Here is a 228,591-nt window from a genome sequence, read left to right as displayed (position 1 = left end):
GGCCTCTTGCCGAGCAGGTGGACGGCGTAGGTCGGGCGGGTCCCCCCGGGAAGCGGGCGGCGCAGGGCGCGGCCGCGCACCAGCCGTCCGGAGGGAAGTCTCAGGACGCCGGGGGCCGTCTCCTGCCAGGGTTCGGTCATCCCGTCACGGTAGTCGCGGCCGGGGCTCGGGGGACGACATCGGGAGCTCTGCGGGGTCAGCCGATCGGTTGACCCAGGTGCCGTCCGTCCCGCCGTCGGGCCGGGGCCGGCCGTCGGACCGTGCCCGGCCGTGCGCGGGCGGAGGATCGGGACAGGGTGCGGGCCCGTCCTCGGACGGGCCCGCCCGTGTCCGCCGTACCGAGGAGTCCGACATGACGAAGTACCGCCGAGCGTCCCGTACCGCCCGGGTGCTCCTGCCCGGAGCCGTGGCCGTGGTCCTGCTCGCCGGGTGCGCGCAGGGGTCCGGAGGGTCGGCCTCCGCGACGGGAGCGACATCGCCGGCCGGTGTGTCCCCCGCCAGGACGCCGTCCGCGTCCGGCTCTTCCGTCACCGTGACGCCCGCCCCGACCGGCAAGCCGGCGCCGGGCACGCTCCTGGTCAGCGACTTCGGCTCCGACACCGTGACCTTCGTCGACCCCGCGCGGGGCGCCACCGGCTCGGTCGAGGTGGGCACCGCTCCCTACGGTCTGGTGCTCGGCAAGGACGGGCGGGCCTGGGTGGCGACCGCCGAGGGCGTCGCGGTCGTGGACACGACGACCCGGCAGCGGCTCGCGCTCATCCCGTACGAGACGGACGCGGGTCCCGTGACCACGGGCGAGTACCGGGGCGGCGGCATGGGCATCGCGCTCGCGCCGGACGGGCGCCGGGTGTACGTGGGGGTCAATGTGCCCGGTGGGAACGGCGCCCTGGAGGTGATCGACACGACGGCCCTGCGGGTCACGGACACGGTGCCGGTCGGCCGGCGGCCCTTCGATGTGGACGTGTCACGTGACGGATCCGAGGTGTACGCGACGAACCACGACTCCTTCGACGTCACGATCGTCCCGGCCGGTTCGCTGGAGCCGCGCCGGGTGGAGGTCGCCCCGTACGGCACGGAGGGCGGGCTCGGTTCCTGGCTGAAGCCGCACTACACGGCCGTACGGCCTTCGGACGGAAAGCTGCTGCTGCCCTTCGAGGGCGAGCGGCTCGCGGTCGTCGACCCGCGGACGGGCCGGACGACGATCGAGCCGATGACCGCGAACACCCATCAGCACGGCGCCACGGTGACCGCCGACGGCACGCTCCTCGCGGTGGGCACGGGACCGATCGACCCGGACGAGGACGAGGGGCCCTCCCTGACGGTCCGGACCCCCGGCGGCGCCGAGCGGGTCTACCCCCTGGAGGGGCCGCACGAGGACGTGGCGGTCTCCGAGGACGGGCGCACCGCCTATGTGACCGGCGGGTTCACCCGCGACGGGTACTGGGACGGGCTGAGCGTCGTCGACCTCGACACGGGTGACACGCGCCGGCTCGAAGCGGGTTCACGGCCGCTGGGGGTCGTGGTCCTGTGACCCCGTTCAGCGCTGGGGCAGGACGGTGAGGACCCGTTCGATGAAGGTCTTGAAGTCGGCCATGAAATCGCTCAGGAACTGCTGGGTCGTCGGGTCGGTGACCTCGCCGTCCGGCGTGAAGAGCCCCGGGACGAACTGGATGTAGGCCTCGGGAGCGTTCATCTGCGGGGAGTTGCAGAAGCTCAGCACCGAGCGGAGGCTCTGCTGGGCGACGGCGGTGCCGATCTTGCCGGGCGAGGCGCCGATGACGGCCGACGGCTTGTGGGTGAAGGAGTTGGTGCCCCAGGGGCGGCTCGCCCAGTCGATGGCGTTCTTGAGGCCGCCGGGGATGGACCGGTTGTACTCGGGGGTGACGAAGAGGACGGCGTCGACGGACGCGATGGCGTCCTTGAGGGCGCGGCCCTCGGGCGGGTAGTCCGCGTCGAAGTCGTGGTTGTAGAGCGGGAGGTCCTTGATGGGGATCTCCTGGAACTCCAGGCCCGGCGGCGCCACCCGCAGGAGGGCCCGGGAGAGGATCCTGTTGATGGAGTCCTTCGACAGGCTGCCGACGAAGTAGCCGACCTTGTACGTGGTCATGCCTGGTGTTCCGCCTTCCGGGAGGGGTGCGGTTTCCGCGCGGGGCCTTCGGCAACGTAACCCGCCCGTGGCACCGCTGCGACCGGGCCGAAGCGCACCGGGCCGAAGCGGACCCCGCCGAGGAGCGATCCCGCCGAAGAGCGATCCCGCCGCAATGACGATAAAAAGGGTGAACCACGGACAGTCGGCGGAGAAGGGCGGACAGCGTGACGCGACCGAGGATCCTCGTGGTGGGCGCCGGCTTCGCCGGAGTGGCCTGCGTACGCCGGCTCGAACGGCGCCTCGCGGAGCGGGAGGCGCAGCTCGCACTCCTCTCACCGTTCTCGTACCAGCTGTATCTGCCCCTGCTCCCCCAGGTGGCGGCGGGGGTGCTGACCCCGCAGTCGGTCGCGCTCTCGCTGCGCCGCAGTGAACGGCACCGCACCCGGATCGTGCCCGGTGGTGTGGTCGGCGTGGACACGGCGGCGAAGGCCTGTGTCGTGCGGACGATCGCCGGGGAGTACGTGACCGAGCCGTACGACCATCTCGTGCTCGCGCCCGGCAGCGTGACCCGCAGTTTCGACATCCCCGGGCTCGCCGAGCACGCACGCGGGATGAAGACCCTCGCCGAGGCCGTGTACATCCGCGATCACGTCATCGCGCAGCTCGACCTGGCGGACGCGAGCAACGACGAGGAGGAGCGGGCCGCGCGGCTGCGGTTCGTGGTGGTCGGCGGCGGTTACGCGGGCACGGAGACGGCGGCCTGTCTGCAGCTGCTCACCCACAACGCGATCAAGCGGTATCCGCGCATCGACCCGAAGCTCATCAAGTGGCACCTGGTCGACATCGCGCCGAAGCTGATGCCCGAGCTGGGCGACAAGCTGGGCGCGGCCGCGATGGACATCCTGACGAAGCGCGGCATCGAGGTGTCGTTGGGGGTGTCGGTGGCGTCCGTGGACGAGGAGGCGGTGACGCTCACCGACGGGCGGGTGCTGCCGAGCCGGACGCTGATCTGGACGGCCGGGGTGGCGGCGAGCCCGCTGATCGGCACGCTCGGCGCGGAAACGTTTCGGGGACGGCTCGTGGTCACGGCCGAGATGGCCGTGCCGGGGCTCGACGGTGTGTGGGCCCTCGGAGACGCGGCGGCGGTGCCGGACCTCGCCAAGGGCGAGGAGGGCGCGATCTGTCCGCCGACCGCCCAGCACGCGATGCGGCAGGGCAAGGCGCTCGCCGACAACCTGGTCTCGACGCTGCGCGGCGAGCCGACCCGTCCGTACACCCACAAGGATCTGGGTCTGGTGGTGGACCTCGGCGGGATGGACGGGGTGTCGAAGCCGCTCGGCGTGGAGCTGCACGGGGCGCCCGCGCAGGCCGTGGCGCGTGCCTACCACTGGGCGGCGCTGCGGACCAATGTGGCGAAGACCCGCGTGATGACGAACTGGCTGCTGAACGCCGCGGCCGGGGACGACTTCGTACGGACCGGGTTCCTGGCGTCGAAGTCGGGCACGCTGCGGGACTTCGAGTACACCGACGCGTATCTGACCCCGGAGCAGGTCCGCCTCCACACGGGCGCGTTCCGCGGTGCGGTCGGCAGCGGCGGGGGCAACTGAGGGCACGCGCGCGTGGGGGCGCCTACGCCTGGAACGCGTACGGGGCCGGACACCCGTTCGGTGTCCGCCCCGCGCGTCGTTCAGCGGGCCAGTTCGGGTGCCGGGCCCATGACGATGACGGGCTCCTTGGCCGGGTCGAGGGCGCGGATGAGTTCACGCAGCGACTCGCGTTCGAGGGCCACGCAGGCCTGGGTGGGTCCGCCGTGGTCGACGTGGATCCAGACCCCGCCGCCCTTCCCGGCGCCGAGCGGGCGTTCCTTGTCGAGCGGGGTCCGGCCGGGGACGCGGTTGTAGTCGATGGCGACCACATGGTCGAAGGAGCCTTCGAGGGATTCGCCGGAGAAGCCGGTGCCGCTGATGGCGAACTCGTCGTCCTGGTCGTACGGGAGGCGGGAGCCCGGGTCGGGCAGCCGGCCGCCCGCGTCGCCGAGCCGGAAGACCCCGATGGGGGTGCGCAGGTCGCCGGCGGTGTGGTCGGTGGTCCAGCCGCGCAGCGCGTTGTGGGCGGGCCACGGGCCCGCCGCCTCCACCCAGCGGCCGCCGGGGGCCTTCTCGTAGAGGGTCGCCGTGGAGGTGTTGTCGTCGGCGGTGGCGCCGGTGACGACGAGGGCCTGGGTGGTGCCGTCGGGGACGAAGGCCTGGGTGGCGGGGCCGACGCCGGGGAGCCGGGGGGCGGGGACGGGCGCGGAGGCGATGCTGCTCGTCGGCTCCCCCGGCCCGCCGGCCTCGCGTGCCGCGCCGGGCGGCGCGCCCGCGGGGCGGGAGTCCCCGGCGGGCGGGGCCGAGGCGGCCGTCCCCGCGGGTGCGGCGGGGGCGGGGGGCGCGGTGTTCGCGCAGCCGCTGAGCAGCAGGGCCGCGCACAGTGTGCCGGCGCCGAGCAGCGCGGGGGCGCCCTTGTGGACGGACATGGACGGATCCTCCTGGCCGGGGGCAATGCGTGGATCCGTACCCGTTCGGTGGGCGGCCCTGCGGCGGTTCCGGCGCCCTCACCCGTACGGCCGCGTCCGGCGGAGTCTCCGTCGGGTGCTGCCGTCCCGCGGCCGCATGCGGTTGACCGGGCCGGACGGGGCACGCTTTCCTGTTCGGATGAACGATCTTCGTATCGAGCCGGCCCGGAGCGAGGACCGGCTCGCTGACTGGCGGGCCATTCACAACACGATCATCCCGACGGCCGTCCTCTCCCCCGACGAGGTGCGCGAGCGCGCGGGCCGCCACCGGCTGGAGGTCGCGTATCTCGGGGAGGTGGCGGTGGGGTGTTCGACGGTGCGTCCGCCGGACGAGGAGACCCCGGCGGCGACCGTCATCGCGCGGACGCTGCCCGGGTTCCGGCGGCGGGGAATCGGGACCGCGCTGTACGAGCGGGGGCTCGCGCACGCGCGGACGCTGAGCGACGAGGGCGTGGAGACGGTCGTGCTTGCCTCCAACGAGGAGGGGCTGCGGTTCGCACTCGCGCGCGGTTTCGTCGAGGTGGAGCGGTACGTCCTGCCCGGCGACACGGTGCCGTTCGTGACGCTGCGGCTGGCCGCACAGGACCAGATCTGACGATTCGTCAGATTGTCGCGTCACAGGTCTGGGAACCTTCGGGGCCCGGCGCTACCCTCCGCGCATGATTCGGACGGTGGTGTGGGGTACCGGAAATGTCGGGCGCGCGGCGATCCGCGCCGTGGACGCCCATCCAGGGCTCGAACTCGCGGCCGTGCTGGTCTCCGATCCGGCGAAGGTCGGACGGGACGCGGGCCGGCTCGCGGGGCTCGGCCACGACCTCGGGGTCGTGGCCGTCGACGATGTGGGCGCGGTGCTCGACGAGCGGCCGGGGGCGGTGGTGTACGCGGCTTCCGGCGACACCCGGCCCGACGGGGCGCTCGACGACGTGGCGCGCGCGGTGCGGACGGGCGCGGTGGTGGTGACCCCCGCGCTGTATCCGCTCTACGACCAGCGCAACGCACCGCCCGAGTTCCGGGATCCGGTGCTCGCGGCCGTCGCCGAGGGCGGCGGTTCGCTGTTCGTGTCCGGGGTGGACCCGGGCTGGGGCAACGACGTCCTGCCGTTGCTCGTGAGCGGGCTCGGCAGCACGGTGGACGTGATCCGCTGTCAGGAGATCTTCGACTACTCGACGTACGAGCAGGAGGAGTCGGTCCGGGACCTGATCGGGATGGGCCGGCCGCTGGACTACGAGCCGCCGATGCTGCTGCCGTCGGTGCCGACGATGGTGTGGGGCGGGCAGATACGCCTGATGGCCCGCGCGCTCGGCGCCGAGCTCGACGAGATCCGCGAGACGGTGGACCGGCGTCCGCTGGAGTCGACCGTGAAGACGCGGACGATGGGGGTCTTCGAGGCGGGTACGCAGGGCGCGATCCGCTTCGAGGTGCAGGGCATCGTCGGCGGGGAGCCCCGCCTCGTGATCGAGCACGTGACCCGGATCCATCCCTCGTGCGCGCCGGACTGGCCGGTGCCGCCGGACGGCGCGGGGGCGCACCGGGTGATCGTCGAGGGCAGCCCGCGGATCGAGGTGACGGTGGCGGCGACCGCCGAGGACGAGAACCGCTCTGCGGGCGGCAACGCGACGGCGGTGGGCCGGCTGGTCGGGGCGATCGACTGGCTGGTGGCGGCGGAACCGGGACTGTACGACGCGCTGGACGTGCCGTTGCGGCCGGCGGTCGGGAAGCTGGGAAGGAGACCGCGGTGATCATCGACATTCCCGAGGGCCAGGAGCCGATCGGATACGTGTGGGGCGACATGGTCCCGGAGATCGGGACGGCGGCGGCGAACTTCTCGCTGTCGGTGTACGCCCATACGACGCTGGGGCTGCGCGAGTTCGAGGCGGCGCGGCTGCGGATCGCGCAGATCAACGGCTGCGGCTTCTGTCTGGACTGGCGTACCGACCGGGACGGGGTGAAGGTCGAGGAGGGCTTCGACGAGGTCGTCGCGGCATGGCGGGAGACGGAGGTCTCGGAGAGCTTCGACGAGCGGACGCGGCTCGCGGCCGAGTACGCGGAGCGGTACGCGCTGGACCATCACGGTCTCGACGACGCGTTCTGGAAGCGGATGACGGCCCGGTACAGCCAGACGGAGATCGTGGAGCTGACGATGAGTCTGGGCTCGTGGCTGGCGTTCGGGCGGCTCAACCGGGTGCTCGGGCTCGACGAGGTGTGCGTGCTGCCGACGCACTGAACCGGGACGCAGGAGGGGCCGGCCGGGATTCCGGCCGGCCCCTCCTCGGCACGGTCGGTCAGAAGTCCTCGGCGACGATCCGTTCGATGTTGCGTTCGGCGAGGGCCGTGATGGTGACGAAGGGGTTGACGCTGGCGTTGCCGGGGATCAGGGATCCGTCGATGACGTACAGCCCGGAGTAGCCGTGGAGGCGTCCGTGGTTGTCGGTCGCCCTGCCCAGGACGGCACCGCCGAGCGGGTGGTACGTGAGGTGGTCGCCCCAGATCTTGTACGCGCCGAAGAGGTCGGTGCGGTAGATCGTGCCCTCCTTGGAGTTGATCTTGTCGAAGATGGTCTTGGCGGCGTCGATGGAGGTCTGCTTCCAGGCCCTGTCCCAGCTCAGGTCGACCTTGCCGGTGGCCGGGTTCCAGGTGAACTGGGCGCGGTGGGGGGTCTTGGTGATGGAGAGGTAGAAGGAGGCGTAGGTCTCGATGCCGGTGGGCAGCGGGGCGACCTCGGCGAAGGCGCCGCCCGCGTCCCAGTTGTCGATGCCCGCGGTGGGCATGGCGGACTGGAGCTTGCCGGTCGGGTCCCACATGTGGTTGGCGCGGCCGCACATGACGTTGCCGTTGTCGCCCCAGCCCTTGCCGATCTCGTTGTTGAGGGCGGGGAGGGCGCCGGTGGCCTTGAGACGGGTGAGGAGCTTGCTCGTGCCGATGCTTCCGGCGGCGAAGAAGACCGTGTCGGCGGTGACGGTCTTGCTCGCGAGGGTGGCGCCCGTGGTGTCGATCTGGTCGATGGCGACGGTGTAGCCGCCGCCGGCCGCCGGGGTGACGGAGGTGACCTTGTGCAGGGCGGAGACGGTGACACGGCCGGTGGCGGCGGCCTGGGCCAGATAGGTCTTCTGGAGGGTCTTCTTGCCGGCGTTGTTGCCGTAGATGACCTCGCCGTCGAGGGCGGACTTCGGGGCGGCCCCGGCGGCCTCCTGCTTCATGTAGTCCCAGTCGTAGACGTTCGGGACGAACACGAAGGGGAAGCCGGAGCGCTGGGCGTGCTTGCGGCCGACGCGGGCGTACTGGTAGCAGGCGGTGCTCTCCCACCAGGCCTGGTCGACCTCGGTGACGCCGAGTCCGGCGTTGGCGCGCGGGTAGTAGGTCGCGTACATCTCGGCCGCGTCCACGGTGGGCAGGATGGCCGCGAAGTTCTCGCGGCGCGGGGTGACGGCCATGCCGCCGTTGACGAGGGAGCCGCCGCCGACACCCCTGCCCTGGTAGACGGTGATGCCGGCGAAGTCCTCGGCGTCGAGGATGCCCGTGTGCCGCGGGACGTCCTTGTCGAGGGGGAAGCCGAGGAAGTTGCTCAGCGGCTGCTTGGTGCGGGTCCGCAGCCAGAAGGACCGGTAGTCGGGCCGGGTGGTGTTGGCGAAGATCTTGCCGTCGGGTCCGGGGGTGTCCCAGGCCATGCCCATCTCGACCATGTGGACGGCGACGCCCGCGCGGGCGAGCCGGAGGGCGGCGACGGAGCCGCCGTATCCGGTGCCGATGACGAGGGCGGGCACGTGGGCGCCGGTGGGGATGGGGGTGTCGGTGAGGCGGGCTTCGGCGTGGGCCGGGGTGCCGTGGCCGACGAGGGCGGCAGCACCGAGAACAGAACCTGTTCCCGCGAGGAATCTGCGGCGATTGACGCCGCCGATTCCCCTTGCGGGCAGGGGGTGTTCGCTCATGTGATGTTCCTCACTCAGAGGCGAATGGGAACATGTTCTACTGTCGGCCATCGGGGAAGTCACGAGAAACCGACGGGTAACTTCCGGCCACCGCCCCACGCGAACACGCCGCGCCGGATACCGGTTCAGGCGAGCGCGGGACCCGGGGCTCCGGTGAGGCGCTCCGGGGTGAGCAGCTCGGCGAGGCGATCGGCGGGCAGCAGGCCCTTCTCCAGGGTGAGTTCGACGACTCCGCGCCCGGTGGCGAGCGCCTCCTGCGCGATGGCGGTGGCCGCGGTGTAGCCGAGGTGCGGGTTGAGCGCGGTGGCGAGACCGATGGAGTTCTCGACGGCCGCCCGGAGCGCCTCGGTGTTGGCGGTGATGCCGCTGACGCAGCGGTCGGCGAGGGTCAGGCAGGCGGCGCGCAGGGAGAGGAGGCTCTTCGACAGGGCGTGGAAGATGACCGGTTCGAAGGCGTTGAGCTGGAGCTGCCCGGCCTCGGCGGCCATGGTGATGGTGATGTCGTTGCCGATCACCTCGAAGGCGACCTGGTTGACGACCTCGGGGATCACCGGGTTGACCTTGCCGGGCATGATGCTGGAACCGGCCTGGACCGGGGGCAGGTTGATCTCGTTGAGCCCGGCGCGCGGGCCCGAGGAGAGCAGCCGCAGGTCGTTGCAGGTCTTGGAGAGCTTGACCGCGATGCGCTTGAGCACCCCGGAGAGCTGGACGAAGGCGCCGCAGTCCTGGGTGGCCTCGATCAGGTTGGCGGAGGTGACGAGCGGCAGGCCGGTCAGCTCGGCGAGGTGGCGGCGGGCGGTCTCGGCGTAGCCGGGGGCGGCGTTGAGGCCGGTGCCGATGGCGGTGGCCCCGAGGTTGATCTCGTGGATGAGCTCGACGGCCTCGGCGAGCCGGCTGCGGTCCTCCTCCAGCATCACGGCGTACGTGGAGAACTCCTGGCCCAGCGTCATGGGCACCGCGTCCTGGAGCTGGGTGCGGCCCATCTTGACGACCTCGCGGAACTCCAGGGCCTTGGCGGCGAAGGCGTCCTGGAGCACGGCCATGGCGAGGAGGAGTTCACGGGCGGCGCCGATCGCCGCGATGCGGATGGCGGTCGGGTAGACGTCGTTGGTCGACTGGCCGAGGTTGACGTCCTCGTTGGGGTGGAGGCGGTCGTAGTCGCCCTTGGCGTGGCCGAGGAGTTCCAGGGCGCGGTTGGCGACGACCTCGTTGGCGTTCATGTTGGTGGAGGTGCCCGCGCCGCCCTGGACGACATCCACGACGAACTGGTCGTGGAGCGCTCCCGTACGGATCTCCCGGCAGGCACCGGCGATGGCGGCGGCCTTGTCGGCGGGCAGCAGCCCCAGCTCCTCGTTGGCTCGGGCCGCGGCCTCCTTGACGGCGGCGAGCGCGTCGATCAGGAGCGGGTAGACGGAGATGGGCATGCCGGTGACGGTGAAGTTCTCGGTGGCGCGCAGGGTGTGGACACCCCAGTAGGCGTCGGCGGGAACGTCCCGGTCGCCGAGCAGATCGTGCTCGCGACGGGCGGGAACGGGGTGCGGGGCCGGTGCGGGAACCATGGAGGAGGCCGTCCTTGAGGGGTGGGGAGGGTGGAGGCGCGCGTCGCGGATGGCGGCGCCGGAGTTGACGGGAAGGCGGTGGGTGGTGTCGGCGGGGCGTGCCGGAGGGCCCGCCCCGGTGCACGCGCACGCGTGGGGGCGGGGCCGTGTCAAGAGGTACGCGGGCCGTCCCTGCGCTGCCCGCGGTCGCGCGGGCGCGTGCGGGCGCCGGTGACGGGCGGGCGCGTACGGGCAACGGTGACGGACGGGCGGGCGGGCGGACGTGCGGGCGGGCGGGCGGGCGGTGAAGGCTGGCGGCCCCCGCCTCGGGGCCGTACGACCGCGGGCCCGGGAGCAGCCCTGCGAAGGTTGGCTCCGGCTCGCGGGCGGGCGGGGGGTGCGCCGCCCGCGAGCCGGGGTTCTGGGGTGCGCCGGGTCAGGCGCGGGCGGCGACCGCCGAGGCCGAGCGGGAGCCGCCGGTGGCGAGGGCCGGTTCCGCGCGGACGGGCCCGTCGAGGAGGCGTCGCAGCAGCGCGGTGCTGCGAGCGGGGTCGCCCGCGCCGCCGCCGTCGGCGAGGAGCGTCGCGAGGAGGGCGATCCGGGCCTGCGCGGCGCGGAGCGTGCCGGTGAGCAGGGCTCCGGCGGCGACGAGGTCGACGGCCCCGCCGCCGGTGTAGATCTCGGCGAGCGGCCCGGCCGGGACGCGAGTGGTCACGGCGACGAGGACGCCCTGGGCGACCGCGTCGGCCACGGCGGCGGCGATCTCGGGGGTGGCGTTGCCCGCGCCGGTGGCGACGAGGACGATGCCCCGGGCGCCGGCGCCGACGGCCGCGTTCAGCAGGAAGGGGTCGCCGTCGGAGTGGTGCGTGACGATGGCGACCCGGGGCAGCGGAACGGCGTCGGGGGCGTCGGGGTCCGCCTTGTACGCGGCGGCGGGCAGCGGCAGGGGCGTCGGGCGCTCCGGCTGCCGCTCGATGTCGACGCGGGAGAAGCCGACGCGGCCCAGGCGCTCGGCGGACGGGTCGGAGAAGGCGTCGGCGGCGAGCGTCTGCGTCTTGACGGTGCCGCGGGCGGCGTGGACGCGTCCGTCGAAGACGACGAGGACGCCGAGGTCGCTGACGGAGGAGGCGACCTGGAGCGCGTCGTAGAGGTTGCCGGGGCCGTCCCCGTCGCCGGTGCCGAAGGGACGCTGGGCGCCGGTGAGGACGACCGGGCGGACGTCGGTGTGGTGGAGGTCCAGGAAGAACGCGGTTTCTTCGAGGGTGTCGGTGCCGTGGGTGATCACGATGCCGTCGACGCCGGGGTCGGCGAGGGTCTCGTGGACGGTCCGCAGCAGGGCCAGCTGATGGGCCGCGGTGATACGGGAGCTGTTGACGTTGAAGAGGTCGACGACCTCGACGGTGACGCCCTCGGGAAGCGGAGCGGTGGCCAGGACGTCGTTGCCGGAGGCGTCTGCCGCGTAACCGGTGCCCTGCCAACGGCTGGCGATCGTTCCCCCGGTACTGATGACGACGATCCGGCGCGTTGCCCCGTCGTTCGTCCGCTTCATGCCTGCCGCCCTTACTCCGTACCGAAATCGCCCTGCTCCGCAACGATAGGACAGAAGGCGCGCAAGGCGATTGCGAAGTTGACCGCCGTACCGTTTCTCCGTGGTGGATAATTGCGCCATGGACCGAATTGATCTCCACATCTTGCGCGAGCTCCAGAACGACGGCCGGCTGAGCAACCAGGAGCTGGCCCAGCGGGTGGGGCTCAGCCCGTCCCCCTGTCTGCGCCGGGTGCGTCAGCTGGAGCAGGACGGGGTGATCCAGGGGTACCGGGCGATCATCGATCCCGAGGCGGTGGGGCGGGGCTTCGAGGTGCTCGTCTCGGTGGAGGTGCGGCGGGACCGGGAGACCGTGGAGGCCTTCGAGGAGGCGCTCCAGGACGTGCCGGACGTCATCGAGGCGTACCGGCTGTTCGGGAGCCCCGGCTGTCTGCTGCGGATCGCGGTCGCCGATCTCGCGGCGTACGAGCGGCTGTGGATCGAGCGGCTGACGACCCTGACCGGGGTGACCGAGGTCAACTCGCAGATCATCATGAAGCGCATCAAGGAGCCGAAGGGGATGCCGGTGGACAGCCGGGGCGACTGAGGCCGCCCCGAACGCCCACGACCCGGCGAGGACGAGCCCTGGAGGAACCTCGGGGCGAGCCTGACGGAACCCCTCGGTTCCGCCATATGCGAACTCGTCATGGAACAGCCTCCTCCCCGTTACATGACAGGTACCTGTCGTGTGCCACTCTCCCGATGACACGAAGTCAACACGCGTAGACAGCGGAATCGTTGAGCCGACGCCCGCCGTCCCACGCGTACCGTCCCCGGGAAAGGGCCCCCCATGTCCGTTGTGCGGATCGGCAGATGGAAGGTGTGGGCAGCGGCCGTCGCCGCCACCCTCGTCGGCGTCACGCTCCCCACGGTCGCCGCTACCCCCGCCGGCGCCACCACCCCCGCGTACGACAGCACGTACTACAAGAACGCGATCGGCAAGACCGGCACGAGCCTCAAGTCCTCGCTGCACACCATCATCAGCAGCCAGAGCAAGATCTCGTACGACGCGGTCTGGAACGCGCTGAAGGTCGCCGACCAGGACCCCAACAACACCAACAACGTCATCCTGCTCTACAGCGGGACCTCGCGGAGCAAGAGCCTCAACGGCGGCGACGTCGGCGACTGGAACCGCGAGCACACCTGGGCCCAGTCCCACGGCAACTTCGGCACCTCGGCCGGCCCGGGCACCGACCTGCACCACCTGCGGGCCTGCGACGTCCAGATCAACAGCATCCGGGGCAACAAGGACTGGGACAACGGCGGCAGCGCGGTCAGCGGCGCTCCCGGCAGCTACACGGACAGCGACTCGTTCGAGCCGCGCGACGCCGACAAGGGCGACGTGGCCCGGATGATCCTCTACATGGCCGTCCGCTACGAGGGCGACGACGCCTGGGCCGACCTGGAGCCCAACGAGTCGACCACCAACGGCAGCGTCCGCTTCCACGGCCGCCTCTCGATCCTGAAGCAGTGGAACGAACAGGACCCGCCGAGCGCCTTCGAGGAGCGTCGCAACGACGTCATCTTCACCACCTACCAGGGCAACCGGAACCCGTTCATCGACCACCCGGAGTGGGTCGAGGCGATCTGGTAGGCCGCGCGTCACAGCGGTGAACGGAGCCGGGCCGGGGTCGTCGTACCCGGCCCGGCTCCGGCATGTTCCGCGTCGGGTACGTCAGGCACCGCACGCGGACAGACCCCTACACCTGACCGCTGCGGCCTCCTTCAAACGTCAAATGGCGGATGTTCTCACGCTCTTGGCGCGAAAGACGGACACCCCCAAGAGACGTTACCAGTCCGTTATAAACGGTGGATACGCCCCGTTTTGATGGCCTTTTCCGTGCGACGTGGCACACATTCCCGCCACGGAGGGGGCCGACGCATCTATCACGGCCTCGTGTCCGTAACAAGCCCCTCGGACCAGGAAGTTCCGAGATCCACTGAGTAGCTTCGGCGCCCATGACCCCGTTGACCACTGGCCGTACGACCACGACTCCCCGCACGACTCCCCCGACGATCGCGGACGGCGCCGAGCTCTGGCGGATCGCCCGCGGCTCGGGCGAACTCGACCTCAACTCGCCCTACAGCTATCTGCTGTGGTGCCGCGACTTCGCCGACACGACCGCGATCGCCCGTGACGCCTCCGGACGCCCGATCGGTTTCGTGACCGGCTATCTGCGCCCCGACGAGCCGGACACCCTCTTCGTCTGGCAGATCGCCGTCGAGGGTTCGCACCGCGGAAGCGGGGTAGCCGGGACCCTGCTCGACGCTCTGTCCGCGCGGGTCGCGGCCGAGCACGGGACCAGCAGGATCGAGGCGACCGTCACCCCGGGGAACCTGGCCTCCGACCGGCTGTTCCGCTCGTTCGCACGTCGCCACGGCGCGGAGGTGACACAGGAGGTCCTGTTCCCGGCCGCCGCGTTCCCCGCGGCGGGACACGGGTCCGAGGTGCTGTACCGCATCGGCCCCCTCGGCCCGCCGGTCTCCTGAGCCGTCGATCGCGCACGCCAGACCCCCGTACCCCACTCTGGAGAAGAGACTTCGTGACCCTGACCGACATCGCCATGCCCTCCGTCTTCGAGACCGTCGAATCGGAGGTCCGCAGCTACTGCCGCGCCTGGCCCGTCGTCTTCGAGCGCGCCAGTGGCAGCAGGCTGTACGACGAGCACGGGCGTCCGTACCTCGACTTCTTCGCCGGCGCCGGCTCGCTGAACTACGGCCACAACAATCCCGTGCTCAAGCGGGCCCTCCTCGAATACCTCGGCAACGACGGCGTCACCCACGGCCTCGACATGTCGACCACCGCCAAACGCGACTTCCTGGAGACCTTCCACAGCACCGTCCTGGAGCCCCGCGCCCTGCCCTACAAGGTGATGTTCCCGGGCCCCACGGGCACCAACGCCGTGGAGGCGGCGCTGAAGCTCGCCCGCAAGGTCACCGGGCGGCAGACCGTCGTCTCCTTCACCAACGCCTTCCACGGCATGTCGCTCGGCTCGCTCGCCGTCACCGGGAACGCCGCCAAGCGGGCCGGCGCGGGCGTCCCGCTGAGCCATGCCATCCGCATGCCCTTCGACGACTACCTCGACGGGCAGCTCCCCGACTTCCTCTGGTTCGAGCGGCTCCTCAACGACGCCGGCTCCGGCCTCGACCACCCCGCCGCCGTGATCGTCGAGACCGTCCAGGGCGAGGGCGGCATCAACGTCGCACGGGCCGAGTGGCTGCGCGCGCTCGCGGAGCTCTGCCGCCGGCACGAGATGCTCCTCATCGTCGACGACATCCAGATGGGCTGCGGCCGCACCGGCGACTTCTTCTCCTTCGAGGAGGCGGGCATCACGCCCGACATCGTCACCCTGTCCAAGTCCATCAGCGGCTACGGCCTGCCCATGGCCCTCTGCCTGTTCCGGCCGGAGCTCGACGTCTGGCAGCCCGGCGAGCACAACGGGACCTTCCGCGGCAACAACCCCGCGTTCGTCACCGCCACGGCCGCCCTCGACGCCTACTGGCGCGACGGCGCCCTGCGCGCGCGCACCCTGGGCCGGGCGGACCGGGTGGAGCGCGCCCTCCTCGACCTGTGCGGGGGCGACGGGCGCACCGGCCTCTCCGTCCGCGGCCGCGGACTGGTGTGGGGCCTGGAGTTCGCCGACGGGGAGCGCGCCGACGCCGTGTGCCGACGCGCCTTCGAGACCGGCCTCCTGGTGGAGACCTCGGGTCCGCGCGGCGAGGTGGTCAAGCTGCTGCCGCCGCTGACCGCGACGGACGACGAACTCGACGAGGGCCTCGGGATCCTGGCCCGCTCCGTCCGCCACACCGCCTGACCCCTCTCCCGACCCGACGTTCCGACGGCCGGCCGACCGGTCGGCCCGATGACCCGAAAGGCAGTCGTACCCCATGATCGTCCGTACCTTCGACGAGCTGGAGAACACCGAGCGGCACGTGAGGGCCGCCTCCGGCACCTGGGAGAGCAAGCGCATCGTCCTGGCCCGTGAGCGGGTCGGGTTCTCCCTCCACGAGACGGTGCTGTACGCCGGCACCGAGACCGCCATGTGGTACGCGAACCACGTCGAGGCCGTCGTCTGCACGGCCGGCGAGGCCGAGCTCACCGACCACGAGACGGGCCGCACGTACACGATCGTGCCCGGAACGATGTACCTGCTCGACGGGCACGAGCGCCACACCCTCAAGGTCAAGGCCGACTTCCGCTGCCTGTGCGTCTTCAACCCGCCCGTGACGGGGCGCGAGGACCACGACGAGAACGGCGTCTACCCGCTGCTGACCGAGCCCGAGCCCGCATCCGACGACGTCTGAGCCCGGCGCGCCCCCCGGCCCGAAGCCGACACCCCCATGCGAAAGGAAGCACGCTCCCCCATGCCCTCCGCACCCACCCGCCCCGTCGACCTCTACCCCACCCGTGGCCCCAAGGAGGAACTGATCGGCCGCAAGGACCCCGTCGTGTGGTCCGAGCCCGGCACGGCGGGCCCCTTCTGGGCCCGTGAACTGGAGGAGTACGACCGAGACGGTTTCGTCACGGTCGACGAGATCGTCACCCCCGACGAGGTCGACGCGCTCCGTGCGGAGCTGGACCGGCTCGTCTCCGACCCGGCCGTCCGGGCGGACGAACGGGCCGTCGTCGAGCCCCGCTCGCAGGAGATACGTTCCGTCTTCGAGGTGCACCGGATGAGCGAGGTCTTCGGCCGGCTGGCCCAGGATCCGCGGATCCTCGGGCGCGCCCGCCAGATCCTCGGCTCCGACGTCTACGTCCACCAGTCGCGGGTCAACGTCAAGCCCGGCTTCGGGGCCAGCGGCTTCTACTGGCACTCGGACTTCGAGACCTGGCACGCGGAGGACGGCCTGCCGAGGATGCGGACCGTGTCGGTGTCCATCGCGCTCACGCCGAACCACACCACCAACGGCAGCCTGATGATCATGCCGGGTTCGCACCGCACGTTCCTCGGCTGCGCCGGTGCCACTCCGAAGGACAACTACAAGAGGTCGCTCCAGATGCAGGACGCCGGTACGCCGTCCCACGAGGCGCTGACCACGTTCGCCGACGCCTGCGGCATCCGTCACTTCACGGGCCCGGCCGGATCCGCCACCTGGTTCGACTGCAACGCCCTGCACGGGTCGGGCGACAACATCACCCCCTACCCCCGGAGCAATGTGTTCCTCGTCTTCAACAGCGTCGAGAACCAGCCGGAGGCGCCCTTCGCCGCCCCCGTCCGGCGGCCCTCGTTCATCGCCGCGCCCTCGTGGGACCACACGTGACCGGCGCGGCGCGCCTGGACCGACGCGGCTTCCTCGGCAGAACGGCGCTCCTCGGTGGCCTCGCCCTGACCCCCGGGCTGCTGTCGGCCTGCGCCCGAACCCAGGTCGGTTCGGGCGCGCCCGAGGACGACGGCGCACTCCTGGCGCGGCTGCGGAAGCAGGGCTTCGTGCGGGTCGGGTTCGCCGGTGAGGCGCCGTACGGCTTCCAGGACGGCGCCGAGCCGGCCGGTGAGGCCCCGACGCTGCACCGCGAGGTCTTCACGGCGCTCGGGGTGCGCGAACTGCGTCCGACGCTGACCGAGTTCGGGGCGCTGATCCCCGGGCTGCTCGCCGACCGCTTCGACGTGGTGAGCGCGGGCATGTCGATCACGCCCGAGCGCTGCGCCAAGGTGATCTTCTCCGAGCCGGAGTTCGTCTCCCCCACCGCGCTGATGGTCCGCAAGGGCAATCCGAAGGGGCTGAGCGACCTGGCGTCCTGCGCGGCGAAGGGTGTCACCGTCGGTGTGCTGACGGCCGCGGTGGAGGCGTCCTTCGCCAAGGCGGCGGGGGTCCCCGACGGGTCGGTGAAGACCCTCGCCAAGCAGCAGGACGGTCTCGACGCCCTCCTCGCCGGGCGGATCGACGCCTTCGCGCTGACCGCCATCTCGCTGCGCTGGCTCGCGCGGACGAACCGGGACGCCGCGGTGGAGGTGACCGAGGCGTTCGTGCCGGTGGTCGACGGCGAGCGGCAACTGGGCGCGGGCGGAGCCGTGTTCCGGCCGGGCGCGACCGGGCTCCGGGACGCGTTCAACAAGGAGCTCCTCAAGATCACCGGTTCCCCGGACCGGTTCGTGGACCTCCTGGGCCGCTACGGCTTCACCGCGCGCGAGATTCCGCCCCGTTCCCTGCGGACCGCCGACCTGTGCGCCGGGTGAGGGGCGGCCCCGAGGCGGGCGTGGTGTCGGGGGGCGGCCCGGTGGCGGGCGTGGTGTCGAGGGGCGGCCCGGTGACGGGCCTCGGATCGGCGGGCGGCCGGAATGGCTGAATTCCTCCCCGAGCTCCGCCGGGCGCTGCCCCGGCTCGGCGAGGGACTCCTGGTCACGGTGGAGGCCACGGTGCTCGGCGCCGCGCTCGCCCTGGTCCTCGCGTACACGCTCGGGCTGCTCTCCCGGTCGGCGCGGCTGCCGGTGCGCGGAGCGGTGCGGGTCGTCGTGGAGTTCTTCCGGGGCACCTCGCTGTACGTGCAGCTGTTCTGGCTGTTCTTCGCGCTGCCGATGGTCGGCTTCCGGCTGGAACCGCTGGCCTGTGGTGTGCTCGCGCTCGGTCTCAACTTCGGGGCGTACGGCTCCGAGGTCGTGCGAGGGGCGGTGACCGCGGTCCCCCGCGCCCAGACCGAGGCGGCGATCGCGCTCGGCATGGGCCCGGTGCTGCGGCTGCGGCGGGTCGTCCTGCCGCAGGCGCACGCACTGATGGTGGCGCCGTTCAAGAACCTGCTCGTCCAGCTGCTCAAGGCGACGCCGCTGCTCTCGCTGGTCACGGTCCCGGATCTCACCTTCCAGATCGACCAGTTGCGCTCGTCGACGGGCGCGACGGCCGCCTCGTACCTGCTGCTCCTGGGGCTCTACTTCGGCCTGGCCGTCGTCCTGAGCCTCCTCATGAACGCCCTGGAGCGGGCCGCGAAGGCCCGCCTCGGGCAGGAAGGAGGCGCCTGATGTGGGACGGAGAGGCGGCCCGGGCCGCTCTGCCGACCGTGCTGGAGGGCTTCGGCGTCACCCTGGTCGCGACGGTGCTCGCCTTCGGCGTCGCGATGGTCCTGGGACTCGCGCTCGCCCTCGCCCAGCGCGCGGGGCCCGCGTGGCTGGCCCTTCCGGTGCGCGGGGCGGCCGGGTTCGTCCGCTCGACCCCGCTCCTGGTGCAGTTGTTCGCGGCCTGGGTACTCGTGCCGGGGCTCGACGCGCCGACGCTGGGTGTCCTGGTGCTCGGCGTGCACTACGCCACGTACCTCTCCGAGGTGTACCGGACGGGCATCGACGCCGTGCCGAAGGGGCAGTGGGAGGCGTGCACGGCGCTGTCGCTGCCGCGCCGGCGGGTCTGGCGGGCGGTGGTGCTGCCGCAGGCGGTGCGCAACGTACTGCCGCCGCTGGGCAACTACGCGGTCTCCATGTTCAAGGAGACACCCCTGCTCTCGGTGATCACGGTGCACGAGATGGTCCACGAGGCGAACACCTTCGGCAGCACCCACTTCGCCTACCTGGAGAGCTTCACCCTGGCCGCCGCGGTGTTCCTGCTCGCGAGCTGGCCGACCTCGGTGCTGATACGACGACTGGAGGCACGCCTTGCCCATTGAGGAGCTGTCCGAGGACCTCACCAAGAACCCGGCCTCGCACCCTGCGGTCCGCTTCGACCGGGTCACGAAGCGGTACGGGGACCACACCGTGCTGGACGGCCTCGACCTGGAGGTCGCCCGCGGCGAACGTGTGACGCTGATCGGCCCGAGCGGCTCCGGGAAGACCACGATCCTCCGGCTCCTCATGACGCTGGAGCGGGTGACCGAGGGCGTCATCCACGTGGACGGGGAGCCGTTCTCCCACATGCCGGGCCGGGCGGCCGGGAAGCTGGTGCCGGCGAGCGAGCGTCATCTGGCCGCGCGACGGCGGCGGATCGGCATGGTCTTCCAGCAGTTCAACCTCTTCCCCCACATGAGCGTCCTGGAGAACGTCGTCGAGGCGCCCGTGCACGTGCTCGGCGAGAGCCGGGAGGAGGCCGGGAACCGCGCCAGGGACCTGCTCGACCTGGTCGGACTCTCCGACAAGGTCGACGCGCGTCCGACCCGGCTCTCCGGCGGCCAGCAGCAGCGGGTGGCCATCGCCCGCGCGCTCGCGATGCGGCCGAAGATCCTGCTCCTGGACGAGGTGACCTCGGCGCTCGACCCGGAGCTCGTGGCGGAGGTGCTGGACGTGCTGCGGGACGTCGCCCGGCGGACCGACATCACGCTGCTCTGTGTGACGCACGAGATGGGCTTCGCCCGGGACGTCTCGGACCGGATCCTGATGTTCGACGGCGGCCGGATCGTCGAGTCGGGACCGGCCGACGAGCTCCTGGACGCTCCCACGGAGGAGCGCACCCGCGCGTTCCTGAGCTCGGTCCGCTGACTCCGCCGACGCGCGGCCCGGGGAGGGCCGGGCCGCGCGTTCCTCTCGGACCTCTCAGCCCTCACCACCGTCATCGACCATGCCGTCCCGCAACCGGTCCAGGCTTCGGGCGAGCAGTCGTGAGACGTGCATCTGGGAGACGCCGAGCCGCTCGCCGATCTGCGTCTGGGTGAGCTCCTCCACGAAGCGGAAGTGCAGCAGCAGCCGGTCGCGCGGGGCGAGGGCCTCCAGGAGCGGGGCGAGGGTGTGGAACTCCTCGAAGAGGGCGAGCGCCGGGTCCTCCTGGCCGATGACATCGGCCAGCGCCCCGTCGTCGTCCTCGCTGTCGCCGGCGAAGGTGGCGTCCAGGGACGTGGAGTGGTAGCCGTTGGCGGCGACCTGGGCCTCGACCACCTCGTCCTCGGACAGGTCCATGGCCGGGGCCAGCTCCGCGATGCGCGGGGCCCGGCCCAGCTGCGAGCTCAGCTCGTCGGTCGCCTTGGCCAGCTCCACCCGTGCCTCCTGGAGGCGGCGCGGGACGTGCACCGCCCAGGTGGTGTCGCGGAAGAAGCGCTTGATCTCACCCACGATGTACGGCACGGCGAAGGTGGCGAACTCCACCTCGCGCGACAGGTCGAAGCGGTCGATCGCCTTGATGAGACCGACCATGCCGACCTGGAGGATGTCCTCCCTCTCGTCGCCGCGCGCCCGGAACCGCCCGGCCGCGTACACCACCAGTGACATGTTCATCTCGATGAGGGTGTTCCGGACGTACTGGTGGCCCTCGGTCCCCTCCTCCCGCGCCGCCAGTTCCCGGAGGAACACCTTCGACAGGGCGCGCGCGTCCCGGGGTGGAACCGCGTGGGGGACCTCGAGAAAGGGCAGCTCCTCGCCCGTCCCGTTCGTCGCGTACGTCGTCGTCGCCTCTGCCGGATCGGTCCGCACGGGGACAACCTCCTCTGGCTCGCGGTCCGTTCAGCGGTCCCGGTTCTCGTACCCCCGCTTCCTGAAGGCACTCCTGGTCCGCTCGCGGCCGATTCCGACCGGAAGGGACACATCACCCCGGTTCGAACGGGAAGACGAAACCCATCACCTGCTCAGAAACAGCCAGGAACAGGAAGAAAGGGATCCGCGATGAAGACCAGGAGCGCCACCCGGTCCCGGGCCCCCGGGTCGGACCCGCGGGGCGCCGGGAAAGCCGGTTCGCCTCCGGTCCGCAGCCCGGCGCAGGCGCGGCAGCTCGTACGCCACACCCTCGCGGCGCTCGACCCCCTGCCGCCCTCCCAGGTCGAGGACCTGCTGCTCGTCACCTCGGAACTGGTCACGAACGCGCACCGGCACGGGGGCGGCGTCACGGGCTTCGGGATCGGGATCGGACGCGACCGGGTGACGGTGTCCGTGTCCGACGCCAGCGGGGAGGCCCCGCTGTACGAGCGCGGCGAGGGGCTGCGTCCCGGCGGCTACGGCTGGCCGATCGTGCTCCGTCTGTGCCGTGAGGTGACCGTGGACGCGGGTCCCGACGGCAAGACCATCCACGCGGCGGTGACGGTCGACCGCTGACCGGACCGACGACCTGTGGAAAGGTGAGGCGATGACCTCCCGCTCGTACGACGTCCTCGCCGGCGCCCCGGACTCCCCCGTCCTCCTCCATGTACCGCACTCCTCCCGGGTGATACCCCCGGACGTGCGCGACGGCATCCTGCTCGGCGACGGGGAACTGGCCCGCGAGCTCGACCACATCACCGACGCCCACACCGCGGAGATCGCGGCGGTGGCCGCGGCGACCGCCGGCCCGACCCCCTGGCGGTTCGTCAACCGGCTGTCGCGGCTGGTCGTCGACCCCGAGCGCTTCCCCGACGAACGCGAGGAGATGCTGGCCGTCGGGATGGGCGCGGTGTACACGCGGACCACACACCGCGCCGCGCTCCGCCCCGCCGGGTTCGACCCGGCGCCGCTGATCGACCGGTACTTCACTCCGTACGCCGAGGGCATGGCCGCCGCGGTGGCGGAGCGGCTGGAGGCGACGGGGCGGGCCGTGATCATCGACGTCCACTCGTACCCGACCGGGCCGCTGCCGTACGAGCTGCACGGCGAGGGACCCCGCCCGCCGGTCTGCCTCGGCACCGACGCCTTCCACACGCCGCCGGCCCTGCTGGACGCGGCACGGGAGGCGTTCGGCGGGTTCGGGGGCCTGGCGACGGACACGCCCTTCGCCGGGACGTACGTACCGCTGGCGTACTACGGCAAGGATCCGCGGGTCTGCGCACTCATGATCGAGATTCGGCGCGATGTCTACATGAGCGAGCCGGGCGGCCCGGCGGGACCGGGGGCGCAGGCGCTCGGGGCGGCCCTGGCGGCGCTCGTCGACGCAGTCCCGCGGCACCCGTCGGCGTAGTGACTTCGTCAGCATGGGCGTGGCGTCCGGTGATTCCGTCCAACGAGGCGAGAGAGTGGACGCGATTCTCGGCCTGCCCCACCCGGAGCCCCATCGACGTCGGCAGCCGGGCGTGTTCGGCCGCCCGACCCGTCCACTCGTCCGCAGGGGAACGCATCCATGACCGACACCGGCACGTCCTACCGTGGTCTCCGCGCCCTGGTGATCAATTGCACGCTCAAGCGTTCGCCGGAGCGGAGCCACACTCAGGGGCTGATCGACATCAGCACCGGGATCATGGAGCGCCAGGGCGTCGCGGTCGAGGTGCTGCGAGCGGTGGATCTCGACATCGCGACCGGTGTGTGGCCTGACATGACGGAGCACGGCTGGGAGACCGACGAGTGGCCCGTCATCTACTCGAAGGTGATGGCCGCGGACATCCTCACCTTGGCTGGACCTGTATGGCTGGGAGACAACTCCTCGGTCATGAAGAAGGTGATCGAGCGCCTGTACGCCTGCTCGTCGATCCTCAACGAGCAGGGCCAGTACGCCTACTACGGTCGCGTGGGCGGCTGCCTGGTCACCGGCAACGAGGACGGCGCCAAGCACTGCGCGATGAACGTCCTCTACAGCCTCCAGCACCTCGGATACGTCATTCCGCCGCAGGCGGACGCCGGGTGGGTCGGCGAGGCCGGCCCGGGTCCGTCGTACCTCGACCCCGGCTCGGGCGGGCCGGACAACGACTTCACGAACCGCAACACGACCTTCATGACCTGGAACCAGCTCCACCTGGCGAGGATGCTCAAGGACACCGGTGGCATCCCCGCCCACGGAAACCAGCGCTCCGAGTGGGACGCCGGCTGCCGGTTCGACTTCGAGAACCCCGAGCACCGTTGAGGGCGGGCCGAAACGGTCGAAGGTCCGGCGGAAGCTCGTGCGCCGTCGCCGGAACGCGTCTACGTGGTCAGTGATCTGACGGTGTCGTGGCGCCAGGGCCACAGATGAGGTCGCGGTGGCGGCCCACCTTGGTGCAGAAGAGGTAGAGCGGGGGCAGGAGCGCGGCGGCGCAGACGGTCCAGAGCGCGGTGTGGGCGCCGACATGAGTGGCGAGGAGGCCGGCGGTGAGCGCGCCGAGCGGCAGCGCGCCCCAGGAGACGAAGCGGACCGTGGCCATCACGCGGGACAGCAGTTCCGGGGGCGACTGCGTCTGCCGGTAGGTGCGGGTGGCGATCGAGCCGATGACGGTGCCGAAGGCGAAGCCGGCGTTGCCCAGGGCGAACCAGTACGCGTCCCCCGCCGACGTGGTCAGCGGGGCGAGCAGGAGCAGCGCGCCGCCGGCCAGATCGGCCACGATGACGCCCCGCGCAGTGCCGAGGCGCGTGGTCACGCGGACCGCGACGGCGGCGCCGGCGAGCGCGCCGGCCCCGTCCATGGCGAGGACGAGACCGAGCTGTGCGGCGTCGAGGCCGGCCTCACGGACCAGGTAGAGGGGGGTGAGGGCGACGAGGGCCGCGTTGAGGAAGTTGGCGGCGGTCGCCCAGATCATGCAGGGGCGCATGACCGGGTGCTTGGTGACGTACCGCCATCCCTCGCGCATCAGCCGCAGCGCGCTCTCGCCGGTGCGGGGCGCGGGGCGGCTCTCGGGGAGGGTGCGCAGGAGCACGGCGGAAGCCAGGTAGCTGGCGGCGTCCACGACGAGCGCGCCGACCGGGCCTGTCGCGCCGATCAGGACGCCGCCGAGGGAGGGACCGCCGGTGTCGGTGACGGCGTGCGTGCCCGACATGACGCTGTTGCGGGCGGCCAGCTGCCGGGCCGGGACGACGGCGGGCAGGAAGGTCGAGTTGCCGATGTCGAACAGCACGGTCGCCGCGCCGGTGACGAGTGCCGCGAGCAGCAGGTGCGGATACGTGAGGGTGCCGAGCCACCAGGCGAGCGGCAGCGATCCGAGCGCCGCGAACCGTACGAGGTCGAGCGTGACCTGGAGCCGGCGCAGCGGCACGCGCTGCGCGAGGACGCCCGCCGGGAGGCTGAGCAGCAGCCACGAGACCTGCCCGGCGGCGGCGAGCAGGGCGACCTCGAAGGCGGTGGCGTCGAGGACGGTGAGGGCGACGAGCGGCAGGGCGAGGGCGGTGACGGCGGTGCCCGCGCCGCTGACGGTGGAGGCGCCCCAGAAACGCCAGAAGACGCCCGGCGATGAGGGCTCCCGTTCGTCGTCGCGTCGGTCGTGCTCCTGGATCGCTTGTGTTCCGCTCATACGGCGCCCACCCCCGGGTCTTGTTAGTCTCTTTTGGGAACTCACTCGTTCCAGGTCAGTTTCTATCCGGAACCGACCTCATGGCGCAAGATGGTCCCGACGAGCGGCCGCCGTGCGCGCAGAAGTGGAGACGCAGTGATGAGGTCGGTTCCCGAGCGGGACGCCGCCTGCGCGATCGCGCAGGCCGCGGCGGTGGTCGGCGACTGGTGGAGCCTGCTTCTGATCCGGGAGACCGCCCGAGGGCACCACAGGTTCGACGCGCTCCAGGAGGAGCTGGGCATCTCCCGGAAGGTGCTCACCGAACGCCTGGCGCACCTGGTGGAGACAGGGGTGCTGGAGAAGGTCCCGTACCAGGAGCGGCCGACTCGGCACGAGTACCGGCTGACCGAGAGCGGCCGGGGGCTGCTGCCGGTCCTGCTGTCGATGCAGGACTGGGCCGACCGCTGGCTCCTCGGCGACGGCTCGCTCAGCGGCACCGCCGACGAGACGAGCGCGGAGGCACGGCGCGTCGCGGACCTGACGGGCCGGCGACTGCCGCGCCTGCGACTGCCCGGCCACCGGGACGGCGCGCCGGTCGACCCGGTGGCCGACGGCGTGGCCACCGTCCTGTTCTGCTATCCGGCGACCGGGAGCCCCAGCCCCCTGCCGGAGGGCTGGTCCCACATCCCCGGCACCGTCGGCTGCACGCTGGAGAACCGGCTGTTCCGGGACGCCTACGAGGACTTCCGTGCCGCGGGCGCGGAGGTGCACGGCGTCAGCACCCAACGCCCGGACGAACAGCGCGTGTTCGCGAACCAGGAGGACATCCCCTTCACCCTCCTCTCCGACGTCGACCTCCGCCTCGCCGCCGCCCTGCGCCTGCCCACCTTCCGCGCCGGACAACTGCTGCGACTGAAACGGACCGTGCTGGTCATCGACCGTGACGGCACGGTGCGGCACGCGCGCTTCCCGGTGACGGACATCCCGGCAGCGGTGAGCGAGGCGCTGGCCGAGGTACGGCGCCTGGCAGCGGAGGACCGACCCGTAGGGGATGAGCGCATCCCGGCACACGGCAACCAGCGCTCGGCCTGGGACGCCGGCTGCGAGCCGGACTTCCCGAACCCCGAACACCGCTGACACGCGGGGGGCGGTCGCGGCGTATCGCACGCCCTCCCCCGTTCTGACCGGATCTCAGAGCCCGGCGTCCACCCCCGTTTTGGATTGTCGGAGGATCATCAATACGATCCGGCGATGATCACGAGAAAACGGCTGGCGACCGGGGCCTGCGCGCTGCTCGCCGCCCTGAGCGTCGCGCTCCTGCCGACGAGCGCGACCGCGGACGCGCCGGTGGCGAAGGAATCCCCCAAGGTCGAGCTGGTCCTCGACGTGAGCGGCTCCATGCGGGCCAAGGACATCGACGGCAAGTCCCGGATGGCCGCCGCCAAGCAGGCCTTCAACGAGGTCCTGGACGCGGTGCCCGCCGAGGTCCGGCTCGGCATCCGCACCCTGGGCGCCGACTACCCGGGCAACGACCGCAAGCGCGGCTGCAAGGACACCCGGCAGCTCTACCCGGTGGGCCCGCTCGACCGGACCGAGGCCAAGACCGCCGTGGCCACCCTGGCCCCGACGGGCTGGACCCCGATCGGTCCGGCGCTGCTCGGCGCGGCCGACGACCTCGGCGAGGACGGGGCGACCAAGCGGATCGTCCTCATCACGGACGGCGAGGACACCTGCGCCCCGCTCGACCCGTGCCAGGTGGCGCGCGAGATCGCGGCGAAGGGCATCCATCTCGTCATCGACACCCTGGGCCTCGTGCCGGACGCCAAGACCCGGCAGCAGCTCACCTGCATCGCGGAGGCGACCGGAGGCACGTACACCTCCGTCCACCGCACCGAGGACCTCTCCCGCCGGGTGCGGCAGCTGGTCGACCGGGCCGCCGACCCGGTCGTCACGCCCGTGGCCACCGAGGGCGCGCTGCGCTGCGCCGACGCGCCGCAGCTCAAGCCCGGCCTGTACACCGACCGCGAGACCTTCGGCCAGCACCGCTGGTACCGGGTGGACCTGCTGCCCGGTCAGGAACTCCGCGCCTCCGTCAGCGTGCCGGCCGACCGTGCCGTCAACAACGACTACGGCGTGCTGCTGCGCGCCGTGACCCGCCACGGGCGGGAGATCGTCCGCGGCTCCGAGGCCGGCGACGGACGCACCGACGTCGTCTCGACGGGCCTGCGCTATCCGAAGCCGGAGCTCGACGACGAGCCCGGGGACGCCAAGCCGGCCGCCGAGACGGTCTGTCTCCAGGTCAGCAACTCCTTCTCCGCTCCGCCGTCGGTCAAGACGACGCCGGGCATGCCCATCGAACTGACGGTGGACGTCGTCGACGGCCCCTCGACCGCCTCGGACGTGGCCTCCTTCGGTCTCGGCCGCGGCTGGTGGCTGCTCGGCGCGCTGGTGCTCGTCGGCTTCGTGGCCGGTCTGCTCTGGGGCTGGCTGTCCCGCTGGCGCGTCGCTGTCTGGAGGACCCACTGATGCGTACCGTACGCACGCTCGCCGCGGCCACCCTCGCGGGCGCCGCTCTCCTCGGACTCGCGGCCCCGGCCCTGGCCGACTCCCCCTCCCCCTCGACCGACCCTGGCGCGGACACCCGTTCCACGGCGGGGCCTACGGAAGCCGGCACCACCTTCCGTACCGCCGCGCGGTTCCTCCCCGGGCAGCAGGCCACCGCGCAGGCCGCCACGGGTGACTACCTGTACTGGGTGTTCCCCGCGGACACCGGGCAGCGGCCGACGGTGGACGCCACCGTCACCCTGCCCGACGCGGCCCTGCGGCACGGGCCCGCCACCTGGCGGGTCGACGTGTACGACGGGCTCCGCCGGCGCCAGCCCTGCATGTACGGGACCCAGTCCCGCGCCGCGGCGAAGGAGACCGCGACGGTGCGGCTCACCTGTGTGCTGCGGCCGGTCCGCGCCTCGGCCGACACCTGGTCGAACGACCCGCTGCCCGGCAGCTACTACGTACGGCTGACCGCCACCTCTCTGCCGGACGAGGACCTGGGCCAGCCGTTCACGGCCCGGCTCGGGGTGAGCACCGTCGACAAGGGCGGCGCCTACGCGACCGACGGTTCGCTCGCCGCGCCGCTCGTGCCCGGGGCGACGACGGCCGACGAGGCGGAGGCCGACGAGGACGCCGGACGTCCCTCCGCCGTCGAGGCCGCGGCCCCGGAGGACGGCTGGTCCTCCGGGTGGTGGTCCGACCGCTGGCTCTGGACCGCGGCGGGTGGCGTCCTCGCGGCCCTCGCGGGCATCGGCGGCTATGTGCTGACGCGCGGCTCGGGCCGCCCGGGCCGGGTCCCGCCGGCCGTCTGAGCCGCCCCGCTCGCACGGCAGAAGGCCCCCACCGCCCTGGCGCGGTGGGGGCCTTCGTGCACTCCGGCACCTCAGGGGCGCCGGTGGGCGGGGAAGCCGTGGGCGCGGGCTCCCGTGACGACGGCGACGACGGGGACGAGCAGGAGCAGGACGCTCCAGGGGAGGGCCCCCGCGCCGAGGTCGCCGAGGAGGAGGCCGCCCGCGAGACCGCCGGCCGCCATGGCCGCGTTCCAGAGGCTGACCAGCATCGTCTGGGCGGTGTCGGCGGCGTCCCCGCCCGCTTCGGCGACGGCCGTCTGGAGCAGCGTCGGCGCACCGCCCCAGCCCAGGCCCCACAGTCCGGCGGCCACCAGGACGAGCGCGGTGCTCCCGGCCGGTACGGCGAGGGCGGCGACGCCGACGGCGACGAGGACCGCCCCGGTCAGGGTCAGGGCCCGGAGCCTGCGGTCGATGTACCGCCCGGTGATCCAGATCCCGGCCAGCGAGGCCACTCCGAACACGAGCAGGACGAGCCCGGTGGAGCCGGGCAGGCCGAGGTGACCGAGGTAGGCGGCGACGTAGGTGTAGAGGACGGTGTGGGCGAGTACGAGGGCGAAGGTGACGGCGAGGACCGGCAGGACCCCGGGGACCTTCAGCGTCCGGGCGACCGGGGCCCGCCCGCCACGCTGTTCGCCCGGCAGGTCGGGGACGGCGAGGGCGATCCAGCCGAGGAGTCCGACGGCGATGACGGTCATGGCGGTGAAGGCGGTCCGCCAGCCGGCGGCGGCGCCGAGGAAGGTGCCCGCCGGGACGCCGAGCGACAGCGCGAGCGGGATGCCCGTCATGGCGACGGCGACGGCCCGGCCCTGGAGGTGCGGCGGGGCGAGGCGGCGGGCGTAACCGGCGAGCAGGGCCCACGCCACCCCCGCGGCGACCCCGGCGAGGAACCGGGCGCCCATGGTGAGGACGTACGAGGAGGAGACGGCGGTGACCGTGTTGGCGGCGGCGAATCCCGCGACCGAGGTGAGCAGCAGGCGCTTGCGGCGCCAGCCGGCGGTGCGGGCGGCGAGGGGGACGGCGGTGAGGGCGGTGCCGAGCGCGTAGACGGTGACCGACTGCCCGGCGGCGGCCTCGCCGACACCGAGGTCGGCGCTCATGCCGGGCAGGACACCGGCGGGGAGGGTCTCGGTGAGGCTGGTGACGAAGACGGCGGTGGCGAGGGCGAGCAGGGCGGCGAGGGGCAGTCGGCCGGTGGGCTTCGCGGGGGTTGGCGTCGCGGGGGTGGGCCTCTCGGAGACGGGCTTCGAAAGGGCGGGAGTGGTCGTGGCGGAACCGGCCGCCACTGTCGTGTGGTTGCTCATGGACCTATGCTCGAACCCTCACATTGATGTGAAGGTCAAGCGAGTCCCGGGAGGGGGCGTCCCATGCGGATCGGGGAGCTGTCGGAACGCACCGGCACACCGCGCAGGCTGCTGCGCTACTACGAGGAACAGGGCCTCATCGTCGCGGACCGGCAGCCGAACGGCTACCGGGTCTACGACGAGTCGAACCTGGACCGGGTCGCGCAGATCCGGGGGCTCCTCGACGCCGGGCTGCCGACCCGGCTCATCAAGCAGATCCTGCCGTGCCTGGACAAGCCGCGGATCATCCACTTCCCGGACGCCACGCCGGAGATGCTGGCGACGCTCGAGGAGGAGCGGGACCGGATGACCGAGCGGATCCGGTGCCTCACCCGGAACCGGGACGCGGTGGCGGAGTATCTGGGCGCCGTACGGGAGAAGTTGGCGGCCGGGTCGGCGTAGAGCCGCTCCGGCGGTGCGCACCGATGTCACTCCATGCGGCGGGACCCTTCCAGGACCGCCTGCCGGATGCGGTGGTAGGTGCCGCAGCGGCAGATGTTGCGGATCGTGTCCAGGTCCGCCTCGGTGATCTCGCGCCCGGCCTCCCGGGCGCGGCGGACCTCAGCGACGGCGGTCATGATCTGGCCCGGCTGGCAGTAGCCGCACTGGGCGACGTCGAGGTCGAGCCAGGCCTCCTGCATGGGGTGGAGGTCGCTTCCGACCGTGTCGGGGAGTCCCTCGATGGTGGTGACCTCGTCGGTCGGGGCGAGGTCCTCGACGGGAACGGCACAGGGTGTGAACGCCTTGCCGTTGAGGTGGCTCGTACAGGCCCGGCAGACGCCGACCCCGCAGCCGTACTTGGGTCCGGTGACGCCGAGGACGTCCCGGAGGACCCAGAGGAGCCGGACGTCGCCCTCGACGTCGGCGGTGACGGCCTTGCCGTTCAGGATGAAGGTGTGCTGCGGCACGGATGCTGCTCCAGGTCTCTACAGGGCGCGGTCGCGGCCGTCGGTCGGCGAGGCGGGGACGGGCGGGACGGTCGGCAGGGGGGTGAAGGGGAGCGGGTCGGCGTGGTTGACGGGGAAGACCGTCGGCATGGTGCCGGTGGCCCGGCCGTAGGCGCAGGCGACGGCGGCCATGGCGCCCGCGACCGCGAGTTCGCCCGCGCCGCCCGGCTTGTCACCGGTCGAGGGCATCACGATGATCTCCAGCTCGGGCGGGGTGTTCCACTGCCGGGTGTAGAAGTACTGGTCCCAGCTGCCTTCGAGGAAGTGCCCGTCTCGCAGGTGGAGCCCGGACGTCAGGGTGATGGCGATGCCGTCGGAGATGCCGCCCATCATCTGGGCCTCCAGGCCGCGCGGGTTGACGGCCAGACCGACGTCGACGGCGCAGACCACCTTGGTCACCCGTGGTCCGGTGACCGCGCCGGGGATCCTCCGTCCGGTGGTCTCGGGGCGGCAGTCGATCTCGACGAGCATGGCGACGGCGGAGTGGTACTCGGTGTGGACGGCGATGCCCTGGGCGGTTCCGGCGGGCATGGCGCGGCCCCACTCCCCCACCTCGGCGACCTTGTCGAGGACGGCGCGGGCCCGCGGGTCCTTCATGAGCCGGCGGCGCATCGCGTACGGGTCCTGGCCCATGCGCCTGGCCAGTTCGTCCATGACGAGTTCCTGGGCGCAGCGGACGTTGGGCGAGTAGATGTTGCGCATGGACCCGGTGTTGAAGCCCTTGTCGGTCTCGGAGAGCAGCTGGGTGGTGACGCCGAGGTGGTAGGGGCTGATCTGGGTGAGCTGGAACATCGTCTCGGAGAAGGCGAGGTCGCCGACGGGCAGCCGGGCCGCCTCCGCCGTCAGGAGCTCGCCGATGCCGTGCCCGAAGTCGGTGGCCACGGAGGTGTGCCGCTGCTCGTACGTGAGGACCTCGCCGAGCGTGTACGTGGCGCGGACCCGTGAGGTGGACATCGGATGCGTACGGCCCTGGCGGAAGTCGTCGGTGCGGTGCCACATCAGCTTGACGGGCTTGCCCATCGCCTGGGAGATCTCGGCGGCCTCGTGGGCGGCGTCGTGGAAGAGCTTGCGGCCGAAGGAGCCGCCGCCCTCGGTGACATGGACGCGGACGGCGGAGAGCGGCAGACCGAGCTTCAGGGCGATCTGTTCCTGGGCGACGATCGGGGCCTTGAGCGAACCCCAGATCTCGGCGGAGTCCTCCCGGACGTCGGCGATCGCGCAGTTGGTCTCCAGGGCGGCGTTGCTGGCGAAGTGGAAGGTGAAGCGGGCGTCGACGGCCTTGGTGAGCAGCGGCAGCGGCGGGACGACCAGGGGGAGTTCGGCCCGGCGGAGCTTCGCGAGGACGGTCGCGTCGGAGGCGCCCTCGGCGGTGCCGGGGCCCCAGTCGACCCGGAGGGCGCGCACGGCGTCGACGCACTGGCCGAAGGTGCGGCCGCGGACGGCGACGCCGGTGGAGACGGTGACGACGTCGGTGACGCCGGGCATGGCCCGGACCTCGGCGAGGTTGGCGACGGAGCGGACGGTGCCGTTGATGGTGGGCGGGCGGCAGACCATGGTCGGCAGGGCGTCCGGGACCTGGAGGTCCATCGCGAACTTCTTGCGACCGGTGACCGCTTCGAGGGCGTCGACACGGCGCTGCCCGGTGCCGATGAGCCGGAAGCGGTCGGGGTCCTTGAGGGTGACCTCGACGGCGGTGTCGGACACGGCGGCGGCCTTCACGGCGAGCTCGCCGTAGCCGAGCAGCGCGCCGGCCGGGGAGAGGACGGCGCCGGCCTTGGTGGTGAGGGTGCCGACGGCCTCGCCGAGGACGAGGGAGGCGGCGCGCAGCAGCCGGCCGCGGGCGACGGCGGCGGCGACGCGCAGGGGGTGGTAGGTGGAGTACGTGGTGTTGGAGCCGCCGGTCAGCTGGTTGAAGAGCAGCTCGGGCCGGGCGTCGGCGAGCGTCACCTTCACCTTGTCGAGGGGCAGGTCGAGTTCCTCGGCGACGATCATGGCGCTGGAGGTGGTGATGCCCTGGCCTACCTCGGCGCGGGGCAGCGCGAAGTGGGCGGTGCCGTCCTCGTCGAGGCGGATGGTGATGAGGTGGCTGGTGGGCAGGGCCGCGAGGGTGAGCAGCTCGTTGAGGTCGAGGAGTTCGGCGGGCCCGGGGAGCGACGGGATGAGCGCGGGGGCCGCGGCGGCGGCCTGCCGGGGCGCGAGGGCCTCGGCGCCGAGCTGGGCGGCGACGGTGAGGGTGGGGGCGGCGAGGACGTACCCGAGGAACCGGCGTCGGCTGGTTCCGCGCGGGGCGTCGCTCTCGTCCACCGCCTCGGAACGCGCGGTCCCGTCCCCCTCGTCGCTCGTGGGGTGGTCGTCCCGCACGGGGTGCCGCCTCGCCATTCGGTGTGCCCTTCGTCATGGTCCCGCAGCCGGCGCCCGGGTGCCTCCTCGGATGTGCCGATCATCGCTCATGTGGGAGACCTCCGAGGTGCCTTCGGTGGGACGACTGTCAGGTCACCGCCAAGTCGACCTCCAGCCGCCGCCCTCGCGGGCGCCGCGGGGCGGGCGGGCAACCCCTCGCGTCGCCCGGGAGCGGAGTCGCGTGCCCGAGCGGTGCAGGGCGCCCGAGCCGAGTCGCGTGCCCGAGCGGAGCCGGGCGGACGAGCGGAGCTGGGCGGACGAGATCCGGGCGCGCTGTCCGCCGCCCGCGATCAGGGCGTTGACGGATGCCATCGGGTCACCGCCCACCGACCGGGCGAGCAACGCACCGACGACGACCGGGCCGAGGGCGACGGCGAGGGCCGTGCCGGTGGCGGTGACGTGCTGGAGGGGGCGGGCGCGCCGGACGTCGAAGGTCATGGTCACAGTCCAGCAGGGCGCGGGGGTCGGCGTATCGGTCCAGGTACTCAGACCGGCGTACGCGGCTACTCAGCCGTGATCGTGCGAGTGCCCCCGAGGACTCCCGCACGAACGTCTCTTCCGCGATCCTCGGGGTCTGCGGACGCGACGAGGCGTTCCCGGGCGGACCACTGGAGGCGGAGCGACCGTGACGACGGAGACGACACGAGCGACGGAGACGACGGGTGCGACGGGGACGACGGGTGCGGCGCCCGCACCCGCGCCCCCACCCGCGCCCGCACCCGCCGCCGTACTCGTGGTGCAGCACGAGGAGGAGGCGGGCGCGGGGCTCGTCGGCGAGCACCTCGTACGGGTCGGCCTCCGGCTCGACGTGGTGCGCGCCTGGGAGGGCGAGGCGCTGCCGGCCGACCTGGGGGGTCACGCGGGCCTGTTGGTCCTCGGCGGGGCGGTGAACTGCGAGGACGACGAGGCCGCTCCCTGGCTGCCCGGCGTCCGGGCGCTCGTCCGCGAGTCCGTCGCCGAGGAGATACCGCTGCTCGGGATCTGTCTGGGCGGCCAGATCGTCGCCCACGCCCTGGGCGGTTCGGTGACGACACGCTCCCAGGGACCGGAGTTGGGTGCCGTGCAGATCCGGAGGCTGCCGGCCGTGGCAGAGGATCCCGTGCTCGGCGAGGTGCCGGACGGAGCCCTGGCGGCGCAGTGGCACTGGGACGACGTGGACCGACTGCCGCCCGGCGGGGTCCCGTTGCTGACGGGCGACGAGTGCCCGCACCAGGCGTTCCGGGTCGGGAGCGTCGGCTGGGCGGTGCAGTTCCATCCGGAGGTGGACGGGGACGCGGTCGCGAAGTGGGCGGCCGAGGACGGCGAGCGGGTACGAGAGGCGGGCACCGAACCGGGGTCCGCCGTGGCCTCGGTACGTCGCGCGGAGCCCGAACTCCGCACGGTCTGGGGCGCGGTGGCGCAGGCCTGGGGGACGGTCGTCCGGGCCCGCGCGGGCGCCCTGCCGTAGCGAGCCGGAGCGATGGCGTCGAGGCGATGGCGTGATCGCCCCGAGCCGCTCGCCGAGATGGTCGCCCGACCGTCAGCCGGACTGGGGCTCGGCATCCAGGACGAGTTGACCGATGTCACGCAGGCGCTGCCAGTAGTGGGGGTCGTCGGCCTCTTCGAGCGACGGCAGCATGTGGCTCAGATGAGCCACGCAGAGACGCAGGACCCTCCAGCCTCTGGCGTCGAGTGAGGTGCCGTCGCCGCGCCAGGTCATCACGCAACCGGCGGTGTCGGAGTCGAGCATCACCATGTCGACGGCCTTGCCGTCGACCCCTGCCCTGTCCGCACCGCGCAGCCCGGGGGGAAAGGGAGCGCTCATGTGCTCCTGCCACCGGCGGTCCACTTCCGCGAACCTGGTAGTTCTGTTCACGCCGCTCACCATCCCACGGCGCTCCGTGCGACACGAACGAGTTTCCGCTGGTCGGACACGGGCGGCCGTACCGTACGAGCACGCACCCCAGAACGAAGGAGACCGCCGCCATGGCCGACTACCGGATCGAGACCGTCCGCACCGGGTACCGGAACTGGACCGCCCGGAACGACCGGGGCGCGGAGGTCCGGATGGCCGCCGCCGACGACGCCGACGCGCAGCCCTCGTTCACCCCGGTCGAGTTGCTGCTCGCGGCGATGGGCGGCTGCGGCGGGCTCGTCGTGGACCGGACCGCGCGGGCCGTGGACCACGACGACCTGAAGATCGTGGTGGAGTCGGTCTCCGGACCCGAGGACGACGGCCGGGTGGGCCGGATCCGGGTCAGCTACGAGTTCGAGCTGCCGGACAACAACCCGAAGGCGGCCGAGGTGTTCGCCCGCGGGGTGCGCCTGACGCACGAGAAGTTCTGCACGGTGAGCCGGACGGTGGAGCACGGCGCGCGCGTGGAGGCGATCCTGCCGGACGGCACGGTCGGCTTCGAGGGCTGACACCCGAAGCGGGCCCCGCGCTCCCGGTCGGCCCCCACGGGCCCCGCGCTCCGCGGCCCACTCCCGGCTCACTCCTCGATCGCGCCACCCGTCCGGCGCAGATGCTGCCGGAAGGTGTACGTGGGGTCCTCGGCCCGGCCCGACAGATAGGCGTCGAACCGGGTCTGGGCGCGGAGCGTCTCGCCCGCCCTGATGCGGCGGGCCTGTTCCCGCTCCGTGCGGAACAGCGTGCGCGCCACGTCCAGGACGGCGTCCACCCCGGCGGCCGGCACGAAGAGCACACCGTCGTCGTCGGCGAAGACGACATCGGCCGCGGTCACCGCGTGCTCGCCGAACCGGGCCGTGGTCAGCGCGTCGGGGTCCCGGGGGTCGAGGCGGACGGGGCCGGGCGCGTACCGTCCGTACGAGAAGACGGGGAGCCCGATCTCGACGAGGTCGGGGGTGTCCCGGTGCAGTCCCCAGACGACGACCCCGGCGACACCCGCCGCTTCCGCCTCCAGGACGGCGAGGTCGCCGATGCACGCCTCGTCACGGCGGCCCGCGTTGTCGATGACGAGGACGTCACCGGGCCCGGCCCGGGTGAAGGCCTCCAGGAAGACGTCGACGCTGCCGTAGTGCCGTACGGGCAGCGCGCGCCCGGCGACCCGCTGCCCCGCGACGACGGGCAGAATCCCGGCGGGCGCGGCGCGCGGCGGTTCCCCGAGGCGCACGCAGGCGTCGGCGACGAGTGGGGTGGAGAGTTCCGTGAAGTCGAGCGGATCCTTCGGCATCAGGCGTTCCGTTCGGTGACGAGGGCGGTGACGAGGGCGGTACGGCGGGCTGCGCGATGCTACCGGGCGACGGCGTGCGGCCGGCCGACGTCGGCCGCGTGCGCCTGGCGTGCGGCCGGGCGGCGGCCGCTCATGCCTGGCGTGCAGCACGGGCCGGGCCTCCCTACCATGAAGGCATACCTCTCCAGAGCGAGGCACCATGGCCGCAGAGGACGCCGCGCCCGCCGGACGACCAGCGGGTTTGAAGGCCAATGCGATCGGGTTCGTCGACGCCCTCGTCATCGGACTCAACTCCACCTCCCCCGCGTACTCCCTCGCCGCCGTCATCGGCCCGATCGTCGCGCTCGCCGGGATCTACGCGCCCGGCGTGATGTTCGCGTCCTTCGTCCCGATGCTGCTCATCGCGTCGGCGTTCTACTACCTCAACAAGGTCGACCAGGACTGCGGCACGACGTTCTCCTGGGTCACGCGCGCGATGGGCCCGTGGGCCGGATGGCTCGGTGGCTGGGCCATCGCCATGACCGGCGTCCTGGTCGTCGGCTCGCTCGCGGACGTGGCCGTGAGCTTCGCGCTGCTCTCCTTCGGCCTCGACAGCTGGGTGGACAACGCCTTCGTACGGCAGTCCCTCACCGTGCTCCTGATCCTGGTGATGACGGCCGTCTGCGTCATCGGCACCGAGTTGTCGGCCCACGTGCAGAACGTCCTCATCCTGGCGCAGGTCGCCTTCCTGCTGATCTTCGTGGGCGTGGCGCTGTACAAGGTGTACGACGGCACGAGCGCCTACGACTCCGCCGAACCAGCCCTCAGCTGGCTGAACCCCTTCGGCGCCGGAGGCGCGGCGCTGACCGGCGGGCTGCTGCTCGGCGTGTTCATCTACTGGGGCTGGGAGTCGGCGGTCAATCTCACCGAGGAGGTCAGGGACTCCGCGACCGCCCCCGGCAAGGCGGGCCTCTGGTCGACCGTCATCCTGCTGGTCACGTACGTGTCGGTGGGGTTCGCGGTCGTCGCGTACGCCGGTCCGGCGTTCCTCGCGGAGAACGCGGGCGAGGAGGAGTTCATCTTCGCCCAGCTCGCCACCGATGTGCTCGGCGGCTGGGACTGGGTCCTCCTCCTGGCCGTCTCCACGTCCGCCATCGCCTCCACCCAGACGACGATCATCCCGGCCTCGCGGACCGCGCTCTCCATGGCCCGGCGGCGTGCGCTGCCCGCCCACTACGGCCACATCAGCCCCCGCTTCCGTACTCCCGACGTGAGTACGTGGTGGGTCGCCGGCATCGCCATCGCCTGGTACCTCGTGGTGAACCAGATCAGCACCAACGCCCTCTTCGACTCGCTGACCGCGCTGTCGCTCCTCATCGCCTTCTACTACGCGCTCACGGGTATCGCCTGCGCCGTCTACTACCGGCGCCATCTCCTCGAGAGCGTGCACAACTTCCTGCTGATCGGGCTCGGCCCGCTCGTCGGTGCCGGGCTCCTGGCCTGGCTCCTGGTGAGGTCGGTCTCCGACATGTCCGATCCCGCGAACTCGTACAGCGGCACCTCGTGGTTCGGCCTCGGGCCGCCGCTCGTCATCGGTATCGGCATCGCCCTCACCGGGGTGATCGTCATGGTCGTGTGGCGGCTGCGGTCGCCCGCCTTCTGGGAGGAGCGGCCGGGCGTGGCCGACCCCGACCTGGTGCACGGCGAGGAGCGCTGAGATGTCGGTCGTGCTCGGTTACGACGAATCCCCCGGCGCGGCCCGCGCGCTGCGCATCGCGGTCGAGGTGGCCGCCGCGTTCGACGAGCGGCTGGTGCTGGTCTTCGGCGCGGCGGCGCCCGGCCCGCTGGGCGAGGAGTACCGGTCCCACTACGAGGCCATCCGGCAGACCGGCCGCGCCGGCCTCGAACACGCGGTCACGGAGGCCGACCGGGCGGGTGTGCCGACCGTCGTCGAGGTGCTCGACGAGAATCCGGCCCAGGCCCTCATCGACGCGGCGACCCGCCACGCGGCCCGCGTCATCGTGGTGGGCAGCTGGGGCGAGAGCCCGATGCGGGGCGCGCTGCTGGGCTCCACACCCCACAAGCTGCTCCACATGTCGACGGTGCCGGTCCTGTGCGTGCCACCGGAGTCCCACGACTGACCGGACTGACGGGACTGGCGGGGCTGGCGGGACTGGCGGGGACTGACCGGGCTGACGGGCCGGGGCCGCCCCGCCGGCCCGCCGGCCGTCTCCCTCAGTCCAGCCAGAGCGCCCGGACCGGGCTCAGCGGGTCCTCCGCAACGCGGGGTTCCGCGTCCCAGATCATCGTGGCGCGCCCCTCGGCCGTGTAGCGGGGCCAGTCGGCGCCCGGGTCCTGGTCGGTCACGAAGGCGACCCAGGCCCGGTGCATGGCGTCGGCGAGCACGCGCGGCGGCGCGTCCCCGGCGACGGCCGGTACTCCCTCGGCGTCGAGGAGGTCGAACGCGAAGGGCAGGTCGACGCAGTGGAAGGCGAGGTCCGTGGCGGGTGAGCGCCAGGCGAACTCGTAGAGCCAGGTGGGCCGTTCGCGTGCGGCGCGGGCGTCGGCGACGGCGAGGTTCGGGGCGCGGAAGGTCGCGTCGGTCAGCGCCTGGCCGAAGAGCCGCTCAGGGCCGCCCTCCGCGTACGCCTCCGCGAGGGCGTCGGTCCGCGCGGGGTCGAGGCCGAGAGCGCCGAGGAATACGGGCAGCGGCGGGCCCTCCGGTCCGGGCGCGGGGAACATCGTGAACTCGTGCTCGGTGAAGCCGAGCATCAGCGGCACGTCCGCGCCCGCCTCGCCCGTCGTGAGCGCGTCCTGGACGGGCAGCGGGATGAGCTCGCCGTCGGCGAAGGGGGCGAAGGACAGCATCGGCGGCAGGCCCTCGCGGTCGGCGCCCGGCCCGCTCAGGCGGTCCTGGAGGGCGAGGATCTCGTCGTCGCCGAGGTCGCGGAGGGCGGCGGCGGTGGCCGGTACGCCGGTGCGGGCGGTGAGGAGCCGGGAGACGGCGCGGGCCACGTCCGGGCCGTCGGGGCGCGGGACGGCGCCCGAGACGGAGAGCGCGCCACGGAACAGGCCCCGGGCGGCAGGGACGGCGAGGAGGGTCTGGACGGCTCCGCCGCCCGCCGACTGTCCGGCGACGGTGACCTTGGCGGGGTCGCCCCCGAAGGCCGCGATGTTGTCCCGTACCCATGTGAGGGCGGCGATCCAGTCGCGTACGCCACGGTTGTCGGGGGCGTCCTCCAGGTGCAGGAAGCCCTCGATGCCGAGGCGGTAGCCGACCGAGACGAGGACGACACCGTCCCGGTTGAAGGCGGCTCCGTCGTACCAGGGGCTGGCCGCCGAGCCGGCGACGTAGCCGCCGCCGTGGATCCAGACGAGGACGGGCAGTGCGGCGGCGGGGTCGGCGCCGGGGGTGAAGACGTTGAGGTTGAGGATTCCGGGGCCCGGGACGGAGGGCTCGGGGATGGTGGTGACCTCGGCGAAGGGGCGGCGCTGTGCCGTCGGGCCGTACGCGGTGGCGTCCAGCGGCTCCGTCCACGGCTCCGGCGGCACGGGCGCGGCGAACCGCAGGTCGCCGACGGGCGGCTGCGCGTACGGGATGCCGAGGAAGCGCAGGCTGCCGTCGGCACGGCGCTCGCCCCGGACGGGCCCGCGGTCGGTGGCCACGATGGTGCTGCCGGTGGTGTTCATGAGTGCTGCTCCTTCTGCGCGGGGGCCACAAAGCCCGGGGCAGGAGCCTGTCACCGTCATTTACACGTGTCAACGCTCGCCCTCGTACGCACCTCCTCCCTGGGCAGCAGCAGCGGTGTCGCGAGCAGCAGGACACCCGCAAGGCCGATCGCCGCCCGAGGTCCGACGACGGCCGCGAGAAGTCCCCAGAGCGCGGTCAGGCCGGCGACGGACGCCTTCGCCGTGACGGACCAGGCGGTGAGGGTACGGGCGACCCGGTCGGTCGGCGTCAGGTCGAGGCGGTGGGTGGCGAGCACCGGGGTGAACACAGCGGCGCAGGTGATCAGGGCCAGCTCGACCGCCATGACGAGCACCAGTCCGGTGACACCGGGGTGGACGAAGGCGAGGCCGACGGGCCAGCACGCCCGGAGCACTCCCGAGGTCCACAGGACCCGGTGCCGGCCGTACCGCGCGACGAGCGGCCGGGAGAGCCGTGAGCCGACGAGGCCGCCGACGCAGGGCACCGCGAAGGCCAGCCCGTACTGCCAGGGAGCGAAGCCGAGCGGCCCGAGCATCAGGACGGCGAGGAGCGGAGCGGTCGCCATGATCAGGCCGTTGACCAGGACGGAGTTGAGGAACAGCGGGCGCAGGACGGGCTGGGCGAGGATGTGCCGCCACCCTTCGAGAAGGCCGCCGGCCCTCACCCCCGGCCCTTCCTCGCGTACAGGACGGGGCTCGCGCCCCTTGATCGCGCGGATGCCCGCCGCCGAGAGCAGATAGCTCAGGGCGTCGACCAGCACGGTCGCCACCGGGCCGAGGAGCGCGACCAGGGCGCCGCCGAGCGGCGGCCCGAGGACGGTCGCGGTCCATGTCGTGGATTCGAGCCGGGCCTGTGCGACGAGCCGGCCCTCCGCCGGTACGAGTGCCTTCAGGCAGGCGCCGGAGGCCGCGCCGAAAGTGATGTCGGCCGCGGCGACGACGACGGAGACGACGAGGAGCTGGGCGAAGCCGAGGCGGTCCAGCGCGTACGCGACGGCGACGCTCAGCACCGCAGCGCACCGCACGAGGTCCATGGCGATCATCACGGGACGCTTGCGGCGGAACTCCACCCAGGGGCCGAGGGGCAGTGCGACCGCCGCGCCGACGGCGGCCCCCACGGCGGCCAGCGCGGCCACCTCGGCGGAGCCCTTGTGGAGCACGGTGATCGCGAGCAGCGGGAACGCGTTGAAGGCGACCCAGGTGCCCAGGGTGCCGGCCGCGTACGCCGCCCACAGCCACCCGAAGTCCCGTCCGAGGGACGCCCCGCCCGCCATGCCCGTACCCCTCTCGACGACCGGGCCGCACAACCGCGCAGCCCCGCCGACATCAAAGCGAGCGGGGGACGCGCAGATCAAACAACCCGGGCGCGTCCCCGGCACAACCCGTGGTTGTCGGTCTAGGCTGCGCGGCGTGGATCTCGATGCCGTACGCACCTTCCTGGCCGTGGTGGACTCGGGCCGGTTCCGGGAGGCGGCCGCCGAGCTGGCGGTCACCCAGCAGGCCGTCTCCAAGCGGGTCGCCGCGCTGGAGAAGGAGCTCGGCGTGCGACTGCTCGCCCGCACCGCGCGCGGGGCCGAGGTGACGATCGACGGGCAGGCGTTCCTGCCGCACGCGCGCGCCCTGCTGCATGCCGAGGCGCGGGCACTGGCCTCCGTACGGCCGGAGATGCGGGCGCTGCGCGTGGACGTGATCGGCCGGCGGCTGGCGACCGCGGGGCTGCTGCGGGGGTTCCACCGGGCGCATCCGGAGATCGAGCTGGACGTCGTGACGCTCTTCGACGCGGACGCGGCCGTCGCCGCTCTCGGGGCCGGCACCATCGACGCGTCCTTCCGGGCGGTCACGATGCCCGGCAGGCGGCTGCCCAAGGGGATCGAGGCACTGCCGGTCCTGGACGAGCCGATGCAGCTCCTGACGGGTCCCGGGCACGCGCTCGCGGGCGCGCGTTCCGTCCCGCTCGCGCGGCTCGCCGGCCACCGGATCTGGATTCCCGGCATCGTCGGCGGGACCGAGTGGGCGGCCTACTACGCGGATCTGGCCGCCGCGTTCGGACTCACCATCGAGGTGACGGGCCCGGACTTCGGCCCCGAGGCGCTGTTCGACACCATCGCGGACTCCCCCGAGCTTGCGACGTTCGTCGGTGGGGGCACCCGACTCGTCTGGCCGGAGGGCCACGACCTGCGGCGCGTCGCCGTGCACGGTCCGACTCCGGTCTATCCGCACTCACTTCTGTGGGCCGTGGACAACCCCCACCCGGCGCTCCTCGCCCTCCGCGACCATCTCGCCTCCTCTCCCGACGCCCCCGGGTCCCCTGCGTCGGCGGGGCTGGAGGCCGACATCTGGACACCCGCATGGGCACGGCCACGGGATCACCGTCCCGAGCTCTAGACTCTGAACGGCCGGGCGACGCGCAGGTGCAGGGGAGGGCGGCCCATGATGCTGTGGACGCACGATGCCTTGGGGGGCGCGCTCGTCTTCCTGCTCGGTGCGGGGCTCATCACCGCCGGTGTGGTCTGGAAGGGGCGGGCGGTACGGCCGTTCGCGGCCTCACGCGCGCGTTCCGTGGCCCAGCGGGAGTACGCCCGCGATCTGCAGCGGGCGGCCGACCACGTGATCGCGCTGGCCCGCCAGTCCGCCGGTGAGGGCGAACCGGCCATCGTCACCGTCGAGGCCGTGGTGCGCACGACGCAGGAGCGTTACGGGTACGCCGGGGTGGAACGGCGGCACGCGGCGGCGGCGCTGCGCCGCCGGTTCGAGCACTGGCGCTGCGCGGTCGACTGCGTCACCGACGCCTACGGCTGAACGCCGGTCCCGGGTACGTGAGTTCCCTGACCCGCGGCACGCTCAGCCGGATGGTCCCGCCCGGGGTGTTCGCTCAGCCGGACGGCCGGGCGTAGTCGCCGAAGCCCGTCCAGTCCACGGCGACGCAGGCCTCGTCACCGAGGACCCAGGCGTCGTGGCCGGGCTTGACCTCCATGTAGTCCCCGGCGCCGTACTCCGCCGAATCGCCGTCGTCCATGACGACCTTCATCCGGCCGCTGACGACGTACCCGACGTGCGAGGCCTGGCAGCTGTCGGTGCCGGCGATCGGCTTGACGTGCTTGGACCACTGCCAGCCGGGCTCGAACACCGCGCGGCCGACCGGGCCGCGTTCTCCGTTGAGCAGATCCAGCCTGCCCTTGCCGTCCTCGAAGGGGCGGGTCTCGTCCGCTGCGTCGAAGTTCTTCTTGACGATGCCTGTCATCATCCACTCCCGGCGGTGGAGAGGTTTGGGCCCCGAGTCCACTTTTCAGCCTACGCCGGGATGCCGCGGGGCACCTTGCACAGGAATACGACTCCTTGATCGCTTTTGCCGAGACCTTTATCGAACAGTGATCGCCATTTGGAGGTTCCACTCATATCCGCAGCTCAAATCCTGTGCACATCCCTTACCGGGCAGACCTACACATAAAGGCCAGATAAGAGCACAATGAAGCAGCGGCAGCATTTGCCGCAAGTACGGTCAGACGTGCATGACGCCAGAAGGAGGCGAGTCGTATGGCCGACGTCTCTCACCGTCCTGGTGATATCGCAGGGCACCCCGATGCGCCGGAAATGCGGGACCGATATGCCCGTATGCTCCAGACCCGAGGTGTCGCGGCGGTCGAGGAACTCGTGATCCTCGCCGGTATCTACGCCGCGATCTCCGCGTGGACGGTTCACTTCTCCGCCACCCAGCCCGCACTCGCCACCGCCAACCTGGTCGTCGGTATCGCCCTCGCGGTCCTCGGCCTGTGCATGTCGATGGTTCCCGAGCGGTCGCAGGACCTCAACTTCGTCGTCCTGTTGATGGGCGCGTGGCTGATCATCGCCCCGTGGGTGGTCGGGTCGAGCCCCGACACCGGCACCATCCTCAGCAACGTCATCACCGGCGCGTGCGTCTGCCTGTTCTCCCTCACGGCCGGCGGACTGCTCATGACCAAGCGAAGGACGTGACGCTCCGACCCCCTCCCGAAACGGCGGCCCCTCCACTCCCGGAGGTGCCGCCGTTCACTGTTCTCCGCGCCGGAACGGCCACTGCCCGGTAACGAATTGACCCATGTGGTTTCAGCCACCTAAGTTCTGCGTAAAGCTTGCTCCACAGGGACAGGCTCTCCCGCTCGCATACCCAGTCCTTGGGGGGACAAAGTGAACTGGTACCTCGAAGTCATCAAGAAGTACGCGGTCTTCAGCGGCCGGGCGCGCCGCCAGGAATTCTGGATGTTCGAGCTTTTCAACATCATCATCGCGATCGTGCTCGGCGCCGTCGGCTTCGCGCTCGACTTCTCGCTGCTCAGCACGCTGTACTCGCTGGCCGTCTTCCTGCCGTCCCTCGGCGTGACCGTCCGCCGTCTGCACGACACCGGCCGCTCGGGCTGGTGGATCCTCATCGGCCTGGTGCCGATCGTCGGCTTCATCGTCCTCATCGTCTTCGCGGCCACCGAGGGCAACCAGCACGAGAACGCGCACGGCCCGAACCCGAAGCTGGCCCCGGCCTACTGACGGTCCCGGCCCTCGGCAGGTCACGACCTGCGATAGGCCACGCCTGCTGAAGGTCCCGGTCTGCTGAAGGCCTCGTACGCGCATGCGGCCCCCGGAGGACTCCTCCGGGGGCCTTCCGCATGCCGGACACCCCTTCCGCGTGCCGACCGCCGCACCGAGGCACCGCGCGGCGACGTGCCGCATAGAGCCGCCACGGCGCGTTCGCCCTCACCGCCTTGTGCAGGATGGCGCACGACCAAAACCGAAGGCCCCGCCTAGCCTCGCCGCAACGGCACCAACGAGGGGCGGTACCACCGGTGAACTGGCACATCCACGACTACCGCGAGAGCGATCTCGCCGCCGTCGTCCATCTGATCGACACGACCGCGGAGCTCGGCCAGGAGTCCGTCTTCTCGCTGGCCGAGTGCATCAGCGCCCTCACCACCCGCCAGCCTGCCGTGGTGGCCGTCCACCAGGGCGTGCCGATCGGCGCCGCGCTCGCCTCCGTCTCCGGCGAGCGGGCGTGGGTCATGCGGATCGCGATCTCCTCGGCCTGGCGCGGCCGCGGTCTCGCCAGCGCGCTCCTCGTGGAGCTGGAGCGTCGGCTGGTGGCGGCCCGGGCGGGGAGGATCGCGTACGTCCTGCCGGAGGAGGAGCTCCTCGGCGAGGGTCTCCTCAACGCCGGGTACACCCGCCAGCCGGCCGTCGCGTACTTCGAGAAGGTGGAGCCGCTGCACGGTCCCGCCGCCGGGCTCCTCGACGATCTGGGCGGGCGGCTCCTCCCCGGCGACCTGTGGGCCAAGGTCGCCGGCATGGAGCGGGAGAAGGACCTGATCGAACGCCGGGTGGTGCTGCCGCTCGCCGAGCCGGAGCGGGCCGGACGGCACGGGGTGCGCCCGCCGCGCGCGGTCTGTCTGTTCGGCCCGCCGGGCACGGGCAAGACGACGTTCGCCCGCGGGATCGCCTCCCGGCTCGGCTGGCCTTTCGTGGAGATCCTGCCGTCCCGTCTCGCCGACGAGGGGAACCTCGCCGCCGCCCTGCGGTCCGCGTTCGCGCGGATCGCGGAACTGGAGCGCGTGCTCGTCTTCATCGACGAGGTCGAGGAGATCGCGCCCGTGCGCTCGGAGCCCGCGCAGCCCGGCGGCATGCACGGAGTGACGAACGAACTCCTCAAGCTGATACCGGGGTTCAGGGAGCGGGACGAGCGGCTGCTCGTCTGTGCCACCAACTCGATCCGCTCCCTGGACCCGGCGTTCCTGCGGCCCGGCCGGTTCGACTACCTCATCCCGATCGGTACGCCGGACAAGGCCGCGCGGGCCGCGATCTGGGCCCGGTACACCGATGGCAGGACGGACGTCGACATCGACGAACTGGTCCTGGCGAGCGACCTGTTCACCCCGGCCGACATCGAGCACGCCGCCCGGATCGCCGCCCAGGCCTCCTTCGAGCGGGACCTGCTCGCCGTCGGTGGGCGGGGCGGCGACGCTCCGGCGCCCGGGGCGAGCACCGCGGACTATCTGGCGGCCATCGGGGAGTGCCGGCCGACGGTCACCCCGGAGATGGTCGAGCAGTTCGCCTCGGACATCACCACGCACGCCCGGACCTGAGGGCGAACCTCCGGAGGGCGGCGTCCAGTTCGGCCCGGTCCGGCGGCTGGGCGCCGGCCCGGGAGACGGTGACGGCCGCCGCCGCGCCCGCCCTCCGCAGAAGCCCCGCGAGGTCTTCGGCGCCGAGCGCGCCCAGGGCGTCCCGCCCCTGCCCGGCGAGCGCGTCGAGGACGGTGGACATGAAGGAGTCGCCCGCGCCGACCGTGTCGACGACGGTGACCGGCGGCGCCTCGGCGGCGACGGTGTGGTGGCGGGTGACGGCGAGCGAGCCGGCCGATCCCCGGGTGACGAGGACGACGGCCGGGCCGAGGGCGAGCCAACGGGCGGCGACCGTGCGCGGGTCCTCGCCCGGGTACAACCAGGCCAGGTCCTCGTCGCTCGCCTTGACCAGGTCGCTGAGCGCGACGCAGCGCTCGACGCGGGTCACGGCCGACCCGTGCTCCCCCATCAGTTCGGGCCGCACGTTGGGGTCGTAGCTGACGGTGGCACGCTCCCGCAGCCGCTCGGTCCCGCCGAGGACGGCCGCCGCGCCGGGCGCGGTGACGGCGGCGATCGAGCCGATGTGCACATGGCCGGGCGCCAGGTCGGCCGGGGGCCCGCCCTTCAGCGTCCAGGCGATGTCGAAGGTGTAGGAGGCCTGACCGCGCGCGTCGAGGCCGACGACCGCCGAAGGGGTGCGTTCGGGCATGTCGCCGATCTCCACCCGTACGCCCGCGCCCTTGAGATGGGCCTCGATGAGCCGGCCGGTGGTGTCGTCGGCGAGCTGGGTGAGCAGGGTGACGTCCCTGCCGAGCCGCCCGAGGCCGTAGGCGACGTTGGCGGGGCTGCCGCCCGGGTGGACGCGGTCGGCGGCGGCGGAGCCCGCCGGGGCGCGGACGATGTCGGCGACGCACTCGCCGATCACCAGGAAGGACATGGGTCAGAGCTCCTTGGCGTAGGTGTCCTGGTAGCCGGCCCGGCCCCCGAAGACGTTCAGCCCGACGTGGCCCGCGCTGTGGGTGGCCGCGGTGTCGGTGTGGTCGATGATGCGGTTCCCGTCGAGGAAGACCTCGATGCGGGTGCCCCGGTGGACGATCCGCAGATGGTACGTGGCCCCGTGCCGCACCAGGGCGGGGACCCGGGCGAGCGCGGCCGCGTCGTCGAAGGATCCGCCGCGCCGGACGACGAGCCGGACGGCCCGCAGATCCGGGTCGACGTTGAGGACGTAGCCGTCGGCGCCGTCGGCCGAGGCCCGCCACAGCAGGGACGCGGCGCCGCGGGTGCCGTCGGGGCCGCCGAGCGTGAGCAGGCCGGAGAGTTCCAGGTCGGCGAAGCGGCGGGCGGAGATCGCGTCGCTGTCCCGGTCGAAGGTGCCGGTGTGCCCGGCGCCGGTGGGCTCCCAGCGTCCGGCGGGGACGGTGGTGAGGGTGCCGAGGTCGGTGCGGAACTCCCCCGGTGGCGGGGGTGCGGCCGGGGCGGGGATCTCGTCGGTGAGCCGGCAGGTGGAGGCGAGCCGGTGGAAGGCCAGTTCGGCGATCCGGACCGTGCCGCCCTCGGCGGTGAAGGCCAGTCCACGGGCGTCGGGATCGGGCAGGACCAGGCTGGTGACGACGGCCTCGCCCGCGCCACCGAACACCTCGACGGACGAGGAGTCGACGAGGATCCGGAGCCGGACCGTGCGACTGCCGTCGGCCACTCGGGCGGCGGCCAGCGGGGCTTCGGTGCGGCCGGCGAAGTACCGGGTGAAGTCGGTGCGGCCGGAGTCGGTGCGGTCGACGAACAGGCGCTCGCGCACGGCGTCGTAGCCGACGAGGGTGGACTGCCCGTCCTTCCGGCGCAGGTGGAAGCCACACCAGGTGGCCGCCCCGGTGGCGGGCAGGACGAGTACCGTCTCGATCTCGTAGCTGATCCCGGTCAGGCCCGCGCACGGGTCGGGCAAGCCGGGTCCGGCCGTGAGGTCCCTCCGTACCGTGGTGTCCGTCCGGAGCGAGGCCAGTTCGGTGACGGGCAGTTGACGCAGGACCGGGCCGTCCTGGCCGTCGGCGAGGGTGAGTTCACGGGGAATGCTGTGCTGGCCGTTCCACGGACGGGTGGGCGCGCTGAACGGATAGTCCCAGTTGGTGGTCCAGCCGAGCCAGACCCGGCGTCCGTCGGGGACGTTGTCGAAGGAGACGGCCGCGTAGAAGTCACGGCCGTGGTCGCTGCGCGGGGCCGGGCCCGGGGGCTGGTCGGCGGTGAACGCGGTCCCGTCCCATGTTCCGGTGAGATACCGGGCGGTGGAACCGTCGGTGGCGCGGACGGCTCCCGTGCTCAGGGTGAGGACCCAGACCGTACGGGCCGGGTCGCCGTCGACGGGGAGCGGGAAGAGGTCGGGGCACTCCCAGACACCGCCGCCCGCCACCCACTCCCCGTATCCGAAGGAGCTGGCATGCGTCCAGTGGAGGAGGTCGCGGGAGGTGAAGAACCGCAGGTGGTCTCCGCCGGAGACCACCATGACCCACTGGTCGTGGGCTTCGTCCCTGAGGACTTTCGGGTCGCGGAAGTCCCAGCCGCCGTCCGGGCCGCCGGGGTTGCCGACGAGCGGCTCGGGGCCGCCGTACGGCAGCCAGGAGCGTCCCCGGTCGGTGCTGTAGGCGGCGCGGACCGACTGGTTCCCGCCGATCCTGTCGGGGTGGACGCTCGTGTAGTACGCGATGAGGCCGGGTGCGCCGCCGAAGAGGCCGGAGTCGTCGTGGGTGTCGACGACGGCGGAGCCGGACCAGCAGTGGCCGTAGGCGTTCCGGTCGAGGGCGTGCGGGAGGCTGTGCCAGTGCAGGAGGTCGGTGGAGACGGCGTGCGCCCAGCGGCCCTCGTCCTGGTGGAAGAGGTGGTACTCGCCGTCGAAGTGGACGAGCCCGTTGGGGTCGCTGCCCCGGCCGGTGCGGGGTGAGTGGTGGACGGCGGGCCGGTAGGGCTCGGTGAAGTGCTCGCGTACGTCGACGGCGTAGACGTCCTGGAAGTACGCGGTGCCCTCGGCCGCGACGAGCCCGACGGTGTCACCGGCGGCGGTCGCCGGTGCGCGCAGGGCCCGCATCCCGTCCACGTACACGGTGAACTCCCCGTCCACGAGATGCACTTCGATGCGGAAGGGGGTGCCGGTGCGCAGGGGACGGACGGGTGGGGGTGCGGTGACGAGGAGGGTGCGGCGGGCGTGGTCGACGAGACGGAGGTCGCCCGTGCCGGGTGCCAGGATGATCTCGTGACCGCGCACGAGGAGACCTGCGGCGCTCGCGCCCGCGAGCCGCACGTCGGCGGAGACGACGATCTCGGCCGCGTCCGGCGCGGGTGCGGTGCGCAGTCCCGCGCTGCCGCGCAGACCCAGCAGGTCGCGGGTCCAGGTGCCGGACTCCGTGGTGGCGCCCGGGAGTTCGGTGCGCGGGCCGGCTGCGGTGACGTTCTCGTAGGCGACCCGTCCGTTGTAGGCGAGGAGCCCGGGGCGGCCGGCGAGCCACGGGGCGGGGGCCGGGTCCTCCGTGGCGATGACGGGGTCGTAGCCGTCCGGGCGGAGGAAGTCGCTCTGCCAGTACACCCGGAGACGGCGCCCCTCGGCCTCGACGCGCAGACGGTGGACGGTGCCGGGGGCGATCGGGGTGGAGTGGGTGCCGAGGGTGATGTCGCCGTCGACGCGGTAGAGGCGGAGGCGGCCCTGGTTCGGGTCGACCTCGACGGCGTAGCCACGGCTGCCGGCGGCGTCGGCGCGGACCAGGAGAGCGGCGACGGCGTACGGGTCATGGACGAGGACGTCGGCCTGGAGGTAGGTGTCGTACGCCTCGTCGGCGGCGGTCGTACGGATGTTGGTGCCGGCGGGGGCGTCGGCGACGAGGCCCAGCGGAGTGGGCGTCCAGCTGCCGCCGCCGCTCGGGGTCCAGCCGCTGAGGTCGGTGGTGACGGACCACGTGCGGGGCGGTCCGAAGCTGACCGTGCCGTCGGTGGCCAGCAGGCCCACCTGTCCGGAGGCGTGGCGGTGGTCCTCGACGGCGAGGACCTGGCTGCCGTCGACGTGGACGGTGAGGGCCGGCCCGTCGAGGACGACGTCGAGGGTCGTGCCGGGGCGGCCCGCTCCGGTGGCGAGCGTCTCCCCGCTCGCCAGGTCGATCAGGACGACCCTTCCGGTGGCCGGTTCGAGGACGGCGCCGTATCCGGTGGTGCCGTCGGGCGCCGCCCGGAGGACGAGTCCTCCCCGGGCGTGCGGGGTGGCCGGGTCGGGGGTGATCCGTGCGGAGTATCCGGCGCGCACGCCGACGCGGTGCTCGGAGATCGCGAGCGACGCGGTGGCTCCGGCGTCGGTGGCGAGCTGACCGCCGTCCGGGGTGCGCTGCCAACTGCCCCGGTACGGAAGGGGGTCGGGGATCGGTGAGGTGACGGCCTCGGGGAGGGCTTGCGGGCGGCGGCGCGCGGCGGGCGCGGCTGCGGCGGTGCCGGTCACGGGCGTGGGCAGGAGAACGGGCAGGAGCGCGAGGCCGCCCGCCCGGAGCAGGGTGCGGCGGTGGAGGGGGACATGGGGAACGCGCATGGGGGCCTCCTCGGCAGTGGGGTGGCGCCGGTACGGGTGGGGGCCCGGTGCGGGGCGGGGCGGACGGCCCGGCACCGGGGTGGGAGCGTGACTCGACCAGGGTGTGCGGGGGCTGGAGCGTGATCCGGGACTCGGGCCCTACGGCCAGAGCGGGCGGGGGCCGGTGGTGATCGGCGCCATGTGCCAGGCGTCGAGACGGTCGACGGTCGCGTCGCCCGCGCCGGTGAGGGACACTCCGGTCGCCGCGTCGGGGCGGGTGGGGTAGACCCGGGCGGTCAGGGCGCACCCGTTGGCGAAGATCTCCAGGGCGGAGTGGTCCACGAGCACGCGGAGTTCGACGGTGCCGTCCTCCCCGAGCGGCAGGTGGCCGTGGCGGGGGGAGGTGTCGACGTCGGGGGCCAGGCTGCTCGCCTCACGGCGCAGGCGCAGGGTGCCCGAGGCACCGGTGGTGTCGCGGGTGATCTCGACGACGGTGCGTTCGGTGCCGTCGGGGGTCTCCCGTACCCCGAGCCGTACGGTGGCGCCCGGGGCGAGCCTGAGCGTGGCCTCCAGGTCGAGCTGGTCGCCCCGGATCGCGTCCAGGGGCGATGCGGTGCCCGCCGCGAAGGCTCCGACGGCCACGTGGTCGCGGCGCAGCCGCTCCAGTTCGGGGACGGGAGCCTGGGCGAGCGTGCCGTCGGCGCCCGGGGTGACGAGGCGCGGCAGGGACATGACCCCGGACCAGCCGGCGCGGGCGGTGGCCTCCTCGCCCCGGCCTTCCTGGAGCCAGCCGAACATGATGCGGCGGCCGTGCGCGTCGCGAGTCGACTGCGGGGCGTAGAAGTAGTTGCGGCCGTAGTCGAGCCGGTGCAGAGCGGTCGGTTCGAAGCGGTCCTCGCTGTAGCGGCCCGTCCAGTACAGCGGGTGGAGCGTCGCGCCCTCATCCCAGGCCGAGAAGGCGAGGATGTCGACGTCGCCGACGCGGAAGAGGTCGACGCACTCCCACATGGTGCCGGTCCAGTCGAGGTCGGTGGCGCCGCCCTCGCTCGCGTCGCCGACGAGGAGCGGGCCGACGTACCGCCAGTCGCGCAGGTCGGCGGACTCGTACAGGAAGGCGGTGCCGCCCCGGCCCCGGATGCCGGAGCCGACGAGCTGGCGCCAGAGGGCGCCCTCGCGCCAGACGCAGTGGTCACGGTAGGCGGTGACGTCGAGGCCGGTGGGCGGTGCTGCGATCACCGGGTTGCCGGGGTCCTTGGTCCAGTGCCGCAGGTCGGGGCTTCCGGTGGCGACGCAGGGCAGTTCGCGCTGACCGTGCCGGCCGGAGTAGACCAGGGTGGGCACTCCCCCGTCGTCGACGAGGACGCCGGACCAGCAGCCGTCACGGTCGGGTCCCGTGGTGCCGGGGACCAGGGCGACGGGTTCGTCGGTCCAGGTGACGAGGTCGGTGCTGGTGGCGTGGCCCCAGTGGATGCGGTGGTGGGCCGGGGCGAGCGGGTTGTACTGGTAGAAGAGGTGGTAGACGCCGTTCCAGTGGCTGAGCCCGTTGGGGTCGTTGAGCCAGCCGCCGGGCGAGGTGAAGTGGTAGCGGGGCCGGTGGGGGTCGCGGAAGGCGCGCTCGGCGAGGCCCTCCACGGCAGTGGTGTCCGCGGCGGCGATCAGGTCGTGGGTCATGCGGCGGTGATCTCGGCTTCCGGGGAGTCCGCGCTCTGGAGCACGCGGTGGGCGAGGTCATGGGCGGGCGCGTAGAGGTGGCAGCGCACCCAGTGCGGCCGGCCCTCGTCCTCGCCTACGGTGTGGCGTACGGGAGTGGTGGTGCTGCAGGTGCCGTCGTCGTACGGGCAGGACTCGGGGGCGAGGACGGCGGCGCGCAGCCGGGCCCGCTCGGTCCTGTCGTAGCCGGCGGCCCGCGTCGGGTCGGGTACGGCGGAGAGGAGCAGCCGGGTGTAGGGGTGGGCGGGGGCGTCCATGACGGCGAGCGAGTCGCCGCCCTCGACGAGTTCACCGGCGAACATGACGGCGGTGGTGTCGGCGAGGTAGCGGGCGGAGCCCAGGTCGTGGGTGATGTAGAGCATCGACAGGCCGCGTTCGTCGCGGAGGCGGCGCAGCAGGTTGAGGACGCCGACCCGGACGGACACGTCGAGCATGGAGGTGGGTTCGTCGGCGAGGAGGACGCTCGGTTCGACGGCCAGCGCGCGTGCGACGGCGACGCGTTGCCGCTGGCCGCCGGAGAGCTCGTGCGGGTACGCGTCGAGCATGTCCGGGGTCAGTCCGACCTCCTCCATGAGGGCGGCGAGCCGGGTCCGGTCGGCGGGATGGCCGTGCACCACGAGGGCTCGGGTGAGGAAGTGGTCGATGCGGTGGACGGGGTTGAGGGAGCCGAAGGGGTCCTGGAACACCATCTGGACCTTGCCCCGGTACGTACGGGAGGCGCGGCGGCGTTCGGTGCGCAGGACGTCCTCGCCGTCGAGGAGGATCTGTCCCGACGTGGGCTGTTCGAGGCGGGCGAGGCAGCGGGCGATGGTGGACTTGCCGCTGCCGGACTCGCCGACCAGAGCGGTGACGCGGCCCCGTTCGAGATCGAGGTCGACGCCGTTCACGGCCCGGACGCGGCGCCGCGAGAAGACGGTGCCGACGGGGAACTCCTTGGTGAGGCCCCGCATCTGAAGGAGTGTCATGGCGTGGTGGCTCCGGTGCGCGTGAGGGCGGCCCACCTGCCGGGGGCGACCTCGCGCAGGTCGGGGATGTGGGTCGAGCAGTCGGCGCGGTCCTCGGGGCAGTGGACGTGGAAGCCGCAGCTGTCGGCGGTGCGCGGGGCGTCGAAGAGGCCGGTGAGTTCCCTGCGGGGTCCGGTGAGCGGCGGGAAGGCGTTCATCAGCGCCTCGGTGTAGGGGTGGAGGGGCCGCGCGAACAGCTCTTTGGCGTCGGCGATTTCGACGAGGCGTCCGCCGTACATGACGCCCATGCGGTCCGAGAGTTCGACCATCAGCGACATGTCGTGGGTGATGAAGAGGGCGGAGAAGCCGAGCGCCCGCTGGAGTTCGCGGATCTGGGCCATGATCTCCTGTTGGACGACGACGTCGAGCGCGGTGGTCGGCTCATCCATGATGAGCAGCTTCGGTCTGAGGGCGACGGCCATGGCGATGACGACGCGCTGGCGCATGCCGCCGGACAGCTGGTGCGGGTAGGCCTTGAGACGGTCGGGGGCGATGCCGACGAGGTCGAGGAGTTCCGCGGAGCGCTCGCGGGCGGCGCGCTTCCGCAGCTTCTCGTGGGTGGTGAAGATGTCGCCGAGCTGTTCGCCGATGGTGAGGACGGGGTTCAGGGAGTTCATCGCGGACTGGAAGACCATGGCGATCTCGCGCCAGCGGAAGGCGCGCAGCTCGCGGGCGTCCATGGCGAGGACGTCCCGGCCCTGGAAGGTGACGGTTCCCGCGGTGATCTCGGCCGGTGGCTTGAGGAGCCGCATGACGGCGTTGGCGACGGTCGACTTGCCGCAGCCGGACTCCCCCGCGAGGCCGAGGGTCTCGCCGGCGCCGATGGTGAACGACACGTCGTCGGCGCCGACGACGCTGCGTCCGTCGCCGCGGTACTCGACCCGCAGACCGCGTACGTCGAGTACGGGACGAGGGTCGGGAAGGGGGCGGGCGTTCACTGCTTCCTCCTTCGCCGGGACCTGAGCCTCGGGTTGGTGATCTCGTCGACCGCGTAGTTGACGAGGGCGAGCGCGAAGGCGACGAGCGCGATGGCGAGGCCGGAGGGGACGAACGCCCACCAGGCTCCGGTCATCAGGGCTCCGTCGTTCCCCGCCCAGTAGAGGTTGGTGCCCCAGCTGACGACTGAGGCGTCGCCGAGTCCGAGGAACTCCAGGCCGGCCTGGGCGCCGATGCCGAAGATGACGCAGCCGAGCAGGGTGGTCATCACCACGGACGCCATGTTGGGCAGGATCTCCCGGAACATGATCCGCAGCGGGCGTTCTCCGGTGACCACGGCGGCGGCGACGAAGTCCTTGCCGCGGATGGAGGTGGCCTGGGCGCGCAGGACGCGCGCCGAGCCGGCCCAGCCGGTGACGGTGAGGACCAGGACGACGGTCGTCGTCCCCGGGGGCAGGAACGCGGCGAGGATGACGAGCAGCGGCAGGCCGGGCACCAGGAGGAAGACGTTGGTGACGAGGGTCAGCAGATCGTCGACGAGCTTGCCGAGATACGCGGAGGCGAGGCCGACGAGCAGGGCGACCAGGGTGGCGGCGATGCCGACGGTGAACCCGACGAGCATCGAACTGCGGGTGCCCCGGAGGGTGAGGGCGAGGACGTCCTGGCCCTTGGCGGTGGTGCCGAGCCAGTGGTCGGCGGAGGGCGGGGTGGCGCCGGTGTCGGTGATGAGGGACGGGTCGCCGGGGGCGAGGACCGGGGCGAGCAGTCCGAGCAGGGCGAACACGGCGAGGATCAGGAGCCCGGTTCGGGCCTTGCGGTCGGCGAGCAGCCGGCGGCCGAGGCTCTTGCGGGGCCGGCGCGCGGTGCCCGGCGGGGCGGCCGGTGGGTCGTGGGGCACGGCGGTGGCGGTGTCCGGGGTGTCGAGGACGGGCATGGCGGTGGTCCCTCCTCAGCGGACGCGGACGCGTGGGTCGAGCCGGACGTGGATGAGGTCGACGACGAAGTTGGCGAGCAGGACCGCCGCCGTGATGGTGAGGAAGATGCCCTGCATCAGCGGGTAGTCGAGGGCCTGGACGGAGGCGAGGAGCTGGTAGCCGATGCCGGGGTAGGCGAAGACGACCTCGGTGAGGAGGGCGCCGCCGACCATGAAGCCCAGGGCCATGCCGAAGTTGGTGACGGACGGCAGGAGCGCGTTGCGGGCGGCGTACCGGAACATGATCCGGGCGGGGCTGAGGCCCTTCGCCTCGGCCATGGTGATGTAGTCCTCGGCGGCGGTGGCGATCATCGTGTTCCGCATGCCGAGCATCCAGCCGCCGATGGAGACGAGCACGATGGTGGTGGCCGGCAGGACGAGATGGGTGGCGACGTCGCTCAGGAACGCGGCGTCGAAGCCGGGTTCGAGGCCGACGTCGTACGCGTGCCTCAGCGGGAACCAGCCGAGGGTGACGCCGAAGAGGTAGAGCGCGCCCATGGCCAGCCAGAAGTACGGGAACGAGCCGACGAAGATCAGCAGCGGCGGGAGCGCGGAGTCGAGGATCCCGCCCCTGCGCCAGGCGGCGAGGACGCCGAGCAGGTTGCCGACGAGGGCGGCGACGATCAGGGCGGTGAGGCCGAGGAGCAGCGTCCAGCCGATCTGGGAGCCGATGACCTCGGAGACGGGAGTCGGGAAGCGGGAGATGGAGATGCCGAGGTCGCCGGTGGCGACGCTGTGGAGGTAGTCGACGTACTGCCGCGGCAGCGGCCGGTCGTCGAGACCGAAGAGTTTCTGCAACTGGGCGATCTGATCGGGCTGCATCGTCCCCTGGGCCTGGGCGAACATCCGGGAGACGGGGTCTCCGGGCATGAAGCGCGGCAGCAGGAAATTGAGGGTGACGGAGGCCCAGAAGGCGATCAGGTAGAACCCCAGGTTGCGCAGGACGAGACGCACTGCACTGCTCCCTGTCGGGGGGGACGGGCCCCGGCGGCGCGTGCCGCCGGGGCCTCTCTGCGGGACTAGCCCTTGACGGGCCGGAGGGAGGTGAGGACCAGGACCGTGGTCACGGAGCGGTTGGACAGCGTCGCGTACGGCTCGTCCTTCGTCGGCCAGCCGGTGAAGCGGGCGTCGGAGTACGCGCCCCACTCGGGTCCGGGGAAGAGGGGCACGACGGGGGCGTCGGCGGCGAACAGCTTCTGCAGCTCGCTCGCCCTCGCCCGCTGGATCTTCGGGTCGGTGGTGGCGGCGAGGGCGTCGATGAGCCTGTCGGCCTTCGGGTCGCCGAAGCGGTGGTAGTTCTCGGTGGCCTTGGTGCCGACGGGCTTGACCTGGGTGGTGGCCATGGCGCCGCGGTAGAACTCGTACGGTGTGGCGCCGTTGTTGCTCCACACGATGCCGCTGTCGAAGGTGCCCGTCTCGTACGAGGAGACGACGGCGGACCAGTCCGGGGACTTCACGGTGGCGGTGACGCCGACCTCGGCGAGGTTCTGCTTGATGATGTTGGCGACGGAGATCCAGTCGGAGGACGCCGAGCCGACGGAGATGTCGAGGGTGAGCGGCTTGCCGTTCTTCTGGGTGCGCCTGCCGTCGGCGCCGCGCTTGTACCCCGCGGCGTCGAGTGCCCGGGCGGCGTCCGACGTGCTGTACCTGGTCCAGTCGCAGGAGGCGGCGACGGTCTTGTCGCGCCAGGTGTCGTAGGCGTTCGACAGACCGGTGCAGTCGGCGGGGGTGCTGTACCCGTTCATGGCGACCTTGGCGATCTTGGCGCGGTCGACGGCCCGGCTGAGCGCCTTGCGCAGGGCGGGGTCGTCGAAGGGCGCCTTGGCCGTGTTGAGCTGCCAGTTGATCATCGCGCCGGTGGTGGGGAACCAGTAGTGGTTGGTCTTCGGGTTCCGTGCGACGAAGGACTTCTCGATGTCGGGGACGAACGCCTGGGTCCAGTCGGCCTCCCCGTTGGTGAGGGCGAGGTTGGCGCTGTCGTTGCCGGAGAAGGCGAGCATCCGTATGCCGGCGATCCGCTGCTTGCCCGGCTGCCAGTACGAGGGGTTCCGGCGGAGCTCGTACGACTGGCTTCGGAACTTGTCGACCTTCGTGTACGGGCCGGTGCCGACGGGGGTGGCGTTGGTGTCCTTGGCGGGGTCGGCGATCTTCGACCAGATGTGCTTCGGGACGATGAAGTGCCCGCCGATCTCGTAGAGCGAGGGCGAGAAGGGCTTGTTGAAGTGGAAGGTGACCTTCTGCGGGGTGCTCTTCGCGGTGGTGCCCTTCGCGGTGGCGCCCTTCGCCGCGGTGTCGGCGGTGACCCGGTCCACGTACTCGAAGCCGCCGAGGAGCTTCTTCCGCAGCTCGAAGGTGTGGACGACGTCCTCGGCGCCGAAGGGCTCGCCGTCGGACCACGTCACGCCCTCGCGGAGGGTGAAGGTCAGGGACCTCCCGTCGGGGGCCTGGGTCCATGCGGTGGCGAGCCACGGCGTGTCGGCGCCGTCGGCCGGGTTGTGGATCATGAGCGGTTCGTAGACCGCTTCCTTGGTCATGGGGGCGGCCTTCGGCGAGAACGGGTTGAAGTTCCGCGTGAAGGTGCCCATGTCCTCGCGCGGCACGGTGAGGAGCTGGTCGCCGGAGGTGTCTCCGGCGCCGCCCGCTCCCGCGCCGCCGGAGCAGCCGGTCAGGAGCAGCACGGCCGCCGTGGCGCCCGCGAGCAGCGCGGGGCGGAGCCGCCGCGGGGATCGGCCGCGGACGGGGGAGGGTGTCATAATGGTGGCTCTTTCCTCTCTTCAACACACCTGACGAAGACGGGTGGAGAAGACTCGACGGAGCTGATTCGCGGTCAGACCGACGAGCGTTCGAGCAGCGGGCAGTCGACCGTCACCCTGCGGGTGTCGAGCGGCTGCCCCGCTGCGAGAGCGGCCAGCATGTCCACGCCCTTGGCGCCCATCGCCTCGAACGGCAGGGCGAGCGTGGTCAGTTTGGGCCGCAGATAGGCGGCGATGAGTTCCTGGTTGTCGTAGCCCACCACGGCCACGTCGTCGGGAATCCGCAGCCCACGTTCCTTGATGGCGTCGTACGCGCCCATCGCCATCCGGTCGTTGCCGCAGAAGAGCGCGGTCGGCCGGTCGGCGCGGTCGAGCAGTGCGCAGGCGGCGCTGTAGCCGCCGTCGGCCGTCGCGTGGCCGGAGACGACCAGCGACGGATCCGACGGAAGGCCCGCCTCACGCAGGGCCCGCTCGTATCCCTCGCGTCGGCCGAGGGCGGCCGGGATGTCCGGGTCGAGATTGATGAACCCGATGCGCTCGTGCCCGGCCTCCACGAGGTGGCGGGCGGCGCGGTGACCGCCGGCGACCTCGTCGGGGACGACGGAGGGCAGTTCGCCCTCGGCGTCGTAGCAGTTGACCAGGACGGTGGGGACCTCTCGGGCCGCCCTGGGGAGGGTGACCGCCCGGTGCCAGGTCGTGGCGTAGAGCAGTCCTTCGACCCGCTGTTCGAGGAGTTTGTCGAGAGCGGCGGCCTCCTGGGCCGCGTCGCCCTCGCTCGCGGCGATCAGCAGGAACTTGCGGTCGAGCCAGGCGCGGTCCTGGGCGCCCTTGATGACGTCGACGGCGAAGGGTGCGGTGACGATCTCGGTGATCAGCCCGTACCACTCGCTGCGTTTGGCGGCGAGTGCCCGGGCGCCGGCGTTCGGCCGGTAGCCGAGCTCGTCGATCGCGGCCAGGATCCGCTGCCGCGTCGCGTCCGGGATGGCCGCGCCGGGGCGGTCGTTGAGGACGAACGAGACGGTGGTGCGCGACACGCCCGCATGACGGGCCACATCACTCATGGTGATGTTGCGAGCGCTGTGGGCTGCCACGGGATCCTCCGGGTTACGCGCTTTAATAACGCGCGTTAGTTCAACGTTGCTGGCAAGTTACGACCGGCCTCCCGTCGATGTCAATATCTTGGTCACGAGTGCTGCGGACGGGTTCCGTGGCACCGAGCGACGAAGACCGACGACAGCAGGGGGACGGGTCCGGTGGAGCAGTACGAGGGACTTGAGCTGATGACCGTCACGAAGGCCGCGGAGCTGGAGGCGTGGCTGGAGAGCCACCATGCCGACCGGCCCGGGGTCTGGCTGCGGATCGCCAAGAAGGGCAAGGGGGGCGAGTCGCTGACGAATCCGGAGATCCTCGACTGCATGCTGTGCTTCGGCTGGATCGACGGACAGCGCAAGGGCGGGGACGGGGCCTACTACTTCCAGAAGTACACTCCGCGGCGGTCCCGGAGCCTCTGGTCGCAGGTCAACGTCCGCAAGGTCGCGGCGCTCACCTCGGCGGGCCGGATGCGTGAGCCCGGCCTGGCCGAGGTGAGGGCCGCGCAGGCGGACGGTCGGTGGGAGTCCGCGTACCCGTCGCAGGCGGAGGCGACCGTACCCGACGACCTCGCGGCGGCGCTGGCGGCCGACGCGGGGGCACGGGCGTTCTACGAGGGGCTCGGGAAGACCGACCAGTATCTGGTGATCATGCGGCTCTGGCAGGCCCGCACGGAGAAGGGCCGGGCGCAGCGGCTTGAGCGGATGATGGCGAAGCTGGCGGCCGGCGAGAAGGTCGGGTGAGCCCCTGGAGCCGCCGGGGTCAGCGGCTGCGCCGGTAGAGGACCTGGTGGGCGTCGTACTCGACGAACGAGGAGACGTGGGTCATGCCGACGGCCTCCAGGAGCCGCCGGGAGCGCCGGTTCGCCTCCTGGGTCAGTGCGACCACGGTGGGGGTGTCGAGAAGCGTGGCCTCGACGACGGCGGCGACGGCCTCGCGCGCGTAACCGTGTCCCCAGTGTTCGGGCAGGAACTGGTACGAGACCTCCGTCTCCCCCTCCCGCGCCCCGGGCTCCACCGTCACGAGCCCGAGCAGCACCTCGTCGACCGCCCGCACGACCGCGTACACGCCGGGCGCCCCGACGACGCGCCGCTGCCGGATCCGTACGACCTGCTCGGTGACCGGCCCGCCCAGATGCCGCCTGACCTCGGGGTCCGTCCAGAGCCGGGTGATCGCCGGCACGTCGGCGGCGCGTACGGGGCGCAGCCGGAGCCGCTCGGTGGCGAGGGGAGCGGTGCCCGGTGCAGGGGCTGAGGCCGGAGAGGTGGGCATATCTCCGATCATCTCAGCCCCACCCGGGTCGCCGGTCATCCGGCCTAGGACGAGGGGCGTACACAGGTACGGTCCACGGGCCGACGTGCCGGTGGGGTCGGCGGCGCCAGGATGATGCTCATGCGAATCGGAATTCTCGGTACGGGAAACGTAGGACAGGCACTCGCGTCGGCGTGGGCGCGGGCCGGCCACGACGTGGTCGTCGGATCACGTCGGCCGGACGACCCGGAGCTGCTCGCGGAGCTGAAGGAACTCACCGCGTCGGGATCACGGGTCGACAGCTCGGCGGGAGCGGCGGCGCACGCCGAGGTGTTGGTGAACGCCACCCCGGGCACGGCCTCCGTGGCGCTGCTGCACACGATCGGCGCGGAGGCCCTCGCCGGGAAGGTCGTTCTTGACGTCGGGGTCGGTTTCCTGGAGGACGGATCGCTCTCGCATCCGGGCGTCAGCCTGGGCGAGGAGATCCAGCGGGCGTTCCCGGAGACGCGGGTGGTGAAGACGCTCTGCACGATCGACCGGAAGGTGATGATCGCGCCGGACTCCCTGGAGGGTCCGTCCACGGTGTTCCTCTCGGGCGAGGACGCGGAGGCGAAGAAGGTGGTGCGCGGTCTGCTCGGCGACCTCGGCTGGGCCGACGACGCGCTGCTCGACCTGGGCGGGATCGCGACGGCGCGGGGCCAGGAACACTTCGCCCTGCTGTTCATCGGCATCGCGCAGGCGACCGGCACCTACGAGTTCGGCGTCCGGGTCGTCCTCCCCACCTCGGGCGGGAGCGGCCTCGACCACTAGGTGATCGCCCCCGTCGGCCACGGTCGGCGGGGGCTTCTCGCTGCCCGCGAGGCTACGCACCACCGGCGGAGCCGGCTCCGGGCTCCCGGAGCCGGCTCAGTCCGCCATGCGTCGCGTCAGGGCGGCCAGGGCTCCGGGCCGGCGGCCCGGGACCCGCTGCCGCATGCCGATGAGCAGGGGGCCGAGGGCGCGGGCCCTCGCCCGGTCGCCGATCCGTTCCCACTGGTGGTGAGCCCGGTCCACGGCCCCTTCGACGTCGGGGTCGTCCGTGCGCTGTCCCAGCCCCAGCCGGGCTTCGGCGGCGGAGAGCCACAGTTCGCAGCTGCGGGCGGGTTCACCGGCGAGGCGGGCGAGGTCGGCCCGTACCTCCGTCCAGTGGACGGCCTCCGCGGACCGCGGCCCGTGGCGGCGCAGGGCCTCGCGCTCCCAGGCCGCGGCCACCGCCGCCGCCTCGCCGTGCCGTCCGGCCGTCGCGGCGGCCAGGATCGCGGGGTGCGGGTCCTGCTCCACGACCGGCACGGGAGCGGGAGCGGGTGCCAGGAGGAACGACTCCGGCACGGCCCCGGCCGCCTGCGCGGCGGACTCCGCGTGGAGCGTGGCGTACGGGAGGCGGGCACCGGAGCGCCAGAGTTCCGCCCAGGACCGCAGATAGGCGGGGGCGAGCGGCTCGCCCCTGCGCGGGGCGGGCGTCACGCTGCCGTAGAGGGTCGGCCCCGGTCCCAGGTGCAGGAAGTCCGGTGTGGTGGTGAGGCGTTCCCATACGGCGGGGTCCGCCGCGAGGTCCGCGACGACGGTCGTGGTGCCGGGGGCGCGGGCGGCGAGTTCGACGGCGAGCCAGTGCCAGGGCAGCGCCGTGTAGCGGAGGGTCGCCGGGGTGGTGCGGGCGAGGGCGAGGTGGGGCAGCTGCTGCCGGCGGTCGAGATGGAGCTGCCCCGCGAGGCAGAGCACGAGCGGGCCCGGGCTCGCCGCGGCGGCGCGCAGGCGGGTGAGGACGGTCTGCGGGTCGAGCGGATCGGCGAGTTCGACGAGCGTGGCGGTGCTGGTTCCGGTGAGGACGCCGGGCGGCACGGCGGCGAGGGCCGGCAGCACGGACGCGGCGTCCATGGCGCGCCCGCGCCCGGCGGGCGCCGCGGCGAGCAGAAAGGCGGTGCCGCTGGCGGCGGCCGCCGTTGTGCCGGGGCCCGTACGCGCGGTGTCCGACGCGGTCGGGAACGCCCCTTCCGTCACCCCCGGCACACTCGTACGAGTCCCATGCGCAACACCTGTAACTACGGTCCCAGGGACTCCCGTCGTGCCCGTTCGCGTTCCCGTGGCCGCCCCGCCCGTGACCGCCGTGCCCGTGCCCACCGTGCCGATTCCGTCGTCGTTCACCACCCCCGCACCGTAACCCGTCGTGCCCTGGCCGATAATCGCTGGGCCGTTGACATATGCCAGAAGCACCACCGGATCGAGTGTTGCCAAAGCTCTTACGGGCCGTCCCGGGCTGTGCAACAGTCTTGTACGGGCCTCACTTTCACACCTGGCCTGGCCGCGCCGCGCCTGTATCGGAGTACGACATGCCGTCCCCACTGTTCGCGGATCACCCCGCCCAGCAGCCGGAGCCGGGCGCGGTGGACGCGCTGATCTCACAGACCCGCCGCCTGCGCGGCGAGCTCGTCGCCGTGCGCCGGGAAGCCGTGGTGAACGACGACGACCCCCAGCAGCGCTGGCAGCGCGCCCTGTGCGACCTGGCCGTTCACCAACTCGACGACCTCGGCGCCCACTTGGGTCAGCTCCGTGCGGGCGTTCCGGAGCAGGTCGGCACCGAGGAACCCACGGAGACGGTCCCCGACACCGCGCTACCCACCGCCCCCGGCACCGCGTACGGCGAGATCGCCCCCCAGCGCACCGGCTCCCTGCTCTCCCGCGTCGGCAGCGCCGAGTGGAACCTCCTGACCGACGAGGTCAGCTGGTCCGAAGAGCTGTTCCAGATCTTCGGACGTACGCGCGAGAGCGGCCCGATGTCGCTGGACGAGATGCCCACGATGGTCTTCGTCGAGGACCAGCCCGTCCTCCAGGGCATGGTGACGGACTGTCTGATCGACGGAAAGCCGATCGACGGCGAGTTCCGGATCGTGCGGACCGACGGCTGCGTGCGCACCGTGCACATGACGGGCGAGCCCGTCCTCGACGCCGACGGCTGCACCGCCTCGATGTGGGCCGTGCTCCGCGATGTCAGCGAACTGCGGCGCAGCGAGCGGGCGGTCCGGGAGAGCCGGGACAGCCTGGAGCGCAGCCGCCACATCGAGCAGACCGAGCGACGGGTCGCCGTCCAGCTCCAGGAGGCGGTGCTCCCACCGTGGCGCGGCTCGCTCCGTTTCGCCCACGACGGCCCCGCCCCGCTCGACGTGGCCGCCCACTACCTCCCGGCCGCCAGCATCGGTCTGATCGGTGGCGACTGGTACGACGCGCTGGCCCTGCCCGACGGGGACGCGCTGCTCACCGTCGGTGACCTGACGGGCCACGGGGTCGCCGCGACCTCGTCGATGGCCATGCTCCTCGGCGCGCTGCGCGGCATGGCCGTGGCCGGGATCCGGCCCGCCGCCCTGATGGGTCACCTCAACCAGCTCCTGGAGACCTCCGTCCAGCCCGCGCTCGGCAGTGCGATGTGCTGCCGCTACGATCCGGTCACCCAGAGACTGACCTGGGCGCAGGCCGGCCACCCCGCCCCGCTGCTGTTCCGCGACGGGACGGGGCACGTTCTCCGGCGGCCCGAGGGTGTTCTCCTCGGGGCCACGACCGGCGCCGTGTACAGCGAGGCCGAAACGCGGCTGCTCCCGGGTGACCTGCTCGTCCTGCACACCGACGGCCTCACCCGTGGGAGCGGTCCGGAGGACGACACGGGCACGCGCCGGCTGCTCGCGCTCGGCGGGCGGCTCATCGGGGCGCGGGACGCCCAGGACGGTGTGCGTGCGGTGGTCGAGGAGTTCGGCGAGGAGCAGCGCGAGGACGACGCCTGTGTGATGGTGGTCCGGGTCGGACACTGAACCACCGGGCGACGACCGGCCGCTGGACCTGCCGCAGCAGCGCAACCACGGCCTCGCGCACCGGCGCGCCACGACGCTGTGGCACGGCAGCACGGTAGCCCACCCGCACGGAAGCACGCCCGCGCGTGGGGCTCCCCCACCCGCCCCCGGCGCTCGGCCCCTCAGGCCTGCCCCGTCCTCGGTCGGTTGACCGGGGACCTCGGCAGGGCCAGTTCGATCTCCTCGCGCAGGTGCTCGATCTTCGCGTAACCGGCGTACTGCCCGGTCAGCCGGTACATCTCCCGGAGTCGGTCCCACGTGCGGTGGGACGAGGTCTCCCCCATGGACATCAGGGCGAGCCGGGCGTACCGGTCGGCCTGCTCGGGATCGTCGGCGATGAAGCAGGCCGAGGCGAGCGAGATGTGGTCGAAGAGCTTCGAGCGGTCGTGACCCCCGCGCCGCAGTTCGAGCGCCAGCTTGGCGTGGCGCTGGGCGGGGACGGCCGCGGCCGGGTCGTGATCCGCCAGGGTGCGGTAGGCGAGGGCCTGCATGCCGTGCATGTCGGCCTCGTCGAAGTTCTGCATCCAGCTGGGGTTCTTCTCGTCGCGCCGGTCGGACACGAACAGGTCCTCGGCCTCGCCGAGGGTCCGGCGCATGGCCTGGCCGCGGCCCATCGAGGCCTGCGCCCAGGCCTCGATGGTGTGGAACATGGCCCGGGTCCTGGGCAGGACGCGTTCGCCCGAGCCGTCCTTGGCGAGCTTCATGAGGTCGAGGGCGTCGTCGGGCCTGCCCAGGTGCACCATCTGGCGGGCGGCCCGGGACAGTGCCTCGCCGGCCCGCGGCCGGTCGCCGCCCTCGCGGGCCGCGTGGGCGGCGATCACGAAGTACTTCTGTGCCGTGGGTTCGAGGCCCACGTCGTGGGACATCCAGCCGGCCAGGACGGCCAGGTTGGCGGCGACACCCCAGAGGCGTCGCTGAAGGTGGTCGGCGTGGCGGTAGGCGAGCATGCCGCCCACCTCGTTGAGCTGGCCCACCACGGCCTTGCGCTGGAGACCGCCACCCCGGGAGGCGTCCCAGGCACGGAACACCTCCACCGAGTGCTCCAGAGCCTCGATCTCCTCCGATCCGATGGGGGCGGCCTCGTAGCGGTCGAACCCAGCGGGGTCGGCGTGGAGGGGATCGGTGGCCCGTTGGGGGGCACCCTGGCGAGTGGGGTCGGTCTGCAGCCAGTCGTGCATGGCATTGCTGAGTACGGAGCCGGCGGCAAGCGCGGCACCCGCGCCCACCAGGCCGCGTCGGTTGAGCATGAGGTCCATTCCCGTGAATTCGGTGAGGACCGCCGCCGTACGATCGGGTGCCCAGGGCAGCCCGTCAGGGTTCTCCGTCTTCCTGACGTCCTGCCGCTTTCCGCTGCGCCCGTGTCGTACGAACCCGAGGTCCTCGATGGTCACGACACGGCCGAGTCGCTCGGTGAACAGTGCTGCCAGCACCCGGGGGACGGGATCGCGCGGGGTTTCGCCCCGATCGATCCACCGCCGCACCCGCGAGGTGTCGGTCGCCAGCTGGGGGTGGCCCATGGCCGCCGCCTGCCGGTTGACGAGTCTCGCGAGTTCGCCCTTGGACCATCCGGCCAGGCCGAACAGGTCTGCCAGGCGGGTGTTGGTTTGTCCGGTCACGTCTAAGCCCCCAGGTTCTCGGCTGAGTTGACAGTAGCCCTCTGTCATAGGCCTGGCGACAATTCGCCAGGCTTCGCCAGGGTGCGCGAGATGTTCCGCCACCCGCACCCGGGTGTCAGGTAGGAACGCGCCACCCCGCCCCGCCGACCGGCCCTCATTCCCCAGGGTGCGGACCGGGGGCGGGCGGGGCGACGCACGCAACTCGTCGGCACACGAAGGGATCTGTCACCCATGTACACAGCATCGTCCTCCGTGTCCGCCCCGCCCCGGCCGCAGCACCGCATCGTCCCGGCCGGCGCCGGTCCCTACCTCGCTCCCGCCCCGCAGGCCGTACGGCCGAGGCGCTGGGTGGCCGGCACGGGTACCCAGCCGATCAGCGGGAGAATCGATCTGTCCGGCCCTCAGGGGGCGCAGCTGAAGATCGCGATCGCCTCCGTCCACCGCATCTGCCCGGAGTTCAATCCGGTCCAGGTGCTGCGGCGCAGCGGGCGTTCCGTACTGATCGTCGGAACGACCGGGCGGACCACGGCGGTCGCGAAGTGTTTACTGGACCACTCCCCCGCGTGGGTCGAGCGGTTCCGGCACGAGATAGCGTCCTACCGCTCCTTCGTCCGCCACCGTCCGCCGGTGCGGGCGCCACGGCTGATCGCGGCCGACCCGGAGAACTGCACGCTGGTGATCGAGCGGATGCCCGGACGGGCGGCGGCGCTCTCGCGCCACCCCGTCGAGGCTCCGCCCCGCGCCGACGTGCGGGCCGCGCTCGGCGCGATCGCCCGGCTCAACGCGTGGCGGCCGCCGGCCGGGACGTTCGACGCACCGCTGGACTACGGCACCCGTATCGCGCGCTACCACGAGCTCGGTCTCTTCACCGACCGGGACCGGGACGACCTGCAGAAGCTGCTGCACGGTCTGGCGCACGCGGGCGGCCGCCAGGGCATGGGCCAGTTCTGTCACGGTGACGCCCTGCTCTCCAACATCCTCCTCTCCCCCGCCGGACCGGTCCTCGTCGACTGGGAGCACGCCGGCTGGTACCTGCCCGGCTACGACCTGGCGACCCTCTGGGCGGTGCTCGCCGACGCACCGCTCGCCCGGCGCCAGATCAGTCAGCTCGCCCAGCAGGCGGGCCCGGCCTCCCGGGACGCGTTCCTGGTGAACCTGATGATCGTGCTGACGCGGGAGATCCGGACCTACGAGACGGCGGTGCAGCGCACCATGAAGGAGGCTCCGCCTGCCGGTTCCGTACCGGTGCCCACGGGCGCGCTCGCGCCCGGTGAGGAACAGCGGCTGCTCCTGAGGCGGCTGCACGACGACTGCGCCATGGCACGGCGGGCCGTGCGCGCGGCGGTCGGGACGCGCTGAACGGCGGGCCCGACCGACGACACGGGGGGGGTGCGCCGTGCGCCCGGTGCCGACACACCGGGACGCGGCGCACTGGCATCTCCGCCCCGGGCGAGGCGAGCCAATGGTCCACTCCACTGACGCGTCCCAGGCCCGGGACCCGTCTCCGCGAAACTCCGCCAGATGGCCTCCATTCCCGCTCTGACGTGGGAACTTCCCGTGGTGTATGCGTGATTGACGGATCGTCCGGGAGCCGATACCCCTGTACGGGTTCGGTCCCCGCACGCCCCGGTGTCACCCCCCCCCGCCCCTGGAGGCTGCCTTGCTCCGTTCCGCGTCCCTCGGAAGTCCGCCGTCACGTCGTCGCCTGCCGAAGACCGTGGGCGTCCTCGCGTCCGCCGCCCTGCTGCTGCCGCTGCTGTCCGCCGCCCCACCGGCCGGTGCCGAGGTGCCCGAGGCGAGTGCCCTCCAGGAACAGTTCGCTCGGGCGGCCGCGCGGCACGGCGTGCCCGAGAGTGTGCTGCTCGCCGTCTCCTACCTCCAGTCGCGCTGGGACGCCCACGGTGGTGCGCCGAGCGTGACCGGTGGCTATGGGCCGATGCACCTGACGGACGCGGTGACGGCGCTCGCCGAGGCGCCCCCGCACCACTCGGAGGGGACGGAGGACGCGCGCGGCGACTCCTCGCGCGCCGTGCGCTCCGGCGCGGGGAGCCACTCCCTCGGCGCGGAGGCGGCTGAGCCCGCCCCTGTCCCGGCCGCCGGTTCGCTGCCCGCGCGGCTGCGCACCCTGGAGCGGGCGTCGGCGCTGTCCGGGATCCCGGCCGAGGAGCTGCGCACTCGTACGGCCGCGAACATCGAGGGCGGGGCGGCGCTGCTCGCCGCCGCGCAGCGGGAGTCCGGCCGTCCGGCGAGCGCGGACCCGGCCGACTGGTACGGGGCGGTGGCGCGGTACTCGGGCGCCGACGACTCGGCGACCGCCGCCACGTACGCCGACGACGTGTTCGACGTGATCCGGTCCGGCGAGTCGCGGACGACGGACAGCGGGCAGGTGGTGACGCTCGCGGCCGCCCCTGCGGTCGCACCCGACACCGCGCAGGTCGCCGGCCTCGGCCTGCGCCGGCCCGCCGACGGCCCCGTGGAGTGTCCGCGCACGGTGGCCTGCGAGTGGATCCCCGCGCCGTACGAGGAGTTCGGCGACGGCGACTACGGCAACCACGACCGGGCGAACCGGCCCGTGTCCCAGTCGATCGACTACATCGTCGTCCATGACACCGAGGCCACCTGGGACGTCACCCTGAAGCTGGTGCAGGACCCGACGTACGTCTCGTGGCAGTACTCGCTGCGCTCCTCCGACGGGCACATCGCCCAGCACGTGGCGCTCAAGGACGTCGGCTGGCACGCGGGCAACTGGTTCGTGAACGCCAAGTCCGTGGGCCTTGAGCACGAAGGCTTCCTCACCGCGCCGGACTCCTGGTACACGGAGGCGATGTACCGGTCGTCGGCGCGGCTCGTGCGGTACCTCGCCGCCCGGTACGACATCCCGCTCGACCGGCAGCACATCCTCGGTCACGACAACGTGCCGGGGACGGTGACGTCCACGATCAGGGGCATGCACACGGACCCGGGGCCGTACTGGGACTGGGCGCACTACTTCACGCTGCTCGGCCGGCCGATCACGCCGAGCGCCGGTCCCCACGCGGGTGTGGTGACGATCCGGCCCGACTACGGCGACCACCGGCCGGCCTACACGGGCTGTGTCACGGCGGGCCAGGCGTGCGCGCCGCACGGCAGCGGGGCGGTGCGCCTGCACACCGGGCCGAGCGCCGACGCGCCCCTGGTGAAGGACATCGGTCTGCGGCCGGGCGGGCAGGACTCGACCACCGGGGTCAACGACACCGGGGCTCGCGCCTCGACCGGGCAGAGCTACGCGGTGGCGGAGCGCCGGGGCGACTGGACGGCGATCTGGTACCTCGGGCAGAAGGCCTGGTTCCGGAATCCCGCGAAGGAGCCGACCGCCGTGAACGCGCGGGGTCTCGTCCTGACGCCCCGTGTGGGGCTGGCGTCGGTGCCGGTGTACGGGCGAGCGTACCCGGAGGCCTCGGCGTATCCGGCGGGTGTGCCGGTGCAGGCGGTGTCGCCGCTGCCGTACGGGTTGCTCGCCGGCCAGCGGTACGTGGTGGGCGACCGGACCCCGGGCGAGTACTACTTCGCGCCGGTGTTCGACAGCAGCGGGCACACGGTCGTCCGGGGTCAGGAGGAGTACTACCAGATCCAGTTCGGCCATCGGGTGGCCTTTGTGAAGGCCGCTGACGTGCGGGTTTCACAGTCCTGACGGACACGTGGCCGAAAGCCGGGGGGTGGTGCCGGATGAACGATCCGGCACCACCCCGTCGGCGTTCATAGGACTATTCGGGAGATCGCGTGCGCCGTACGGGCGACGGGTAAAGGTGGGCCGGACAAGACCCCCGCTCACCGGAAGGCCCCCCAGCACATGCCTCAGCCCTTCGTTATGCCGGATTTCTATGTTCCGTATCCGGCGCGGCTCAATCCCCATGTGGAGGCCGCCCGCACGCACACCCGTGACTGGGCGCGGGAGATGGGGATGCTGGAGGGTTCGGGGGTCTGGGAGCAGCACGACCTCGACTCGCACGACTACGCGCTGCTCTGCTCGTACACCCATCCCGACTGCGACGAGGAGGCCCTCAACCTCGTCACCGACTGGTACACCTGGGTCTTCTTCTTCGACGACCACTTCCTGGAGATCTTCAAGCGACCCCAGGACCGGGCGGGCGGCAAGACCTATCTGGACCGGCTGCCGCTGTTCATGCCGGCGGACCCGTCGGCCGGCATGCCCGAGCCGACCAACCCCGTCGAGGCGGGGCTCGCCGACCTCTGGCGCCGGACCGTTCCCTCGATGTCGGAGGGGTGGCGGGTGCGGTTCGCGGAGGCGACGGAGCACCTGCTGTACGAGTCGCTCTGGGAGCTCGACAACATCAACGACGGGCGTGTCGCCAACCCCGTCGAGTACATCGAGATGCGGCGGAAGGTGGGCGGCGCGCCCTGGTCGGCGGGCCTCGTCGAGTACGCGGCGGGGGCGGAGGTCCCGGCCCGGGTGGCGTACTCCCGGCCGCTGCGGGTGCTCAGGGACGCCTTCTCGGACGCCGTCCACCTGCGCAACGACCTCTTCTCGTACCAGCGCGAGGTGGAGGACGAGGGCGAGAACAGCAACGGCGTGCTCGTCCTCGAGAGGTTCCTCGGCTGTACGACCCAGGAGGCGGCGAACGCCGTCAACGACCTGCTGACCTCACGACTCCAGCAGTTCGAGAACACGGCCCTCACCGAAGTGCCGTTGCTCGCCGCCGAGAAGGGCCTCGACGCGGCCGAGTGCGCGGCCGTCGCGGCGTACGCGAAGGGGCTGCAGGACTGGCAGTCCGGCGGCCACGAGTGGCACATGCGGTCCAGCCGGTACATGAACGAGGGCATGGTCGGCGGCCCTTCGCACCTCGAAGGGGTCCTCGGCACCTCCGCGCTCGACATCCGCACCCTCTTCGGGCGCCCGGCGGCTTCGCGGCTGCGGGCGCTCACCCACGTGCCGCACCAGCGGGTGGGGCCGTCGCTGCTGCCCGAGTTCGACCTGCCGTACCCGCTCACCCTCAGCCCGCACCACGCGGAGGCGCTCCGGCTGTCGCTCGACTGGGCCGAGCGGTTCGGGCTCCTGGCCGACATCTGGGACCGGCCGATGGCGGAGGGCTTCGACCTGGCGCTGTGCTCGGCCGGGCTCGACCCGGACGCCACCCTGGAGGAGCTGGAGCTCAGCGCGGAGTGGCTCACCTGGGGCACCTACGGGGACGACTACTACCCCGCCTTCTTCGGCCGCTCGCGCAACCTGCTGGGCGCCAAGGAGCAGACCGACCGGTTCAAGTCCTGTCTGACGCTGGAGGATCCGGCCGCGGGAGCGGCGCTGGCCGTGAACCCTATGGAGCGCTCGCTCGCCGACCTCTGGGCCCGGACCGCGGGCCCCATGGCGGCGGAGGCCCGCGCCCAACTGCGGTACGCGCTCGACGCCATGCTGGACAGCTGGCTCTGGGAGCTGCACAACCAGGCGCAGCACCGGGTTCCCGACCCGGTCGACTACATCGAGATGCGCCGCAGCACCTTCGGTTCCGAACTGACCTCGCTGCTCTGCCGGTTGCGGCGCGCCGACGCACTGCCGCCGGAGCTGTACCGCTCGGGTACCGTGCGGGCCCTGGAGAACGCGGTGATGGACTACGGGGCGCTGATCAACGACCTGTTCTCGTACCAGAAGGAGATCGAGGTCGAGGGCGAGGTGCACAACGGCGTTCTGGTGCTCCAGAAGTTCTTCGACTGCGACTACCCGACGGCGGTGGCCATGGTCGACGACCTGATGCGGGGCCGACTGCGCCAGTACGAGCACCTCAAGGCTCGTGAAGTGCCGTTGATGTACCAGGAGTTCGGCCTCGACGCAGCGGGGCGCGCGGCCTTCGCGGCGTATCTGCGGGAGTTGGAGGACTGGCTCGCGGGCATCCTCAACTGGCACCGGAAGGTGCGGCGTTACGCGGCGGAGGACGTGCACACGGGCAGCGGTACGGCGCTGCTGCGGCACGGGCCGACCGGGCTCGGCACCTCGGCGGCCCGGATGGCGGAGCTGCTCGGGCCGGTCAGGGCCTGAGACGGGGGTGGAGCGGCCCCGCGGGCCGCTCCACCGTCGACGGTCAGGAGTGGCGGCCGCGCAGCTCGTCGAGTTCGCGGCGGTCGCGCTTGGTGGGGCGTCCGGCGCCCCGGTCGCGCACGGCGGCGACGGCCACGTGCTCGCGCGGCGGCGGGGGCGGGCTGTTGTCCACGTACGCCTCGACGGCGACCGGGGGGCCGACCCGCTTGGTGTGGAGTTCCTTGACCTCGACGATCCGTTCCCGCCCGCCGTGGAAGACCCGGACCTCGTCGCCGGGCTTCACCGACTGGGCGGGCTTGGCCCGTTCGCCGTTGACCTTGACGTGTCCGGCCCGGCAGGCCGCGGCGGCCTGGGCGCGGGTCTTGGTGAGGCGGACCGCCCAGATCCAGCTGTCGACGCGTGCGCTCATCGGCCCCCGCTCCCCCGTCAGCCCTGCTGGAACAGCTCGGCGGGCAGCGGCTTGAGCAGCGCGTACAGGTCGTCGGTGATCGGCCGGTCCCAACTGGCGATCGTGACGAGGACGTTGTCGCTGCGGTCGAACTGGACGCAGGAGATGCGGCTCTCGGAGAGCTTGAGGCGACGGACGATCAGGAGGTTGTCGCCCTGCATCACGGGGACGTCCTCGGTGTCGAGGACCTCGACCGGCTCGTCGTTCTCGAGGGCGGCGAGGAGCTGGGCCACCTCGAAGGGGATCTGGCCGTCGGCGAGCTCGCGCGCCGGGGAGCCCTCGGGCAGATTTCCGATGATCATCGCGGGGCCGCGGCCGCCGAAGAGGTCGTACCGGAGGAAGACACCCTGGCAGGAGCCGTCGGGAGCGGGCAGCAGGCCGGCGCCGAGATTGCCGGGCCAGTCCCCCGGGTCCATGGCCAGGACATCGAAGTCCGGGCCCGCGGGAGTGGCGGCGCTGCGGCGGCGGAGGAAGGACATACGGCCATGGTACGTGCCCCGGCGCGCGATGCGACGCGCCGGGCGGCTCCGGGCGGTCAGCTCTGTCCGGCGGGGTCCCCGGGGTCCCGTCCGGTGTTCCTGAGGGCCTGCGCGAGGCCCGTGCGGTCGGTTCCGAGCTTGCGGTAGACGGCCGAGAGGAGCCGGGCCACCGTGGTGGCGTCGACGCCCAGGACGGCGGCCGCGTCCTGGTCGCGGACGGTGAGATCGGCGGCGGCACGCTCACGGGCGGTGAGCGTGTCCGTGCCCGCGGGGTGGAGCGCCCGGGGGCGGAGTCCGGCCGCCGCTAGCTCGGCCCTGGCCACCTCGACGAGGGCGTCGGCGCCGCAGTCCTGGGCGGCTTCCAGACCCCGGTACAGGTGCTCGGCGGCCTCCCCGGCACGTTCGGTGCGCCGCAGGGCCGCGCCGAGGCCGACGAGGGATCGGGCCAGCTCGTACGCGGCGGGTGACTGGTCGAGCCAGTCGACGGACTCCTCCAGGAGCTTCACGCGGTCGGCGGGCTCGGACACCTCCGCGGTCACGCGGAGCGCCTGGCCGATCGCGGAGGGCGCCCCGTACTGACGGGCGCGGGCGACGGCCTCATGGGCGGTGGCGAGGGCCTTCGCCGGGGAGGTCGCCGCCTCGGCGAGCGCGAGGTGGAGCTGCCAGGGGCAGCAGGAGGGGTTGCGCTTGCCCCGCGGGTCCAGGCGCCTGCCGACGGCGGCCAGCTCCTCGGCGGCCTCCTTGGTGCGGCCGGTGGCGAGGAGCAGTTCGGCGTGGACGGTCTCGCAGTCGGGGATGGTGACGGCGGCGGGGAACGGTTCGCCGAAGTCGTGCTCGCGGGCGACAAGGACGGCCTCGTCGGTACGGCCGCGGGCGATGAGGACCTCGATCATGACGCCGGTGGCGTACCAGAGGGCCGGGGTGCGGGCGCCGACGCGCTCGGCGAGGCGGAGTCCGGCGCGGGCGAAGTCCTCGGCCTCCATCAGACGGCCGCGCCGGAAGCGGATGTAGCCGATGAGGGTGTAGGCGAAGGCGAGGTGCGCCCCGCGCCAGCCCTGCTTCTCGAATTCGGCGGTTCCGGCGGCGAAGAGTTCCTCGGCGCGGCCGGGGCGGTCGGCGTAGAGGTGGAGCAGGGCCACGAGGACCGGCACCTCGAAGCCCCGGCTCTCGTCGGCCCAGGTGAGGCCGCCTTCGAGGGCGCGCTCGGCTTCCTTGAGCGCGATCGAGGCGGGTTCGGCGCGCAGGGTGGCGTCCCAGGCGCGGAGCCCGATGATGTACCGCTCGGTGACGTCGCGGCCGGTGAGCCGGTCCGCGAGGGCCGCGAGGCGCCGGGACCGGGCGGGCGATTCGGGTTCGTCGGCGCGCAGGGCGTCCCACATGAACTTCTCCGCCTGCATCCGCAGCCGGCTGCGGGCGTCGGGGGCCTTCCGGGCCTCCTCGCCGAGGAGTTCGGAGGCCTCGACGAGCCGGTCGCTGTGGGCGAGGACCTGGGCGAGGCGGTAGACGATGCCGTGGCGCAGCGCCGGGTCGCTGACCGGCTCCTCCAGGGCGGCTCGCAGATGGTTGACGGTGGTGGCGGGCTCGGTGAGGAGCGAGGAGCAGCCGAGTTCGTAGAGGACGGCGGCCCGGTCGTCGGGGGCGGGCGGCTCGCGCAGGGCGCGGGCGAGGAAGCGGCGAGCCGCGTCGGGGGCTCCGGCGCGGAGGTTCTCGCCGGCGGCGGCGCGCAGCTGGTGGACGACCCAGGGGTCGCCCTCGGGGTGGGTCTCAAGGAGATGGCGGGCGGCCGCGGTGGGGCCGAGTCCGGCGTCGATGACGCACCAGGCGGCCTGACCGTGCAGGGCGACGCGGGTGGCGTCGGGGATGGACCGGTAGACGGTGGTCGCGATGAGGGGGTGCACGAACTGGAGGGGATCGTCCGCCTCTTCGGCCTCGGCGAGGACCCGCGCCTCGCGCAGCCGGGCGGCGCAGTCGGCCACGGCCTCGCCGCCGAGACCGGCGACGGCGCCCGCGAGCTGGGGTGAGATCTCGGTGCCGAGGACCGCGCAGGCCCAGGCGAGGCGGACGGTGGCGGGGCCGAGCCGTTCGAGCCGGGTGACGAGGCCGCTGCCCTTGAGGGCGGCGGAGAGGTCGCGGAGCTCGTGGGCGCCGTCGGCGGTGGGTTCGAGGCCGCGGTCGCAGACCTTGGCGGCGAGCTCGACCGCCTCGAAGGGATTGCCGGCGGTGACGGACCAGAAATCGCGGCAGAAGCTGTCCTCGGCGTGTGCGCCGACGCGGTCGCGAACCAGCCGGGCCACGGCGGACGAGGTGAGCGGGGCGAGTCCCAGGGGCCGCTGTCCGGACCGGTGTCCGGTGAACTCCGCGCCCTCCGGGGGAAGTTCGTCGGGTCGGTAGGCGACGACGAGGAGCATGGGCAGCTCCTCGGCGCGCGGGGCGAACGCGGCGAGCCAGCCGAGGGATTCGGGGTCGGCCCAGTGGACGTCGTCCAGGACGACGACGAGGGGCGCGCGGCGTACCGCGAGATGGGTGAGGACCCAGTCGAGCCCGTCGCGCAGACCCTGCGGGTCGGGCGGCGAGCCCTCGGCGGAAGCGCGGAGACCGAGGGCGGGGCCGACGATGTCGTACCAGGAGCCGAGGCGTTCGCGCAGTTCGGCGTCGGTGACGTGGGCCAGCTGCGGCTGGAGGAGCTGGCGGGCGACGTGGAAGGCGACCCGCTGCTCCTGGTCGCCGCCGCGCGCGGAGAGCACGGTGCAGCCGCGGGCGGCGGCGCGGCGCCGGATCTCGGCGAGCAGCGTGGTCTTGCCGAGGCCGGCGGGGGCGGCGTAGGCGAGGATGCCGCCGCGGCGGACGACCTGGGGGCGGGTGGAGGAAGCGGCCCCCGCGTCGGGCGCGGAGCCGAGCTCGGAGCCCGGTGCGGGCCGGGGCTCCGGGGTCGGCGCGGGGCCGGAGTCGGGCACGGGCCGGAGTCCGGTCCTGCCGCCGGGGACCGGGCCGCCGTCGGCCGGCACGGGCCGCGGGCCGGTCGCGGGATCGGCGTCCTGGGTGGACGCACCGGTGGGGACGGCGACCAGGTGCGGGCCCCGTGTCTCGCGGGGTGAGGGGACGGCGACCGGCCACAACGGCTCGTCCGCCAGCCCTGTCAGGAGGTCGAGCGCCTCCTCGGCCGCGGTGAGCGCCGCCTCGCGCTCGAAGAGGCCGGCTCCCTGACGGGCCGACCCGCCGTCCTGACGTGCTACGTTCCACCCCCACACAGGGGGCGCGCGCCCGGCGCACGGTCAGGAGTGCCGAACGGGAGGCCCCGCGAAAGTCCCAGCGTACGCCCGAAGGAGTGAGCTGGGGCGGTCAAACGGCAAGCAAAATCCCGACGTGTCGTCCATGGCTCATTCGGCTCGGCGCAGAGCGGTGGCGAGCACCGCTGAAGTCCGGCTAAGGGCGCCCCGGAGGGTCGCCGAGGCCGGGTCCGTCATCCGTGAGCCGTTCGAGAACGGCCAAAGCCTCCTCCGCGCGCGCGTGTTCCACGAAGAGGTGGTCGTGGTGGAAGCCCGCCACCACGTTGCAGCTGAGTCCGGCCCCGGCGAGCGCCCCCGCGACGGCGGCCGTCAGCCCGACGGCGTCGAGCGCGGAGTGCACCCGCAGCGTGATCCGGCCCGCCACGTAGTCGTACGGGAGGGCGGCGGCGTCCGCCTCCTCCTGGCGTACGACGAGGGTGAGGCCCTCGTCCTCGGCGACGGTGACCACCGGGGCGACCCCGGCCGGGGCGGGGCCCTCCACCGTGGTGAAGACATAGCGGCCGGGGTCGAGCTCGGGCCGCATCCCGGCGAGCAGCCGGGTCAGATCACGTTCCGCGTTCATGACCGCCAGGGTAGGCGCCCGGCCGGACGGCGTGGCTCAGCCGGTGGGCGGGGTGTCTCCCACGAGCCACATGGAGAAGAACTGGGCGCCGCCTCCGTAGGCGTGCCCGAGGGCCCGGTGTGCGCCGTCGACCTGGTGCTCGCCCGCCTCGCCCCGTACCTGGAGCGCGGCCTCGGCGAAGCGGATCATCCCGGAGGCTCCGATGGGGTTGGTGGAGAGCACCCCGCCGGAGGGGTTCACGGGCAGGTCTCCGTCGAGTTCGGTCACCCCTGCCTCGGTGAGCTTCCAGCCCTCGCCCTCCTCCGCGAAGCCCAGGTTCTCCAGCCACATCGGCTCGTACCAGGAGAACGGCACGTACATCTCGACGGCGTCGATCTCCCGCCGGGGGTCGGTGATGCCGGCCTGTCGGTAGACGTCGGCGGCGCAGTCCCGGCCCGCCCGCGGCGAGACGAAGTCCTTCCCCGCGAAGAGGGTCGGTTCGCTGCGCATCGCGCCGCCGTGGACCCAGGCGGGCGGGCGGGGCGAACGGGCCGCGCCCGTCCGGTCGGTGAGGACCATCGCGCAGGCGCCGTCCGAGGAAGGGCAGGTCTCGGAGTAGCGGATCGGGTCCCAGAGCATCGGGGAGGCCTGCACCTTCTCCAGGGTGAGGTCGTGCTCGTGGAGGTGGGCGTACGGGTTCTTGAGCGCGTTGCGCCGGTCCTTGTACGCGACGAGGGAGCCGATCGCGTCGGGCGCGCCGGTCCGCCGCATGTACGCGCGCACGTGCGGGGCGAAGAAGCCTCCGGCGCCGGCGAGCAGCGGCTGCTGGAAGGGCACGGGCAGGGAGAGGCCCCACATGGCGTTGGACTCGGACTGTTTCTCGAACGCCAGGGTGAGGACGGTCCGGTGGACGCGGGCGGCGACCAGGTTGGCGGCGACGAGCGCGGTGGAGCCGCCGACGGATCCTGCCGTGTGCACCCGGAGCATGGGCTTGCCGACCGCGCCGAGCGCGTCGGCGAGGTAGAGCTCCGGCATCATCACGCCCTCGAAGAAGTCGGGCGCCTTGCCGATGACGACGGCGTCGATGTCCGCCCAGGTCAGCTCGGCGTCCTCCAGGGCTCGGACGGCGGCCTCGCGGACGAGTCCGGCGATCGACACGTCCCGGCGTGCGGCGACGTGCTTGGTCTGGCCGATGCCGACGACGGCGACGGGCTCTTCAGGCATCGGAGTCCCCTTCCAGGACGGCGACCAGGTTCTGCTGGAGGCAGGGCCCGGAGGTGGCGTGGGCGAGGGCGCGGTCGGAGTCGCCCCGGTGGATGCGGGCGGCGGCCTCGCCGAGCCGGATGAGGCCGGCGGCCATGACGGGGTTGGCGGCGAGCGCTCCGCCGGACGGGTTGACCCTCACGCTCTCGTCGAGGTCGAGGGCCCGGCGGAGGACGACCTCCTGGGAGGTGAAGGGCGCGTGGAGTTCGGCGGTGTCGACGGGCGCCTCGAAGGCTCCGGCGCGTTCGGCGGCGAGGCGGGTGGAGGGCGAGTCGGTGAGGTCGCGGACGCCGAGGGAGTGGGCCTCGATGCGGTGGTCCATGCCGCGGATCCAGGCGGGGCGGGCGCAGAGTTCGCGGGCCCGGTCGCCGGCGGCGAGGATCACTGCGGCGGCGCCGTCCCCGATGGGCGGGCAGTCGCCGGTGCGCAGCGGCTGGACGACGTACTCGCCCTGGGGGCGGGCGCCGGGCAGCTGGGCGTGGGGATTCGCGGTGGCGTCCTCGCGGCTGCGGGCGGCGATCGCGGCGAGGGCGGGTTCGTCGGTGGCGCCCGCGTCGACGAGGGCCTGCGCCTGGAGGGCGGCGAGGGCGACGGAGTCCGGCCAGAGCGGGGCCAGGTAATAGGGGTCGAGCTGGCGGGTGAGGACGTCGCGGACGGAGCCGGGCGAGGACTTCCCGTAGGAGTAGACGAGGGCGGTGTCGGCCTCGCCGGTGAGGAGCTTCACCCAGGCCTCGTACAGCGCCCAGGCGCCGTCCGTCTCGACGTGGGACTCGGAGATCGGCGGCCAGGCGCCGACGCCGTCGAGGGCCATCGTGAAGGAGAAGGCGCGGCCGGCCAGATAGTCGGAGGAGCCGGAGCAGGTGAAGCCGATGTCGGAGGTCCTGAGGCCGGTCTGCCGCAGGACGTCGTGCAGGACGGGCATGACCATCTCGACCTCGGAGAGGTCGTCGGTGCGGCGGCGGTGGTCGCTCTGGGCGAAGGCGACGATCGCCACCTCTCGGTCCGGCCGGTGCGGCGTCACAGCAGCTCCTTGTAGGTGTCGTAGTCGGCGTCGGGCTCGCCGGTGGGCCGGTAGTGGTCGGGGTAGCGGCCGTCCTCGCTCCACACGGGTTCGACGCGCAGGCCCATCCGGACCTGGTCGTACGGGATGCCGCCGATGCGGCCGTGGAGGGCGAGCCCGGCGCCGTCGAGGGCGATGTGGGCGTAGACGTACGGCACCTCGATGTCGAGATTCTTCGCCTTGATGTTGACGATGCAGTACGTGGTGACGGTGCCGCGCGGGCCGACCTCGACCTGGTCGGTGGTGGCGATGCCGCAGGTGGGGCAGGCGCCGCGGGGCGGCACGTACACCTTGGTGCAGGAGGGGCAGCGTTCGCCGACGGTCCGGCGCTCGGTGAGGGCGTGGAGGTAGCGGGTCTGGGCGCGGCCGGGGCTGTAGGTGTAGTCGAGGCGGGCGGCGGCGACGATGCCGGTGACGGGGTCGGTGAACCGGCCGTCGTGCGCGCCCGGTTCGGCCACGGGATCACTGTCGTACGGCTCGAAGCAGGCGATGTCCGTGATGGCGCCGGAGCGTTCGGCGGCCCAGCGGATCCGGACCCGCATACCGGTGCGTACGGCTTCGGGACCGGGGGCGTCGAGGGCGTGCAGGAGGGCGGTGTCGGCGCCGTCGAGGCGGACGAGGACCCAGGCGAAGGGGGTCGGGAGGGGCTGCCCGGGGCGGGGCTCGGGGTTCCAGGCCCAGGTGGTGACGGTGCCGGTGGCGCCGACCTCGACGAGGTCGCGGAGCTCGGCGGCGGTGGCGGGGTCGTACTCGACGGGCGGGACGAGGACCGCTCCGGTCTCGGTGCGGACGCCGAGGACGGTGCGCTCGCGGAGGCCGGTGAGGAAGGCGGACTGGACGGGGCCGAGGGAGCGGGTGAAGGGGAATTCGACGACGAGGGGAGCGCGGAGAGTCTCCGACGGGGAGGCGGGGGTTGGCGTCATGGGGCGGGGCTCCTTGGTGAGGGGGTGGGGTGATGTGCCGGTGCAGGCGGGGCCGCTGCGCGGGCCTTCTCCCCACCCCGCCCCTTCCCGAACTGGGGCTCCGCCCCAGACCCCGCGCCTCAAACTCCCCCTACGCCCTTGCGGGCGTGGGGGGACCCCCAGGCGGGGCTGAAGTTCCGCCCAGCGGCGGAAACTCAGCCCGCCCGGCGTTTGAGGGCACGGCCGCAGGCCGTACGGGGTCTGGGGGCTTGCCCCCGGTTTCGGGAAGGGGCGGGGTGGGGAACGACTCACTCCCGCCGGTACTCCGGCGTCCGCTTCTCCGCGAACGCCCTCGCCCCCTCCTTCGCGTCCGCCGTGTCGAAGATCGGCCACCCTCGCTTGAGCTCGGCGGCCAGCCCCTCCGTCTCCGTCATCTCGGCGGTCTCGTACACGGACGCCTTCACCGCCTCGACCGCCAGCGGCCCGCACGCGTTGATCCGTTCGGCGATGTCGAGGGCCGCGTCGAGCGCGGTGCCGTCGGGGACGACCCGGCCGACGAGGCCGATCCTGGCGGCCTCGTCCGCCGAGTACGGGCGGCCCGTGAGGAGCATTTCGAGGGCGTTAGTACGGGCGATCTGGCGGGGCAGGCGGACCGTGGAGCCGCCGATCGGGAAGAGTCCGCGCCGGACCTCGAAGAGTCCGAAGGTCGCCGAGGCGGCCGCGACCCGGATGTCGGTGCCCTGGAGGATCTCGGTGCCGCCGGCGACGCAGTACCCCTCCACCGCGGCGATCACGGGTTTGCGGGGGCGGTGGTGGCGCAGCATCGCCTTCCAGTGCAGATCGGGGTCGGCCTTGAGCCGGTCCCGGTACTGCTCGCCCTCCATTCCCTTGCCCGCCAGGGCCTTGAGGTCCATGCCGGCGCAGAACGAGCCGCCCGCGCCGGTGAGGACGACGGAGCGGATGCCGTCGTCGGCGTCGGCCTCCAGCCAGCCGTCGTAGAGGCCGACGAGCATCGGCAGCGAGAGGGCGTTCTTGGCTTCGGGCCGGTTCAAGGTGAGGACGAGCGTGGCGCCTTCGCGCCGTACGCCGAGGTGTTCGGTGCCACCAGTGCCACCCATGGGGGTCTCCCGTCTCCAGTTCTGGAACAGGTTGCAGTAGCGCGGGGTCCAGTTCAATAGTTTTCTGACACTCAGTCAGATTCTTCTGCGCACCCCCTTCCCCCTGTCGCCGGTCGGCGCTCTAATGACCGCCGAGTCAGTGCGAACCGGGGTCAGGAGGAACGGTGGAGTACAACCTTGCCGACCTGTTCGAATCGGTGGTCGACGCGGTCCCCGACCGCGAGGCGCTGGTGTACGTCGATCATCCGGGGACGGGCGAGGAGCGTCGGCTCACCTACGCCGAGCTCGACGAAGCCGCCAACCGGATCGCGCACCACCTCACCGACGCGGGCATCCGGCCCGGCGAGCACCTCGGCCTCCACCTCTACAACGGCATCGAGTACCTGCAGACCGTCCTCGCCTGCCTCAAGGCACGGATCGTGCCGGTCAACGTCAACTACCGGTACGTGGAGGAGGAGCTCGTCTACCTCTACCGGGACGCCGACCTCGCCGCGCTCGTCTTCGACGCCGAGTTCACCGACCGGGTCGCGGCGGCGCTGCCGCAGACGGAGAAGCTGCGGCACCTCGTGCGGGTGGGCGCCCTACCCGAGGGAGCGGCCGACCTCGACTGCGTCCCGTACGCCGAGGCGGAGGCCACCGGCTCACCCGCACGCGGTTTCGGGCCCCGCTCGGCCGACGACCTCTTCATCATCTACACCGGCGGCACGACCGGGATGCCGAAGGGTGTCCTGTGGCGCCAGGAGGACCTCTTCTTCGCGGGGCTCTTCGGCGGCGATCCCTCGGGCGAACCGGTGAAGCGCCCCGAGGAGCTGGCCGAGCGGGTCGCCGCCGGCGGCGCCGGCATCACGTTCTTCCCCGCGCCGCCGCTGATGCACGGCACCTCCACGCTGACCGCGTTCATCGCCTTCAACTACGGCCAGCGGGTCGTCCTGCACCGCAAGTACGTCCCGGAGGAAGTCCTCCGCACCCTGGAGAAGGAGAAGGTCTCCAGCATCTCCCTGGTCGGGGACGCGATGCTGCGGCCGCTCGTGGACGCGCTGCGCGGGCCGCTGAAGGGCACGGACCTCTCCGCACTGTTCAGTCTGTCCTCCTCCGGGGCGATCATGTCCGAGACCGTACGGGCCCAGCTCCAGGAGCTGATGCCGAACGTGCTCCTCCTCAACAACTTCGGCTCCACCGAGTCCGGTTCCAACGGCCGCGCCACCGACGACTCCGGCCCCGCCAGAGGCTTCCGGCTGCACGTCAACGAACGCACCCAGGTCGTCGACCCTGTGACCCGTACCCCCGTCGCCACCGGCGAGATCGGCCGGCTGGCGCAGCGCGGCCACGTGCCGCTCGGCTACTACAACGACCCGGAGAAGACCGCCGAGACGTTCTTCGAGCGGGACGGGGTCCGGTGGGTGCTCCTCGGCGACATGGCGACCGTGGACGAGACCGGGGTGGTCACCGTCCTCGGGCGCGGCTCCCAGTGCATCAACACGGGCGGCGAGAAAGTCTATCCGGAGGAGGTGGAGCAGGCCCTCAAGTCCCACCCCGACGTGTACGACGCGCTGGTCGCCGGAGTGCCGGACGCCCGCTGGGGCAACCACGTCGCCGCGGTCGTCCAGCTCCGCGCGGACGCCCCGCCGCTGGACCTGGAGACCCTCCAGACCCACTGCCGTCCCCGCCTGGCGGGGTACAAGGTCCCGCGCCAGCTGGTCCTCACCGACCGCATCCAGCGCTCCCCCAGCGGCAAGGCGGACTACCGCTGGGCCCGCACGGTGGCGGTGGAGGCGGACGCGAACCCGGCAGGCGGGTCAGGCGCCTGAGGCGCGTCACGCGTTCTCCGCGGGAACGTCTGCGAACCGGAGCCGGTTCAGCCCGCCTCGGTGATGTTGACCATCCACGTGACCCCGAACTTGTCCGTGCACATGCCGAACACATCGCCCCACATCTGCTTCTCCAGGGGGACCGAGACGGCGCTGCCCTCGGACAGCTTCTCCCAGTAGCCGCGCAGCTCCTCGGCGTCGTCGCCGCTCAGGCTCACCGCGAAGCCCTTCCCCGGCTTCTCCGTCCCCGGCGGGTTGTCGGCGCCCATCAGCGTGAAGCCGCTGGGCGTCTCCAGCATGCCGTGCATGATCTTCTCGGCGTATCCGGGCGGCGCCTCGGCGCCGAACCCGCCGTACGTGTTGAGGCTGAGGGTGCCCCCGAGGACCTGCTTGTAGAACTCCAGGGCCTGCTTCGCGTCGCCGGAGAAGTTGAGGTAGGGGTTGAGACGAGTGGTCACACCTGGCTCCTGTCGTATCGCGCCGTTGCGCTGCCGGGCACCGTCCGAGGGCGGCGCCCCTCCGATCCTCCACCGGCGTCCGCGCCCACGACCGAGGCGCGCCGTTCATGGGCCGATCGGCCCATGAACGGCGCGGGGCACCACGCTCGTGATCAACACATCCAGGAGCCCTACGGCGTTTCTCCCGGCCCCGTCGCGAACGCCAGGGGCGGCGCCATCGCCCGGGCGTCCGCGTTCTCCCCGACCCACAGCCCGATGTAGAGCGCGGCCGTCGCCTCCAGGAGCCCCGCCCTGTCGAGGCCGCCCCCGGTCAGCGGTGCGCAGCCCGCGTCCCGGACCAACTGCCGTACGAGCGCGAGCGCGGTGTCGTCGTCGCCGCACACCGGGACGGCCAGACGCTGCCCGTCGAAGACGGGAGGGTCCATCCTCCACACGTCCTCGTGGCAGAGGTTGAAGGCCTTGACGACCCGTGCGTCGGGGGCGGCGGCCGCGAGAAGCCCCGCGGCCGAGGGGCCGCCGTCCGTGAGGAGCCGGAAGCCGGGTCCCACGGGATTGGAGCAGTCGAGCAGCACCTTCCCGGCCAGGGGTGCCCGCAGCTCGCCGACGACCTCCTCGCCCGCCCCGTACGGCAGCGCGGCGAGGACCACGTCGCCGAATCCGGCCGCCGCGCGCAGGCTCCCGTATCCGGTTCCGCCGCCCAGGCGGCCCGCGAGACGCCGCGCCCTGTTCTCGTCGCGGCCCCCGACGAGCACCTCGTGTCCCGCCCGTACCCAGTGGGTGGCCAGGGCGTCCGCCATGTTGCCCGTTCCCAGTACGCCGATCCTCATCGTCCATCCCCTCTCGGCGCTGTCCTTCAGCGCCTCGGGAACGACACTAGGAAGGCGGTCGGGCACCATCTGGTACGTGACTCACGACGCCTACCTCGCCGACTGCCGCGCCCGCCTCGCCTTCGACCTGCTGTCGAACACCTGGAACGCCGTGGTGCTCTGGTCCCTGCGGCAGGGCCCGAGCCGCCACGGCGCACTCCGCGAACGCATCGGCGGCATCAGCTCCAAGGTCCTCACCGAGACACTGCGGCGGCTGGAGTTCAACGGCCTGGTGGAGCGGCACGTCGAGGACGGCACGCCGGCCAGGATCAGCTATGAACTCACCGACCTGGGACGGACCTTGCTCGGTCCTATCGACGCCTTCGGCGCGTGGGCCTTCGAGCACGGCGACGAGGTGATGGCCGCCCAGGAGCGCCACGGCGGGTGACCTCGGCTGCCTCACGACGACGCGATCGACAGGGGCCGATCCGCCGGGAGTCCCCCTAGAGTCCGAACTCCCGCAGTTCGGCGAGGAACTCCTCCGGGGCGTCCGTGTGGACGAGGTGCCCCACCCCGACGGTGACGAGCCGGGCGTCGGGGATGCGGTCGGCCAGCCAGGCCAGCTGGTCCTGGCGGACATGGCTGGTCGGGCCGCCCGCCACGAGAAGGGTCGGGGCCGTGATGGCGGGGAGTTCCTCGCGCCAGGCGGGGTCGGGGGCGTTCAGCTGGGCGTTGGTGGACGGGACGATCTCCCAGTCGAAGCCGAGCGGACCCTCGGGGCGGTCGGCCGGGGGGCGCGGCGGATCGAGCGGGAAGAACACGGGGACGTCCTCCAGGACGAGCCGCCCGATGAGGTCCGGTTCCCGGGCCGCGAGGAGACAGGCGGCCCCGCCGCCCATCGAGTGGGCGACGACGGTGGCGCCGGCGAGGCCGAGGGCCTTGAGGAAGCCGCCGAGTTCGTCGCGGAAGGTGTCGAAGCCGTAGGTGCCGGGCCGGTCGCTGAGTCCGTGGCCGCGCAGGTCGACCGCGTACACCCGGTGGTCGGCGGCGAGCTCCGCCGCTATCCGCGTCCAGGTGGTGCTGTTCTCGCCCCGCCCGTGGACCAGGACGACGGGCGGGGCGTCCTCGGAGCCCCGTACCCGGTAGGCGAGGCGGACGCCGTCCACCGTGACGGTACGGACCTCCGGGTCGAGGAACGCGGCGAGGGTGCGGACGAACGCCTCCGCGTCGTCCACCCACGGGAAGTGTCCGGCGCCCGGCAGGACGACCAGCTCGGCGTCCGGGAAGAGGGCGGCGGCCTCGGCGGCCTTGGCCGGGGTGGGGCCGGCGTCGTACTCCCCCGCCAGGACGAGGACCGGCGCCGTGAGCGCGGTGATCGCGCGACGGGTCGCCTCCGGGGTGTACGCGCCCTCGCCGTGGTAGGCGGGGGCGGCCTCCCAGTTCATCTGCTCGGCCTCACGGGCCGCGTGTTCCTGGGAGGCCGCGTCCCAGCGGCCGTACGCGAAGGGCGCGACGATCTCGCGGACACCGGTCAGCGGGGTGTTCGGACCGATCGAGTCGAGCGCGGCCCTGGCCCGCGCGTACCAGGGCCGGTCGGCGAAGACCTCGAGCGCCTTGTCCCACTCCTCGTCGGTGGTGCCGACGCCGAGCGCGCGACTCGCGGAGGTGACGAGGACGAGGGAGCGGATCCGCTCGGGGTGGGCGGCGGCGTACAGGGTGGCCAGGTTGCCGGCCGCCGAGTGGCCGAGCAGGTCGATCCGCTCCAGGCCGAGGTGGACGCGGAGCGCCTCGACGTCGCCGAGCTGCCGGTCGCAGCGGTACGTGCCGGGGTCGGCGGGCTCGGCGCTCGCCCCGGTCCCCCGTGCGTCCAGCAGGACCAGGGTCCGGTGCGCGGTGAGTCCGCCCAGGTCACCGAGGTAGGCGGCGTCACGCAGCGGCCCGCCCGCGAGGCACACCAGGGGTTCGCCCTCCCCTTCGATCCGGTAGGCGAGTTCGGTTCCGTCGTACGAGGTGAATGTCGGCATGGCGCCGATCCTCGCGGGCCACGAACGATCTCTGCAACGGGTTTGGAGGGGAGCGCGATACGGTGAGTGGACCGTCCCCGACCAGCGAAGGAACCGTTCCACCGTGCCCGAGACCCGGGAATCCGCCCTGCGCGGCGACTGTGCCAACTGCTTCGGCCTGTGCTGCGTGGCGCTGCCCTTCGCGAAGTCGGCCGACTTCGCCGTGAACAAGGCGCCGGGCGAGCCCTGCCGGAACCTCCAGGAGGACTTCCGCTGCGGCATCCACACCCGGCTGCGGACGAGCGGCTTCCAGGGCTGCACGGTGTACGACTGCTTCGGCGCCGGCCAGCAGGTCTCCCAGGTGACCTTCGGCGGTGTGTCCTGGCGCGAGGCGCCGGAGACCGCGAGCCGGATGTACGACGTGTTCTACGTGATGCGCCAGCTCCACGAGCTGCTGCGCTACCTCACGGAGGCGCTGGCCCGCCCGGCGGCCCGTCCCGTCCACGCCGAGCTGCGGACGGCGCTCGCCCGGGTCGAGGCGCTCACCGGGGGCTCGGCGGACGACCTGGAGAAGCTGAGGGTGCCGGACGTGCGCGCCGAGGTGAACCAGCTGCTCCTGCGGACGAGCGAGCTCGTCCGCGCCACGGCCGGCGGGAAGCCGAAGAGCCGGCGCGGGGCGGACCTGATCGGCAAGAGGCTGCGCGGGGCGAAGCTGCGCGGCACGGACCTGCGCGGGGCGCTCCTGATCGCCGCCGATCTGACGGGTGCCGATCTGTCGCTGACGGATCTGATCGGCGCGGACCTGCGGGACGCCGATCTGTCGGGTGCGGACCTGACCGGCGCCCTCTTCCTGACGCAGCCCCAGCTGAACGCGGCGCGCGGGAACGCCGCGACCCGCCTTCCGGAGGGTTTCGAGCGCCCCGCGCACTGGGCGTCCTGAACTACGACGTGGAGGCCGCGTTGCGCCAGACCGTCACGTCGAGCGTCATGTAGGTGCTGGGCGAGTCCTCCGGTGAGATGCCCTTCACGGTGACGAGGCCGATGTGGCCGGTCCCTGTCGTGACGCAGAGCTGGCGGCCCTGGGACAGCTTGTTCACGTAGACGTCCTGGGTGAACCGGGTTTCCGCGCGGCACACGTCGAGCGAACCCACCTGCCCCGGGTCGAGGAGCACCATGGTTCCGCCGCTGCTCTCGGAGTCGAGGTAACCGCCGGTGTCGTAGGAGAGTTCGTACCCGCCGTCCTCGCCGTCCTGGGGCCTTACGACCTCGTCCCCGAGGGTCAGGTGGTAGCCGGCGGTGAGGTTGATGTTCTTGAAGTCGGCGGGCGCCGCGGCGGACGCCGTGGGGGGCTTCGCGCTCGGCGTGCCGCTGGTTCCACCGGTGCCGGTGGTTTCCGGGGTTCCGGTGGTTCCGGTGGTTCCCGAAGCCGTCGGGCCTCCCGTACCGCTCGGCTTGTCGTTGTCCGACGCCTTCGTCTGCTCCTTGTCCTTCAGGAGCGTGTAGGCGGTGACACCGCCCACGGCCCCGAAGGCGACCACGGCGGCCACGGCGACGAGCAGCCCCTTCTTGGCCGAGCCGCGCCGCGCGCCGGGCGGCGTGGACATCGGCCCGCCCGGGGCTCCGGGGTGCGGGTACGAGGACGGCGGGTACGGCCCCGGCGTCGGCGTCGGCGGGTAGACGTGGCCGGGTGCCGCATGGGTCGGTGCGGTGTGCGCCGGTCCCGCGTGGGTCGGCGCCGCGTGCGGCGGGGGCGTGCTGTACGGCCCGGGCGGCGGCGTCGCCCGGTGTCCGGCGGACGGCCCATACGCGCCCGGCGGGGCGGCCGGCGGAGCCGAGGTCGACGGGGCCGGCGTCGACGGGGCGGTCGGCGAGTAGGCAGCGGCGGGCGCGGACGGTCCGGCCGGAGCGGTGGGCGTGTAGCCGCCCGTGGGCGCGGTCGTGGGCGCGGTCGTCGGGGGCGGCGGCGTCTGGACGGGCGCCGGAGCAGCCGCGCGGGCCGTGATGTCGGCGGAGACCGCCCCGGGCAGCCAGTCCTCGGGCCTGCGGAGCACCGTCGCCGCGTTCGCCGCCTGGCAGAGCTGGATGATCTCGGCGAGCGACGGCCGTGCCTCGGGGTCCTTCGCGAGGCACCGGGTGACCAGCTCGCTCAGGCGCTCCGGCACCGCGCTGAGGTCGGGCTCCTCGTGCACGATCCGGTAGAGGACGCCGTGCGAGGTCCCCTCGCCGAACGCCGGGACCCCCGTCGACGCGTACGCCGCGACCTGTCCGAGCGCGAAGACGTCGGTGGCCGCGGTCACCTTGCGTCCCGCGGCCTGCTCGGGCGCCATGAACGACGGGGTGCCGATGGTGACCCCGCTGCCGGTGAGCGAGGTCGCGTCGGCCGCGTGGGCGATGCCGAAGTCGATGACGCGGGGCCCGTCGGCGGCGAGCAGCACGTTGGACGGCTTGAGGTCGCGGTGCACGATCCCGGCGCCGTGGATGACGTGCAGGGCCTCGGCCATGCCCGCGACGAGCAGCAGCACCGTCTCCACGGGCAGTGCGCCGTGGGAGACGACCGCGTCGGCGAGCGAGGGGCCGGGGACGTAGGCGGTCGCCAGCCAGGGCTGCGCCCCCTCGGGGTCGGCGTCGATCACGGGCGCGGTGAAGAGCCCCTGGACGCGCTGCGCGGAGCGCACCTCCTGCGCGAAGCGGCGGCGGAACTCCGCGTCCTCGCCGAACTCGGGGCGGATCAGCTTGATGGCGACGGGCCGGCCCCCGGGGGTGTACGACAGGTACACCTTGCCCATGCCGCCCGCTCCCAGCCGTGCGGCGAGCCGGTATCCCGCGACCGTGGTGGGATCGTCCGCCGCGAGCGGCTGGAAGACCTCGCCCGCGCCGCCCGCTCGTCCCGACTGCTGACCACTCATGAACTCGTGTCTCCCCACGCAGACCTCACTTGCCGGACGGCACCCTATCGTTTCCGGACACGCGGTCGTCCCGGTCCCCGGGGGCGCCGGGGGGAGGGGGTCGTTCTACCCGCCGTATGTGTGGGGGGTCGTGGTGGAAAGCGTGCGGAATCCGAGGCGTTGGAGGATGGGGCGGCTCGTGTCGGCCGCGTCGACCTGGACGTAGCGGTGGCCGTGTTCGGCCGCGATGCGCGCGCGGTGGGCGACGAGTGCGCGGTAGAGGCCGCGGCCTCGCCAGGCCTCGACGGTGCCGCCGCCCCAGAGGCCCGCGAAGTCGGTTCCGGGGCAGAGTTCGAGGCGGGCGGCGCTGACGGGTTCGCCGTCGGCGAGGGCGACGACGGCGGTGACGGTGTCGGGGTCGGCTGCGAGCCGGTCCAGGAGCTGGCGTTCGAGGTGGGTGCTGTCGGTGCCGAAGGCGCGTTCGTGGACCTCGGCCACCTGGCGCACCCCCGACTCGTCGGTGACGGCGCGGAGTTCGACGCCCGCGGGCAGCGGTACGTCGTGGGGCAGCGCGGCGGCCTCGGCGGCCATCAGGGTCTCGGGGTCCTCGGCGGTGAAGCCCGCGGCGATCAGCCGGTCGCCGAGGTCGGCGGGGGTGTCGTGGGCGTACAGCTTCCACTCGAAGGACAGGCCTTCGGCGCGGTAGTGGTCGATCTGCCCGGCGATGGCGCGGTCGGCGGCCGCGGCGTCGAGACCGGACCAGAGGACGCCGTTCCAGGCGTGCGCGGGTCCGGTCTGGCGGACGACGTCGCCGACGCGCTCGATGCGGCAACCGGGCCCGTCGGGGCGGGCGTCGCGGCGGAGCTGACGGTCGTACAGGTCACGGAGGTGCTGGGGTTCCATGCCGGCCACTCCAACACCCCTGGTCAGGGCCGGGCAACAGGATTACCGGCCGGGGCCTCGGCTCCCCGGATCCGGTCGGCGTCGTGCCGGAGCGGGGTGATCTGGTCGATGTCGTAGCGGATGCGGAGCGCTTCGATGGCCCCGTGGTCGACCTCGCCGCCCGAGCCGAGGATGTCCATGAGTTCCTCGAAGTACCGCTCGTGGTCGGGCGGGGGCGAGGCTTGGAAGAGCATGCGGACGGGGTCGCCGGTGGGGTTGGCGAAGGCGTGCGGGCAGCCCGGCGGCACCAGGATGAGGGTGCCGGCGGTCGCGCGCACGGCCCGCTGTCCCGAGGCGGACTCCCATTCCCGCCAGCTGTCCTTGGTGCGGACGAGCGGTTCGAAGGCGAGGACGTCGAGTTCGCCCTCCAGGACGTAGAAGAGTTCCTCGCTGTGCCCGTGGGCGTGGGCGCCGACGTCGAAGCCGGGCGGGACGACGACCTCGAACGTGGAAGCGGTACGGGTGTGCTCGCCGGTGACCTTGAAGGTGACGTGCTGGGCGGCGGTGGTCAGGGTCTTTCCGTGGCCGGGCGGCACGATGAGGCCGCCGCCCGGTCCGATCGCGGTGGCTGTCACGGGGCGCCGGCTCCTCTCGGCGGATGCCCGGTCACCAGGTGACCGGGAGGGTCTCGGGGCCGCGGATGAGGGCTCCGCGCTGCCAGCGGAGCTGGTCCTCGGGGACGGCGAGCCGCAGGTCCGGGAAGCGGGTCCACAGGGAGTCGACGAGGATCTCGGACTCGATGCGGGCCAGCGCGGAGCCGGGGCAGTAGTGGGGGCCGTGTCCGAAGGCCACGTGCGGGTTGTAGCCGCGGTCGAAGTCGAGGCGTTCGGGGTCGGGGAAGACGGCGGGGTCGCGGTTGGCCGTCAGGTAGGAGACGTAGACCGGGTCGCCGGACGGGATGGTGACCCCGCCGACCTCGACGTCCTCCAGGGCGATCCGGGAGAGGCCGACGGCGTTGCGGTGCGGGATGTAGCGGAGGAGCTCGTCGACGGCCTGCGGGACGAGCTCGGGCTCCGCGCGCAGCCGGGCGAGGTGCTCGGGGTGGGTGAGCAGCGCGTACACCATGTTGGCGCTGTTGTTGCGGACGGCGTGGGCGCCGCCGATCTGGATGAGGACGGCGAGTCCGACGGCCTCGTGCTCGGTGAGGGTGTCGTCGTCGACGGCGTCGGCGAGGACGGCGGCGAGGGTCTCCTTGCCGGTGCCGTGGTTGCGGCCGATGAGTTCGGTGAAGTAGCGGCCCATGTCGGCCTTGGCCTGCTCGCTGGCCTCCCGGCCGGCGGCGGCGGAGATGATGGTGTCGGACCAGCGGGCCATCAGCGGCTGGTCGCCCTCGGGTACGCCCATGAGTTCGCTGACCATGGCGAGCGGGAAGGGCCGGTTGACGAGTTCCATCAGGTCCGCGGGGGCGCCGTGCTCCTCGACCCGGTCGAGGAGCCGGTCCATGACGTCCTGGGCGTGGTCGCGCAGGGTGCGCAGGGCGCGGGCGCTGAAGGCGCGGGCGACGACCCGGCGCATCCGGGTGTGGTCCGGCGGGTCGGCGAAGCCGACGGCGCCCTCCATCGGGATGAAGTGGGGGGCGACCCGGGTGATGGATCGGCCCCAGACGGCCTGGCGGCTGAAGCGGGGGTCGACGGAGACGAACTTGACGTCCTCGTACCGGGTGACGAGCCAGGCGTGGCCTTCGCCGTGGGGCAGCCGGACCCGGGTGACGGGGTCCTCGTGCAGCAGTTTCGCGAGCAGCGGGTCGAAGTCGAGGCCGGTGAGGTCGGGGACGGCCCAGAAGTGGATCTGGGGAGTGTCGGCGTCGTTGGTCGTGGTGGTGGTCACGGGGCCACCCTTCCCCGCCGGGACCGCACACCCTGCCCGAACTCACCCAAAACACCCCAAGGTGTGATGGAGGCATAAAGCCGGGAACCTTGCCCCGACCTCTTGCCAAACCCCCGGTACCTCCGGATTTACTGACCGGGAACGGATCGACCGAATGATCGGTCGTCCGTTTTACGACCGTGGAGGAGTGGCGCGATGACGGAACTGCTGGACAGCGGCGAACGGCTCGGACGCGAGGAGCTGGCGGCCCTCCAGCTGGAGCGGCTGCGGGCGAGCCTGCGCCACGCGTACGAGAACGTGGACTTCTACCGGCGCTCCTTCGACGCGGCCGGGGTGACCCCGGACGACTGCCGTACGCTCGCGGACCTGGCCCGCTTCCCCTTCACCGCCAAGACGGACCTGCGCGACCACTACCCCTTCGGCATGTTCGCCGTCGACCAGTCCCGGATCCGGCGCATCCACGCCTCCAGCGGCACCACGGGCCGGCCGACCGTCGTCGGCTACACCGACGGCGACCTCGACATGTGGGCGGACGTGGTCGCCCGCTCGTTGCGCGCCGCCGGGGCGCGCCCCGGGCACAAGGTGCATGTGGCGTACGGATACGGCCTGTTCACGGGCGGACTCGGCGCGCACTACGGCGCGGAGCGGCTCGGGTGCACCGTGATCCCCGCGTCGGGGGGCATGACGGCCCGGCAGGTGCAGCTCATCCAGGACTTCCGCCCCGAGATCATCCTGGTGACCCCCTCGTACATGCTGACGCTGCTCGACGAGTTCGAGCGGCAGGGCGTGGACCCGCGGTCGACCTCCCTGAAGGTGGGCGTCTTCGGCGCCGAGCCGTGGACGGAGGCGATGCGGAAGGAGATCGAGGAGGCCTTCGCGATCGACGCGGTCGACATATACGGCCTGTCGGAGGTGATCGGCCCCGGTGTGGCGCAGGAGTGCGTGGAGACCAAGGACGGCCTGCACATCTGGGAGGACCACTTCTACCCGGAGATCGTGGACCCGTTCACGGGCGAGGTGCTGCCGGACGGGGAGGAGGGGGAGCTCGTCTTCACCTCGCTCACCAAGGAGGCCATGCCGATCGTCCGCTACCGGACGCGCGATCTGACCCGTCTGCTGCCGGGGACCGCGCGGGTGTTCCGGCGGATGGAGAAGGTCACGGGGCGCAGCGACGACATGATCATCCTGCGTGGGGTGAACCTCTTCCCCACCCAGATCGAGGAGATCGTGCTCCGCACCCCGGCCGTGGCCCCGCATTCCCAGCTCCGGCTGACCCGGGAGGGCCGGCTCGACGCACTGACCGTACGGGCCGAGGCCCGCGCGGGCGCGACGGGCGAGCAGCGCGCGGAGGCGGCTCGGACGATCGCGGCGGCGGTCAAGGACGGGATCGGGGTCTCGGTCGCGGTCGAGGTGGTCGACCCGGAGACCCTGGAGCGCTCGGTGGGCAAGATCAAGCGGATCGTGGACCTGCGGAAGACGTCCTGAAGGGCCCTGCCCGACCCTGATCCCCAGGACCGGCAGCCGCCGGCCGGCGGCCCTGGTCGCCGGCCCTGGTCGGCGGCCCTGGCCGACCACACCTCACCGTGGCGGACCTGGCCGGTCGGGCGCGAACGGCTCCTGCGGAGACGCCTGATCGCGTACGGTCAGCGGCAGGGGCGGGACCACTCCGGTCCCAGGCGTCACCGGGAGCGGGGGACTCGGCATGGGCGGGCCACGACTGGAGCCGTTACAGGGGGACGACCCGCGTCGGCTGGGCGCGTACCGGCTGATCGGCCGGATCGGTTCCGGCGGCATGGGGCGGGTCTATCTCGGTCGCACCGTCAGCGGTCGGCTGGTCGCGGTGAAGACGCTGCTCGCCGACGGCGTGCCCGAGGAGTCCGACCGTCGGCGCTTCGCCCGTGAGGTCGCCCTGGCCCGCCGCGTCACGGGCGCGTTCACGGTCTCCGTGATGGACGCGGACGCGCAGGCCCCCAGGCCGTGGATGGCCACCGAGTACATCCCCGCACCCTCGCTCGGCGAGCTCGTCCGGGAGGCGGGCCCGCTCCCCGCACCAGCCGTGCGCTGGATCGCCGTCGGCATGGCCGAGGCCCTCGCGGACCTCCATCGCGCGGGCGTCGTCCACCGCGACGTGAAACCCGGCAACGTACTGCTGCCGCTGTCCGGCCCCCGCCTCATCGACTTCGGCATCTCCCACGCCCTCGACCTGACCCGCACCACGCTGACCCTGGGCACGATGGCCTTCACCTCGCCGGAGCAGGCGCGTGGCGAGGCGTCGACGGTGGCGTCCGACATGTACTCCATGGGGGCGACACTGCTCCATCTGGCGACGTCCCGGTCCCCGTACGGGCCGGTGAACGACGCGTTCCGGCTGCTGGCCCGCGTCCAGCGCGCCGAGGTCGACGATCTCCACCTGCCGGCGGAGCTGCGGGACCTGGTCCTCCCTCTTCTCGCCCTGTCCCCGGCGGACCGACCGACGCCGGCGGGCCTGCTCGCCGGCTTCGCGAAGGACCCGACCGGTGGGAGGGAGCTGCTCCCCACGTCGTGGACGGACGCGATCCGGGCCCACCAGGACTTCGTGGCGCCGCGGCCGGACGACGCAGCGCCGGATGTCGACTCCCCGGGGGAACCGGCAGCACCTCACGCACCCGATGCGCCGGATGTGCCCGACTCGCCCCATGAGGCGCCCACCCGCACGGCACCACCCCGAGGCCCCGCTCCCCCGCCGACGCCCGCTTCCACCCCCACTCCCCCGTCGGGTGGTGGGTCGACGCCGGAGCCTGCGCGGGCGGGCGTCCCGGCCGGTCGGCGGCGGTGGGTCCGGGGAGCGGTCGCGGCTGCTGTCGCCCTGCTCCTGGCCACGGGTGGCTACATGGTCTATCGCCAGGCTCAGTTCGACGGTGGTGGCGGTCAGGGGGTCCCTGTCGCCGGGAACTGCCTCGCGAACGTCCGTACCGGCACCGAGACGTTCAGCCCCAGCGAGCCGCGCAAGGTCGACTGCGCGGGGCGCGACGCCCGGGTCGTCGTCCTGGCGGCAGGGGTGGAACGCGCCTGCGCCGTCGGCACGTCGGTGGTCGAGCGCTGGGCGGCGCAGAAGCTGTGCGTGTCCCCGCATGTCGAGGCCGGGGACTGTCTCGGCGCCGAACAGGGTGACGCGGGTTTCGTCGCCACCGGCGTGCTCTGGACGGAGCGGGCGTGCGGCGACGGGACACAGCTGAAGGTCGTCGAGGTCGTCGAGTCCCCCCGGGACGCGTTCACCGACTGCGGCATCGAGTGGAGCGCGCGGACCGACAGCCTCCCGTACACCGAGACGGTCCAGCGGGACTACTGCCTCAAGCCCGCCTGACCGTCCGCGTACCGGTCCCGGAGATCGCGCTTCAGGATCTTCCCGCTGGCGTTGCGGGGCAGTTCCGGGAGGAAGTGGATGCGCTTCGGGGCCTTGAAGGGGGCGAGGTGCTCCCGGGCGTGGGTGAGGAGTTCGCTCTCGGTGACCTCGCCTCGGGGGACGACCACCGCCGTGACCGCCTCGATCCAGCGGTCGTCGGGGAGGCCGATCACGGCCACCTCGGCGACGCCGGGGTGGGTGTAGAGCGCGTCCTCCACCTGGCGCGAAGCGACCAGCACGCCCCCGGAGTTGATGACGTCCTTCACCCGGTCGACGATGGTGAGATAGCCCTCGGCGTCGCGGACGGCGAGGTCTCCCGAGCGGAACCAGCCGCCGCGGAAGGCCGCCTCGGTCTCCTCGGGCTTGCGCCAGTACCCGTCGCACAGCTGCGGCGAGCGGTAGACGATCTCGCCGGGGGTGCCGTCGGGCACCTCCTTGCCGTCCTCGTCGACGACCCGCGCCTCGACGTGGCGGACGGGCCGGCCGCAGGAGTCCATCCGGCCCTCGTGCTCGTCGGGGCCGAGGACGGTGGCGAGCGGGCCGATCTCGGACTGGCCGAAGCAGTTGTAGAAGCGCAGTCCGGGCAGCCGTGCGCGCAGCCCTTCGAGGACCGGTACGGGCATGATCGAGGCCCCGTAGTAGGCCTTGCGCAGGGCCGACAGGTCGCGGCTCGCGAAGTCGGGGTGGTTGGCGAGGCCGATCCACACCGTCGGCGGGGCGAAGAGGCTGTCGGCGCGGCCCGCCTCGATCAGATCGAAGAGGACGGCCGGGTCGGGTCCGTCGACGATCGTGTTCTCGGCGCCGACGGCGAGATAGGGCAGCAGGAAGACATGCATCTGGGCCGAGTGGTAGAGCGGCAGCGCGTGCACCGGCCGGTCGTCCTCGTGGAGGTCGAGCGCCTCGATCGCGCTCGCGTACTCGTGGACGAGGGCCCGGTGGGTCATCGTCGCGCCCTTGGGCAGCGCGGTGGTCCCCGAGGTGTAGAGCAGCTGGACGAACTCCCGGGCGTCACGGTCGGTGTCGTACGCCTCCGGCTCCGCGAGCGCGTCGAGGAGTGAACCGGGCGCGTCCCGCAGCGCCTTGACCGGGAATCCGTCCGGTACGCGCTCCGCGAGGGCGGGGTCGGCGAGCACCAGGGAGGTCTCGGACTGTTCGAGGAGGTACGTGAGGTCCTCGCCGGTCAGGTGGTGGTTGACCGGCACATGGATCAGGCCCGCCCGGGAGCAGGCGAGGAACGCGATGAGGTAGGCGTCCGAGTTGTGGCCGTAGGTCGCGACCCGGGCGGTCTCGGGCAGGCCGAGGCCGTGGTGCGGCTCCCGCAGGACGGCCGCGGCGGTGGAGACGGCCGCGTCCAGCTCGGCGTACGTCCAGGTCCGGTCGGCGTAGCGGAGGGCGATCCGGTCGGGGACGCGCTGGGCGCTCATGCGCAGGACACCGTCGACGGCGCGGCTGAGGAGTCGATCCATGCCGTGATCCTCCGCGCCCACCGGACGGGAGGTCAAGTACCGTGCGGGAGCGCCCAACGGGCCCGTACCTCGGATACCGAACGGGATGTCAGGGGCTGAACGACAGGAAGACGAAGGCGGCGAAGATCGCGAGATGGACGCCGCCCTGGAGGAGCGTGGCCCGTCCGGGCACCACGGTCAGGGCGCTCACCACCCCGGTGAGGACGAGCAGGACCATGTGGAGCGGGCCCAGGCCGAGCACCAGGGGCCCGGACAGCCAGATCGAGGCGAGCGCGATCGCCGGGATCGTCAGGCCGATGCTGGCGATGGCGGAGCCGTACGCGAGGTTGAGGCTGGTCTGGACGCGGTCCCTGCGGGCCGCGCGGACGGCGGCGAGGGTCTCGGGCAGCAGCACCATCAGGGCGATGACGACACCGACGACCGCCTTGGGGAGGCCCGCCGACTGGACTCCGTCCTCGATGGTCGGTGAGATCAGCTTGGCGTTGCCGACGACGGCGACGAGCGCGACGACGAGGAGGCCGAGGCTGGTCCAGGCGTCGCGCCGGGTGGGCGGGTCCGCGTGTTCGTCCGCCGAGTCCTGGCCGGGACGCGGCACGGGGAGGAAGTAGTCCCGGTGCCGTACGGTCTGGACGCCGACGAACACCGCGTACAGACAGAGGGAGGCGACGGCCGCGAAGCCGAGCTGGGCGGAGGAGAACTCGGGGCCCGGGTGGCTGGTGGTGAAGGTCGGCAGGACCAGCGTCATCGTGGCCAGGGTGCAGACCGTGGCGAGCGCACCACCGGAGCCCTCGGCGTTGAAGACCGCGACCCGGTTGCGGAGCGCGGCGACGAGGAGGGAGAGGCCGACGATGCCGTTACAGGTGATCATGACGGCGGCGAAGACGGTGTCACGCGCGTAGGTCGAGGTCTTCTCGCCGCCTCCCACCATCAGTGTGACGATGAGTCCGACCTCGATGACGGTGACGGCCACGGCGAGGACGAGCGAGCCATAGGGTTCGCCCACCCGGTGGGCGATGACCTCGGCGTGGTGGACCGCGGCGAGGACGGCGGCGAGCAGGCAGAGCGCGATGACCCCGACGGCGAAGCCCGGCAGGTCACGCCCCCAGGCCGCGACAAGCACAAGCGCCGCCACCACCGGCCCCCAGGTTGTCCACTGCCGTGTCAATGACGCCGTGCTCGAACTCATGATCCGCATCCTGCCACAAAGGGGGCTTTCGCCCGGTTCGGTCATTCCAAGGGGTCACTGAGGCCGCGCTCGTACGCGGTGAGGGTCTCGAGGAACATCCGCCGCTGCGCCGCGTCGAGCGGGGCGAGGGCGGAGCGCCAGGCATCGGCGCTGCGACCGAGCCAGCCGTCGATGGCGGCGGCGTGCGCCGGCGCGATGGAGACGATCTTCCGCCTGCGGTCGGCGGGGTCCTCGGCCCGTTCCAGTACGCCCTTCTTCGCCAGGTCCCCCACCATGAGACTCACGGTCGTCGGGGCGACCTCCAGGCGGGCGGCGAGCTCGTTGACGCTCAGAGACCCGTCGAACAGGAGATAGGCGAGCAGGGAGAGATGGCGGGGCGCGAGCGTGAGCGTCTGCAGCTCGTCGGGAATCCTGATGCGCTTCGCCCGCGAGACCATCCGCGGCATGAGCAGCAGCAATGTGCGCACGGCCTCGTCGAGTTCCGGCCCGTCGGCGGCCTCGTCCCCCTCGTGTGCGGTTGACACCTCACACCCTCCTTCTTAGCTTTGCTTTCAAAGCAAATAGATCCGTCGGGGTCGATGCTACCGGAAGGCACAGCCATGCCCGATTTCAACCAGCAGGTCATCGAGGAGTTCCGGGCCAACGGCGGCCGGGTGGGCGGGATGTTCGAGGGCGCGGCCCTGCTCCTGCTCACCACGACGGGCGCCCGCAGCGGGCAGGCACACACCAACCCCGCCGTCTACATGCGCGACGGGGCACGGCTTCTCGTCTTCGCGTCGAACGCCGGCGGCCCGAAGCACCCGGCCTGGTTCCACAACCTCAGCGCCGACCCGTACGTGACCGTCGAGCTGGGCACCCCGGAGGGGACCGTCGAGCGCTTCGGGGCGACGGCGGTGGTGACGGAGGGCGAGGAGCGGGACCGGTTGTACGCGGAACAGGCGGACCGCGACCCGGGGTTCGCCGCCTACCAGGCAGCCACGGACAGGACCATCCCGGTCGTCGCCCTGCACCGCGTCGACCTCGGGGACCCGGCGCGACACCGGGCGATCGCCGACCACCTGATCAAGGTCCACGCCGAACTGCGCGCCGAACTGGCGGCGTTACGCGAGGGACTGGGGTCCGCGGCGGAGGAGGCGACGGATGCGGCGGGCTCGGCGGAGGACGCCTCGGGCCCGGCGGGCTCGACGGACGCGGCGGAGGACGCCTCGGACCCGGCGGGCTCGACGGACGCGACAGGTGCAGTGGTACGGGACACCCCGACCCTCGGCCGCCGGCTCGCCCGCCACTGCCTGACCTTCTGCGGGGCGCTGCACGCCCATCACCACAACGAGGACAGCGCCTTCGACCTCCTGGAGCGCGAGTTCCCGGAGCTGTCCGACTCGCTGGACCGGATGCGCGAGGAGCACAAGGTGGTCGCGCGTACGGTGGAGGAGCTGGAGGCGCTCCTCGCCTCGGGAGCGGCACCGGCGACCCTCCGCACCGAGGTGGACCGGCTGGCGACCCGACTGGAGGAGCACTTCACGTACGAGGAGGCGCAGTTGGTCCCGGCGCTCACTCGCTCCCGGGCCGTGCCCGGAGTTTCGTAGGAGCTTCGGCGGCGGACCTCAGGTCCCCGCAGCCACGCTTCGAGGCCCTCACGGAGGAGCGAGTTCGCGGTCGGAACGTCCGCTTCGACCTGAGGGCCCGTGTCGGTCTCCTCGGTACCGACCCGCACGCCGCCGCCCTTGAGCTCGGTGAAGTTCCACACGTGGACGCCGTCGATGCGCAGCCCTTCGCCGATCGCCGGGCCGGTCCAGCGGATGCACGCGTGGTGCTTGATCTGCCGGACGGTCGAGGTGATCTCCAGGCTGGTGGCGGGAGTCGAGGGATGGGGCGGGATCGGCAGCGTCCACCGGAAGGCCGCACCCCTGCGGAGGGGGCCGTGGCCGAGACGCTCCACGGACTCGACGGGGGCATGCCAGGACGGCCGGCGCTCCACGTCGGTCTGGAGCTTCCAGATGGTGCTCAGCGGGGCGTCGATCACGATCTCGGCCCGGTGGCGGACGCGGGAATCATGACGACGCCGCTCGACGCGTGCGCGGCGCTCCCCCGAGAGGGCGCCGCGACCTCGTTCGACGGCCGCCTGGAGGACCACCGGGACTGGGCCGCGGGTCATCCCGCCCCGTCCGTGACCCTCCGCCGGTTCCTGACCTTCTGGATCCGGATGCACGGCGTTCTCTGTCGCTGGAACTCGCCGGCCACTTCACCGGCATGGACTTCGACCCGGCCCTGCTCTTCGCGGCCGAACCCGACGAATTGCCGGCAGTCCGGCCCTGAGACCGGCCGCGGGGCCTACGGGGTGCGGAAACCGCGGAAGGTCACGTGCTTGCGCGTCACGAAGCCGAGCTTCTCGTAGAGGGCGATCGCGCCGGTGTTCGTTTCGGCCACGTGGAGGAAGGCTCCTTCGCCCCGCGCCTCGATACGGGCCGCGAGCGCGCCGACCAGGCGGGCGGCGTGGCCCTGCCCGCGGGCCTCGGGCGCGGTGCAGACCGCGCTGATCTCGGTCCAGCCAGGAGGCCGGAGCCGCTCGCCGGCCATGGCTACCAGCGTGCCCTTCTCGCGGACACCGAGGTAGGTGCCGAGTTCGGGGGTGCGGGACCAGAACGGACCGGGCCGGGTGCGTTCGACGAGGTCCAGCATCTCGGGCACGCTGTCCGCACCCAGTTCGACCACGCGGTCGTCCGCGTCGTCTCCCTGAGCCCCGGCGGCGCCGTCGCCGGGCCGGATCATCTGACGGCCCTCCAGGACGAAGACGGGCTCCCAGTCCGACGGCGGGAGAACCGGGCAGCTGAACATGTCGGCGAACTCGCCCCGGCCGAGGAGTTCGGTGAGGTCGGCCCACCTCGCCGGGTCCGGGTCGGTGGACACGGCGGCGAAGGTCGAGACGTCCGGCAGATAGGTGGCGGCCCGGCCCACGCGGCGGGCGAGGTGGGCATGGCTGCCCCGGAGGGACTCACCCACGGGGTCGTCCAGTACGAAGGGATCGCGGCCCGCCATCGTGTTGTCCCTCTCAAGCTCCGTGCCGAACGGGGAAGGCGGTCGCCGTGGGCGACCTCCTCGCGGACGGAGTCTACGGGGGACGGCACACCGACCCGAGGGGCGGGCGCCCCTAGAGCGGGCGGTCGTGGCCCTCCCAGTACGGGTCGCGCAGGCGGCGCTTGTACAGCTTTCCGTTGGGGTCCCGGGGCATGGCCGGGACGAAGTCGACCGACTTCGGGCGCTTGAAGCCGGCGAGGTGTTCGGCACAGTGGGCCAGGATCTCCTCGGCGAGGGCCGCCCCGGGCTCGTACCCCGCGGCCGCCTCGACAACTGCCTTGACCTCCTCGCCCCAGTCGGCGTGCGGGATGCCGAAGGCGGCGGCGTCGGCGACGGCGGGATGGGCGAGGAGGGAGGCCTCGATCTCGGCCGGGTAGATGTTGACCCCGCCGGAGATGATCATGTCGATCTTGCGGTCGCGCAGGAAGAGATAGCCGTCCTCGTCGAGGACGCCGAGGTCCCCGACGGTGAAGAAGTCACCGATGCGGTTCTTCGCGGTCTTCGCCTCGTCCTTGTGGTACTGGAATCCGCCGGTGTTCATCTTCAGGTAGACGGTGCCGAGTTCACCCGGCGGCAGCCGGACCCCGTCGTCGTCGAAGACGGCGAGTTCGCTGATCGGCCAGGCCCGGCCGACCGTCCCGGGCTTCTTCAGCCACTCCTCGGCGGTCGCGAACGCGCCGCCGCCCTCGCTCGCGGCGTAGTACTCCTCGACGCACCGGCCCCACCAGTCGATCATCGCCCGCTTGACGTGCTCGGGGCACGGCGCGGCGCCGTGGATGGCGTGGCGCATCGAGGAGACGTCGTACCGGTTCCGTACCTCCTCGGGCAGGGAGAGCAGGCGGTGGAACTGGGTGGGGACCATGTGGGTGTGGGTGCAGTCGTACCGGTCGATCAGGCGGAGCATCTCCTCCGGCGTCCATCGGTCCATCAGGACCAGTGGATGCCCGATGTGCAGGGCCGCGGCGGCGAACTGGAGCACGGCCGTGTGGTACAGCGGCGAGCAGACGAGGTGGACGTTCCCGTCGGCCGGCCGGATGCCGAAGATGCCGAGGAAGCCGCCGAGATGGGTCTCCTCGGGGAGCTTTCCGGGGAGCGGACGGCGGATGCCCCGGGGCCGTCCGGTGGTGCCGGAGGTGTAGTTCATGACCCAGCCGAGGGTGCGGTCGGCGGGCGGGCTCGCGTCGTGCCCTTCGAGGAGTTCGCCGTACGGGCGGAAGCCGGGGATCGTACCGACGGCGTACCGGTGGGTGGCGGGGAGCCCGGCCTCGTCGGCGGCGAGGGTCACGGCCTCGGCGAACCGCTCGTGGGCGACGAGGACCTTGGCGCCGGAGTCGGCGACGATCCAGGCGATCTCGGGGCCGACGAAGTGGTGGTTGACCGGGACGAGATAGAACCCGGCCTGGGAGGCGGCCAGATGGGCCGTGAAGAACTCGGGGCCGTTGGGGAGGACGACGGCGAAGGCGTCACCGCGTTCGAGGCCGGCGGCGCGCAGGCCGTGGACGAGGCGGTTCGCCTCCGCGTGCAGCCGTCCGGCGGTCCACTCCTCGCCGTCGGGTGCGATCAGGACCGTACGGCCGGGGTCGGCGGTGGCCTGTGCCCAGAATCCGGTGGCTGTGGCTGACCGGCTCATGCCTCGCTCCGTCCGGCGATGCGGCTGATGCGGTCGACGGCCTTCTCGAAGCCGCGGGTGAGCTCGTCCACGACCTGCTGGACGCTGCGCTCCGCGTTCATCCGGCCGACGATCTGCCCGACGGGGGTGCCGAGGAGCGGTTCGACCTCGTACCGCTGGATACGGGAGACGGCCTCGGCGACAAGGAGCCCCTGGAGCGGCATGGGGAGCGGGCCGGGTCCCGCCGGGTCGTCCCAGGCGTCGGTCCACTCGGTGCGGAGCTGACGGGCGGGTTTGCCGGTCAGGGCGCGGGAGCGGACGGTGTCGCCGGAACCGGCGGCGAGGAGTTTGGCGGTGAGGGCGCGGGAGTGCAGTTCGGCCTCGGTGGTGGTGAGCCAGATCGAGCCGAGCCAGACGCCCTGGGCGCCGAGGGCGAGTCCGGCGGCGATCTGCTCGCCGCTGCCGATACCGCCGGCGGCGAGCACGGGCAGCGGGGACACGGCGTCGACGACCTCGGGGGTGAGCACCATGGAGGCGATCTCTCCGGTGTGGCCTCCGGCCTCGTAGCCCTGGGCGACGACGACGTCGATCCCGGCGTCGGCGTGGTGCCGGGCGTGCCGGGCGCTTCCGGCGAGGGCGGCGACGAGGACGCCGTGGTCGTGGGCGCGGGCGACGACGTCGGGGGGCGGGGAGCCGAGGGCGTTGGCGAGGAGTTTGATCGGGTAGTCGAAGGCCACGTCGAGCTGGTTGCGGGCGACCTGCTCCATCCAGCCGGTGATGCGCCAGCCGGAGGCCTCGCCCTCGGCGAGTTCGGGCACTCCGTGCTTGGCGAGCGTGGCGCGGACGAACGCCCGGTGCTCCTCCGGGATCATGGCCTCGACCTCGGCCTCACTGACCCCTTCGACCTTCTTGGCCGGCATCACGACGTCGAGACCGTAGGGCAGGCCGTCGGTGTGTTCCTGCATCCAGTCGAGGTCGCGGGCGAGGTCGTCGGGGGCGGTGTAGCGGACCGCGCCGAGGACGCCGAACCCGCCTGCTCTGGTCAGTGCGGCGGCCACCGCGGGGAAGGGCGTGAAGCCGAAGATGGCGTGCTCGATCCCCAGGGTGCGACTCAGCTCCGTCTTCATGGGCGGCAGGATGCCGCAGCGGCGCGTCGGAGGGAAGAGGTTTTCTGATGCATCGTCAGATTCTTTGCGGGACCGGACGCTTCCGTGGCGCACCTCGACTCCGGTAGGAAAGTTTCAGATCTTTCCGGCGTGGCTGAAGTTTTCTTTCAAAGGGCTGTGGGAGAGGGTGGACATGACGGAGGAGTCCAGGACGGGCCGGGGCCCGAGCCGCCGGGCGTTCGGCGGCGGCGTCCTCGCCCTGGGAGGTGCGCTGATGATCGGTTCGATTCCGGGGGCCGCGGCGGCACAGGAACCGGAGCCGGGGAGCCGCGTGGATGCCCGGGGCGGCGGCGCCGGCGCGGGCGCCCGCGGGACGACCCTGCGGCGCGGGTCCGCCGCGCGGGCGGGGCTCCTGCCGGAGCACCTGGACCGACTGGTCACGGACGCCGAGTCCTTCCTCGGCCCCTCCCCCGCGCACCCCTGGTACGCGGGCGCCGTGCTGCTCGCCGGGCGGGGCGGGACGGTGGCTCTGCACCGGCCGATCGGCATGGCCGTGCGGTACGCGGCGTACGACGAGAAGACCGACACCGGCGTGGAGCTGCCGCCGCACGAGCAGGTCCCGATGGCCGAGGACACCGTCTTCGACCTGGCGTCGGTATCGAAGCTGTTCACCTCGATCCTCGCCGTGCAGCAGATCGAGCGCGGGGCGCTGGAGCTGGAGGAGAGGGTCACCGCGTACCTGCCGGAGTTCGGCGGCGGCGGGAAGCAGGACGTGACGGTCCGTCAGCTGCTCACCCACACCTCGGGGTTCCGCGCGTGGATCCCGCTGTACAAGGAGCCGACACGGGAGGGGAAGCTGCGGCTGATCTGGGACGAGGCCCTGGCGAACCCGCCGGGGTCGAGGTACCTGTACTCGGATCTGAATCTGATCACGCTTCAGCTGATCCTGGAGGAGATCACCGGTCTCGGTCTGGATGTCCTGCTCCACGACGAGATCACCGCTCCGCTCGGGATGCACCGCACTCGTTTCAATCCACCGCTCTCCTGGCGGCCGGGGATCGCCGCCACCGAGGACGCCCGCCCGCCGTGGTCCGGCCTGGACCGGGGCATGGTGCGGGGCGAGGTCCACGACGAGAACGCCCACAGCCTGGGCGGCGTCGCGGGCCACGCCGGGATCTTCTCCCGCGCCTGGGACCTCGCGATCCTCGCCCGCACCCTGCTCAACGGCGGGGCGTACGGCCGGGCCCGCATCCTCTCCCCCGCCTCGGTGGAGCTGATGTTCACCGACTTCAACACCGCCTTCCCGGGCGACGAGCACGGGCTCGGCTTCGAGCTGTACCAGCACTGGTACATGGGCGCGATGGCCACGCCCCGGACGGCCGGACACACCGGGTTCACCGGCACCAGCCTGGTCCTCGACCCGACCACCGACGCGTTCCTGATCGTCCTCGGCAACTCCGTCCACCCGGTGCGCTCCTGGCGCTCGGGATCGGCTCCCCGCGTCGCCGCGGCGAACAGCCTGGCCCGCGCCGTCCCCGTCCGCCCCCACCGGGGCCGTACGTCCTGGTTCTCCGGCATGGCGAGCGCCACGACCGCCACCCTGACGCTCCCTCATGTGCCGGGAGCCGCACACCTGGAGTGCGCGCTGTGGTGGGACACCGAGCCGGGCGCCGACACGGCCGCCCTGGAGGCCTCGGCCGACGGCGGCACGACCTGGCGGCCGGTGCCCTTCACCACCGACGGGAGCACCGACCACCCGACGGGCACGGCGGGCGGCTGGTCCGGCCGCGTCTGGCACACCGTGTCCGCCCCGCTGCCCGTGACGGACACCCTCCTGCGCTGGCGGTACACGACGGACCAGCGGTACGTGGGACGGGGCGTGTACGTGGACGGGCTGCGACTCCTCGACGGAGCGGGACGCCCGGTGTTCGACGAGGCGCGGCCGGCGGACGGGGCGCGGATCGAGGCGAACGGCTGGAGCAGGTCGGCCGATTGAGCCGGATGCGTACACCTGGTCGAACTGCGTACAAGTGATCATGTGAGGTACGGTCCCCGGCGGGAAGTTCTCACCGGGGGGATGAGACGAACGCGTGGGCGGGCGTCTCGCCGGGGGCCGGAGCTCAGGCCGCCTCGGCGTACAGCTCCTCGATCAGCCGGACGACGTGCTCCGGTTCCCGGAGCGTCGGGTAGTGGTCGGAGGCGGGCAGCCTTACGAGGCGGCAGCCCGGGATGCGTTCGGCCATCTCCTCGTTGCAGCGCACCACCTCCGGCCGGTCCTGCTCGCCCAGCGCGAGCAGGGTCGGCGCGAAGATCTCCCCGAGCCGGTCGAAGGCGGGCGGGCCGGTGAGCTGGTGGCCGATGTTGCTGAACCAGGCGGGCAGCACGGCCCGGCAGAGGGCCGCCGCGGCCGGATCGGACTCGGGGGTACCGCCGCCGGCCTGCGCCCATGCGCGGAGGGCGAGCCGGACGATGGTGTCCGTGTCGCCGGCCTTGGCCAGCGTCTCCAGGCGCTCGAAGAACTCGCCCGTGGCCAGCCCGTCGTACCCGGAGACGCCGGGAACGAGGAGGGCGAGGCCCGCCACCCGCTCGGGCGCCTCCAGCGCGAAGTCGACCGAGGTGGCGCCGCCCATGCTGGAGCCCACCAGCACCGCCCGCTCGATCTCGAAGTGGTCGAGGACCTCGGCCAGATCGCGGACCGGGGAGTACTCGGCGGTGGGCGCGGGTGAGCGTCCGTAACCGCGCACGTCGTAGCGGACCACCCGGCGCCCCGCGACGAGCGCCGGCAGGAGCGGGTCCCACACCGAGGAGTCGCCGACGCCGGGATGGAGCAGGACCAGCGGCAGTCCGTCCCCTCCCGCGTCGTCCGCCCAGACTTCGCCGCGACTGACAGGCACCATGGTTTCCACGGTTCCCCAGTCTGGTGGGGCGTACGGGGCTCCGCCAGCACGCGAACGGCGTTTGGCGGAGATCGAACCCGCCGGGGCCGGATATCGAGCCCGTCCGGGGCCGGATGTCACGTCTGTCAGGCGCCGGACGTCGCGTCCGTCAGGCGCCGGACGTCGCGTCCTTCAGGCGCCGGATTCCGACGCCACGCCCAGGGCGGTCAGTACGGGGCTGATCAGAGGGTGGTTCTCCGCGCCTCGCCGGACGGCGGCGAAGACCCTGCGGGTCGGGGCGACGCCCTCGATCGGGCGGACCTCCACTCCCGTGAGCTCCATGCCGCGCAGGGCCGAACGCGGTACGAGCGCCACACCGGCGGACGCGGCCGCGAGGGCGACGACGGCGCGGAAGTCGTCGGACGAGTGCTCCGGGTTCAGCGTGAACCCGGCGTACTCGCAGGCCAGGACGGTGACGTCATGGCAGGGATTGCCGGCGGACTGCCCGATCCAGGCGTCCTTCGCGAGGTCGCCGAGCGCGACCCGCTCGCCGGCCGCCAGCGGGTGGCCGGGCGGCAGGACCGCGTCGAAGGGCTCCGCGTAGAGCGGGACGCGGGTGAGGCGGGCGTCGTCCTCGCCCGGCGCGCCCCGGTACTCGACCGCGACGGCCACGTCGACCTGCCGGTCGAGGACCATCATCAGGCTCTCGTCGCCCTCGGCGTCCCGCACCCGGACCCGGATGCCGGGGGCGGAGTCGGCCAGTGCCCTGATGGCCGGGGCCACCACGAGTCCGATGCCGGTGGCGAAGGCGGCGACCGTGACCGTACCGGCCTCGCCGGAGCCGTAGGCGGCGAGTTCGGACTCGGCGCGCTCCAACTGGGCGAGGACGGCGTTGGCGTGGCTGAGCAGGATCTCGCCGGCCGGGGTGAGGCGGGCGCCGCGGGCGCTGCGGTCCACCAGCCGGTGGCCGGTCTCCTGCTCCAGGGCGGCGAGCTGCTGGGAGACGGCGGAGGGGGTGAGATAGAGCGCGGCGGCCGCCGCCGTGACCGTGCGGTGGTCGGCCACCGCACGGAGGATGTGCAACCGCCGCGCTTCGATCATGCCCCCAGTCTCGCAGGCCGCGGGGCCTGCGCCCGCCTCAGCCCCGCAGGGCCGCGCGGGCGTCGACGAACGCGTCCACGGCCCGGTTCACGTCCTCCGTGGAGTGGGCGGCGGAGAGCTGGACGCGGATGCGTGCCTGCCCCTGCGGCACGACCGGGTACGAGAAGCCGATCACGTACACGCCGCGCTCCAGGAGGAGCTCGGCCATGCGGCCGGCCTCGGACGCGTCGCCGATCATGACGGGGGCGATGGCGTGGTCGCCGGGGAGGATGTCGAAGCCCTCCGCCGTCATCCGGGTCCGGAACAGCTCGGTGTTGGCGCGCAGCCGGTCGCGCAGGTCACCGGCGGACTCCAGGAGGTCGAGGACCTTGAGGGAGGCGGCGGCGATCACCGGGGCGAGGGTGTTCGAGAAGAGGTACGGGCGGGAGCGCTGGCGCAGCAGGGCGACGATCTCGGCACGGGCGGCGACGTAGCCGCCGGAGGCGCCGCCGAGGGCCTTGCCGAGGGTGCCGGTGATGATGTCGACGCGGTCCATCACGCCGTGCAGCTCGGGGGTGCCGCGGCCGCCGGGGCCGACGAAGCCGACGGCGTGCGAGTCGTCGACCATCACCATGGCGTCGTACCGCTCGGCCAGGTCGCAGATCTCGTCGAGCGGGGCGACGTAGCCGTCCATGGAGAAGACGCCGTCGGTGACGATGAGCTTGCGCCGGGCGCCGCCCTCCGTGGCCTCCTTGAGCTGCTGCTCCAGGTCGGCCATGTCGCGGTTGGCGTAGCGGAAGCGGCGGGCCTTGGAGAGGCGGATGCCGTCGATGATCGAGGCGTGGTTGAGGGCGTCGGAGATGACGGCGTCCTCGGGGCCGAGGATCGTCTCGAAGACACCGCCGTTGGCGTCGAAGCAGGAGGAGTAGAGGATCGTGTCCTCCTGGCCGAGGAAGGACGAGAGGCGCGCCTCCAGCTCCTTGTGCACCTCCTGCGTGCCGCAGATGAAGCGGACGGACGCCATGCCGTAGCCCCAGCGGTCGAGCGCCTCGTGGGCGGCGGCGACCACCTCGGGGTGGTCGGCGAGGCCCAGGTAGTTGTTGGCGCAGAAGTTGAGCACCTCGCCCGGGCGGCCGCCCGAGGTGACGGCGACGGTGGCCGACTGGGGGGTGCCGATGACGCGCTCGGGCTTGTGGAGCCCGGCCTGCCGGATCTCGTCGAGGGTGGTACGGATGTCGTCGCGTACGGAATCGAACATGGGTCAGGCTCCCGCAGTCCAGTCGAGGATGATCTTGCCGCTCTTGCCGGAGGCCGCGTCGTCGAAGGCGGCCTCGAAGTCGGTGTACGCGTAGCGTCCGGTGACGACGGGCGAGAGGTCGAGCCCGCCCTCCAGGAGCACCGACATCGCGTACCAGGTCTCGAACATCTCGCGGCCGTAGATGCCCTTGATCGTGATCATGGAGGTGACGATCTTCGCCCAGTCGACGGCGAAGTCCTCGCTGGGCAGGCCCAGCATGGCGATCTTGCCGCCGTGGGTCATGTTGGCCACCATGTCGCGCATCGCGCGCGGGTTGCCGGACATCTCCAGGCCGACGTCGAAGCCCTCCTTGAGCCCGAGGGTGCGCTGGCCGTCGGCGATGGTCTGCTCGGCGACGTTGAGGGCGAGCGTGACGCCCGTCTTGCGGGCCAGCGCCAGGCGCTCCTCGCTGACGTCGGTGATCATGACGCTGCGGGCGCCGGCGTGCTTGGCGACGGCGGCGGCCATGATGCCGATCGGGCCCGCGCCGGTGACGAGGACGTCCTCGCCGACGAGCGGGAAGGAGAGCGCCGTGTGCACGGCGTTGCCGAAGGGGTCGAAGATCGCGGCGATGTCGAGGTCGACGGGGACGCGGTGGACCCACACGTTGGACGCGGGGAGCGCCACGTACTCGGCGAACGCGCCGTCCCGGCCGACGCCGAGGCCGATGGTGGCACGGCAGAGGTGGCGGCGGCCGGCCAGACAGTTGCGGCACTTGCCGCAGACGAGGTGGCCCTCGCCGCTGACCAGGTCGCCGACGGCGATGTCGGCGACGTCACGGCCGACGGAGACGACCTCGCCGACGAACTCGTGGCCGAGGGTGAGCGGCGTGGCGATCGTCTTCTGCGCCCAGCCGTCCCAGGAGCGGATGTGCAGGTCGGTCCCGCAGATACCGGTCCGCTGCACCTTGATGAGTACGTCTCCGGGACCGGTCTCCGGCTCGGGCACGTCCGTGAGCCAGAGTCCCGGCTCCGCCTTCAGCTTGACCAACGCCTTCAATGCCACGGCTCCCGACGTGCGTGTCCTGTGATGTGCGGGGTGCGGGCACGACAGCGCGCCCAAGATCCCCGGAAGAGAATCTTCCGTACGGAGCGCTCGCGGTCCATCGAGGATTTCTTAAGCGCGCTCGCAGATCAGCTTCACACCACAGGCGGGGAGGCGGCGACGTCAACGCGGCCGCTTGGGCGTCACCGTCCCAGCGCCGCCATCGCCGCGTTGTGGCCGGGGATGCCGCTGACTCCCCCGCCCCGGATCGCGCCCGCGCCGCACAGCAGCACGTTGGCGTGGCGGGTCTCGACGCCCCAGCGGCCCGGGGCTTCGCCCGCGTCCTCCTCCGCGTACGGAAAGGAGAGGTCGCGGTGGAAGATGTGGCCGCCCGGGAGGCGCAGCTCGCGTTCGAGGTCGAGCGGGGTCTTCGCCTCGATGCAGGGACGGCCGTCCGCGTCGAGGGCGAGGCAGCCGGCGATCGGCTCGTCGAGGTGGGCGTCGAGCTGTTCGAGGGTGGCCGCGAGGAGCGCGGCGCGGGTGCCGTCGTTGTCGGCGGCGAACAGCCGGGCGGGGGTGTGCAGCCCGAACAGGGTGAGAGTGTGGTGGCCCGTGGCGGCCAGGTCGGGGCCGAGGATCGTGGGGTCGGTCAGGGAGTGGCAGTAGATCTCGGAGGGCGGCGCGGAGGGCAGCCGGCCGGCGGCGGCCTCGGCGTGGGCGGCGGCCAGCTGACCGTACCCCTCGGCGATGTGGAAGGTGCCGGCGAAGGCCTCGTGCGGGTCGACGGAACGGTCGCGGAGCTTCGGCAGCCGGGTCAGCAGCATGTTGACCTTGAGCTGGGCGCCTTCGGGCGTGGGCGGCGGCGTGTCGCCGAGGAGGACGGCGAGGTCGCGGGGCGAGGCGTTGACGAGGACGTGGGCCGCCTCGACGGTGGCCTCGCCGTCGACGGTGCGGTAGGAGATCGCGGCGCGCTGCCCGTCCGTCTCGATCCGGGTGGCCTCGTGGCCGGTGCGGATGTCGGCACTGGCGGCGCGGGCCGCGTCGGCGAGGGCGTCGGTGAGGGCACCCATGCCGCCGACGGGTACGTCCCAGTCGCCGGTGCCGCCGCCGATGACGTGGTAGAGGAAGCAGCGGTTCTGGAGGAGCGTCGGGTCGTGGGCGTCGGTGAAGGTGCCGATGAGGGCGTCGGTGAGGACGACGCCGCGGACGAGGTCGTCGGCGAACTCCCGCTCGACGGTGACGCCCAGGGGTTCGTCGAAGAGCATCCGCCAGGTGTCGGCGTCGTCCACGCGGGCGCGGAGCGCGGCGCGGCTGGGGAGGGGCTCGGTGAGAGTGGGGAAGATCCGCCGGGCGGCGCGGGCGGTGCGCTCGTAGAAGGCCTGCCAGGCCTGGTACTCGCGGTCGGACCCGGTGAGTTCGGCGAAGGAGGCGCGGGTGCGGTCGGTGCCGCCGCCGACGAGCAGGCCCCCGTCGCCCTTCGGGGTGTACGAGGAGATGGACCGTTTCCGTACGGCGAACCGCAGCCCGAGCTCGCGCACGATCTTCTCCGGGAGGAGCGAGACGAGGTACGAGTACCGGGAGAGGCGCGCGTCGACCCCGGCGAACGGCCGGGTGGAAACGGCCGCCCCACCGGTGGAGCCGAGCCGCTCCAGGACGAGCACGGAGCGCCCGGCGCGGGCGAGGTAGGCGGCGGCGACGAGGCCGTTGTGCCCTCCGCCGACGACGACGGCGTCGTACGAGCGGGAGGCGGGCCGGGCGTCCGGGAGCAGGTCAGGGGCAGTCATGGCTCATGCTCACACGGAGGCGACGACCGGGGAAGAGGACGGCACGGGCGGGGTCGCGGCGAACGCACCTGGCTCGGGACCCGCCTCGTTCACCCGCCGGGATCGCGCCTGTCGTGGGCGGTTTTGTCGCGGGCGAGCACGTCGCCGGGCGGTTGTCGCCGGACCTGCCTGCCACGGGCGGGCCTGTCGCCGGGCGGGCTGCCACGGGCGGGCCTGTCGCCGGGCGGGCTGCCACGGGCGAGGCTGTCGCCAGGCCTGACTGCCGCCGGGCCCGACTGCCGCCCGGCCTGACTGCCGCCCGGCCTGACTGTCGCCCGGCCTGACTGTCGCCCGGCCTGACTGTCGCCCGGCCTGACTGTCGCCCGGCCTGACTGTCGCCCGGCCTGACTGTCGCCCGGCCTGACTGTCGCCCGGCCTGCCGGAGGCAGCGCCGGCGACTGGGGCGTGGGCGCGGCGGACCCGGCCACTCAGCTCTGCGGCCCCCGACCCTCAGCTCCGCGGCGGTGGAGTGGCCGCTCTCAGGTGGAGGGCGGCGGCCTCGGCGTGGCGGCCCAGGCGCTCCAGGCAGTGGGCCTCGTCGTCCAGGGCCGCGAGGGTGTCGGGGTGGGCCGGACCGAGGAGCCGGGTGCGGGCGGCGGCGACCGCGCTGTGCGAGGCGAGTGCCTCGTCCCAGCGGCCGAGGCGACCGAGGGCGACGGCGGTCTCCCGGCGGCTCAGCAGGGTGTCCGGGTGATCCGGCCCGAGGGCCCGCTCCCGGTCCGCGTGGACGCTCTCGGACTCGGTGAGCGCCTCCTGCCAGCGGCCGAGGCGGCCGAGGTTGACGGCCAGGGCGTGGCGGGCCCGGAGGGTCTCGGGGCCGTCGGCGCCCTGTGCGCGGGTGCGGGCGGCGACCAGGTCGCGGCAGACGCCCAGCGCGTCCGCGGCCTGCCCGAGTCGGCCGAGGAGGACTCCGGTCTCGTAGCGGGCGGTGAGGGTGTCCGGGTGGTCGGGCCCGAGGGCCGCGGCGCGCGCGTCGGCGACCGCGCGGTACTCGGCGAGTGCCTCGTCGCCCCGCCCCAACCGCCCGAGCGTGTATGCCACTTCGCGCCGGGTCACGAGCGTGTCCGGATGCTCCTCGCCGAGCAGTCGGGCCCGTGCCTCCGCGACCTCGTGCGCCGTACGGTACGACTCCTCGAAGCGGCCCAGGCGACCGAGCGTGAAGGCGAGGTTGTGCCGGCAGCGCAGGGTGTCCGGGTGGTCGGGGCCCACGGTGCGCTCGCGTGCGGCGAGCACGGTGACGTACACCTCGTACGCCTCGGGGTGCCGTCCCAGGCGGCCGAGCGCGTACGCCCGCTCCTGCCGGGCCGCGAGGGTGTCGGGGTGGTCCTCGCCGAGGACGCGCGCGCGGGCGGCGGCGACCATGCCGAAGACGCGCAGCGCGTCGGCGGGGCGGTCGAGCCGGGCGAGGGCGAAGCCGACCTCGTAATGGCTGGCCAGGGTGTCCGGGTGGTCCTCGCCGAGGGCCGCCGAACGGTGCTCGGCGACGGACCGGTGCACCGACTCGGCCTCCTCCCAGCGGCCGAGCCGTCCGAGGCCCATGCCCGCCCGGTACCGGCCGGCGAGCACGGCGATCAGCTCCGCGGAGGCGGCGGGGCGCGCCGGCGCGGGCTGCTGCTGCTGAGCGGGCGGCGCGCCGGTGGTGCCCGTGGCGGCGGTCGTCCACTCCGTGGTGAGGACGGCCGCGGCGGGGTCGTGCGCGACCGGGCGGGGCACGGTGGCGGCGTCGGCGGGCCGGTGCCCGCCGGTGATCGCCCGGAGCCACGCGGGCATGGGGGCGGTCACGCCGGGTCCGGCACCGGAGCCGGCAAGGAGGCCGGGCCCGGAGACGTAACCGGGTCCGGACGCTGAACCGGGTCCGGATCCGGACGTGGAACCGGGGCCGGACGCGGAACCAGGGCCCGGAACGACGGTCGCCCCGGCCTGCGCGGGGCCCGCGGGGCCCGCCCCCGGCAGGGACGGCGAGACCCGCCCCGTCACGATCCGGCGGCGCAGGTCTCCCGCGTCGGCCGGTCGCTCCGCCGGCGCCTTGGCGAGCAGGTCGACGACGATCCGGTCGAAGTAGTCCGGGAGTTCGGCGCGGTGCGCGCGCGGCGGACTCGGCACCGTGTCGCGGTGTCCGATGAGGATCGCCCAGGAGTCGCCCAGGTCGAAGGGCGGGACACCGGTGGCGAGTTCGTACAGCACGCACCCCAGCGAGTACAGGTCGCTGCGGTGGTCGACCTCGCCGCCGCCGATCTGCTCGGGCGACATGTAGTGGGGCGTGCCCATGGCGATGCCCGTGCCGGTGAGCTTGGACGTGAAGCCCACGTCCGCGCCGAGGCGCGCTATGCCGAAGTCGCAGATCTTCACCGTCCCGTCCCTCAGCCGCATGATGTTCGCGGGCTTCAGATCGCGGTGCACGATCCCGTGCCGGTGGGTGTACGCGAGGGCGTCGGCGACCTGGTCGGCGATCTCGACGACGTCGTGGACGGGCAGCGGATGCTGGGCGTTGGCGGCGAGGAGCTGGCTGAGGTTGCGCCCCTCCAGGAGCTCCATGACGAGGAAGAGCACGCCGTCGTACTCGCCGAAGTCGTGCACGACGGTGATGCCCCGGTGCTGGAGCGCGGCGGCGACCCGGGCCTCGCGCCGGAACCGCTCGCGGACCACGGTGAGGACCTGGGGGTCCTGCTGCGGTCCGATCGGCTTGAGGCACTTCACGGCGACCCCGCGGCCGAGCGCCTCGTCGGTGGCGCGCCACACCTCGCCCATGCCCCCGCGACCGATGACCTCGTGCAGGCGGTACCGGCCCTGGATCAGTCTCGAGTCCCCCATCGTGTGCTGCCGCCCCCGTCGATTCCTACGCCTTCCCCGGCTCCTCCAGTATGGACGGCGGTTCGGACAGTGGGTACGGGGCGGGGTACGCGTAAGGGTCGGGCCGGGTCTCCGGGCCGAGCCGGTCCATGGCACGGAGGATGTGCCCGGGCGGCAGCCGCCAGCGCAGGCGGGCGGGGATGCGGCGCAGCAGGTCGGCCGTGGCGGCGAGGCGGCGGGTGACGGTCCCCGGCGGCGGCGCGGGACGGCCGTAGAGCGCGTGGGCGTAGGGGGGCAGAGTGTCGTACGCGAGCGCCGTGACGCGCCGCCAGATCACCTCGCGCGCCGGTACGAGCGCCGGTTTCACGGGCGGCCTGCGCAGGAAGTCCTCGACGGTACGGGCGTCCGCGCCGGCGGCGAGCCGGGGGCGTACGGTCTCGAAGTAGGCGGCGAGCGCGGCGGTGGATCCGGGGACGGTGGCCGGGTCGAGCCCGACGAGCCGCGCCGAGGTGCGGTGTTCGCCGACGTAGCGGTCGGCCTGGGCGTCGGTGAGGGGGATGCCCGAGCGGCGGGCGACCGAGAGGTACGAGTCGGTCTCCGCGCAGTGCACCCAGAGGAGCAGCTCCGGGTCGTCCACGCCGAGCCGCCGATGGATTCGGCGCACCCGGGCCCCGGCGGCCTCGGCGGCCTCGGTCGTTCCGTAACTCAGGGTCCCGACGAAGTCCGCGGTCCGCATCAGCCGCCCCCAGGGATCCTTCCGGAAGCTGCTGTTGATCATGACGCCGCGTACGGCGACGGGGTGCAGCGCCTGCAGCCACAGCGCCCGCACACCCGCGATCCACATCACCGGGTCGCTGTGCACCTGCCAGGTCACGGAACGGGGTCCGAAGAGCCCCGGGTCGGCGTCCTGTGTCATGGCGCGTCCTCCCTCGTCCCGTTCAGGCTACGCCGGAACCCTGCCCTCCACGCCGGCCGCGTCGAGCACGGGCAACTGGCCACCACTGGGGCCCGTATGGCCACGCCGGTGGGTCGGCCACCCGCGACCGGAGTCCTCGCACGTGGGACCACTCCCGCACCGCCGCTCCCGCCCGGATGCCGGACGCCTGCATCGACAAACGTCAACATAGACATGTATCGAATTCATGAGCCTCCTCCCCCGGCCTCCGTCTGGAAGACTCCGCCCCATGACCGGATCAGCCACCCGCGCCCTCACCGTCGCACCCCTCACGGCCGACCACGCCGAGCAGGTCGTCGCGATCTACCAGGCCGGCATCGACGAGGGCAACGCGACCTTCGAGACCGTCGCACCGACCTGGGAGCAGTTCGACGCGGCCAAGCTGCCCGAGCATCGCTTCGCCGCGCTCGACGAGGCCGGCCGGGTCCTCGGGTGGGTGGCCGCCACGAAGGTCTCCGACCGGTGCGCATACGCCGGTGTCGTCGAACACTCCGTCTACGTGCACCCCGAGGCACGGGGACGCGGCGTCGCCTCGGCGCTGCTGAAGGCGCTCATCGACTCCACCGAGGCAGCGGGGATCTGGACCATTCAGTCCGGCATCTTCCCCGAGAACGCCGCCAGCCTCGCCGTCCACGCCCGTGCGGGCTTCCGGGTCATCGGCACACGCGAGCGCGTCGGCCGCCACCACGGAGTCTGGCGCGACACCGTTCTCGTGGAGCGGCGCAGCCCGCGCATCGACTGATGACACAACCGAGCGGACGAGGCCGAACGGCGCCGCCGGCCCCGGGTCGGGGGCCTAGCGGCGGACGCGGGGCATGCCCAGGCCGATCCAGGAGATGATCTCGCGCTGGATCTCGTTGTTGCCGCCGCCGAAGGTGAAGATGACGGCGGAGCGATAGCCGCGTTCCAGTTCACCGTGGAGGACGGCGCCCGCCGAGCCCTCCTTGAGGGCGCCCACCGCGCCGACGACCTCCATGAGGGCCGCATAGGCGTCGCGGCGGGCCTCGGAGCCGTAGACCTTGACGGCGGAGGCGTCCTGGGGGGTGAGGGTGCCGTGCTGGACGGCGTTCACCATCTGCCAGTTGAGGAGTTTCATCGCGTCGAGCCGGGCGTGGGTGCGGGCCAGGGTGCGGCGGACCCAGGGCAGGTCGATGACGCGCCGGCCGTCGGTGAGCGGGGTGGCGGCGGCCCAGTGCTGGACGTCGTGGAGCGCGCGGATCGCCATCGTGCCGTGGGCGGCGAGAGTGACGCGCTCGTGGTTGAGCTGGTTGGTGATCAGACGCCAGCCCTTGTTCTCGTCGCCGACCCGGCGCGAGGCGGGGACCTCGATGTTGTCGTAGTAGCTGGCGGTGGTGTCGTGCGAGGCGAGGGTGTTGATGATCGTGCAGGAGTAGCCGGGGTCGCTCGTCGGGACGAGCAGCATCGTGATGCCCTTGTGCGGCGGCGCGTCCGGGTCGGTGCGGACCGCGAGCCAGACCCAGTCGGCGGTGTCGCCGTTCGTGGTCCAGATCTTCTGCCCGTTCACCGTGTACGCACCGGTGGTCTCGTCCCCCTCCCGGACCGCGCGGGTCTTCAGGGCGGCGAGGTCGGTGCCCGCGTCGGGCTCGCTGTAGCCGATGGCGAAGTCGATCTCGCCGGAGAGGATCCGCGGCAGGAAGTACGCCTTCTGCTCGTCGGTGCCGAAACGCATGATCGTCGGTCCGACGGTGTTCAGCGCCATGAGCGGCAGGGGTACGCCCGCCTGCGCGGCCTCGTCGAAGAAGATGAACTGCTCCATCGGGGTCAGCCCCCGCCCGCCGTACTCGATCGGCCAGCCGACCCCGAGCCAGCCGTCGGCGCCGAGCCTACGCACGGTCTCCCGGTAGAACCGCTTCTGCGCCGCCGGGTCCGCGTAGCGGGTGTGGACGTCCTCCGGAACCAGCTCGGCGAAGTACGCACGCAGCTCGGCGCGCAGGCTGTTCTGAGCGGGCGTGTATGCGAGGTGCATGGGGCGGGCCTCCCGTGGCGGCTGTCCTGCGGCGGCGGTCCTGCGGGTCCTCGGCGGCACCGGTCGGTCGGTGCGACGCGCGACGGCGGCCACGGTAGAACGTGTTCCACAAATGCGGAAGCCTCGGGGCGGGTCGGGTCGGGTCCGGACGGCCCTCGGCCCCGGTTCGCAGCTGCCGAACCGGGGCCGAGGGGTTGTCGAGGGGGTTGTTCCAGGGGGTTGTTCGAGGGGTTGTCGAGAGCCGCTGCGGATCGCTTGATCCGCGGATCGTGCCGACGCCCGGGCCGTGACGGCCTACGGCAGCAGCTCGTCCATGGAGGCGCGACCCTTCTCCGCCATACGGCGTTCCGCCCAGGCGAGGGTCTTCGGAGTCACGTCACGGCCGGAGGCGAGGACCAGGTCCTCGGCCGTGAACTCGCCCTCCGACCCGGAATGCAGCAGCCGGTCGGGCGTCGGGAAGTCCCCCAGGGACGTCTTGTCGGGCTCAGCGTTCATGCCGCCTCCTACGTGTTCGTCCGGCACTGGCCATTCTCGTGTCCGGCCACCGGGTCCGCATCCGGGAGCGGCGGCGCGGCCGTGCGGCCCGGCCGGTGCGGGTCGCCCGGCATCCCCGCTCCCCTGCCTTCCCCCGCTCCCCTGCCTTCCCCCGCTCCCCTGCCTTCCCCGGCTCCCCCGCCTCCCCTGCCTCCCCCACCCGCCGTGTCGACGCGGTGTCGGTCCGCTGTCGGTGCGGCCCGGGAAGGTCGGGGCACAACGCCGGCCGGCCAAGGAGTCCCGATGCCCCGGACCGCGACCGATCCCCCGCCCCTCCCCCTCCCCCTGCGGCCCTCCGGCGACGTGATGCGCTGGTACGGGGCGTACGCCGCGCTCCCCGAGGCCGAGCGGCCGTGGATGGGGAGCTACGCCGTCCGGGCTCACGACCCGGCCACCGGGACCGTCGACGTCGACTTCTTCCTCCACGGGGACGGGAACGAAGCCGCCGGTGAAGGGCCCGCCACCCGCTGGGCGCGGTCCGCGCGGCCCGGGGACGCGGTCGGCATGTTCGGCCCGTCCGCCGCCTTCGCCGTACAGCTCGGCCGGGTCCGCGCCCCGGACGTAGGCCACCGCCCGCTGCCCGGGCGGCAGTCCCTGCCCACCGCCGGCGACCTGACCGTACGCCCGCTGTACGGCGACTACCCGGCGATCGCCACCCCGATCACCAGCCCGATGGCCGACCCGTCCGCCCTCGACGCCCTGCGCGCCGACCCGCTGACCTGGTCGCCGCGCGTCGTCCTGGTGGTCAGGAGGCCTGTGGCTCCCCCGGGTTCCGGACGAGCTCCGCGGCCGTACGGGCCGTGAGCCCCGTCCCTTCCTCGTATCGGCGGATGTACGTCTCCGAGGGGAGCGCCGCGCGGAGGGTCTCCTCGGCGCGCGCCCTGATCAGGGCCTCCGTCTCGGGCGTGAACGGGCGGAAGCCGCCGTCCGTGCCGGAGTCGGCGTGGGCGTCGTACGCGCCGAGGAGCCGCGCCCCGGTCTCCGCGTCGCCCGGCCCGCCCCGGCCGCCGAGCGCCCACGCGGCCGTCGCGAACTGGGTGACGACCAGGTACGGGGCGACCAGGTGGGCGAGGGTCTCCACGTCCGCGACGGCGCGTGCCAGCCGCTCCACGGCCCGGTCGTAGGCGCCGTCGAGGCAGTCGAGCCAGGCCCACGTTCCTCCGGCGAGACCCCAGAAGAGGGCCGGGGTCACCTCACCGAACTCGCCCTCCAGCCGGGAGAGCTGAGCTCGGGCGAGACCGGTGCGGCCGGTGTGGCCGTAGTGCTGGGCGAGCAGCAGCCGTGCCGAGCCGGCGATCTCGGCGCCCCACTCCCCGGCCGCGTCGGCGGCCTCGGCGAGCAGCTGTTCGGCCGCCGGGTCCCCCTCGGGCCGGAGCCGGAGCCGTACGGCCGCCAGGCGCGCGGTGTAGAGGGGCACCTGGGAGCGTGCGCCGACGTGGGCCGCGGCGTCCGTGGCCCGCTCGAAGTCGGCGGCGGCCTCGGCGAGCCGGCCCGCGCGCTCGTAGGCCTCGCCACGGGCGGCGAGGGATTCGGCGATGCCCCAGGAATCCCCCGCGGCCTCGAAGAGGGCGAGCGCCTCTGCGGCGTCGTCGGGTCCGTGCACGACGAGCTTGGCCCGTACGAGGAGGGCGAAGCCCAGGTCCCAGCCGGGGGCGTGGACGCGGCAGGCGTCGACGATCGCCGTCAGGGTCTCGTCGAGGCCGGTGAACTCTCCGGTCATGAGGCGGGCGAAGTGCCACATCGTCCCCGGCTGGCAGCAGGTCTGCGGAAGACCGGGGCGGTACGCGGAGACCACCGAGGTGAGCCTGGCGCGGGTCTCGGGGTGTTCGAACGCGGTGGCGCCCTGGCCGCCCTGCGTCGCGAGCGCGTAGAGCCGCCCGCCACGCCGGGCCTCCCGGAGGCGCTCTCCGCTCCACGGTGGCGGGAGGTCCGTACACCGGCCGTCGAACGGCTCGGCCGGGCGGACGGGCTCCTGGAAGGGGTCGGGGCCGAGCCGGCCGGCCTCCACGGCCCAGGTACGGGCGTCGACCTGGTGGTGGCGCAGTTGCCAGAACCAGGTGAGGGAGTGGACGAGGCAGAGCACCTCCTGCTCGTCGCCGAGCGCGACGGCCGTCCGCAGGGCCCCGCGCAGGTTGCCGTGCTCGCGCTCCAGGCGGGCGATGGCGGCGACCTGCCCGGCGCCGCGCAGTTCCGGATCGGTGCGCCGGGCGAGTTCCCGGTAGTACGTCAGATGACGCCGCTCCGTCGCCGCCCGCTCCCCCGACTCCCCCAGACGCTCCCCCGCGTACTCCGCCACCGTCTCAAGGAGCCGGAACCGCATCCCCTCCCCGTCCCGGCCCGGCCCCGCCACCACCAACGACTTGTCCACCAGCGCACCCAGCACGTCCAGCACGTCCGGAGCACCCACACCCCCGCACACCGCCTCCGCCGCCTCCAGATCCGCACCACCCGTGAACACCGCGAGCCGCCGCAGCACCGCCCGCTCCGGCTCCTCCAGCAGATCCCACGACCAGTCCACCACCGCCCGCAACGTCTGCTGACGCGGCAACACCGTCCGCGCCCCCGACGTCAACAACCGGAACCGGTCGTCCAACCGATCCGCGATCTGACGCACCGACAACAACCGCAACCGCGCCGCCGCCAACTCGATCGCCAACGGCAGACCGTCCAGACGCCGGCACACCTCCTCCGCCGCCCCCGGATCCTCCGCCACCACGAACCCCGGCCGCGCCGCAGCACCCCGCTCCCCCAACAACCGCAACGCCATCCCCACCGGCAACGGCCCCAACGGCCGCACCACCTCCCCCGGCACCCCCAACGGCTCCCGACTCGTCGCAAGGATCCGCAGCTCCGGGCAGCGCGTGAGCAGGACGTGCGCGAGTCGTGCCGCCGCGGCGACCAGGTGCTCGCAGTTGTCGAGGACGAGCAGCATCCGCCGCCCGGCGCAGTGTTCGACGAGCTCGGCGAACGGGTCCTCCGGGTCCGCCCCGGCGGCCACGGCGCGGTGCCAGACGTGCGTCTCGCGGGCGCCCACCGCGCTGAGGACGGCCGCGGCGACCGTGGACTCCTCGCGCACGGAGGCGAGTTCGGCGAGGTGGACCGGGCCGTCCTGGTACGTCTCGGCCGCTTCCAGGGCGAGCCGGGTCTTGCCGACGCCGCCCGGCCCGGTGAGGGTGACGAGCCGCCGGTCGCCCCACTCGGCGGCGAGCGCGCCCAGGTCGTCGTCCCGACCGATGAAGGAGGTCAGCCGGGCGGGAAGACCGACCGCGGGCTCCGCCCTCTCCGGCGCGGCAGGTGAAGGAGGGGACGCAGCGTCCGTCAGGAGGTCGGCGTGGAGGGTGCGCAGTTCGGGTCCCGGATCGGTCCCCAGCCGGTCCGCGAGGCCCGCGCGCACCTCCTCGTACACGGCCAGGGCCTCGGCGGGCCGCCCGGCCGCGCTCAGGGCGCGGATCCGCAGGGCCTGGACGGGTTCGTCGAGCGGTTCTCCCGCCGCCAGGGCGGCGAGTGGCGCGAGGACCTCCGTGGCACGTCCCAGGGCCAGGTCGGCCGCGAGCCGGTCGCGTCGCGCCTGTGCGTGCCGTTGTTCGACCCGTACGACCAGGGGGTCGGTGTCCCGGCCGGGCAGATCCAGGAGGGCGGGCCCGCGCCAGAGCCCGAGGGCCTCGTCGAGGAGGGCGGCGGCCGGCGTCGGTTGCCCGGCGGCGAGGGCGGCGGAGCCTTCGGCGGCGAGCCGCTCGAAGCGGAACAGGTCGACGGCGTCCGGCTCCGCGGCCAGCCGGTAGCCGCCGCCGGGCGCGGAGACGACGGCCTCCCGGCCCAGGGCCCGGCGCAGACGCCCGACGAGGGCCTGGAGCGCCGCCGTACGGTCCTGGTCCGAGTCCGCGGCACGGTCGGCGTCGCCCCACACCTGGTCGATCAGCGCCCGCGTGCCCACCGCCCGCCCGCCGGCGGCCGCGAGGGCGGTGAGCAGGGCTCGGAGCCTGGCACCGCTCAGGACGGCCTCCGTCCCGTCGTCGGTACGGAGGGCCTGGCACGGACCGAGAACACGGTAGGGCGGCTGCACCGGCCCATTCTGCCCCGCCGCACGCCGGGGCCCACCGGCATTTCCGTGCGGCGTCGCGGGACCGGCGCGCGGCACGCCCCTCGCGGCGCTCCGCCGCCGTCCGGTCGCCGTCCGGCCGGCATCCGACCGCTCTCCCGCCGAGGCGAACTCGCGCCACGCCGTGTCACCGCCATGGCGTCGACGGGGCGCGGGTTCGACAATGGGGAGGATGACCGATGAAGACCGGCGTACGCGCAATGGCGATATCGGGCCCGCCGAGTGGCTCGCCATGAACCGGACCGGCAGCTTCGACTGGGATCTCGACACGGGCACCATCGATGTCGACAGGTCCGGGCTGCTGGTCTTCGGGGTTGCCCCGGACGCCTACGACGGCCGCCCGGTGTCGCTGATCGCCCGTCTCGCCCCCGAGGAGCGGACCAGGCTGGAGGGAGTCGTCCGGGAGGCGGTCACCAGCGGCGAGGTGTCGTACACCGCGCACTTCCCCATCCCCCAGACCGACGGCCCACCCCACTGGACGCATGTGCAGGCGCGGATCCTGCGCTCGCCGGACGGGCGGGCGCGGCGGATCGTCGGTGTCGTGCGGGACACGACCGCCGAGGTCACGCGCTTCGCGTTCGTCCAGGAGCTGGAGAAGCGGCGTGAGGTCCAGACGAACATCGTCGAGCGGACGACGGCCGCGCTGTCGCGCGCGGTGACCGTGGACGACGTGACGGCCTCCCTGACCGGGCCCGGCGGACTCGCCAGGCTCGGCGCGGACGGCCTGGCGCTCGGGCTCGTCGAGAACGGCTCGCTGAACATCATCGCGCTCAGCGGCGAAACCCTCGACGCACTCGACGACCTCCGCATCCGGCGGCTCGACCGGGGCATGCCCCTGGCCGAGGCGGTGCTCAGCGGGCGGCCCCGGTTCGTCTCCTCGTTCCCTTCGCTCGGGCGGGACTTCCCCGAGCTGGCCCCCTACCTGGCGCGCCTCGACTTCCGGGCGGCCTGCTATCTGCCGCTGGTGGCGCAGGCGCGGTCGCTCGGCGGCATGGCCCTGTTCTACCGGGGCCGTACCTCGTTCAACGCCGACGAGCGCAACCTGGCTCTCGGACTCGCGGCCATCGTCGCCCAGTCCCTCCAGCGGGCCATCCTCTTCGACGAGGAGCGGGAGCTGGCCACCGGGCTCCAGGAGACGATGCTGCCGCGCCGGATCCCGCGGATCACCGGCGGCGAGATCGCCGTGCGGTACCACGCGGCGTGGAGCGGGCGGCAGGTCGGCGGCGACTGGTACGACGTGATCGCGCTGCCCCGCGGCCGGGTCGGCATCGTCGTGGGCGACGTCCAGGGGCACGACACCCACGCCGCCGCCATCATGGGGCAGCTGCGGATCGCCCTGCGTGCGTACGCGGGTGAGGGCCACGCCCCGTCGACGGTGCTGGCCCGCGCGTCCCGGTTTCTCGCCGAGCTGGACACCAACCGGTTCGCCACCTGCACGTACGCCCAGGTGGATCTGGGGAGTGGCACGCTGCGTGCCGTACGGGCCGGGCATCTCGGGCCGCTGATCCGGCACACCGACGGCCGGGTCGGACAGCCCAAGCTGCGGGGCGGGCTGCCGCTGGGGCTGGCGACGGTGTTCGGCGACGAGGAGTTCCCGGAGACACGGCTCGACCTCGTCCCCGGGGAGACGCTGGTGCTGTACACGGACGGACTCGTCGAGCAGCCCGGGTCGGACATCGAGACCGGTCTCGCCGCGCTGTCGGGGGCGATCAGCAGCGGCCCGCCGCAGGCGGAGGCGCTCGCCGACCACCTCTCCGAGCGACTGTGGGAACGCTGGGGCTCGGGGGACGACGTGGCGCTCCTGGTGCTGCGGCGCAGCCCGGACCCGGGCACGCCCCGCGCGCCGCGCATCCACCAGTACATCCACCAGGCCGACCCCCAGGGCCTGTCGGACGCGCGCGCGGCCGTGGGGCAGGCGCTGCGGGACTGGGGCATGTCGGAACTGGCCGACGACGCCGAACTGTTGACGGGGGAGCTGCTCGTCAACGTCCTGCTGCACACGGAGGGCGGTGCGGTGCTCACCCTGGAGGTGCTGCCCGAACCGGTGCGGCGGGTACGGCTGTCGGTGCAGGACCGGTCGAGCGCCTGGCCCCGGCGGCGTACCCCCGGCGAGGCCGCCACCTCGGGGCGCGGACTGATGCTGCTCGACGCGCTGGCGTCACGGTGGGGTGTCGAGCCGCGCGGCGAGGGCAAGGCCGTGTGGTGCGAGATCGGTCCGGTGGAGGTGCCGGCCGACGTCGCACACGGCACCTGAAACGAGGAGCGACGTCATGGACCCTGTGGCCGCCCTGAACCGGATCGCGTTCCTCCTTGAACGCGCCCAGGCGCCGGGGTACCGGGCGCGTGCCTTCCGGACGGCCGCCGCCGCGGTCTCCGACCTGCCGGAGGGCGAGGCCGCCGAGCGTGTGGCGGCGGGCACCCTGGAGTCCGTGAAGGGCCTCGGGCCGAAGACGGCCGCGGTGGTGCGCGAGGCGCTCGACGGTCAGGTCCCCGGGTATCTGGCCAGGCTGGAGGCGGAGCTGGAGGAGTCCCTGCGGACCGCCGGACCGACGAGCGGGGGCGAGGCGTTGCGGGCGGCGCTGCGCGGCGACTGTCATCTCCACTCGGACTGGTCCGACGGCGGCGCCACGATCGAGGACATGGGCCGTACGGCTGCGGCTCTCGGCCATGAGTGGGCGGTGCTCACCGACCATTCGCCCCGGCTCACGGTGGCGCGGGGTCTGTCGGCCGAGCGGCTCCTCGAGCAACTGGACGTGGTGGCCCGGCTGAACGAGGAGTGGGCGCCGTTCCGTCTGCTCACCGGGATCGAGTGCGACATCCTGGAGGACGGCTCGCTCGACCAGGAGCCCGAGCTGCTCGACCGACTCGATCTGGTGGTCGGTTCGGCGCACTCGAAGCTCCGGATGGACGCGAAGGCGATGACCCGTCGGCTCGAACGGGCCGTGCGCAACCCGCTGATGGACGTGCTCGGGCACTGCACGGGCCGCCTGGTGGCGGGCGGACGGCTGCGGCCGGAGTCGGAGTTCGACGCGGAGCGGGTGTTCGCCGCCTGTGCCGAGTCCGGGACGGCCGTCGAGATCAACAGTCGCCCGGAACGGCTCGACCCGCCACGGCGGCTGCTGCGACTCGCGGTGGCGGCGGGCACGCACGTCGCGGTGGACACGGACGCGCACGCGCCCGGGCAGCTGGAGTGGCAGATCATCGGCTGCGCGAGGGCGGAGGAGTGCGGAGTGCCGGAGGACCGGGTGATCAACACGTGGTCGGCGGAACGGTTGTTGGAGTGGACCCGGGACTGAGGGGGTGAGGGGGTGAGGGGGTGAGGGGCGACTCGGGCCTGGGCGGGCGTGGGTGGTCAGGCGCGCTGCCAGACCGTCGTCGCGTTGCAGAACTCGCGGATGCCGTGGCCGGAGAGCTCACGGCCGTACCCGGAGCGCTTGATCCCTCCGAAGGGGAGGGCGGGGTGCGAGGCCGTCATGCCGTTGACGAACACGCCCCCGGCCTCCAGGTCGCGCACGAAGAAGGCGACGTCCTCCGGGGAGCGGGTCCAGACGCTGGAACTGAGGCCGAACGGCGAGTCATTGGCTACGGTCACGGCCTCCTCGATGTCGCGGACCGGGTACACCGTGGCGACCGGCCCGAAGGCCTCCTCCAGGTGGATCCGCATCTCCGGGGTGACGCCGGCGAGGACGGTGGGCCGGTAGTACCAGCCGTTCGCGAGCTCCGGCTCCTCCGGCCGGTGGCCGCCGCACAGGGCGGTCGCACCCCGCCGTACCGCGTCGTCGACGAGCGCTTCCAGGTCGGTGCGGCCCTGCTCGGTGGCGAGGGGGCCGACGTCGGTGGACTCGTCGAGGGGGTCGCCGACGGTGAGGGCGTTCATGGCGGCCGTGAAGCGCTCGGAGAAGTCGTCGTACACGTCCTGGTGGACGATGAACCGCTTGGAGGCGATGCAGGACTGCCCGTTGTTCTGCACGCGCGCGGTGACGGCCGTCTTCACGGCGCCGACGATGTCGGCCGAGGGCATGACGATGAACGGGTCGCTGCCGCCGAGTTCCAGGACGGTCTTCTTGACCTCGTCGCCCGCGACGGAGGCGACGGCCCTGCCCGCGGGCTCGCTGCCGGTGAGGGTGGCGGCGACGACCCGGGGGTCCCGCAGGACGCGCTCGACGTCGCCGGAGCCGATGAGCAGGGCCTGGAAACAGCCCTCGGGGAATCCGGCGCGGCGGAAGAGGTCACCGAGGTAGAGCGCGGTCCTCGGCACGTTGGAGGCGTGCTTGAGGAGGCCGGTGTTGCCCGCCATGAGCGCGGGCGCGGCGAAGCGGATCACCTGCCAGAGCGGGAAGTTCCACGGCATGACGGCGAGGATCGGGCCGATGGGCCGGTAGTGGACGCGCGCCACGTCGGCGCCGGAGTCCTGGACGTCGCTCTCCGCCGGGTGCTCGTCGGCGAGCAGTTCCTCGGCGTTGCGGGCGTACCAGCGCATCGCCTTGGCGCACTTGGCGGCCTCCGCGCGGGCGGCGGCGATCGGCTTGCCCATCTCGACGGTCATGGTGTGCGCGATGTCCTCGGCGTCCTCGTCGAGGAGAGCGGCGGCGGCGCGCAGCAGGCGGGCGCGTTCGGCGAAGGAGGTGGTGCGGTACTGGCGGTACGCCTCGTGGGCGGCGGCGATCCGCCGCTCGACCTCCTCGGGCCCGTGGGCCTCGTAGACGCGCAGCGTCTCGCCGGTCGCGGGGTTCACGGTGGCGATGCCCATGACGTGTCTCCTCCTGACATCGGCCCCCGTCCGCACGTTTCCGCGAAGCGGGGCTCGGCGCAACAGGGGCGGTGCGCCGGGGTGACCCGAAAGCGCCGGCGACCTCGGGCGACGTGGCAGGCGGGCGGTGCCGCGGCCACGGCCGGTGTCTAGGCGGTGAGCCAGGTCAGGGCGCCGGAGAGGTGGGCGCGGAAGACGGGGTCGCGGTACGTCTCCGAGGCGTGGCCGAGCGCGGTGAAGAACAGCCGCCCGCTGTCGATCTCGCGGCACCAGACCAGGGGGTGGTCGTCACCGTGGGTGCCGCCCCGGTACGAGGTCTCGTCGGCCCGGGCGAGGATCCGTACGCCGGACTTCCCGCTTTCCCGAGGCGTGGAAGTGGCATTCCCCCGTGGGTCGGACGTGAAGTTGTACCACTCGTCGGTCCAGGCCCAGCGGGCCGGCAGCGGGGCCGTCGCGGGGTGGTCGTGGTCGTCGACGAGGACGGTGCCGGGCTGTATCTCGGGGTGGCCGTCGAAGCGGGTGCCGAGGAGCTCGCCGTAGAAGGGCCAGTCGGGCTCGGCGTTGGCCGCCGCGTGGACGGCGAGAAGGGCGCCGCCGCCCCTCAGGTACGCCTCCAGGGCGGCGCGTCCCTCGGGCGTCAGGACGTTCCCGGTCGTGGACAGCAGGACGACGACGGAGCACTCGGCCAGGCGCCCGGCGGTGAACGCCCCCGGGTCCTCGGTCACCTCGGCCGTCCGCCCGAGGTCACGCGCCAGCTCCGTGAGCGCGGCGGCGCCCGCGGGGATCGAGTCGTGGCGGTAGCCCGTGGTGCGGGTGTAGATCAGGACGTCCGGGGTGGGCACGCGGGGACTCCAGGGAGCGGCAGCGGACGGGGGTGAGGGACGCGGGTGGTGTGTAAGCGCTTTCTGAGTGCGGGATCGACCGTAGCCATCGCAATCCCCGGGCCGCAACCCCCGACCTCGGCTCTCACCTCTCGCCCCTCGACCCTCCGTTCACGCTGCCCGCCGATCCATTGTCGTATCGGATGCACCTCTGTATCTTTTGGCGCGCCGTGCCCCGCCCGCGCCCCGCCCGTACCCCATCCGCTCATCGAGGAGCCGTCATGAGCACCGTGCCGCCCGCGCTCGCCGCCGCCGTCGGGCCGTTGCCCGAAGGGGTCGTCCTGCCGCTGCCGCCCACCTTCGACTCCGTCGAGGAGGAGCGCCGGTACCGGAAGGAGCAACTCGCCGCCGGTTTCCGCATCTTCGGGAGGTTCGGCTTCTCCGAGGGCGTCGCCGGGCACATCACCGTCCGCGACCCCGGCGACCCGAACGCCTTCTGGGTCAACCCCTTCGGCATGAGCTTCGGCCAGATCAAGGCCTCCGACCTGATCCTGGTGGACCACGAGGGGACCGTACTGGAGGGGCGCAGGCCCGTGAACCGGGCCGCGTTCGTCATCCACTCGCGGGTGCACGCCGCCCGGCCCGACGCGATCGCCGCCGCGCACTCGCACTCCCTGTACGGCAAGGCCTTCTCCAGCCTCGGCATCCCGCTCGACCCGATCACCCAGGACGCCTGCGCCTTCTTCGAGGACCACGGGATCTACGACGACTACCGGGGCGTGGTCAACGAGACCGAGGAGGGCGAGCGGGTCGCCAAGGCCCTGGGCGACCACAAGGCGGTCATCCTCAAGAACCACGGGCTGTTGACCGTCGGACAGTCCGTCGCCGAGGCCGTGTGGTGGTTCGTCACGATGGAGCGGTCCTGCCAGGCGCAGCTCCTCGCGATGGCGGCGGGCACGCCGCAGCACATCGACCGGGAGACGGCCCTGCTCACGCGGGGGCAGATCGGCGGGCATCTGGCCGGCTGGTTCCAGGCGCGCCCGCTCTGGGATCAGATCACGGCGTCGGACCCGGACCTCTTCGACTGATCCTCGCCCCTGGTGTGGTCCTCGTCCGCCGCGCCGGTGCCGGTGCGGGCGCCATGGATCTCCCGCGTCGACGCTTCGAGGAGCGGGGCGAGGAACTGTCGCTCCAGACTGCCCGGCGGCAGCTCCGCCGGCTCCACGTAGCTCTGCGCGAGTCCGCCCTCGCGCAGGGCGATGAGGAGGCGCGCGAACCGGTCGGCGTCCACGGTCAGTTCGCGTCCGGCCCGGCGGAGGACGAGGGTGAGCCCGCGGGCGATCTCGGCCCGCAGCCGCGCGTCGTGGCGCGCGAGCACCCACGCGGCCTGCGGGTCGCGGATGGCGTGCAGGGTGAACTCGGTGGTGACGAGGTACCAGTCCCGCTCGTCCGGTTCGACCCGCGCGGCGAGCTCCGCGAGCCGGGTGAGGGTGTACTCCTCGGCGGTCAGCGCGTCGATCGACTCGGCGAGCCGTCCTACGGTCCGGTCGCTGTGCTCGTCGAAGAGGGCGAGGAAGAGCTCTTCCTTGCTGGCGAAGTTCGAGTAGTACGCGCCCCGCGTGTATCCGGCGCGCTCGCAGATCTGCTCGATCGTCGTCGCGTGGAAGCCGTGCTCGGCGAAGGTCTCCAGGGCGGCCTTCAGCAGCGCCGCGCGGGTACGGGGCCGCCGCCTGGTGACACCTTTCGGCACGGGTGCCTCTCCTTCGTCCGGGCCGCGTCCTGCGGCGGACGACCACCCTACCGGCGGCCTCATCCCGGGCGGGGATGACCACCGGCGGATAAAATTCACGTATGGGAGAGCGGCCCGTCGTGCCCGCGGCGCCCGATCTGGTCCTCGAGATCGACGGGGACGCGACCCGGATGAGTCCGAGCCGCGTCTATCGCATCGGGCGCGACCCCACCAGCGACATCGTCCTCGCGGACGCGCGCGCGTCCTGGCACCACGCGGTGCTCAGCGCGCCCGCCGGCCGCTGGACGCTCACGGACGAGGGCAGCACGAACGGCACCTTCACGGACGGCCTGCGGGTGGCCGGGGCGCGGGACGTGGGCCCCGGGACGGTCGTACGGTTCGGGCATCCGGACGACGGCCCGCGCGCGGTGCTGTCGTCGGGAGCGGCCGAAGCCGCTCCGGCGGCGCGGCCCCACCCGGAAGCGCGGCCCCACCCGGAAGCGATGCCGTCCGCGCAGCCGGAAGCGCGGCCTGAGCCGGGACCTGTGCCTGACGCGCAGCCGGAAGCCCGGCCCCAGCCAGGACCGGAACCGGAACCGGCCGCCAGGCCGGACCTCCCGCCCACTCCGGCGACGCCCGCGCCCGCGCCCCCGCCGACGCCCGCACCCGCCCCGACACCGGCGGCCTCCCCCGTGGCGTCCACTCCTGTGGCACCCGCTCCCGATACCCCCGACCTCGGCATCCCTCGGGACGCGCCCCCGCCCCGGCCCCCCTCCGTCTCCCACCCCGCCGCGACGGGTACCTTCCGGCAGCCGACGTCCGTGCGGCCGCTGCCCGCCCACAGCATCCGGATCGGCCGGGCCCCCGACAACGACGTCGTCGTCCCCGATCTCGTCGTCTCCCGGCGCCACGCGGAGCTGCGTGCCCATCCCGACGGCACGTACTGGATCCATGACCTGGGCAGTCACAACGGCACCTACCTCAACGGCACCCCCGTCGTCGACGCCCGCGTGACGCCGGACGACATCGTCGGTATCGGCCACTGCGCGTTCTGCCTGATCGGTGGGCAGCTCGTCGAGTTCACGGACACCGGCGAGGTCTCCCTCGACGTCCAGTCGCTCGCCGTCACGGTCGACCACGGGCACAAGACCCTCCTCGACGAGGTGTCGTTCCCCGTGGGCGAGAAGTGCCTGCTCGGGGTCGTCGGACCGTCCGGCGCCGGGAAGTCGACGCTCCTCGGCGCGCTCACCGGGCAGCGTCCCGCCGACCGGGGCACGGTGCTCTACGACGGCCGCGACCTGTACCGGGACTACGCCGAGCTGCGGCAGCGCATCGGGCTCGTCCCGCAGGACGACATCCTGCACCTCCAGCTGACCGTACGCCGGGCCCTCGGGTACGCCTCCGAGCTGCGCTTCCCGGAGGACACCGAGCCGGCCGAGCGCCGGGCCCGGGTGGACGAGGTGATCCAGGAACTGGGGCTCACGGAGCGCGCTCAGCAGCCGATCCACAGCCTCTCCGGCGGCCAGCGCAAACGCGTGAGCGTCGCCCTGGAGCTGCTCACCAAGCCCTCCCTGCTCTTCCTCGACGAGCCGACGTCGGGCCTCGACCCGGGCATGGACCGGTCCGTGATGCACATGCTGCGCGGGCTCGCGGACGACGGCCGGACGGTCGTCGTCGTCACGCACAGTGTGCTCAGCCTGGACGTGTGCGACCGGCTGCTCGTCCTCGCGCCGGGCGGCCGGGTCGCCTACTACGGGCCGCCGGCGGAGTCCCTCGACTTCTTCGGTTTCGACCAGTGGCCGGAGGCCTTCGAGGCCTTCGAGAACGACCGGGAGCGCGACTGGGCCGGCCTGTACCGGTCCTCCCGCTTCCACCGCCGTTACGTCACCGACGCGACGGCCCGCCCGAACGTCCCCGTGCCGGGGGCCTCCCCGGTGACGCGGGAGCCGGCCCCGCCGCCGAAGGCGCAGAGCTGGGGCTCCCAGCTGCGGACCCTCGTCCGCCGGTACGCGGCGGCGCTCTCCGCCGACCGCACGTTCCTGGCCATCATGATCGCGTTGCCGTTCGTGATGGGCGCGATGGCCCGGGCCCTGTCCGAGGGCGGCTTCAACCAGGAGTCGACGCTGAACGTCCTGCTCATCCTCTGTGTGGGCGGCGTCCTCACGGGCGCGGCGAACGCCGTCCGTGAACTGGTCAAGGAACGCACGATCTACCGGCGCGAGAGAGCCGTCGGCCTGTCCCGCTCGGCGTACCTCGCCTCCAAGGTGGTCGTCCTCGGCACGATCACGGTCGTCCAGGCGGTCGTCCTGACCCTGGTGGCCCTGATCGGCGTCCCGCTGAACGTGCCGGGCGGCAAGGGCGTCCTGATGCCGCCGCTCGTGGAGATCACCCTCGCCGTCGCGCTGCTCTCGTTCACGGCGATGATGCTCGGTCTGCTCGTCTCCGCCCTGGTCCGCAAGGAGGAGGTGACGATGCCGCTGCTCGTCCTCCTCGCGATCGTGCAGGTGGTGTTCTGCGGGGCGCTCCTGACCGTACGGGGGACGCCCGTCCTGGAGCAGCTGGCATGGCTGGTGCCGTCGCGGTGGGCGTTCGCGGCGATGGGCGCCACGGTCGACATCGGGAGTGTCTCGCCGAGCGACAAGACGACGGATCCGCTGATGGAGCACACCGCGGCGGCCTGGCTCTTCGACATGGGCATGATGGTGGTGCTCTGTCTCGTCCTCGGCCTGCTCGTGGCCCGGCTGCTGCGCCGCCACGAGCCGGTCGTCATGCGGAGGTAGGCCCGTGCACACGGAGGTGGACCCGTGAGCGTCCCCGTACCCGAGTACGTGCCGGACTTCCGGCCCACCCATGTCGTACCGCGCGACGGTCTCGACACCTGGGAGCAGCCGGATCCGGGGCTGCCCACGACGCCGCTCGACGCGTTCCTGCCGGTACGACTGGAGGAGCGGGCCGGCGACTGGGGGCGGGTCCTCTGCTCCAACGGCTGGACGGCCTGGGTCGACGCGCGGCTCCTCGTCACCGTCCCGGACGACCCGCCGGCGGCGGGGCAGCCGCTCACCAGGACCGCCGACCCGCGCCCGCTGATCGCCCGCGCCGAGGACGCGCTCGGCCGCTACCGGCGCGCGGCGGAGGCGCTGGGGGCGGGGCGCCTCGACGGCGAGAACTTCAGGCTGCGGACGCGTGGGCTGCGGGTGGGCATGGTCGTCGACGGCGAGTCGGTGTGGCTGTACGACGCGGAGCACGAACGGTGGGTGTACTGCGACGGGCTGGGGCTGAGTACGTACGCGGCGTCGTCGGCGCCCTCGATCGCGTCCCCGGTGTCGCCGGTCTCCCCCGCCGTCGATGCGGCGAATCCCGAGGAAGCCGATGAAGCGAACGAAGCGGATGCAGCAGATACAGCAGATACAGCCCACGGTCGTGGTCGCGGTCAGCCTGCTCAGCCCGCCACCGCGCCCCCCGAGCACGAGCCGACCCAGGTGGTGCTGCGGGGCGAGCCGCCGCCGGCCTCCGGACCGCCGCCGCCCACCCAGATCGTGGAACGGCCGCCGCCCCGTACGGACGGTGAGGGCTGATGGCCGGCGGGCCGCGCGACGAACCGGAGCTGCCGGCGGGCCGTCCTTCCGGACTTCTCGGCAAGGAGATCGCGGGCTACCGGGTGGAGAGCGAGATCGGGCGCGGCGGGATGGCGGTCGTCTACCGGGCGCGGGATCTGCGGCTCGACCGGACGGTGGCGCTGAAGCTGCTCGCGCCCGAGCTGGCCCGTAACGACACCTTCCGCAGGCGCTTCGCGCACGAGTCGCGGGTCGCCGCCTCGATCGACCACCCCCACATCGTGCCGGTCTTCGACGCGGGCGAGACGGAGGGGGTGCTGTACATCGCCATGCGGTACGTGGCGGGGCAGGACCTGGTGGCGCTGCTGGACCGCGAAGGGCCGTTGGCGCCCGGGAAGGCGGGGAGGATCGCCGTACAGGTGGCGTCGGCGCTGGACGCGGCGCACGCCCACGATCTGGTGCACCGGGATGTGAAGCCCGGCAACATCCTGGTCGCCGAGGGTACGGACCGGGACCATCCGGAGCACGTGTACCTCACGGACTTCGGCCTGACGAAGAAGTCTCTGTCGCTGACGGGATTCACCACGGTGGGCGAGTTCGTGGGCACGCTGGACTATGTGGCGCCCGAGCAGATCTCGGGGAAGCCGGTGGACGGCCGGTGCGATGTGTACAGCCTCGCCTGTGTGGTGTTCGAGACGCTGGTGGGAGCGCCGCCGTTCCGCCGTGACACCGACTGGGCGGTGCTGTGGGCGCAGCAGTACGATCCGCCGCCGCCGCTCTCCGAGGTCCGGCCGGGGCTGCCGGAGGGGGCGGACGCGGTGTTCGCGAAGGCGCTGGCGAAGACGCCCGAGGAGCGGTACGGGACGTGTCTGGAGTTCGTGGCCGAGCTGCGGGCGGCGCTGCTGACGGGCGGTGGGGGGCCGGTGGTGACGAGGGGCCGGGAGCCGCTGACTCCGCCGCAGGAGCCGCCCGCGTGGGCGCGGGCGGTCTTCCGCGGGCTGTAGACGGTGCGTCTCCCTGGCGCATGAGTACGCCGCCCGGCGCCCTTGAGTATCCGCCCCCTTCGGCTCCGGAACCCGGGCGTGCGAAAGTGCGTCCCTAGGGGCCGGGGGTCCGGAGATGGCCCGGGCGGGGAGAGGGGGACGAACGTGGACCTGTTCGACGGAGAGCTGGGCGGTCGGGACGGGCACCAGGTGGACGTGGGCGGCGGCTGCTCCTGGTTCTACGTGGTCCTCATCGGGCTGGTGATCCTCGGGATCGTGGCCGTGAACTGGTTCTTCGACTTCGTCGGAAACCTGTTCTGACGACGGCCACCGGCCCCGGAGGGGCCGTCGGGATATTCGGTGGTCGCCGCTCGGTGACGGTGGCCATACTGCCGCGATGGACCCAGTGACGCTTGAGACCGACCGTCTGGTGCTGCGGGCCTTCACGCCTGCCGACGTGGACGCGGTGTACGCGGCCTGCCAGGACGAGGACATCCAGTTCTACACCCCGGTGCCGGTGCCGTACCGGCGTGCGGACGCGGAGAAGCGCATCGGCGAGGAAATGCCCACGGGCTGGGCCACGGACAAGAGCTACACCCTCGGCGCCTTCCGTAGGGACAGTGGCGCCCTGGTCGGCTCGTACTGCCTGTTCATCATCAGTCCGGGCGTCTACGAACTCGGTTACTGGGCGGTCAAGGAACAGCGCGGCCGCGGGTACTCGGTGGAGGCCGCTCGGGCCCTGTGCGACTGGGGCTGGGCCACCCTCGACGTGCACCGCATCGAGTGGTGGGCCATGGCCGGGAACACCGGCTCGCGTGCCGTCGCCGAGAAACTCGGCTTCACCGTCGAAGGGACACTGCGCAATCGCGGCATCGCCAACGACGGCAAGCCGCACGACTGGTGGGTGGGCGGACTGCTGAGGCCCTGATGCCCGGTCCGGTGTTGGGCCGGCCGCGTCGACAACAGAAGCAGCTTCACGCCGCCGAGGGGCGGTCGATCGCGCGGTGTTCGGCGACGGCGAGCAGGGCGAGCGTCACCGCGATCACCGCGCTGCCCGTCATCACGGGCGTGAGGAAGCCGGGGACGGCCGCCGCATAGGAACCCCCGGAGGTCAGGTGGCAGTCGAGGGACGGGGGCAGATAGGACACGCTGTAGCCGCTCACCTGCCCGTACAGGCCGGGGTTCGCGTCCTGGCAGGCCTGGGCGGTGCCGCTCTCGTCGCGGAAGAGCGACACCAGGCCCCAGGCGTAGGCGACCGCGGTGAGGGCTCCGGCGAGCGCGGCGCCGCCGCGTGCCACGGCCCCCCGGCCTATCGCCGGGAAGCCGTGTCCGGCGAGACCGAAGGCGGCCAGGGCGGCGACGAGGATGCCGATGAGCAGGGGCAGGAAGGCGGGGTACGAGGAGGTCACGGTGTCCATCTCACCCGCCGACGAGCCGCCGGCGCAAGGCTGTTGTGATCCTGAGGGCGGCCGACGCGGGAAGCGGTCGTCGCCGCGTCAGGCCGGGTCCCCGTAGCGGGCGGCCAGAGCGGTGGCGCGGTGGTGCAGGGCGCTGCGCAGGGACCGCGGGGCCAGGGCTTCCGCGTCCGTGCCGAGCTGCCACAAGGCCCATTCGGCGTGTCGTGAGTCCTGGTAGGTCAGCTCCAGTCTCAACCAGCCGTCCGCGTCGGGTTCTTCGGCGCGGACGGCCACCGCGGTGTCCAGGAGGTCCTCCCGACGCGCCGGGTTCACCCGGACGAGCACGGTGAGATGGCCGTCGCTGAGGAACCGCGCGGAGCGTTCCCGCCAGATCCGGTCCAGGTCGACCCTGTTGGGCCGCTCGGCCGTCTCGGCCAGTTCCTCGGCGGCCGACACCCGCGACAGCCGGTACGTACGGTCCGCGCCGGCTCGCGTGGCCAGCAAGTAGGCCCGGTCGCGCACCGTGACGAGCCCGATCGGGTCCACCGTGCGCCATTCCGGCGCCTGGCCCGTGGCCGCGTAGTGGATGCGCAGCTTGTGGCCGGCGAGCACCGCGCGTCGGACTTCGAGCATCGCGGCGCCGGGCACCTCGTCGGCGACCCGCCTCCTGGAGAGCAGGTCGGCCTCCGGCTCGACGAGAAACCGCTGGACCGCGTCGCTCGCGGTGGCCCGGTGGCTGTCGGGCAGCGCGTCGAGCACCTTCCGCATGGCCGAGGCCCGCGCCGAGCCGAGGCCGAACGCCTGCTCGCCGCGCCCCGGTCCGGCGGTCAGCAGGGCAAGGGCCTCGTCGTGGTTCAGCCCGGTGAGCTCGGTCCTGAATCCGGGCAACAGGGCGAAGCCCCCGTGCCGCCCGCGCTCGGCGTAGACCGGGACACCGGCCGTGGACAGCGCCTCGATGTCGCACAGCACGGTACGGGTGGACACCCCCAGTTCGCGGGCCAGCGTGTCCGCGGTCAGACGACCGCGCTGACGCAGCAGGAGCACCAGGGAAACCAGCCGGTCGGCGCGCATGCGAGAACGCTAACGGAATACATGACCAAGGGTGTCGTGATTTGTTGGGAGGCTCGTCAACACGACGTCGGAGCCGGTGGAAACCGCGGCGATGGACGTACGTACTCCCATGAATCGATCGACATGACTCGACATGAATCGAATGGAGCTGATGTGGCGATGGAGCGAACAGCGGTCAACCCGGTGACGTGGTCGGCGGAGATGGGGTTCAACCAGGGTGAGCTCGTCTCCGGGCACACGCGGACCCTGTACATCTCGGGTCAGACCGCGATGAGTGAGGACGGCAAGCCCGAGCATGAGGGGGACATGGCCGCGCAGTTGGCGCTGAGCGTCGACAACGTCGAGGCCGTACTCGGCAAGGCCGGCATGACCCTCGCGAACCTCGTGCGGCTCAACGTCTACACGACCGACGTCGACCTGCTGTTCCGGCACTACGGCGAGCTGGCGGGCCGATTGGGCGCCGCCGGGGTGGCACCGACCACCACGATGCTCGGGGTGACGCGGCTGGCGATCCCCGGCCAGATGGTCGAACTCGAGGGCACCGCCGTGGCGTGACGTAGGAAACACGGAGGACAGGGCAACCATTCAGCGCCGTGGTGAGTCTCCTGATCGATCACGCCAGTGATCGCACCTATGAGGAGACCATCATCACCGCCATACGCAAGACCCTCACCGCCACCGCAGTCGTCGGCGCCGTCCTGGCGGGATCGGCCGCCTGCGGCACGGTGGAGCAGCTCTCTGCCGGAAAGAAGCTGGACCAGGCCTTCGAGAAGCTGGGCAAGGAGAAGTCGATCTCCTTCGAGCTGGACCTGGACGTCGACGCGAAGACCCTCAAGCTGATGGACGCCGAGTCGGACCCGGCGCCCGGCGAGGAGATCCCCGACGAGGCCGCCGAGCTGATCAGCAGTGCGAAGATCAGCGTCACGGTCGAGTCGAAGAAGGCGATCGACGAGTCCGAGGAGAAGGACTTCGTCGGTATGGCCATGAAGGTCAGCACCTCCGGCGGCGACCTCCTCGACTACCGGGTCGTCGGCGACTACACGTACGTCCGGTCCGACGTCGAAGCCCTCGGCAAGGCGATGGACACGCCCATGCCGCCCGCCGACCAGTTGCCTCCGGAGGCCAAGGGCTTCAAGAAGGTCCTGGAGGGCGAGTGGGTCAAGTTCAACACCAAGGAGATGGAGAAGGCCGGCCAGGACATGGCCGAGGAGATGGGCAAGGCGCCGGGCGCCGAGCCGTCGCCGGAGGCCTCTCTGGACGCCAAGACCCAGAAGAAGCTCGCGGAGGCCCTCCGCGAGGTCATCGCGCGTGAGGTCGACTTCAAGACCGCCGGCGGCGAGGACGGTACCGAGCACATCACCGCCACGGCCCCCCTCCGCTCGCTGATCACGGAGATGATCGGCGAGCTCCGTCCCCTCACCAAGGACCTGCCGCCCGGCATGGACCTGCCGTCGGACAAGGACCTGAAGGACACCCCCGACACCAAGGTCACGGCCGACTTCACGCTCAAGAACGGTGAGCTGACCGAGGTCTACGTCGACCTCGCCAAGCTGGCCGAGAACGCGAAGGTCAAGAAGTTCGGTCTTGTGCTGAAGATGAGCGGCGGCACCAAGCCGGTGGCCCCGGCCGGTGCCACCGAGCTGAACCTGGAGGAGCTCATGGGCGGCTTCCTCGGCGCCATGATGCCGGACGCGGGCCTCGAAGAGGGCGCTGCGTAAGGACCCGCACCGCGTACAGCGCCCGGTCCCGTGCACGGGGGACGCACGGGACCGGGCTGCTCACCACCGTACGGGCCGCGGGGTCTGCCGCGTCGCTCTACGGTGGGCTCTCGGTCTCCCCCTTGCGGCGGACACGGGTGGCGAGCAGGCCGCCCAGGAAACCGAAGAACAGGCCCCAGAGGAGGGCGAAGCCGACCGTCTTCCAGATGTGGGGGCGGAGGACCACTTCGCCGCCGAGGGAGTCCAGGTCGCCGATGCCCAGGACCGAGAGGCCCAGTCGGGCCTCGACCAGGGTCAGGGGGGCCGCGACCAGCATCGTCAGGGCGAACGCGATTCCCAGGTGCAGGGCGTGCTGCCAGAGCTTGATTCTCGCCGGGGAGCGGACCGCGGCCACGAAGGCCGCCGCGAGGACCAGGACGGCGGCCACGGGGAGCAGCCACCACGCCCGGGCGTCCTGCGCGGCGAGCGAGCTCAGGTCGACCGTCGAGAGGTCCGTACGCTCGCCCGCGGCGCCGCCCTGACGCAGCACGGCGTCGAGGATCTGCGGCATGGGCAGGCCGAACGGGCCGTCGGCCCGGCCCTCCCAGGAGCCTCCGATGCCCACGCCGAGCGCCATCCAGGTGACGTTGGGCAGCCCGAGCAGGAGGACGGCGAGGGTCTCCGCGGCGTGGCCCTTGGTCGCCGCGACCACCACGCCGATGACCAGGCCCACGGCCACGTACGCGAGGAGCAGCAGGAGCATCGCGTACGCCGCCGGCCGGACGGGCTCGTGGTAGCGGACGAACCGCGGTGGCAGCGGGGTTCCGCGGGAGACGAGGAGCGCGACGACGAGCACGCCGAGGATCCACAGCAGTCCGTAGAAGAGGGTGGGCCCGAGGTCGGTGCGGAAGCCGACGGTGGGGTTCACGGCGTCGAGCAGCTCACCGAAGATCTCCATCAGGGAGCCCTGCTCGTCCCCGCCGCCGATGGTGAGGGGGAAGTCGTGCCGGGCGACGGCCGAGACTCCCGCCAGGGCCGCGAGCCAGAGGACGACCGTGCTCACGACGCGGAGCAGGAGCTCGCGGGAGCTGGTCACGGCGTGGTGCCGCAGCGGGCGCAGGAAGCAGTAGCCGGTGACGAGGGCGCCCACCAGGGTGACGGTCAGCGGCATGGCGGTGAGTTCGGCCTGGGTTCCGGCGAGAGCGCCGGCCTCGCCGGAGAGTTCGACCTTGCCGCCCGAGGCCATGACGACGACGGCGGCCAGGACCGCGGTGAAGCCACCGGGCAGATCGCCCGCGCCCGCCGCCCAGAGGCCGAGACCCGCGGTGACGCCCATCGCGACGTACCCGGCGACCACCGCGGCCAGGGTCTGCAGGCCGACGCGGGCGAGGAGCCCGGTGGTGGTCGCGGCGGGCCGCGTGGAGGTGGGGAGCCGACTGCTCACCCTGCCCACGCTAGTACCGGTGGCGGTCGGCCGCTTGTGGACGGAGCCGCACGTGTACGTGCCGGCCGTGCGACGTGACCGGTCGTGAAAGGCACCGCTTCTTGCTGGGCTCTGCCACTCGGGGTTCTCCGCTTGCGGGTCCCCACCGGTCGGCGCACACAATGGGCCCGGAACGGAAGAAAGGGAAAAACGTGACTTCCCACCCGCCGTCCGGCCCTCCGTCGGTTCCTCCCGCAGGTCCCCCCTCGGGCCCCCTCTCGGGCCCGGGCGCACGCCCAGGATCCGCCGGTCACCCGCCACCACCCCCCGGACCGCCCCACAGCGGCGCGGGCGGTGGCTCGGGCGGCGGCGGTTCCTCCGGTGGCGCCGGCAGCGGCGGTTCAGGCAGACCCGGCGGTCCAGGGGGTCCCGGCAGCTCCGGCGGAGCCGGTGGTTCCGGTGACGGCACTCCCGGCGCCCCCGGCGGCCCGGCAAGCGGCGGTCCCGGCAAGGGCCCCTGGTGGCGTTCCGTCCCGAAGGTCGCCTCCATCACGGCCGCCGTGGTCGCGGCCGCCGCCCTGGCCGTGGTGCTCACCAACAGCCCCGACGACAAGAACGACACGGCGGGTTCCGGCGGCGAGGTGTTCCTCCAGAACGCGGCCGCGTCCGGGCCCGACCCGTTCACCAGGTCGACGGCCCGTACCAGCACGCCATCCGCCCCACCGGCCTCGCTGCCTCCCCGTACCGCCTCGGCCACGCCCGAGGTGTCGGGCTCGGCCCCCGGCCTCTACGGCGGGACGCGGTCGGTGGCCAGCTGCGATGTGGAACAGCAGGTCCGCTACCTCTCCGCCGAGCCCGCGAAGAACGTCGCTTTCGCCGCCACCCTGGGCATCTCGGCGAACCAGGTGCCCGGCTACCTCCGTTCCCTGACCCCGCTCCAGCTCCGGGCCGACACCCGGGTGACGAACCACGGGTACCGGAACGGCGCCGCCACCACGTACCAGTCGGTGCTCCAGGCCGGAACGGCGGTCCTGGTCGACAACCGTGGGGTACCCCGGGTGCGCTGCGCCTGCGGCAACCCGCTGACCCCTCCGGTGGCACAGAAGTCGCCCCGGACGGCGGGCACACCGTGGCAGGGCTACAACGCCGGCCAGGTGGTCGTGGTGGCGCCCTCGGTGACGGTCGTGAACGTCTTCGTGGTGTACGACACGAAGGACGACAAGTGGTTCGCACGGCAGCACGGGGACCACCACGGCAAGCACGACAAGCCGACCCCGCCGCCTCCCCCGCCGCCCACCAAGTCGCCGTCGACCTCGGCCTCGACCTCGGTGTCTCCGTCGACCTCGACGTCGACCCCGACGTCCCCGTCCCTCTCCCCGTCGACGCCGGTTCCGTGCGTGACGGTGACGGGCGACGAGACCCCGGCGCCCATCGATGGCGTGACCCCGTCGCCGTGCCCCTCGACCCTCTCCCCGGTGGTACCGACGTCCTCGCCGCCGACGTCCTCACCGCCGACAACGCCCCCGTCCACCGACACCACACCGCCCTCGGACGACACCACGCCGCCGGACGACACCTCGCCGTCGACGGACGCGTCGGGTCCCGAGTCCGCGCCGGTCACGGAGAGTTCGGCGGAGGCCGGCCGTCAGCCCTTGACCTGAGCGCCGCGGCCCGCCCTCTCACGGTCGGCCCGGCCGAGAACCGGCCTCGTCCGCCCCTGCCCCCGCCCCGGTCGATCTCCTTCGATCGGGTGCGGGGGTGCGGGCGTTCCGCCGCAGGACGCGGGCCTCGCCCGGGAGCAGCGCGGGACCCGGCACGGTCAGCACCGGGCAGCCCGCACCCGTCAGGACGGCCCGCAGGACCCGGCGGCGGCGCAGCCGTCCGAAGGCCGACCGGCCGCTGCCTGAGGCCGAGCCGACGACAAGCAGGTCGCCCGGCCGGTCGGCCACCCGGCACAGGGCCGCCGCCGGGGTACCCCTGACGACCCGCCCCTCGAAGGCGACGCCGGCGGGTACGGCCCCGAGTCCGTCGGCGACGGCGTCCTCCAGGCGCCGCCGGGCGTCCTCGGCCCACATCCGGGCCCAGGACCGGTCGGGCATCCGGGCGTACAGCGCCTCGCCCTCCGGCGGCTCCCAGACCAGCACCGCGAGCAGCGGTACGCCGTCCCGCCGGGCGAGGGCGGACGCGTACCGCAGGGCGGCGAGCGAGGCCAGCGACCCGGTCACGCCGACGACGACCCGGCCGGTCACACCCGCCTCCGGAGGTTCCGCAGCCACACCACGAACCGCAGGGGGCGGGCCGCCCGCTCCTCGGCACGCTGCTGCCACATCCGCTCGTCACGGTCGGTGAAGTGTCCGGACATCGGTCGTCCCCTTTCCCTTGTGGAAGGTGGCCACCAGGCCACTGAAAAGGAGTCTGTAACCTTATTGGCCCGGACAGCAGAGCCAATGAGGAGTGATTGGCATGGCAGTGGCACACGTGGTCCATACAGCGGACCGGACCCTCACGGGCCGTCAGCTGGCATCGCTCCTCACCCCGCCCCCCGAGGGCCGGTTCGGCTACCGGGAACTCGCGCGGGCCGTGCGGGAGGCCCTTCTGGACGGGCGGGTGGCCCTGCGGCTGCGGCTGCCGGCCGAGCGGGAACTCGCCGCGGTGCTCGCCGTGAGCCGGACGACGGTCACGGGGGCGTACGACCTGCTCCGGGAGAGCGGGTACGCGCACAGCCGACGGGGCGCGGGCACCTGGACCGCACTCCCGGAGGGCCAGGCCCCGACCGCGCTCGGGGCCTTCCACGACGACGCCGGAGCGACCATCGACCTCGCGCTGGCAGCCCCGGAGGCCCCGGCGGAGGAACTCTCCGCCGCGCTCGCGGTGGCCGCGGCCGAGCTCCCCCGCTACGCCGGCGCGCAGGGCTACCACCCGTACGGCCTGCCCGCGCTGCGCGCCGCCGTCGCCGCGCGGTACACGGCGCGGGGCCTGCCGACGCTCCCGGAGCAGATCCTCGTCACCACGGGTGCGCAGCAGGCCCTTTCGCTGGTGCTCTCGCTGCTCGGCCGGGCCGGCGACCGGGTGCTCGCCGAGAACCCCTCGTACACCAACGCCCTCGACGCGATGCGAGGACGCATGCTCCGCATCACCCCCGTGCCGGTCACCGAGACGGGCTGGGACACCGGGCTCGTCGATGCCGCGCTGCGGCAGACCGCTCCGCGCCTCGCGTACCTGATCCCCGACTTCCACAACCCGACCGGGCATCTGATGCCGCAGGAGCAGCGGCGGGACCTGGCGCGGGCGGCGCGGGCGACCGGGACCTGGCTGGTGGTGGACGAGACGCTGACGGACATCGCGCTCGACGTGCCCGCGCCGCCGCCGTTCGCGGCGGCGGCCGCCGGGGGTGACAGCGAGCAGATCGTCTCCGTCGGCTCGCTGAGCAAGAGCTGCTGGGGCGGCCTCCGGGTCGGCTGGGTACGGGCCGCGTCCCGGGTCGTGACCGAGCTGGCCCGGGTACGGATCACCGCAGACCTGGCCGGTTCCGTACTGGACCAGCTGGTGGCCGTGGCCCTCATGGACCGGCTCGACGTGATCCTGCCGAAGCGCCGGGCGGAGCTGCGGCTGCGCAGGGACGCGCTGACCTCCGCCCTGGCCCGCCATGTGCCCGAGTGGCGGTGGACGGTGCCGCCCGGCGGGATGTGCCTGTGGATCGACCTGGGCCGCCCGGGCGCCTCGGCCCTCGCGGCCCGCGGGCTGCGGCACGGGGTGCGGGTGGAGGGCGGCGCCCGGTTCGGTGTGGACCCCGGCACGCACGAGCACCGGCTGCGCCTTCCGTACACCCTGCCCGAGGACGTGTACGAACCGGCGGCGGAGCGGCTCGCGGCGGCCCTGGACGGAGCGCCGGGGCGCTTCACCGACCCCGCGCTGCCGGACTGGGTGGCCTGACGGGCCCCTTGCCGCGGGCCCCTGGCCCGGGGGCTCCTGGCCGCGGGGCTTTATTCGGATGCCCGCCGACCGGGATCCATGTACGGTCCACCGAGTGGAACCACTGACCGACAAACAGATCCGCTCGTCCTTCGTGAACTGCACCAAGGGCGAGGCGGCCCGCCTCAAGCTGCCGCTCGACTTCGCCGAACTCCCCTGGGAGGACCTGGACTTCCTCGGCTGGGTCGACCCCGGTGCGCCGCTCCGCGCCCACCTGGTCGTCCCCCGCGCGGAGGGGCCGGTCGGCGTGAGCCTGCGGGTTCCGGCCGCCGGGCGGACCAGCGCCATGAAGTCGAGCATGTGCCAGGTGTGTCTGACCGGGCACGCCTCCTCGGGCGTCACGCTGCTCGTGGCGCCGCTCGCCGGGCCCCGCGGCCGCGAGGGGAACACCGTCGGGATCTACCTCTGCGCCGACCTCGCCTGCTCCCTGTACGTGCGGGGCAGGCGGCAGCCGAAGCTGCGCGGCCGGCGCCAGGAGGAGTCCCTCACGGTCGACGAGCAGGTCGCCCGCCTCACGGGCAACCTGGACGCCTTCGTCGCCCGTGTGACGTCGGGCTGAGCCCCGCGCCGGACTGAGCCGACGTCAGGCCGAGCCCGCGTCAGGACGGCCTTCCGGCGCGGCTCAGCGGAAGGCCTGCTCGCCGGTGAGCGCCTTGCCGATGACCAGGGAGTGGACCTCGCTCGTGCCCTCGTAGGTGAGCACCGACTCCAGGTTGTTGGCGTGGCGCAGCACCGGGTACTCCAGGGTGATGCCGTTGGCGCCCAGGATCGTGCGGCACTCGCGGGCGATGGCGATGGCCTCGCGGACGTTGTTCAGCTTGCCCACGCTGACCTGCTCGGGAGTGAGCGCGCCCGCGTCCTTGAGCCGCCCCAGGTGGAGGGCGAGCAGCATGCCCTTGCCGAGTTCGACGGACATGTCGGCGAGCTTCTGCTGCGTCAGCTGGTACGAGGCGAGGGAGCGGGCGAAGACGACCCGGTCACGGGCGTACGAGATCGCCGTCTCCAGGCAGTCGCGGGCGGCGCCGAGCGCGCCGAAGACGATGCCGAAACGGGCCTCGTTGAGGCAGCCGAGCGGGCCGGAGAGCCCCCGGGCCTCCGGCAGCATGGCGTCGGCCGGGAGGCGGACGTCCTCCATGACCAGTTCGCTGGTGACGCTCGCGCGCAGCGACAGTTTCATCTTGATCTCCGGGGCGCTGAATCCGGGAGTGCCGGCCGGGACGAGGAAGCCGCGTACGCCGTCCTCGGTACGGGCCCAGACGACGGCGACATCGGCCACCGAGCCGTTGGTGATCCACATCTTGGTGCCGTTGAGGATCCAGTCGGAACCGTCGCGCTTGGCGTTGGTCCGCATCGCGCCCGGGTCGGAGCCGGCGTCGGGCTCGGTGAGGCCGAAGCAGCCGATGTACTCCCCCGCCGCCATCTTCGGCAGCCACTGCTGCTTCTGCTCCTCGGAGCCGTACTTCCAGATCGCGTACATGGCGAGCGAGCCCTGTACGGAGACGAGCGAGCGCAGTCCGGAGTCGACGGCCTCCAGCTCCAGACAGGCGAGGCCGTACGCGACGGCGTTGGTGCCCGCGCAGCCGTAGCCCTCCAGGTGCATGCCGAGCACCCCGATGCCGCCGAGGGTGCGGGCGAGCTCGCGGGCGGGAATCTCGCCCTTCTCGAACCAGCCGGCGACGTGCGGGCGCAGCTCACGGTCGGCGACGGCGCGCACGGTACGGCGGATCTCGCGCTCCTCGTCGGTCAGCAGTCCGTCGACGGCGAGCAGGTCGAAGGGGTGGACGGGAGCGGAGCTGGACTGCGGCGACGACTGCGACTGCGACTGCGACGACTTCACGGACGGCCTCCTGGCGGCTGTGGCAACTCGGCGAGGCGAAGCCTAGCCCCAGATCGGATATTGGATCCAGTATTGAAAATCCGATATCCCGGCCGTACCGTCCGATGGGATCCGATCGCCGGCGAGGGAGAGCGGGATGCGCGCAGACCAGCAGGGCACACCGGGGCCGACAGCGGTCGGCGCCCTGTCCGGGATCGTCGTCGCCGACTTCGGCCGGGTCCTGGCGGGGCCGTACATGACGATGCTCCTCGCCGACCTCGGCGCGGACGTGATCAAGATCGAGCGGCCGGGCTCCGGCGACGACACGCGCGCGTGGGGGCCGCCGTTCGCCGACGGCGAGGCCACCTACTTCCTCGGGGTGAACCGCAACAAGCGCTCGGTCGCGCTCGACCTCACCGACCCCGATGACCTGGCGACGGCGCGCGCGATCGTGGACCGCGCGGACGTCCTGGTGGAGAACTTCCGCCCCGGCACGATGGAGAAGCTGGGCCTCGGGTACGAACACGTGCGGGCGACCAACCCCGGTCTCGTCTACTGCTCGGTGACCGGCTTCGGCACCGACGCGGGTGCCCGGCTGCCCGGCTACGACCTGCTCGTGCAGGCCATGGGCGGCCTCATGAGCGTGACGGGTGAACCGGACGGGCAGGGGACGAAGGCGGGGGTCGCCCTGGTCGACGTCATCACCGGGCTGCACGCGGGCATGGGCGTCCTCGCCGCCCTCCGCCACCGCGAGCGCACCGGCGAGGGCCAGCGGGTCGAGGTCTCGCTGCTCTCCTCCCTCCTGTCGGCGCTCACCAACCAGGCGGCCGCCCACCTCGGGGCCGGGGTCGTGCCGCGCGCGATGGGCAACCGGCATCCGAGCATCGCTCCGTACGAGGTCTTCGAGGCGCGGGACCGGCCTCTGGTCCTGGCCGTGGGCAACGACCGGCAGTTCCGGGTCCTGTGCGAGCGGCTCGGTCTGTCCGGGCTCGCCGACGATCCGCGCTTCGCGACGAACACGGCCCGGGTCTCGCACCGGGACGAGCTGGTGACGGCCCTCGCCGGGCCGCTGGGGACCCGTACCGCCGACGGCTGGTTCGAGGAGCTCACCGCGGCCGGGGTGCCGTGCGGGCCGATCAACGACCTGGCCGCCGCGTTCGACCTCGCGGACCGTCTGGGGCTCGCCCCGCGGGTCCCGGAGGCCGCGGCCGGTCCCGGTCAGGTCGCCCATCCGGTCCGGCTCGGCGCCACGCCTCCCACGTACCGCGCCTCTCCCCCGCGGCTCGGCGAGCACACGGAGGACGTACGGGCCTCCCTGGGCCGGACGGAGGAGAGCGCCGCGGGGAATCCGTGACCACGCGCGCGTAGGAAGATGGTCGGCACCGGTGGAGAGATCATCCGGTGGGCAGCACGAGGGATCGGAAGGTCACAGGCGATGAGCAGCGCGGTGCAGAAACGGCGGCCGCAGACCGCCCAGCAGTTCGTTCTCGAGGAACTGCGGCGCGCCATCACCAGCGGGGAGCTGAGGCCCGGCGGGCAGATCCGTCAGGACGCCCTCGCGGCCCGGTTCGAGGTGAGCCGGGTGCCGCTGCGCGAGGCCCTGAAGGCCCTGGAGGCCGAGGGTCTGGTCGTCCATCACATCCACCGGGGCTACTTCGTGGCGGAGTTGTCGCTCGCCGACCTGGAGGAGATCTACCGGATCCGTGAGCTGCTGGAGACGGAGGCCGTGCGGCTGGCCGTGCGGCGGATGCCGGACGGCATCGTGGCCACCCTCGAACGCATCCAGCGCGAGGTGGAGCGGGCGGCCGACGAGGGCGACGTGCCGGCGATGGCAGCGGCGAACCGGCGCTTCCACTTCACGCTCGTCGAGGCGTCGGGGATGCCGCGCCTGGTCCGCCTGATCGCGACGCTGTGGGACTCCACGGACGCGTACCGCTCGCTCTACTACACCGAGGATCCGCACCGGAAGCAGGCCGTCCGCGAGCATCGCGCCGTCATCTCCGCGCTCCGGCACGGCGACGAGGACGCCACCGTCCGCTGGCTGGACGAGCACCGGGCGCACGCGGTGGCGGCCTTGCGCGAGGTCCTGGACCTGGAGCGGGACTGACGCTGTTCGGCGGCGGCGCTCGCCGACGGGGCGGGCGCTCAGTCGAGACAGAACTCGTTGCCCTCGATGTCCCGCATCACGATGCACGCGTCGTGCCCGTCGTACAGCAGGCGCTCGCGTACCGCGCCGAGGGCGAGCAGCCGTGTACACTCGGCCTCCAGCGCGGCCAGGCGCTCCTCGCCCACGAGCCCGGTGGCGACCCGTACGTCGAGATGCACCCGGTTCTTGACGACCTTGCCCTCGGGAACGCGCTGGAAGTACAGCCGCGGACCCACGCCCGAGGGGTCGACGCACGCGAACCGGGCCCCCCACTCCTCGGCCGGCCGCGAGCGGTCGTACTCCTCCCCGGTGTCGGATCCCTTGGGCGGCGGCGGTACGACGTACCCCAGCACCTCGCACCAGAAACGGGCGACGCGCTCGGGTTGCGCGCAGTCGAAGGTGACGTGGAATTCCTTGGTCGAGGACATCGGCGCACCCTAGCAGGGGGACCGATTAGGCTTCTGGCCATGTATCACGGGGGATTGATCAACGTCGTCGACGTCGAGGCGACCTGCTGGGAGGGCGAGCGTCCGCCCGGCGCCGTCAGCGAGATCATCGAGATCGGTCTGACGGTGGTCGACGCACGCGCGGGTGAACGGGTCTCCCGGCACCGGATCCTGGTGCGGCCGGCCCGATCGAAGGTCAGCGCGTTCTGCACCGAACTGACCGGGCTCACCCAGGCGGAGGTCGACACCGGTCTGGACTTCGCCGCCGCCTGCCGGCTGTTGGCGACCACGTACGAGGCGGGTGTGCGGCCCTGGGCGAGCTGGGGCGACTACGACCGCAAGCAGTTCACCCACCAGTGCCGGGTCAGCGGCATCCCGTATCCCTTCGGGCGCCACCACACCAACGCCAAAGCCGTGTTCACCGAGGCGTACGGCCTTGGCAGGCGCCCCGGTATGGCGCGCGCCCTGGAGGTCGCGGGGCTGCCCCTGGAGGGGCGTCATCACCGGGGCGAGGACGACGCCTGGAACATCGCGGCGTTGGTCCTGCGGCTCACGGAGCGGGGCGCGTGGCCGCCGGCCGGCGCGGTGGACGTTCCGTAGGCGGCTGCGGGGCCTGCGGTTACCCTGGCGCCGGACGCGAGGAGGAACCATGGGGCGGATGCCGTCGGCCGAACGACGCAGACAGCTGGTCGACGCGGCGATCAGGGCGATGACCAGGGACGGGGTCGCCCGGACCACCACCCGGTCGATCTGCGCCGAGGCGGGTGTCTCGCTGAGCGTCTTCCACTACTGCTTCGAGTCCAAGCAGGCCCTCCTCGAAGCCGCGATCGAGACGATCAACAGCGACTACGTGGCGCGCGTGATGTCGACGGTCGAGCCCGGTGCCACCCTGCGCGAGACCGTACGGGGCGCGCTCCAGTCGTACTGGGACCATGTCACGGCCCGTCCCGGTGAGCACATGCTGACGTACGACCTCACCCAGTACGCCCTGCGGGAGCCGGGGTTCGAGCATGTGGCGCGCGCGCAGTACGAGCAGTACGTGGTGTCCGCGGGCGCGCTCGTCGAGCAGGTTCGCGCGGTGCGGGACATGGAGACGCGGGTGCCGGTGGAGACGATCGCCCGGTACCTGGCGGCGGCGATCGACGGTCTCACGCTCCAGTTCCTGGTCGTCGGGGACGAGAGGACCGCGGCGACCCTGCTCGATCTGACGGCCGATCAACTGGTGTTTCTCATCGAGGGATGACGGGCCCGTCCGTTGCCCAGGGGGAAGCCTCATGACCATCAACAGGTCATCTGTCCCGGACTATTGACTCACTCAGCCGACACCGCGATCCTCGGGGCGCCCGGTACTCCCCCACCGTCCGGAGGCATCGCTGACCATGACTCGACCCATCGCGCGCGGGACCGGCGGCAGATCCGCCCTCCTTGCGCTGTTCCTCGCCCTGGCCGCCGTCCTCTTCGGCTCCGGCCCCGTTCCCGCTGCCGCCACCGGCGGTTCGTGGTGGGAGCCCACCTCCCGCCCCGCGGCCGACTCGCAGATCAATGTCACGGGCACGCCGTTCACGGGAACGGACGCGCAGGGGAAGGTGCGCGGCTTCGTCGACGCGCACAACCACCTGATGTCCAACGAGGGGTTCGGCGGCCGGCTCATCTGCGGCCAGACGTTCTCCACGGCCGGTGCCGCGGAGGCGCTCAAGGACTGTCCCGAGCACTATCCCGATGGTTCGGGCGCACTGTTCGAGAACATCACCGGTGGGGCCGACGGCCATCACGACCCGGTCGGCTGGCCCACGTTCAAGGACTGGCCCGCCCACAACTCCCTGACGCACCAGCAGAACTACTACGCGTGGGTGGAGCGCGCCTGGCGCGGCGGGCAGCGCGTGCTCGTCAACGACCTGGTGACGAACGGCCTCATCTGCTCGATCCTGCCCCGGGACCGGAGCTGCGACGAGATGACGTCGATCCGCCTCCAGGCCCGGAAGACGTACGAACTCCAGGACTACGTGGACGGGATGTACGGCGGGCCCGGCAAGGGCTGGTTCCGGATCGTCACCTCCGCGGCGCAGGCGCGCTCGGTGATCGAGCAGGGCAAGCTGGCGGTCGTCCTGGGCGTCGAGACCTCGGAGCCGTTCGGCTGCAAGCAGATCCTCGATGTCGCGCAGTGCAGCAAGGAGGACATCGACCGCGGTCTCGACGAGCTGTACGGGCTCGGGGTGCGCAGCATGTTCCTGTGCCACAAGTTCGACAACGCGCTGTGCGGTGTCCGCTTCGACTCGGGCGCCATCGGTACGGCGGTCAACATCGGCCAGTTCCTGTCGACGGGCACCTTCTGGGCGACGGAGAAGTGCGTGGGCCCGCAGCACGACAACCCGATCGGGCTCGCGGCCGCCCCGGTGATGGCGGCCAAGCTGCCGCCGGGTGTCAGCACCCCCTCGTACGCCTCCGACGCGAAGTGCAACACGCGTGGTCTGACCAGGCTCGGTGAACACGCCCTGCGGGGCATGATCGACCGCGGCATGATGCTGGAGCTGGACCACATGAGCGTCAAGGCCGCCGGGCGGGCATTGGACATCCTGGAGTCCGAGGAGTACCCGGGCGTCCTCTCCAGCCACAGCTGGATGGACCTGGACTGGACGGAGCGCATGTACAAGCTGGGCGGTTTCGTCGCCCAGTACATGCACGGCGCGGAGGGCTTCGTCGGCGAGGCGGCGCAGAAGGCCGCGCTGCGCGCCAAGTACAAGGTCGGTCTCGGGTACGGCACCGACATGAACGGTGTCGGCGGCTGGCCGGCCCCGGTGGGCAGCGGGGCGCCGAACGCGGTGAAGTACCCCTTCCGCAGCTTCGACGGCGGCTCGGTGATCGACCGTCAGGTGACGGGAGAGCGCACCTGGGACCTCAACACCGACGGCGCCTCGCACAACGGCCTGGTGCCGGACTGGGTCGAGCAGATCCGGCTCAGCGGCGGCCAGGGCGTCGTCGACGAGCTGGCGGCCGGCGCGGAGTCGTACCTGACCACGTGGAAGGCGACCGAGGACCACGAGCCGGGGGTCGATCTCGCGAAGGGCGCGCCGGGTTCGGCGAGTTCCTCGGAGTGGAACCCCTTCACCAGCTACGCGCCGGGCCGCGCGCTGGACGGCGACACCGGCTCACGCTGGGCCAGCGACTGGTCGGACGACCAGTGGATGGGCGTGGACCTCGGGGCCGTCCGCAGGGTGGGCCGGGTCACCCTGGACTGGGAGCGGGCGTACGCGCGTCAGTACCGGATCGACGTGTCGGAGAACGGTACGGACTGGCGGACGGTGTGGTCCACGGACGCCGGTGACGGCGGGTACGACACGGCGGAGTTCGCGTCGACGTCGGCCCGTTACGTACGGATCCACGGCGAGCGGCGGGCGACCCAGTGGGGCTATTCGCTCTACGAGGTCGCGGTGCACAGAGCCTGAGCGTGAACGGGTGGGGGCCGGTCGGATCACCTCGTGATCCGACCGGCCCCCCTTGTCGGCTCTCAACTCCCGCTGGAGCCGCCCCAGTCGGCCGGGATGCGGGCGAGCCGTACGCGCTGCGGGTGGTCGCCGACGTCCACGGAGGCCACGCGTCGGCCGGTGGCGAAGTCGATCGCGGTGACGCGGTCGGCGCCGCTCTCGGAGATGACGCAGGACCGTCCGTCGCCGCTCACGGTCGCCCAGTACGGCTTGGAGGCCTCGACGAGCGGGCCCTCCTGGAGGGTGGCGCGGTCGACCACCGTGGCGTAGTCGTCCATCGTTCCCGCGACGCAGAGCTTGCTGCCGTCGGGACTCATCGAAAGGCCGTGGTGGCGCGAGTCGTTGACCCAGGTGGTGCGGTCGGGGTCGGTCTTCGGGTTGCCGGGGAGGACCTTGGCCCGGGTGATGCGGTCGGTGGTGACGTCGTACTCCAGGAGGCCGTTGTAGAACGAGACCTGGAGGTAGAGCTTCTTCTCGTCCGGGGTGAAGGCGACGGGCCGGACGGCGTCGGAGAGGTCGCCGCGACCGAAGGCGTCGAGCCGCTCGCGCATGTCGATGACGCGGACGGTCCTGAACGTCGTGGCGTCGACGACGGTGATGCGGCGGTCGCCCTTGGTCCAGTCGAGCCAGGGGGCGTCGAGGGCGGTGGTGACCTCACCGATGGACATGTTCCACAGGAGTCCGTCGGAGGTGAAGACGTTCTCGTGGGGCTTGTCGCCCGTCGTGAAGGAGCCGATCTCGCGGCCGGTGCCGATGTCGAGGACGTGCACCGTGTTGGCGGTGGACGCGGAGACGGCGACCCGGGTGCCGTCGGGCGAGACGGCCATGTGGTCGGCGCGGTAACCGGCCACGGGGAAACGCCAGTTGATCCGGCCGGTGCGCAGGTCGAGGGAGACGACATCGGCGAAGCTCGGCCGGGAGACGACCATGGAGGAGCCGTCGGGGGTCGCGTACATGTCGTCGACGAACTGGTCGTGGCCCTCCCCGGGACCGCTGCGGACACCGAGGAAGAACGCGAGCTTGATGGGGTTCAGATAGATCTCGCGGAGTCGTTCCTCCTTGTCGGGGATGACGTTCACCCGGCCGATGCGGTGGAAGTCGCCCTGGGCGGCGATGACGTCGGCCGTTCCGTCCCAGTTGTTGCCGACGAACATCGCCTCACGCAGTCCGGCGGCCGGCGGCGCCTCGGTGGTGACCGCACCGGGGGCGGCCGATCCGGTCCCGCCGGCCGTGGCGACGAGGGCGACGGCCACCGCGAGGGCGGCGGCGAGGCGCCGGGGGCGGGCGGACGGCGTACGGGGAGAGGGCATACGGGGGTCCTTCTTCCGGCTCGAAGGGCTGACTTCACGGGCGACTGCGGACATTGACTTGAGGTGTGACGTGAGACGTGACGTGAGACGTGACGTGAGACGTGACTTGAGACGTGAGTTCAGGCGCGACTCGAAGCGTGACTTACCCGAAGTAACCATGTACATGACACGTCTTGCAAGTCCCTGTCGCCCCCTTGTCCCGCTCCGGCGCCCGGTAGGAGATCATGGACTCCGGAACCCAGAAGGGACGGAACGGACGATGAGGCACCGCAGTGTCGCCGACCTGATGACGCCGACCGCGGTGGCGGTGCAGCCAGGGACGTCGTTCAAGGAGATCGCGCGGCTCCTCGACGAGTACGGCATCACCGCCGTCCCGGTGGTCGACGACGAGAACCGGCCCGTGGGCGTGGTCTCCGAGGCCGACCTGCTGCGGCGGCACACCGCGAAGGACGGGCCGAGCACCGCGGAGGCCATGATGTCGAGCCCCGTCGTGACGGCCAGGCCCTCCTGGACAGCCGTCGAGGCGGCCCGGCTCATGGAACGGCACCGGGTGAAGCGGCTGCCGGTCGTCGACGCGGAGGGGCGGCTGATCGGGGTGCTGAGCCGGAGCGATCTGCTCCAGCTGTTCCTGCGGAGGGACCGCTCGATCCAGGAGGAGATCCGCGAGGACGTGGTCGTCCGCATCCTGCGCCTCTCCCCCTCCGCCGTCCACATCGACGTCGACGAGGGCCGGGTGACGCTGAGCGGCACGCTGGACCGCGCGGGGATCGGCCCGATCCTCGTCCGGCTGTGCGAGACGGTGGACGGGGTGGTGGAGGTCGAGGACCGGCTGACGTACGAGGACGAGGAACGCGACCGGGCGGGGACGGACGGGACGGCATAGAGGCCAGGGCCGGGCGGGGACGGACGGGACGGCACAGAGGCCAGGGCCGGGCGGGACCGAGGGGCCGGGCGTAGGGCGAGCACCGGTCAGGGCACAGTGGACCCCGGGCCCGGCGCCTCGGTCACGTGCCGCCGGGTCCTCGCCTCGCGGGTGACGGCGGGCCGGTCAGGAGACCGCCTCCGGCCAGCCGTAGCCGGGTCCGGTGTGCTGGGGTACGGTCCCGGCGCCCACCGCCTCCATCTCCCGGTTGGCCTCGCGCATGAGCTTGCCGGCCAGGTCCTTCATCGCCCGGCTCGCCGCGAGTTCGTCACCGATCGCCGGAACGTCGACGTCCGACGGGTTGCAGCGGGCGGAGCCGTGACCCGTGAGGGTCGAGTTGCCGGTCAGGAGCCGGGCCTCGGCCTTGGTCGTGCCGTCCTCCTCGACCAGCTCCACGCCGACCGTCCACTCCAGGGTGCGGGTCATGATCTGCCTCCTCGCACGGCCGGCCTCGCGCGACCGAGGCGCGGCCCCTTCCGATACCTCCAGGATCCACCGGTCCGGGTCGAGCGGCACGCCGCGCGGCGGGGCCGGTCACGGACCCGGACGGCACCCGCACGCTCGGTGGCCGACCGGGGCGTGGAGGCCCTACGGGGCCCGGAAGAGGCGCGGGAAGCGGGGAGCGAGCCAGGGCCTGCGGCCCCAGCCGAGCGCCTTGCCCCGGGCGATCACGGGCCAGGGGTCGATCCGGCCCAGGCCGAGGAGGAGGAAGGCGACCGGCTCCGTGAGGAGGGTGCAGTCCGGACGTCGGGGCGGCTCGTGGGTGACCTCGACGGCCCCGTCCGTGACGAGGACGCCGAAGGCCGGGCCGCTCCGGAGCCGTACCGCGAAGCGGGCCGTCAGACCCTCCACGGCGGCCGGGTCGGTCACCCGGGGCATCGCCTCGATCATGAACGGCAGGGTGAGGTCGACCCGGTGCGCGTCCAGCATGTGGGGGCGGCCGACGGCGCGGGCCAGGTCGTAGCCGTGTCCGAGCATGTGTGTCAGGAGGTACGAGCCGAGGACGGCCGGACGCATGGCGCCGAGCGGGGTGGAGAGGAGCTCCTCCGGGTCCCGGTCCTCCACGGACACGAGGAAGGCCTCGGCCTGGGCGGTGATCATCTCGGCGAGCGGGCCCGGCGCCCGCTCCTCGAATCCGGCGAGCGCGCGTGCGTTGGCGTCGGCGAGGCTCCCGGGAGTGCCGTCGCCATGGCGGCGCTCGTGTCCGGCGGCCAGGTCGGCCATGAGCGCGTTCGCCTGCGCCAGGTGGGCGGCGGCCTCCCCGAGGGTCCAGATGGAGCGGGGCACGGGCAGTCCGGCGCCGTCCGCGCCGGGGGTCGCGCGCAGCACCGTGGCGATGTCCTCCGCCGTCCCCCGTATCGCCGCCGCGAGCCCCTCGGGCAGCACGCCGACCCCGCCCACTCGTCCCACCATCACTCCGTACCCCTCCCGACCCGATGGCCACGGCGGCCCCACGTGGGGCCGCCGGTTGGTCACGGACCGTACCAGCGAGTAGGGCCCTCGGCACCGGTCACGGCGACGGCGGGTTCCGGTCGACAGCTACAGGCCGACGTCCCGGGCCCGGAGGTCCTCCAGCGTCTCCCTGCGCACCAGGAGTCGCGCATGACCGTCGAGCACGGCGACGACCGGAGGACGGCCCACGAGGTTGTACGAGGAGGCCATCGAGAGGTGGTACGCGCCGGCCACCGGTACCGCGAGCAGGTCGCCCGGGTGGGTGTCGGCGGGCAGCCGCACGTCCTCGGCCAGGATGTCACCGGCCTCGCAGTGGCGGCCGACGACCGTCACGCTCTCGCTGTCGGCCGCCGAACGCCGGCCGATCAGGCGCGGGGCGTAGCGCACCCCGTACAGCGCGGGTCGCGGGTTGTCGCTCATCCCGCCGTCCACCGCCACGAAGGTCCGACCGGGCGTGCGCTTGACCGCGAGGACCCGGTAGACGGCGACTCCGGCCGGTCCGGAGACCGCACGGCCCGGCTCGATGACGAGGCGCGGGACGGGAAGGCCGGCGGCGGCGCAGCTCTCCGCGAGTGCGGCGCGGACCTTCCGGGCGAGCGCGGTGACGTCGAGGGCGGGCTCGCCGGGGCGGTACGCGATGCCGTGACCGCCGCCGAGGTCGAGCTCCGGCAGGGTGACCCCGTGGGTGTCGCGGACCCTGGCCATGAGGCCGACGAGCCGCCGTACGGCCACGAGATACGGCTTGACGTCCGTGATCTGCGACCCCAGGTGGCAGTGGATCCCGGTGAGTTCGAGCTGCGGCTGGTTCAGGATCCGGGCGATCGCGTGCTGGGCGTGGCCGTCCCGGAGGGAGAGGCCGAACTTCTGGTCGTCGGAGCCGGTACGGATCTTCCGGTGGCCGCCCGCGCTGATCCCGGGCGTCACGCGGACCATGACCTTCTGACGGCCCCCGGTACCGACCGCGGCGGCGATGCGCGCGATCTCGGCGGGGGTGTCGATGACGATCCGGCCCACGCCGAGTCGTAGTGCGGTGCCCAGGTCCTGCGGCGATTTGGCGTTGCCGTGGAGCAGGATCCGTTCGGCGGGGAAGCCGGTGGTGACGGCGAGTTCCAGCTCACCGGCGGAGCACACGTCCAGGCCGAGTCCCTCCTCCTCCACCCAGTGGGCGAGGGCGCGGCACAGGAAGGCCTTGGCCGCGTAGTGGATGTCGGCGTCGGGGAAGGCGCCGCGGTAGGTGCGGCAGCGTGCGCGTACCTCGGCCTCGTCGAGGACGTACACGGGGGTGCCGTGGCTCTCGGCGATCCCGGTGAGGGGCACCCCGCCGACGAGGAGGCCGCCGTGGGGCTGCTCGGTGGTGGACGCGGGCCAGACGGAGAGCGCGCCGGGAGGGGTTTCGGTGGTCGCGGAGCGGGGCCGGGTGTCGAGCGTGGTCATCTCCGGATCTCCCGTCAGCTCGCGAGCGCGGTCAGGGGCCGCGGCAGCGGCTCCGGCAGGGGTACGGAGGCGGCGGCGGGCCGCGGAGCCGTCAGCACCGGGTCGATCCTCAGCTCACGGACGTCCAGCGGCTCGATCAGTGCCCGCAGCGCGGGCTCCGACAGCCGGATCCAGGGCTGTTCGGCGCCCAGGACGGCCGTCAGCCGCGCCGGGTCGGTGAACGCGACGGCGGTCCTGCCGCCGACCGGCGTGCGGAACAGGCGGGTCACGCAGCCGCGGGTGCCCGGCCGGACGGGCACGCAGAGGCGTCCGGCCGGGAACGGTTCCCCGGGCTCGGGGTCGTCTCCGTACAGGGCGTCTGCCATGGGTTCCTCCCAGGAGCGAAACACGGTCCCCGGCACGGTCGCGCCGGGGTGTCTCCGACGCTATGCCCGGTGATCACCGCTCCGGGGTCCGTCCTGACGCGCCCCTGACGCGTGGGGGCCGCATGCATACACTCCGCTGACGTGCAGTCGTTCCTTCGGCCCACAGCACGGTCGCAGCCGGGGCCTTCCGCGGGCCGGGGAGAGGGGCGTATTCCCGTGGAGCCATCGGGGTTCCCATGGCAGCCATTGGATTCCGCATTGGAAAGGTCTCCGGGACGGGGCTACGTTCGAGGGCATCGCCACACCGACGGTCCCCGCACCGGGGCGCCGGCTGGGCGATCACCGCTCTCCGGGCCGGAACCCGGCCCGTACCCTCCCGGGAGAACCCTCATGTCCAAGATCCTTTTCGTGTTGACCGGCACCGACTTCTGGACCCTGGCCGACGGTACGAAGCACCCGACCGGCTTCTGGGCCGAGGAGGTGGCCGCGCCGTACGAGGCGTTCACGGCCGCCGGGTACGAGGTCGTCGTCGCCACCCCCGGCGGTGTCGTCCCGACCGTCGACAGGAGCAGCCTCGCCCCGGAGTTCAACGGCGGGCAGGAGGGCGCCGACAAGGTCGCCGCCGTCCTCGACTCGCTCACCGGGCTCCAGCACCCGATCCGCCTGGAGGACGTGGACCTGGCCGAGTACGCGGCCGTCTTCTACCCGGGCGGCCACGGCCCCATGGAGGACCTCTCGGTCGACGCGGCCTCGGGCCGGCTGCTCATCGACGCCCTGAACTCGGGCAAGCCGCTGGCCGTCGTCTGCCACGGCCCGGCCGCACTGCTCGCCGCCACGAAGGACGACGGCACCAACGCCTTCGCCGGCTACGAGGTCGCCGCGTTCACCAACGCGGAGGAGACCCAGTCCGGTTTCGCCGACAAGGCGAAGTGGCTCCTGGAGACCCGGCTGGTCGAGGCCGGCGTCGACGTCCAGGTCGGCGAGCCGTGGGTGCCGAAGGTCGTCGTCGACCGGAACCTCATCACCGGCCAGAACCCCGCCTCGGCCGCCCCGCTCGCCGACCGGGTCCTGAAGGAACTGGGCTGATACGACACCCGGACGGCCCAGACGCCCCGTACCCGTGAGGGTGCGGGGCGTCTGGCCATAGGGATGACAGTAGGCTTCCCGTGTGAGGCATACGGATCCTGATGGGCCGGTCGGCGTTCCCCGCCCCGGTGGGGCGACGCCCGGCGGCAGCACGGGGACGGCGGACCTGAATCTGCTGCGGACCTTCCTGGCGGTCTACCGCTCCGGCTCGTTCACCGCGGCCGCCGGGCTCCTGGGCCTGTCCCAGCCCACGGTGACCACCCAGATCCGCTCCCTGGAGCGGCAGACGGGCCGCGAGCTGTTCGAGCGGCTGCCGCGCGGGGCCGCCCCGACCACGGTCGCCCATGATCTCGCGGCCCGTGTCGCCGCTCCCCTCGACGCGCTCGCCGCCGCGACCGGCCATGACACCGCACCCCACGAGCGGGCCGCCCCCGTGCACCTGGCGGGCCCCGCCGAACTGCTCTGCACCCGCGTCCTGCCGGCCCTCGCGCCCCTGGCGGCGGAAGGGGTACGGCTCCGGATCACGCCGGGCCTCACCGAGCCGCTCCTCGACGAACTCCGGGCGGGACGCCACGACGTGGTGATCGCGACCTTCAGGCCGCGGGGACGGGCGCTGACCTCCGTACCGCTGATGGACGAGGAGTTCGTACTCGTCGCCGCCCCCGTCTGGGCCGACCTCGTCGGGGAGCGGCTGACGGCGGACGGCCCGGCGGCGCTGAACTCCGTCCCGCTGATCACATACGCCGAAGACCTGCCGATAGCCCGTCGCTACTGGCGCCACGTCTTCGGCAGCCGGCTCTCCCGCCCCGCCGCCGTCACCGTCCCCGACCTGCGCGGTGTCCTCGCGGCGGTCACCGCGGGGGCGGGGTTCACCGTCCTGCCCCGCTACCTCTGCGGAGCCGAACTGGCCTCGGGCGCCCTCGTGCCCCTGCACCACCCGGACGACCCGCCCATCAACACGGCCTACCTCACCCAACGCCCCGGCCGCCCCGCCAACCCCGACGTCACCCGCGTCCGGGACCTCTTGATCGAGGCCGGACGCGGCTGGTGACGTCGCGTCAGGACCTGGGCCGCCGCGCCGTACCACGACTCAGGACGCGGCCTCCGCGGACGCGGTCTCCGCGGGCAGGGACTCGGCACCTGCGCTCCCGGCTGTCGCCGTCTCGGCCGCGCGCTGCCACGCGGCCTCCCGGAGGAGGCGCAGGCCGTTGAGGCCGACGAGGACCGTCGAGCCCTCGTGGCCGAGGACGCCGAGGGGCAGCGGCAGGGTGCCCACGAGGTCCCAGAGCACCAGGCCGGTGATGAACACTCCCGCGATGACGAGGTTCTGCACGACCAGGCCACGGGCGCGGCGGGAGAGCGCGACGACCGTGGGGACGGTGGCGAGTTCGTCGCGGACGATCACCGCGTCCGCCGTCTCCAGGGCGAGGTCGGAGCCCGCGCGGCCCATGGCGACGCCGGTGTGGGCGGCGGCCAGCGCGGGCGCGTCGTTGACGCCGTCCCCGATCACCAGGACCTTGCGGCCGGCCCTCTCCTGCTCCTGGACGGCGGCGACCTTGTCCTGGGGCAGGAGTCCGGCCCGTACGTCGGTGATGCCGACATCGGCGGCCAGCCGGGCGGCGGCACGCGGGTTGTCTCCGGTGAGCAGCGTCGGCGCGGTGCCGGTCAGACCCGTCAGGGCGGCGACGGTGGCGGCGGCGTCCGGGCGCAGCCGGTCCGTGATGCCGAGGACGCCGACGGGCTTGCCGTTGACCTTGACCAGGACGGCGGTGTGCCCGTCCGCCTCCAGTTCGGCCGCGAGGCTCGCGGCCACGGTGGCCGCGGGGGGCACGGTGGCCGCGCGGGCCACGCGTACATCGTCGGCCACGCGTCCATCGTCTGCCCCGTGCAGGAGCCGGGAAGGTGCGCCGACCTCGACCGTGTCGCCGCCGACGGTGGCGGTGACACCGACGCCGGGCGTGGAGCTGAAGTCCTCCGCCGGCAGGAGCTGATGGCCGCGGGCGAGGGCCGCGAGGACGACCGCGCGGGCCAGCGGGTGTTCGCTGGAGTACTCGGCAGCCGCCGCGAGGGCGAGGAGCCGGTTCTCGTCCGCGTCACTCCCGCCCGCACAAGGGCGAACGGCCGTGACACGTGGGGTGCCCTCGGTCAGCGTGCCCGTCTTGTCGAGGGCCACGGCGTCGACCTGCCCGAGGCGCTCCATGACGACCGCGGACTTCACGAGGACGCCGTGCCGTCCGGCGTTGGCGAGGGCGGAGAGCAGCGGCGGCATGGTGGCGAGCACCACGGCACACGGCGAGGCGACGATCATGAAGGTCATCGCGCGCAGCAGGGCGTCGGTCGGCCCGGCGCCGAACGCGAGCGGCACGAAGAACACCGCGAGGGTGGCCACGACCATGCCGAGCGAGTACCGCTGTTCGACCTTCTCGATGAAGAGCTGCGTGGGGGCCTTGGTCGCGGAGGCTTCCTCGACCATCCGTACGATCCGGGCGATCACCGAATCCGAGGCGTCCCGCTCGACTTCGACGCGGAGCGCGCCGGTGCCGTTGAGGGTGCCGGCGAAGACCTCGTCGCCGGTCTCCTTGACCACCGGCAGCGGTTCTCCCGTGATGGTGGCCTGGTCGACCTCGCTCGCCCCGTCCAGGACGCGGCCGTCGGCCCCGATCCGCTCCCCCGGGCGGATCACGACGACGTCCCCGACCACGAGGTCCCCGGTCGCCACCGTCTCCTCGGCGCCGTCGTCGAGGAGCCGCGTCGCGGTGGTCGGGGCGAGGTCGAGCAGTCCGCGCACCGAGTCGGCGGTACGGGCGGTGGCCACCGCCTCGAGAGCGCCGGAGGTGGCGAAGATGACGATCAGGAGGGCTCCGTCGAGGACCTGTCCGATGGCGGCGGCGCCGAGAGCGGCGACCACCATGAGCAGGTCGACGTCCAGCGTCTTGTCCTTGAGGGCCTTCAGGCCCTCCCACGCCGGTTCCCAGCCGCCGGTGAGGTAGGCGGCGGCGAACAGCGGCCCCCACGTCCACGCCGGAGCGCCGAGCAGATCCAGGGGTAGCCCGATCAGGAACAGCACCAGGGCGGCCAGCGCCCAGCGGGCCTCCGGCAGTGCCAGGACACGGGTGCGGCGGCGTACGGCCGGGGGTTCGGTGGAGGGCCGCGCGGGTGTGGTCAGGGTGGAGGCCATGACAGAGGGAGTCCTTCACGGGAGGCGTCGTACGCCCTCACCGTACAGGAACACTTGAACATCCATTCATGTATCCGGTTCCGTAGGATGTCACCCATGGGCCACGGAGTGAACGCACCGGACAGCAGCGCGGAACCGCGCACCCGTCTGACCCCCGAGAACGCCCAGCAGGTCGCCACCACGCTCCAGGCACTGTCCACCCCGTCGCGGCTGCTGATCCTGGCCCGCCTGCGGGAAGGGCCGTGCGCGGCGACCGAACTGGCGGCGGCCGTGGGAATGGAACAGTCGGCCTGCTCCCACCAGTTGCGCCTGTTGCGCAACCTCGGCCTCGTCACCGGCACCCGCGAGGGCCGCTCCGTCGTCTACGCGCTCCACGACGACCACGTCGCGGGCCTCCTCGACCAGGCGCTGTACCACGTGGAACACCTGCGCCTCGGCATGACCGACGCGGCCGCGGCGATGCGCTGACGATCAGCAGATCGTGCCGGGGCGGACCGCGGTGGCCTTCAGGAGGTCACGCACCAGGTCGAAGTCGATCCGCTCGGGCTTCCTGAAACGCAGACACCCCTTGCCCATGTCCTGCCCCGCGAGCCGTTCCGTGAAGGCCTCGCGGACGTCGCCGCGCATGAGATAGAAGGAGATGTACTGCTTCTGGCCGGCGAAGGCGATCTCGGCGCTGCCGTCCCGCTCGTAGACCGGCATGCCGTACGCCATCGACTCCGTGAAGCCGGCCAGTTCCTCCTGGCACAGCTCCCGCAGCCGACGCAGCGCCTCCTGTCGGGGCGCGGGCACCTCGGCCAGGTATCCGTCGACGTCTTCAGCCTTGCTCTGCACCATACGACGAGCCTACCGACCCGCCGCCGACCGACGCCGACAACAAGGGCGGCAAACCCCGACGGCGCCCGCACAGGGTGCGGGCGCCGTCGACAGCGGGTCGCCGTCAGGAGGGAGACAAGCTCGCCGAAGCGGGCCGGGGCTCAGCCCCGGACGATGTTCTCCGCCTGCGGGCCCTTCTGGCCCTGGGTGATGTCGAAGGTCACGGCCTCGCCCTCGGTCAGCTCGCGGTAGCCGTTGCCCGAGATGTTGGAGTAATGGGCGAAGACGTCCGGTCCGCCGCCGTCCTGGGCGATGAAGCCGAAGCCCTTCTCGGAGTTGAACCACTTCACGGTGCCGCTGGCCATGCTCGTCCTTCTGGTCAGTCCGGCGACGGTCCGGGGTGGGACCGTCGCGGCACCCTGTCCACGGGCGCCACTCCGGTCCTCCCCAAACGCACGCCCCCCTACACCCGCCGATCCGATCTTGTTACATCCGATCGAGTGACCGGGGCCGGAGACCGGGGGCGGATGGTCAGAACTGGCCGTGCAGGTCCTTCGAGGGCACGCACGGGCCGCGTCGCACGCCCGGCCTGTCTTCCACCGATCGGAGCAGCCGGTCCGTGGGGGGACTTCGGCGGGGATCAGGCCGCGGCTTCGCCGGTCGGCGACGGCACGGCGTACGGGCGGAGGACCAGGAGGCCGTCCTCCGGGGTCGCCACCATGGCGAAGGGGAACCGGTCGAGTTCGAGGCAGAGGGCGACGTCGTCGGGGTGGACTCCTCGGCGCACGCCCTCCGTCAGCTCGGTGGCGGCGCGTGACGCGCCGGCGCGGCGGAGGTACTCGGCCGCGTCCGTCGCGGTCCCGGTGGCCCTGCGGGCGATGTACTGCGCGCACGCCAGGTCTTCGTCGGCCCGGCCGTCCTCACCCGTGACCACGAACGTGACAGCGTCGCCGTCGCGTGACCGCAGCATCCGGGCCGTCGCCTCCGCCACCACGAAGCCGGCGCACAGCACCAGCGACGCGTCCTTGACCGCGAGGGCACCGACCGTCCCGGCCGTCGTCTTCTGCACGACGGTCCGTCCGCCGAGGTCGACAGACCGCAGCAGACCGGGCGAGTTGACGGCGTCGAAGCCGGGCGCGGGCGGGCCGTCCTTGAGCGCCACCCAGTCCGGGTGAAGTTCCTTGAGCGCCAGGGCGTCGTCCAGCGACTCGGCGAGCACGATCTTCTCCGCCCCCTGGGCGAAGGCCCAGGCCGCCACGGTGTACGCACGCATGACGTCGATCACGACCGCCACGGACGGGGCTTCGGTCAGCTCGGCGATACCAAGAAAACGGGCGTCCATCCCGTCATGATCACTCATGCCCGACCCGAAGTGCCCCGACGTGCCCCGACAGTGGCACGCATCACGCTCGACCGCGCCGGCCGACATACGGTAGGCGTGCTTGCCACGGCGAGGGAACCTGACGCGACAAGAGGAGTCCGCGATGGGAATGTACGAGGATGTCATCCGTGCCAGTACGGAAGACCCGGAGACCTTCTGGCTCGACGCCGCCGAGGGCATCGACTGGGACGTGGCGCCGCGTCGAGCCCTGGACTCCTCGGGTGCTCCCTTCTACCGCTGGTTTCCCGACGGGCGGCTCAACGTCTGCTTCAACGCGCTCGACCGGCACGTCGAAAGCGGCCGCGGCGACCAGCCCGCGCTCGTCTACGACTCGCCTGTCACCGACACCCGGCGGACCTACAGCTACGCGCGGCTGAGGGACGAGGTGGCGGTCTTCGCCGGGGCGCTCGCCCGGCTCGGCGTGGGGCGCGGCGACCGGGTGGTGATCTACATGCCGATGGTTCCGGAGGCCGCCGTCGCGATGCTGGCCTGCGCGCGCATCGGCGCGGTCCACTCGGTCGTGTTCGGCGGGTTCGCCCCGCGCGAACTCGCCCTCCGCATCGACGACGCCGCACCGAAGGTGGTCGTCTCCGCCTCCTGCGGCATCGAGGGCAAGCGTGTCATCGCGTACAAGCCGCTGCTCGACCGGGCGATCGAGCTCGCCACCCACAAGCCGCAGAAGAGCGTGATCCTGCAACGGCCGCAGGAGCACGCCGAGTTGGGGCCCGACGACCTCGACTGGGCCGACCTGGTGGCCGATTCACCGTCGGCCGCGTGCGTCCCCATGTCCGCGAACGACCCCCTGTACATCCTCTACACCTCCGGGACGACCGGAAAGCCCAAGGGAGTGGTGCGTGACTGCGGCGGCTACGCGGTCGCCCTGCACTGGTCGATGGGCGCGGTGTACGACATCGGCCCGGGCGAGACCATGTTCACCGGATCCGACGTCGGCTGGGTCGTCGGTCATTCGTACATCGTCTACGCGCCCCTGCTGGTCGGCGCCACGACCGTCCTGTACGAGGGGAAGCCGGTCGGCACGCCCGACGCGGGCCAGTTCTGGCGCGTCGCGGCCGACTACGGCGTCAAGACCATGTTCACGGCGCCCACCGCCTTCCGGGCCATCCGCAAGGAGGACCCGGAGGGAACGCTCGCCGCGGACCACGACCTCTCCCGACTGCGCTACCTCTTCCTCGCCGGCGAGCGCCTCGACCCCGAGACCTACCGCTGGGCGAGCGCTCTCCTGGACGTCCCGGTGATCGACCACTGGTGGCAGACCGAGACCGGCTGGCCCATCGTCGCCAATCCGGTCGGAATCGAAGCCGCCCCCGTCAAACCCGGCTCCCCCACCCGCCCGCTGCCCGGGTGGGACGTCCGCGTCCTCGGCCCCTCGGGCGAGCCGGTGCCCGCCGGCGTCGACGGCGCGATCGTGGTCAGGCTCCCCCTGCCGCCCGGAGCGCTCCCCACCCTCTGGAACGACGACGACCGCTACATCGCCTCCTACTTGTCGGCCCACGACGGCTACTACCTGACGGGCGACAGCGGGCACATCGACGCCGACGGCTACGTCTTCGTGATGGGCCGCACCGACGACGTCATCAACGTCGCCGGGCACCGGCTGTCCACGGGCACCATGGAAGAGGCCCTGGCCGCCCACCCCGACGTCGCCGAGTGCGCGGTCATCGGCGTCGCCGACCCGCTCAAGGGGCAGGTGCCGCGGGGCTTCGTGGTCCTCAAAGCCGGCACGGACCGCGAACCCGGCGAGGTCGAGGCCGAACTCGTCCAGCTCGTACGCGACCGCGTCGGCGCCGTCGCCTCCCTCAAGGACGTGGCGGTGGTGGCCGCCCTGCCCAAGACCCGGTCGGGAAAGATCCTCCGCAAGACGATGCGGGGCATCGCCGACGGCCGCGACGAACCCGTCCCCTCCACCGTCGACGACGCGAGCGTCATCGACGCGCTGCGCCCCGTTCTCCGACGCACCGGTCACGGCGGCGCGGTGGATCACGTCAGCGGTTGACGATCTCGCGCACGTTCTCGATGTCGCCGCATCCCGAGGCCAGTTGCCTGGCGCGCTCCTCCTGGAACGCGGCGCCGAGCTCGGCCCGCCGCTCGTCGGGAACGTTCTCCCTCGCACCGTTGAGGATCGTACGTTCCTCCTCGTCGATGTGATGGGAGACCGCCTGCACCAGGTCCTCGAGCCGCGAGTCCCACTCGTCGGAGCCGACGTCCTCGACCTCCAGCAGGCGGAGCAGCGCTTCGTTCCCCTCGGCGTGCTCTTCCGTGCCGTGCTCCACCTCCTCGTTGTCGATGTCACGGAAGCGCTTGAGCGCTCCGTAGACTTCGGCCTCCTCCGCCTCGCCGTGTGCCACGAGCAGGGCGGAGAGCTCCTTCAGCGCGGCGGCGCGGTCGGACTCGACACTCCGCATGCGGCGGAACAGGTCCTCCATGGTCCGGTGGTCCCTGAGGATGACCGCGACGACATCCTGGTCCTCCTTGCTCCCGTCACTCACGTCGTCGTCCTCCCTGGTCGGGGTCGTCGTCGTCCGGGTCGCTCTGCCGGCCGGACACGGTTCGGGCACAGTCCTCGCTACATGTGCGGCTGGCCGTAGTACCGGGCGAACTGCTCAAGATAGGTCGGTTCGCCGCTCTGCTTGGACTCGTCGAATTCGGGGGCGTCCTTGATCTGGTCCTTCGTACGGTCGACGTAGACCTTCTCCTCGGCGGTGTCGATCAGCCTGATGGTCCCGGCAGGGAGGAGAACGCGCTTCCCGAAGATCCAGACTCCGGTGTCGACCACCAGGTACGAGGAGTCCACGTCGTCGGAGTGTTTGTCGATGTGCCCGATACCGCCGTCGGTCGCCTCGACCTTGTAGCCGATGAGATCGATCCCCTGCTCGTGTCCGGCGTTCGGGTGATAGTTCCAGATGCTGAACTCGCTCATGGCGATACCTCTCCGGTGTGTGAGGGATACGGCCACCACGCTGGTCTCGGCGCGGCGGGGCTACGCCGCTGCGGGCCGGGGGCGCGGGGCGATCCGGACGGGGCCGACGACCGTCAGCGGGGTCCCCAGGCCTTCGCACAGACGGCGCGCCCGGGCGAGCACGCTGAGCGAGGCCGGGGAGGGGTCCGACGTGGGCAGCTGTATCCGGATGTGCCTCGAAGCATGGGCGGCCAGCAGCGCCTCGATGTGCAGGATGGCGGCCGCGCGGCCGGTGACATCCAGGTCGCGCAGGAGGGTCACGTGCAGGACGCGATCCTCGAAGACATGGCTGATGAGCATGGACCCTCCTGCCACGGGTAGGTCCGCCTGCTGCCTCGGACCTCTGTGGGCGAGGGGGGCAGGGGGCGGTAGACCCAGTATCCGACAACCGGTGCGCGGCGGCGCGCGGGATGCGCGAGGAGGGGTGTACGCCCGCGGTTTCGGCGCACGTCCCGGGGGCAGCCGCCCGGGGAAGGCATCAGGTACAGGGAAGGGGGCCGGGCCATGTCCACAGGAACGGTTCTGGCCATCGTCATCGCGGCAGCAGTGCTGATCGTCCTGATCGCGACGGCGTTCGCGCTGGACCGTCGGCGTCGGCACCGGCTGCGCGAGCGCTTCGGCCCGGAGTACGACCGTACGGTCGACGAGGCGGGCAGCCGACGGGCGGCCGAGCACGACCTCGGAGAGCGTGAGAAGCGGCACGAGTCTCTCGACATCCGGCCCTTGCCCGACCACGTGAGGGAACGGTACCTGCGGGAGTGGGAAGGGGTGCAGGAGCAGTTCGTCGACCGGCCGGAGCAGGCGGTCCACGACGCGGACCGGCTGGTGACCGTACTCATGCGGGAGCGCGGCTATCCCACCGAGGACTTCGAGCAGCAGGCGCGTGATCTGTCCGTGGAACACGGCCGCGCTCTGGAGCGCTACCGGGAGGCCCATGAGATCGACGGGCTCACCGCCTCGCACCGGGCCACCACCGAGCAGTTGCGCGGAGCGATGGTCCACTACCGGGCCCTCTTCGACGAACTCCTCTCCGACGGCGACCAGGCCTCCGACGGAGACCAGGCCGACCCCGGAGGCCCCGAGCGGTAGGGTCAACCGGAGCTCCTCCCGGGTCAACCGGAGCTCCTCCCGGAAGGCTGACCGCCGGTCGAAGCCTGACCGACGGTCGCGAACGGCCCCGTACCGAGGTGGTCGAGAAGGTCGGTCGCGTCGTCGTACACGGCGGCGGCGCCCGCGTCCTTCAGGTCCGTGAGCGGGATGCCGCCGCAGAGCAGGCCGACGCAGACGACGCCGGCGTGTCGCGCGGCCTTCATGTCCCACACGCTGTCCCCGACGAGGACGGCCCGCTCCGGGGCCACTCCGACCAGCGAGAGCGCGTGCTCGATCGGGTCCGGCGCGGGCTTGCCCTCCTCCACGTCGTCGGCCGTGGCCGTGGCCGAGATCGCGTCGTCCGCGTCCACGGCCGCGCGGAGCGCCTCCAGCTCCCGGTCCTTGGCCGACGTCACCAGGACGACCTTCCAGCCGCTCCCCGCGAGGGTCCGCAGCAGGTCCGCCGCGCCGTCGAAGGCCTGGAGCCGCTCGAACCAGGTCCCGTACAGCGTGTCGTGGGCGGCGCTGAGGCGCTCGTCCTCCGACCTGTCCCGGTCGGGGCCGAGCAGGTGCTCCAGCAGCTTCTCTCCCGGCAGGCCGATCGCGCGGTGGACGGCATGCGTCGGGACGTGGTGTCCGCCCTGACGCAGGCCCTCCCACCAGGCGACGACATGCAGGGCGTTGGAGTCGACAAGGGTTCCGTCGACATCGAAGAGCGCGGCGCGGTCCATGTCCTCGGCTCCTTGCGAAGGTCTGCGTTCGTCATCCGGAATCCGCCGCCCCTTCCGCCCCATACCGTCACGGACTCCGCGGTCACCCCGCGAGTACCCGGCGAAGCACGGCTCATGCGTGTCGCGGCCACCCCGGACGCGGCCCTTCCGCCGGAGAGCGAGGGGCATGGGCCGCCCGGGCCGGGGCAGGCGGAGTACAGGCGAGCATGCCACTCGCCACGCACGAAGCACGGAAATGAGAGGACGGCGGGGAACCACAGGCCGTCCTCCGCCTACCGGAGGAGTTGTTTTCGCGTGACCGAGCACGTGTGGAGCTACAAGTCGACCGCGGGCCACCTGGCCGGTACCGATCTGACCGGCTACAAGGTCGAGGCGACCGACGGCAGTATCGGCAAGGTGGACAAGCACTCCGACGAGGTCGATGACGCCTATCTGGTCGTGGACACGGGTGTGTGGATCTTCGGCAAGGAAGTCCTCCTGCCGGCCGGCTGCGTCGTCCGGATCGACGTCGAGGAGCGGAAGATCTTCGTCGACAGGTCCAAGGAGCAGATCAAGGACGCTCCCGAGTTCCACCGCGACAAGCACCTGGACGACCCCGACTACCGCCAGGAGCTGGGCAAGTACTACATCCTGGGCGGCCCCTTCGGCAACCGCATCGTCTGAACCCTTGGCGCCACGGAGGGCCCGAACCCGACGAGTTCGGGCCCTCCGTCGTCTGCGCGCGGCACCCGGACGGTCGGCCGCGTCCCGAGGGGCGGGCGGCAGCGCCGCCACCGCCGATCTCTAGGCCCTAGGCCTCGTCGCGCAGCCCCCACGGAGACCCGTACGCGTTCAGCAGGTCGAGGAAGGGGTGCGGCGGAAGGGCCTCCGGGCCGAGGACACCCTGCCCGGCCCAGGCGCCGGTGGCCAGGAGTTCCAGGGCGACGACGGGGTTGACTGCCGTCTGCCAGACGACGGCCTGGGAGCCGTACTCGCGCATGGACCACTGGTTGTCGACCACGTGGTAGAGGTACGTCTCGCGCGGCGCGCCGTCCTTCGTGCCCTTCACCCAGGTACCGGCGCACGTCTTGCCGGTCATCCGCTCCCCGAGGGTCGCGGGGTCGGGGAGGCAGGCCGCGACGACGTCGCGCGGCGAGACGCGTACCGGCCCGTCCCTGCCCGGCACGGTGACTTCGGCGGTGGAGTCGAGGCCGAGTTGGTGGAGCGTCCTGAGCTTGGCGATGAAGTCGTCGCCGAGGCCGTACTTGAAGGTGACGCGGCGCGCGTCCACCCAGCGCGGGACGAGCAGCACCTCCTCGTGCTCGACGTTCACGCACTCCACCGGCCCGATGCCCTCGGGGAAGTCGAAGACCTCGGGCTCGCTGAACGGGGCGGTGGTGAACCAGCCCCGTGACCTCTCGTAGACCACGGGCGGGTTGAGGCATTCCTCGATGGTCGTCCAGATGCTGAAGGACGGGGCGAAGTCGTAACCCTCGACGGTCAGGTTCGCGCCGTCGCGGATGCCGATCTCCTCGATCTCGTCGAAGAGTTCGTCGGCGGCGTAGCGGGCGAACACATCGGACAGTCCCGGTTCGACGCCCATGCCGACCAGGGCCAGCCTGCCGCTCTCCTCCCAGCGCCCCGCCAGCGCGAACTGTTCGTCACCGAGCTTCACACCGCATTCCTCGTACGGCCGCTCCGGGTGGGGCGCCGACAGGGACATGGCCATGTCCAGGTAGTGGGAGCCCGCCTCCAGCGCAGCCTCGAAGAGGGGCATCACGAACCTCGGATCGGTGGCGTTGAGCAGCACGTCGCAGTTCTGCTCGGTGAGCGCCCGCCGCACCGCCTCCTGGTCGGACGCGTCCAGACGCAGCGCGCTGAAGCGGCCGGCCCGCTCACCCAGTGCCGCGACGGCGGCCTCGGCGCGGGCGAGGTCGTAGTCGGCGACCACCATGTGGCCGAGAAAGTCCCTACGGGCCGCGATGCGGGTGACAGCGGTTCCGACGCCGCCTGCGCCCACGAGAAGTACTCGCACGTCTTACACCTTCCTTGCGGGGAGGCGGATGCCTCCGGGCAGGGCTGATGCAACGGGATGGCACAGGTTAAGGTCAATGGCGTTGGCATAAGGCGGCCGGACGACGAAAGCGAGGGGCGGACGTGGCGAAGCAGATCGTTCCGGAGGGGGCGCGCCGTCGGCGGCGTCCCACTCACGGCGGCACCGTGCTGTCCGAGGAGCTCTTCGTGCGGGCCGCCCTGCGTGTGCTGCGGGAGCACGGCAGCACCGGGTTGACGGCCCGCCGTCTGGGTACGGCGCTGGGCGCCGACCCCAGCACCCTCTACCGGTACTTCGCCGGAATGGACGATCTGACCCGTGCCATCGGCGACGAGCTGATGGGGCGGGCGCTCGACGGCTGGGAGGCGACCGGGGACTGGCGGGTGGACCTGCGGGCCCTGGGCCTGGCCGTCCACGCCTCGTATCTCGCTCACCCGCATGCGGCCGTGCTCACCGCCAGCCGGGTGAGCGGCCGGCCGCGCGAGATCGCGGTGGACGAGGCGGTCCTCGGCATTCTGCGGGGCGCCGGGCTGTCCGATCCGGCGGCGGTCCGCACGTATCACGCCTTCATCGACCAGAGTCTCGCCTTCGCCGCCCTGGACGCGGGCTCGCTGGCCCTGACGGACGAGGCGCGCGCGGAGGACGAGGCGATGTGGCAGTCGACGTACGCGCGCCTGCCCGCCACGTCGCACCCCCACATCGCCGCCACGGCCGGCCTTCTCGCCCGGAGCATGCCGCACAGCGCCTATCCGGCGGTTCTGGAGATGCTGCTCGACCACACGGCGGCGCAGCTGGCCCGGACCGGCCCCTGACGTCTCCGCTCCGTGGCCTGCACCGGCGACCAGGAAATAGACTGAATCACCTACGGAGAACGGCGTCACGGACAGCGACTAGGATCTACGGCGGCATCGCGTGCCGGTCACCGACCGGGTGCGGCATGGAGGTGCCGGGAGATGCCCTCGGAGGCATTCCTTGTCAGTCGAGCTGAACCACACGATCGTCCACGCCCGGGACAACCGGGAATCCGCGGAGTTCTTCGCGAACCTGCTGGGCCTTGAGATCACCGCCGAGTGGGGGCCGTTCATCGCGGTCGATCTGAGCAACCACGTCACGCTGGACTTCGCCACGATCCCCGCGGACCGGATCACCCCGCAGCACTACGCCTTCCTGGTCTCCGAGGAGGAGTTCGAAGCGGCGTACACACGGATCAGGGAGCGCGGCATCGAGCACTACGCCGACCCGCACCGCACCCAGCCCGGCACGATCAACCACCATGACGGTGGCCACGGCGTGTACTTCATGGACCCGGTGGGTCACCTCATGGAACTGATCACCGTGCCGTACGGCGGCAGCCCCTCGTAGGCGATCCCACCGGGGCCGTACCCCGGGTCCCACCGGGGCTCTCCGTCATTCGGTGACGGTGACCGCGGGGGTGGTGACGGTGACCGCGGGGGTGGAGGGCGCGTCGTCCCAGGCCAGGGACGACATCCTCCATCCCTCCGGGGTCAGGAGGTACTGGGTGGTCTTGTGGCCGGAGCCCTCGAACCACTCGCCGTTGTGGTAGCCGGACTTGCGGTACTCGCTGAAGCGGTGGGCGATCGATCCGAAGATCTCGGTGCGCGCGGCGACCTCCCACTCGGAGAACTCCGTCAGCGTGCCGTCGGTGAGCATCTTCTGACGGGGTTCGATGAACGCGTCGAGATCGTGGATCACCGGTTCGCTTCCGACGTTCGCGATGATCCTCCCCTCCGGAATGAAGACGTCGCGGATGACACCGAGGTCGGGCCGCGTGCCACCGGTGTTGGTGAAGGCGCCGACGAACACGCCCATCAACCGGTCGAGTTCGGCCTGGACTCCAGATGCGGTGTCTTCCCCGGCCGTCGGCCACTCCTCGGAGAGGACGGACCAGACCTCGATGTCGTGGCGCACCCCTCGGTACGGAGAATGCCGCCGCAGTACACCGTCCCGGGTCATGCCGAGCCGGCGCGCGGCCCCGATGCTGCGGGTGTTGCCCGCCGCGGCCCACCACTCGACCCGGCTCATCCCCCGCTCGGTGAAGGCCCAGTCGATCAGTGTCCGGCAGGCCCGGTTCACCAGGCCACGCCCCTCCCCCGCCTTCTCCAGCCAGCAGCCGATCTCACAGACCCCTGAGGTGCTGTCGAAGCGGGTGAACATGACGCCGCCGACCAGGGTGCCGTCCAGCCAGATGCCGAAGATCCCGCCGGCGTCCGTGGCCAGCCGGTCGGCGTAGCGCTGGAGGGTGGCCGTGGCGGAGGGCAGGTCGGTGCTGAACGTCGCCCAGGGGATCCACGGGTCGACGGTGTCCCGCGCGCGGTCGATGTGGGCGAGGAACTCCTGCGCCCGCCAGGGCTCCAGGGGGCGGAGGCGGGCACGGTCGCCGATGGGCAGAGTGAACATCCGAACGTCGCTCCCTCGGTACGTAACAAGCGTTCGGTACGTAAGCTAGCAGCATGCCGCCCGCACCTGGAGACCGCGATGCCCGCCGTGAGGACGTATCCGAGACGGTGTGGCAGGTACTCGCCGACAAGGGGTTCGGGGGGCTGACCCTGCGCGCCGTCGCGGCCGCGATGGGTGTCTCGACCGGGATGCTCATGCACTACTTCCCGACGAAACGCGCCCTGATCACGCACGCCCTGGGCCTGCTGGAGAAGCGCACCGCGGAACGTCCCCGCAGGGCCCGTCCCGCCGCGGGCCTCGCCACCGTGCGGGTCATGCTGCTGGACATCCTGCCGCTGACTCCGGGCGACACCGCCCGCAATCGCATCTGGGTCAGCTCCTGGGACCTCTCCCTCGCCGACGAGGGGCTCACCACGGAGCAGGCCGACCGCTACTCCCGACTGCGCGCGACCCTCCTCCCCCATCTGGAAGCCGCACGCGACCTCGGCGAGCTGCCGGCGGGCGCCGACGCCGACCTGGAGCAACTCGCCGCCACCGCCGTCGCCTTCACGCACGGCCTCGTCGTCCAGGCCCTCTTCGACCCCGCCCGATTCCCCGAGGAGGTGCAGACCGCGATGCTCGACGCGTTCCTCGGGTCGCTCCTCGGCTCCGCGAGCCCGGCATGATTCGAAAGACAGGCCCTAGTTCCCGGCCGGGCCGGCGCTCCTGGCCCACAAGGATCGGACGTGTCCCAGGTGCCGGGTCATGCACGCCTCCGCGCCCTCGGCGTCCCCGGCGAGCATCAGGTCGAGGAGTTCCAGATGCTCCTCGGCCGACGGGATGAGGTCGCCGCTCTCGTCCAGGGCGGTGAGCCCGTACAGCCGCGACCGCTTGCGCAGATCGCCGACGGTCTCGACGAGGCGCTCGTTTCCGGCGAGGCCGAGCAGGGTGAGGTGGAAGAGCCGGTCGGCCTCCAGATAGCCGATGAGATCGTGGTCGCGGGCGGCGCGAACGATCTCCAGGGCCACCGGCCGCAGCGCCTCCAGGTCCTCGTGGGTCGCGGACCGGGTGACGCGGCCGACCGTCGGGATCTCGATGAGCGCCCGGATCTCGGTGAACTGGTCGAGGTCGCGTTCGTCGACCTCGGTGACCCGGAACCCCTTGTTGCGGACGGGCTCGACCAGCCCCTCACGGGCCAGGTCGAGCATCGCCTCGCGCACGGGGGTGGCGGAGATCCCGAAGTCCTCGGCCAGGGTGGGGGCCGAGTACACCACGCCCGGCCGCAGCTCGCCGGAGATCAGGGCGGCGCGCAGGGCATGGGCGACCTGGTCGCGCAGCCGCTCGCGGGAAGCGTTCAGGTCGCGTCGGGTCAGGTGCCCCATGGCGGTGGTGATCCCTTCGGTACGTACTGCGTCACCCCCGTACGATGTCACGTTGCGGCGCCCGCGGGTGCCAGGGTGTACGTCCGGGAGGACGTGTAGAACCCGAGGGCCGCCCTGCCCTGCTCGCGCGGGCCGTGACCGGACTGCTTGGCCCCGCCGAACGGCAGGTGGAAGTCGACTCCGGTGGTCGGGGCGTTGATCCGGATCATGCCGGTGTCGACGAGGTCGAGTCCGTACAGGGCAGCGTCGAGGTCGGCCGTGTGGACCGAGGTGACGAGGCCGTACGGCACGGAGTTGGTGATCCGTACCGCGTGGGCCAGGTCGTCGGCGGGGAGCAGTGCGGCGACGGGCCCGAAGACCTCCTCGTTGAGCAGTCCGTGCCCCGGCGGGACATTCTCGACCAGGGTCGGGGCCGCGTACCAGCCGGGTGTCGCCGGTACGGTGGCGCCGGCGAGCACCGGGAGCCCCTGCCAGGCCTCGACCACCCGCTCCCGCGCGCTCTCGTGGACGAGCGGCCCGCAGACCGTCTCCGGATCGGCCGGGTCACCGACCCGGACGGCCCGGAAGGCCTCGGCGAGGGCCTCGCGCAGGGGGTCGAGTGCGGCGCCGACCGCGACGATCCGGCTGGTGGCGGTGCACTTCTGGCCCGCGAACCCGGCGACGGCGGCGGCGATGTGGGCCGCCGCCCGGCCGATGTCCGCGTCGGGCAGGACGATCGCAGCGTTCAGGCCGCCCATCTCGGCCTGTGCGGGGATGCCGCGCGCCGTCGCCGCGCGGACGACGGCCCGGCCCACGGGAGTGGATCCGGTGAAGGAGACGACGTCTGCGGCGGAGACGAGCGCGTTGCCCTCGGTGGGGCCGCCCGGTAGGACGGCGAACACCTGCTCCGGCAGGGCCTGTCGGACGATCTCGGCGAGCCGCTGGGCGCACGCGGTGGCTTCGGGAGCCGGTTTGAGGACGACCGTGTTGCCGACCGCGAGGGCCGGGGCGGCCTTCCAGCTGGGGATGGCGAAGGGGAAGTTCCAGGGCGTGACGAGCCCGGCCACGCCGTGCGGGCGGCGCCGGGTCAGGAGCAGGCCGGGTCCTGCCGCCGTCTCGTGGACGGCGCCGGTGGGCTCGAAGGGCGCCTGGGCGTAGTAGCGCCAGATCGCGACGGTGCGCACGACCTCGGCCCTGGCTTCGGCGAGCGGCTTGCCGACCTCGCGTACGGCGAGGGCGGCGAGTTCGTCGGCCGCGGCCTCCAGGGCGGCGGCGACGGCGCCGAGCGCGGCAGAGCGGGCCGCGGCCCCGGCGCGCAGCCAGCCGGGCTGGGCGGCCCGGGCCCGCTCGACGGCGTCGGCGGCGGCGAAGGCGCCCGGGGCCGGGAGGCGGAGGAGCACGTCGGCCGGGTCCGCCGGGTTGCGGGAGACGAGGGTGGACGGGTCGGTGATCACAGGAGGAAGCCTCCGGGGAAGGGGTCGTCCGGGTCGAGGAAGTACTGGGCGGTGCCGGTGATCCAGGCGCGGCCGGTGACGGTCGGGACGACGGCGGGCAGGCCTCCGATCTCCGTTCCGGCGGTGAGCCGGCCGGTGAACCGGGTGCCGATGAAGGACTCGTTGACGAAGTCGCGGTCGAGGGGGAGTTCGCCCCGTGCGTGGAGTTGGGCCATGCGGGCGCTGGTGCCGGTGCCGCACGGGGAGCGGTCGAACCAGCCGGGGTGGATGGCCATCGCGTGCCGCGAGTGCGCGGCGTCGGAGCCGGGCGCCGTGAGGTAGACGTGCTTGAGCCCGGCGATCTCGGGCTGGGTGGGGTGCGCGGGGCGGTCCGGGGAGGCGTTGATCGCGTCCATGATCGCGAGTCCGGCGGCGAGGAGGTCGTCCTTGCGGTCGCGGTCGAACGGCAGCCCGAGGTCGTCGAGGGAGACGAAGGCGTAGAAGTTGCCGCCGAAGGCGAGGTCGTAGGTGACCTTGCCGAATCCGGGGACGTCCACCGTGCGGTCCAGGCCCACGCAGAAGGCGGGCACGTTGGTGAAGGTGGCGGACTTCGCCGCGCCGTCCTCCACCCGTACGTCGACGGAGACGAGCCCCGCCGGGGTGTCGAGGCGGACCGTGGTGACCGGTTCGACGACCGGCACCATGCCGGTCTCGACGAGGACGGTGGCGACGCCGATGGTGCCGTGGCCGCACATCGGCAGGAGGCCCGACACCTCGATGTAGAGGACGCCGTAGTCGGCGTCGGGGCGGGTGGGCGGCTGGAGGATGGCGCCGCTCATCGCCGCGTGACCGCGCGGCTCGAACATGAGGAGCGTCCTGAGGTGGTCGAGGTGCTCGATGAAGTGGATCCTGCGCTCGGCCATGGTGGCCCCGGGGATCACACCGACACCTCCGGTGATGACCCGGGTGGGCATTCCCTCGGTGTGGGAGTCGACTGCGTGGAAGACATGACGCGTACGCACTGAGTTCCTTTCGGTCCGGTCGGTGGGTCCGGTCGGTGGGTCCGGTCGGTGGGTCCGGTCGGCTGTGGCTGACGGCGGTCCCGTCAGCGTTGGCCGTCAGCGGTCCCGTCAGCGGTGGCCGTCAGCGGTGGCCGTCGGCGACGGCCTTCTCCGTGGCGGTACGTACGGCGGTCTCGGTCGCGCCGGTGAGAGGGAGGCGCGGCGGGCGGGTGGGGCCGCCGCGGCGGCCGGCGATGTCCATGGACAGCTTGATGCACTGGACGAACTCGACCTTGGAGTCCCAGCGCAGCAGGGAGTGCAGCGAAGAGTAGAGCGGCCGGGCGGTCGCCAGGTCGCCCGCCACGGCGGCCCGGTACACCTCGGCGCAGCTCGCGGGGAGGGCGTTGGGGTAGCCGGCGATCCAGCCGACCGCGCCGGCCAGGGCCAGTTCCAGGAGGACGTCGTCGGCCCCGATCAACAGGTCGAGTTCCGGGGCGAGTTCGGCGATCTCGTAGGCCCTGCGGACGTCACCGCTGAACTCCTTCACGGCGACGATGCTGCCGTCGGCGTGGAGCGTCGCCAGCAGGCCGGGGACGAGGTCGACCTTGGTGTCGATGGGGTTGTTGTACGCGACGACCGGGATGCCGACCCGGGCCACCTCCGCGTAGTGGGCGATGACGGAGGGCTCGTCGGCGCGGTACGCGTTGGGCGGCAGGAGCAGCACGGAGCCACAGCCGGCCTCGGCGGCCTGTTCGGCCCAGCGGCGGGACTCGGCGCTGCCGTAGGCGGCGACGCCCGGCATGACCCTCGCCCCGTCGCCCGCGGCCTCGACCGCGGTACGGACGACCCGGGCGCGCTCGTCGGCCGTGAGGGTCTGGTACTCGCCCAGGGAGCCGTTCGGGACGACGCCGTCGCAGCCCTGGGCGATCAGCCAGGCCACGTGCTCGGCGTAGGCGTCGTAGTCGACGGAGAGGTCCTCCTTGAACGGCAGGGTGGTGGCGACCATGATGCCGCGCCAGGGGCGGTCGGTGGTCCAGGTGGTGGCGTTCATCTCGACGTACCTTTCTGTGGTGTGGGACGTGTTACTGAGAGGGGTCTGCCGGCCCGTCGAGGGCGGGAGCCGGGTCCGTCGGAGCGTCGAGCGCGGCCAGCGTCGACAGCGGTACGGGGACGGCGAACGGGCGTCGTTCCACGGGTGGTTCGGGGGTGCCTCCGCCTGCCGCGAGACATGCCACCGCCGTTCCGCACATCCGGCCCTGGCACCACCCCATGCCGGCCCGGGTGAGGAGTTTGACGGTCCGGGCGTCGTGCGCGCCGAGCTCGGTGACCGCCTCGCGGATCCGGCCCGCCGGGACCTCCTCGCAGCGGCACACGTCCGTGTCGTCGGTCAGCCAGTCGGGCCAGCCGGGGCCGGGGGCGTGCGCGGCGGACATGACGTCGGCGAACGCCCGCATGCGGTTCCGGCGCCGCCGGAGTCCGGCGGTCGCCCCGGGTACGGTACGTCGGCCGAGGAGCCGCGCGGCGATCGCCCGGCCCGCCAGTTCCCCCTCGGTGCGGGCGAGTTCTGCACCGCCGACGCCCCCGGTCTCGCCAGCGGCCCACAGGCCGGGCACCGAGCTCTCCTGGAGGTCGTCCAGGGCCAGGCCCAGGGTGCCGTCGGGCAGCGCGCGGGTGGTGCAGCCGACCGCCACGGCCAGCTCGATCTGGGGCACGAGGCCGTGCCCGACGGCCAGGGCGTCGCACGCGATCCGGCGACCCGTGCCCGGTATGGGCCGCCATGCGCGGTCCAGGCGGCTGACCGTGACGGCCTCCACCCGGTCGGTGCCGTGCACTTCGGTCACCGCGCTGCGGAGCCGTACGGGTACGCGGTGGCGGGCCAGCGCGACCGCGTGGACGAGGGCCTCGACGGACTTGCGCGGGTTGGTGGCGAGCGCGCGGGGGGCACGCCCGTACCGCAGGTACCCCGCCGCCTCGACCACCGCCGGCACCCGCGCTCCGGCCGAGGCGAGCGAGGAGGCGACGGCCAGCAGCAGGGGGCCGCTGCCGGCCACGACGACATGCCGGCCGGGCAGTACGAGCCCGGACTTGAGCATGGCCTGCGCTCCCCCGGCGCCCACGACACCGGGCAGGGTCCAGCCGGGAAAGGGCAGTTGGCGCTCGTAGGCGCCGGTGGCGAGGAGCAGGGCACGGGCCCGGATGCGGACGGGCGCGTCCGCGGTTCCGTCCGCGCCGGTGAGGGCGTGCGCCGTCCAGGTCCCGTCGGTCTCCTTCACGACGGACCACACATGATGCCCGGTCAGGTGATCGACCGTGCTCGCCGCGAGGCGTCGGCGCATCTCGGCGAAGGCGGACCAGTCGTGGTGCAGGGCCTGGGGCCGTGTCGCTCCCAGGGCGGGTGTCGGATGCCGGTAGAACTGGCCGCCGGGCTGGGTCGAGGAGTCCGCCAGGGCGACGGAGAGGCCGAGTCCGGAGGCGGCGACGGCTCCGGCGAGGCCGGCGGGGCCCGCGCCGACGACCAGGAGGTCGTAGGGCACGCCAGGGTGTCGGCCCGCGCGCTTCGGGTCGGACGCCGAGGCGGTCACGGCCGCGCCCTGCGGTTCAGACGCCGAGGCGGTCATGGCCGTGCCCTTCCTGCGTGGTGATCGCGTCGCCGGGGTGGGCCGGGACCAGGCAGGCGCGGCGGTTGGGCTCTCCGTTGACGGTGGCGAGGCAGTCGTAGCACTGTCCGATGCCGCAGAACGCGCCGCGTGGGCGGGCTCCCTCCCGGGTGCTGCGCCAGGCCAGGATGCCCGCGCCCCACAGGGCCGCGGCGAGGGTCTGGCCCGGCAGGGCGGGGACGGGCCGGCCGTCGAAGGTGATCTCGAACGGCGGCTCGGGCTGTGCCCCGACGAGGTCGATGGGGGTGCGGGCCACGGGCCCTCCTCTCGTGACGGTGGGTGGGCGCCTCAGGGCGCGGTGGCGTCGAAGCGCTCGGGTCGGAACGGGTGGAGGTCGAGGGGAGGTTCGGCGCCCGTGACGCAGGCCGCGACGATCTGCCCCGTCACCGGTGCGAGGCCGATTCCCGCGCCCTCGTGGCCACAGGCGTGCAGCAGTCCGGGGACGCGCGGATCGGGCCCGATGGCGGGCAGATGGTCGGGCAGGTAGGGGCGGAAGCCGGGGTAGGTCCGGATCGCCCGTACGGTGCCGAGGACGGGGAAGAGTGCGGTGGCACCGGCGGCGAGGCGGCGCAGGACCTCCGTGGAGAGCGTCCGGTCGAAGCCGACGCGTTCGCGGCTGGCGCCGATGAGGACGGGTCCGGCGGGGGTGCCCTCGACGACGGCCGAGGTCTGGAGCGCCGCGGAGCCACTGGCCACGTCGGCCACGTAGTCGGCGGCGTACACCTTGTGGCGGACGACGCGCGGCAGGGGTTCGGTGACCAGGACGAAGCCGCGGCGGGGCAGGACGGGCAGGTGGACCCCGGCGAGGTCGGCGAGCGCGCCGCCCCAGGTGCCCGCGGCGTTCACGACGTGGGGGGCGTGGAGTTCGCGGGTCGCTGTCCGCACTCCGCGGACCGCTCCGCCCGCGCCGGTGAGGAGGCCGGTGACCTCTTCACCGAGCGCGAGGCGGACCCGGTCGCCGGCGGCTCGCAGCAGCTGCGCGGCGGCGTGGGCGGGCATCACCTGGGCGTCCTGGGGGTAGTGGAAGCCGCCGGTGAGGCCCGGCGCGAGGTGGGGCTCCAGGTCGTGGAGCCGGTCACCGGGCACCTCGTGCGCGACGACACCCGCCTTCTCCTGGCGGGCCGCGAACTCCCGCAGGGCGTGCAGTCCCGTCTCGCCGGAGGCGACGACGAGACCGCCCTTGGACTCGTACTCGACGGCCGGCGGGAGCCTGTCGGCGAGTTCGGTCCACAGCGCGGTGGAGAGGAGGGCGAGCTGGAGTTCGGGGCCGGGTTCCTTGTCGGAGACCAGCAAGTTGCCCTCACCCGCTCCGGTCGTGCCGCCCGCGACGTACCCTCGGTCGACGACGGTGACGGAGAGGCCGGCGAGGGCCGCGTAGTGGGCGCAGGCGGCACCGACGACGCCGGCGCCGATGACGATGACGTCCGAGGATTCTCTCGTGGGCACGGCAGTAATATTTCACATTGCACTCCCCCTGCCAAGACCCCCACCACGACCTCCATCAAGGCGCCCGCCGGACACGACGGACACGGATGGGTAACGGCTCCCCCGATACCTTGTCAGTACAATTTCACATTACTATGTTACCGGTCACATTCCAGCCGCCTCTTCGGCTGTCCGACTGCTCCCCGGAGTGACCCGCATGAACAAGCGCACACGCACCCTGGCCACGGCCCTGGTGACGGCCCTGACCCTCGCCGCGACCGGCTGCTCCGGCGGAGGCACCTCCGGTGGCGCCCGGAACGGCGAGAACCCCGCGGCCTCCACCAACGGAGCGGTCCTCGGCGGCACCCCGCAGAAGGGCGGCACGCTCACCGTCCTGTCCAACCAGGACTTCACCCATCTCGACCCGGCCCGCAACTGGGTGATGGGCGACATGGACTTCGGCACCCGCCTGCTCTACCGCACCCTCGTCACGTACAAGGCGCAGCCCGGCGCCAAGGGCGGCGAACTGGTCCCCGACCTCGCGGAGGACCTGGGCGTCTCCTCCAACGGCGCCAAGACCTGGACGTTCAGGCTCAAGCCGGGGCTGAAGTACGAGGACGGCACGCCGATCACCTCCCAGGACATCAAGCACAACGTGGAGCGGTCCTTCTCCCCCGACCTGCCCGGCGGCCCCGACTACGCGGCCCGCTACCTCGCCGGCGCCGAGGGCTACCAGGGCCCGGCGGGCGGCAAGCACCTCGCCTCCGTGAAGACCCCGGACGCCCGCACGATCGTCTTCGAACTCCGCACGCCCTTCGCCGAGTTCCCCTTCGCTGCCACGCTGCCCACCTTCGCGCCGGTGCCCCCGTCCCAGGACAAGGGACCGCAGTACGACAACCGGCCCTTCTCCTCGGGCCCGTACAAGATCGACTCCTACGCCCGCGACAAGCAGCTGGTCCTCGTCCGCAACACCCACTGGGACCCGAAGACCGACCAGGTGCGCAAGGCGTACCCGGACCGGGTCGTCGTCACCATGGGGCTCAAGGCCAACCAGATCGACGACCGGCTCATCGCCGCCACCGGCCCCGACGCCTCCGCCGTCCCGTGGGACAAGCTCCGGCCGGAGTCCACCCCCAAGGTGCTCACCAAGCCGGACATCAAGGCCCGTCTCCTCGCCGAGTCGACCAGCTGCACCGAGATGGTGCAGATGCACACCGGGCGCGCGCCCTTCGACGACGTCAAGGTCCGGCAGGCCGTGCAGTACGCCCTGGACCGCGAGGCCGTCCTCACCGCCTCCGGGGGACCCGCCCTCAACGACCCGGCCACCGCCCTCATGCCCGGCATCCTGTTCGGCGGCAAGCAGCCCGACACCCTCGGCATCCCGCTCACCGGCGACGTACCCAAGGCGAAGGAACTGCTCAAGGAGGCGGGCAAGGCGGACGGCTTCTCCACCCGCATCACCGTCTCCAACGGCGACAAGGCCGTCGGCGAGGCCGTCCAGCAGTCCCTCGGCCGGGCGGGGATCAAGGTCACCATCGAGACCGTCGACCCCTCCGCCTTCTACGACACGATCGGCGACACCACGAACCGCACCGACCTCGTCTACACCGGCTGGTGCCCCGACTACCCCTCCGGCGCGACGTTCCTGCCGTTCGTCTTCGACGGCCGCTTCATCAAGGAGAAGGGCAACTCCGGCAACCACTCGCTCTTCCGCGACGACGCCACCATGAAGCGCATGGACGAGATCGCGGCGATGGCCGACGCCGCCAAGGCCGCCGAGGCCTGGCGGGAACTCGACGGCGAGATCCTCGCCAAGGCGCCCACGGCGCCCGTCGTCGTCGAGCGCAAGCCCCTCCTCATCGGCACCAACATCGCCGGAGCCTTCGGCCACACCTCCTTCGGCGGCCAGCTCGACTACGCCACGGTCGGCCTCAAGGACCCCTCGAAGACCGCGAACTGAGGGCCCCGTGACCACCACCCCGAAACCCCCGACACCGCCGACACCGCCGACCCACCCGGCACCCCCGGCGTCCGCCGCCTCACCGCCCCCCGTACGCACGGCCGACGGTCCCTGGCAGCTCGTCCGTGCCGAACTGCGCCGCCGGCCCGCCGCCCGCCTCTCCCTCGGCGTGGTCGCCTTCTTCGCGCTCCTCGCCGCGGCCGCCCCGCTGATCGGCGCGCTCGGCGGCTGGGGCCCGGACGAGTTCGACAAGAGCGCGGTCGACCCGTACCTGGGCGGACTGCCCATCGGGCCGCTCGGCGGCGTCTCGGCCGAGCACTGGCTCGGCGTCGAACCCGTCACCGGCCGCGACCTGTTCGCCCGGGTCGTGCACGGCGCCCAGGTCTCGCTGCTCATCGCCTTCTCCGCGACGGCGATCGTCGTCGTCGCGGGCACGGCGGCCGGCATCGCCGCAGGCTACTTCGGCGGCCGCACCGACACCGTGCTCTCCCGGCTGATGGACCTCACGATGTCCTTCCCCTCCCTCATCTTCATGATCGCGATGATGTCGGTGGCCCGGGACGTCAACCGCATCGTCCTGATGACCGCCGTCATCGGACTCTTCGGCTGGCCCGGCATCGCCCGGATCGTCCGCGGCCAGACCCTCTCCCTCAAGCACCGCGAGTACGTCGACGCCGCCCGCGTCGGGGGCTCCGGCCCCCTTCGCATCCTCGTCCGCGACATCCTGCCGGGCGTCGCCGGACCCGTGATCGCCTACACCACCCTGATCGTCCCCGGGATGATCGCCACCGAGGCCGCCCTCAGCTACCTCGGCGTCGGCGTCCGCCCGCCGACGCCCTCCTGGGGCCAGATGATCGCCGAGAGCGTCGCCTACTACGAGACGGACCCCATGTACTTCGCCGTCCCGAGCCTCTGTCTCTTCCTCACCGTCCTCGCCTTCACCCTGCTCGGCGACGCGTTGCGCGACGTCCTCGACCCGAGAGGGGGCGGCGCGTGATCCTCTACCTCGGCCGGCGCCTCCTCGGCGTGCTCGGCGTGCTCATCGCCATCGCCGCCGTCACCTTCGCCGTCTTCTACGTCCTGCCCTCCGACCCCGCCGCCGCGGCCTGCGGCAAGTCGTGCAGCACCGAACGCCTGGAGGCCATCCGCGCGCACATGGGCCTGGACGCCCCGCTGTGGCGGCAGTTCGCCGACTTCGTCACCGGCATCTTCACCGGCCGCACCCTGGGCACCGGCACGTACGCCCTGCACTGCGACTTCCCCTGTCTCGGGTACTCCTACGAGAACAGCCAGGGAGTGTGGGACCTCCTCGTCGACCGGCTGCCGGTCTCCGCGTCGCTGGCTTTCGGCGCCGCCGCGATCTGGCTGCTCCTCGGCCTCTCCGCGGGCGTCACCGCCGCACTCCGCAAGGACACGCTCACCGACCGGGTCCTGATGGTCGGCGCGGTCGCCGCCGCCTCGCTCCCCGTCTACTTCACCTCCGTGATGCTGATCTACGGGCTGATCCGGGTCGCGGGCCTGCTCCCCTACCCGCAGTACGTCCCCTTCGGCAGCGACCCCCTCTCCTGGGCGTCCAACCTGCTGCTTCCCTGGCTGGCGCTCGCCCTCCTCTACGCCGCCATGTACGCGCGGCAGAGCCGGAACTCGATGATCGAGTCCATGGCGGAGCCGTACATCCGCACCGCCCGCGCCAAGGGGCTGCCGCGCCGCACCGTGGTCGTCAAGCACGGACTGCGCGCCGGGATGACACCGATCCTGACCATCTTCGGGATGGACCTCGGCGGTCTGCTCGCCGGCGCCGTCATCACCGAGTCGATCTTCGGGCTGCCCGGCATCGGACGGCTCTTCTACGGCGCCCTGTCGACCGGGGACCAGCCGGTCATCCTCGGGGTGACCCTGCTCGCCGCCACGTTCATCGTCGTCGCCAACCTGGCCGTCGACCTGCTGTACGCCGTCGTCGACCCACGAGTGAGGTACTGATGGGCGACACCGCCTCCCTCCTGTCGGTACGGGACCTCACGGTCACCTTCCCGACGAAGCGCGGCCCCGTCCGGGCCGTGGACTCCCTCGCCTTCGACGTCCTGCCCGGCCGGACCCTCGGCATCGTCGGTGAGTCCGGCTCCGGCAAGTCGGTCACCTCCCTCGCCGTCATGGGCCTGCACACGGGCGCCGAGGTCAGCGGCTCCGTCACGCTGGCCGGGCAGGAGCTGATCGGCCTCTCCGACCGCGAGCTGAACGGGCTCCGCGGCCGGCGGATGGCCATGATCTTCCAGGACCCGCTGTCCAGCCTGCACCCCTACTACACCGTCGGCGAGCAGGTCGCCGAGCACCATCGGGTCCACTTCGGCTCCCGCCGGGCCACCGCCCGCGAGCGGGCCGTCGAGGCGCTCGCCGAGGTCGGCATCCCCGAACCCCGGCGCCGGGCCGGCGAGTACCCCCACCAGTTCTCCGGCGGCATGCGCCAACGGGTGATGATCGCGATGGCGCTCGTCTGCGAACCCGACCTCCTCATCGCCGACGAGCCCACCACCGCGCTCGACGTCACCGTCCAGGCCCAGATCCTGGAGCTGATCGCCCGCCTCCAGCAGGAGCGGGGCCTCTCCGTCGTCATGATCACCCACGACCTGGGGGTGGTGGCCCGGGTGGCCCACGACGTGCTCGTCATGTACGGCGGCCGGGCCGCCGAACACGCCCCGGTGGACGCCCTGTTCGCCGCCCCCGCCCATCCCTACACCCGTGGCCTGCTCGACTCGCTGCCCCGGCTCGACGACCCCGACGACGCCCCGCTGCGGGCGATCCCGGGCAGCCCGCCGTCGCTGCTCGACCCCGCACCGGGCTGCGCGTTCGCCCCCCGTTGTCCCCGCGCCGCCGTCGGCTCGGCAGCGGAGCGGGCCCGCTGCGCGGCCGAACGCCCGTCCCTCGGCGGCCCCGACGGGCACTCGGCCGCCTGCCACTTCCCCGCGTACGAAGGCGTCGCCCCATGACCACGACCACACCACCCCTCCTCCGCGTACGGGACCTCACGGTCACCTTCCCGGGACGCCGCCGGGGCTCGGCCCCGGTCCGGGCCGTCGACGGCATCGGCTTCGACGTGGCGGCGGGCGAGACCCTGGGCCTCGTCGGCGAGTCCGGCTGCGGCAAGTCCACCACGGGCCGCACGATCGTGCGGCTCCTGGAACCCACCGCCGGCTCCGTCTCGTACGAGGGAAAGGACATCAGCCATCTGTCGCAGCGGGCGCTCAAGCCGCTGCGCCGCGACCTCCAGATGGTCTTCCAGGACCCGCATTCCTCCCTCAACCCCCGGCAGACCGTGGCCCGGATCATCTCCGACCCGCTGCTCGTGCAGGGCGGCTCGGCGGCCGGTGCGCGCAAGCGGGCCGTGGAGCTGATGGAACTGGTCGGCCTCATACCGGAGCACATCGACCGCTACCCCCACGAGTTCTCCGGCGGACAGGCACAGCGCATCGGCATCGCCCGCGCCCTGGCGACGAACCCCCGGCTCGTGGTGGCCGACGAGCCGGTCTCCGCCCTCGACGTCTCCGTCCAGGCGCAGATCGTCAATCTGATGGAGCGTCTCCAGCGCGAACTCGGGCTCGCCTATCTCTTCATCGCTCACGACCTCTCCGTCGTGAAGCGGGTCTGTGACCGGGTGGCCGTGATGTACCTGGGCCGGATCGTGGAGATCGGAGTCAAGGAACGGGTGTACGGTTCCGCTGCCCACCCCTATACGAGAGCGCTGCTGTCCGCCGTACCGCTTCCCGACCCGGCGGCCGAGCGGACCAGGGAGCGGATCACACTGCTCGGGGACCCTCCGAGTCCGGCCGCTCCCCCGCCGGGCTGCACCTTCCACCCGCGCTGCCCCAGGGCGCGGGACATCTGCCGGACAGAGGCACCGCCGCTACGGACACTCGTACCGGGCGAGGGGCGTGAGGTCGCCTGTCATTTCCCCGAGGGCGTCTGAGCACACGCATCCCCGAGGGCCTCTGAGCACGCGAACGCCCCGGTCCCGCGTGATGCGCGCGGGACCGGGGCACCGGTGTGGTCAGGACGAACGTGCGGCCCGGTACAGGGCGGTGGCGACGGCGAGGTCCTCCCAGGCCATGCCCACGCTCTTGAAGAAGCGCGGGCGCCCCTCCGACGGTCCCCGGCGACCGGTCACCAGGTCGGCGAGGTCGCCCGCGATGTGGTCGGCCCCGATCGCTCCCTCCGACAGGGGGACGAGCAGGTCCCCCGCCTCCCGCAGCGTGGCGGTCCGCGCCTCGACGTAGACCTCGGACCGGACCACGAGCGCGGTGTCGGTCTCGCGGGCGGCCGGCTCGTGCGAGCCGACGGCGACGACGGTGGCACCGGGCGCCACCAGCGTCCCGTCGAAGAGCGGTGCGCGGGCGGTGGTGCAGCAGACCACGAGGTCGGCCTCGGCCACCGCGTCGGGCGTGCCGGTGCGGGCGAGGACGCCGAGGGTCCGCGCGTATCCGGCGAGGGCGCGCCCGCCGACCGGCTCGCGTGCGACGACGACGGCCTCGGCGAGCTCGCGGACGGCGAGGACGGCCTCCAGATGACCGTACGCCTGGGGGCCCGCCCCGAAGAGCACGAGGCGCAGGGGCCGGTCCGCCGGTGTGAGACAGCGGACGGCGAGGGCGGAGACGGCGGGCGTGCGCAGTTCGGTGAGGGCGGCTCCGTCGAGGAGGGCGAGCGGCTGGAGGCCGGCGCCGTCGAGCAGCAGGTAGGAGCCGGTGATGCGGGGCAGACCGCGCGCCGGGTTGGCGGGGGCGACTCCGGCGACCTTGACACCGGCGTAGGAGCCGAAGGCGGCGGGCATCAGGAGGAGTTCACCGGCGGGGACGGGTACGGCCGTGCGGGGAGGTCCGGCGTCGGGGTCGAGTCCGGCCCGCAGGACGTCGGCGAGGACCTCGGTCACGGCGGCCGGGCCCATGAGGCGGGCCATCGTCGCGGCGTCGAGGACGAGGGGCGGGCTCACAGGAGGAACCCCGCGCCCAGCTCGTCGCGCGGGTCCAGGACGAAGGCGTGGGTGCCGGTGCGGAAGGTGGTTCCGCTGACCTCGGTGATCCCCGCCGCGAGGAGGCGCCCGGTGAAGACGGTGCCGACGAGGGACTCGTGCCGCAGGGTGTCCCCGACGGCGAGACGTCCGTCGTCGCCGAGCAGGGCGAGGCGCGCGGAGGTGCCGGAGCCGCAGGGGGAGCGGTCGATCTGTCCGTCGGCGAAGACGGTGACGTTGCGCTGGTGGAGTCCTTCGGGGGCGTCGGGGAGCTCCTCGTACAGGATGACGCCGTACACGTCGTGTTCGGGGAGCGCGGCGCGGATCTCCCGTCCGGCGCGGACCAGTTCGGGCAGGGCCGGCAGGGAGACGTCGAGGCCGAGGTCGCGGGCGGCGACGGAGGCGTAGCAGGCGCCGGAGTGCGCGAGGTCGGCGTCGACGGTGCCGAGCGTGGTGGTCACCTTCACGTCGCGGGCGATGACACGGGTCGGGACGTTGCGGAAGGTGACGCCGGTGGTGCGGCCGCCCGCGCGGTGCACGGCGGCGGTGACGCGTCCGGAGGGCACGTCGATCCGCACGGAGACGTCGCCGTCGTCGGGGGCCGGGAGGCGTCCCGTGTCGACGGCCCAGGCGCCGAGGGCCATCGTGCCGTGACCGCAGGCGGTGGAATAGCCGTCCTTGTGCCAGAACAGCACACCGAAGTGGGCGCCGTCGTCGTCGGGCGGCACGATGAAGCCGCCGTACATGCCCGCGTGCCCGCGCGGCTCCCGGGACAGGAGGCGGCGCAGGTCGTCGAGGGGGCCTGGGCGCGGGTCGGTGCCCGATCCGCCGGCCATGAGGGCGGTGGCGCGGCGCTCCGCGACGGTGTCGCCGGGGATCGGGGGCAGGTCCTCGTCGACGATCCGGAAGGGTTCGCCTGCGGTGTGGTAGTCGGTGGTGCGGACCGTGTGCGGGGTGGTGCTCACGAAGTACGGCCTCCGGGAAGGGGTTTCGGGGTGTGCGCCGGGCGGCTCCGTGCGGACGCCGACGACGCGCCGGGCCGGCCCCTCCCCGTGGAGGGACCGGCCCGGACAGGGTGGGTCAGCTGCGGAGAGGGCCCTCGCAGTTGAAGCTCGATGTGCCGGCGACCCTGTTGGACCAGATGTCGATCGGTCCGAAGGAGCAGTTCATGTCGGCCAGGTTGTTCGAGGCGGCGCCCGCGCGGTCGAGGATGAAGTAGTCGACCGTCTCGGACATGTCCTTGAAGTTCTGGTCGGCGCTGCCCGCGTTGGACAGGTTGGCGGTGATCCGGCCGGTGCAGACGAATCGGCGCTTGCCCGGCTCGCCGTTCTCGACGCAGTCGGGCGTGCTGTAGGTGGCGGTGGCGAAGGTGGACTTCACCGCGGCCAGGGCCGAGTCGCGCAGCTGGGCGTTGGGCGTGAAGGTGGTGTTGGGGACGAACAGTGTGTCGACCTTGGCGATCTGGGTGTCGAGGAAGCGGTCGTAGGCGCTCTGGAGTCCGGTGTCGGAGCCGAGGCGGTTGCGCCAGGCGTCGTACGCGGCGACGTCGTTGTTCCGCAGGTGGGTGTACATCTCGCGGATCAGGGAGGGCTTCTCGTTCCAGAGGAACTCGAAGAACGTGCCCGCGTAGTTGTAGAAGCGGAAGCCGTCGCCGTCGTACGTGGCGTTGAGGATCTGCCGGAGGTTCATCCGGGGGCCGCCGCCCGCCGTGTCGTTGATGATGCCGCGGACCAGGGACTTGCGGACCTTGATGCCGTCGTCGCGGGTGGCGCCGTCGAAGAACTCGGCGGTGCCCTCGTCCATGAAGGTGGTGCGGTCACCCTGGTACCAGGGACCCTCGCCGAAGAACCCCGGCACGGCGTAGCGGCCGTTGAGGTAGTGGGTGTACTCGTGGCGGAAGAGCTCTTCGAGCGTCAGGGACGAGTCCTGCGGGACGCGGCGCTGGTAGGTGTAGAAGGTGGCGCCGCGCTCGATGTAGATGCCGCCGTTGTTGGTGTCCATCCCGGTCAGGATGGGGTGGTAGTTCTCGTAGTCGGCGCGCGAGCCGTACAGGACGATGGTGAGGGTGGTGTTGGGGTCGCCGGCCAGCGGCTGCCCGCTGCCGACGACACGGTGGAACTGTGCCTTGACCTGCTTGCTCGCGTAGTAGAGCTGGTCGACGGTGGCCCGGTCGAGCCCGGTGCGGACCTTGATCGCGCCGTTGTCGTAGGTGTACGTGTACGGGAAGATCTGCGCCTCGATGTCCGCCTTGCACACGCCGTACGGCTTGCACGCGTCGAAGTAGTTGAGCCAGGAGACGACCTTGGCCCACGGCTGGCTGCCGCGGCCGAAGGTGTTCACGGTGGTGCCGAGCAGGCCGCCGAGTCCGGCGGTGATCTCCGTCCGCAGGCTGGGGATCTCGCCGAAGCGGCCGTACTCGCCGAGGGCGTCGCGGGCGACCCAGTCGTTGGCGGTGCCCTTCAGGTGGCCGTAGCCCGCGAAGGCCTTGAAGACGGCGCGGTACGCCGGGTCGGCGGCGGCCGCGGCGTGGAAGGCGGCGTCCTGGTTGCCCGGGTAGACGCCGAGGTAGTTGACGGAGAGCGCGGCGAGCGCGGCCCCCGCCCAGGACGGATCGAGGTGGGTGGCGGTGTGCGTGGGGTCCATGGTGGCGAGGACCCGCTTGATCAGACCGAGCTGGTGCTGCCGCAGCCCGGGGGCGCTGGCCGCGTAGAGGGCTTCGCGGAGGGTGAAGGCGTTGCTCTTCGTGACGTCGAAGGTGCGGGCGGCGTTGCCGAAGTCGGCGACGGCCTGGCGGATCGCGTTCACGGTGGGCGCGTCGGTGGTGTCGATCTCGTCGCGGGAGTAGTCGTGGTACGCGACGGCGTGCAGGTACGTGAACATCTCCTCCAGGTGGGAGGAGTTGCGGCCGTCGTGGGAGGCGGCCAGGCCGGATATTCGGCGGGCGACGGCCTGGACGTGGGCGTCCGACATGACGGGCGTGAGCCGGGCGTCCCAGGTCCAGATGAGTCCGCGCAGACAGTCGTCGGCGAGGACGGCGGGGTCGGCGAGGAAGTCGGCGAACTGCTCGGGGCCGAGCCCGGTGATCCCGTCGAGCGTGCAGGGAACGCCGGCGGCGGTCGTCCTGGTGCCCTCGGCGAAGGTCCGCGCGAGGGTCGCATCGGCCGGGGCCCTGCCGGGGACGCGCCCGCTGACGATGCTGCCGGGGGCGGGCGCGGGGCCGAAGGTCTTGCGGGGCGCGGTGGCGAGGCGCTCCACCTCGTCGAACGGGTTGGTTCCGCGCTCGGCCCGGGGGCCCGGAGCGCCGGTCGACGCGGCGGGGACAGCGGTGGTGCGGGCGTCCGTGTCGGCCGCGGAGGCCCCGGCCTGACCCGAGGAGGCCAGGAGGGTCACCGCGATGGCGGAGGTGAGCAGGGACGAACGCACACGTCTGTGGATGGACAACAGAACTCCATGAGTGGTGGGGGAACGTCAATGGGGAGTGACGAGAACTGTTGTGGTGCGCACGGTGTTTGACGATGACTCATCGAACCGTGTGCGGTGTAACATAGTAATGTGAAATTGCACTGACAACCCCTGTGCGGCCACCAGTTACCCGAGGTTCATCCAGAGCCGCCCTCCCCCGGGGGCCCGGCCGGATCCGGAACCGATCCCCCGGATCCTGCGTGACCTCTTGATGTGTTGTCAGCTGATGGTGAGGGGACCGGAGGAAACCGGATGAGAACTCGGGCGATGGTGAACGTGGCGGTATCGGCCTGCGTGGCTCTGGTGGCGTGCGCGTGCGGTCCGGAGAATCCGAAGGAGGACGCGGGCGCGAAGCCTTCGCGGCCCTCCGCGTCCACGCAGGCCGAAGAGCCGCCGGTCACGCCGTCGGCGCCCGCCCGGACCGAGAAGCCCCCGACGACCTCGACCGGCGAACTGCCCTCGCCGAAAACGAAGGAGGGCGCGATCCGGCGGTACGAGCAGTACCTCCACGCCCTCGGCCACGAGGACATCGACACGGTCTGCGAGGTGGCCGGGCCCGCCGCGAAACAGGCCGAGGACCAGGGACTGGGCCCGTGCACGTCGACGTACACCGCCGTGTTCCAGATGATCTCGCCCGCACAGAAGAAGGCCCTGCAGACCGCGACGGTCGACCCGCGGCGCATCGCCGTACGCACGCCCGGCAAGGTCGAGATGCCGGTCGAAGCGGTCAGAGCCTCCGCCACCTTCTCGGAGAGCGACCTCGGCGACTACACCCTGGAGTACCTCAGGAACGAGTGGTACATCACCGACTGATCCCGCCGCCCACCCCCTCGGGCCGGGCGAGTTGACGTTGACCGACATCGACCACCGGCCACAGGTCTCCTGCCAGGTCGGCGCGGCGAACCGCTCGTCGTCGTACAGCCGGAACGTGCCGTCGGGCAGCTTGGTCTCGTACGTCTGCACGCACTCGCGTCCCTGGAGGGCGTCCGACACCGGCTTCGGGTTCAGCTTGGCTCGAAGGCGCACCGGCAGCGCGCCGTCTTCGGCCGCCCCGAGAACCTCTCGGTCGGCCCGCACCATCTGGCGGACGCCAACGAGGCCTCATGATCCCGGCGCCCCCACCCCATTCCGGTGAGGGCGCCGGGCGGACCCGTGCCGCCCACCTCACCGCTACAGCCCACGGTCCCGCACCCTGGGAACGCAGCAGCCGCAGGCGAGGATGATTCCTCGCCTGCGGCTCTCGGTGGGGCGGGGTCGGTGGAGCCGTTACGCGGTGGCCGTACGCAGCTCCAGCGTGCAGCACTTGACGCTGCCGCCGGCCTTGAGCAGCTCCGAGAGGTCCACGCCGATGGGGTGGAAGCCCCGGGCGCGCAGCTGCTCCATCAGGCCTGTGGCGTTGTTCGGCAGCACCACGTTGCTGCCGTCCGATGCCGCGTTGAGCCCGAAGACCGCCGCGTCCTCGGCCGTGGCGATGACGGCGTCGGGGAACAACCGCCGCAGCACGGCGATGCTGCCTGGCGAGAAAGCGGCGGGATAGTACGCGATCGTCCGCTCGTCGAGCACCGTCAGCGCGGTGTCGAGGTGGTAGTAGTCCGGGTCCACGAGCGTCAGTCCTATGACGGGGCGGCCGAAGAACTCCTGTGCCTCCTCGTGCGAGCGCGGATCGCTGCGGAAACCCGTACCGGCGAGCAGCCAGTCCCCGGCCAGCAGGTAGTCGCCCTCGCCCTCGTTGACGACGCCGGCGGTGCGAAGGTCGGCGAATCCGTTGTCGCGCAGCCAGTCGTGGTAGGCGGGGCCCTCCGCGATGCGCTGGGCATCGCGGAACCGCGCCACGAGCGCCCGGCCGTCGATCACCGTGGCGCCGTTGGCGGCGAAAACCATGTCGGGCAGGCCGGGGAGGGGATCGATCGTGTCGACAGTGTGCCCGAGGCTCAGATAGACCTCGCGGAGGTTCTCCCACTGGGTGATGGCCAGTCCGGTGTCGACGGGCTTCGACGGGTCCATCCAGGGGTTGATGGAATAGACCACGTCGAAGTAGGTGGGGCGGCACATGAGGTAGTGCCGGGTCCTGGCGGTGCGCATGACGGGGTTCCTTGCGGTCAGGGGCGGCAGCTGGCTGGGGATCAGGCGGCGCGCCCGTTGTCCACGACGGCGGAACGGCCGAGCTTGTCCACCGCCTGGTAGTACGTCCAGGCCGTCCCGTCGCACGCCGTCTTCTTCGCGCCGCTGTACGCCGCGCACACCCTCTTCAGGTCGGCGTACAAGGCGTTGTCGAGGCGCGCCTTGTTCGCTGCGAAAGTGCCCGCCTCCTTGTAGTTGCGGTAGCCGAAGTCGTGTCGTGCGCAGGAGTTCTGGAAGGGGAAGCCGAAGGGGTTGTCGGGGGACGAGGAGCAGTAGTCGGTGGACCAGTTGAACTGGTACGCGCTCCACGCGCCCTGGTTGGCGCGGGCCGCGGCCCAGGCGTTGTAGCTGCCCGCGTCCGTCTGGGTCCAGCTGCTGAGCACGCTCGGCTTGTCGGCCGGTACGGCGGACGCCGGTACGGCAGCGGCTCCGATCGTGAGGGTGAGGGAGGCGGCACTCACGGCGAGAGCGGAAAGTCGACGACGCATGGGGTTCCTCCTGTGGGTGGTACGGACGGTCGTGGTGCGGCATACGGGCGGTCGGTACGGGACGAGCGGCACCGCTGAATCCGGCGGGACCACCGGGCGAGACCGCACGAGCAAGGGAGGGGGTCTTCAACTCCCCTGGGAACCAGGCGGTTCAGGAAACTCAGACACAGTTGAGTTCCCTTCGCGGCACGTCGTGGACGAACCGTTCCGCCGAGAGGCCCGAGACGTCGACGAACGGCCGCCGCCCCAGGTAGAGATCGCGGATCACCTCGCCCACCGCCGGCCCCTGGAGGAAGCCGTGGCCGGAGAATCCGGTCGCGTACAGGAATCGCCCCGCTCCAGGTGCTTCGCCGATGAGGGCGTTGTGGTCGGGGGTCACTTCGTAGAGACCGGCCCATCCCGTCGCGATCTCGGCATCGAGGAGCCGCGGAGCCCGGACGGACATGGCCTCGGAGAGCCGGGGAAGCCAGCTGTCCGAACGGGACAGGTCGAACCCCGGGGCCTCGTCGGGGTCTGACATGCCGAGCAGCACACCCGGCCCTTCTCCGTGGAAGTAGAAGCTGGTCGCGAAGTCGATCGTCATGGGGATGCGCGAAGGCGCGTCCGGCAGCGGTCCGGTGACGAGGATCTGGCGCCGGTACGGCACGACGGGAAGGTCGACCCCGGCCATCTCGCCGAGCGCCGCCGACCAGGCACCGGCCGCGCAGACCACGGTGTCCGCCGTGACCGTGCCGCGGTCGGTGACGACCCGGGTGGCTCCGGAGCCGGTCACTCCGCGCTCCATGCCGGTGACACGGCACCCCGTCACCAGACGGGCACCGAGTCGCCGTGCGGCCGTCGCGTACCCGAGCACCACCGACTCCGGTGTGCAGTAGCCGTCGTCGGGCGAGTACGCCGCGGCCAGCACACCGTCCGTGGAGATCAGCGGCGACAGCTCGCGGGCCTCGGCGGCGTCCACCATGCGGCTGGGCACGCCGAGCTCGTTCTGCACGGCCACGTTGCGTTCGAACGCGGCGACGTCCTCCGCTCGCGTGAGCAGGAAGAGGTAGCCCTCCCGGTGCAGGTCGATCTCCTGACCCGGCCGGGTGCCGAAGTCCTGGAACAACTCCAGGCTCCGGGCTCCAAGCCGGATGTTGACGGCGTCCGAGAACTGGCTGCGGACACCGCCCGCGGCCTTGCTCGTGGACCCTGATCCCAACGCGTCCCGTTCGAGCAGCAGGACGTTTCGGACACCGGCCTCCGCGAGGTGGAAGGCGATGCTGGTGCCCATGACTCCACCACCGACGATCACCACTTCCGCGGAGGAAGGGAGCTGCGATGTGGGCTCTGCCGCCCCCATCAGCCGGCCACCCCTGCCGCCGCGGCGGCCCCGGAGGCGAAGACGGGCATGTGGCGTGGCAGCGCGCCCCAGACCCGCGGTGTGAAGAAGTGCCCGCCCGGCAGGACCTCCCGTGAGTATGGTCCCTCCGTCAGCTCCGCCCAGCCCTCGTGCAGGGGGCTCAGCTCGGCCTCGCCCACCATGAGGTGGATCGGGGCACGCAGCCGCTCCCCGGGCTGGTACCGGTAGGAGGCATAGGCAGCCATGTCCATGCGCAGCAGGTCGACGGCGAGGGACCGCAGATCCGGATCGGCGAGCACGGCGCGCGGGACTCCGCCCGTGGCCTCCAGCCAGGACGCCAGGTCCTCGTCCGGAGCATCGGCCAGGGCGGCCGAGCGGGTACCGGTCCAGTGCTGCGGGGCGATGTGACCGGAGAGGACCAGGCTCTCCGGACTTGAGGCACCGCGCGCCTGGAGCGCGCGGGCCGCCTCGTAGGCGACCAGCGCACCCATGCTGTGGCCATACAGCACGTAGGGTGCGCGCACCTCGTCCTGGAGAGCCGTCACGCAGTCGTCGACAAGGCCCTGCCAGCCGCCGACGATCTGGTCGCCGAAGCGGGATTCACGGCCCGGGTAGCACAGGGCGCGTAGCTCGATGTCGACCGGCAGCTGCCGGGCCCAGGGCCGGAAGCCGACGGTGCCCCCGCCCGCGAAGCTGAGGCAGACCAGGCGGCGGGACGCCCAGGGGCGCGGATGAGGCCGGGTTATTCGGGTCATGAGCGCTCCTCGGTTGCGGACTCTTCCTTGAGCACGTCGCGCAACGCCTCCAGGGCGGTGGCGAGTTCGACCTCCGATACCGACAGCGGCGGCCGCAGACGCAGTTCACGCTCACCGGACCCGAGGAAGATCACCCCGTGCTTGTCGTAGGCCCGCGCGAGGATCCGGTTGCGCACCTCCTGGTCCGGCAGGGTGATGGCACACATCAGGCCGCGACCGCGCGGGGCGCTGACGAGTTCCGGAATGTCGGCGGCGAGTTCGCGCAAACTCTTGAGCAGATACGCGCCGGTGGTACGGGCTGCCGTGAAGAGCCCCTCGCGCTCGACGACTTCCAGGATCCGGGTGGCCCTGACCATGTCGGTCAGGTTGCCGCCCCAGGTGGAGCTGAGGCGGCTCGATGCGCGGAAGGCGTTGTTCTCGACCTCCAGGACGCGCCGGCCTCCGAGGACGCCGCACACCTGGGTCTTCTTGCCGAAGGCGATCAGATCGGGCCGCAGGCCCAGGGTGTCGCAGGCCCAGCGGTCCCCGGTGAGGCCGAAGCCGGACTGCACCTCGTCGGCGACGAAGAGCGCGTCGTGGGTACGGCACAGCTCGGCCATGGCGGTCAGGAACTGCGGGCGGAGATGACGGTCGCCCCCCTCGCCCTGGATGGGCTCGAAGACGAAGCAGGCGATCTCGTCGGGGTAGCGGTGGAAGGCGGCCCCGGCGGCGGCGAGCGCCTGCAACTCCTCGTCGAGGAGGTCCGGCTCGTCCCAGCGGTCCATGTCGTTCACGGCCGGGCTCGGGATGCGCGGCCAGTCGAAGACCGGGAAGTCCCGGGTCTTGGACGGGTCGGTATTGGTCAGCGACATGGTGTAGCCGGTGCGGCCGTGGAAGGCGTGCTGCAGGTGCAGGGCGCGCGATCCGCGCACCGCGATTCCGCGCGCCGCGTTGTGCTGGGTCTTCCAGTCGAAGGCGACCTTCAGGGCGTTCTCGACGGCGAGCGCGCCGCCGTCGATGAAGAAGACGTACGGCATGTCGTCTGCGGCGAGGGCCTTCATGAAGGCGGTGACGAACTTGATCTGCTCGCCGGTGCCGAAGTCGGGGTTGGCCGGCTTCATGCGGGAGGCGGCGAGCAGAGCCTCGTCGAGCGCCGGGTCACCGTGCAGACCGGGGTGGTTGTGGCCCAGCGGAGCCGACGCGTAGAACATCGACATGTCGAGGTAGCGGGATCCGTCCCGCTCGTCCACCAACCAGCAGCCGTTGCTGGCACGGACGTCCACGAGGATATCGGCGAAGTCGCCGGTGACATGGGTGCGGAGATAGTCGAGCGTGGCTTGGCTCATGGGGCTCTCCTCAGGAGTGCGGAGTCGGGTGGCGGGCTGGGGTGTCATGCGTGCTGGGCATGGCGCTCGCGGACGCTGAGCGGGCGGATGTCCGTCCAGATCCGGTCGATGTGCGCGACGCACTCCTCACGGGTGCCGCGGGTTCCCTCCCGGTGCCAGCCGGCGGGGAGGTCACGCTCGGCGTCCCACAGGGAGTACTGCTCCTCGTCGTTGCGGACGACGTCGTAGAGGGTTGCCTCGGACATGGTTGTGCTCCTCAAGATGTACGGACATGGGTCGGACGGGTGTTGGTCATACGGTGGTGAGGGGTGCTGCGGGAGATGCTGTGGGGCTTCAGGAGGCGGCGGGTGCCGCCACGGCCGCCGGGTCGACGATCTTGCCCCGGTCGAGCTTGAGAATCCGGTCGGCGATGTCGAAGAACCGGTCGTCATGGGTGATGGCGATGACTGTCTTGCCCTGCTTGCGCAGGGCGGGCAGAACTTCGGTGTAGAAGAACTCCCGGAACTCCGGGTCCTGGTCGGCGGCCCACTCGTCGAAGAGCAGCACGGGCCGCTCGGAGAGCAGGGCGCAGACCAGGGCGAGGCGTTTACGCTGGCCGGTGGAGAGCGCGATGGTGGAGAACTCCCCGCCGCGCACGGTCACCTTGCCTTCCATGCCGAGCTGGGCGAGCAGACGGTTGGCCTCGCCGTCGGCGTCCGGGTGGGCCGGCAGGGTGCGGAAGAGGTGGACGTCGGAGAAGACTCCGGCGACGCTCTGCCGCAGCTCCCCGATGTGGTCCCCCACCACCGGCGTGCCGTTGAGGCTGATCTCGCCGCCGCTGGGCGGGTAGAGCCCGCAGATCATCTTGGCCAGCGTGGTCTTGCCGCTGCCGTTGCCGCCGACCAGGCAGGTGATGGTGCCCGGTGCGAAGTCGGCGTCGATCGGGCCGACCCGGAAGTCGGTGTCGTCGGCGCCGGAGTCGTAGTGGAAGACCGCGCCGCGCAGCCGCACTTCCGCACCGGCGGCCCGCTCGCCTCCAAGCGGTTCGCGTACCTGCAGTTCGCTCTCGTCGCCCAGGTCGAGGGCGTTGAGCGAACGCAGTGCTGTTCCTGCCCGGCCGATCGCCGGGATCAGGTTGAGCACGGTGACCAGCGGCGTGTTGATGTAGATGACGGCCAGCGTGAATCCGGTCAGGTCGTCCGCGGGGATGTCGAAGCGGGGACCGGCGAACAGCATGATGCCGATGCAGGCGAGAAAGAGCAACTGCCCCCAGGAGCCCGCGACGGTGTACAGGGATACGCCCCGGGTGGTGTCCCGCACCAGGAGCCTGCCGGTGGCACCGACCCCGCCGTCGAGGACCGCGGCGCGGCGCTCGCGGTCCAGCTTCAGCTCCTTGGCGCCGCGGGTGACGCTCTCCAAGTGGGCGTGCATGACGTCCTGGTGCTCGCGGGCACGGCGGAGATGGGCACCGGCCCGGCGCACCGGGAGCTGGTAGAGCACCAGGCCGACGGCGAGCACAACGACCATGCCGAGCAGCATCTTGAGCGAGAGCACCCCGATGTACACGAAGGCGCCGATCACGATCGCGCCGTTCATCGACAGCAGGGGCACGCTGCTGACCGCGCCGGTGATCACTTGTACGTCGTCGGTGAGGGCGGACTGGAGCCGGGCGGGCCCGATGCTCTCGATCCGCCGCATCCCGCTGTCCAGGATCCTGCGGCACAGTTCCATCCGCAGTTCCTGGATGGAGCGTTGCGCCAGCCGGATCAGGAGGACGGAGGAGACCGCCCCGGCGAGCAGCACCGTGAGCGCCGCCGCGGCGAAGGCGGCGATCAACCGCACACCCGGGTCGTCGAGCCGCTCCAGGACCCGCTGGAGCACGGCGATCAGGCCTACGGTGGCGGCGCCGGACACCAGTCCCGCGACCAGCGCCGCGATCACTGTCGCCCGTGACCGGCTCACGAGCAGTGCGAGGAACTTCATCGCCGCCCTTCTTCCGGGGTCGAGGTGGCGGGGGTCGTGGCCGTCTCCGGCGACGCCTCCCTGATCAGGTCGGCAAGACCCGCCACGGTGAAGTCCGCCATGGCCTGCTGCACCCGCAGCGCCACGCCGAACTGGCGCCGGATGCGCAGCAGCAGCCGGGTGGCGAGCAGCGAATGGCCGCCGGCCTCGTAGAAGTGGTCGCGGATGCCGAGCCCCTCCAGGCCGAGCAATTCGTGCCAGAGCGCGAGCAGCTCCCGTTCCGTGTCGTCCCTGGCCGACTGTGTGCTGCCCGACGTGCCCAGGAAGTCGTCGGCCGTGGGAGCGGGCAGTCGGCGCCGGTCCAGCTTGCCGCTGGCCGTCTGCGGTATCTGTTCGATCAGGCGGATCGCCGCAGGCAGCGCGTACCTCGGCAGCCGTCCGGCTGCCCGGGTGCGCAGCTCCGTGCGGTCGAGCTCCGGCCCCTCGGGCACCACGTAGGCGACCAGGCGGGGCAAGGCCCCTGCGGCGCCGTGCACCACGACGATGCAGTCGGCCACGCCCGGGTGGTCGAGCAGCACGGACTCGACCTCGCCGAGTTCGATGCGGTGGCCGCGGAGTTTGATCTGGTTGTCGAAGCGGCCGAGGAACTCCAGCTGGCCGTCGGCCCGGTGACGGGCGCGATCGCCGGTCCTGTAGAGACGCGCCCCGGGCACGCCGGAGAACGGGTCCGGCACGAAGCGCTCGGCGGTGAGGCCGGGGCGCCGCCAGTAGCCCCGCGCCACTTGGACGCCGCCGATGAACAGCTCGCCCGCGGAGCCGGGCGGCACCGGCCTCATCTGCTCGTCAAGGACCCAGATCGTGGAGCCGGGCACCGGGCCGCCGATGGGCGCGCGCTGCCTGCGGGTGACCTCGACGGTGAGTTCGGCGACGGTCATCAGGACGGTGGCCTCGGTCGGCCCGTACCAGTTCAGGACCCGGCAGTCACGTGCGGAAGGTCCCTCGAACCAGTCGGCGAACCGGGCCGGCACCACCTCCTCGCCGGCGAGGAGCAGCGCCCGCAGCCCGATCGGGGCGCCACCCGTGTCGGGGGTGCCGTCCACCGATGCCAGCTCCTGTGCGATCGTCGGCGTGGTGGCGAGCATGGTGACGCCCTCGGCACGCAGGTGGGCGTGGAGCTGCTGTGCGTCGGCCGCCACGTCGCTCGGCACGATGTCGATGCGGGCGCCGGCCACCAGACCCGCGAACAGCTCCCAGACCGACAGGTCGAAGGTGAAGGTGGAGCGGACCGCGACCACGTCCTGCCCGGTGGGCTCGACCACGGTGGCGGAGGCCCGTAGGTAGGCGAGGACGTTGCGGTGGGTGACGCCGACGCCCTTGGGGGTGCCGGTGGACCCGGAGGTGTAGATCAGGTAGGCGAGATCGTCGCCGTCAGCCCGCTGCGGGGCGGCGCCTGTGGTGGCGGCGGCGTCGGCGACGGTACGCACGGTGACGTTCTCCTCAGCGAGGAGCGCGAGTACCGGGGCGTCGTCGTCGGTGAGGTGCGCCGCCAGCGCGGTCCGGCAGCCCGAGTCGCGGATCAGGTGAGCGATCCGCTCAAGGGGCAGCTCCGGATCGACGGGCACGTACGCGGCGCCCGCCGCCATCGCGGCCAGCAGTCCGGTGACGAGGTCGACGCCGCGCCGGGCGACCACGGCGACCAGGTCGCCGCGGCGCACACCGGCGGCGGCGAGTCCGGCGGCTGCGGCCGTGGCCCGCTCGGTCAGTTCACGGTAGGTGAGGGCACCGCCGGGGCCGGTGACCGCCACCGCGTCGGGGCATGCGACGGCGACGGCGGCGATGGCCTCGTCCAGGGTTCCGGCGGGCACGTCGAGCGCTCCGCCATCGGCTCTGCGGGCCGCGGCATCGGCGTCGTACGGCAGCAGGCTCGCCGCGTCGTGCGAGGCGTCGGCGTCAGCGGCGAAGCGGCGCAGCGCCTGCGCGTACATCACGGCCATGTCGGCGGCCCGCTCGTCGGAGACCCGGTCGCTGTCGTAGGCGAGGATCAGGCCCAGCTCGTGCGCGGGCGGGTGCACCGAATAGGTCGCCATCACCGCATAGTTGGTGTCCTCGGCGGATGCCGGATGGTGGCCGACGAGCTCGACGACGCCGGTGTCGAGGACCTCGCCGAGCGCGTGGAAGCGTACAAAGTTCACGCCCACGTCGAACAGGGGGTCGTTGCCGAGTGCCTGCTGCACGCTGATCAGCGGAGTGTGCCGGTGCTCCAGGAGGGAGCGCTCCTCGTCGAACGCTCGCCGCGCGAGGTCGCGCCAGCTGCCGCCGGGCACTGTCACCGAGGTCGGCAGCATGTTGATGAACAGGCCGCGCAGGTCCTTGGCGCCGGGCAGGTCGGGGCGGCCGTGCATCACCATGCCGGTGACCGGGTCGGTCACGGCGAGGGTCTCGGCGAGCACCTTGAAGTGCACGCCCACGGCGAGGCTCTTGAGGGGCAGGCCCTCCTCCTTGGCGAGCAGAGCCAGCCGCCGGGAGGTCTCCGGGTCGATGTCGACCTCGATGCGGCGCACCTGGGGCGTGCCGACCTGGCGCAGGTCCTCGATGGCCCGCGGCTCGGCGTCGGCGAGCCGTTCCCGCCACACCGCGGCGGTGTTCGCCCCCTCGGCCGCGGCACGTTCCGTTTTGACGAAATCGGCGTAGGTAAGCGGCAGTTCGGGCCAGCGGCGATCGTACTCGGGGTCCGCCTGAAGGAGCGCGTGCTGGCGGCTGAGGATCTCCGCGAGGGTGGAGGTCCAGCTCCAGCCGTCGAGGATGGCGTGGTTCTCGCTGACCGTCAGCTGGAACTCGCCGTTGCCGAGCAGGTGGACGGCGAGCCGCTGCAGCGGGGCGGACTCCAGTTCGAGGTGCTCGACGCGTTCGCGGGCGACGAACGCGTCGATCTCGGCGTCCTGACCGTCCGCGTCGAGGCCCGACAGGTCGAAGCAGGCCAGTCGCGGCTCCACGTCACGGTGAACGATCTGCAGCGGTTCGGAGTAGCCGTCCATGGAGATGCTGGTGCGCAGGACGGGGTGGCGGGCCATGGTGTCGGCGATGGCCCGGCGCAGCAGCTCCGCGTCGAGGCGGCCGCGCATCCGCACGCTGACGGTGTTGTGGTAGATGCCCGCTTCCGGGTGCAGATGCAGGTGGTAGAGCATGCCCGCTTGGGTGGCGGTCAGCGGGTAGGCGTCCTCCGCGTCGGCGGGCAGCGCGGCGTGGTCGTCGGCGCTGATCATCTCGAACGGCTCGGCCCGGTCGACGGACTCGGACCGTCCCTCCGCGAGATGGGCCGCGAACTCGGCGACGGTCTGGTGCCGGAACACGGAGTGCACGCGGGTCTCGTGGCCGAGGGCGCGCAGTGCGCCGGTGATCTCCACCGCGCGGATGGAGTCGCCGCCCAACACGAAGAAGTTGTCGTGCACACCCACCCGCTGGACGTCGAGGACGTCGGCCCACACACCGGCGACGGTCTCCTCCAGCGGGATGCGCGGCGCCGTGTACTCGGTGCCGGCGTCGAGCCTGGCCTGCGCCGGGTCGGGCAGCGCGCGCCGGTCGGCCTTGCCGTTGACTGTCAGTGGCACGTTGTCCAGTGCGGTGAACACAGCGGGCACCATGTAGGTCGGAAGGAGTCCGGCCGCGTGCTCGCGCAGCTCGGGGACGCCGGGAAGTTCCCGGCCGACGGCCGGCACCAGCCACACCACGAGCTGTCCGCCGCGCACGTCGGCGACCGCGGCCGTGACGCCGGGGTGGGCGGCGAGGGCGACTTCCACCTCACCCAGTTCGATCCGGAATCCGCGGATCTTCACCTGGGCGTCGGCCCGGCCCCAGTACTCGAACTCTCCGTCCTCTGTGACCCGGGCCAGGTCCCCGCTGCGGTAGAGGCGAGAGCCCGGCGTGCCGGAGAACGGGTCGGGGACGAACCGCTCGGCGGTGCGCGCCCCGCGGCCGGAGTAGCCGAGGGTGACGCCCGCGCCGCCGACGTGGAGTTCGCCGACCAGGCCGGGGGGCAGCGGGTTGAGACCCTCGTCGAGGACGTACAGGGACAGGTCGTCGATCGGCACGCCGATGGGGCTGCCGGTGCGGTCGCCCAGGTCGTCGGCGGTGATGACGCGGAACGTGGAGTGCACGGTGGTCTCGGTGATGCCGTACATGTTCACCAGGACGGGGGCACGGTCGCCGCGCGCCTCGATCCAGGGTCGCAGGGTGTTCACGTCCAGCCGCTCGCCGCCGAAGACGACGTACCGCAGAGCGAGTTCACGCCTGGAGCCCTCGGCGGTGTCGGCGGCCACCACCCCCTTGAACGCCGTCGGGGTCTGGCTGAACACGGTGACGCCGAGCCGCTCCACGAAGGCGAGCAGGTCCTGCGGCGACTTGGCGGTGTCGTCCGGCACCAAGGCCAGCTTGCCGCCGTGCAGCAGTGCTCCCCACAGCTCCCAGACGGACACGTCGAAGGCGTACGAGTGGAAGAAGCTCCACACGTCGTCGGCACCGAAGCCGAAGCGCCGCGCGGTCGACGAGAACAGTCGCACCACCTGGTAGTCGGCCACCTCGACGCCCTTGGGGACGCCGGTGGAGCCCGAGGTGTAGATCACGTAGGCGACGTCGCCGGGGTGCCGCTCGGGCAGCTCGATGCCGGTGGTGTCGACCTCGGCGCGGGGGCGGCCGTGCTCGTCGACGGACACCTGCCGCAGGCCCTCGCCGAGGCCTGCCGCACCCTGCTCACCGCAGACCACGATGCGGCCACCGCTGTCCTCCAGAACGTGCCGGATGCGGTCCGCGGGGTTGCGCAGGTCGATCGGAACATAGGCGGCCCCCGCCCGCAGGACCGCGAGGATCGCCACGACCTGGGCGGGCCCGCGCTCAAGCTGGAGCGGCACGCGGTCGCCCGGCCGCACACCGTGCGCTACCAGGTGGCGCGCCAGGGTTTCGGTGCGGTCCGCCAGTGACGCGTACGAGAGGGTCTCGCCCTGCCAGTGCAGGGCGGTCCGCTCGGGGTGGCGGGCGACCGAACGGAGGAACGCCCGGTCGAGGGCGTGCTCGACCGCGGGCTCGGCCAGCGGCCCCGACAGCTCGCTCGGCTCGGCCATGGGCAGCAGCCGTACGGGACGGTCGGGGGCGGCGAGCCCTTCGGTGAGCAGCCGTATGCAGGCGCCGAGGAGGGAGGCCGCGGTGGCCTCGCGCAGCAGCTCGGTGTCGTACTCCAGCATCAGCTCGAAGTCGTCGCCGCGGCTGGCCACGCTCAGCGTGACGTCGGTTTTGGACGAGGCGGTCTCCGTGGCCACCGGCGTCATGACGGCTTCGCTCAGGCGCAGCCGGGAGCGGTCCTCGCCGAGGTAGGCGAACATGGCACCGAACAGCGGGGATCCGGTGCTGCCGCCGACCGCCGCGGTCACCTCGGCGGTGAGAACGTGCTGGTGGTCGAGGGAGTCGGCGATCGAGGCCGCCGACTCCTGGGCCAGTTCGCGCAGCGTCGCGCCGTCCCTCAGTCGGCTGCGCAGCGGCAGGGTGTTGATGAATGGGCCTATGGTGCCGCGGAGTTCAGGACGCACTCGGTTGGCGACCGGGACGCCGATCACCAGGTCGTCGGTGAGGGCCGTGCGGTGCAGCACCGCACGCCAGGCGCCGTACAGGACGGCGAAGACGGACACGCCGCAGCCTGCGGCGAACTTCTCCACGCGGTCGCGCAGCACGGGCCCGGTGCTGCGTACCAGGTGGCGGCCCAGGTGACCGGGGGTGTCCGGGCGCGGATGGTCGAAGGGGAGGCTCAGGCCACGCGGAGCACCCTCGAGCTGGGTCCGCCAGTGGGCCACCGACGTCTCCCGGGCGCGCGCGTCCCCGCTGTGCCGCTCCCACCAGGCGTAATCGGTGTACGAGGGGCCTTCGGGTGCCGTCGGCGGAGTGCCGCCGGTGCGGAACGCCTCGTATCCGGCGGTGAGTTCCTGGATGAGGACACTCACCGACAGGCCGTCGACGACGAGATGGTGGAAGGCGGTGACGAGGCGGTGGCGCTCGGGCGCCAGGGCGATCAGCAGGCCGCGTGCCAGCGGGCCGCCGCCGTCCAGGTCGAAGGGGGTGCGCAGCTCGGACTCCGTCAGCTCGTCCCGGCGCCGCTCGGCGACGGACGGGTCGGCGTCATGGGTGCGCATCAGGTCGATGCGCCGCAGCGGGGGCAGTTCGGCCAGCAGCCGGGCGTGCACCTTGCCCCGTACGTCCTCGGTGACCAGGCGCAGCCCTTCGTGCCGGGCGAGCAGCCAGTCGAAGGCCCGGCTCAGCGCGTCGGCGTCCAGGGGGCCTTCGATGTCGAGGGCGGCCGGCACCGTGTAGGCGCTGCCGGTCGGGTCGAGGGCGTGTGCCGTCCGCAGCTGGAGCTGGTACTCCGAGAGGACGACCTGCACGGGGTCCGGCCGCCGGGGCACGCGGGAGGTGCCGGCCTGCTGCCGGGGGCGGCGGGCGGCCAGGGCGCGCCGGGCTCGTTCGAGGCGTTCGGAATCGCTCATATCTCTTCCTCGGGGGCGTCGTCGGCGGAGCCGGCGGTGGGGATCGGGTCGGCCTCGTCGGCCGTGTCGTCGAGGTCGGCGAACGCCTCGGCGAACTCGCGGACCGAGCCGTCCCGATCGTGCGCGAGCAGCAGGTTCGCCTGGTCTGCGACGGTGGGTGCGCCGAGCAGCTCGCGCAGGGGGAGTTCGGTGCCCATCAGTTCGCGGATGCGGGCGACGGTGTGCATCGCGCGGATCGAGTCGCCGCCCAGCGCGAAGAAGTTGTCGTGGGCCCCTACGCGGTCGGTCCCGAGGACCGTGCGCCAGATCTCGGCGACGACCATCTCCACGGGGGTGCGCGGGGCGGTGAACTCACCGCCCCGCTCCAGGTGCCCGTCCGCGGGGTCCGGAAGCATGCGCCTGTCGGTCTTGCCCTGAGCCGTCAGCGGTATCCGGTCGAGGGCGACGAAAAGCTGCGGGACCAGGTACGAGGGCAGGACGGCGCAGTGCTCGCGCAGCTCCCCTACGGTGGGCGGCCCGTCCGGGCCCGGCACCACCCAGGCGACCAGGCGTGCGTCGCGTGCGTCGACGACGGCGGCGGCAACCGCGGGGTGCCGCAGCAGGACGGCTTCGATCTCGCCGGGCTCGACGCGATAGCCGCGCACCTTCAGTTGGCCGTCGGCCCGCCCGCAGAACTCCGGCAGGCCGTCGGTACCGAGGCGGACGAGGTCGCCCGTGCGGTAGAGGCGGGCGCCCTGGGTGCCGGAGAAGGGGTCGGGCACGAACCGCTCGGCAGTCAGCCCGCCCCGGCCCGCGTATCCGCGGGCGACCCCGGCGCCGCCGACGTAGAGCTCGCCGATCACACCGTGGGGCACCGGCGTCATCGCCTCGTCCAGTACGTGGAGCGTGGTGCCGCCGACGGGGCGGCCGAGGCCGACCCGGTCACCGGTGACGATCCCCGCGCTGGCGTTGGCGGTGGTCTCGGAGGGCCCGTACAGGTTCCACAGACGCGCCTCCGGCAGGAGCCGGCGGGTGCGCTCCACCAGGTCGGCGGTGAGGGCCTCGCCGCCGAGCAGCACGTCCAGGATCCTTTCGCGTGGGCCGGACGCGCCGTCGGCGGCCTCCAGGATCCGCAGCGTTTCGTCCCACAACCGGGGGACGGTGTTGACGGTGGTGACGGCGGCGACCGTCCCCGTTCCGGTGAGCGCCGTGGCCAGGGTCTCGGCGGGCTGCTCCCCGGCGGGGGGCAGCACGACGGTGCCTCCGAGGACCAGGGGCCCCCACACCTGCTTGACGGAGGCGTCGAAGACCGGCGCGGCGGTCGCGGGCAGCACCGTTTCCGGCCCGATCAGGCCGGCGTCGGCGAGCCAGCCGAGGTAGTTGACCACGTTGCGGTGGGTGACGGCGACGGGCTTGGGGCGGCCCGTGGAGCCGGAGGTGAAGAGCAGGTAGGCGAGATCGTCCGGGCCGCAGGACGCACCGTCCTCGCGGCCCTGTCCGGCACGACGGCGGGCAGGACCGTCCCCTCCGTGCTGCCCGCCTCCGTCTTCCTCCCCGACGAGGACCAGGCCGGTGCCGCTGCCGTCCAGCAGGGGAGCCGTGACCGCCGTGGCCACGCAGACCCGGGCAGACGCGTCGGCCAGCAGGGTGGCGATCCGTTCGGCCGGGTCGTCCGGGTCGATCACCAGATAGGCGGCGCCGGCGCGCAGCACGGCCAGCTGGGCGACCAGGCGCCCGATCGGGTCCGGCACCACGACGGCGACGACACTTCGAGGATCCGCGCCGATCCTCTCAGCCAAACGGTCGGCCCTGGTGAGCAGCTGCCCGTAGGTCAGCTGCTGCTCCGCGCATCGCACCGCCGTGGCCTCCGGCGTCCGCTCGGCGGCGCGGGCGATGAGTCCGGCCAGAGTCGCGTCCGCCCAGTCGGCGGCGGTGGGGGTCACGGGTGCCGTCGGTGACACGGCGGGGGCACCGAGGGCCACCTGGCCGATCCGCGTCGAGGGCTCCCGTACGCCCTGCTCCACGACGGCGGCGAGGGCGTCCAGGATCCGGCCGGTCACCGCCGATCCGAGCGCGGCCTGTTGGGCGCCGTCGAGGCGGAGTTCGACCAGGTCGCCGCGGCGCACGGTGGAGAGACGAAGCCCCGGCCCGGTGCCTCGCGCCGAGAGGGAAACGACGGACCACCCGCCCGCGTGCTGCGGCGCCTCAAGGTAGGAGAACGCGAGCGGAGCGCTCACTGCGGACAGTTCGCTGATCAGCTCGACGCTCTCGCGTTGCGCAGCTCGCGCCGCCCGCACCTCGGACACCACGTCGTCGAAGGTCCTTGCCGCGTCGAACTCCTGCCTGACTGCGGGCCAGGTGGTCAACGGACCTATGGCTGAGTCCAGTTCGGGGACCTCACGCAGCCCGGTGCGTACCCGGACGGTAAGTGCCTGCGCGCCGCCGAATCGGTACAGGACCACCAGCCAGGCGGCGAGAAGCACCGCCTCGCGGTCGGCAGCCGTGTACGGGCCCGCGAGCGTGACCTTCCTTACCACCTCCGCCGTGGCGCCGGCATCCGACCCCGGCCGTTCGGGGGCCAGCGAGCGCACTCGCGCCACCGTCTCGTCGGCATCGTCGAATCCGCCGTGCGCCTTCTCCTGGCCCGCGCGGGCGACTGCCGCGTCGGGATCGGCCAGCACTCCGTGCAGCCACTCGGCGACGTCGGCGTACTGGAGGGGTGCCTCCTCGTCCGTCTCGGCGGCCATGTCGGGCTCTCCGGCCGGCACACGGTCCAGCACGCGACCCAGCTCCTCCGCGAGAAGCACCAGGCCCTCCGCGTCCAGGATCCTTGCCGACCCGGTGAGTTCGATGCGATTGCCGACTGCCGGGCCGGCGGACCAGAGCCCCTCCTGGCCCTCGGGCAGCGGGCCGGCGAGGACGCGCTGGGCGGGCGGCCCGCCCGCCGGGGACGGCACGAGCACGGTGCGCAACACCTCGTACCGCCGCGCGACGGTCTCGACCGCCGCGGCGAACAGTGCCTCCGGAACCGCGGCCGGGGCTTCGAGGACGAGGGTCGTCACCGTGTCGTCCTGGGTGGCGTCGTGCTGGTGCGGTCCCGCGCGGAATGTCTCCGCCACGGGAGCGGACGCCTTTGATGCGGCCGCTGTGGACGTAGCCGTGTTCACCGTCTCTCCCCGTTCGTGTGTGTGGTGGTGCCGTACTACGCGTGGGCCGCGACCCGTGCCGGCCGGGTCTCCACGTCCTGCCAGTCCGCCGCGTCCGCCATGGCCACGCGGATCTCCCGCTTTCCGGTGAAGGGCGCCCTGCCATGCGAAGCCAGCAGGTTGTCGACGACCAGCACGTCGCCGCGCTGCCAGTCGAAGGCTGTCGACTCCGCGGCGAACGCTTCCCGCACCGCCGCGAGTTCGGACCGGGTGAACTCGCTGCCGTCGCCGGCCCTGGTGGTCTTGGGCACCCGCTCCGGCCCGACCTGGCCGAGCAGCTCCGCGGCCAGGTCTTCCCCGAGGGTGCTCAAGTGGAAGCTGGTGGCCTGGTTGAACCAGACCCACTCGCCGGTGACCGGGTGCCTGACGACGGCGGGCCGTACGGCCTCGGTACGCAGGTGATCCTCCGCGACGTGCTCCACCCGCACCCTGGTGCGCTCGGCGTACGCGTCCAGGCCGCTCTCGTCACAGCCCAGGGCTTCCCGCCACGGGATGCCGACGCCCGGCGTGTAGTTGCGGACGTACCTCACCCCGTTGCGCTCCAGGCGGGCGACCAGCTCGGTGGGCAGCCGCCGCAGCACCTTGCGGGAGTCGGCCAGCGGGGTCTGTCCGCCGGTCTCCGGTGGCAGCGCGCAGGCGAAGCCGAGGATGCGCGGCCAACTCCAGCTGTAGCAGGACTCGTTGTGCATCTCGATGGTCTGGTCGGCGGGGTATTCGGTGGAGGAGTAGATGCCGTCGCCCAGCTCGCTGCGCGGCGTGGCGCCGTCCTGGTAGGTGAGGGCGTCGTCCCCGCCGACGGCCTCCACCACCGGGCGCAGGGCGTCGGCGCCCTCGTCGAACCCTCGGAACAGCACCGCCCCGTGCCGGTGCAGCTGCTCGCGCACGAGGTCCCTGTTGCTGCGGACCCACAGGGTCAGCGGGACGCCGGGGCGCTGGGCCGTGGCGAGGACGGGCAGCGCCATGGGCTCCAGGGGGCCGAAGGCGACGGCCGACGCGTCCGTCAGGGACTGCCGCCTGAGCGGGTCTCGGGAAATGCGGGACGTACGGGACATGTGATCTCCGAAGAGTTGTCGATGGCCCCTGAGGGCTTTGGCGACATCCAGGCGGGTCGAGGCGGGCCGGCCGCGTGGAACCGGTGCTACCGGCCAGGCGGCCGGCGCGGTGAATCACCCCGCGATGGCGCGGTGAGGGGTACGGGTGGAGGGCGGGCTCAGCCGCGCGAGCGGGCGGGCCGGCCGAGGCGGGCTGCCCGGAGGGCGCGGCTCGCGGCCCGCTCGCTCCGGGCCCGCTCCCGCAGCCCCGCGAGGATCTCACCGACGCTCGCGGTGCCGTCCGCGAGCGCGGTCAGGGCGAGGCAGAGCCGGTCGGCGATGGCGGCGGCGCGGTCGGTGGGTACGCGGACGGTGTCGTGGTTCAGTGCGATGACGAGCCGGTCCCCCTCGGGGGCGGCGGAGACGGTGATGGGGAGTTCGGTCTGCTCCAGTGCTTCGGAACGCGCCACCGACAGCCCGGGAAGTCCCTCGCCCAGGTCGGCGAAGGGGAAGTTGGCCACGATGACGGAGGTGTCGAAGAGCCCGGACGAGCTGGTCCGCCCGCTCCACACGGCGATCCGGGCGAGGGGCGTGTGGATGTGGTCCTGGGCCTGGTTCAGGGCCTGTTGCACGTCCATGGCCCAGGTTCCGACGGGCACGGCGGCGGGGAGACGGGTGCGCAGCGGGACAGTGTTGATGAACATTCCGACCATGCGGTCCGCGTCCTCGAGGTCCGTGGGCCGCCCCGAGCCGACACTGCCGAACACCACGTCGTCGGTGCCGGTCTCGGCCGCGAGGGCGAGTGCCCACGCCGCGTGGACCGCCCCGCCGAGCGTGACGCCGAAGCGCGCTGCGGTCTCCCGCAGCCGCGCGGTGTCGGCGGCCGGCAGCTGCACCACGTGGTCCCTGTGGATCGCGGGCGCGTCCGCCTGCGGGGCGATCGGCGCCGGGGTGAAGTCGGCCAGGGCACCGGTCCAGAAGTCCTTGGACGCGTCCGGGTCCTGGCGGGCCATCCACAGGGCGAAGGAGCCGAAGTCGGCCGCGGGGGCAAGCCTGTGGACCTCTCCCTGGCGGCTCGCGGTGTAGTGCCCCAGCACCTCGCCCAGGAGGATGGGCAGGGACCATCCGTCGAACAGCACGTGGTGGTTGGTCCACACGAAGGCCCAGCGGCCTTCCCCGAGCCGGATCACGGCGAGCCGGGCGAGCGGACCCTCGCTCAGGTCGAACCCGGCGTGCCGGTCCTCGCGGACGAAAGCGTCGAGCCGTGCCTCCGGGTCTGCCGAAGCGTACCGGCCGCCGGTGTCCGCCGTTCGGTCCACGTCCGCACCGTCTGCCGTGAAGTCGAGCAGGGAGACGGGTAGTTCACGGACGGCGGGCACCACCAGGAGCGGACGCGACACGTCCTGCCATACGCAGACGCCGCGCAGCACGGCGTGCCGGTCGACTGCGGCCTGCCAGGCACGCGCGAACGCCTCTTGGTCCAGCTCGCCTTCGAGCACGCAGACGAGCTGCTCGACGTAGACCCCGCTGCCCGCCGCACCGTCCTCGGCGAGGCTGCGGAAGAGCATGCCCTCCTGCGTCGGCGTGAGCGGCCACACCGCCGTCAGGTCTCCCCAGCGCGCGGCCCATTCGCGCACGGCATCGACCGGGGCGGTGCCGTGCCGCAGCCCGGAGGCGAGCGCGGGTGCGTCCGGCTCTACGGTCAGCGAGCGCAGCTCGTCCAGGACGGCGTCCACGAGGGCGTCGGCAGCGGCCTGACCGGTGTGCTCGACCTCGACGGCAAGGCGGCCGTCGGTGACGAGGCTTTCCACCAGGACCGCGGACGGACGCGTCCCCTGCGGGTCGCGGACTCGGCCGAAGCCGGGCCTGCGGAGTTCCAGCGAGGCGTCCGGGTCGGAGCGGGTGCTGACCCGGCCCAGGTAGTTGAAGCCGAGGTCGGGCTGGGGCAGCGCCTCCAGGAGCCGGGCCGACTCCTCGTCGCGGGCCAGGTGCCGGACCACGCCGTGGTCGATGCCCCGGTGCACCAGCTCCCGCAGCCGGCCGCGGACGTCCCACAGGGTGCCGAGCGGGCCGTCCTTCCCGATGGCCACGGGGAAGGGGGCCAGGGTGGTGAACCAGCCGACCGTGCGGGACAGGTCGACGTCAGGGTGCAGACCCTCGCGGCCATGGCCCTCCAGCTCCACGACGACCGCGGCGAGCCCGGCCACCCGGGACTGGGCCCGGGCCGCCGCCGTGATGAGCCCCTCTTCGAGGGTGCCGCCGAGCCGGTGGACGAGGACCCGCTGGAGCTCCTCGGTCTGCTCGGCGGTCAGCTCCCTGCGGGCCCTGCACGAGGCGCCCTCGGTCCCGGGTGCGGGGCGGGTCGTCCCCTGCCCGGCGGGACCGGGACCGGTGAGTTCGGCCAGTTCGGCGAGGTCCGCGCGGACCCGGGCGAGGACCTGAGGGTCGAGAGCCCGGCGGCGCAGCTCGGCGGTCCATTGCCGGTGCGTGGTGCCTTCGGGCTGGAGCTCGGGGGTGCGGCCGTTCCGTACGGCGTCAAGCGCGTACTCCAGGTCTTCCAGGACGATCCGCCAGGAGACGGCGTCCATGACCAGGTGGTGGGCGACGAGCAGCAGCCGCTGCGGGACCAGCGGACCCAGGTCGGTCAGGTGTGCCCGCAGAAGCGGGCCTCGTGCGGTGTCGAGCCGGGTCTGCAGCTCGTCGGCCAGCTCGCGCAGCCGCTGCTCGGCCTCGGCCGCGGGGAGGGCCGACAGATCGGTGTGCTCCACCGGGACCTCGACCGCCGCGTCGACCACGGCCCGTACGCCACTGCCGTCGCCGCCGTCCACGAAGCGGGTGCGCAGCGCCTCGTGCGTGCCGGCCACGGCGTTGAGCGCGACGGTCAGCTCGTCGGGTCGGATCCGGGTGCGGACGTCGAGGAGCAGGTCCATGTTCCAGTGGTCCGGTGAGGTGAGCTCCAGGTCGTGGAACCACCGCTGGATCGGGCTGAGCGCGTCGGTGCTGTCCCCGTGGCCGCGGGGGCCCGCCGCCACACCGGTGGCGACGTGCGGGGCGAGGGCCGCGATGGTCGGGTGCTGGAAGATCTGGCGCGGGGTGACGTGGATGCCGAGCCTACGGGCCTTGGCGACGACCTGGATCGACAGGATGGAGTCCCCGCCGAGTGCCAGGTAGTCGTCGTGCACGCCGACCCGCTCCAGGCCCAGGACCTGGCACCACACCTCGGCCAGTCGCCGCTCCACCTCGCTGCGGGGCGCGACAAAGCCCTCCTCCGCCGCTTCCCAGGCAGGGGCGGGCAGCGCGCGCCGGTCCACCTTGCCGTTCGATGACAGCGGCAGGGCCTCAAGGCCCACGACCGCCACGGGCACCATGTGCGCGGGCAACCGCTCCCCCAACCCCGCCCGTATCTCCTCCGGGTCGCAGACGGCGCCGGCACGGGCGACGACGTACGCCACCAGCCGCTCCTCGCCGCCGCCGGGCGCCGCCACGGCGGCCACCGCGCAGTCGGCCACTCCCGCCGCGCCTCGTACGGCCGCCTCGATCTCGCCCAGCTCCACCCGGAAGCCCCGGACCTTGACCTGCTCGTCGACCCGGCCACAGAACTCCAGCACACCCCCGGCACCGAACCGCACAAGATCACCCGTACGGTACAGACGCGCACCCGGCACACCCGAGAACGGATCCGGCACAAACCGCTCCGCGGTCAGCCCACCCCGCCCCGCATAACCACGAGCAACACCCGCACCACCCACAAACAACTCACCCACACCACCCGCCACCACCGGCCGCAACAACCCATCCAGCACGAACACGGTGCGGCCGGGCAGCGGCCGCCCGAGCGGAACCGTTCCCGCTGCGTCGTCTCCAGCGACCTCGTGGACGGTGGCGGTGATGACGGTCTCGGTAGGTCCGTAGGCGTTGAGGACACGGCCGCCCACTGTGCGCCGCCATACTCCGGTCTCCTCGGCGGGCATGGCATCGCCGCCGACGACGGTGAGGCGGACGGCCAGCGCGGCGGGCACAGCGGCACCGTCGGCGAGGGCGGTGGCCAGCTGCCGCCACAGCCCGGTCGGCGGGTTGAAGACGGTGACCTGGTGGTCCGCCAGGAAGGCCAGCAGCTCATCGGCTCCGAGGAGCCCGTCGGGCCGGATCACGGCCGCTCCGCCCGCGATCAGCGGTGCGAACAGCTGCTCGGTGGTCACATCGAAGGAGAAGGAGCCGAAGACCAGGACCCGGTCACGGGAGGTCAGCCCGAAGGCTCCGCTGACCTGTACGAGGTGTCCGGCCAGTTGGCCGTGGGTCACGGCCACGCCCTTGGGCCGGCCGGTGGAACCCGAGGTGAAGACCAGGTAGGCGAGATCGTCCACATGCGCCGCGTCCAGACCCGCCCGATCGACCCGCGCGGCCAGATCGAGACCATCGGCCTCCAGGACCGGGGTGCCTGCCGGCAGCGTGCCGTCGAGCAGCGCCTCCTGCGCCGCACCACGGACGACGACGGCGCATCCCGCCTCATCGGCCATCATCCGCAGCCGCTCGGGCGGGTACGAAGGATCAAGGGCAAGCCACGCACCACCGGCCCGCTGCACACCCAACATCGCCACCGCCATCAGCGCACCACGCGGCAGACACAGGCCCACCACGGAGTCCGGGCCCACACCCAACTCCCGCAGCCGCACCGCCACCACCGCCGACGCCTGCTCCAGCTGCCCGTACGTCCAGCCTCGCTCAACGTCGATCAGCGCCACATCGTGGGGCGCCACGGCCGCGTGCGCCACGACCGCCTCGAACACCGGCCGCCCACCACCAGCCGCCTCGACCCCCGCACCCGACCACACCGACACCACCCCGGTGTCGCCGACGCCGAGCTCGCCCAAGGTCGTCTCCGGGTCGCCGGTGAGTGCGTCCAGGGTGTGGTCGAGGTCGTCGAGGAGCCGCTGCGCGTCAGTGGCGTCGAAGGCCGCCGCGTCGACGCACAGCCGCAGCTCCAGGTGTTCGCCTGGCATGACCTGGACGCTGACCGGGTAGGTGGTGCGCTCGACGAGGCGACCGCTGTCCACGGTGAAGCCGTCGGTGGTGAACCCCTCGAGGGGGTAGTTCTCGACGACGACGATGGAGTCGAAGAGCTGGGCGCCGGCCCGGGCGGCGCCGCTCCAGGAGGTGACATCGGAGAGCGGGGCGTGCTGGTGGTCGGTGAGGTCCTGGAGGCCCTGGTGGACGGCGGTGAGCCAGGCGCCGGCCCGCATGTCGTCGGAGACCCGCACGCGCAGCGGCAGGGTGTTGATGAACAGGCCGACGGCGCGCTCGATGCCGTCGATCTCGGCGGGACGTCCGGAGAGCACGCTGCCGACCGTCAGGTCCCGGGCGCCTGTGCGCCGGGCGACCACCAGGGTCCATGCGGCATGGACCAGCGCGGCGACGGTGACGCCCCGCTCACGGGCGAGGGAGCGCAAGCTCCGGGACCGCTCGTCGGGCAACCGCAGCGCGGGCTCGTGCCGGCCGGCGCCGAGGTCGGCGGCCGCGGCCCGTGCGGGGGCCAGCAGGGCCGGGGCGGTGAGGCCGGTGAGCTGCTTGCGCCAGAACGCCTCGTCCTCGGCGCGGTCACGGCTCGCGTTCCAGCGCACGAAGGCGCCGTAGTCGGGAGCGGGTGCGAGAGCGGCGTCGGTACCGGTGCGCAGTGCGGTGTAGAGCGCGAACGCGTCGCCGGCGACGACGGGCAGCGACCAGCCGTCGATGAGGATGTGGTGGTTGGTCCACACGAAGGTCCAGGCGTCCGCGGCGGTGCGGAAGAGCGCGAGGCGCACCAGCGGGCCGCCGCTCAGGTCGAAGCCCGCGCTCCGGTCGCTCGCCAGGAACTCCTCGACGCGCTCCGCCACCGTCCTGCCGTCGTCTCCCTCCGCGGCCGTCCAGTCCTCGTACACGGCGGGCACGTCGACGTTCCTCGGCACGACGAGCAGCGGCGTGTCGGCCTCCTGCCAGTCGCAGTGCGCGCGCAGGGCGGAGTGCCGGTTCATGGCACGGCGCCAGGCGTCGAGGAAGACCTGCGGGTCGAGTTCGCCGCTCAGGGTGCACACCAGCTGCTCGGTGTAGGCGTCCGACCGCGGCTCGGCGAGGGCGTGGTAAAGCATTCCCTGCTGGAGGCCGGACATCGGCCACACGGCGTGCAGCGGGCCGTGGTCGCGTTCCCAGGAGGCGACCAGGCCGGCGGGCAGCCCGGCCGTGTCGCCAAGCGCCGTACCGGTGCCGTCCTCGTCCCGGTCGCCGCCGTCCGCGGGAAGCAGGAGCTCGGCCTGTCGGCCGAGGGCGGCGATCGTGGGGTGCTCGAAGATCTGCCGCGGGGTGATCCGGATGCCGGCCCCGCGGGCCTTGGCGACCACCTGGATCGACAGGATGGAGTCCCCGCCGAGTGCCAGGTAGTCGTCGTGCACGCCGACCCGCTCCAGGCCCAGGACCTGGCACCACACCTCGGCCAGTCGCCGCTCCACCTCGCTGCGGGGCGCGACGAAACCTCCCTGCGCCGCCTCCCACACAGGAGCGGGCAGCGCGCGCCGGTCCACCTTGCCGTTCGGCGACAGCGGCAGTGCGTCGAGGTCCACGACCGCGACGGGCACCATGTGCGCGGGCAGCCGCTCCCCCACCCACGCCCGCAGACCGTCGGCGTCCGCGGGTGCACCGTCCGGGGTCACCACGTAGGCGGCCAGACGCAGTTCACCACCCGGGGCGGCAACGGCGGCCACCACGGCGTCCATGACGCCGGCGGCGGACCGGAGCACTGCCTCGATCTCCCCCAGCTCCACCCGGAAGCCCCGGACCTTGACCTGCTCGTCGACCCGGCCACAGAACTCCAGCACACCCCCGGCACCGAACCGCACAAGATCACCCGTACGGTACAGACGCGCACCCGGCACACCCGAGAACGGATCCGGCACAAACCGCTCCGCGGTCAACCCACCCCGCCCCGCATAACCACGAGCAACACCCGCACCACCCACAAACAACTCACCCACACCACCCGCCACCACCGGCCGCAACAACCCATCCAGCACGAACACGGTGGTGCCGGCGATCGGGGTGCCGATGGGCACGCTGCCCGGCCTGTCGTCGGTGCAGAAGTGGCCGGTGGCCCAGACCGTCGCCTCGCTCGGACCGTACTCGTTGACCAGGGCGCAGTCCGGCAGCGCGGCCCGGTGTTCGGCGACCAGGTCGGCGGGGCAGGCCTCGCCCGCGACCACGACGGTGCGCAGGGAACGGCCGGGGCCGCCCGGCCGGCTGAGGAGGGCTCGGTAGAAGGAGGGCACGGTCAGGGTGTGGGTCAGCGCGTGCCGGTCCACCAGGCCGGCCAGCTGGTCGGCGTCCTTGGCCTGCTCGGCGTCGGGCACGACCAGAGTGCCGCCGAACGTGAGGGTCCAGAAGACGCCAGCGTAGGAACTGTCGAAGGCGAAGGGCGACAGCAGGAGGAAGCGCGGCGGCTGCGGCCCGTAGAAGACGGCGCGCGCCGCGGTGGAGCGGGAGAGCGTGCGGTGGGTCACGGCCACGCCCTTGGGCCGGCCGGTGGAACCCGAGGTGAAGACCAGGTAGGCGAGATCGTCCACATGCGCCGCGTCCAGACCCGCCCGATCGACCCGCGCGGCCAGATCGAGACCATCGGCCTCCAGGACCGGGGTGCCTGCCGGCAGCGTGCCGTCGAGCAGCGCCTCCTGCGCCGCACCACGCACGACGACGGCGCATCCCGCCTCATCGGCCATCATCCGCAGCCGCTCGGCCGGGTACGAAGGATCAAGGGCAAGCCACGCACCACCGGCCCGCTGCACACCCAACATCGCCACCGCCATCAGCGCACCACGCGGCAGACACAGGCCCACCACGGAGTCCGGGCCCACACCCAACTCCCGCAGCCGCACCGCCACCACCGCCGACGCCTGCTCCAGCTGCCCGTACGTCCAGCCTCGCTCAACGTCGATCAACGCCACATCGTGGGGCGCCACGGCCGCGTGCGCCACGACCGCCTCGAACACCGGCCGCCCACCACCAGCCGCCTCGACCCCCGCACCCGACCACACCGACACCACCCCGGTGTCGCCGACGCCGAGCTCGGTAACAGTCGCCGTCGGATCGGCGACGCCCTCTTCGACCAGGGTCTCGAAGAGCCGGGCATAGCCTGCGACGGTGTCCGCGTCGAGCCGGGCCGGGTCGTAGTGGAGGACGCCGCGCACTTCGCCGTCGATCTCGCCCGCCTGCATCCGCAGCGGGAACTGCGCCACCTGCTGGCGCACCGGCACGGGCTCGGCGTCGTATCCCGCCAAGGGGACAGTCCCCAGGCCGCCGAGAATCGACCTGGTGCCGTAGGAGAGACGGTCCGACTCGAACTGGAAGCTCACCTGATAGAGCGACTGACCGGACAGCGCCGACCCCGGGGCCGAGCGCCCCAGGACCGTCGGCGTGGGCAGGGCCCGATGTCGTACGGCATCGACGTGTGTGGTGCGCGTGGCGTCCAGGACAGAGCCGAAGGTGGCGCCGGCGGTGACGGGGGTGCGCAGCAGCAGGGAGTTGGTGAAGTGGCCGACGGTTCGCTTGAAGGGCTCCTTGCGGCCCTCCACGGGGAAGCCGACGACGATGTCCTCGCAGCCGGTGAGCTTGTGCAGCAGCACGTTGAAGGCTGCGAGCAGCACTGTGGCGGTGGTGCCACGGCTGGACTTGGCCATCCCACGTATTCGGTCGGCGAGTTCGGTGCCGAGACGGAAGGGGACGTGGGCTGGGGCATCAGGATCGGCCACAGGGCGGGGTGCGGTCATGCCGGGCAGGTCGAGGGCGAACCGGCAGTCCTCGAGCTGCTGCGCCCAGTAGTCGCGTAACCGCTCCGAGCGGGGGCCGTCCAGAAACGCGCGTTCGGCGGCCACATGACGCGCGTAGGCGGTGTCGGGTTCAACAGTCGGACCCGGCGTGCCGTCCCTCTCGGACCGGTAGGTCGTGAGCAGGTCCTCCAGAGTGATGAAGAGCGAGCTCATGTCGCCTGCGACGTGATGCAGGACGAGGTGCAGGGTGGTGGCGCCGGCACCCTGGTAGACGAAGAGCCGGGCGGGCGCCTCGCGGCCCAGGGCGAAGGGGCGCTCGTAGTCGCGGGCGGCGAGCACCCGCAGCTCCTCGGCACCGATTCCGGGCGTCCGGCGGACCTCGAAGGGGGCATCAGCCGCGTACCAGCGCTGCACATAGCCCCCGGCCCGGGGCGCGATGACACCGGTGAGCACCGGGTGGCGGACACAGACCGCGTCCCAGGCGCGACGCAGGCTCTCGGTATCGAGAGCCTCGGCCACCGTCACACATCCCGCCACGTGGTACGCAGGCGAGTCCGGTGCAAGCTCTTGAAGGAAGAAGAGCGAGGCCTGCCCCACGGAAAGGGCTACCTCCACCTCCTCGGGTCTCCGCTCGACGGCAGAGTTCCCCCCAGCACGCATCACATCCATTGCGACGCCTCCCCCGTAAGCTGTCACATACGTGACAGCACCTGTCACATGTGTCACGACTGTAGTCAGCCACCTGTCACAGATCAAGCTGAATTTTGCTTGACGATTACCATAGGCACTTGACCTGCGAAGCCTTCGGTTTTCGCTCGCCGCGCATCAAGTACCGGCCACAGTTCGACAGCTCGACCACGCGAGCTCTACGCTTCCCCCGTAATAGCGGGTGACAGTGCTGCAAACCCCATGCAGCACTTGCCTGAAAACGATGGCCACGAGGCCGGGCGCTATGGCCATCGTTTGCCATCCCCGGCAAGCCGAGGCGATCCGGAGGACGATGATGATCGAGCAGCCCGCGTTCGGACTCAGACTGAGACAACTGCGGCTACAGCGCGGCCTTTCTCAGAGCGAAATAGCCGGCGACGAGGTGTCGGCCAGCTATGTCTCACGGGTGGAGAGCGGGCAGCGTTCGCCCAATGATCTGATCGCGGCCTTCTTCGCTCGCAGGCTCGACGTGCCCCTGGAGACCCTGGTGAGCCCCGGCTCCCAGGACGCGGGGGAACTCCGCAGCCGACGCCTCGACATCGCCGGCAGGCTGCTCGAGGCGCGCGCCCTGCGCAAGGACTGTGAACTGGCCGATGCCGCCGAGCTGCTGCGCGGCATCGGCGCGGAGGCCGGCGGGTACGCCGAGGAGGACGTGCTCTGGGAGGCCGCCTGGGATCTCGCGGACATTCTGCGGGAGCTGGGCAACGCCACCGAGGAACACACCGTCCTCTGCGGTCTGGCCGAGACCACCCTGTCACAGGAGACACCCCGGCTGGCCGCCCGCGTCGCCACCGCGCTTTCCAAGAACCTGCTCCGTCAGGGACGGCTGGGCGAAGCCGTCCGCACCGCTGAGCACGCCGTGTCGGTCACCGTCGCACTGCCGCCCACCGCACACGAGCGGGTCGGTGCCATGCTCGCGCTGGTCAACTCCTATGCCGACAGCGGGGAGCTGGAGAGCGCCTCGAGCCTCGCCGACACCCTCCAGGAGATCGTCGAGGACATTCCGTCCCGGCAACTGCGCGGTCAGGTGTACTGGGCGGTGGGCAGCGCCCGCTTCCTGTGCGAACGGCCGCAAGACGCGACGCGCCTGCACGAGGAGGCGTTCAACTGCCTCCATCCGGAGGCGAACCTGGCTGCCTGGGCCCGGTTGTGCTGCGCGTCGGCGGCGCTCCGCCTGGAGTACGACCCCTCGAACGACGCCACACAGCAAGCGGAGCGACTGCTCGCGCGCGCCCGCCAGGCCCTCGAACTCGTCGGCCGCGACGACGACATGGCCGACCTGATGCTGGCCGAGGCTCAGCTGGCGCTGCGCCTGGAGCAGCCGAATCGCATCCTGGAGCTGACGGCCAAGGTGGGCGAAGGAGGCGACAAACTTCCGCTGGCGAGGCAGGGGAAGTGCCAGATGCTCGCGGCCCGGGCGCACGCGCTGGCCGGGGACGTCGAGGCGGCCAAGGGCTGCTACCAGCACGCGGCCGAGATCCTGGACCGGGCCGGCAGCTACCGCGAGTCCTCCGAAGCCTGGCGCCGGTTGAGCGAACTGCTCGCGGCCGGCCCCTGAGCGGGGCCGGCCGGAGTCAACCGGATGACCGGACATGGGCGCGTCGGGGGAATGTCACGCCGAGTCCGGTCATCCGGAGTTCAAAGGGCAGAGCGACTGCCGGGCGGATTCAGCGGCAGTGCGCCGGCTGGAAGGACGGGTCGAACATCCAGGTGTGCAGCGCGCTGACGGGACCGGCGACCGCTACGGCGGCCACCGCGCCGCGCCCGCCCGGCAGGTCGCGTACCTGCACTTCGGCGACGCCGGCGCCGTCCGGCAGTGGCACCGCCACCGCGCCGGCCCCGTCCTCGACGAGGACGTCCACCTCGTCCGGCGGCACGCGCAGCCCGTAGCCCGCCGCGCGCAGTACCGCCTCTTTGCGGGTCCACAGACTCAGGAAGAACATCTTCCGGGCGGAGGGCGACAGCCGCCGGAGCAACCGCTGCTCCCACTCCGTCAGGGCAAGGTACAGGTTCTCGCCGTACGCCGCGTCGCCGTCCTGGACGTCGACGCCGACATCGCTGTCCAGCGACACGGCGACCAGCTGCTGTCCTCCTCCATAGGCGGCGCTGAAGCACACCTCACGGTCCACCAGAGCGGGCCGACCGTGCTCCGTGCGGCAGAACTCGATGTCGACGGGACTGCGCCCGAGGATCCAGCCGAGCACTCTGCGGGTCAGGGCTCGAGTACGTAAGAAGGCCAATCCGTCACCGACACTGTCCACAGCCTCCGCCATGTCCCGCTCCTCTTCGGTGACCAGGCCCATTGCTTCCTCGACGTCCTCGCTCGACGGACCCAGAGGGGCTCTGAAGACGTGAAGTTCGCCCGACCTCACCACCAGACCGGAAGGAACCACGGCCCACCCACCCATATACCTAATCTCCTTGGTTCGCTGGCCGCCGGGTTGGGGGGGAGGTCCGGGCAAGGGCTGCCCGGGCCTCCTCCCTCCCTCGGAAATCCGATCAGTCGTGGGAGAGAGCCGGAATCCTGCGCATCGACCGCGGCTCGTGCCATGCCCGTGAGCCCAGCAGTGTCAGCGCGGCAGGCAGCAACACACCGCGGATCACAGTGGCGTCGAGGAGGATGGCTACGGCCAGTCCCACGCCCAGCTGCTTCATCTCAAGGGTCGACAGCGTCGCGAACACCGCGAACACCGCGACCATGATCACTGCAGCTGTGCTGACCACGCCGGCGGAGGTGAGAATCCCGTGCCTGACCGCCGCATGTGTGGAGCCCCCCAGCTTTACGCCCTCGCGAATCCGGCTCAGAACGAAGACGTGATAGTCCATCGACAGGCCGTACAGAACAACAAACAGGATAAGCGGCAGCCAGGAAACGACCGCTCCATTTGAGTCAAAGCCCAGGAGATTTTCAGCCCACTCGTACTGGAAGACGAGAACAAGTACACCGTACGCGGCCGCGACCGAGAGGATGTTGAGCACGCCGGTCAGGAGCGCAAGCGCCACCGAGCGGAACGCGAGCAGCATGATCCCCAGGCAGAGCAGGGTGACGAACCCGATCACCATGGGCAGCCGGTCCTCCAGCGTCTGGGAGAAGTCCGTCGAGAAGGCCGTTTCCCCGCCGACGGCCCACTTGTCGACCTCGGCGTCCTCCAAGGCCTCCGGCGCCAGCTGCGAGCGCAGCAGCGTCAGCGTCTCCTTGGCCTCGGCGCCACCCGCGTCACCGCCCACGTGCAGTTCGAGCCGGGACACCCTTCCGTCCTCGGACACAGCGAGGTCCGGCTTCTCGGAATCGGCGAACCTGCCGGTCGCCATCGCCTTCTCGTGCAGCCCGGTCAGCACCCGGGCCACCTCGCCGGAGCTGGCCTTGTCGGCCTCGACGACCACGTCGTGGGACGTGCCCTCGCTCGGGAAGGCCTCGACCACCCGGTCGTACGTCTTCATGATCGCGTAGGAGCGGGGCAGATCGTCGTCACCGGGCATCTTCAGCTTCATGCCGAGCGCGGGCGCGGCCAGCGCCAGCATCGCCACCAGGCCGATGACCAGGCTTACACCCGGCGCCTTCAGGACGGGACGCAGCACGGCGGCCCACAGCTTGCTCTCCTTGCCCACATCGGCGGTGCGCCGCCACAGAAGCGGGATCCTGGGCCGGTCGATCTTGTCGCCGAGGCCCGCAAGCGCGGCCGGAAGTACCGTCAGGGAGCCGAGCACGGCCACCAGGACCACCAGGACGGTGCCAAGGGCCAGCGAGGAGAAGAGCATGCTGCCGGAGAGGAACATGCCGGCCATGGCAATCGCCACGGTCAGACCGGACACCAGGACGGCCCGCCCCGAGGTGGCCGCCGCGATGCGCAACGCCGCGTCCGGGGACGCGCCGAGCGCCCGCTCCTCGCGCCGGCGCCGGATGTAGAAGAGCGAGTAGTCGACCCCGACCGCAAGACCCATCAGCAGGATCAGACTGGCCTGGTTCTCGTTCACCGGGACCAACAGCGACGTGACTCCGGCCAGGCCGAACGCGAAGACCACCGAGGTGATGCCGAGCAGTACCGGAAGTCCCGCGGCGAGCAGTGCGCCGAAGGCCACCAGGAGGATCACCAGCGTCAGCGGCACACTGATGAACTCCGCCCGCTGGAAGTCGGCTCCAAGCCGCGTGCTCAACTCCTTGGTGACGGAGCCCTTTCCGAGCTGCTCGACGCGCAGATCGGCATGGGCCGCCTGCTCGGCCGCGGTCGCCTCCAGCATGGGGCCGACCACGCTCTTGGGCTTCTTCTTCTCGTCGCCGCTGCCCAGTTCGAGGGTGACCGGCAGCAGGACGCTGCGCCCGTCCTTCGAGGGGATGGGGTCGCCGACCCGGGTGACCTCGTCCACTGCGTCGTACCGCTCGCGCAGGGATTCGACCACGGTCTCGGCCGTCCCTGCCGACAGCTTGCCGCTGCGGGCCTGGATCAGCACCCTCTCGACTCCGTCGTCGGCGAAGTCGGCGCCGTCCAGCATCCGCTCTGCGACCGCTGACTGCCCGGTCAGGTTGTCGGCGTCTTCCTGGGCCTGGACACCTGTGACCAGGCTTGCCGCGTACGCCAGGACCACCGCCACGACCCACAGCAGGATGGTGCTCTTGCGGTGCTCCATGCTCCAAGCGGCCGTGCGCTCCACAAAGCCGCGTGGGGGCGGTGCCCCCGAGGTTCCGGGGCGCTTGTGCGCGGTGTCCTTCTGTTCGCTGACTGACATCGTCAAAGCTCCTCGTCAAGGGGTACGCCATGACGCTACGCAGCGGCCCCTGCCACTGTCGGGCGTGCAGCCACCCGTGGGCAGGTAGTGCTGCCACTACCGGAAAAGGACACGCCTGCACGCTCGGAGCGGCCCAGCTCCCGTGCCTAAGATCCTGTTAGTCGATCTGAACCGGAGGGCGCCATGCGGCTGAGACCACCGCGCGTTCGAGTCGCCCTGTACCGCCTGGCACGGGGCCTGCTCTCGAAGGACACACGCAACGACCTGTTGCAGTTGCTGACCACGCTCGCGATGTCGCCGCTGTACGTGATCCCCATCGTGCTGTTCACGCTCGGTGTGGGCCTGACCCCGCTGCTCCTGGTGGGGCTGCCGCTGGTGCCCCTGGCCATGAAGCTGGCGGCCTGGATCGCCCGGCTCGACCGTGAACGGCTCGACGTCCTGCGTGGTTTCGCCATCGACATGCCCGTCGCGAACCCCGGCAAGGGCTGGAAGGACCGCCTGGAGCGGCTCTTCGGCCGACGCGCCTGGCGCGAGCTGGGCTTCACCGCGGTCATGACGCTGTGGGGGCTCGGCGCGGGTGGACTGGTGATGATGGTGCTCGCGGCGGGCCTGCTGCTCGCCCTGTTGCCCTTCATCGGCCCCTTCCTTCCGGATGGCTCCTCGCTGCTGGGCCTGGACGTAGGAAGCATGCCCGGGGCGGTGGCCGGCGGCGTCGTCGGCCTGGCACTGCTCTCCGCCGGCCTGTGGCTCGGCGGCCCGCTGGCCCGTACCGAGTCCGCCGTGGTCGCCCGGATGCTCGGCGCCAACCGCGTCGACCACCTCGTACGCCGGATGATGGACCTGGAGGACAGCCGCTCGCGGATGGTGGACGCCGCTGAGCTGGAACGGCAGCGCATCGAGCGCGACCTGCACGACGGAGCACAGCAGCGGCTGCTCTCGGTCGCCATGAGTCTGGGCCGCGCCAAGTCACGCTTCGCACGGGATCCGGACAGTGCGCAGGCGTTGGTGATCGCCGCGCACGAGGAGGCGAAGGCCGCCATGCAGGAGCTGCGGGATGTCACGCGCGGCCTGCACCCGGCCATCCTCACCGAGCAGGGCATCGAGCCGGCCCTGATCACGATCGCGGCCCGCTGCCCGATCCGCGTCGACCTGTCCGTGCAGCTTCCGCAGCGCCCCAGCCCGCGGGCCGAAGCGGTCGCCTACTACGTTGTCTCCGAGCTGCTCACCAACATCGCCAAGCACGCCGCGGCCGACCGGGCTGCAGTCGCCGTCCTGCGCGATGAGAACCTGTTGCGGCTCACTGTCACCGACGACGGTATCGGCGGCGCCGACCCTGCCCGGGGGTCGGGCATCAGCGGGCTGCGGGACCGGGTCCGGGCGGTCGACGGGCATCTCACGCTCTCCAGCCCCGTCGGCGGGCCCACCGTCGTCGACGTCACACTGCCCTGGAGGGCTTAGCAGACATGTTGCGCGTCGTGATCGCCGAAGACTCCGTCCTGCTGCGGACCGGCCTCGTCAAGCTGCTCATGGACGAGGACATCGACGTCGTGGGGCAGGCCGGAGACGGCGACGAACTGCTCACGCTGGTTGCCGACCTGGCCCCCGACCTGTGCCTGGTGGATGTACGAATGCCTCCCACGCACACGGACGAAGGGCTGCGCGCTGCTCTGTCGATCCGTGCCACGGACCCGACCCAACCCGTCCTGGTCCTTTCCCAGTACGTGGAGGCCCGCTACGCCTCCAAGCTCCTCGCGCACGGCAGCCTGGGGCTCGGCTACCTGCTCAAGGACCGCGTCGCAGACGTGGACGAGTTCGTGGCTACCCTGCACCGCGTCGCGGAGGGTGGCACCGCCCTCGACGCCGAGGTGATCAGCCAGATCTTCGCCGGCAATCAGAAGCAGGACCGTCTCGCACCGCTCACCGCGCGTGAGCGGGAGGTGCTCGCCCTGATGGCCGAGGGGCTGAGCAACGGCGGGCTCGCGGAACGCCTGTTCATCACCGAACGCTCCGTCGAGAAGCACATCCGTTCCATCTTCACCAAGCTCGACCTGCTCCCCGACGACCAGGGGAACCGCCGCGTCCTTGCCGTCCTGCAGTACCTCAGCTCCCCGTCAACCGACCATCCCCTCGAACCGCGCTGACCACCGGACACGGGAGTAAGAAATGCACCAGACCATCGATTCGAGGGCTTCGGCGCCGCAGTCCGGGGGCTCGCCCCGGCGCTCCGTCCTGCGGCGCGCCGTCCGCCTCCTCGCCATCCTGACCAGCGTCGTGCTCGTCGGCGGGGCTGCGTGGTACCTGCTGCTGTTCCTGGTCACCCGGACCGATTCCGGAACCGCGGCGATCGGCGATGCGGTGCGGGCCGTGGAGGTCACGATCGACAGCGGCGACGTCCGGATCGACGTGGCCGGGCAGGGAGCGAAGACGGAGCTGCACAAGGAGCTGACGAAGTCGCTACGCTCTCCCGACGAGAAGATCGAGCAAACCGGTGACACCCTGCGCATCACCGCCACCTGCGGAGACGGCATGGGCAAATGTGCGTCGGACTACACCCTGACGGTGCAGGCAGGCACCCGGGTCAAGGTCAGCACGCGGCTCGGTGACGTGTCCGTGACGGGCGTCCGGGCCTCGGTGGAGGGACGCACGCGAATCGGCAGTGTCCACGTCGAGCATGTGATCGGCGACCGGATCGTCGCAGCCAGCGAGACCGGTGCCGTCACGCTCAAGGATGTCGACTTCGACACCGCCGAGGCCACGTCCAGGTTGGGTGACATCCGTGTCGAAGATATCGAGCCGTTCAAGAAGCTGAAGGCCGTCACCAAGATGGGCGATGTGGAGCTGTTTCTCCCGTCGGGTGCGGGCCCGTTCGCGGTGAACGCCCTGACGGAGATCGGCGACCGGAAGGTGGAGGTGGAGGTGGCCTCCTCCGGTACGGCAGTAGAGGCCCGCACGGAGATCGGCGACGTGACGGTAGGCAACGACTGACAACGGTCAACACTGAGGCACCGCCGGGAGGGCCCTCCGGGCGGTGCCTCAGTGTTGTCCACGTATGGCGTTCAGGAAAGCCGGAAACCGAAGTCCGCGTCGATGTCCCGGACGTCCATCTGCGCGCGCTGCAGGGTTCCCGCGTAATCCCAGTTCATCGACTGCCAGGAGGTGAACTGGTCGATGACCCAGATGCCCGACTGCCGGCTGCCGTTCCCGGAGAGGCCGTTGCCCCCGAACGGCAGATGCGCCTCCGCGCCCACCGTCGAGTTGTTCACGCTGACCATGCCGGCCGAGCAGCGCTCGCGGAAGGAGAACGCCGTCCGCGCCGAGCCGGTGTAGACCGCGGCCGACAGCCCGTATCCGTGTCCGTTGGCGAGCGCCACGGCCTCGTCGAAGGTGTCGTACGACATGACCGACACGAGCGGCCCGAAGGTCTCGGTCCGGTACAGCTCGTCGTCCGGCCGCACCCCGGCCACGACGGTCGGGTGCGCGAACACTCCGGCATCCGGGTCGCCCGCGAAGCCCTTGCGGGGGCTGTCGGAGGTGATCCGGCCCGTGGCACTGGAGCCGGAGAGCCTGTGGTGCGGCTTTATGAGCTCCAGGGAGCGGAGGAAGTCCTCCAGGTAACGCTCGCCGATGAGCGGTCCGTAGAAGACGTCTTCCCGCCCGGGGTCCCCGATGACCAACTCCTCCACGGCCGCGCTGAAGCGGGCGAGGAACGCGGCGTGCACATCGCGGTGGGCGATCACGGTACCCAGTGAGGTACAGCGCTGCCCCGCGGTGGCGAAGCCGCTGAACACCGCTCCCTGAACGGCGAGTTCGAGGTCGGCGTCGTCCGCGACCACGAGGGGGTTCTTGCCGCCGAGTTCCAGGCACGGGGACTGCAGGTGCCGCCCCGCCAGCTCGCTCACCCGGCGGCCGGCCGCCGTGGACCCGGTGAAGCCGATCTTCTGTACGAGCCCCTCGGACAGGGCCCGTTCGAGCCCGGCGTACGTGGTCTCGCCGTCGGCGTGCACCAGGCGCAGCACGTCCTCCGGCACCCCACCGGCCCGGAACAGCGCGGCGAGCGCCTCAGCGACGGCGACCGCGGACTCCGACGGCTTCCACACCACCGTATTTCCGCAGAGCAGCGCCGGTACGAGATACCACGCGGGTACCGCGGCGGGGAAGTTCGCCGCAGTGATCACTGCGGCGGTGCCCAGCGGTCTGCGGTAGGTGAAGAGCTGCTTGTCCGGCATCTCGCTGGGCACGGTCTGGCCATACAGCCGCCGCCCCTCTCCCAGGAAGAAGTCGCAGGTGTCGATGACCTCCTGCACCTCTCCCAGGGACTCGCCGTACGGCTTGCCGACCTCCCGGGTGATCAGCGCGGCCAACGCCTCTTTGTTCTCGGCGACGAGTCGGCCCACGTTCTGCGCCACCCGCCCCCGGAGCGGCGCCGGCCACGACGCCCACGCGCTCTGTGCTTCGTGGGCGGCACGCGCTGCCTCGACCAGGCCGTCCGCGTCGCTCAGCATCCGCTCCGCGACGACATCCTTCAGATCAGCCGGATTACGCGACACGGTCAACCGTTCGCCGGTCGCATTCTTCCGCTCACCCACGCTGGTAAGCCCCTTCCCTCGGATATGAAAGACGACACACGGCCGTGCAAGCACTCGGCCGCTTGTCAGAACTTGTGTCATTTCCCATGACAGTGATTTGACAGCTGCTGTGCCGTCAGGCCCTTCCCGCCTGCGCCTCACGCTCCGACAGCAGGAATTTGGCGAGTTGGGCGATCGTCGGGTGGTCCCACACCGCCGTGGGCTCCACCCGGATCGCCAGCCTGTCCTCCACGTCGGCGGTGAAGGCCACGACCGCGATGGAGTCCAGGCCGTACGCCCCGAGATCCCGGTGCGGGTCCACCTCTTCCTCCAGGTCGGGCACGTACTCGCCGACTCGGGCGACGAGCCAGTTCTCCAGTTCTTCGAGGGTGATCGGGTCGGATCCGGGGTGGGACATCTGATTGCTCCTCAAGTGTGGGACGTTACTGAAAGGGATTGGCTGCCCTGCCCTGTCGCGGGCCGTCACCGGTACTGGCGTGCGGAGATCCCGAAGCTCACCGTGCGGTCGTCGCGGTCCAGCAGCTCCTCGACGAGCGCGCCCTCCACCTCGGCCGGCACGTCCTCGGGACGTCCTGCGTCGATGCCCGTGAGCCGGGTCAGGGCGGCGACGAGCCACTCCGGGCGCGCCAGGAAGTCTCCGGCCGGTGCGTGCCGCCACACGCCGATGCACGCGGCGGCGGCGAGCACCGTGGTGTACCGGGCCGCGAGCTCGCGCACCTCGACCGATGCCGCGATCGACAGATCCCGGGGCCTGAGGCCGGCACACGACTCCGCGAGCGAT

Annotated in this window: 193 protein-coding genes and 3 pseudogenes (2 of these 196 running past the window's edge); 85 read left to right on the top strand and 111 right to left on the bottom strand. The window is 72.4% G+C overall.

Going from position 1 to position 228,591, the window contains the following annotated elements; genetic code table 11:
• On the bottom strand, window positions 1-140 hold the 5' portion of the coding sequence (locus N5875_RS36145; protein ID WP_318211659.1) for a protein phosphatase. 292 nt of this gene lie to the left of the window's left edge; only the first 140 of its 432 coding nucleotides appear in the window; its start codon is at window positions 138-140; the stop codon falls past the left edge of the window.
• 212 nt (window positions 141-352) lie between these two features.
• Here N5875_RS36145 and N5875_RS36140 point away from each other — a divergent pair, with 212 nt between their 5' ends.
• Window positions 353-1,531: a hypothetical protein gene (locus N5875_RS36140; protein ID WP_338498546.1), complete on the top strand. Its 1,179-nt coding sequence runs from the start codon at window positions 353-355 to the stop codon at window positions 1,529-1,531.
• Window positions 1,532-1,537: 6 nt separating this feature from the next.
• Here N5875_RS36140 and N5875_RS36135 read toward each other — a convergent pair whose 3' ends face one another.
• Complete coding sequence (locus tag N5875_RS36135; protein WP_318211657.1) at window positions 1,538-2,107, bottom strand: NADPH-dependent FMN reductase; 570 nt, start codon at window positions 2,105-2,107, stop codon at window positions 1,538-1,540.
• 206 nt (window positions 2,108-2,313) lie between these two features.
• Here N5875_RS36135 and N5875_RS36130 point away from each other — a divergent pair, with 206 nt between their 5' ends.
• Complete coding sequence (locus tag N5875_RS36130; protein ID WP_318211656.1) at window positions 2,314-3,696, top strand: FAD-dependent oxidoreductase; 1,383 nt, start codon at window positions 2,314-2,316, stop codon at window positions 3,694-3,696.
• A gap of 80 nt (window positions 3,697-3,776) precedes the next feature.
• Here N5875_RS36130 and N5875_RS36125 read toward each other — a convergent pair whose 3' ends face one another.
• Window positions 3,777-4,604, bottom strand: a complete 828-nt coding sequence (locus tag N5875_RS36125; RefSeq protein ID WP_338498544.1) for a hypothetical protein — start codon at window positions 4,602-4,604, stop codon at window positions 3,777-3,779.
• Window positions 4,605-4,782: 178 nt separating this feature from the next.
• On the opposite strand from N5875_RS36125, the gene N5875_RS36120 reads away from it, so the two are divergent.
• The 3 genes from N5875_RS36120 (at window position 4,783) to N5875_RS36110 (ending at window position 6,867) form a co-directional block, all read left to right on the top strand.
• Window positions 4,783-5,238, top strand: coding sequence for a GNAT family N-acetyltransferase (locus N5875_RS36120; RefSeq protein ID WP_338498542.1), 456 nt, complete (start codon window positions 4,783-4,785; stop codon window positions 5,236-5,238).
• A gap of 64 nt (window positions 5,239-5,302) precedes the next feature.
• Window positions 5,303-6,382, top strand: a complete 1,080-nt coding sequence (locus N5875_RS36115) for a dihydrodipicolinate reductase (RefSeq protein ID WP_318212956.1) — start codon at window positions 5,303-5,305, stop codon at window positions 6,380-6,382.
• Window positions 6,379-6,867: a carboxymuconolactone decarboxylase family protein gene (locus N5875_RS36110; protein WP_338498540.1), complete on the top strand. Its 489-nt coding sequence runs from the start codon at window positions 6,379-6,381 to the stop codon at window positions 6,865-6,867. The genes N5875_RS36115 and N5875_RS36110 overlap by 4 nt, the downstream gene beginning before the upstream one ends.
• Window positions 6,868-6,925: 58 nt before the next feature.
• Here N5875_RS36110 and N5875_RS36105 read toward each other — a convergent pair whose 3' ends face one another.
• The 3 genes from N5875_RS36105 to N5875_RS36095 all read right to left on the bottom strand — a co-directional run bounded on the left by N5875_RS36105 (window position 6,926) and on the right by N5875_RS36095 (window position 11,656).
• Window positions 6,926-8,569 carry a GMC oxidoreductase gene (locus N5875_RS36105; protein ID WP_318212954.1) on the bottom strand — a complete coding sequence of 548 codons (1,644 nt, stop codon included), beginning with the start codon at window positions 8,567-8,569 and terminating at the stop codon, window positions 6,926-6,928.
• 125 nt (window positions 8,570-8,694) lie between these two features.
• On the bottom strand, window positions 8,695-10,128 hold the full coding sequence (locus N5875_RS36100; protein ID WP_318212953.1) for an aspartate ammonia-lyase: 1,434 nt from the start codon (window positions 10,126-10,128) through the stop codon (window positions 8,695-8,697).
• Between the two features lie 415 nt (window positions 10,129-10,543).
• Window positions 10,544-11,656: an asparaginase gene (locus tag N5875_RS36095; protein ID WP_338498536.1), complete on the bottom strand. Its 1,113-nt coding sequence runs from the start codon at window positions 11,654-11,656 to the stop codon at window positions 10,544-10,546.
• A gap of 118 nt (window positions 11,657-11,774) precedes the next feature.
• On the opposite strand from N5875_RS36095, the gene N5875_RS36090 reads away from it, so the two are divergent.
• From N5875_RS36090 to ehuA, 10 genes are all read left to right on the top strand, one after another.
• Entirely contained in the window at window positions 11,775-12,239 is a 465-nt protein-coding gene (locus tag N5875_RS36090) for an Lrp/AsnC family transcriptional regulator (protein WP_318212809.1), read from the top strand.
• Window positions 12,240-12,482: 243 nt separating this feature from the next.
• The gene (locus tag N5875_RS36085) at window positions 12,483-13,286 is read left to right on the top strand and encodes an endonuclease (protein WP_318212808.1); all 804 of its coding nucleotides are present in this window, start codon (window positions 12,483-12,485) and stop codon (window positions 13,284-13,286) included.
• A 365-nt stretch (window positions 13,287-13,651) separates the two neighbouring features.
• Window positions 13,652-14,182 carry a diaminobutyrate acetyltransferase gene (ectA, locus tag N5875_RS36080; RefSeq protein ID WP_338498532.1) on the top strand — a complete coding sequence of 177 codons (531 nt, stop codon included), beginning with the start codon at window positions 13,652-13,654 and terminating at the stop codon, window positions 14,180-14,182.
• 53 nt (window positions 14,183-14,235) lie between these two features.
• Complete coding sequence (gene ectB, locus N5875_RS36075; RefSeq protein ID WP_338498530.1) at window positions 14,236-15,507, top strand: diaminobutyrate--2-oxoglutarate transaminase; 1,272 nt, start codon at window positions 14,236-14,238, stop codon at window positions 15,505-15,507.
• Window positions 15,508-15,580: 73 nt separating this feature from the next.
• Window positions 15,581-15,997 carry an ectoine synthase gene (locus tag N5875_RS36070; protein WP_030314862.1) on the top strand — a complete coding sequence of 139 codons (417 nt, stop codon included), beginning with the start codon at window positions 15,581-15,583 and terminating at the stop codon, window positions 15,995-15,997.
• A gap of 60 nt (window positions 15,998-16,057) precedes the next feature.
• On the top strand, window positions 16,058-16,954 hold the full coding sequence (thpD, locus tag N5875_RS36065; protein ID WP_338498526.1) for an ectoine hydroxylase: 897 nt from the start codon (window positions 16,058-16,060) through the stop codon (window positions 16,952-16,954).
• Entirely contained in the window at window positions 16,951-17,868 is a 918-nt protein-coding gene (gene ehuB / locus N5875_RS36060; protein ID WP_318212804.1) for an ectoine/hydroxyectoine ABC transporter substrate-binding protein EhuB, read from the top strand. Before thpD ends, ehuB begins: the two co-directional genes overlap by 4 nt.
• Before the next feature lie 102 nt (window positions 17,869-17,970).
• Window positions 17,971-18,645 (top strand): ectoine/hydroxyectoine ABC transporter permease subunit EhuC, encoded by a 675-nt coding sequence (ehuC, locus tag N5875_RS36055; RefSeq protein ID WP_318212803.1) that lies wholly within the window; start codon window positions 17,971-17,973, stop codon window positions 18,643-18,645.
• Window positions 18,645-19,280 carry an ectoine/hydroxyectoine ABC transporter permease subunit EhuD gene (gene ehuD / locus N5875_RS36050; RefSeq protein ID WP_318212802.1) on the top strand — a complete coding sequence of 212 codons (636 nt, stop codon included), beginning with the start codon at window positions 18,645-18,647 and terminating at the stop codon, window positions 19,278-19,280. Before ehuC ends, ehuD begins: the two co-directional genes overlap by 1 nt.
• Window positions 19,270-20,085 (top strand): ectoine/hydroxyectoine ABC transporter ATP-binding protein EhuA, encoded by an 816-nt coding sequence (gene ehuA / locus N5875_RS36045; RefSeq protein ID WP_318212801.1) that lies wholly within the window; start codon window positions 19,270-19,272, stop codon window positions 20,083-20,085. The genes ehuD and ehuA overlap by 11 nt, the downstream gene beginning before the upstream one ends.
• A 54-nt stretch (window positions 20,086-20,139) precedes the next feature.
• Here the strand turns inward: ehuA and N5875_RS36040 are convergent, their stop codons facing one another.
• The gene (locus N5875_RS36040) at window positions 20,140-21,009 is read right to left on the bottom strand and encodes an RNA polymerase sigma factor SigF (RefSeq protein WP_318212800.1); all 870 of its coding nucleotides are present in this window, start codon (window positions 21,007-21,009) and stop codon (window positions 20,140-20,142) included.
• Window positions 21,010-21,198: 189 nt separating this feature from the next.
• On the opposite strand from N5875_RS36040, the gene N5875_RS36035 reads away from it, so the two are divergent.
• The 3 genes from N5875_RS36035 to N5875_RS36025 all read left to right on the top strand — a co-directional run bounded on the left by N5875_RS36035 (window position 21,199) and on the right by N5875_RS36025 (window position 23,335).
• Complete coding sequence (locus tag N5875_RS36035) at window positions 21,199-21,624, top strand: ATP-binding protein (RefSeq protein ID WP_318212799.1); 426 nt, start codon at window positions 21,199-21,201, stop codon at window positions 21,622-21,624.
• A gap of 31 nt (window positions 21,625-21,655) precedes the next feature.
• Window positions 21,656-22,459, top strand: a complete 804-nt coding sequence (locus N5875_RS36030) for an N-formylglutamate amidohydrolase (protein WP_338498523.1) — start codon at window positions 21,656-21,658, stop codon at window positions 22,457-22,459.
• 159 nt (window positions 22,460-22,618) lie between these two features.
• The gene (locus N5875_RS36025; protein WP_338498521.1) at window positions 22,619-23,335 is read left to right on the top strand and encodes a flavodoxin family protein; all 717 of its coding nucleotides are present in this window, start codon (window positions 22,619-22,621) and stop codon (window positions 23,333-23,335) included.
• A gap of 67 nt (window positions 23,336-23,402) precedes the next feature.
• Here N5875_RS36025 and N5875_RS36020 read toward each other — a convergent pair whose 3' ends face one another.
• Window positions 23,403-24,692: an MFS transporter gene (locus N5875_RS36020; RefSeq protein WP_318212796.1), complete on the bottom strand. Its 1,290-nt coding sequence runs from the start codon at window positions 24,690-24,692 to the stop codon at window positions 23,403-23,405.
• Between the two features lie 138 nt (window positions 24,693-24,830).
• Here N5875_RS36020 and N5875_RS36015 point away from each other — a divergent pair, with 138 nt between their 5' ends.
• From N5875_RS36015 to N5875_RS36005, 3 genes are all read left to right on the top strand, one after another.
• Window positions 24,831-25,808 (top strand): winged helix-turn-helix transcriptional regulator, encoded by a 978-nt coding sequence (locus N5875_RS36015; protein WP_338498518.1) that lies wholly within the window; start codon window positions 24,831-24,833, stop codon window positions 25,806-25,808.
• A 114-nt stretch (window positions 25,809-25,922) separates the two neighbouring features.
• Complete coding sequence (locus N5875_RS36010; RefSeq protein ID WP_338498517.1) at window positions 25,923-27,197, top strand: VWA domain-containing protein; 1,275 nt, start codon at window positions 25,923-25,925, stop codon at window positions 27,195-27,197.
• Window positions 27,197-28,033, top strand: coding sequence for a hypothetical protein (locus N5875_RS36005; RefSeq protein ID WP_338498515.1), 837 nt, complete (start codon window positions 27,197-27,199; stop codon window positions 28,031-28,033). Before N5875_RS36010 ends, N5875_RS36005 begins: the two co-directional genes overlap by 1 nt.
• Before the next feature lie 71 nt (window positions 28,034-28,104).
• Here the strand turns inward: N5875_RS36005 and N5875_RS36000 are convergent, their stop codons facing one another.
• Window positions 28,105-29,373, bottom strand: coding sequence for an MFS transporter (locus N5875_RS36000; protein WP_338498514.1), 1,269 nt, complete (start codon window positions 29,371-29,373; stop codon window positions 28,105-28,107).
• Between the two features lie 63 nt (window positions 29,374-29,436).
• Between N5875_RS36000 and N5875_RS35995 the strand changes: the two genes are divergently transcribed.
• Window positions 29,437-29,814 (top strand): MerR family transcriptional regulator, encoded by a 378-nt coding sequence (locus tag N5875_RS35995; protein ID WP_318212791.1) that lies wholly within the window; start codon window positions 29,437-29,439, stop codon window positions 29,812-29,814.
• A 26-nt stretch (window positions 29,815-29,840) separates the two neighbouring features.
• Here the strand turns inward: N5875_RS35995 and N5875_RS35990 are convergent, their stop codons facing one another.
• From N5875_RS35990 to N5875_RS35980, 3 genes are all read right to left on the bottom strand, one after another.
• On the bottom strand, window positions 29,841-30,320 hold the full coding sequence (locus N5875_RS35990) for a (2Fe-2S)-binding protein (RefSeq protein ID WP_318212790.1): 480 nt from the start codon (window positions 30,318-30,320) through the stop codon (window positions 29,841-29,843).
• A gap of 18 nt (window positions 30,321-30,338) precedes the next feature.
• Window positions 30,339-32,738: a molybdopterin cofactor-binding domain-containing protein gene (locus tag N5875_RS35985; protein WP_338498511.1), complete on the bottom strand. Its 2,400-nt coding sequence runs from the start codon at window positions 32,736-32,738 to the stop codon at window positions 30,339-30,341.
• A 114-nt stretch (window positions 32,739-32,852) separates the two neighbouring features.
• Window positions 32,853-33,197 (bottom strand): hypothetical protein, encoded by a 345-nt coding sequence (locus N5875_RS35980; protein ID WP_338498509.1) that lies wholly within the window; start codon window positions 33,195-33,197, stop codon window positions 32,853-32,855.
• A gap of 187 nt (window positions 33,198-33,384) precedes the next feature.
• Between N5875_RS35980 and N5875_RS35975 the strand changes: the two genes are divergently transcribed.
• Entirely contained in the window at window positions 33,385-34,206 is an 822-nt protein-coding gene (locus N5875_RS35975; RefSeq protein WP_338498507.1) for a type 1 glutamine amidotransferase, read from the top strand.
• 72 nt (window positions 34,207-34,278) lie between these two features.
• Here the strand turns inward: N5875_RS35975 and N5875_RS35970 are convergent, their stop codons facing one another.
• Window positions 34,279-34,563 (bottom strand): hypothetical protein, encoded by a 285-nt coding sequence (locus tag N5875_RS35970; protein ID WP_318212786.1) that lies wholly within the window; start codon window positions 34,561-34,563, stop codon window positions 34,279-34,281.
• A 161-nt stretch (window positions 34,564-34,724) separates the two neighbouring features.
• On the opposite strand from N5875_RS35970, the gene N5875_RS35965 reads away from it, so the two are divergent.
• Window positions 34,725-35,162 carry an OsmC family protein gene (locus tag N5875_RS35965; protein ID WP_073902499.1) on the top strand — a complete coding sequence of 146 codons (438 nt, stop codon included), beginning with the start codon at window positions 34,725-34,727 and terminating at the stop codon, window positions 35,160-35,162.
• 68 nt (window positions 35,163-35,230) lie between these two features.
• Here the strand turns inward: N5875_RS35965 and N5875_RS35960 are convergent, their stop codons facing one another.
• Window positions 35,231-35,932 carry an RraA family protein gene (locus tag N5875_RS35960; protein ID WP_318212785.1) on the bottom strand — a complete coding sequence of 234 codons (702 nt, stop codon included), beginning with the start codon at window positions 35,930-35,932 and terminating at the stop codon, window positions 35,231-35,233.
• Between the two features lie 199 nt (window positions 35,933-36,131).
• On the opposite strand from N5875_RS35960, the gene N5875_RS35955 reads away from it, so the two are divergent.
• Together N5875_RS35955 and N5875_RS35950 are read left to right on the top strand one after the other, a co-directional pair.
• Complete coding sequence (locus N5875_RS35955; protein ID WP_338498502.1) at window positions 36,132-37,628, top strand: APC family permease; 1,497 nt, start codon at window positions 36,132-36,134, stop codon at window positions 37,626-37,628.
• Between the two features lies 1 nt (window position 37,629).
• The gene (locus tag N5875_RS35950; RefSeq protein WP_318212783.1) at window positions 37,630-38,052 is read left to right on the top strand and encodes a universal stress protein; all 423 of its coding nucleotides are present in this window, start codon (window positions 37,630-37,632) and stop codon (window positions 38,050-38,052) included.
• Between the two features lie 94 nt (window positions 38,053-38,146).
• On the opposite strand, the gene N5875_RS35945 is transcribed toward N5875_RS35950, so the two are convergent.
• Window positions 38,147-39,601 (bottom strand): carboxylesterase family protein, encoded by a 1,455-nt coding sequence (locus tag N5875_RS35945; RefSeq protein ID WP_338498501.1) that lies wholly within the window; start codon window positions 39,599-39,601, stop codon window positions 38,147-38,149.
• A gap of 56 nt (window positions 39,602-39,657) precedes the next feature.
• Entirely contained in the window at window positions 39,658-40,893 is a 1,236-nt protein-coding gene (locus N5875_RS35940; RefSeq protein WP_338498499.1) for an MFS transporter, read from the bottom strand.
• Window positions 40,894-41,029: 136 nt separating this feature from the next.
• Between N5875_RS35940 and N5875_RS35935 the strand changes: the two genes are divergently transcribed.
• Both N5875_RS35935 and N5875_RS35930 read left to right on the top strand, forming a co-directional pair.
• Window positions 41,030-42,004 carry a LysR family transcriptional regulator gene (locus N5875_RS35935; protein WP_338498497.1) on the top strand — a complete coding sequence of 325 codons (975 nt, stop codon included), beginning with the start codon at window positions 41,030-41,032 and terminating at the stop codon, window positions 42,002-42,004.
• A 45-nt stretch (window positions 42,005-42,049) separates the two neighbouring features.
• Complete coding sequence (locus N5875_RS35930; protein ID WP_338498495.1) at window positions 42,050-42,418, top strand: hypothetical protein; 369 nt, start codon at window positions 42,050-42,052, stop codon at window positions 42,416-42,418.
• Between the two features lie 73 nt (window positions 42,419-42,491).
• Here the strand turns inward: N5875_RS35930 and N5875_RS35925 are convergent, their stop codons facing one another.
• A complete protein-coding gene (locus N5875_RS35925; protein WP_318212814.1) occupies window positions 42,492-42,860 on the bottom strand; it encodes a cupin domain-containing protein in 369 nt (122 codons plus the stop codon).
• Window positions 42,861-43,231: 371 nt separating this feature from the next.
• Between N5875_RS35925 and N5875_RS35920 the strand changes: the two genes are divergently transcribed.
• The 3 genes from N5875_RS35920 to N5875_RS35910 all read left to right on the top strand — a co-directional run bounded on the left by N5875_RS35920 (window position 43,232) and on the right by N5875_RS35910 (window position 45,723).
• A complete protein-coding gene (locus N5875_RS35920; protein ID WP_318212778.1) occupies window positions 43,232-43,591 on the top strand; it encodes an SPW repeat protein in 360 nt (119 codons plus the stop codon).
• 192 nt (window positions 43,592-43,783) lie between these two features.
• Window positions 43,784-44,137, top strand: a complete 354-nt coding sequence (locus N5875_RS35915; RefSeq protein ID WP_338498492.1) for a DUF805 domain-containing protein — start codon at window positions 43,784-43,786, stop codon at window positions 44,135-44,137.
• A gap of 296 nt (window positions 44,138-44,433) precedes the next feature.
• On the top strand, window positions 44,434-45,723 hold the full coding sequence (locus N5875_RS35910) for a bifunctional GNAT family N-acetyltransferase/ATP-binding protein (protein WP_338498491.1): 1,290 nt from the start codon (window positions 44,434-44,436) through the stop codon (window positions 45,721-45,723).
• On the opposite strand, the gene N5875_RS35905 is transcribed toward N5875_RS35910, so the two are convergent.
• The 9 genes from N5875_RS35905 to N5875_RS35865 form a co-directional block, all read right to left on the bottom strand.
• Window positions 45,701-46,639, bottom strand: coding sequence for a carbohydrate kinase (locus tag N5875_RS35905; protein ID WP_318212775.1), 939 nt, complete (start codon window positions 46,637-46,639; stop codon window positions 45,701-45,703). The genes N5875_RS35910 and N5875_RS35905 overlap by 23 nt on opposite strands.
• Window positions 46,640-46,642: 3 nt before the next feature.
• Window positions 46,643-50,254: a glycoside hydrolase family 32 protein gene (locus N5875_RS35900; RefSeq protein ID WP_338498490.1), complete on the bottom strand. Its 3,612-nt coding sequence runs from the start codon at window positions 50,252-50,254 to the stop codon at window positions 46,643-46,645.
• Between the two features lie 138 nt (window positions 50,255-50,392).
• Window positions 50,393-51,904, bottom strand: coding sequence for a glycoside hydrolase family 32 protein (locus tag N5875_RS35895; protein ID WP_318212773.1), 1,512 nt, complete (start codon window positions 51,902-51,904; stop codon window positions 50,393-50,395).
• Entirely contained in the window at window positions 51,901-52,908 is a 1,008-nt protein-coding gene (locus N5875_RS35890) for an ABC transporter ATP-binding protein (RefSeq protein WP_338498486.1), read from the bottom strand. Before N5875_RS35890 ends, N5875_RS35895 begins: the two co-directional genes overlap by 4 nt.
• Window positions 52,905-53,885 carry an ABC transporter ATP-binding protein gene (locus tag N5875_RS35885; RefSeq protein WP_338498484.1) on the bottom strand — a complete coding sequence of 327 codons (981 nt, stop codon included), beginning with the start codon at window positions 53,883-53,885 and terminating at the stop codon, window positions 52,905-52,907. The genes N5875_RS35890 and N5875_RS35885 overlap by 4 nt, the downstream gene beginning before the upstream one ends.
• Window positions 53,882-54,817 (bottom strand): ABC transporter permease, encoded by a 936-nt coding sequence (locus N5875_RS35880; protein WP_318212770.1) that lies wholly within the window; start codon window positions 54,815-54,817, stop codon window positions 53,882-53,884. Before N5875_RS35880 ends, N5875_RS35885 begins: the two co-directional genes overlap by 4 nt.
• A 15-nt stretch (window positions 54,818-54,832) precedes the next feature.
• Window positions 54,833-55,810, bottom strand: coding sequence for an ABC transporter permease (locus N5875_RS35875; protein WP_318212769.1), 978 nt, complete (start codon window positions 55,808-55,810; stop codon window positions 54,833-54,835).
• 65 nt (window positions 55,811-55,875) lie between these two features.
• The gene (locus N5875_RS35870) at window positions 55,876-57,609 is read right to left on the bottom strand and encodes an ABC transporter substrate-binding protein (RefSeq protein ID WP_318212768.1); all 1,734 of its coding nucleotides are present in this window, start codon (window positions 57,607-57,609) and stop codon (window positions 55,876-55,878) included.
• A 74-nt stretch (window positions 57,610-57,683) separates the two neighbouring features.
• Window positions 57,684-58,700, bottom strand: a complete 1,017-nt coding sequence (locus N5875_RS35865; protein ID WP_318212767.1) for a LacI family DNA-binding transcriptional regulator — start codon at window positions 58,698-58,700, stop codon at window positions 57,684-57,686.
• Between the two features lie 189 nt (window positions 58,701-58,889).
• Here N5875_RS35865 and N5875_RS35860 point away from each other — a divergent pair, with 189 nt between their 5' ends.
• Window positions 58,890-59,441 carry a YdeI/OmpD-associated family protein gene (locus N5875_RS35860; protein ID WP_318212766.1) on the top strand — a complete coding sequence of 184 codons (552 nt, stop codon included), beginning with the start codon at window positions 58,890-58,892 and terminating at the stop codon, window positions 59,439-59,441.
• A 19-nt stretch (window positions 59,442-59,460) separates the two neighbouring features.
• Here N5875_RS35860 and N5875_RS35855 read toward each other — a convergent pair whose 3' ends face one another.
• On the bottom strand, window positions 59,461-59,970 hold the full coding sequence (locus N5875_RS35855; protein ID WP_338498482.1) for a GNAT family N-acetyltransferase: 510 nt from the start codon (window positions 59,968-59,970) through the stop codon (window positions 59,461-59,463).
• 96 nt (window positions 59,971-60,066) lie between these two features.
• Here N5875_RS35855 and N5875_RS35850 point away from each other — a divergent pair.
• Window positions 60,067-60,759, top strand: a pseudogene (locus tag N5875_RS35850) (NAD(P)-binding domain-containing protein); the annotation flags it as partial.
• Window positions 60,760-60,855: 96 nt separating this feature from the next.
• Here N5875_RS35850 and N5875_RS35845 read toward each other — a convergent pair.
• On the bottom strand, window positions 60,856-61,863 hold the full coding sequence (locus N5875_RS35845; RefSeq protein WP_338499367.1) for a hypothetical protein: 1,008 nt from the start codon (window positions 61,861-61,863) through the stop codon (window positions 60,856-60,858).
• Between the two features lie 452 nt (window positions 61,864-62,315).
• Between N5875_RS35845 and N5875_RS35840 the strand changes: the two genes are divergently transcribed.
• Complete coding sequence (locus N5875_RS35840; protein WP_338498479.1) at window positions 62,316-63,785, top strand: SpoIIE family protein phosphatase; 1,470 nt, start codon at window positions 62,316-62,318, stop codon at window positions 63,783-63,785.
• Between the two features lie 161 nt (window positions 63,786-63,946).
• Here N5875_RS35840 and N5875_RS35835 read toward each other — a convergent pair whose 3' ends face one another.
• Complete coding sequence (locus tag N5875_RS35835; RefSeq protein ID WP_318212762.1) at window positions 63,947-65,440, bottom strand: hypothetical protein; 1,494 nt, start codon at window positions 65,438-65,440, stop codon at window positions 63,947-63,949.
• Window positions 65,441-65,671: 231 nt separating this feature from the next.
• Here N5875_RS35835 and N5875_RS35830 point away from each other — a divergent pair, with 231 nt between their 5' ends.
• The 3 genes from N5875_RS35830 to N5875_RS35820 all read left to right on the top strand — a co-directional run bounded on the left by N5875_RS35830 (window position 65,672) and on the right by N5875_RS35820 (window position 71,468).
• Window positions 65,672-66,799: an aminoglycoside phosphotransferase family protein gene (locus tag N5875_RS35830; RefSeq protein ID WP_318212761.1), complete on the top strand. Its 1,128-nt coding sequence runs from the start codon at window positions 65,672-65,674 to the stop codon at window positions 66,797-66,799.
• Between the two features lie 358 nt (window positions 66,800-67,157).
• Entirely contained in the window at window positions 67,158-69,110 is a 1,953-nt protein-coding gene (locus tag N5875_RS35825) for an N-acetylmuramoyl-L-alanine amidase (protein ID WP_338499366.1), read from the top strand.
• 159 nt (window positions 69,111-69,269) lie between these two features.
• Window positions 69,270-71,468 (top strand): germacradienol/geosmin synthase, encoded by a 2,199-nt coding sequence (locus N5875_RS35820; RefSeq protein ID WP_338498477.1) that lies wholly within the window; start codon window positions 69,270-69,272, stop codon window positions 71,466-71,468.
• A gap of 43 nt (window positions 71,469-71,511) precedes the next feature.
• Here N5875_RS35820 and N5875_RS35815 read toward each other — a convergent pair whose 3' ends face one another.
• From N5875_RS35815 to N5875_RS35780, 8 genes are all read right to left on the bottom strand, one after another.
• Window positions 71,512-71,877, bottom strand: a complete 366-nt coding sequence (locus tag N5875_RS35815) for a S4 domain-containing protein (protein WP_318212759.1) — start codon at window positions 71,875-71,877, stop codon at window positions 71,512-71,514.
• A 17-nt stretch (window positions 71,878-71,894) separates the two neighbouring features.
• Window positions 71,895-72,395, bottom strand: coding sequence for a hypothetical protein (locus tag N5875_RS35810; protein WP_024757478.1), 501 nt, complete (start codon window positions 72,393-72,395; stop codon window positions 71,895-71,897).
• A 56-nt stretch (window positions 72,396-72,451) separates the two neighbouring features.
• The gene (locus tag N5875_RS35805) at window positions 72,452-75,226 is read right to left on the bottom strand and encodes an AAA family ATPase (protein WP_318212811.1); all 2,775 of its coding nucleotides are present in this window, start codon (window positions 75,224-75,226) and stop codon (window positions 72,452-72,454) included.
• A 592-nt stretch (window positions 75,227-75,818) separates the two neighbouring features.
• The gene (locus tag N5875_RS35800; protein WP_338498467.1) at window positions 75,819-76,244 is read right to left on the bottom strand and encodes an ACT domain-containing protein; all 426 of its coding nucleotides are present in this window, start codon (window positions 76,242-76,244) and stop codon (window positions 75,819-75,821) included.
• Window positions 76,245-76,280: 36 nt separating this feature from the next.
• The gene (locus tag N5875_RS35795) at window positions 76,281-77,447 is read right to left on the bottom strand and encodes a thiolase domain-containing protein (protein WP_318212757.1); all 1,167 of its coding nucleotides are present in this window, start codon (window positions 77,445-77,447) and stop codon (window positions 76,281-76,283) included.
• Window positions 77,440-78,507: a thiolase domain-containing protein gene (locus N5875_RS35790; RefSeq protein WP_318212756.1), complete on the bottom strand. Its 1,068-nt coding sequence runs from the start codon at window positions 78,505-78,507 to the stop codon at window positions 77,440-77,442. Before N5875_RS35790 ends, N5875_RS35795 begins: the two co-directional genes overlap by 8 nt.
• Entirely contained in the window at window positions 78,504-79,469 is a 966-nt protein-coding gene (locus N5875_RS35785; RefSeq protein ID WP_318212755.1) for an OB-fold domain-containing protein, read from the bottom strand. Before N5875_RS35785 ends, N5875_RS35790 begins: the two co-directional genes overlap by 4 nt.
• Before the next feature lie 287 nt (window positions 79,470-79,756).
• The gene (locus tag N5875_RS35780; protein ID WP_338498466.1) at window positions 79,757-80,566 is read right to left on the bottom strand and encodes a crotonase/enoyl-CoA hydratase family protein; all 810 of its coding nucleotides are present in this window, start codon (window positions 80,564-80,566) and stop codon (window positions 79,757-79,759) included.
• Between the two features lie 164 nt (window positions 80,567-80,730).
• Between N5875_RS35780 and N5875_RS35775 the strand changes: the two genes are divergently transcribed.
• Entirely contained in the window at window positions 80,731-82,374 is a 1,644-nt protein-coding gene (locus N5875_RS35775; RefSeq protein WP_338498465.1) for an acyl-CoA synthetase, read from the top strand.
• A 47-nt stretch (window positions 82,375-82,421) separates the two neighbouring features.
• On the opposite strand, the gene N5875_RS35770 is transcribed toward N5875_RS35775, so the two are convergent.
• Both N5875_RS35770 and N5875_RS35765 read right to left on the bottom strand, forming a co-directional pair.
• Entirely contained in the window at window positions 82,422-82,832 is a 411-nt protein-coding gene (locus N5875_RS35770) for a VOC family protein (RefSeq protein WP_338498463.1), read from the bottom strand.
• A 170-nt stretch (window positions 82,833-83,002) separates the two neighbouring features.
• Window positions 83,003-83,659: an NAD(P)-binding domain-containing protein gene (locus N5875_RS35765; RefSeq protein ID WP_338498460.1), complete on the bottom strand. Its 657-nt coding sequence runs from the start codon at window positions 83,657-83,659 to the stop codon at window positions 83,003-83,005.
• Window positions 83,660-83,735: 76 nt separating this feature from the next.
• Between N5875_RS35765 and N5875_RS35760 the strand changes: the two genes are divergently transcribed.
• Window positions 83,736-84,086, top strand: a complete 351-nt coding sequence (locus N5875_RS35760) for a helix-turn-helix domain-containing protein (RefSeq protein WP_318212750.1) — start codon at window positions 83,736-83,738, stop codon at window positions 84,084-84,086.
• Window positions 84,087-84,141: 55 nt separating this feature from the next.
• Here N5875_RS35760 and N5875_RS35755 read toward each other — a convergent pair whose 3' ends face one another.
• Window positions 84,142-85,662, bottom strand: a complete 1,521-nt coding sequence (locus N5875_RS35755; RefSeq protein WP_338498458.1) for an alpha/beta hydrolase — start codon at window positions 85,660-85,662, stop codon at window positions 84,142-84,144.
• A 103-nt stretch (window positions 85,663-85,765) separates the two neighbouring features.
• Between N5875_RS35755 and N5875_RS35750 the strand changes: the two genes are divergently transcribed.
• Window positions 85,766-86,581, top strand: coding sequence for a pentapeptide repeat-containing protein (locus N5875_RS35750; protein WP_318212748.1), 816 nt, complete (start codon window positions 85,766-85,768; stop codon window positions 86,579-86,581).
• A gap of 1 nt (window position 86,582) precedes the next feature.
• Here the strand turns inward: N5875_RS35750 and N5875_RS35745 are convergent, their stop codons facing one another.
• From N5875_RS35745 to N5875_RS35730, 4 genes are all read right to left on the bottom strand, one after another.
• On the bottom strand, window positions 86,583-88,547 hold the full coding sequence (locus N5875_RS35745) for a serine/threonine-protein kinase (RefSeq protein WP_338498454.1): 1,965 nt from the start codon (window positions 88,545-88,547) through the stop codon (window positions 86,583-86,585).
• 105 nt (window positions 88,548-88,652) lie between these two features.
• Window positions 88,653-89,429 (bottom strand): GNAT family N-acetyltransferase, encoded by a 777-nt coding sequence (locus N5875_RS35740; RefSeq protein ID WP_318211643.1) that lies wholly within the window; start codon window positions 89,427-89,429, stop codon window positions 88,653-88,655.
• A gap of 23 nt (window positions 89,430-89,452) precedes the next feature.
• The gene (locus N5875_RS35735; RefSeq protein ID WP_318211642.1) at window positions 89,453-90,043 is read right to left on the bottom strand and encodes a cupin domain-containing protein; all 591 of its coding nucleotides are present in this window, start codon (window positions 90,041-90,043) and stop codon (window positions 89,453-89,455) included.
• A gap of 31 nt (window positions 90,044-90,074) precedes the next feature.
• On the bottom strand, window positions 90,075-91,295 hold the full coding sequence (locus N5875_RS35730) for a cytochrome P450 (protein WP_338498452.1): 1,221 nt from the start codon (window positions 91,293-91,295) through the stop codon (window positions 90,075-90,077).
• A 195-nt stretch (window positions 91,296-91,490) separates the two neighbouring features.
• Here N5875_RS35730 and paaK point away from each other — a divergent pair, with 195 nt between their 5' ends.
• Window positions 91,491-92,780, top strand: a complete 1,290-nt coding sequence (paaK, locus tag N5875_RS35725) for a phenylacetate--CoA ligase PaaK (protein ID WP_338498451.1) — start codon at window positions 91,491-91,493, stop codon at window positions 92,778-92,780.
• Window positions 92,781-92,997: 217 nt separating this feature from the next.
• Entirely contained in the window at window positions 92,998-94,638 is a 1,641-nt protein-coding gene (locus N5875_RS35720) for a serine/threonine-protein kinase (RefSeq protein WP_338498450.1), read from the top strand.
• Here the strand turns inward: N5875_RS35720 and N5875_RS35715 are convergent.
• The 3 genes from N5875_RS35715 to N5875_RS35705 form a co-directional block, all read right to left on the bottom strand.
• Window positions 94,617-96,143: a fatty acyl-CoA synthetase gene (locus tag N5875_RS35715; protein ID WP_318211638.1), complete on the bottom strand. Its 1,527-nt coding sequence runs from the start codon at window positions 96,141-96,143 to the stop codon at window positions 94,617-94,619. The two genes, N5875_RS35720 and N5875_RS35715, sit on opposite strands and share 22 nt — an antisense overlap.
• 88 nt (window positions 96,144-96,231) lie before the next feature.
• Complete coding sequence (locus tag N5875_RS35710; RefSeq protein ID WP_338498448.1) at window positions 96,232-97,329, bottom strand: ionic transporter y4hA; 1,098 nt, start codon at window positions 97,327-97,329, stop codon at window positions 96,232-96,234.
• A gap of 41 nt (window positions 97,330-97,370) precedes the next feature.
• Window positions 97,371-97,775 (bottom strand): MarR family winged helix-turn-helix transcriptional regulator, encoded by a 405-nt coding sequence (locus N5875_RS35705; RefSeq protein WP_318211654.1) that lies wholly within the window; start codon window positions 97,773-97,775, stop codon window positions 97,371-97,373.
• Window positions 97,776-97,928: 153 nt separating this feature from the next.
• Between N5875_RS35705 and N5875_RS35700 the strand changes: the two genes are divergently transcribed.
• On the top strand, window positions 97,929-98,915 hold the full coding sequence (locus N5875_RS35700) for a nitroreductase/quinone reductase family protein (RefSeq protein WP_338498446.1): 987 nt from the start codon (window positions 97,929-97,931) through the stop codon (window positions 98,913-98,915).
• On the opposite strand, the pseudogene N5875_RS35695 reads toward N5875_RS35700, so the two are convergent.
• Window positions 98,881-99,379 (bottom strand): annotated as a pseudogene (locus N5875_RS35695) (SRPBCC family protein); the annotation flags it as partial. The gene N5875_RS35700 and the pseudogene N5875_RS35695 overlap by 35 nt on opposite strands.
• Here N5875_RS35695 and N5875_RS35690 point away from each other — a divergent pair.
• Window positions 99,374-99,645, top strand: a pseudogene (locus N5875_RS35690) (TetR-like C-terminal domain-containing protein); the annotation flags it as partial. The pseudogenes N5875_RS35695 and N5875_RS35690 sit on opposite strands and share 6 nt — an antisense overlap.
• A 15-nt stretch (window positions 99,646-99,660) precedes the next feature.
• Here N5875_RS35690 and N5875_RS35685 read toward each other — a convergent pair.
• From N5875_RS35685 to N5875_RS35675, 3 genes are all read right to left on the bottom strand, one after another.
• Entirely contained in the window at window positions 99,661-100,365 is a 705-nt protein-coding gene (locus N5875_RS35685; RefSeq protein ID WP_338498444.1) for a GNAT family N-acetyltransferase, read from the bottom strand.
• Between the two features lie 112 nt (window positions 100,366-100,477).
• Window positions 100,478-102,034: an acyl-CoA synthetase gene (locus N5875_RS35680; protein ID WP_338498441.1), complete on the bottom strand. Its 1,557-nt coding sequence runs from the start codon at window positions 102,032-102,034 to the stop codon at window positions 100,478-100,480.
• Complete coding sequence (locus tag N5875_RS35675; protein WP_338498440.1) at window positions 102,031-103,140, bottom strand: nitronate monooxygenase family protein; 1,110 nt, start codon at window positions 103,138-103,140, stop codon at window positions 102,031-102,033. Before N5875_RS35675 ends, N5875_RS35680 begins: the two co-directional genes overlap by 4 nt.
• Window positions 103,141-103,312: 172 nt before the next feature.
• On the opposite strand from N5875_RS35675, the gene N5875_RS35670 reads away from it, so the two are divergent.
• Window positions 103,313-105,115, top strand: coding sequence for a serine hydrolase (locus tag N5875_RS35670; RefSeq protein WP_338498438.1), 1,803 nt, complete (start codon window positions 103,313-103,315; stop codon window positions 105,113-105,115).
• Between the two features lie 124 nt (window positions 105,116-105,239).
• On the opposite strand, the gene N5875_RS35665 is transcribed toward N5875_RS35670, so the two are convergent.
• The 7 genes from N5875_RS35665 to N5875_RS35635 form a co-directional block, all read right to left on the bottom strand.
• Window positions 105,240-106,016 (bottom strand): alpha/beta hydrolase, encoded by a 777-nt coding sequence (locus N5875_RS35665; protein ID WP_338498435.1) that lies wholly within the window; start codon window positions 106,014-106,016, stop codon window positions 105,240-105,242.
• A gap of 171 nt (window positions 106,017-106,187) precedes the next feature.
• Window positions 106,188-107,096, bottom strand: a complete 909-nt coding sequence (locus N5875_RS35660; protein ID WP_338498433.1) for a LysR family transcriptional regulator — start codon at window positions 107,094-107,096, stop codon at window positions 106,188-106,190.
• 37 nt (window positions 107,097-107,133) lie between these two features.
• The gene (locus tag N5875_RS35655) at window positions 107,134-108,333 is read right to left on the bottom strand and encodes a glycine C-acetyltransferase (protein ID WP_338498432.1); all 1,200 of its coding nucleotides are present in this window, start codon (window positions 108,331-108,333) and stop codon (window positions 107,134-107,136) included.
• A 3-nt stretch (window positions 108,334-108,336) separates the two neighbouring features.
• On the bottom strand, window positions 108,337-109,371 hold the full coding sequence (gene tdh, locus N5875_RS35650) for an L-threonine 3-dehydrogenase (RefSeq protein WP_318211653.1): 1,035 nt from the start codon (window positions 109,369-109,371) through the stop codon (window positions 108,337-108,339).
• Window positions 109,372-109,559: 188 nt separating this feature from the next.
• Entirely contained in the window at window positions 109,560-111,140 is a 1,581-nt protein-coding gene (locus N5875_RS35645) for an NAD(P)/FAD-dependent oxidoreductase (RefSeq protein ID WP_338498430.1), read from the bottom strand.
• Window positions 111,141-111,629: 489 nt separating this feature from the next.
• On the bottom strand, window positions 111,630-113,990 hold the full coding sequence (locus N5875_RS35640) for a serine/threonine-protein kinase (RefSeq protein WP_338498429.1): 2,361 nt from the start codon (window positions 113,988-113,990) through the stop codon (window positions 111,630-111,632).
• Window positions 113,991-114,015: 25 nt separating this feature from the next.
• Entirely contained in the window at window positions 114,016-114,885 is an 870-nt protein-coding gene (locus N5875_RS35635; RefSeq protein ID WP_318211626.1) for an oxygenase MpaB family protein, read from the bottom strand.
• 268 nt (window positions 114,886-115,153) lie between these two features.
• Between N5875_RS35635 and N5875_RS35630 the strand changes: the two genes are divergently transcribed.
• Window positions 115,154-115,666 (top strand): GNAT family N-acetyltransferase, encoded by a 513-nt coding sequence (locus N5875_RS35630; RefSeq protein WP_318211625.1) that lies wholly within the window; start codon window positions 115,154-115,156, stop codon window positions 115,664-115,666.
• Between the two features lie 54 nt (window positions 115,667-115,720).
• On the opposite strand, the gene N5875_RS35625 is transcribed toward N5875_RS35630, so the two are convergent.
• Window positions 115,721-116,911, bottom strand: coding sequence for an acyl-CoA dehydrogenase family protein (locus tag N5875_RS35625; RefSeq protein ID WP_338498426.1), 1,191 nt, complete (start codon window positions 116,909-116,911; stop codon window positions 115,721-115,723).
• 294 nt (window positions 116,912-117,205) lie between these two features.
• On the bottom strand, window positions 117,206-117,406 hold the full coding sequence (locus N5875_RS35620) for a hypothetical protein (protein WP_030314702.1): 201 nt from the start codon (window positions 117,404-117,406) through the stop codon (window positions 117,206-117,208).
• A gap of 282 nt (window positions 117,407-117,688) precedes the next feature.
• Here N5875_RS35620 and N5875_RS35615 point away from each other — a divergent pair, with 282 nt between their 5' ends.
• Window positions 117,689-118,249 (top strand): siderophore-interacting protein, encoded by a 561-nt coding sequence (locus N5875_RS35615; protein ID WP_338498422.1) that lies wholly within the window; start codon window positions 117,689-117,691, stop codon window positions 118,247-118,249.
• Here N5875_RS35615 and N5875_RS35610 read toward each other — a convergent pair.
• Complete coding sequence (locus N5875_RS35610) at window positions 118,191-121,508, bottom strand: BTAD domain-containing putative transcriptional regulator (RefSeq protein WP_338498420.1); 3,318 nt, start codon at window positions 121,506-121,508, stop codon at window positions 118,191-118,193. The two genes, N5875_RS35615 and N5875_RS35610, sit on opposite strands and share 59 nt — an antisense overlap.
• A 208-nt stretch (window positions 121,509-121,716) precedes the next feature.
• Between N5875_RS35610 and N5875_RS35605 the strand changes: the two genes are divergently transcribed.
• Window positions 121,717-123,798 carry a SpoIIE family protein phosphatase gene (locus N5875_RS35605; protein WP_318211621.1) on the top strand — a complete coding sequence of 694 codons (2,082 nt, stop codon included), beginning with the start codon at window positions 121,717-121,719 and terminating at the stop codon, window positions 123,796-123,798.
• 16 nt (window positions 123,799-123,814) lie between these two features.
• Window positions 123,815-124,840, top strand: a complete 1,026-nt coding sequence (locus N5875_RS35600) for a PHP domain-containing protein (protein ID WP_338498418.1) — start codon at window positions 123,815-123,817, stop codon at window positions 124,838-124,840.
• 56 nt (window positions 124,841-124,896) lie between these two features.
• Here the strand turns inward: N5875_RS35600 and N5875_RS35595 are convergent, their stop codons facing one another.
• Both N5875_RS35595 and N5875_RS35590 read right to left on the bottom strand, forming a co-directional pair.
• Window positions 124,897-126,294, bottom strand: coding sequence for an NADP-dependent succinic semialdehyde dehydrogenase (locus tag N5875_RS35595; protein ID WP_318211619.1), 1,398 nt, complete (start codon window positions 126,292-126,294; stop codon window positions 124,897-124,899).
• Window positions 126,295-126,443: 149 nt separating this feature from the next.
• Window positions 126,444-127,136: a ThuA domain-containing protein gene (locus N5875_RS35590; RefSeq protein ID WP_338498415.1), complete on the bottom strand. Its 693-nt coding sequence runs from the start codon at window positions 127,134-127,136 to the stop codon at window positions 126,444-126,446.
• A gap of 260 nt (window positions 127,137-127,396) precedes the next feature.
• Between N5875_RS35590 and N5875_RS35585 the strand changes: the two genes are divergently transcribed.
• On the top strand, window positions 127,397-128,203 hold the full coding sequence (locus tag N5875_RS35585) for a class II aldolase/adducin family protein (protein WP_030325524.1): 807 nt from the start codon (window positions 127,397-127,399) through the stop codon (window positions 128,201-128,203).
• Here N5875_RS35585 and N5875_RS35580 read toward each other — a convergent pair.
• Window positions 128,167-128,865 (bottom strand): TetR/AcrR family transcriptional regulator, encoded by a 699-nt coding sequence (locus tag N5875_RS35580; protein ID WP_318211617.1) that lies wholly within the window; start codon window positions 128,863-128,865, stop codon window positions 128,167-128,169. The two genes, N5875_RS35585 and N5875_RS35580, sit on opposite strands and share 37 nt — an antisense overlap.
• Before the next feature lie 101 nt (window positions 128,866-128,966).
• Between N5875_RS35580 and N5875_RS35575 the strand changes: the two genes are divergently transcribed.
• From N5875_RS35575 to N5875_RS35555, 5 genes are all read left to right on the top strand, one after another.
• Complete coding sequence (locus N5875_RS35575; RefSeq protein ID WP_338498413.1) at window positions 128,967-131,624, top strand: FHA domain-containing protein; 2,658 nt, start codon at window positions 128,967-128,969, stop codon at window positions 131,622-131,624.
• Window positions 131,625-131,648: 24 nt separating this feature from the next.
• Window positions 131,649-132,419 (top strand): hypothetical protein, encoded by a 771-nt coding sequence (locus N5875_RS35570; protein WP_338498411.1) that lies wholly within the window; start codon window positions 131,649-131,651, stop codon window positions 132,417-132,419.
• A complete protein-coding gene (locus N5875_RS35565) occupies window positions 132,419-133,402 on the top strand; it encodes a serine/threonine-protein kinase (RefSeq protein WP_318211614.1) in 984 nt (327 codons plus the stop codon). The genes N5875_RS35570 and N5875_RS35565 overlap by 1 nt, the downstream gene beginning before the upstream one ends.
• A 144-nt stretch (window positions 133,403-133,546) precedes the next feature.
• Window positions 133,547-133,702, top strand: coding sequence for a hypothetical protein (locus N5875_RS35560; protein WP_318211613.1), 156 nt, complete (start codon window positions 133,547-133,549; stop codon window positions 133,700-133,702).
• A 76-nt stretch (window positions 133,703-133,778) separates the two neighbouring features.
• The gene (locus tag N5875_RS35555) at window positions 133,779-134,309 is read left to right on the top strand and encodes a GNAT family protein (RefSeq protein WP_338498407.1); all 531 of its coding nucleotides are present in this window, start codon (window positions 133,779-133,781) and stop codon (window positions 134,307-134,309) included.
• 46 nt (window positions 134,310-134,355) lie between these two features.
• On the opposite strand, the gene N5875_RS35550 is transcribed toward N5875_RS35555, so the two are convergent.
• Together N5875_RS35550 and N5875_RS35545 are read right to left on the bottom strand one after the other, a co-directional pair.
• Entirely contained in the window at window positions 134,356-134,799 is a 444-nt protein-coding gene (locus N5875_RS35550; protein WP_338498405.1) for a hypothetical protein, read from the bottom strand.
• 78 nt (window positions 134,800-134,877) lie between these two features.
• The gene (locus tag N5875_RS35545) at window positions 134,878-135,849 is read right to left on the bottom strand and encodes a WYL domain-containing protein (RefSeq protein ID WP_338498403.1); all 972 of its coding nucleotides are present in this window, start codon (window positions 135,847-135,849) and stop codon (window positions 134,878-134,880) included.
• A 159-nt stretch (window positions 135,850-136,008) separates the two neighbouring features.
• On the opposite strand from N5875_RS35545, the gene N5875_RS35540 reads away from it, so the two are divergent.
• Window positions 136,009-136,404, top strand: coding sequence for a RidA family protein (locus N5875_RS35540; RefSeq protein ID WP_318211609.1), 396 nt, complete (start codon window positions 136,009-136,011; stop codon window positions 136,402-136,404).
• A gap of 170 nt (window positions 136,405-136,574) precedes the next feature.
• Window positions 136,575-137,567, top strand: coding sequence for a hypothetical protein (locus N5875_RS35535; RefSeq protein ID WP_338499365.1), 993 nt, complete (start codon window positions 136,575-136,577; stop codon window positions 137,565-137,567).
• 97 nt (window positions 137,568-137,664) lie between these two features.
• Here N5875_RS35535 and N5875_RS35530 read toward each other — a convergent pair whose 3' ends face one another.
• Window positions 137,665-138,999 (bottom strand): streptophobe family protein, encoded by a 1,335-nt coding sequence (locus N5875_RS35530; RefSeq protein ID WP_318211608.1) that lies wholly within the window; start codon window positions 138,997-138,999, stop codon window positions 137,665-137,667.
• Between the two features lie 530 nt (window positions 139,000-139,529).
• Between N5875_RS35530 and N5875_RS35525 the strand changes: the two genes are divergently transcribed.
• A complete protein-coding gene (locus N5875_RS35525; protein ID WP_318211607.1) occupies window positions 139,530-140,630 on the top strand; it encodes a DUF6777 domain-containing protein in 1,101 nt (366 codons plus the stop codon).
• 18 nt (window positions 140,631-140,648) lie between these two features.
• Here the strand turns inward: N5875_RS35525 and N5875_RS35520 are convergent, their stop codons facing one another.
• The gene (locus tag N5875_RS35520) at window positions 140,649-141,245 is read right to left on the bottom strand and encodes a universal stress protein (RefSeq protein ID WP_338498401.1); all 597 of its coding nucleotides are present in this window, start codon (window positions 141,243-141,245) and stop codon (window positions 140,649-140,651) included.
• A 187-nt stretch (window positions 141,246-141,432) separates the two neighbouring features.
• On the opposite strand from N5875_RS35520, the gene N5875_RS35515 reads away from it, so the two are divergent.
• Together N5875_RS35515 and N5875_RS35510 are read left to right on the top strand one after the other, a co-directional pair.
• Window positions 141,433-142,902: a PLP-dependent aminotransferase family protein gene (locus N5875_RS35515; protein WP_318211605.1), complete on the top strand. Its 1,470-nt coding sequence runs from the start codon at window positions 141,433-141,435 to the stop codon at window positions 142,900-142,902.
• A gap of 94 nt (window positions 142,903-142,996) precedes the next feature.
• Entirely contained in the window at window positions 142,997-143,500 is a 504-nt protein-coding gene (locus N5875_RS35510) for an FBP domain-containing protein (protein WP_318211604.1), read from the top strand.
• Window positions 143,501-143,563: 63 nt separating this feature from the next.
• Here N5875_RS35510 and N5875_RS35505 read toward each other — a convergent pair whose 3' ends face one another.
• Complete coding sequence (locus tag N5875_RS35505) at window positions 143,564-144,778, bottom strand: acyl-CoA dehydrogenase family protein (protein ID WP_318211603.1); 1,215 nt, start codon at window positions 144,776-144,778, stop codon at window positions 143,564-143,566.
• 136 nt (window positions 144,779-144,914) lie between these two features.
• Here N5875_RS35505 and N5875_RS35500 point away from each other — a divergent pair, with 136 nt between their 5' ends.
• Together N5875_RS35500 and N5875_RS35495 are read left to right on the top strand one after the other, a co-directional pair.
• On the top strand, window positions 144,915-146,111 hold the full coding sequence (locus tag N5875_RS35500) for a CoA transferase (RefSeq protein WP_318211602.1): 1,197 nt from the start codon (window positions 144,915-144,917) through the stop codon (window positions 146,109-146,111).
• Window positions 146,112-146,192: 81 nt separating this feature from the next.
• A complete protein-coding gene (locus tag N5875_RS35495; protein WP_318211601.1) occupies window positions 146,193-146,864 on the top strand; it encodes a GntR family transcriptional regulator in 672 nt (223 codons plus the stop codon).
• A 38-nt stretch (window positions 146,865-146,902) separates the two neighbouring features.
• Here the strand turns inward: N5875_RS35495 and N5875_RS35490 are convergent, their stop codons facing one another.
• Window positions 146,903-147,331: a VOC family protein gene (locus tag N5875_RS35490; RefSeq protein WP_338498398.1), complete on the bottom strand. Its 429-nt coding sequence runs from the start codon at window positions 147,329-147,331 to the stop codon at window positions 146,903-146,905.
• A gap of 39 nt (window positions 147,332-147,370) precedes the next feature.
• On the opposite strand from N5875_RS35490, the gene N5875_RS35485 reads away from it, so the two are divergent.
• The 3 genes from N5875_RS35485 to N5875_RS35475 all read left to right on the top strand — a co-directional run bounded on the left by N5875_RS35485 (window position 147,371) and on the right by N5875_RS35475 (window position 150,792).
• Window positions 147,371-147,949 carry a 3'-5' exonuclease gene (locus N5875_RS35485; RefSeq protein WP_318211599.1) on the top strand — a complete coding sequence of 193 codons (579 nt, stop codon included), beginning with the start codon at window positions 147,371-147,373 and terminating at the stop codon, window positions 147,947-147,949.
• A 49-nt stretch (window positions 147,950-147,998) separates the two neighbouring features.
• Complete coding sequence (locus N5875_RS35480) at window positions 147,999-148,592, top strand: TetR/AcrR family transcriptional regulator (RefSeq protein WP_318211598.1); 594 nt, start codon at window positions 147,999-148,001, stop codon at window positions 148,590-148,592.
• A 136-nt stretch (window positions 148,593-148,728) separates the two neighbouring features.
• On the top strand, window positions 148,729-150,792 hold the full coding sequence (locus tag N5875_RS35475) for a discoidin domain-containing protein (RefSeq protein WP_338498396.1): 2,064 nt from the start codon (window positions 148,729-148,731) through the stop codon (window positions 150,790-150,792).
• Between the two features lie 62 nt (window positions 150,793-150,854).
• Here N5875_RS35475 and N5875_RS35470 read toward each other — a convergent pair whose 3' ends face one another.
• Window positions 150,855-152,141 carry a YncE family protein gene (locus N5875_RS35470; RefSeq protein WP_338498395.1) on the bottom strand — a complete coding sequence of 429 codons (1,287 nt, stop codon included), beginning with the start codon at window positions 152,139-152,141 and terminating at the stop codon, window positions 150,855-150,857.
• 259 nt (window positions 152,142-152,400) lie between these two features.
• Here N5875_RS35470 and N5875_RS35465 point away from each other — a divergent pair, with 259 nt between their 5' ends.
• Complete coding sequence (locus N5875_RS35465; RefSeq protein WP_338498394.1) at window positions 152,401-153,024, top strand: CBS domain-containing protein; 624 nt, start codon at window positions 152,401-152,403, stop codon at window positions 153,022-153,024.
• Window positions 153,025-153,189: 165 nt separating this feature from the next.
• Here the strand turns inward: N5875_RS35465 and N5875_RS35460 are convergent, their stop codons facing one another.
• The 4 genes from N5875_RS35460 to N5875_RS35445 all read right to left on the bottom strand — a co-directional run bounded on the left by N5875_RS35460 (window position 153,190) and on the right by N5875_RS35445 (window position 156,314).
• Window positions 153,190-153,489 carry a DUF1876 domain-containing protein gene (locus N5875_RS35460; RefSeq protein ID WP_318211594.1) on the bottom strand — a complete coding sequence of 100 codons (300 nt, stop codon included), beginning with the start codon at window positions 153,487-153,489 and terminating at the stop codon, window positions 153,190-153,192.
• 162 nt (window positions 153,490-153,651) lie between these two features.
• Window positions 153,652-154,476 (bottom strand): maleylpyruvate isomerase family mycothiol-dependent enzyme, encoded by an 825-nt coding sequence (locus tag N5875_RS35455; protein ID WP_318211593.1) that lies wholly within the window; start codon window positions 154,474-154,476, stop codon window positions 153,652-153,654.
• Between the two features lie 126 nt (window positions 154,477-154,602).
• Window positions 154,603-155,949, bottom strand: a complete 1,347-nt coding sequence (gene lysA, locus N5875_RS35450; protein WP_318211592.1) for a diaminopimelate decarboxylase — start codon at window positions 155,947-155,949, stop codon at window positions 154,603-154,605.
• Between the two features lie 14 nt (window positions 155,950-155,963).
• Window positions 155,964-156,314: an SAV_915 family protein gene (locus N5875_RS35445; RefSeq protein ID WP_338498391.1), complete on the bottom strand. Its 351-nt coding sequence runs from the start codon at window positions 156,312-156,314 to the stop codon at window positions 155,964-155,966.
• A 390-nt stretch (window positions 156,315-156,704) separates the two neighbouring features.
• On the opposite strand from N5875_RS35445, the gene N5875_RS35440 reads away from it, so the two are divergent.
• A complete protein-coding gene (locus N5875_RS35440; RefSeq protein ID WP_318211590.1) occupies window positions 156,705-157,400 on the top strand; it encodes a type 1 glutamine amidotransferase domain-containing protein in 696 nt (231 codons plus the stop codon).
• Window positions 157,401-157,566: 166 nt separating this feature from the next.
• Window positions 157,567-158,451, top strand: coding sequence for a LysR family transcriptional regulator (locus N5875_RS35435; protein ID WP_338499363.1), 885 nt, complete (start codon window positions 157,567-157,569; stop codon window positions 158,449-158,451).
• A 39-nt stretch (window positions 158,452-158,490) separates the two neighbouring features.
• Here N5875_RS35435 and N5875_RS35430 read toward each other — a convergent pair whose 3' ends face one another.
• Entirely contained in the window at window positions 158,491-160,578 is a 2,088-nt protein-coding gene (locus N5875_RS35430; protein WP_338498388.1) for a heavy metal translocating P-type ATPase, read from the bottom strand.
• 96 nt (window positions 160,579-160,674) lie between these two features.
• Between N5875_RS35430 and N5875_RS35425 the strand changes: the two genes are divergently transcribed.
• Window positions 160,675-161,046: a metalloregulator ArsR/SmtB family transcription factor gene (locus N5875_RS35425; protein ID WP_318211588.1), complete on the top strand. Its 372-nt coding sequence runs from the start codon at window positions 160,675-160,677 to the stop codon at window positions 161,044-161,046.
• Window positions 161,047-161,049: 3 nt separating this feature from the next.
• Here N5875_RS35425 and N5875_RS35420 read toward each other — a convergent pair whose 3' ends face one another.
• From N5875_RS35420 to N5875_RS35410, 3 genes are all read right to left on the bottom strand, one after another.
• Window positions 161,050-161,415 carry a DUF1801 domain-containing protein gene (locus N5875_RS35420; protein ID WP_318211587.1) on the bottom strand — a complete coding sequence of 122 codons (366 nt, stop codon included), beginning with the start codon at window positions 161,413-161,415 and terminating at the stop codon, window positions 161,050-161,052.
• Window positions 161,416-161,555: 140 nt separating this feature from the next.
• Window positions 161,556-161,759, bottom strand: a complete 204-nt coding sequence (locus tag N5875_RS35415) for a cold shock domain-containing protein (RefSeq protein WP_030213732.1) — start codon at window positions 161,757-161,759, stop codon at window positions 161,556-161,558.
• 275 nt (window positions 161,760-162,034) lie between these two features.
• Window positions 162,035-162,736, bottom strand: coding sequence for a 2-phosphosulfolactate phosphatase (locus N5875_RS35410; protein WP_318211586.1), 702 nt, complete (start codon window positions 162,734-162,736; stop codon window positions 162,035-162,037).
• Window positions 162,737-162,878: 142 nt separating this feature from the next.
• Here N5875_RS35410 and N5875_RS35405 point away from each other — a divergent pair, with 142 nt between their 5' ends.
• Window positions 162,879-164,789, top strand: coding sequence for a propionyl-CoA synthetase (locus tag N5875_RS35405; protein ID WP_338498383.1), 1,911 nt, complete (start codon window positions 162,879-162,881; stop codon window positions 164,787-164,789).
• Here the strand turns inward: N5875_RS35405 and N5875_RS35400 are convergent.
• The 3 genes from N5875_RS35400 to N5875_RS35390 all read right to left on the bottom strand — a co-directional run bounded on the left by N5875_RS35400 (window position 164,779) and on the right by N5875_RS35390 (window position 166,052).
• The gene (locus N5875_RS35400; RefSeq protein WP_338498380.1) at window positions 164,779-165,282 is read right to left on the bottom strand and encodes a hemerythrin domain-containing protein; all 504 of its coding nucleotides are present in this window, start codon (window positions 165,280-165,282) and stop codon (window positions 164,779-164,781) included. The genes N5875_RS35405 and N5875_RS35400 overlap by 11 nt on opposite strands.
• 77 nt (window positions 165,283-165,359) lie before the next feature.
• Window positions 165,360-165,713 carry a PRC-barrel domain-containing protein gene (locus N5875_RS35395; protein WP_318211583.1) on the bottom strand — a complete coding sequence of 118 codons (354 nt, stop codon included), beginning with the start codon at window positions 165,711-165,713 and terminating at the stop codon, window positions 165,360-165,362.
• A gap of 60 nt (window positions 165,714-165,773) precedes the next feature.
• Window positions 165,774-166,052 carry a hypothetical protein gene (locus N5875_RS35390; protein ID WP_338498377.1) on the bottom strand — a complete coding sequence of 93 codons (279 nt, stop codon included), beginning with the start codon at window positions 166,050-166,052 and terminating at the stop codon, window positions 165,774-165,776.
• 204 nt (window positions 166,053-166,256) lie between these two features.
• On the opposite strand from N5875_RS35390, the gene N5875_RS35385 reads away from it, so the two are divergent.
• The gene (locus N5875_RS35385; protein WP_318211581.1) at window positions 166,257-166,841 is read left to right on the top strand and encodes a hypothetical protein; all 585 of its coding nucleotides are present in this window, start codon (window positions 166,257-166,259) and stop codon (window positions 166,839-166,841) included.
• Between the two features lie 23 nt (window positions 166,842-166,864).
• Here N5875_RS35385 and N5875_RS35380 read toward each other — a convergent pair whose 3' ends face one another.
• Window positions 166,865-167,572 (bottom strand): HAD family hydrolase, encoded by a 708-nt coding sequence (locus tag N5875_RS35380; protein ID WP_338498376.1) that lies wholly within the window; start codon window positions 167,570-167,572, stop codon window positions 166,865-166,867.
• Window positions 167,573-167,866: 294 nt separating this feature from the next.
• Between N5875_RS35380 and N5875_RS35375 the strand changes: the two genes are divergently transcribed.
• A complete protein-coding gene (locus N5875_RS35375) occupies window positions 167,867-168,235 on the top strand; it encodes a PRC-barrel domain-containing protein (protein ID WP_318211579.1) in 369 nt (122 codons plus the stop codon).
• A gap of 127 nt (window positions 168,236-168,362) precedes the next feature.
• Here the strand turns inward: N5875_RS35375 and N5875_RS35370 are convergent, their stop codons facing one another.
• On the bottom strand, window positions 168,363-169,586 hold the full coding sequence (locus N5875_RS35370; protein ID WP_338498375.1) for a saccharopine dehydrogenase C-terminal domain-containing protein: 1,224 nt from the start codon (window positions 169,584-169,586) through the stop codon (window positions 168,363-168,365).
• 122 nt (window positions 169,587-169,708) lie between these two features.
• Between N5875_RS35370 and N5875_RS35365 the strand changes: the two genes are divergently transcribed.
• Together N5875_RS35365 and N5875_RS35360 are read left to right on the top strand one after the other, a co-directional pair.
• Window positions 169,709-170,416: a TetR/AcrR family transcriptional regulator gene (locus tag N5875_RS35365; protein WP_338498372.1), complete on the top strand. Its 708-nt coding sequence runs from the start codon at window positions 169,709-169,711 to the stop codon at window positions 170,414-170,416.
• A gap of 160 nt (window positions 170,417-170,576) precedes the next feature.
• Window positions 170,577-170,966 (top strand): VOC family protein, encoded by a 390-nt coding sequence (locus N5875_RS35360; protein ID WP_338498369.1) that lies wholly within the window; start codon window positions 170,577-170,579, stop codon window positions 170,964-170,966.
• 45 nt (window positions 170,967-171,011) lie between these two features.
• Here the strand turns inward: N5875_RS35360 and N5875_RS35355 are convergent, their stop codons facing one another.
• Entirely contained in the window at window positions 171,012-172,022 is a 1,011-nt protein-coding gene (locus tag N5875_RS35355; RefSeq protein WP_338498367.1) for a GNAT family protein, read from the bottom strand.
• 53 nt (window positions 172,023-172,075) lie between these two features.
• On the opposite strand from N5875_RS35355, the gene N5875_RS35350 reads away from it, so the two are divergent.
• On the top strand, window positions 172,076-172,687 hold the full coding sequence (locus N5875_RS35350; RefSeq protein WP_318211574.1) for a TetR/AcrR family transcriptional regulator: 612 nt from the start codon (window positions 172,076-172,078) through the stop codon (window positions 172,685-172,687).
• Window positions 172,688-172,702: 15 nt separating this feature from the next.
• Here the strand turns inward: N5875_RS35350 and N5875_RS35345 are convergent, their stop codons facing one another.
• The 7 genes from N5875_RS35345 to N5875_RS35315 all read right to left on the bottom strand — a co-directional run bounded on the left by N5875_RS35345 (window position 172,703) and on the right by N5875_RS35315 (window position 179,899).
• Window positions 172,703-173,383 (bottom strand): GntR family transcriptional regulator, encoded by a 681-nt coding sequence (locus N5875_RS35345; RefSeq protein ID WP_318211573.1) that lies wholly within the window; start codon window positions 173,381-173,383, stop codon window positions 172,703-172,705.
• Between the two features lie 47 nt (window positions 173,384-173,430).
• Entirely contained in the window at window positions 173,431-174,816 is a 1,386-nt protein-coding gene (locus N5875_RS35340; RefSeq protein WP_338498366.1) for an aldehyde dehydrogenase family protein, read from the bottom strand.
• A complete protein-coding gene (locus tag N5875_RS35335) occupies window positions 174,813-175,817 on the bottom strand; it encodes a proline racemase family protein (RefSeq protein ID WP_318211571.1) in 1,005 nt (334 codons plus the stop codon). The genes N5875_RS35340 and N5875_RS35335 overlap by 4 nt, the downstream gene beginning before the upstream one ends.
• 121 nt (window positions 175,818-175,938) lie before the next feature.
• Complete coding sequence (locus tag N5875_RS35330) at window positions 175,939-176,847, bottom strand: dihydrodipicolinate synthase family protein (protein WP_338498365.1); 909 nt, start codon at window positions 176,845-176,847, stop codon at window positions 175,939-175,941.
• A gap of 31 nt (window positions 176,848-176,878) precedes the next feature.
• The gene (locus tag N5875_RS35325; RefSeq protein WP_338498364.1) at window positions 176,879-178,414 is read right to left on the bottom strand and encodes an NAD(P)/FAD-dependent oxidoreductase; all 1,536 of its coding nucleotides are present in this window, start codon (window positions 178,412-178,414) and stop codon (window positions 176,879-176,881) included.
• Window positions 178,395-178,709, bottom strand: coding sequence for a (2Fe-2S)-binding protein (locus N5875_RS35320; RefSeq protein ID WP_318211568.1), 315 nt, complete (start codon window positions 178,707-178,709; stop codon window positions 178,395-178,397). Before N5875_RS35320 ends, N5875_RS35325 begins: the two co-directional genes overlap by 20 nt.
• Before the next feature lie 32 nt (window positions 178,710-178,741).
• Complete coding sequence (locus N5875_RS35315) at window positions 178,742-179,899, bottom strand: FAD-dependent oxidoreductase (protein WP_318211567.1); 1,158 nt, start codon at window positions 179,897-179,899, stop codon at window positions 178,742-178,744.
• Window positions 179,900-180,095: 196 nt separating this feature from the next.
• On the opposite strand from N5875_RS35315, the gene N5875_RS35310 reads away from it, so the two are divergent.
• The 5 genes from N5875_RS35310 to N5875_RS35290 are packed head-to-tail and all read left to right on the top strand — an operon-like array spanning window position 180,096 to window position 185,799.
• Window positions 180,096-181,838 (top strand): ABC transporter substrate-binding protein, encoded by a 1,743-nt coding sequence (locus tag N5875_RS35310; protein ID WP_338498363.1) that lies wholly within the window; start codon window positions 180,096-180,098, stop codon window positions 181,836-181,838.
• A 7-nt stretch (window positions 181,839-181,845) separates the two neighbouring features.
• The gene (locus N5875_RS35305) at window positions 181,846-182,835 is read left to right on the top strand and encodes an ABC transporter permease (RefSeq protein ID WP_338498361.1); all 990 of its coding nucleotides are present in this window, start codon (window positions 181,846-181,848) and stop codon (window positions 182,833-182,835) included.
• Entirely contained in the window at window positions 182,832-183,818 is a 987-nt protein-coding gene (locus N5875_RS35300; protein ID WP_318211564.1) for an ABC transporter permease, read from the top strand. The genes N5875_RS35305 and N5875_RS35300 overlap by 4 nt, the downstream gene beginning before the upstream one ends.
• Window positions 183,818-184,822 carry an ABC transporter ATP-binding protein gene (locus N5875_RS35295; protein WP_318211563.1) on the top strand — a complete coding sequence of 335 codons (1,005 nt, stop codon included), beginning with the start codon at window positions 183,818-183,820 and terminating at the stop codon, window positions 184,820-184,822. Before N5875_RS35300 ends, N5875_RS35295 begins: the two co-directional genes overlap by 1 nt.
• Window positions 184,819-185,799: an oligopeptide/dipeptide ABC transporter ATP-binding protein gene (locus tag N5875_RS35290; RefSeq protein WP_318211562.1), complete on the top strand. Its 981-nt coding sequence runs from the start codon at window positions 184,819-184,821 to the stop codon at window positions 185,797-185,799. The genes N5875_RS35295 and N5875_RS35290 overlap by 4 nt, the downstream gene beginning before the upstream one ends.
• 81 nt (window positions 185,800-185,880) lie before the next feature.
• On the opposite strand, the gene N5875_RS35285 is transcribed toward N5875_RS35290, so the two are convergent.
• The 3 genes from N5875_RS35285 to N5875_RS35275 all read right to left on the bottom strand — a co-directional run bounded on the left by N5875_RS35285 (window position 185,881) and on the right by N5875_RS35275 (window position 190,257).
• Window positions 185,881-186,816, bottom strand: a complete 936-nt coding sequence (locus N5875_RS35285; RefSeq protein ID WP_318211561.1) for an ornithine cyclodeaminase family protein — start codon at window positions 186,814-186,816, stop codon at window positions 185,881-185,883.
• Window positions 186,813-187,799 (bottom strand): proline racemase family protein, encoded by a 987-nt coding sequence (locus N5875_RS35280; protein WP_318211560.1) that lies wholly within the window; start codon window positions 187,797-187,799, stop codon window positions 186,813-186,815. Before N5875_RS35280 ends, N5875_RS35285 begins: the two co-directional genes overlap by 4 nt.
• Before the next feature lie 115 nt (window positions 187,800-187,914).
• Window positions 187,915-190,257, bottom strand: coding sequence for a collagenase (locus tag N5875_RS35275; RefSeq protein WP_318211559.1), 2,343 nt, complete (start codon window positions 190,255-190,257; stop codon window positions 187,915-187,917).
• A 291-nt stretch (window positions 190,258-190,548) separates the two neighbouring features.
• On the opposite strand from N5875_RS35275, the gene N5875_RS35270 reads away from it, so the two are divergent.
• Window positions 190,549-191,109: a hypothetical protein gene (locus N5875_RS35270; RefSeq protein WP_338498359.1), complete on the top strand. Its 561-nt coding sequence runs from the start codon at window positions 190,549-190,551 to the stop codon at window positions 191,107-191,109.
• 453 nt (window positions 191,110-191,562) lie between these two features.
• Here N5875_RS35270 and ddaH read toward each other — a convergent pair whose 3' ends face one another.
• The 11 genes from ddaH to N5875_RS35215 all read right to left on the bottom strand — a co-directional run bounded on the left by ddaH (window position 191,563) and on the right by N5875_RS35215 (window position 218,451).
• The gene (gene ddaH, locus N5875_RS35265) at window positions 191,563-192,378 is read right to left on the bottom strand and encodes a dimethylargininase (protein ID WP_318211557.1); all 816 of its coding nucleotides are present in this window, start codon (window positions 192,376-192,378) and stop codon (window positions 191,563-191,565) included.
• 41 nt (window positions 192,379-192,419) lie between these two features.
• Window positions 192,420-192,905: a phospholipase gene (locus tag N5875_RS35260; protein WP_318211556.1), complete on the bottom strand. Its 486-nt coding sequence runs from the start codon at window positions 192,903-192,905 to the stop codon at window positions 192,420-192,422.
• 160 nt (window positions 192,906-193,065) lie between these two features.
• A complete protein-coding gene (locus N5875_RS35255; protein WP_338498356.1) occupies window positions 193,066-194,244 on the bottom strand; it encodes an FAD-binding oxidoreductase in 1,179 nt (392 codons plus the stop codon).
• Window positions 194,244-194,999, bottom strand: coding sequence for an alpha/beta fold hydrolase (locus tag N5875_RS35250; protein WP_318211554.1), 756 nt, complete (start codon window positions 194,997-194,999; stop codon window positions 194,244-194,246). The genes N5875_RS35255 and N5875_RS35250 overlap by 1 nt, the downstream gene beginning before the upstream one ends.
• Window positions 194,996-196,324: an L-lysine 6-transaminase gene (gene lat / locus N5875_RS35245; protein WP_338498355.1), complete on the bottom strand. Its 1,329-nt coding sequence runs from the start codon at window positions 196,322-196,324 to the stop codon at window positions 194,996-194,998. The genes N5875_RS35250 and lat overlap by 4 nt, the downstream gene beginning before the upstream one ends.
• A gap of 44 nt (window positions 196,325-196,368) precedes the next feature.
• Entirely contained in the window at window positions 196,369-196,569 is a 201-nt protein-coding gene (locus N5875_RS35240; protein WP_318211552.1) for an MbtH family NRPS accessory protein, read from the bottom strand.
• 88 nt (window positions 196,570-196,657) lie between these two features.
• The gene (locus N5875_RS35235; RefSeq protein WP_338498353.1) at window positions 196,658-198,286 is read right to left on the bottom strand and encodes a cyclic peptide export ABC transporter; all 1,629 of its coding nucleotides are present in this window, start codon (window positions 198,284-198,286) and stop codon (window positions 196,658-196,660) included.
• A complete protein-coding gene (locus tag N5875_RS35230) occupies window positions 198,283-204,789 on the bottom strand; it encodes an amino acid adenylation domain-containing protein (RefSeq protein ID WP_338498351.1) in 6,507 nt (2,168 codons plus the stop codon). The genes N5875_RS35235 and N5875_RS35230 overlap by 4 nt, the downstream gene beginning before the upstream one ends.
• The gene (locus tag N5875_RS35225) at window positions 204,786-207,887 is read right to left on the bottom strand and encodes an amino acid adenylation domain-containing protein (protein ID WP_338498349.1); all 3,102 of its coding nucleotides are present in this window, start codon (window positions 207,885-207,887) and stop codon (window positions 204,786-204,788) included. Before N5875_RS35225 ends, N5875_RS35230 begins: the two co-directional genes overlap by 4 nt.
• Window positions 207,888-207,970: 83 nt before the next feature.
• Window positions 207,971-209,026, bottom strand: a complete 1,056-nt coding sequence (locus N5875_RS35220; RefSeq protein ID WP_318211548.1) for a TauD/TfdA family dioxygenase — start codon at window positions 209,024-209,026, stop codon at window positions 207,971-207,973.
• Between the two features lie 158 nt (window positions 209,027-209,184).
• On the bottom strand, window positions 209,185-218,451 hold the full coding sequence (locus N5875_RS35215; RefSeq protein ID WP_338498346.1) for an amino acid adenylation domain-containing protein: 9,267 nt from the start codon (window positions 218,449-218,451) through the stop codon (window positions 209,185-209,187).
• Window positions 218,452-218,722: 271 nt separating this feature from the next.
• Here N5875_RS35215 and N5875_RS35210 point away from each other — a divergent pair, with 271 nt between their 5' ends.
• Window positions 218,723-220,057 carry a helix-turn-helix transcriptional regulator gene (locus tag N5875_RS35210; protein ID WP_318211546.1) on the top strand — a complete coding sequence of 445 codons (1,335 nt, stop codon included), beginning with the start codon at window positions 218,723-218,725 and terminating at the stop codon, window positions 220,055-220,057.
• Window positions 220,058-220,166: 109 nt separating this feature from the next.
• Here N5875_RS35210 and N5875_RS35205 read toward each other — a convergent pair whose 3' ends face one another.
• Both N5875_RS35205 and N5875_RS35200 read right to left on the bottom strand, forming a co-directional pair.
• The gene (locus tag N5875_RS35205; protein WP_318211545.1) at window positions 220,167-220,703 is read right to left on the bottom strand and encodes a 4'-phosphopantetheinyl transferase superfamily protein; all 537 of its coding nucleotides are present in this window, start codon (window positions 220,701-220,703) and stop codon (window positions 220,167-220,169) included.
• Window positions 220,704-220,998: 295 nt separating this feature from the next.
• On the bottom strand, window positions 220,999-223,125 hold the full coding sequence (locus N5875_RS35200) for an MMPL family transporter (RefSeq protein WP_338498343.1): 2,127 nt from the start codon (window positions 223,123-223,125) through the stop codon (window positions 220,999-221,001).
• A 282-nt stretch (window positions 223,126-223,407) separates the two neighbouring features.
• On the opposite strand from N5875_RS35200, the gene N5875_RS35195 reads away from it, so the two are divergent.
• The 3 genes from N5875_RS35195 to N5875_RS35185 are packed head-to-tail and all read left to right on the top strand — an operon-like array spanning window position 223,408 to window position 226,209.
• The gene (locus N5875_RS35195; protein WP_338498341.1) at window positions 223,408-224,682 is read left to right on the top strand and encodes a sensor domain-containing protein; all 1,275 of its coding nucleotides are present in this window, start codon (window positions 223,408-223,410) and stop codon (window positions 224,680-224,682) included.
• 5 nt (window positions 224,683-224,687) lie between these two features.
• Complete coding sequence (locus N5875_RS35190; RefSeq protein WP_318211542.1) at window positions 224,688-225,365, top strand: response regulator transcription factor; 678 nt, start codon at window positions 224,688-224,690, stop codon at window positions 225,363-225,365.
• A gap of 22 nt (window positions 225,366-225,387) precedes the next feature.
• On the top strand, window positions 225,388-226,209 hold the full coding sequence (locus N5875_RS35185) for a DUF4097 family beta strand repeat-containing protein (protein ID WP_338498340.1): 822 nt from the start codon (window positions 225,388-225,390) through the stop codon (window positions 226,207-226,209).
• Window positions 226,210-226,280: 71 nt separating this feature from the next.
• Here the strand turns inward: N5875_RS35185 and N5875_RS35180 are convergent, their stop codons facing one another.
• From N5875_RS35180 to N5875_RS35170, 3 genes are all read right to left on the bottom strand, one after another.
• The gene (locus tag N5875_RS35180) at window positions 226,281-227,810 is read right to left on the bottom strand and encodes an aldehyde dehydrogenase family protein (protein ID WP_338498339.1); all 1,530 of its coding nucleotides are present in this window, start codon (window positions 227,808-227,810) and stop codon (window positions 226,281-226,283) included.
• A 115-nt stretch (window positions 227,811-227,925) separates the two neighbouring features.
• On the bottom strand, window positions 227,926-228,207 hold the full coding sequence (locus N5875_RS35175) for an acyl carrier protein (RefSeq protein WP_318211539.1): 282 nt from the start codon (window positions 228,205-228,207) through the stop codon (window positions 227,926-227,928).
• Between the two features lie 65 nt (window positions 228,208-228,272).
• A protein-coding gene (locus N5875_RS35170) for an acyl-CoA dehydrogenase (protein WP_318211538.1) crosses the window boundary here: on the bottom strand, window positions 228,273-228,591 show its 3' end. It continues 1,367 nt past the right edge of the window; the window shows 319 of its 1,686 coding nt (coding positions 1,368-1,686); the start codon falls outside the window, past its right edge — the gene reads right to left on this strand; its stop codon occupies window positions 228,273-228,275.

This window comes from Streptomyces sp. SJL17-4, assembly GCF_036826855.1.
GTDB lineage: Bacteria > Actinomycetota > Actinomycetes > Streptomycetales > Streptomycetaceae > Streptomyces.
The sequence above is the reverse complement of the archived record's forward strand: the minus strand, read 5'-3'. Positions and strand labels throughout refer to the sequence as shown.

Bases quoted from the DNA above. Each gene is read 5' to 3' on its own strand.
- N5875_RS35845 (WP_338499367.1), bottom strand. From the start codon at position 61,863: ATGGACGCCGCGTCCGTGCTGCCGGCCCTCGCCGCCGTGCCGCCCGGC.
- N5875_RS35980 (WP_338498509.1), bottom strand. From the start codon at position 33,197: ATGACCTTCGACGTCCGGCGCGCCCGCCCCCTCCAGCACGTCACCGCC.
- N5875_RS35465 (WP_338498394.1), top strand. From the start codon at position 152,401: ATGAGGCACCGCAGTGTCGCCGACCTGATGACGCCGACCGCGGTGGCG.
- N5875_RS35970 (WP_318212786.1), bottom strand. From the start codon at position 34,563: ATGAGCGCTCCCTTTCCCCCCGGGCTGCGCGGTGCGGACAGGGCAGGG.
- N5875_RS35425 (WP_318211588.1), top strand. From the start codon at position 160,675: ATGGGCCACGGAGTGAACGCACCGGACAGCAGCGCGGAACCGCGCACC.
- N5875_RS35955 (WP_338498502.1), top strand. From the start codon at position 36,132: ATGGCCGCAGAGGACGCCGCGCCCGCCGGACGACCAGCGGGTTTGAAG.
- N5875_RS35800 (WP_338498467.1), bottom strand. From the start codon at position 76,244: ATGAACGCGGAACGTGATCTGACCCGGCTGCTCGCCGGGATGCGGCCC.
- N5875_RS35270 (WP_338498359.1), top strand. From the start codon at position 190,549: ATGAGAACTCGGGCGATGGTGAACGTGGCGGTATCGGCCTGCGTGGCT.
- N5875_RS35795 (WP_318212757.1), bottom strand. From the start codon at position 77,447: ATGCCTGAAGAGCCCGTCGCCGTCGTCGGCATCGGCCAGACCAAGCAC.
- N5875_RS35445 (WP_338498391.1), bottom strand. From the start codon at position 156,314: ATGGCAGACGCCCTGTACGGAGACGACCCCGAGCCCGGGGAACCGTTC.
- N5875_RS35490 (WP_338498398.1), bottom strand. From the start codon at position 147,331: ATGTCCTCGACCAAGGAATTCCACGTCACCTTCGACTGCGCGCAACCC.
- N5875_RS35895 (WP_318212773.1), bottom strand. From the start codon at position 51,904: ATGACCCACGACCTGATCGCCGCCGCGGACACCACTGCCGTGGAGGGC.
- N5875_RS35675 (WP_338498440.1), bottom strand. From the start codon at position 103,140: ATGAAGACGGAGCTGAGTCGCACCCTGGGGATCGAGCACGCCATCTTC.
- N5875_RS35405 (WP_338498383.1), top strand. From the start codon at position 162,879: ATGGGAATGTACGAGGATGTCATCCGTGCCAGTACGGAAGACCCGGAG.
- N5875_RS35240 (WP_318211552.1), bottom strand. From the start codon at position 196,569: ATGTCCGAGGCAACCCTCTACGACGTCGTCCGCAACGACGAGGAGCAG.
- N5875_RS35635 (WP_318211626.1), bottom strand. From the start codon at position 114,885: ATGACACAGGACGCCGACCCGGGGCTCTTCGGACCCCGTTCCGTGACC.
- N5875_RS36140 (WP_338498546.1), top strand. From the start codon at position 353: ATGACGAAGTACCGCCGAGCGTCCCGTACCGCCCGGGTGCTCCTGCCC.
- paaK (WP_338498451.1), top strand. From the start codon at position 91,491: ATGACGGAACTGCTGGACAGCGGCGAACGGCTCGGACGCGAGGAGCTG.
- N5875_RS35855 (WP_338498482.1), bottom strand. From the start codon at position 59,970: ATGCCCACCTCTCCGGCCTCAGCCCCTGCACCGGGCACCGCTCCCCTC.
- N5875_RS35860 (WP_318212766.1), top strand. From the start codon at position 58,890: ATGACCGTCACGAAGGCCGCGGAGCTGGAGGCGTGGCTGGAGAGCCAC.
- N5875_RS35325 (WP_338498364.1), bottom strand. From the start codon at position 178,414: ATGACCGCCTCGGCGTCTGAACCGCAGGGCGCGGCCGTGACCGCCTCG.
- N5875_RS35680 (WP_338498441.1), bottom strand. From the start codon at position 102,034: ATGAGCCGGTCAGCCACAGCCACCGGATTCTGGGCACAGGCCACCGCC.
- ddaH (WP_318211557.1), bottom strand. From the start codon at position 192,378: ATGCGCACCGCCAGGACCCGGCACTACCTCATGTGCCGCCCCACCTAC.
- N5875_RS35640 (WP_338498429.1), bottom strand. From the start codon at position 113,990: ATGGGGGACTCGAGACTGATCCAGGGCCGGTACCGCCTGCACGAGGTC.
- N5875_RS35715 (WP_318211638.1), bottom strand. From the start codon at position 96,143: ATGGATCGACTCCTCAGCCGCGCCGTCGACGGTGTCCTGCGCATGAGC.
- N5875_RS35250 (WP_318211554.1), bottom strand. From the start codon at position 194,999: ATGACCCGAATAACCCGGCCTCATCCGCGCCCCTGGGCGTCCCGCCGC.
- N5875_RS35475 (WP_338498396.1), top strand. From the start codon at position 148,729: ATGACTCGACCCATCGCGCGCGGGACCGGCGGCAGATCCGCCCTCCTT.
- N5875_RS35720 (WP_338498450.1), top strand. From the start codon at position 92,998: ATGGGCGGGCCACGACTGGAGCCGTTACAGGGGGACGACCCGCGTCGG.
- N5875_RS35295 (WP_318211563.1), top strand. From the start codon at position 183,818: ATGGGCGACACCGCCTCCCTCCTGTCGGTACGGGACCTCACGGTCACC.
- N5875_RS35940 (WP_338498499.1), bottom strand. From the start codon at position 40,893: ATGGCGGGCGGGGCGTCCCTCGGACGGGACTTCGGGTGGCTGTGGGCG.
- N5875_RS36010 (WP_338498517.1), top strand. From the start codon at position 25,923: ATGATCACGAGAAAACGGCTGGCGACCGGGGCCTGCGCGCTGCTCGCC.
- N5875_RS36120 (WP_338498542.1), top strand. From the start codon at position 4,783: ATGAACGATCTTCGTATCGAGCCGGCCCGGAGCGAGGACCGGCTCGCT.
- N5875_RS36015 (WP_338498518.1), top strand. From the start codon at position 24,831: ATGAGGTCGGTTCCCGAGCGGGACGCCGCCTGCGCGATCGCGCAGGCC.
- N5875_RS35785 (WP_318212755.1), bottom strand. From the start codon at position 79,469: ATGACGCCAACCCCCGCCTCCCCGTCGGAGACTCTCCGCGCTCCCCTC.
- N5875_RS35630 (WP_318211625.1), top strand. From the start codon at position 115,154: ATGACCGGATCAGCCACCCGCGCCCTCACCGTCGCACCCCTCACGGCC.
- N5875_RS35290 (WP_318211562.1), top strand. From the start codon at position 184,819: ATGACCACGACCACACCACCCCTCCTCCGCGTACGGGACCTCACGGTC.
- N5875_RS35900 (WP_338498490.1), bottom strand. From the start codon at position 50,254: ATGCGCGTTCCCCATGTCCCCCTCCACCGCCGCACCCTGCTCCGGGCG.
- ehuC (WP_318212803.1), top strand. From the start codon at position 17,971: ATGGCTGAATTCCTCCCCGAGCTCCGCCGGGCGCTGCCCCGGCTCGGC.
- N5875_RS35600 (WP_338498418.1), top strand. From the start codon at position 123,815: ATGGACCCTGTGGCCGCCCTGAACCGGATCGCGTTCCTCCTTGAACGC.
- N5875_RS35255 (WP_338498356.1), bottom strand. From the start codon at position 194,244: ATGGGGGCGGCAGAGCCCACATCGCAGCTCCCTTCCTCCGCGGAAGTG.
- N5875_RS35550 (WP_338498405.1), bottom strand. From the start codon at position 134,799: ATGGACACCGTGACCTCCTCGTACCCCGCCTTCCTGCCCCTGCTCATC.
- N5875_RS35965 (WP_073902499.1), top strand. From the start codon at position 34,725: ATGGCCGACTACCGGATCGAGACCGTCCGCACCGGGTACCGGAACTGG.
- N5875_RS35470 (WP_338498395.1), bottom strand. From the start codon at position 152,141: ATGCCCTCTCCCCGTACGCCGTCCGCCCGCCCCCGGCGCCTCGCCGCC.
- N5875_RS36020 (WP_318212796.1), bottom strand. From the start codon at position 24,692: ATGAGCGGAACACAAGCGATCCAGGAGCACGACCGACGCGACGACGAA.
- N5875_RS36025 (WP_338498521.1), top strand. From the start codon at position 22,619: ATGACCGACACCGGCACGTCCTACCGTGGTCTCCGCGCCCTGGTGATC.
- N5875_RS35670 (WP_338498438.1), top strand. From the start codon at position 103,313: ATGACGGAGGAGTCCAGGACGGGCCGGGGCCCGAGCCGCCGGGCGTTC.
- N5875_RS35700 (WP_338498446.1), top strand. From the start codon at position 97,929: ATGCCCGATTTCAACCAGCAGGTCATCGAGGAGTTCCGGGCCAACGGC.
- N5875_RS35585 (WP_030325524.1), top strand. From the start codon at position 127,397: ATGAGCACCGTGCCGCCCGCGCTCGCCGCCGCCGTCGGGCCGTTGCCC.
- N5875_RS35840 (WP_338498479.1), top strand. From the start codon at position 62,316: ATGCCGTCCCCACTGTTCGCGGATCACCCCGCCCAGCAGCCGGAGCCG.
- N5875_RS35460 (WP_318211594.1), bottom strand. From the start codon at position 153,489: ATGACCCGCACCCTGGAGTGGACGGTCGGCGTGGAGCTGGTCGAGGAG.
- N5875_RS36095 (WP_338498536.1), bottom strand. From the start codon at position 11,656: ATGAAGCGGACGAACGACGGGGCAACGCGCCGGATCGTCGTCATCAGT.
- N5875_RS35820 (WP_338498477.1), top strand. From the start codon at position 69,270: ATGCCTCAGCCCTTCGTTATGCCGGATTTCTATGTTCCGTATCCGGCG.
- N5875_RS35890 (WP_338498486.1), bottom strand. From the start codon at position 52,908: ATGACACTCCTTCAGATGCGGGGCCTCACCAAGGAGTTCCCCGTCGGC.
- N5875_RS35230 (WP_338498351.1), bottom strand. From the start codon at position 204,789: ATGAGCGATTCCGAACGCCTCGAACGAGCCCGGCGCGCCCTGGCCGCC.
- N5875_RS35485 (WP_318211599.1), top strand. From the start codon at position 147,371: ATGTATCACGGGGGATTGATCAACGTCGTCGACGTCGAGGCGACCTGC.
- N5875_RS35830 (WP_318212761.1), top strand. From the start codon at position 65,672: ATGTACACAGCATCGTCCTCCGTGTCCGCCCCGCCCCGGCCGCAGCAC.
- N5875_RS35415 (WP_030213732.1), bottom strand. From the start codon at position 161,759: ATGGCCAGCGGCACCGTGAAGTGGTTCAACTCCGAGAAGGGCTTCGGC.
- N5875_RS35480 (WP_318211598.1), top strand. From the start codon at position 147,999: ATGGGGCGGATGCCGTCGGCCGAACGACGCAGACAGCTGGTCGACGCG.
- lysA (WP_318211592.1), bottom strand. From the start codon at position 155,949: ATGACCACGCTCGACACCCGGCCCCGCTCCGCGACCACCGAAACCCCT.
- N5875_RS35410 (WP_318211586.1), bottom strand. From the start codon at position 162,736: ATGGACGCCCGTTTTCTTGGTATCGCCGAGCTGACCGAAGCCCCGTCC.
- N5875_RS35430 (WP_338498388.1), bottom strand. From the start codon at position 160,578: ATGGCCTCCACCCTGACCACACCCGCGCGGCCCTCCACCGAACCCCCG.
- N5875_RS36100 (WP_318212953.1), bottom strand. From the start codon at position 10,128: ATGGTTCCCGCACCGGCCCCGCACCCCGTTCCCGCCCGTCGCGAGCAC.
- N5875_RS35195 (WP_338498341.1), top strand. From the start codon at position 223,408: ATGCGGCTGAGACCACCGCGCGTTCGAGTCGCCCTGTACCGCCTGGCA.
- N5875_RS36135 (WP_318211657.1), bottom strand. From the start codon at position 2,107: ATGACCACGTACAAGGTCGGCTACTTCGTCGGCAGCCTGTCGAAGGAC.
- N5875_RS35655 (WP_338498432.1), bottom strand. From the start codon at position 108,333: ATGTTCGATTCCGTACGCGACGACATCCGTACCACCCTCGACGAGATC.
- N5875_RS35190 (WP_318211542.1), top strand. From the start codon at position 224,688: ATGTTGCGCGTCGTGATCGCCGAAGACTCCGTCCTGCTGCGGACCGGC.
- N5875_RS36000 (WP_338498514.1), bottom strand. From the start codon at position 29,373: ATGAGCAACCACACGACAGTGGCGGCCGGTTCCGCCACGACCACTCCC.
- N5875_RS35235 (WP_338498353.1), bottom strand. From the start codon at position 198,286: ATGAAGTTCCTCGCACTGCTCGTGAGCCGGTCACGGGCGACAGTGATC.
- N5875_RS36125 (WP_338498544.1), bottom strand. From the start codon at position 4,604: ATGTCCGTCCACAAGGGCGCCCCCGCGCTGCTCGGCGCCGGCACACTG.
- N5875_RS35595 (WP_318211619.1), bottom strand. From the start codon at position 126,294: ATGGGCATCGCCACCGTGAACCCCGCGACCGGCGAGACGCTGCGCGTC.
- N5875_RS35185 (WP_338498340.1), top strand. From the start codon at position 225,388: ATGCACCAGACCATCGATTCGAGGGCTTCGGCGCCGCAGTCCGGGGGC.
- N5875_RS35810 (WP_024757478.1), bottom strand. From the start codon at position 72,395: ATGTCCTTCCTCCGCCGCCGCAGCGCCGCCACTCCCGCGGGCCCGGAC.
- N5875_RS35685 (WP_338498444.1), bottom strand. From the start codon at position 100,365: ATGGCGGGCCGCGATCCCTTCGTACTGGACGACCCCGTGGGTGAGTCC.
- N5875_RS36005 (WP_338498515.1), top strand. From the start codon at position 27,197: ATGCGTACCGTACGCACGCTCGCCGCGGCCACCCTCGCGGGCGCCGCT.
- N5875_RS35985 (WP_338498511.1), bottom strand. From the start codon at position 32,738: ATGGCGAGGCGGCACCCCGTGCGGGACGACCACCCCACGAGCGACGAG.
- N5875_RS35555 (WP_338498407.1), top strand. From the start codon at position 133,779: ATGGACCCAGTGACGCTTGAGACCGACCGTCTGGTGCTGCGGGCCTTC.
- N5875_RS35705 (WP_318211654.1), bottom strand. From the start codon at position 97,775: ATGCCGCGGATGGTCTCGCGGGCGAAGCGCATCAGGATTCCCGACGAG.
- N5875_RS35565 (WP_318211614.1), top strand. From the start codon at position 132,419: ATGGCCGGCGGGCCGCGCGACGAACCGGAGCTGCCGGCGGGCCGTCCT.
- N5875_RS36030 (WP_338498523.1), top strand. From the start codon at position 21,656: ATGACCTCCCGCTCGTACGACGTCCTCGCCGGCGCCCCGGACTCCCCC.
- N5875_RS36090 (WP_318212809.1), top strand. From the start codon at position 11,775: ATGGACCGAATTGATCTCCACATCTTGCGCGAGCTCCAGAACGACGGC.
- N5875_RS35660 (WP_338498433.1), bottom strand. From the start codon at position 107,096: ATGATCGAAGCGCGGCGGTTGCACATCCTCCGTGCGGTGGCCGACCAC.
- N5875_RS35495 (WP_318211601.1), top strand. From the start codon at position 146,193: ATGAGCAGCGCGGTGCAGAAACGGCGGCCGCAGACCGCCCAGCAGTTC.
- ectA (WP_338498532.1), top strand. From the start codon at position 13,652: ATGACCCCGTTGACCACTGGCCGTACGACCACGACTCCCCGCACGACT.
- N5875_RS36070 (WP_030314862.1), top strand. From the start codon at position 15,581: ATGATCGTCCGTACCTTCGACGAGCTGGAGAACACCGAGCGGCACGTG.
- N5875_RS36085 (WP_318212808.1), top strand. From the start codon at position 12,483: ATGTCCGTTGTGCGGATCGGCAGATGGAAGGTGTGGGCAGCGGCCGTC.
- N5875_RS36105 (WP_318212954.1), bottom strand. From the start codon at position 8,569: ATGAGCGAACACCCCCTGCCCGCAAGGGGAATCGGCGGCGTCAATCGC.
- N5875_RS35515 (WP_318211605.1), top strand. From the start codon at position 141,433: ATGGCAGTGGCACACGTGGTCCATACAGCGGACCGGACCCTCACGGGC.
- N5875_RS35755 (WP_338498458.1), bottom strand. From the start codon at position 85,662: ATGCCGACATTCACCTCGTACGACGGAACCGAACTCGCCTACCGGATC.
- N5875_RS35175 (WP_318211539.1), bottom strand. From the start codon at position 228,207: ATGTCCCACCCCGGATCCGACCCGATCACCCTCGAAGAACTGGAGAAC.
- N5875_RS35620 (WP_030314702.1), bottom strand. From the start codon at position 117,406: ATGAACGCTGAGCCCGACAAGACGTCCCTGGGGGACTTCCCGACGCCC.
- N5875_RS35740 (WP_318211643.1), bottom strand. From the start codon at position 89,429: ATGGAACCCCAGCACCTCCGTGACCTGTACGACCGTCAGCTCCGCCGC.
- N5875_RS35385 (WP_318211581.1), top strand. From the start codon at position 166,257: ATGTCCACAGGAACGGTTCTGGCCATCGTCATCGCGGCAGCAGTGCTG.
- N5875_RS35380 (WP_338498376.1), bottom strand. From the start codon at position 167,572: ATGGACCGCGCCGCGCTCTTCGATGTCGACGGAACCCTTGTCGACTCC.
- N5875_RS35420 (WP_318211587.1), bottom strand. From the start codon at position 161,415: ATGGTGCAGAGCAAGGCTGAAGACGTCGACGGATACCTGGCCGAGGTG.
- N5875_RS35330 (WP_338498365.1), bottom strand. From the start codon at position 176,847: ATGAACGCCACCACCTGGACCACCGACCGCCCCTGGCGCGGCATCATG.
- N5875_RS35920 (WP_318212778.1), top strand. From the start codon at position 43,232: ATGCTCCAGACCCGAGGTGTCGCGGCGGTCGAGGAACTCGTGATCCTC.
- N5875_RS35780 (WP_338498466.1), bottom strand. From the start codon at position 80,566: ATGGGTGGCACTGGTGGCACCGAACACCTCGGCGTACGGCGCGAAGGC.
- N5875_RS36115 (WP_318212956.1), top strand. From the start codon at position 5,303: ATGATTCGGACGGTGGTGTGGGGTACCGGAAATGTCGGGCGCGCGGCG.
- N5875_RS35995 (WP_318212791.1), top strand. From the start codon at position 29,437: ATGCGGATCGGGGAGCTGTCGGAACGCACCGGCACACCGCGCAGGCTG.
- ehuD (WP_318212802.1), top strand. From the start codon at position 18,645: ATGTGGGACGGAGAGGCGGCCCGGGCCGCTCTGCCGACCGTGCTGGAG.
- N5875_RS35710 (WP_338498448.1), bottom strand. From the start codon at position 97,329: ATGAGTTCGAGCACGGCGTCATTGACACGGCAGTGGACAACCTGGGGG.
- N5875_RS35210 (WP_318211546.1), top strand. From the start codon at position 218,723: ATGGCCACGAGGCCGGGCGCTATGGCCATCGTTTGCCATCCCCGGCAA.
- N5875_RS35540 (WP_318211609.1), top strand. From the start codon at position 136,009: ATGGAGCGAACAGCGGTCAACCCGGTGACGTGGTCGGCGGAGATGGGG.
- N5875_RS35355 (WP_338498367.1), bottom strand. From the start codon at position 172,022: ATGTTCACTCTGCCCATCGGCGACCGTGCCCGCCTCCGCCCCCTGGAG.
- N5875_RS35605 (WP_318211621.1), top strand. From the start codon at position 121,717: ATGACCGATGAAGACCGGCGTACGCGCAATGGCGATATCGGGCCCGCC.
- lat (WP_338498355.1), bottom strand. From the start codon at position 196,324: ATGAGCCAAGCCACGCTCGACTATCTCCGCACCCATGTCACCGGCGAC.
- N5875_RS35925 (WP_318212814.1), bottom strand. From the start codon at position 42,860: ATGACAGGCATCGTCAAGAAGAACTTCGACGCAGCGGACGAGACCCGC.
- N5875_RS35455 (WP_318211593.1), bottom strand. From the start codon at position 154,476: ATGGTGGGACGAGTGGGCGGGGTCGGCGTGCTGCCCGAGGGGCTCGCG.
- N5875_RS35960 (WP_318212785.1), bottom strand. From the start codon at position 35,932: ATGCCGAAGGATCCGCTCGACTTCACGGAACTCTCCACCCCACTCGTC.
- N5875_RS35815 (WP_318212759.1), bottom strand. From the start codon at position 71,877: ATGAGCGCACGCGTCGACAGCTGGATCTGGGCGGTCCGCCTCACCAAG.
- N5875_RS35260 (WP_318211556.1), bottom strand. From the start codon at position 192,905: ATGCGTCGTCGACTTTCCGCTCTCGCCGTGAGTGCCGCCTCCCTCACC.
- N5875_RS35880 (WP_318212770.1), bottom strand. From the start codon at position 54,817: ATGCCCGTCCTCGACACCCCGGACACCGCCACCGCCGTGCCCCACGAC.
- N5875_RS35625 (WP_338498426.1), bottom strand. From the start codon at position 116,911: ATGCACCTCGCATACACGCCCGCTCAGAACAGCCTGCGCGCCGAGCTG.
- N5875_RS35870 (WP_318212768.1), bottom strand. From the start codon at position 57,609: ATGACACCCTCCCCCGTCCGCGGCCGATCCCCGCGGCGGCTCCGCCCC.
- N5875_RS35615 (WP_338498422.1), top strand. From the start codon at position 117,689: ATGCCCCGGACCGCGACCGATCCCCCGCCCCTCCCCCTCCCCCTGCGG.
- N5875_RS35575 (WP_338498413.1), top strand. From the start codon at position 128,967: ATGGGAGAGCGGCCCGTCGTGCCCGCGGCGCCCGATCTGGTCCTCGAG.
- N5875_RS35945 (WP_338498501.1), bottom strand. From the start codon at position 39,601: ATGAACACCACCGGCAGCACCATCGTGGCCACCGACCGCGGGCCCGTC.
- N5875_RS35390 (WP_338498377.1), bottom strand. From the start codon at position 166,052: ATGCTCATCAGCCATGTCTTCGAGGATCGCGTCCTGCACGTGACCCTC.
- N5875_RS35395 (WP_318211583.1), bottom strand. From the start codon at position 165,713: ATGAGCGAGTTCAGCATCTGGAACTATCACCCGAACGCCGGACACGAG.
- N5875_RS35220 (WP_318211548.1), bottom strand. From the start codon at position 209,026: ATGTCCCGTACGTCCCGCATTTCCCGAGACCCGCTCAGGCGGCAGTCC.
- N5875_RS35310 (WP_338498363.1), top strand. From the start codon at position 180,096: ATGAACAAGCGCACACGCACCCTGGCCACGGCCCTGGTGACGGCCCTG.
- N5875_RS35765 (WP_338498460.1), bottom strand. From the start codon at position 83,659: ATGAGGATCGGCGTACTGGGAACGGGCAACATGGCGGACGCCCTGGCC.
- N5875_RS35500 (WP_318211602.1), top strand. From the start codon at position 144,915: ATGCGCGCAGACCAGCAGGGCACACCGGGGCCGACAGCGGTCGGCGCC.
- N5875_RS35440 (WP_318211590.1), top strand. From the start codon at position 156,705: ATGTCCAAGATCCTTTTCGTGTTGACCGGCACCGACTTCTGGACCCTG.
- N5875_RS35350 (WP_318211574.1), top strand. From the start codon at position 172,076: ATGCCGCCCGCACCTGGAGACCGCGATGCCCGCCGTGAGGACGTATCC.
- N5875_RS35930 (WP_338498495.1), top strand. From the start codon at position 42,050: ATGATGCTGTGGACGCACGATGCCTTGGGGGGCGCGCTCGTCTTCCTG.
- N5875_RS35665 (WP_338498435.1), bottom strand. From the start codon at position 106,016: ATGGTGCCTGTCAGTCGCGGCGAAGTCTGGGCGGACGACGCGGGAGGG.
- thpD (WP_338498526.1), top strand. From the start codon at position 16,058: ATGCCCTCCGCACCCACCCGCCCCGTCGACCTCTACCCCACCCGTGGC.
- N5875_RS35200 (WP_338498343.1), bottom strand. From the start codon at position 223,125: ATGGAGCACCGCAAGAGCACCATCCTGCTGTGGGTCGTGGCGGTGGTC.
- N5875_RS35645 (WP_338498430.1), bottom strand. From the start codon at position 111,140: ATGACTGCCCCTGACCTGCTCCCGGACGCCCGGCCCGCCTCCCGCTCG.
- N5875_RS35745 (WP_338498454.1), bottom strand. From the start codon at position 88,547: ATGAGTGGTCAGCAGTCGGGACGAGCGGGCGGCGCGGGCGAGGTCTTC.
- N5875_RS35215 (WP_338498346.1), bottom strand. From the start codon at position 218,451: ATGCGTGCTGGGGGGAACTCTGCCGTCGAGCGGAGACCCGAGGAGGTG.
- N5875_RS35905 (WP_318212775.1), bottom strand. From the start codon at position 46,639: ATGTCCTTCCTGGTGATCGGCGAGTGCGTCGCCGACATCGTCCGCGCC.
- N5875_RS35950 (WP_318212783.1), top strand. From the start codon at position 37,630: ATGTCGGTCGTGCTCGGTTACGACGAATCCCCCGGCGCGGCCCGCGCG.
- N5875_RS36035 (WP_318212799.1), top strand. From the start codon at position 21,199: ATGAAGACCAGGAGCGCCACCCGGTCCCGGGCCCCCGGGTCGGACCCG.
- N5875_RS35345 (WP_318211573.1), bottom strand. From the start codon at position 173,383: ATGGGGCACCTGACCCGACGCGACCTGAACGCTTCCCGCGAGCGGCTG.
- N5875_RS35545 (WP_338498403.1), bottom strand. From the start codon at position 135,849: ATGCGCGCCGACCGGCTGGTTTCCCTGGTGCTCCTGCTGCGTCAGCGC.